At 64.0% G+C, this 230686-nt stretch carries 194 protein-coding genes, 1 tRNA gene and 1 pseudogene (1 of these 196 cut by a window edge); 144 read left to right on the top strand and 52 right to left on the bottom strand.

Annotated elements, in window-relative coordinates:
* The 3 genes from topA to AOG28_RS00955 all read left to right on the top strand — a co-directional run.
* A protein-coding gene (gene topA, locus AOG28_RS00965; RefSeq protein ID WP_054555024.1) for a type I DNA topoisomerase crosses the window boundary here: on the top strand, window positions 1–1338 show its 3' portion. Its footprint begins 1305 nt before the window's first position; only the last 1338 of its 2643 coding nucleotides appear in the window; the start codon falls outside the window, past its left edge; its stop codon occupies window positions 1336–1338.
* Entirely contained in the window at window positions 1338–1817 is a 480-nt protein-coding gene (locus AOG28_RS00960; protein ID WP_054555023.1) for a DUF6586 family protein, read from the top strand. Before topA ends, AOG28_RS00960 begins: the two co-directional genes overlap by 1 nt.
* Window positions 1818–2069: 252 nt before the next feature.
* Window positions 2070–2309 carry a hypothetical protein gene (locus AOG28_RS00955; protein ID WP_052384340.1) on the top strand — a complete coding sequence of 80 codons (240 nt, stop codon included), beginning with the start codon at window positions 2070–2072 and terminating at the stop codon, window positions 2307–2309.
* Between the two features lie 117 nt (window positions 2310–2426).
* Here AOG28_RS00955 and lexA read toward each other — a convergent pair whose 3' ends face one another.
* Window positions 2427–3056 (bottom strand): transcriptional repressor LexA, encoded by a 630-nt coding sequence (gene lexA, locus AOG28_RS00950; protein ID WP_043332079.1) that lies wholly within the window; start codon window positions 3054–3056, stop codon window positions 2427–2429.
* A 594-nt stretch (window positions 3057–3650) separates the two neighbouring features.
* Here lexA and AOG28_RS00945 point away from each other — a divergent pair.
* From AOG28_RS00945 to AOG28_RS00920, 6 genes are all read left to right on the top strand, one after another.
* A complete protein-coding gene (locus AOG28_RS00945) occupies window positions 3651–4328 on the top strand; it encodes a TetR/AcrR family transcriptional regulator (RefSeq protein WP_043331928.1) in 678 nt (225 codons plus the stop codon).
* Entirely contained in the window at window positions 4328–4870 is a 543-nt protein-coding gene (locus tag AOG28_RS00940) for a L,D-transpeptidase family protein (protein ID WP_442854938.1), read from the top strand. The genes AOG28_RS00945 and AOG28_RS00940 overlap by 1 nt, the downstream gene beginning before the upstream one ends.
* A 259-nt stretch (window positions 4871–5129) precedes the next feature.
* On the top strand, window positions 5130–6284 hold the full coding sequence (gene nagZ / locus AOG28_RS00935; protein WP_082388117.1) for a beta-N-acetylhexosaminidase: 1155 nt from the start codon (window positions 5130–5132) through the stop codon (window positions 6282–6284).
* A gap of 48 nt (window positions 6285–6332) precedes the next feature.
* A complete protein-coding gene (locus tag AOG28_RS00930) occupies window positions 6333–7679 on the top strand; it encodes a mechanosensitive ion channel family protein (protein ID WP_235506906.1) in 1347 nt (448 codons plus the stop codon).
* Window positions 7660–8241 (top strand): hypoxanthine-guanine phosphoribosyltransferase, encoded by a 582-nt coding sequence (locus tag AOG28_RS00925; RefSeq protein ID WP_054555022.1) that lies wholly within the window; start codon window positions 7660–7662, stop codon window positions 8239–8241. The genes AOG28_RS00930 and AOG28_RS00925 overlap by 20 nt, the downstream gene beginning before the upstream one ends.
* Window positions 8242–8539: 298 nt before the next feature.
* Complete coding sequence (locus AOG28_RS00920) at window positions 8540–9277, top strand: S-methyl-5'-thioinosine phosphorylase (RefSeq protein WP_054555021.1); 738 nt, start codon at window positions 8540–8542, stop codon at window positions 9275–9277.
* A 216-nt stretch (window positions 9278–9493) separates the two neighbouring features.
* On the opposite strand, the gene mfd is transcribed toward AOG28_RS00920, so the two are convergent.
* Window positions 9494–13021 carry a transcription-repair coupling factor gene (mfd, locus tag AOG28_RS00915; protein ID WP_054555020.1) on the bottom strand — a complete coding sequence of 1176 codons (3528 nt, stop codon included), beginning with the start codon at window positions 13019–13021 and terminating at the stop codon, window positions 9494–9496.
* A 577-nt stretch (window positions 13022–13598) separates the two neighbouring features.
* On the opposite strand from mfd, the gene AOG28_RS00910 reads away from it, so the two are divergent.
* From AOG28_RS00910 to AOG28_RS00860, 11 genes are all read left to right on the top strand, one after another.
* Window positions 13599–15047, top strand: a complete 1449-nt coding sequence (locus AOG28_RS00910; protein ID WP_043331922.1) for a glyceraldehyde-3-phosphate dehydrogenase — start codon at window positions 13599–13601, stop codon at window positions 15045–15047.
* A gap of 341 nt (window positions 15048–15388) precedes the next feature.
* Window positions 15389–16738, top strand: coding sequence for a Na(+)-translocating NADH-quinone reductase subunit A (locus tag AOG28_RS00905; protein WP_054555019.1), 1350 nt, complete (start codon window positions 15389–15391; stop codon window positions 16736–16738).
* The gene (locus AOG28_RS00900; RefSeq protein ID WP_043331920.1) at window positions 16738–17970 is read left to right on the top strand and encodes an NADH:ubiquinone reductase (Na(+)-transporting) subunit B; all 1233 of its coding nucleotides are present in this window, start codon (window positions 16738–16740) and stop codon (window positions 17968–17970) included. The genes AOG28_RS00905 and AOG28_RS00900 overlap by 1 nt, the downstream gene beginning before the upstream one ends.
* Window position 17971: 1 nt before the next feature.
* A complete protein-coding gene (locus tag AOG28_RS00895; protein WP_043331918.1) occupies window positions 17972–18754 on the top strand; it encodes a Na(+)-translocating NADH-quinone reductase subunit C in 783 nt (260 codons plus the stop codon).
* Between the two features lie 2 nt (window positions 18755–18756).
* Entirely contained in the window at window positions 18757–19425 is a 669-nt protein-coding gene (locus AOG28_RS00890; protein ID WP_043331917.1) for an NADH:ubiquinone reductase (Na(+)-transporting) subunit D, read from the top strand.
* A 1-nt stretch (window position 19426) separates the two neighbouring features.
* Window positions 19427–20047, top strand: a complete 621-nt coding sequence (nqrE, locus tag AOG28_RS00885) for an NADH:ubiquinone reductase (Na(+)-transporting) subunit E (protein WP_043331916.1) — start codon at window positions 19427–19429, stop codon at window positions 20045–20047.
* Between the two features lie 25 nt (window positions 20048–20072).
* Complete coding sequence (gene nqrF, locus AOG28_RS00880) at window positions 20073–21305, top strand: NADH:ubiquinone reductase (Na(+)-transporting) subunit F (protein ID WP_043331915.1); 1233 nt, start codon at window positions 20073–20075, stop codon at window positions 21303–21305.
* 3 nt (window positions 21306–21308) lie between these two features.
* The gene (locus AOG28_RS00875; RefSeq protein WP_052384339.1) at window positions 21309–22382 is read left to right on the top strand and encodes an FAD:protein FMN transferase; all 1074 of its coding nucleotides are present in this window, start codon (window positions 21309–21311) and stop codon (window positions 22380–22382) included.
* Window positions 22383–22600: 218 nt separating this feature from the next.
* On the top strand, window positions 22601–22852 hold the full coding sequence (gene nqrM, locus AOG28_RS00870; RefSeq protein ID WP_054555018.1) for a (Na+)-NQR maturation NqrM: 252 nt from the start codon (window positions 22601–22603) through the stop codon (window positions 22850–22852).
* 132 nt (window positions 22853–22984) lie between these two features.
* The gene (gene sthA, locus AOG28_RS00865) at window positions 22985–24376 is read left to right on the top strand and encodes a Si-specific NAD(P)(+) transhydrogenase (protein ID WP_043331912.1); all 1392 of its coding nucleotides are present in this window, start codon (window positions 22985–22987) and stop codon (window positions 24374–24376) included.
* Between the two features lie 129 nt (window positions 24377–24505).
* Entirely contained in the window at window positions 24506–24838 is a 333-nt protein-coding gene (locus AOG28_RS00860; RefSeq protein ID WP_054555017.1) for a YrhK family protein, read from the top strand.
* Window positions 24839–24919: 81 nt separating this feature from the next.
* On the opposite strand, the gene AOG28_RS00855 is transcribed toward AOG28_RS00860, so the two are convergent.
* From AOG28_RS00855 to AOG28_RS00845, 3 genes are all read right to left on the bottom strand, one after another.
* Complete coding sequence (locus AOG28_RS00855; RefSeq protein ID WP_043331911.1) at window positions 24920–25789, bottom strand: DNA replication terminus site-binding protein; 870 nt, start codon at window positions 25787–25789, stop codon at window positions 24920–24922.
* Window positions 25790–26080: 291 nt separating this feature from the next.
* A complete protein-coding gene (locus tag AOG28_RS00850) occupies window positions 26081–27001 on the bottom strand; it encodes a carbon-nitrogen hydrolase (RefSeq protein ID WP_054555016.1) in 921 nt (306 codons plus the stop codon).
* The gene (locus AOG28_RS00845; protein WP_054555015.1) at window positions 27001–28062 is read right to left on the bottom strand and encodes an agmatine deiminase family protein; all 1062 of its coding nucleotides are present in this window, start codon (window positions 28060–28062) and stop codon (window positions 27001–27003) included. The genes AOG28_RS00850 and AOG28_RS00845 overlap by 1 nt, the downstream gene beginning before the upstream one ends.
* Window positions 28063–28315: 253 nt before the next feature.
* Here AOG28_RS00845 and AOG28_RS00840 point away from each other — a divergent pair, with 253 nt between their 5' ends.
* Window positions 28316–29560 carry a lipoprotein-releasing ABC transporter permease subunit gene (locus AOG28_RS00840; RefSeq protein WP_043332064.1) on the top strand — a complete coding sequence of 415 codons (1245 nt, stop codon included), beginning with the start codon at window positions 28316–28318 and terminating at the stop codon, window positions 29558–29560.
* A gap of 52 nt (window positions 29561–29612) precedes the next feature.
* A complete protein-coding gene (locus AOG28_RS00835; protein ID WP_054555014.1) occupies window positions 29613–30335 on the top strand; it encodes an ABC transporter ATP-binding protein in 723 nt (240 codons plus the stop codon).
* A gap of 90 nt (window positions 30336–30425) precedes the next feature.
* Here the strand turns inward: AOG28_RS00835 and AOG28_RS00830 are convergent, their stop codons facing one another.
* Window positions 30426–31007 (bottom strand): DUF2062 domain-containing protein, encoded by a 582-nt coding sequence (locus AOG28_RS00830; protein WP_054555013.1) that lies wholly within the window; start codon window positions 31005–31007, stop codon window positions 30426–30428.
* Window positions 31008–31208: 201 nt separating this feature from the next.
* Here AOG28_RS00830 and AOG28_RS00825 point away from each other — a divergent pair, with 201 nt between their 5' ends.
* From AOG28_RS00825 to murB, 9 genes are all read left to right on the top strand, one after another.
* A complete protein-coding gene (locus AOG28_RS00825) occupies window positions 31209–34127 on the top strand; it encodes a ComEC/Rec2 family competence protein (RefSeq protein ID WP_160317842.1) in 2919 nt (972 codons plus the stop codon).
* A gap of 107 nt (window positions 34128–34234) precedes the next feature.
* Window positions 34235–35014 carry a MotA/TolQ/ExbB proton channel family protein gene (locus AOG28_RS00820; protein ID WP_082388116.1) on the top strand — a complete coding sequence of 260 codons (780 nt, stop codon included), beginning with the start codon at window positions 34235–34237 and terminating at the stop codon, window positions 35012–35014.
* Window positions 35011–35436, top strand: coding sequence for an ExbD/TolR family protein (locus tag AOG28_RS00815; RefSeq protein WP_043331906.1), 426 nt, complete (start codon window positions 35011–35013; stop codon window positions 35434–35436). The genes AOG28_RS00820 and AOG28_RS00815 overlap by 4 nt, the downstream gene beginning before the upstream one ends.
* A 28-nt stretch (window positions 35437–35464) precedes the next feature.
* Window positions 35465–37213, top strand: a complete 1749-nt coding sequence (msbA, locus tag AOG28_RS00810) for a lipid A export permease/ATP-binding protein MsbA (RefSeq protein WP_225347686.1) — start codon at window positions 35465–35467, stop codon at window positions 37211–37213.
* Window positions 37210–38199, top strand: coding sequence for a tetraacyldisaccharide 4'-kinase (gene lpxK / locus AOG28_RS00805; protein ID WP_054555010.1), 990 nt, complete (start codon window positions 37210–37212; stop codon window positions 38197–38199). Before msbA ends, lpxK begins: the two co-directional genes overlap by 4 nt.
* 54 nt (window positions 38200–38253) lie before the next feature.
* Window positions 38254–38448: a Trm112 family protein gene (locus tag AOG28_RS00800; protein ID WP_043331901.1), complete on the top strand. Its 195-nt coding sequence runs from the start codon at window positions 38254–38256 to the stop codon at window positions 38446–38448.
* The gene (kdsB, locus tag AOG28_RS00795) at window positions 38448–39287 is read left to right on the top strand and encodes a 3-deoxy-manno-octulosonate cytidylyltransferase (protein WP_054555009.1); all 840 of its coding nucleotides are present in this window, start codon (window positions 38448–38450) and stop codon (window positions 39285–39287) included. Before AOG28_RS00800 ends, kdsB begins: the two co-directional genes overlap by 1 nt.
* Entirely contained in the window at window positions 39287–39844 is a 558-nt protein-coding gene (locus AOG28_RS00790; protein ID WP_054555008.1) for a low molecular weight protein-tyrosine-phosphatase, read from the top strand. Before kdsB ends, AOG28_RS00790 begins: the two co-directional genes overlap by 1 nt.
* Window positions 39841–40920: a UDP-N-acetylmuramate dehydrogenase gene (gene murB, locus AOG28_RS00785; RefSeq protein WP_082388115.1), complete on the top strand. Its 1080-nt coding sequence runs from the start codon at window positions 39841–39843 to the stop codon at window positions 40918–40920. The genes AOG28_RS00790 and murB overlap by 4 nt, the downstream gene beginning before the upstream one ends.
* Window positions 40921–41207: 287 nt before the next feature.
* Here murB and rne read toward each other — a convergent pair whose 3' ends face one another.
* Window positions 41208–45326, bottom strand: a complete 4119-nt coding sequence (gene rne, locus AOG28_RS00780) for a ribonuclease E (RefSeq protein ID WP_152965301.1) — start codon at window positions 45324–45326, stop codon at window positions 41208–41210.
* 1036 nt (window positions 45327–46362) lie between these two features.
* On the opposite strand from rne, the gene AOG28_RS00775 reads away from it, so the two are divergent.
* Genes AOG28_RS00775 through AOG28_RS00765 form a run of 3 tightly spaced genes read left to right on the top strand, consistent with a single transcriptional unit; the run spans window position 46363 to window position 49124 of the window.
* Complete coding sequence (locus tag AOG28_RS00775) at window positions 46363–47322, top strand: RluA family pseudouridine synthase (RefSeq protein ID WP_054555007.1); 960 nt, start codon at window positions 46363–46365, stop codon at window positions 47320–47322.
* On the top strand, window positions 47315–48001 hold the full coding sequence (locus AOG28_RS00770; protein WP_054555006.1) for an HAD-IA family hydrolase: 687 nt from the start codon (window positions 47315–47317) through the stop codon (window positions 47999–48001). The genes AOG28_RS00775 and AOG28_RS00770 overlap by 8 nt, the downstream gene beginning before the upstream one ends.
* Window positions 48002–48035: 34 nt before the next feature.
* Window positions 48036–49124 carry a S49 family peptidase gene (locus AOG28_RS00765; RefSeq protein ID WP_054555005.1) on the top strand — a complete coding sequence of 363 codons (1089 nt, stop codon included), beginning with the start codon at window positions 48036–48038 and terminating at the stop codon, window positions 49122–49124.
* A gap of 81 nt (window positions 49125–49205) precedes the next feature.
* Here the strand turns inward: AOG28_RS00765 and AOG28_RS00760 are convergent, their stop codons facing one another.
* Window positions 49206–49802: a Maf family protein gene (locus tag AOG28_RS00760; protein WP_054555175.1), complete on the bottom strand. Its 597-nt coding sequence runs from the start codon at window positions 49800–49802 to the stop codon at window positions 49206–49208.
* Window positions 49803–50060: 258 nt separating this feature from the next.
* Here AOG28_RS00760 and AOG28_RS00755 point away from each other — a divergent pair, with 258 nt between their 5' ends.
* The 16 genes from AOG28_RS00755 (at window position 50061) to AOG28_RS00685 (ending at window position 65752) form a co-directional block, all read left to right on the top strand.
* Window positions 50061–50591 (top strand): YceD family protein, encoded by a 531-nt coding sequence (locus AOG28_RS00755; protein WP_054555004.1) that lies wholly within the window; start codon window positions 50061–50063, stop codon window positions 50589–50591.
* 33 nt (window positions 50592–50624) lie between these two features.
* Window positions 50625–50795: a 50S ribosomal protein L32 gene (gene rpmF, locus AOG28_RS17560; protein ID WP_065392644.1), complete on the top strand. Its 171-nt coding sequence runs from the start codon at window positions 50625–50627 to the stop codon at window positions 50793–50795.
* Between the two features lie 29 nt (window positions 50796–50824).
* Complete coding sequence (gene plsX / locus AOG28_RS00750) at window positions 50825–51847, top strand: phosphate acyltransferase PlsX (RefSeq protein ID WP_082388113.1); 1023 nt, start codon at window positions 50825–50827, stop codon at window positions 51845–51847.
* A gap of 287 nt (window positions 51848–52134) precedes the next feature.
* A complete protein-coding gene (gene fabD, locus AOG28_RS00745) occupies window positions 52135–53097 on the top strand; it encodes an ACP S-malonyltransferase (protein ID WP_043331894.1) in 963 nt (320 codons plus the stop codon).
* Between the two features lie 60 nt (window positions 53098–53157).
* On the top strand, window positions 53158–53901 hold the full coding sequence (gene fabG / locus AOG28_RS00740) for a 3-oxoacyl-ACP reductase FabG (protein ID WP_043331893.1): 744 nt from the start codon (window positions 53158–53160) through the stop codon (window positions 53899–53901).
* A 100-nt stretch (window positions 53902–54001) separates the two neighbouring features.
* Window positions 54002–54235: an acyl carrier protein gene (gene acpP / locus AOG28_RS00735; RefSeq protein ID WP_024950601.1), complete on the top strand. Its 234-nt coding sequence runs from the start codon at window positions 54002–54004 to the stop codon at window positions 54233–54235.
* Between the two features lie 339 nt (window positions 54236–54574).
* Window positions 54575–55819 (top strand): beta-ketoacyl-ACP synthase II, encoded by a 1245-nt coding sequence (gene fabF, locus AOG28_RS00730; RefSeq protein WP_043331892.1) that lies wholly within the window; start codon window positions 54575–54577, stop codon window positions 55817–55819.
* Between the two features lie 117 nt (window positions 55820–55936).
* A complete protein-coding gene (pabC, locus tag AOG28_RS00725) occupies window positions 55937–56827 on the top strand; it encodes an aminodeoxychorismate lyase (protein WP_082388112.1) in 891 nt (296 codons plus the stop codon).
* Between the two features lie 72 nt (window positions 56828–56899).
* Window positions 56900–57901, top strand: a complete 1002-nt coding sequence (gene mltG, locus AOG28_RS00720; protein ID WP_200906710.1) for an endolytic transglycosylase MltG — start codon at window positions 56900–56902, stop codon at window positions 57899–57901.
* Between the two features lie 99 nt (window positions 57902–58000).
* Complete coding sequence (tmk, locus tag AOG28_RS00715) at window positions 58001–58750, top strand: dTMP kinase (RefSeq protein ID WP_082388155.1); 750 nt, start codon at window positions 58001–58003, stop codon at window positions 58748–58750.
* Window positions 58747–59772, top strand: a complete 1026-nt coding sequence (locus tag AOG28_RS00710; RefSeq protein ID WP_054555003.1) for a DNA polymerase III subunit delta' — start codon at window positions 58747–58749, stop codon at window positions 59770–59772. The genes tmk and AOG28_RS00710 overlap by 4 nt, the downstream gene beginning before the upstream one ends.
* Before the next feature lie 299 nt (window positions 59773–60071).
* On the top strand, window positions 60072–60422 hold the full coding sequence (locus tag AOG28_RS00705) for a PilZ domain-containing protein (RefSeq protein WP_054555002.1): 351 nt from the start codon (window positions 60072–60074) through the stop codon (window positions 60420–60422).
* A 110-nt stretch (window positions 60423–60532) separates the two neighbouring features.
* On the top strand, window positions 60533–61366 hold the full coding sequence (locus tag AOG28_RS00700; protein ID WP_043331890.1) for a TatD family hydrolase: 834 nt from the start codon (window positions 60533–60535) through the stop codon (window positions 61364–61366).
* Window positions 61367–61408: 42 nt separating this feature from the next.
* Window positions 61409–62023, top strand: coding sequence for a DUF1285 domain-containing protein (locus tag AOG28_RS00695; RefSeq protein WP_054555001.1), 615 nt, complete (start codon window positions 61409–61411; stop codon window positions 62021–62023).
* A gap of 106 nt (window positions 62024–62129) precedes the next feature.
* Window positions 62130–64679 carry an ATP-dependent helicase gene (locus AOG28_RS00690; RefSeq protein ID WP_082388111.1) on the top strand — a complete coding sequence of 850 codons (2550 nt, stop codon included), beginning with the start codon at window positions 62130–62132 and terminating at the stop codon, window positions 64677–64679.
* A 131-nt stretch (window positions 64680–64810) separates the two neighbouring features.
* Window positions 64811–65752: a sulfurtransferase gene (locus AOG28_RS00685; protein ID WP_082388110.1), complete on the top strand. Its 942-nt coding sequence runs from the start codon at window positions 64811–64813 to the stop codon at window positions 65750–65752.
* Window positions 65753–65864: 112 nt separating this feature from the next.
* Here the strand turns inward: AOG28_RS00685 and AOG28_RS00680 are convergent, their stop codons facing one another.
* Both AOG28_RS00680 and AOG28_RS00675 read right to left on the bottom strand, forming a co-directional pair.
* Window positions 65865–67100: a dicarboxylate/amino acid:cation symporter gene (locus AOG28_RS00680; RefSeq protein WP_054555000.1), complete on the bottom strand. Its 1236-nt coding sequence runs from the start codon at window positions 67098–67100 to the stop codon at window positions 65865–65867.
* Window positions 67101–67327: 227 nt separating this feature from the next.
* Entirely contained in the window at window positions 67328–68971 is a 1644-nt protein-coding gene (locus tag AOG28_RS00675) for an electron transfer flavoprotein-ubiquinone oxidoreductase (RefSeq protein WP_054554999.1), read from the bottom strand.
* 593 nt (window positions 68972–69564) lie between these two features.
* Between AOG28_RS00675 and AOG28_RS00670 the strand changes: the two genes are divergently transcribed.
* The 8 genes from AOG28_RS00670 to AOG28_RS00635 all read left to right on the top strand — a co-directional run bounded on the left by AOG28_RS00670 (window position 69565) and on the right by AOG28_RS00635 (window position 77156).
* Complete coding sequence (locus AOG28_RS00670; protein ID WP_054554998.1) at window positions 69565–70317, top strand: electron transfer flavoprotein subunit beta/FixA family protein; 753 nt, start codon at window positions 69565–69567, stop codon at window positions 70315–70317.
* Window positions 70314–71240, top strand: coding sequence for an electron transfer flavoprotein subunit alpha/FixB family protein (locus AOG28_RS00665; protein WP_054554997.1), 927 nt, complete (start codon window positions 70314–70316; stop codon window positions 71238–71240). Before AOG28_RS00670 ends, AOG28_RS00665 begins: the two co-directional genes overlap by 4 nt.
* Window positions 71241–71561: 321 nt before the next feature.
* Entirely contained in the window at window positions 71562–72473 is a 912-nt protein-coding gene (locus tag AOG28_RS00660; RefSeq protein ID WP_235506905.1) for a DUF3450 domain-containing protein, read from the top strand.
* Window positions 72473–73924, top strand: a complete 1452-nt coding sequence (locus tag AOG28_RS00655; RefSeq protein ID WP_082388108.1) for a MotA/TolQ/ExbB proton channel family protein — start codon at window positions 72473–72475, stop codon at window positions 73922–73924. Before AOG28_RS00660 ends, AOG28_RS00655 begins: the two co-directional genes overlap by 1 nt.
* Window positions 73917–74540: a MotA/TolQ/ExbB proton channel family protein gene (locus AOG28_RS00650; RefSeq protein WP_082388107.1), complete on the top strand. Its 624-nt coding sequence runs from the start codon at window positions 73917–73919 to the stop codon at window positions 74538–74540. Before AOG28_RS00655 ends, AOG28_RS00650 begins: the two co-directional genes overlap by 8 nt.
* Window positions 74533–74931: an ExbD/TolR family protein gene (locus AOG28_RS00645; RefSeq protein WP_043331884.1), complete on the top strand. Its 399-nt coding sequence runs from the start codon at window positions 74533–74535 to the stop codon at window positions 74929–74931. The genes AOG28_RS00650 and AOG28_RS00645 overlap by 8 nt, the downstream gene beginning before the upstream one ends.
* Before the next feature lies 1 nt (window position 74932).
* Window positions 74933–75727 carry an energy transducer TonB gene (locus AOG28_RS00640; RefSeq protein ID WP_054554996.1) on the top strand — a complete coding sequence of 265 codons (795 nt, stop codon included), beginning with the start codon at window positions 74933–74935 and terminating at the stop codon, window positions 75725–75727.
* Window positions 75728–75860: 133 nt separating this feature from the next.
* On the top strand, window positions 75861–77156 hold the full coding sequence (locus AOG28_RS00635) for a hypothetical protein (RefSeq protein ID WP_152965300.1): 1296 nt from the start codon (window positions 75861–75863) through the stop codon (window positions 77154–77156).
* Window positions 77157–77293: 137 nt separating this feature from the next.
* Here the strand turns inward: AOG28_RS00635 and xthA are convergent, their stop codons facing one another.
* Complete coding sequence (xthA, locus tag AOG28_RS00630; RefSeq protein WP_054554994.1) at window positions 77294–78106, bottom strand: exodeoxyribonuclease III; 813 nt, start codon at window positions 78104–78106, stop codon at window positions 77294–77296.
* Window positions 78106–78372 (bottom strand): hypothetical protein, encoded by a 267-nt coding sequence (locus AOG28_RS00625; protein WP_043331879.1) that lies wholly within the window; start codon window positions 78370–78372, stop codon window positions 78106–78108. The genes xthA and AOG28_RS00625 overlap by 1 nt, the downstream gene beginning before the upstream one ends.
* A gap of 1012 nt (window positions 78373–79384) precedes the next feature.
* On the opposite strand from AOG28_RS00625, the gene AOG28_RS00620 reads away from it, so the two are divergent.
* Both AOG28_RS00620 and dinG read left to right on the top strand, forming a co-directional pair.
* Window positions 79385–80689 (top strand): DEAD/DEAH box helicase, encoded by a 1305-nt coding sequence (locus AOG28_RS00620; RefSeq protein ID WP_054554993.1) that lies wholly within the window; start codon window positions 79385–79387, stop codon window positions 80687–80689.
* Window positions 80690–80906: 217 nt separating this feature from the next.
* Entirely contained in the window at window positions 80907–83045 is a 2139-nt protein-coding gene (gene dinG / locus AOG28_RS00615; RefSeq protein WP_054554992.1) for an ATP-dependent DNA helicase DinG, read from the top strand.
* Window positions 83046–83194: 149 nt separating this feature from the next.
* Here dinG and AOG28_RS00610 read toward each other — a convergent pair whose 3' ends face one another.
* On the bottom strand, window positions 83195–84283 hold the full coding sequence (locus tag AOG28_RS00610; RefSeq protein WP_043331875.1) for a 3-deoxy-7-phosphoheptulonate synthase: 1089 nt from the start codon (window positions 84281–84283) through the stop codon (window positions 83195–83197).
* Window positions 84284–84816: 533 nt separating this feature from the next.
* Here AOG28_RS00610 and rpoE point away from each other — a divergent pair.
* Both rpoE and AOG28_RS00600 read left to right on the top strand, forming a co-directional pair.
* Window positions 84817–85419 (top strand): RNA polymerase sigma factor RpoE, encoded by a 603-nt coding sequence (rpoE, locus tag AOG28_RS00605; protein WP_054554991.1) that lies wholly within the window; start codon window positions 84817–84819, stop codon window positions 85417–85419.
* A 367-nt stretch (window positions 85420–85786) separates the two neighbouring features.
* On the top strand, window positions 85787–86524 hold the full coding sequence (locus AOG28_RS00600; RefSeq protein ID WP_054554990.1) for a sigma-E factor negative regulatory protein: 738 nt from the start codon (window positions 85787–85789) through the stop codon (window positions 86522–86524).
* 186 nt (window positions 86525–86710) lie between these two features.
* On the opposite strand, the gene AOG28_RS00595 is transcribed toward AOG28_RS00600, so the two are convergent.
* Complete coding sequence (locus AOG28_RS00595; RefSeq protein WP_043331871.1) at window positions 86711–86956, bottom strand: VF530 family DNA-binding protein; 246 nt, start codon at window positions 86954–86956, stop codon at window positions 86711–86713.
* A gap of 127 nt (window positions 86957–87083) precedes the next feature.
* Here AOG28_RS00595 and AOG28_RS00590 point away from each other — a divergent pair, with 127 nt between their 5' ends.
* The 9 genes from AOG28_RS00590 (at window position 87084) to acpS (ending at window position 96586) form a co-directional block, all read left to right on the top strand.
* Window positions 87084–87554, top strand: a complete 471-nt coding sequence (locus tag AOG28_RS00590; RefSeq protein ID WP_054554989.1) for a SoxR reducing system RseC family protein — start codon at window positions 87084–87086, stop codon at window positions 87552–87554.
* Between the two features lie 300 nt (window positions 87555–87854).
* Window positions 87855–89270 carry a DegQ family serine endoprotease gene (locus tag AOG28_RS00585; RefSeq protein WP_054554988.1) on the top strand — a complete coding sequence of 472 codons (1416 nt, stop codon included), beginning with the start codon at window positions 87855–87857 and terminating at the stop codon, window positions 89268–89270.
* 321 nt (window positions 89271–89591) lie between these two features.
* Window positions 89592–91412: a translation elongation factor 4 gene (lepA, locus tag AOG28_RS00580; RefSeq protein WP_043331869.1), complete on the top strand. Its 1821-nt coding sequence runs from the start codon at window positions 89592–89594 to the stop codon at window positions 91410–91412.
* Between the two features lie 55 nt (window positions 91413–91467).
* Window positions 91468–92271: a signal peptidase I gene (lepB, locus tag AOG28_RS00575; protein ID WP_054554987.1), complete on the top strand. Its 804-nt coding sequence runs from the start codon at window positions 91468–91470 to the stop codon at window positions 92269–92271.
* A 340-nt stretch (window positions 92272–92611) separates the two neighbouring features.
* A complete protein-coding gene (gene rnc, locus AOG28_RS00570; RefSeq protein ID WP_043331866.1) occupies window positions 92612–93304 on the top strand; it encodes a ribonuclease III in 693 nt (230 codons plus the stop codon).
* A gap of 92 nt (window positions 93305–93396) precedes the next feature.
* Window positions 93397–94341 carry a GTPase Era gene (gene era, locus AOG28_RS00565; protein ID WP_052384345.1) on the top strand — a complete coding sequence of 315 codons (945 nt, stop codon included), beginning with the start codon at window positions 93397–93399 and terminating at the stop codon, window positions 94339–94341.
* A gap of 202 nt (window positions 94342–94543) precedes the next feature.
* Window positions 94544–95260: a DNA repair protein RecO gene (gene recO / locus AOG28_RS00560; protein WP_054554986.1), complete on the top strand. Its 717-nt coding sequence runs from the start codon at window positions 94544–94546 to the stop codon at window positions 95258–95260.
* A 121-nt stretch (window positions 95261–95381) separates the two neighbouring features.
* Window positions 95382–96212, top strand: a complete 831-nt coding sequence (gene pdxJ / locus AOG28_RS00555) for a pyridoxine 5'-phosphate synthase (protein WP_054554985.1) — start codon at window positions 95382–95384, stop codon at window positions 96210–96212.
* Window positions 96209–96586, top strand: coding sequence for a holo-ACP synthase (acpS, locus tag AOG28_RS00550; protein ID WP_054554984.1), 378 nt, complete (start codon window positions 96209–96211; stop codon window positions 96584–96586). The genes pdxJ and acpS overlap by 4 nt, the downstream gene beginning before the upstream one ends.
* Window positions 96587–96710: 124 nt before the next feature.
* Here acpS and AOG28_RS00545 read toward each other — a convergent pair whose 3' ends face one another.
* Window positions 96711–99944: a hybrid sensor histidine kinase/response regulator gene (locus AOG28_RS00545; protein ID WP_054554983.1), complete on the bottom strand. Its 3234-nt coding sequence runs from the start codon at window positions 99942–99944 to the stop codon at window positions 96711–96713.
* A gap of 221 nt (window positions 99945–100165) precedes the next feature.
* On the opposite strand from AOG28_RS00545, the gene cysM reads away from it, so the two are divergent.
* The 5 genes from cysM (at window position 100166) to ppc (ending at window position 108822) form a co-directional block, all read left to right on the top strand.
* The gene (gene cysM, locus AOG28_RS00540) at window positions 100166–101152 is read left to right on the top strand and encodes a cysteine synthase CysM (RefSeq protein WP_082388106.1); all 987 of its coding nucleotides are present in this window, start codon (window positions 100166–100168) and stop codon (window positions 101150–101152) included.
* Window positions 101152–102555 carry an RsmD family RNA methyltransferase gene (locus AOG28_RS00535; protein ID WP_054554982.1) on the top strand — a complete coding sequence of 468 codons (1404 nt, stop codon included), beginning with the start codon at window positions 101152–101154 and terminating at the stop codon, window positions 102553–102555. Before cysM ends, AOG28_RS00535 begins: the two co-directional genes overlap by 1 nt.
* Before the next feature lie 56 nt (window positions 102556–102611).
* Window positions 102612–104876, top strand: a complete 2265-nt coding sequence (relA, locus tag AOG28_RS00530) for a GTP diphosphokinase (protein WP_054554981.1) — start codon at window positions 102612–102614, stop codon at window positions 104874–104876.
* The gene (gene mazG / locus AOG28_RS00525; RefSeq protein WP_054554980.1) at window positions 104873–105841 is read left to right on the top strand and encodes a nucleoside triphosphate pyrophosphohydrolase; all 969 of its coding nucleotides are present in this window, start codon (window positions 104873–104875) and stop codon (window positions 105839–105841) included. The genes relA and mazG overlap by 4 nt, the downstream gene beginning before the upstream one ends.
* Window positions 105842–106173: 332 nt before the next feature.
* On the top strand, window positions 106174–108822 hold the full coding sequence (ppc, locus tag AOG28_RS00520) for a phosphoenolpyruvate carboxylase (protein ID WP_043331859.1): 2649 nt from the start codon (window positions 106174–106176) through the stop codon (window positions 108820–108822).
* A 247-nt stretch (window positions 108823–109069) separates the two neighbouring features.
* Here the strand turns inward: ppc and AOG28_RS00515 are convergent, their stop codons facing one another.
* The 8 genes from AOG28_RS00515 to AOG28_RS00480 all read right to left on the bottom strand — a co-directional run bounded on the left by AOG28_RS00515 (window position 109070) and on the right by AOG28_RS00480 (window position 116748).
* Window positions 109070–110116, bottom strand: coding sequence for an asparaginase (locus AOG28_RS00515; protein WP_054554979.1), 1047 nt, complete (start codon window positions 110114–110116; stop codon window positions 109070–109072).
* A 102-nt stretch (window positions 110117–110218) separates the two neighbouring features.
* A complete protein-coding gene (gene pcp / locus AOG28_RS00510) occupies window positions 110219–110878 on the bottom strand; it encodes a pyroglutamyl-peptidase I (RefSeq protein ID WP_054554978.1) in 660 nt (219 codons plus the stop codon).
* Window positions 110879–110954: 76 nt separating this feature from the next.
* Entirely contained in the window at window positions 110955–111866 is a 912-nt protein-coding gene (locus AOG28_RS00505) for a DUF979 domain-containing protein (protein ID WP_054554977.1), read from the bottom strand.
* The gene (locus AOG28_RS00500; protein WP_082388105.1) at window positions 111863–112636 is read right to left on the bottom strand and encodes a DUF969 domain-containing protein; all 774 of its coding nucleotides are present in this window, start codon (window positions 112634–112636) and stop codon (window positions 111863–111865) included. The genes AOG28_RS00505 and AOG28_RS00500 overlap by 4 nt, the downstream gene beginning before the upstream one ends.
* Before the next feature lie 367 nt (window positions 112637–113003).
* Window positions 113004–114194 carry an MFS transporter gene (locus AOG28_RS00495; protein WP_054554976.1) on the bottom strand — a complete coding sequence of 397 codons (1191 nt, stop codon included), beginning with the start codon at window positions 114192–114194 and terminating at the stop codon, window positions 113004–113006.
* A gap of 233 nt (window positions 114195–114427) precedes the next feature.
* Window positions 114428–115042, bottom strand: coding sequence for a hypothetical protein (locus AOG28_RS00490; protein WP_054554975.1), 615 nt, complete (start codon window positions 115040–115042; stop codon window positions 114428–114430).
* Between the two features lie 250 nt (window positions 115043–115292).
* Window positions 115293–115907 (bottom strand): CBS domain-containing protein, encoded by a 615-nt coding sequence (locus AOG28_RS00485; RefSeq protein WP_054554974.1) that lies wholly within the window; start codon window positions 115905–115907, stop codon window positions 115293–115295.
* Window positions 115908–116247: 340 nt separating this feature from the next.
* Window positions 116248–116748 (bottom strand): hypothetical protein, encoded by a 501-nt coding sequence (locus AOG28_RS00480; RefSeq protein WP_054554973.1) that lies wholly within the window; start codon window positions 116746–116748, stop codon window positions 116248–116250.
* 708 nt (window positions 116749–117456) lie between these two features.
* Between AOG28_RS00480 and AOG28_RS00475 the strand changes: the two genes are divergently transcribed.
* The 3 genes from AOG28_RS00475 (at window position 117457) to AOG28_RS00465 (ending at window position 120291) form a co-directional block, all read left to right on the top strand.
* Window positions 117457–118659, top strand: a complete 1203-nt coding sequence (locus tag AOG28_RS00475) for a GGDEF domain-containing protein (RefSeq protein WP_160317841.1) — start codon at window positions 117457–117459, stop codon at window positions 118657–118659.
* An 87-nt stretch (window positions 118660–118746) separates the two neighbouring features.
* Window positions 118747–119382, top strand: coding sequence for a hypothetical protein (locus tag AOG28_RS00470; RefSeq protein ID WP_054554971.1), 636 nt, complete (start codon window positions 118747–118749; stop codon window positions 119380–119382).
* Window positions 119383–119751: 369 nt separating this feature from the next.
* The gene (locus AOG28_RS00465; protein WP_043331847.1) at window positions 119752–120291 is read left to right on the top strand and encodes a glycine zipper 2TM domain-containing protein; all 540 of its coding nucleotides are present in this window, start codon (window positions 119752–119754) and stop codon (window positions 120289–120291) included.
* Between the two features lie 136 nt (window positions 120292–120427).
* On the opposite strand, the gene AOG28_RS00460 is transcribed toward AOG28_RS00465, so the two are convergent.
* The 8 genes from AOG28_RS00460 to AOG28_RS00425 form a co-directional block, all read right to left on the bottom strand.
* Entirely contained in the window at window positions 120428–121123 is a 696-nt protein-coding gene (locus tag AOG28_RS00460) for a PqiC family protein (RefSeq protein ID WP_054554970.1), read from the bottom strand.
* A gap of 11 nt (window positions 121124–121134) precedes the next feature.
* The gene (gene pqiB / locus AOG28_RS00455) at window positions 121135–122769 is read right to left on the bottom strand and encodes an intermembrane transport protein PqiB (protein ID WP_054554969.1); all 1635 of its coding nucleotides are present in this window, start codon (window positions 122767–122769) and stop codon (window positions 121135–121137) included.
* A complete protein-coding gene (locus AOG28_RS00450) occupies window positions 122766–124268 on the bottom strand; it encodes a paraquat-inducible protein A (RefSeq protein ID WP_082388102.1) in 1503 nt (500 codons plus the stop codon). The genes pqiB and AOG28_RS00450 overlap by 4 nt, the downstream gene beginning before the upstream one ends.
* A gap of 376 nt (window positions 124269–124644) precedes the next feature.
* A complete protein-coding gene (locus AOG28_RS00445; RefSeq protein WP_054554968.1) occupies window positions 124645–127776 on the bottom strand; it encodes an efflux RND transporter permease subunit in 3132 nt (1043 codons plus the stop codon).
* 101 nt (window positions 127777–127877) lie between these two features.
* Window positions 127878–129176: an efflux RND transporter periplasmic adaptor subunit gene (locus AOG28_RS00440; protein ID WP_082388101.1), complete on the bottom strand. Its 1299-nt coding sequence runs from the start codon at window positions 129174–129176 to the stop codon at window positions 127878–127880.
* Window positions 129177–129725: 549 nt separating this feature from the next.
* Entirely contained in the window at window positions 129726–130940 is a 1215-nt protein-coding gene (locus AOG28_RS00435; protein WP_054554966.1) for an ArsA family ATPase, read from the bottom strand.
* Window positions 130931–131251, bottom strand: coding sequence for a cory-CC-star protein (locus AOG28_RS00430; protein WP_199852375.1), 321 nt, complete (start codon window positions 131249–131251; stop codon window positions 130931–130933). The genes AOG28_RS00435 and AOG28_RS00430 overlap by 10 nt, the downstream gene beginning before the upstream one ends.
* Window positions 131241–132989 (bottom strand): carbon starvation CstA family protein, encoded by a 1749-nt coding sequence (locus AOG28_RS00425; protein ID WP_054554965.1) that lies wholly within the window; start codon window positions 132987–132989, stop codon window positions 131241–131243. Before AOG28_RS00425 ends, AOG28_RS00430 begins: the two co-directional genes overlap by 11 nt.
* A 534-nt stretch (window positions 132990–133523) precedes the next feature.
* Here AOG28_RS00425 and coxB point away from each other — a divergent pair.
* The 4 genes from coxB to AOG28_RS00405 are packed head-to-tail and all read left to right on the top strand — an operon-like array spanning window position 133524 to window position 137836.
* Entirely contained in the window at window positions 133524–134672 is a 1149-nt protein-coding gene (gene coxB, locus AOG28_RS00420; protein WP_082388100.1) for a cytochrome c oxidase subunit II, read from the top strand.
* Between the two features lie 30 nt (window positions 134673–134702).
* A complete protein-coding gene (ctaD, locus tag AOG28_RS00415; RefSeq protein WP_054554964.1) occupies window positions 134703–136355 on the top strand; it encodes a cytochrome c oxidase subunit I in 1653 nt (550 codons plus the stop codon).
* 27 nt (window positions 136356–136382) lie between these two features.
* Window positions 136383–136979: a cytochrome c oxidase assembly protein gene (locus AOG28_RS00410; RefSeq protein WP_054554963.1), complete on the top strand. Its 597-nt coding sequence runs from the start codon at window positions 136383–136385 to the stop codon at window positions 136977–136979.
* Window positions 136976–137836, top strand: a complete 861-nt coding sequence (locus AOG28_RS00405) for a cytochrome c oxidase subunit 3 (protein ID WP_054554962.1) — start codon at window positions 136976–136978, stop codon at window positions 137834–137836. Before AOG28_RS00410 ends, AOG28_RS00405 begins: the two co-directional genes overlap by 4 nt.
* A 17-nt stretch (window positions 137837–137853) precedes the next feature.
* On the opposite strand, the gene AOG28_RS00400 is transcribed toward AOG28_RS00405, so the two are convergent.
* Window positions 137854–138045 carry a DUF2909 domain-containing protein gene (locus AOG28_RS00400; protein ID WP_043337068.1) on the bottom strand — a complete coding sequence of 64 codons (192 nt, stop codon included), beginning with the start codon at window positions 138043–138045 and terminating at the stop codon, window positions 137854–137856.
* 115 nt (window positions 138046–138160) lie between these two features.
* Here AOG28_RS00400 and AOG28_RS00395 point away from each other — a divergent pair, with 115 nt between their 5' ends.
* The 3 genes from AOG28_RS00395 (at window position 138161) to AOG28_RS00385 (ending at window position 141027) form a co-directional block, all read left to right on the top strand.
* Window positions 138161–138886 carry an SURF1 family protein gene (locus tag AOG28_RS00395; protein WP_054554961.1) on the top strand — a complete coding sequence of 242 codons (726 nt, stop codon included), beginning with the start codon at window positions 138161–138163 and terminating at the stop codon, window positions 138884–138886.
* Between the two features lie 75 nt (window positions 138887–138961).
* Window positions 138962–139603, top strand: coding sequence for a hypothetical protein (locus AOG28_RS00390; RefSeq protein ID WP_054554960.1), 642 nt, complete (start codon window positions 138962–138964; stop codon window positions 139601–139603).
* A 317-nt stretch (window positions 139604–139920) separates the two neighbouring features.
* On the top strand, window positions 139921–141027 hold the full coding sequence (locus AOG28_RS00385) for a COX15/CtaA family protein (RefSeq protein WP_054555167.1): 1107 nt from the start codon (window positions 139921–139923) through the stop codon (window positions 141025–141027).
* Window positions 141028–141161: 134 nt separating this feature from the next.
* On the opposite strand, the gene AOG28_RS00380 is transcribed toward AOG28_RS00385, so the two are convergent.
* Window positions 141162–141557 carry a glutaredoxin family protein gene (locus AOG28_RS00380; protein WP_043337063.1) on the bottom strand — a complete coding sequence of 132 codons (396 nt, stop codon included), beginning with the start codon at window positions 141555–141557 and terminating at the stop codon, window positions 141162–141164.
* 75 nt (window positions 141558–141632) lie between these two features.
* Window positions 141633–142727 carry a LysR family transcriptional regulator gene (locus AOG28_RS00375; protein WP_054554959.1) on the bottom strand — a complete coding sequence of 365 codons (1095 nt, stop codon included), beginning with the start codon at window positions 142725–142727 and terminating at the stop codon, window positions 141633–141635.
* A 131-nt stretch (window positions 142728–142858) separates the two neighbouring features.
* On the opposite strand from AOG28_RS00375, the gene AOG28_RS00370 reads away from it, so the two are divergent.
* From AOG28_RS00370 to AOG28_RS00345, 6 genes are all read left to right on the top strand, one after another.
* Window positions 142859–144064: a multidrug effflux MFS transporter gene (locus tag AOG28_RS00370; protein WP_235506903.1), complete on the top strand. Its 1206-nt coding sequence runs from the start codon at window positions 142859–142861 to the stop codon at window positions 144062–144064.
* Between the two features lie 172 nt (window positions 144065–144236).
* On the top strand, window positions 144237–145145 hold the full coding sequence (yegS, locus tag AOG28_RS00365; RefSeq protein WP_054554957.1) for a lipid kinase YegS: 909 nt from the start codon (window positions 144237–144239) through the stop codon (window positions 145143–145145).
* 163 nt (window positions 145146–145308) lie between these two features.
* A complete protein-coding gene (locus tag AOG28_RS00360; RefSeq protein WP_054554956.1) occupies window positions 145309–145764 on the top strand; it encodes an NfeD family protein in 456 nt (151 codons plus the stop codon).
* 137 nt (window positions 145765–145901) lie between these two features.
* Complete coding sequence (locus AOG28_RS00355; protein ID WP_043337056.1) at window positions 145902–146927, top strand: SPFH domain-containing protein; 1026 nt, start codon at window positions 145902–145904, stop codon at window positions 146925–146927.
* Between the two features lie 73 nt (window positions 146928–147000).
* Window positions 147001–147459: a nucleoside deaminase gene (locus AOG28_RS00350; protein WP_438265444.1), complete on the top strand. Its 459-nt coding sequence runs from the start codon at window positions 147001–147003 to the stop codon at window positions 147457–147459.
* Window positions 147460–147679: 220 nt separating this feature from the next.
* Window positions 147680–148228 (top strand): hypothetical protein, encoded by a 549-nt coding sequence (locus AOG28_RS00345; protein WP_054554954.1) that lies wholly within the window; start codon window positions 147680–147682, stop codon window positions 148226–148228.
* A gap of 259 nt (window positions 148229–148487) precedes the next feature.
* Here AOG28_RS00345 and AOG28_RS00340 read toward each other — a convergent pair whose 3' ends face one another.
* The gene (locus AOG28_RS00340) at window positions 148488–148691 is read right to left on the bottom strand and encodes a cold-shock protein (protein WP_043335501.1); all 204 of its coding nucleotides are present in this window, start codon (window positions 148689–148691) and stop codon (window positions 148488–148490) included.
* A 247-nt stretch (window positions 148692–148938) separates the two neighbouring features.
* Between AOG28_RS00340 and AOG28_RS00335 the strand changes: the two genes are divergently transcribed.
* The 8 genes from AOG28_RS00335 (at window position 148939) to AOG28_RS00300 (ending at window position 155104) form a co-directional block, all read left to right on the top strand.
* Window positions 148939–149778 (top strand): isopenicillin N synthase family dioxygenase, encoded by an 840-nt coding sequence (locus tag AOG28_RS00335; RefSeq protein ID WP_043335503.1) that lies wholly within the window; start codon window positions 148939–148941, stop codon window positions 149776–149778.
* A 218-nt stretch (window positions 149779–149996) separates the two neighbouring features.
* Window positions 149997–150422 carry an NINE protein gene (locus AOG28_RS00330; protein WP_043335505.1) on the top strand — a complete coding sequence of 142 codons (426 nt, stop codon included), beginning with the start codon at window positions 149997–149999 and terminating at the stop codon, window positions 150420–150422.
* A 127-nt stretch (window positions 150423–150549) separates the two neighbouring features.
* Entirely contained in the window at window positions 150550–150975 is a 426-nt protein-coding gene (locus AOG28_RS00325) for a hypothetical protein (RefSeq protein ID WP_054554953.1), read from the top strand.
* Entirely contained in the window at window positions 150975–151688 is a 714-nt protein-coding gene (locus AOG28_RS00320) for a ZIP family metal transporter (protein WP_043335509.1), read from the top strand. The genes AOG28_RS00325 and AOG28_RS00320 overlap by 1 nt, the downstream gene beginning before the upstream one ends.
* Before the next feature lie 86 nt (window positions 151689–151774).
* A complete protein-coding gene (locus AOG28_RS00315; RefSeq protein WP_043335511.1) occupies window positions 151775–152359 on the top strand; it encodes an exopolysaccharide biosynthesis protein in 585 nt (194 codons plus the stop codon).
* 300 nt (window positions 152360–152659) lie between these two features.
* On the top strand, window positions 152660–153304 hold the full coding sequence (locus AOG28_RS00310) for a LysE family translocator (RefSeq protein ID WP_043335514.1): 645 nt from the start codon (window positions 152660–152662) through the stop codon (window positions 153302–153304).
* A gap of 67 nt (window positions 153305–153371) precedes the next feature.
* Window positions 153372–153908 carry a hypothetical protein gene (locus AOG28_RS00305; RefSeq protein ID WP_043335517.1) on the top strand — a complete coding sequence of 179 codons (537 nt, stop codon included), beginning with the start codon at window positions 153372–153374 and terminating at the stop codon, window positions 153906–153908.
* Between the two features lie 113 nt (window positions 153909–154021).
* Window positions 154022–155104 (top strand): hypothetical protein, encoded by a 1083-nt coding sequence (locus AOG28_RS00300; RefSeq protein WP_054554952.1) that lies wholly within the window; start codon window positions 154022–154024, stop codon window positions 155102–155104.
* Between the two features lie 143 nt (window positions 155105–155247).
* Here AOG28_RS00300 and AOG28_RS00295 read toward each other — a convergent pair whose 3' ends face one another.
* Window positions 155248–157230 (bottom strand): transglycosylase SLT domain-containing protein, encoded by a 1983-nt coding sequence (locus AOG28_RS00295; RefSeq protein ID WP_235506902.1) that lies wholly within the window; start codon window positions 157228–157230, stop codon window positions 155248–155250.
* A gap of 274 nt (window positions 157231–157504) precedes the next feature.
* Here AOG28_RS00295 and AOG28_RS00290 point away from each other — a divergent pair, with 274 nt between their 5' ends.
* The 12 genes from AOG28_RS00290 (at window position 157505) to sixA (ending at window position 172691) form a co-directional block, all read left to right on the top strand.
* Window positions 157505–157843, top strand: a complete 339-nt coding sequence (locus AOG28_RS00290; protein ID WP_054554951.1) for a YkvA family protein — start codon at window positions 157505–157507, stop codon at window positions 157841–157843.
* A gap of 240 nt (window positions 157844–158083) precedes the next feature.
* Window positions 158084–158470: an MAPEG family protein gene (locus AOG28_RS00285; protein ID WP_054554950.1), complete on the top strand. Its 387-nt coding sequence runs from the start codon at window positions 158084–158086 to the stop codon at window positions 158468–158470.
* Window positions 158470–159645 carry a PaaI family thioesterase gene (locus AOG28_RS18590; protein WP_235506901.1) on the top strand — a complete coding sequence of 392 codons (1176 nt, stop codon included), beginning with the start codon at window positions 158470–158472 and terminating at the stop codon, window positions 159643–159645. The genes AOG28_RS00285 and AOG28_RS18590 overlap by 1 nt, the downstream gene beginning before the upstream one ends.
* A 356-nt stretch (window positions 159646–160001) precedes the next feature.
* Window positions 160002–161885 carry a molecular chaperone HtpG gene (gene htpG, locus AOG28_RS00275; protein ID WP_054554949.1) on the top strand — a complete coding sequence of 628 codons (1884 nt, stop codon included), beginning with the start codon at window positions 160002–160004 and terminating at the stop codon, window positions 161883–161885.
* Window positions 161886–162288: 403 nt separating this feature from the next.
* Window positions 162289–163245: a glucosaminidase domain-containing protein gene (locus AOG28_RS00270; protein ID WP_082388099.1), complete on the top strand. Its 957-nt coding sequence runs from the start codon at window positions 162289–162291 to the stop codon at window positions 163243–163245.
* Between the two features lie 57 nt (window positions 163246–163302).
* A complete protein-coding gene (locus AOG28_RS00265; RefSeq protein ID WP_054554947.1) occupies window positions 163303–165360 on the top strand; it encodes an ATP-dependent helicase in 2058 nt (685 codons plus the stop codon).
* The gene (locus tag AOG28_RS00260; RefSeq protein WP_054554946.1) at window positions 165353–167026 is read left to right on the top strand and encodes a protein adenylyltransferase SelO; all 1674 of its coding nucleotides are present in this window, start codon (window positions 165353–165355) and stop codon (window positions 167024–167026) included. Before AOG28_RS00265 ends, AOG28_RS00260 begins: the two co-directional genes overlap by 8 nt.
* Window positions 167027–167633: 607 nt before the next feature.
* Window positions 167634–168851, top strand: a complete 1218-nt coding sequence (locus AOG28_RS00255; protein WP_200906709.1) for an NAD(P) transhydrogenase subunit alpha — start codon at window positions 167634–167636, stop codon at window positions 168849–168851.
* Complete coding sequence (locus AOG28_RS00250) at window positions 168848–169180, top strand: NAD(P) transhydrogenase subunit alpha (RefSeq protein WP_043335532.1); 333 nt, start codon at window positions 168848–168850, stop codon at window positions 169178–169180. Before AOG28_RS00255 ends, AOG28_RS00250 begins: the two co-directional genes overlap by 4 nt.
* On the top strand, window positions 169180–170568 hold the full coding sequence (locus tag AOG28_RS00245; protein WP_043335534.1) for an NAD(P)(+) transhydrogenase (Re/Si-specific) subunit beta: 1389 nt from the start codon (window positions 169180–169182) through the stop codon (window positions 170566–170568). The genes AOG28_RS00250 and AOG28_RS00245 overlap by 1 nt, the downstream gene beginning before the upstream one ends.
* 328 nt (window positions 170569–170896) lie before the next feature.
* The gene (locus AOG28_RS00240) at window positions 170897–172024 is read left to right on the top strand and encodes an NAD(P)H-dependent glycerol-3-phosphate dehydrogenase (protein ID WP_082388098.1); all 1128 of its coding nucleotides are present in this window, start codon (window positions 170897–170899) and stop codon (window positions 172022–172024) included.
* Window positions 172025–172181: 157 nt separating this feature from the next.
* On the top strand, window positions 172182–172691 hold the full coding sequence (sixA, locus tag AOG28_RS00235) for a phosphohistidine phosphatase SixA (RefSeq protein WP_054554945.1): 510 nt from the start codon (window positions 172182–172184) through the stop codon (window positions 172689–172691).
* A gap of 122 nt (window positions 172692–172813) precedes the next feature.
* Here sixA and AOG28_RS00230 read toward each other — a convergent pair whose 3' ends face one another.
* Window positions 172814–173764, bottom strand: coding sequence for an AEC family transporter (locus tag AOG28_RS00230; RefSeq protein ID WP_043335541.1), 951 nt, complete (start codon window positions 173762–173764; stop codon window positions 172814–172816).
* A gap of 170 nt (window positions 173765–173934) precedes the next feature.
* Window positions 173935–174066, bottom strand: a complete 132-nt coding sequence (locus AOG28_RS18795) for a hypothetical protein (protein ID WP_268750725.1) — start codon at window positions 174064–174066, stop codon at window positions 173935–173937.
* 605 nt (window positions 174067–174671) lie between these two features.
* Here AOG28_RS18795 and AOG28_RS00225 point away from each other — a divergent pair.
* The 6 genes from AOG28_RS00225 to AOG28_RS00200 all read left to right on the top strand — a co-directional run bounded on the left by AOG28_RS00225 (window position 174672) and on the right by AOG28_RS00200 (window position 183222).
* A complete protein-coding gene (locus AOG28_RS00225) occupies window positions 174672–175847 on the top strand; it encodes an ABC transporter ATP-binding protein (RefSeq protein ID WP_160317840.1) in 1176 nt (391 codons plus the stop codon).
* Window positions 175844–178615, top strand: a complete 2772-nt coding sequence (locus AOG28_RS00220) for a GldG family protein (RefSeq protein ID WP_054554943.1) — start codon at window positions 175844–175846, stop codon at window positions 178613–178615. The genes AOG28_RS00225 and AOG28_RS00220 overlap by 4 nt, the downstream gene beginning before the upstream one ends.
* Complete coding sequence (locus AOG28_RS00215; RefSeq protein ID WP_054554942.1) at window positions 178615–179961, top strand: DUF4340 domain-containing protein; 1347 nt, start codon at window positions 178615–178617, stop codon at window positions 179959–179961. The genes AOG28_RS00220 and AOG28_RS00215 overlap by 1 nt, the downstream gene beginning before the upstream one ends.
* A gap of 126 nt (window positions 179962–180087) precedes the next feature.
* Window positions 180088–181032: an alpha/beta fold hydrolase gene (locus AOG28_RS00210; protein ID WP_082388096.1), complete on the top strand. Its 945-nt coding sequence runs from the start codon at window positions 180088–180090 to the stop codon at window positions 181030–181032.
* On the top strand, window positions 181029–181997 hold the full coding sequence (locus AOG28_RS00205; RefSeq protein WP_082388095.1) for an alpha/beta fold hydrolase: 969 nt from the start codon (window positions 181029–181031) through the stop codon (window positions 181995–181997). The genes AOG28_RS00210 and AOG28_RS00205 overlap by 4 nt, the downstream gene beginning before the upstream one ends.
* A gap of 58 nt (window positions 181998–182055) precedes the next feature.
* Window positions 182056–183222 (top strand): patatin-like phospholipase family protein, encoded by a 1167-nt coding sequence (locus AOG28_RS00200; RefSeq protein ID WP_054554941.1) that lies wholly within the window; start codon window positions 182056–182058, stop codon window positions 183220–183222.
* A 142-nt stretch (window positions 183223–183364) separates the two neighbouring features.
* Here the strand turns inward: AOG28_RS00200 and AOG28_RS00195 are convergent, their stop codons facing one another.
* Complete coding sequence (locus AOG28_RS00195) at window positions 183365–184207, bottom strand: transporter substrate-binding domain-containing protein (RefSeq protein WP_200906708.1); 843 nt, start codon at window positions 184205–184207, stop codon at window positions 183365–183367.
* 171 nt (window positions 184208–184378) lie between these two features.
* Window positions 184379–184984, bottom strand: a complete 606-nt coding sequence (locus AOG28_RS00190) for a Smr/MutS family protein (protein WP_054554940.1) — start codon at window positions 184982–184984, stop codon at window positions 184379–184381.
* 251 nt (window positions 184985–185235) lie between these two features.
* On the opposite strand from AOG28_RS00190, the gene prmB reads away from it, so the two are divergent.
* The 5 genes and pseudogenes from prmB to phaC all read left to right on the top strand — a co-directional run.
* Window positions 185236–186198, top strand: coding sequence for a 50S ribosomal protein L3 N(5)-glutamine methyltransferase (prmB, locus tag AOG28_RS00185; protein WP_054554939.1), 963 nt, complete (start codon window positions 185236–185238; stop codon window positions 186196–186198).
* A 111-nt stretch (window positions 186199–186309) separates the two neighbouring features.
* Window positions 186310–187401, top strand: coding sequence for a chorismate synthase (aroC, locus tag AOG28_RS00180; protein ID WP_054554938.1), 1092 nt, complete (start codon window positions 186310–186312; stop codon window positions 187399–187401).
* A gap of 265 nt (window positions 187402–187666) precedes the next feature.
* The gene (locus tag AOG28_RS00175; RefSeq protein WP_054554937.1) at window positions 187667–188164 is read left to right on the top strand and encodes a DUF6489 family protein; all 498 of its coding nucleotides are present in this window, start codon (window positions 187667–187669) and stop codon (window positions 188162–188164) included.
* Between the two features lie 170 nt (window positions 188165–188334).
* Window positions 188335–188784 carry a phasin family protein gene (locus AOG28_RS00170; RefSeq protein ID WP_054554936.1) on the top strand — a complete coding sequence of 150 codons (450 nt, stop codon included), beginning with the start codon at window positions 188335–188337 and terminating at the stop codon, window positions 188782–188784.
* A 514-nt stretch (window positions 188785–189298) separates the two neighbouring features.
* Window positions 189299–191029, top strand: a pseudogene (gene phaC, locus AOG28_RS18585) (class I poly(R)-hydroxyalkanoic acid synthase); the annotation flags it as partial.
* Between the two features lie 1171 nt (window positions 191030–192200).
* Here phaC and AOG28_RS00160 read toward each other — a convergent pair.
* Window positions 192201–193091, bottom strand: coding sequence for a LysR family transcriptional regulator (locus AOG28_RS00160; RefSeq protein ID WP_054554935.1), 891 nt, complete (start codon window positions 193089–193091; stop codon window positions 192201–192203).
* 371 nt (window positions 193092–193462) lie between these two features.
* Here AOG28_RS00160 and leuC point away from each other — a divergent pair, with 371 nt between their 5' ends.
* The 15 genes from leuC (at window position 193463) to AOG28_RS00085 (ending at window position 212133) form a co-directional block, all read left to right on the top strand.
* Window positions 193463–194914, top strand: coding sequence for a 3-isopropylmalate dehydratase large subunit (gene leuC, locus AOG28_RS00155; RefSeq protein WP_054554934.1), 1452 nt, complete (start codon window positions 193463–193465; stop codon window positions 194912–194914).
* An 11-nt stretch (window positions 194915–194925) separates the two neighbouring features.
* Window positions 194926–195579, top strand: coding sequence for a 3-isopropylmalate dehydratase small subunit (gene leuD / locus AOG28_RS00150; RefSeq protein ID WP_054554933.1), 654 nt, complete (start codon window positions 194926–194928; stop codon window positions 195577–195579).
* Window positions 195580–195724: 145 nt separating this feature from the next.
* Window positions 195725–196807: a 3-isopropylmalate dehydrogenase gene (gene leuB / locus AOG28_RS00145; protein WP_054554932.1), complete on the top strand. Its 1083-nt coding sequence runs from the start codon at window positions 195725–195727 to the stop codon at window positions 196805–196807.
* Window positions 196808–197025: 218 nt separating this feature from the next.
* Complete coding sequence (asd, locus tag AOG28_RS00140) at window positions 197026–198147, top strand: aspartate-semialdehyde dehydrogenase (RefSeq protein WP_054554931.1); 1122 nt, start codon at window positions 197026–197028, stop codon at window positions 198145–198147.
* A gap of 455 nt (window positions 198148–198602) precedes the next feature.
* Window positions 198603–201488 (top strand): type IV pilus assembly protein FimV, encoded by a 2886-nt coding sequence (locus tag AOG28_RS00135; RefSeq protein ID WP_054554930.1) that lies wholly within the window; start codon window positions 198603–198605, stop codon window positions 201486–201488.
* Window positions 201488–202564, top strand: coding sequence for a tRNA pseudouridine(38-40) synthase TruA (gene truA, locus AOG28_RS00130; RefSeq protein WP_082388091.1), 1077 nt, complete (start codon window positions 201488–201490; stop codon window positions 202562–202564). Before AOG28_RS00135 ends, truA begins: the two co-directional genes overlap by 1 nt.
* Window positions 202565–202586: 22 nt before the next feature.
* A complete protein-coding gene (locus AOG28_RS00125) occupies window positions 202587–203219 on the top strand; it encodes a phosphoribosylanthranilate isomerase (RefSeq protein ID WP_054555160.1) in 633 nt (210 codons plus the stop codon).
* 303 nt (window positions 203220–203522) lie between these two features.
* Window positions 203523–204542, top strand: a complete 1020-nt coding sequence (gene accD / locus AOG28_RS00120; RefSeq protein WP_043336910.1) for an acetyl-CoA carboxylase, carboxyltransferase subunit beta — start codon at window positions 203523–203525, stop codon at window positions 204540–204542.
* Window positions 204535–206061 carry a bifunctional folylpolyglutamate synthase/dihydrofolate synthase gene (locus AOG28_RS00115; protein WP_082388089.1) on the top strand — a complete coding sequence of 509 codons (1527 nt, stop codon included), beginning with the start codon at window positions 204535–204537 and terminating at the stop codon, window positions 206059–206061. Before accD ends, AOG28_RS00115 begins: the two co-directional genes overlap by 8 nt.
* A 49-nt stretch (window positions 206062–206110) precedes the next feature.
* A complete protein-coding gene (locus tag AOG28_RS00110; RefSeq protein WP_054554929.1) occupies window positions 206111–206815 on the top strand; it encodes an SPOR domain-containing protein in 705 nt (234 codons plus the stop codon).
* A complete protein-coding gene (locus AOG28_RS00105; protein ID WP_054554928.1) occupies window positions 206812–207540 on the top strand; it encodes a CvpA family protein in 729 nt (242 codons plus the stop codon). Before AOG28_RS00110 ends, AOG28_RS00105 begins: the two co-directional genes overlap by 4 nt.
* A gap of 243 nt (window positions 207541–207783) precedes the next feature.
* On the top strand, window positions 207784–209298 hold the full coding sequence (gene purF, locus AOG28_RS00100; protein ID WP_043336916.1) for an amidophosphoribosyltransferase: 1515 nt from the start codon (window positions 207784–207786) through the stop codon (window positions 209296–209298).
* Between the two features lie 235 nt (window positions 209299–209533).
* A complete protein-coding gene (locus tag AOG28_RS00095; RefSeq protein ID WP_043336917.1) occupies window positions 209534–210748 on the top strand; it encodes an O-succinylhomoserine sulfhydrylase in 1215 nt (404 codons plus the stop codon).
* A gap of 177 nt (window positions 210749–210925) precedes the next feature.
* Window positions 210926–211468: a cytochrome b gene (locus tag AOG28_RS00090; RefSeq protein ID WP_054554927.1), complete on the top strand. Its 543-nt coding sequence runs from the start codon at window positions 210926–210928 to the stop codon at window positions 211466–211468.
* 65 nt (window positions 211469–211533) lie between these two features.
* Window positions 211534–212133, top strand: coding sequence for a YceI family protein (locus tag AOG28_RS00085; RefSeq protein WP_054554926.1), 600 nt, complete (start codon window positions 211534–211536; stop codon window positions 212131–212133).
* 182 nt (window positions 212134–212315) lie between these two features.
* Here AOG28_RS00085 and AOG28_RS00080 read toward each other — a convergent pair whose 3' ends face one another.
* Entirely contained in the window at window positions 212316–212933 is a 618-nt protein-coding gene (locus AOG28_RS00080; RefSeq protein ID WP_054554925.1) for a LysE family translocator, read from the bottom strand.
* A 694-nt stretch (window positions 212934–213627) separates the two neighbouring features.
* Window positions 213628–214494, bottom strand: a complete 867-nt coding sequence (locus AOG28_RS00075) for a 2OG-Fe dioxygenase family protein (RefSeq protein WP_082388088.1) — start codon at window positions 214492–214494, stop codon at window positions 213628–213630.
* Window positions 214495–215189: 695 nt separating this feature from the next.
* On the opposite strand from AOG28_RS00075, the gene AOG28_RS00070 reads away from it, so the two are divergent.
* Complete coding sequence (locus tag AOG28_RS00070; protein WP_225347763.1) at window positions 215190–216980, top strand: putative bifunctional diguanylate cyclase/phosphodiesterase; 1791 nt, start codon at window positions 215190–215192, stop codon at window positions 216978–216980.
* 398 nt (window positions 216981–217378) lie between these two features.
* Here the strand turns inward: AOG28_RS00070 and AOG28_RS00065 are convergent, their stop codons facing one another.
* Window positions 217379–218302, bottom strand: a complete 924-nt coding sequence (locus AOG28_RS00065) for a LysR family transcriptional regulator (protein WP_054554924.1) — start codon at window positions 218300–218302, stop codon at window positions 217379–217381.
* 234 nt (window positions 218303–218536) lie between these two features.
* On the opposite strand from AOG28_RS00065, the gene trpB reads away from it, so the two are divergent.
* Together trpB and trpA are read left to right on the top strand one after the other, a co-directional pair.
* Entirely contained in the window at window positions 218537–219778 is a 1242-nt protein-coding gene (gene trpB / locus AOG28_RS00060) for a tryptophan synthase subunit beta (RefSeq protein WP_054554923.1), read from the top strand.
* A 126-nt stretch (window positions 219779–219904) separates the two neighbouring features.
* Window positions 219905–220744: a tryptophan synthase subunit alpha gene (trpA, locus tag AOG28_RS00055; RefSeq protein WP_054554922.1), complete on the top strand. Its 840-nt coding sequence runs from the start codon at window positions 219905–219907 to the stop codon at window positions 220742–220744.
* A 171-nt stretch (window positions 220745–220915) separates the two neighbouring features.
* On the opposite strand, the gene AOG28_RS00050 is transcribed toward trpA, so the two are convergent.
* Window positions 220916–221869: an alpha/beta fold hydrolase gene (locus tag AOG28_RS00050; RefSeq protein WP_082388087.1), complete on the bottom strand. Its 954-nt coding sequence runs from the start codon at window positions 221867–221869 to the stop codon at window positions 220916–220918.
* A gap of 392 nt (window positions 221870–222261) precedes the next feature.
* On the opposite strand from AOG28_RS00050, the gene AOG28_RS00045 reads away from it, so the two are divergent.
* The 3 genes from AOG28_RS00045 to AOG28_RS00035 all read left to right on the top strand — a co-directional run bounded on the left by AOG28_RS00045 (window position 222262) and on the right by AOG28_RS00035 (window position 226286).
* Window positions 222262–224613 carry a sensor domain-containing protein gene (locus tag AOG28_RS00045; protein ID WP_152965299.1) on the top strand — a complete coding sequence of 784 codons (2352 nt, stop codon included), beginning with the start codon at window positions 222262–222264 and terminating at the stop codon, window positions 224611–224613.
* A 190-nt stretch (window positions 224614–224803) separates the two neighbouring features.
* Window positions 224804–224880, top strand: a tRNA-Arg gene (locus AOG28_RS00040).
* A gap of 161 nt (window positions 224881–225041) precedes the next feature.
* Window positions 225042–226286 (top strand): tyrosine-type recombinase/integrase, encoded by a 1245-nt coding sequence (locus tag AOG28_RS00035; protein WP_054555156.1) that lies wholly within the window; start codon window positions 225042–225044, stop codon window positions 226284–226286.
* Here AOG28_RS00035 and AOG28_RS00030 read toward each other — a convergent pair.
* From AOG28_RS00030 to AOG28_RS00005, 7 genes are all read right to left on the bottom strand, one after another.
* Window positions 226255–226488 carry a helix-turn-helix transcriptional regulator gene (locus AOG28_RS00030; protein WP_054554919.1) on the bottom strand — a complete coding sequence of 78 codons (234 nt, stop codon included), beginning with the start codon at window positions 226486–226488 and terminating at the stop codon, window positions 226255–226257. The two genes, AOG28_RS00035 and AOG28_RS00030, sit on opposite strands and share 32 nt — an antisense overlap.
* Before the next feature lie 13 nt (window positions 226489–226501).
* Window positions 226502–226651, bottom strand: coding sequence for a hypothetical protein (locus tag AOG28_RS18410; RefSeq protein WP_160317839.1), 150 nt, complete (start codon window positions 226649–226651; stop codon window positions 226502–226504).
* 184 nt (window positions 226652–226835) lie between these two features.
* The gene (locus tag AOG28_RS00025) at window positions 226836–227750 is read right to left on the bottom strand and encodes a DNA cytosine methyltransferase (RefSeq protein WP_054554918.1); all 915 of its coding nucleotides are present in this window, start codon (window positions 227748–227750) and stop codon (window positions 226836–226838) included.
* Window positions 227747–228361 (bottom strand): hypothetical protein, encoded by a 615-nt coding sequence (locus AOG28_RS00020; protein ID WP_054554917.1) that lies wholly within the window; start codon window positions 228359–228361, stop codon window positions 227747–227749. Before AOG28_RS00020 ends, AOG28_RS00025 begins: the two co-directional genes overlap by 4 nt.
* Before the next feature lie 109 nt (window positions 228362–228470).
* Window positions 228471–229016 (bottom strand): single-stranded DNA-binding protein, encoded by a 546-nt coding sequence (ssb, locus tag AOG28_RS00015; RefSeq protein ID WP_054554916.1) that lies wholly within the window; start codon window positions 229014–229016, stop codon window positions 228471–228473.
* A gap of 566 nt (window positions 229017–229582) precedes the next feature.
* Window positions 229583–229858, bottom strand: a complete 276-nt coding sequence (locus AOG28_RS00010; RefSeq protein ID WP_054554915.1) for a hypothetical protein — start codon at window positions 229856–229858, stop codon at window positions 229583–229585.
* 179 nt (window positions 229859–230037) lie between these two features.
* The gene (locus AOG28_RS00005) at window positions 230038–230502 is read right to left on the bottom strand and encodes a zinc ribbon domain-containing protein (RefSeq protein WP_054554914.1); all 465 of its coding nucleotides are present in this window, start codon (window positions 230500–230502) and stop codon (window positions 230038–230040) included.
* Window positions 230503–230686 lie beyond the last annotated feature (184 nt).

Genomic DNA, 230686 nt, shown 5'->3' with positions numbered 1-230686 from the left:
GCCAAGGGCCGTGTGCTCAAGTTCGACGGTTACACGCGTGTCATGAAGCCGATGGGCAAGAAGGAAGAGGACCAGTCGCTGCCGGACCTCGCCATCGGCGAGAAGCTGGACCTGGTCGAGCTGCAGCCGCTGCAGCACTTCACCAAGCCCACGGCGCGTTACACCGAGGCCAGCCTGGTCAAGGAGCTGGAAAAGCGCGGTATCGGTCGTCCGTCCACCTATGCCGCCATCATCTCCACCATCCAGGACCGTGGCTACGTGGCGCTGGAAAACCGTCGCTTCTATGCCGAGAAACTGGGCGATATCGTCACCGATCGCCTCAGCGAGTCCTTCAAGGACCTGATGGACTTCGGCTTCACGGCGCGTATGGAAGACTATCTCGATGAGGTGGCCAACGGCGGGCGCAACTGGCGCGAGCTGCTGGACACCTTCTACGCCGAGTTCAAGGCCGAGCTGGACCACGCCCAGTCCGAAGAGGGCATGCGTCCCAACCAGCCGGTGCCGACGGACATCGCCTGCCCGACCTGTGGGCGTGAGATGCAGATTCGTACCGCCTCGACCGGAGTCTTCCTGGGCTGTTCCGGCTACAACCTGCCGCCCAAGGAGCGCTGCAAGACCACCATCGATCTGCTGCCGGGCGATGAAGCCGTGGCGGCCGATGCCGGTGAAGATGCCGAGACGGATGCGCTGCGCGCCAAGCGTCGCTGCCCGATCTGCGCCACCGCGATGGACAGCTACCTGATCGACGAGCAGCGCAAGCTGCACGTCTGCGGCAATAGCCCGGACTGTGTCGGTCACGAGGTCGAGGAAGGTCAGTTCCGCATCAAGGGCTACGATGGCCCGGTGATCGAGTGCGACAAGTGCGGCTCCGACATGCAGCTCAAGACCGGGCGTTTCGGCAAGTACTTCGGCTGCACCAACGAGAATTGCAAGAACACCCGCAAGCTGCTCAAGTCCGGTGAAGTGGCGCCGCCGAAGATGGACCCGATTCCGATGCCGGAACTTGCCTGCGTCAAGGTCGAGGACCACTACGTGCTGCGCGATGGCGCCAGTGGCCTGTTCCTGGCGGCCAGTCAGTTCCCCAAGAATCGCGAGACGCGTCCGCCGCTGGTCAAGGAGCTCAAGGCGCATGCCGACGAGCTGCCGGAGAAGTATCACTTCATTCTCGAGGCCCCGGACCAGGACCCGGACGGACGTCCGGCGCAGATTCGCTTCTCGCGCAAGGTCAAGGCTCAATACGTCATGACCGATGAGGAAGGCAAGGCGACCGGTTGGAAGGCGACCTACGACAACGGCCGCTGGGTCGTCGAGGACAAGCGCAAGGGAGCCAAGAGCTGATGAGCCAGCGTGCCCGTACCAATCAGCTGCTGTATCAGGCCGAGTTGCTGCTGGCCCAGTCAGCAGCCTCTGGCGACGATGAGCATGCCGTGGCGCGTCGCATGGCCGGTGAAGAGGGCGCGCTCGCCCTGCTGGAGCTGGCGCTGGCGTCATTGCTGGAAGAATGTGCCGTGACGGCGCGCTGGCCAGAGGGTAGCTGGCGCGAGCGCCTGGCGCCGCCGCCGACGCCCATCGCCGAGGTCGAGCAGCTGCGCAGCCTGCTGGAGCGCCCCGACAGCTGGTTGTCTGAGCTGGTCGCGGATGTGACCCGCCTGCATGAAGAGGGCGGCGTCGCGCGTCGCGAGGAATCGCGTTCGCGGGGTGATGGTCTGATCATCGCGGCAGCCTCGAGCGCCTCGCTGGCCGAGCGTCTCAGCGCCGCCATCACGGCATTCAAGGCGCTGCTGCCGCAGCTGCGTGAGTCGAGTGTCGAGTGGTAGGTCAAGGCGCTGATCTGGTGCTGCACGCTGGTGATGACTGGCGCATGGCAATCGGGTGACGTTTCGCCTTCACGGGTGCTAGACTGATCGCATTGTGGCAAGCCCTGCATTCTCCGGTACGACCATGGCTCTGGCTGTGGTCGTACTTTTTTCTGCGTCGCTGATGGCAACGCGGTGCCGGGCTTGCCAGCCGTCGCGCTGACGATTACAACGACGCCGGTATCTCGCGAGATGCCGTGCAGGAGGAATGACGTGTCCGATCCCGCCGTACTTGAAATTGTGCAAATGGAAGATGGTGAAGTGATTCTGCGCGCCGCGGAAAGCGAAGGTGAGCCGCTGCTCAGCATTCGCATTTCGGACGAGGCCGCTGATCTGCTGCGTGACAATCGTTTCGAGGTCGCGCGTGAGATGATCGACCACGCCATCACCCGGACTCGCCTCTGGGATGGCGAAGAAGACGAAGACGAGCAGTCAGAAGGCATCGTGCACTGATTCATCGCTCGCGCTTCGCGCACAAAAAAACCCGCCTCGAGGCGGGTTTTTTTGTGCAATGCGTGCGGCTTTTCTGCTGCTCAGAACTCTGCGAGAAAAGCGCTACTGGTCAAGGTCTCAGTGCAGGCCACCATCGCGGATGACGCCCACCCCGAGACCCTCGATCTCCAGGCTGTCCGTGCGCAGGTCGACCTTGATCGGCGAGAAATCCTCGTTCTCGGCTTCCAGCCACACGTAATGTCCGTCACGGCGGAAGCGCTTGACGGTGACCTCATCCCCCAGACGTGCCACCACGATCTGGCCGTCACGCACGCTGCTGGTGCGGTGCACGGCCAGCAGGTCGCCTTCCAGAATTCCCACGTCCTTCATCGACACGCCGCGTACACGCAGCAGGTAGTCGGCAGCCGGCGAGAAGTAGTCGCTCGGTAGCGGACAATGACGGTCGATATGCTCGCTGGCAAGAATCGGGCTGCCGGCGGCCACTTCCCCGATCACCGGCAGGCCATCGTTGGCGCTGTCGTCGACGTCAGCCAGCGACGGCACGCGAATGCCGCGTGAGGTGCCCGGCACCATCTCGATGGCGCCCTTGCGCTTGAGGGCACGCAGATGCTCCTCGGCGGCATTCGGCGAGCGGAAGCCCAGCGCCTGGGCGATTTCGGCCCGCGTCGGCGGGTAGCCAGAGGACTTGATGGTCTTGATGATGAAGTCGAAGACATCCTGCTGGCGCGGAGTAAGCGGCTGGGTCATGGCATTGCCTTTGGCCTGGGCGGCATCTTGAGCTGACGGCACGGGGTGTGCATCCATACAACTGTCATTGTATCCAGTCATGGCGGTCATGCAAGGCATCGTGGCTTGCGTGGTGGCCCCAAAGGGCAGGTAGTCGCCGGCTTATCGCTGCCTGGCGACTTTTCGTGCCGATATCCGAGGCATTCTTTCTTGAAGGGAATGTCTGGAAGTGAATGCCTGGAGATGAATGTCTGGAGATGAATGTCTGGAGATGAATGTCGGGAGATGAATGTCTGGAGATGAACCCGGCCTGGCTCTGGCGGGGTGGTCAGTCACCGAGCATGACGAGCCCTTGAATCGGGATGGTCAGCGCTGAGGGAATATCAGGCTTGGCTAAACCTCTGGCGTTTGAAACGCGAGAGAATTGTCAGTCATGGCATGGCGCGCTAGAATCAAAGTGTTTCAAACGAATGTTCGCCGATGGTAGTACTCACGGGTGTCATGATCGAACGCGCCTTGCGGTGAACCTGCACCACCTCATGAGAGAGTCGCCGCGCGGGGCTTGCGCCGTGACCTACGACTCCAGTCCTTTTCTACCTGACAAGGGTTCCGCCCATGGCCCAGACCGATACCGTTACCCGCATCCTCGATACTGCCGAGGTGCTGTTCGCCGAGCGCGGCTTCGCCGAGACCTCACTGCGCAACATCACCAGCAAGGCCAAGGTCAATCTGGCGGCGGTGAACTACCACTTCGGCTCCAAGAAATCGCTGATCCAGGCGGTCTTCGCACGCTATCTCGACCCGTTCAGTGAACGTTTCCACGCGGCACTCGACAGCGTCGAGCAGCAATACGCCGGGCGACAGGTGCCGCTGGAGGTCCTGCTGGAGGTGATGGCGCGTACCGTGCTGGAGGTGCCGGCCGAGCGCAACAGCCTGCGTACCTTCATGCGCCTGCTCGGGCTGGCCTATACCCAGGGGCAGGGCCACATGCGACGCTATATCCGCGAGCATTACGGCACGGTCTTCAGCCGCTTCGCCGAGCTTCTGAAGCTGGCGACGCCTGATCTGCCGGACAACGAGCGCTTCTGGCGTCTGCACTTCATGCTCGGCAGCGTGATCTTCACCTTCTCGGGCCTGGATGCGCTGCGCGATATCGAGGAGGCCGAGTACGGCCATCACACCACGGTGCGCGAGCTGATCCAGCACATGCGGCCGGTGGTGGTCGCGGCGATGGCAGCGCCGTTGCCGGCCTCGCTCGGAGATGGTGAGGCGGTCACCCAGGCGGCCAGCTGATGGCCTGCTGGGTAGCGGTGGATCTCTCGCGCCAAAGCCTTGAGATACGCAATGACATGCCGAGTGGCAGTCGTGATGCGCCGCCCCCCGCGGCTGACCCTGAGGCGCTGGTGCACGCCTGCGCGATCTCCAGCGGCCTCAACGGTATCGGCGAGCTCGACGGCAGCGGTTGCACGCCAACCGGCTGGCATGTGATTCGTGCCGCCATCGGAGCGGGCAATCCGCGTGGCGCCGTCTATCGCGGACGGCGCTTCACGGGCGAGGTGTTCACGCCCGAGCTTGCCTTAGAGCATCCTGAGCGTGACTGGATCCTGACGCGCATTCTGTGGCTCAGCGGCCGCGAGCCCGGCGTCAATCGTGGTCGCAATGCCCGCGGCGATCGGGTCGATAGCCTGCGTCGCTACATCTATTTTCATGGCACGCCCAGCACGGAGCCCATGGGGGTAGCGGCGTCCCACGGCTGCATTCGCTTGCGTGATGACGACCTGCTGCGACTCTTTGCCGAGGCTGTGCCCGGAACCCCGGTACTGCTGCATGCCTGAGGGCGTTGGTGCCCGAGTCTGATACCCTCCATGAGCTGTCACCGGAATCTGCGTGACAGCCCCTTGCCGGGGCGCAGCTGGCCGCGACTGTTCGATAGGGGTTCAGTCGGCTAGAATTGCGCCTTTCCTCGCGCTGGCAGCCTGATTCATCACGTTTCTTCCAGGCTGCCGAGCCCCGTAAAAGACATGAAGTCCTGGCGGTCGTGATTCCTCTCTTCACGGGACATCACTGCCGCAGGCCATGGACAGGAAGGATGACATGACACAGCCACTGGGCTCCGTAATGGTCGATGTTGCGGGGCTGACCCTCGCCCGCGACGAACGTGAACTGCTGGCACGCCCTGCCGTCGGGGGCGTCATCCTGTTTGCGCGCAATTGCGCCTCTCCCGAGCAGGTGCTGGAGCTGAGCCGCGAGATTCGCAGCGTCAATCCGCACCTGTTGATCGCCATCGATCAGGAAGGCGGGCGCGTCCAGCGTCTGCGCGAGGGTGTGACACGCCTGCCATCGATGCGCAGCCTGGCGCAGTGCTGTCTCGGGCGTGACTGTGAGGGTTGCGGTGAAGACGCCCAGGCCGCAGGCCTGGGTCTGGCACGCGATGCCGGCTGGCTGCTGGGCATGGAAATGGCAGCCATCGGCTGTGATATCACCTTTGCGCCGGTACTGGATATCGATGTGGCGGGCTCGACCATCATTGGCGATCGCAGCTTCGGCGCCACGCCGGAAGACGTCATCGCGGTGGGCGGCGCCTTCATCGACGGGCTGCAGGAGGCGGGCATGTCCGCCGTCGGCAAGCACTACCCGGGGCATGGTGGCATCTCGGCAGATACCCATCTGGAGCGCGTGGTCGATCCGCGGCCGTTCCGTGAGCTGCGCGAGCATGACCTCAAGCCCTTCGCGGCCCTCGCCGAGCGCCTGGGCGGCGTGATGCCGGCGCATGTGATCTATCCGGATTTCGATGCACGTCCCGCGGGCTTCTCGCCCAGCTGGTTGGGCCTGCTGCGCGAAGAGTTCGGCTTCAAGGGCGCCATCTTCTCCGATGATCTCGGCATGGCGGCGGCCGTCGCGGAAGGCGGCCCGGCAGAGCGTGCGCGCCTGGCGCTGGACGCCGGCTGTGACATGGCGCTGGTCTGCAATGACCCGGCCGCCGCGCGCGAAGTGCTCGACAGCCTCGATGACGATGAGCAGCGCCACCGAGGCAAGCGCCAGGCGCGGCTACGCTATGCGCGGGCTCGCCCGACGCTGGATGGCCTGGTGGGGCTGGCGCGCTGGCGGCGCACCCACGCGCGCCTCGAATCGATGGCGGCCAGTCAGGCATCACAGCAGGCTGCCATGCCCTCGGGCACGCTAGGCGCTGCCGAGGCGTCTTGGGCGCCTGACGCACGGTCGGCCTCTGAGTCCGGTAGCGCGCAATAATCAGGCACGCGGTGCCTTTTTCGAGTCGAAGACTGGCAAGGAATTCCCATGGCTGAGCAATCCGCCACCGAGGCTGCTGCCGACAAGCTGGCAGCGCCTGCCGAAGAGATGATCAATCAATGGGTCGAGCCGCTGCGCCAATGGGTCGAGCAGACCTCTGGTCTGCCGCTGTGGGGCATCAATCTCGCTCTGCTGCTGTTGGCGGTGCTGTTGCTGCACCTCATCGAGCGAGTGGTGCTCACCCGCCTGGCGGCGCATGCCGAGAAGAGCCGCAACCTGTGGGATGACGCCCTGGTGCATGGTCTGCGTCATCCCGTGTCATTCTGGCTCTACAGCATGGGGGTGTTGCTGGCGCTCGGCATCATCGCCGGCCAGTTCAGCCTCGGCGGGGCCGAAAAGTACCTGGGCACGGCGCGCCAGGTCGTGACCCTGCTGGCGCTGGCCTGGGCGTTGATTCGCATGGTCAAGCGCTTCGAGGCGCTGCGCACCATGCCGCCGCCCGGCACCAACGTCAACGCGATGGATGCCACCACGGCCTCGGCGATCAGCAAGCTGCTGCGGGCGGTCGTGGTCGTGCTGGTGGGGCTGGCCATCCTGCAGAATCTCGGCGTCTCGCTGTCCGGGGTGCTGGCCTTCGGGGGTGTCGGCGGTATCGCGGTCGGCTTTGCGGCGCGGGATCTGCTGGCCAACTTCTTCGGCGCCCTGATGATCCATCTCGACCGGCCCTTCAAGGTCGGCGACTGGATCCGCTCACCGGACCGCGAGATCGAGGGCACCGTCGAGGATATCGGTTGGCGCCTGACGCGCATCCGCACCTTCGACATGCGGCCCCTCTACGTGCCGAACGCCATCTTCACCAGCATCTCGGTGGAGAATCCGTCGCGCATGTACAATCGCCGCATCTTCGAGACCGTGGGGCTGCGCTATGAGGATGCCGCCCAGGTCGGCCCCATCGTTGCCGCGGTACGCGAGATGCTGGAAGGCCATGACGAGATCGACCAGACGCGCACCCAGATCGTGAACTTCACCACCTACGGTGAGCATTCGCTGAACTTCTTCGTCTATGTCTTCACGCGCACCACCGACTGGGTGAAGTACCACGCGATCAAGCAGGATGTCCTGCTCAAGGTGCACGACATCATCCGTGAGCATGATGCCCAGGTGGCGCTGCCTGGTCAGCGTCTGCACTTTGCCGATGTACTGTCCTTTGAAGGACGCCACCATGAACACGATGCCGAGGCTGAGAATGCCGCGGCGTCATCAGACACGCAGACGCGCGGGTCCCGCCGCCGTTCTGATTCAACCGCCGCTGCTACATCCTCCTCTGCGCCCGTCCGGCGTGGAGATGAGGCCAGTGACACCCAGGAAACTCCCGATGCTGACTCCGACGCCTGAGACCCTCACCGCCCTGCATGACGAAATGCGTGAGGTGATGGACAATGCCGATTGCCTGATCCCGCAAGCTGACCTTGAAGTGGCACTCGACCGCATGGCCGTTGAGCTGACGGAAAGCCTCGGCGATCGCATGCCGATCTTCTATTGCGTGATGAACGGTGGCCTGATCACCGCTGGCCAGCTGCTGACCCGCCTCGACTTCCCGCTGGAAGTCGATTATCTGCACGCCACTCGCTACCGTGGCGCGATGCGCGGCGGCGAGCTGTTCTGGCGCGTCAACCCGGAGCTGCCGATGGCCGGTCGCGACGTGGTGATCGTCGATGACATCCTCGATGAGGGTGGCACCCTGGCCGCGATCCTCGAGTACTGCCGTGAAGCCGGTGCACGCAGCGTGTCCAGCTGTGTGCTGGTCGACAAGAAGCATGACCGCAAGGCCTACCCGGGCTTCAAGGCCGATTTCTGTGGTCTCGACGTCGAAGACCGCTTCCTGTTCGGCTTCGGCATGGACTACAAGGGCTACTGGCGTAACGCGCCGGGCATCTACGCGCCCAAGGGGCTGTAACCCAAGGGGGTTAACCCAAGGGCTTTAACCCAAGGGCTTTAACCCAAGTGTCTGTGACATGAGTCGCCGGATGGCAGTCGCCATCGCGTGCGATAGCCATCGTCAACGCTGGCATTCCTTCACCACCCGCCCGGGCAACCGCGGCGGGTGGTGTCGTTTTCGGGGCCTTTTCTGTTCTCCTGGCGCAGAGCGTGACGATTGTGCTTGTCGTTGTCGGTTGGCTCGGAGTAGCGTTCGCTGAGGATCGGAGTGTCCGGTCCCGAGAGATTCCTGCACATGGGTGGCAAGGAGGCGGGCGATGCTGGCGGTGATCGGTGGAACGGGGTTCGGCAGTTGGGCAGGCATGGAAGTGCTCAGGCGCGGCGGGCAGGAAACGCCCCTGGGGGCGGCCTCCTGTGGTGTCGTGGAGGGGCGCTTGAATGGGCAGTCGCTGCTGTTTCTGGCCCGTCATGGTCAACCGCACAAGGTGCCGCCGCATCGCATCAACTATCGCGCCAATCTGTGGGCGCTCAAGCAGGCGGGCGCGACCCATGTGGTGGGGGTCAACTGCGTGTCCGGCATCGACCCGACGCTGGCCCCGGGCACGCTGGTGGTGCCGGACCAGCTGATCGATTACACCACCGGCCGCGAGGGCTCGTTCTTCGATGGGCGTTTCAAGCCGTTCCAGCATGTGTCGTTCGCCTGGCCGTATCATCGGGTCTGGCGTGAGGAGCTGCATGCGGCGGCCGCCGAGGCGGGGCTGCCCCTCACGGCCGGCGGGGTGCTGGGCGTGGTGCAGGGGCCGCGGCTGGAGACTGCCGCCGAGATCCGCCTGATGGCGCGTGATGGCAATACGCTGGTCGGCATGACGGGCATGCCCGAGGCCGTGCTGGCGCGCGAGCTCGAGATGGAATACGCCAGCCTGTGTCTGGTGATCAGCCATGCCGCGGGCGTCGGCGAAGAGGAGCCGACCCGCGCGGGCACGGAATCCGTGATCGAGGCCGGCATGCCCAGAGTGCAGCGCTTGCTGGCGACGCTGTTGGCACGCCGTGCCTGAGCTGCCTGACTTCAGGAGGAGAGTGGGGGAGGCGATGGTTGTAGGTAGGCGGTGGTGTAGGTAGGGCGTGTAGAGGGTGTAGAGCGTGTAGAGGGTATGCCCGCACGAAAAAACGGCCTGCAACCGCGATGCAGGCCGTTTTCATTTTTCGTTCAAGCTCTTGCTCATGCTCAAGTTCACGCTCCTGCCCAAGGCGGCCTGGCAGCGCAGGGCGCGTCAGGCCGCCTTGGTCTTGGCGTTGAGCAGATCCAGCAAGGTCTCGCAGAAGCTGAAGCGCGCCTCGGCGTCATCCATGTCGGTGGCGAAGCGCAGCGTGTCGGCGCCTTCCAGCTTGTAGACATCCGACTGGCGCTGGATCAGGTTGACCAGCGTCAGCGGATCGACCGGCGTCTGGGCGCCGAAGATGATGCGACCACGTCCGGCGCCGGCCTCCAGCTTGATGATGCCCAATGCCTGAGCGCGCTGGCGCAGCTGGGTCTGGCGGAACAGCGTCTTGACCGGCTCCGGCAGCAGGCCGAAGCGGTCGATCATCTCGACCTGCAGTTCGCGCAGGTCGCTTGCGTTCTCGGCGTTGCTGATGCGCTTGTACATCATCAGGCGTTGCTGGACGTCATGCAGATAATCGGCCGGAATCAGTGCCGGCAGATTCAGGCTGACCTCGACGCCTTCATCCAGCGGCGACTCGATATTGGGCGTCTTGCCCGCCTTGATGGCCTTCACGGCGCGATCGAGCATCTCCATGTACAGCGAGTAGCCGATGGTTTCCATCTGGCCGGACTGCTCGTCACCCAACAGCTCACCCGCGCCGCGGATCTCCATGTCATGGGAGGCCAGCGTGAAGCCGGCACCGAGGTCCTGGGATTCGCTGATCGCCTCCAGACGCTTGACCGCATCGCGGGTCATCGCCTTGGGGTGCGGGGTCAGCAGGTAGGCGTAGGCCTGGTGATGCGAGCGCCCGACGCGGCCACGCAGCTGGTGCAGCTGGGCCAGGCCGAACTTGTCGGCGCGCTCGATGATGATGGTGTTGGCGCTCGGGATGTCGATGCCGGTCTCGATGATGGTCGAGCACACCAGCACGTTGAAGCGCTTGTGATAGAAGTCCGACATGCGCCGCTCCAGGCTGCGCTCCGGCAGCTGGCCGTGGGCGACGCCGACATTGGCCTCCGGCACCAGCTCCGCGATGCGCGCGGCGCTCTCCTCGATGGTCTTGACCTCATTGTGCAGCACGTAGACCTGCCCGCCGCGCAGCAGCTCGCGCAGGATGGCTTCCTTGACCACGCCGTCGTTGCGCTGCTGGACGAAGGTCTTCACCGACAGGCGGCGCGCCGGTGGCGTGGCGATGATGGACAGGTCGCGGATGCCGCTCATCGCCATGTTCAGCGTGCGCGGTATCGGCGTGGCGGTCAGGGTCAGGATATCGACCTCGGCGCGCAGGCTCTTGAGGCGCTCCTTCTGGGAGACGCCGAAGCGGTGCTCCTCATCGATGATCAACAGCCCCATGTTGGGCAGCTCCAGCGATTTGGAGAGCAGCTTGTGAGTGCCGATCACGATATCGGCCTGGCCGTTCCTGATGCGCTCGAGCGAGGCTTCCTGGCCCTTGCCGCTGGTGAAACGCGACAGCAGGGCGATCTCCACCGCGGTGTCGGCGAAGCGATCGCGGAAGTTGTCGTAGTGCTGCTGGGCAAGCAGGGTGGTGGGCACCAGCACCACCACCTGACGGCCGGAGTTGACGGCGAGGAAGGCGGCGCGCATCGCGACTTCCGTCTTGCCGAAGCCGACATCGCCACATACCACGCGGTCCATCGGCTGGGGTGCGCACATGTCCTGGATCACCGCGCCGATGGTCTGCGCCTGGTCTGGGGTTTCCTCGAAGGGGAAACTGGCCGCGAAGCGTGCGTAGTCCTCGGCGGGGAAGTCGCAGGCATGGCCGACACGCGCCTCGCGGCGTGCATAGACATCCAGCAGCTCGGCGGCGGTATCGCGGATCTTCTCGGCCGCCTTGCGCTTGGCCTTCTCCCATTGCTCGGAGCCCAGCTTGTGCAGCGGCGCCAGCTCGTCACTGGCCCCGGAATAGCGCGAGATCAGGTGCAGGCTGTCCACCGGCACGTAGAGCTTGGCGCCATCGGCGTATTCGAGCGCGAGGAACTCGGCCTCCTGACCCCCGGCGTTGATGGTCTCCAGCCCCAGATAGCGGCCGACACCGTGGGTGTGGTGCACCACCGGCGCGCCTTCACGCAGCTCAGAGAGGTGACGCACGGCCAGTTCGTTGTCATCGGTGGCGCGCGCCTGGCGGCGGCTCTGACGTACCACTTCGCCGTAGAGCTCGGTCTCGGTGATGACCACCAGCCCCTTGTGGCTGTCGCTGTCATCGCTGGACAGCGCATCTTCTGCCTGTGCGCTGGCCACCCAGGTGCCATGCGTCAGGCCACCGACGGTCAGGCCGACGGCGGCTGGGCTATCCACGAAGTGCTCGAAGCTTGCGAAGTCATCCAGGCTGCGCAGCCCGAAGCCGCGCAGCAGCGGGGTGAGCTGCTCCTCGACGACTTCGCGGCGGCCCTGGGTCTCGGCGACGAACAGCACGCGCTGGGCATGTTCGCCGTTCAGGCGTTGTTTCAGGAAGCTGGCCAGGGCCTGGGTCGGGTCGGCGCTGCGCGCATCGATGGCCAGGCTCGGCAGTGTCTGGTGGCCGAATTCGATGGCGTGGGCATTGGGCTCACGTACCAGCTCGATGCGTTCGTGCTGCTTGATCAGGCCCAGCAGCTCATTGACCGGCACGAAGGCGCGGTGCGGTGGCAGCAGCGGGCGTGTCGGGTCGACGCCCAGATTGGCGTAGCGGGTGGTGATGGCGTCCCAGTGGCTCTCGGCCGCCTCGCGCACGCCGGGCAGCATGGCGATGCGCAGCTCGTCGCCCATGTGATCAAAGAGCGTCGCGGTCTCGTCGAAGAACAGCGGCAGGTACTGCTCGAGTCCCGGCGAGGGGATGCCCTTGATGGCGTCGTTGTAGAGAATGCACTGGCGCGGGTCGACATCGAACAGCGTCTCGAAGCCCTCACGGAAGCAGGCGATGGCGCCGCGCGTCAGCGGGTATTCATGCGCGGGCAGAATCTCGATCGCCTCGACCTTGTCGCCACTGCGCTGGGTGTCAGGGTCGAAGGCACGCAGGGTGTCGATCTCGTCATCGAACAGGTCGATGCGCAGCGGTTGTTCGCTGCCCATGGGGAACAGGTCGATCAATGCGCCGCGCAGGGCATATTCGCCCGGCTCGTAGACCGTCTCCACCGCGCGGTAACCGGCCCGCGACAGGCGTGAGCGGAAGTCCTCGCGATTGAGGATGTCGCCCTTGGCGAGACTGAAGACCTGGCCTGCGATGTAATCCACCGGCGCGAGGCGCTGCATCAGGGTGTTGACCGGCACCGGCACGATGGCGCGGCGGCTGGTCTGCAGGGTGCGCAGGGTGCGCAGGCGCTCCGAGACGATGTCCTGGTGCGGCGAGAAGCTGTCGTAGGGCAGCGTTTCCCAATCGGGGAAGGGCAGCAGGCGCTCGGGATGGCGCGTATAGAAGCGCAGGTCGGCTTCCAGGCGCTGGGCGCTGGCGGTGTCCGGGGTGATGACCATCAGCGGCGCTTCATCGGCATCGGCCAGGCGCGCCAGCGCCAGCGCCGCGGCGCTGGGGTCATTGAGCATCCAGAAGGTGGTTTCGCGGCGCGAGCGCGGCAACGGGGGCGTCAGCGGAGTCTCGAACATGGGCTCTGGTGTCTTGTGTCCTGGGCTTGGGCGCAACGCCTTGCGGCGTTCACGGCACGGGATGACGTCACGGGCAGGGCCCGAGTGAATAAGGTGCTGGGTCAGTCGCTCGCGGTGAGCGGCCCACGCATGCAGATGACGCTGAGCGACTCATGGGCGCAAGGCAGTCTCTCGGGTGCACAGCACACTCAAAAGCGCGCGGCATACTCCGGAGAGCGACAAGGCAGGCGCGATGCCTCGGCTTGTCAGGCGCGCTTCAACGCAAGCTGTCGCAGCGCAAGGGGCTGCAACGTCAGTCGCCGCCATGAAAGGAGTCGCGCTTGATCATAGCAAGTCAGTCGCTATATGGGGGCAAGTGATGCGCTTTTCAGCACCGTGGACACAGATGGCCGAGCGCGGGATGGGGGAAACGCTTTTGTAGTCAAATCGTTGATTCTGTAGCACTACTACCCTGCGTGCGACCATCCTTTCATTGTGGTGCATAGCCGCGTTACGCATACTCAGCTGGCCTTGTCCGGCGTCGCCAAGCGCTCGGTGACGACCATCATTATTTGCCCGCACGTGAGAGGATGCACCCGTGAGCCAAGAGAATCTCGAAGCCTGTTTCAAGCAGTGGCAGGACAATGAAGCCCTCGCGGAGCAGATGATCCCGCTGTTGGGAGATCTCTACCGCCGCTTCAACGTCGTGCCCTCCATCTACGGGCGTTCGCTGATCAATCGCTCGATGGTGCGCATCCTCAAGAACCACCGTTGGGTGCGCAAGGCCGAAGGTGTCGAGCTGTCAGTGGAAGACACCTTCCCGCTGGTGCGCGCCATGATCGAGCTCAACCTGGGCCCGGCCCACGTCGACATCGGCAAGCTGGCGGTCGCCTTCAAGCGCTCTGACGAGACGGACATCACCGCCTTCCTCAAGCGTGAGCTGGCCGACATCGTCGGTGGCTACGTCGAAGGCGGCATGGGCGGCGACCCGAAGGACGTCGTCCTGTATGGCTTCGGGCGTATCGGCCGCCTGTTGGCGCGCATCATGATCGAGAAGGCCGGCGGCGGTAACCTGCTGCGTCTGCGCGCCATCGTGGTGCGTGGCAGCAAGGATGATCTGGAAAAGCGGGCCAGCCTGCTGCGTCGCGACTCGGTGCACGGTCCCTTCGAGGGCAGCATCACCGTCGATGAAGAAAACTCGGCGCTGATCGTCAATGGCAACTACATCAAGATCATCTACGCCAATTCGCCCACCGAGATCGATTACACCGCGCACGGCATCGACAACGCCATCGTGGTCGACAACACCGGCAAGTGGCGCGACGAAGCGGGCCTGGGTCAGCACCTGGAGTGCAAGGGCGTGGCAAAGGTGCTGCTGACGGCACCGGGCAAGGGCGATCTCAAGAACATCGTCTACGGCGTCAACCACACCGACATCAGCGATGATGACCGCATCATCTCCGCGGCCTCCTGTACCACCAACGCCATCGTGCCGGTGCTGAAGGTGCTGCACGACGAGTACGGTGTCAGCCAGGGTCACGTCGAGACGGTGCACTCTTACACCAACGACCAGAACCTGATCGACAACTTCCACAGTGGTGATCGTCGTGGCCGTGCCGCGGCCCTCAACATGGTGTTGACCGAGACTGGTGCCGCCAAGGCCGTCGCCAAGGCGCTGCCGGAGCTTTCCGGCAAGCTGACCGGCAACGCGATCCGCGTACCGACGCCCAATGTCTCGATGGCGATCCTCAACCTGACGCTGAATACCGCAAGCGACGCCGAGCGCATGAACGACTTCCTGCGCACCGCCTCGCTGCATTCCTCGCTGCAGAAGCAGATCGACTACGTCGATTCCTGTGAAGTGGTGTCCTCGGACTTCGTCGGCAACCGCCATTCCGGCATCGTCGATGGCCAGGCGACCATCGTCACCGACAAGCAGGCCGTCGTGTACGTGTGGTACGACAATGAGTTCGGTTACAGCTGTCAGGTGGTGCGTATTCTGCAGCACATGTCCAACGTGCGTTTCAGCTACTTCCCGACGCGCTGAGTCAATGCGCCGCGTCTGTGGCGTGACTTGTGAAAAATTGAAATAAATACCTGCTGTTACAACGCCCCCGCCCTCAATGATGGCGGGGGCGTTGGCGTTTTTGGAGTGTGCACCACTTTAGTGTCGTATGGTCTTTCCGGCCTCGCATCTTTATAATGAGCCGGATTTTTTTGGGCCGGTCCAATCTCTGGGCTACACCTCCAACCGTCTGATAAGAAAAGCATTCACATTGCCTGATACGCGAAAATCGCGAGGTTGCCTGGTCAATTGTCGGCCTCGAGGCGTATCTACGATGGGTGATCTTTCCTGAACAACATCAGATCCGACAATTGGGCGAGTCTATGATCGAAGTCAAACGTGGCCTGGATCTCCCCATCGCCGGGGCGCCGGAGCAGCGTATCGAGGATGCGCAGCCCGTTCGTCGCGTAGCGATCCTGGGTGTTGACTACGTCGGCATGAAGCCGACGATGGAAGTCCGTGAAGGGGACAAGGTGAAGCAGGGGCAACTCCTGTTCACCGACAAGAAGACCCCGGGCGTCCGTTACACCGCGCCTGCTGCCGGTACTGTGGTCGAGATCAATCGTGGCGAGAAGCGCAAGCTTCTGTCCGTGGTCATCGAGATCGACGCGCAGGGCGAAGCTGTGGAATTCACTGCACATGGCGACGCCGCCATTGCAGGTCTCGAACGTCAGGTCGTGGTCGACCAGCTGGTCGAGTCCGGCCTGTGGACGGCGCTGCGTACCCGCCCGTTCTCGCGCGTGCCGGCGCTGGATGCCAAGCCGGCAGCCATCTTCGTTACCGCCATCGATACCCATCCGCTGTCCGCGGATCCGGCCGTGGTGCTCAAGGGCCAGGAAGCCGCTTTCCGTCAGGGTCTCGTCGCACTGACGCGTCTGACCGAAGGCAAGGTGTTCCTGTGTCAGGCACCGGGTGCTGATATCCCGGGTGGCGACGTCTCCGGTGTGGTCAGCGAGTCCTTCAAGGGCCCGCACCCGGCGGGTCTGCCGGGCACGCACATCCATCACCTTGCACCGGTCAGCCTGCAGCGTCAGGTCTGGCATGTCGGTTATCAGGATGTGGTCGCCATCGGTACGCTGCTGGCGGAAGGTCGCCTGGACACCACGCGCGTCATCGCCGTCGGTGGCCCGCGTGCCACCAAGCCGCGTCTGCTGCGCACCCGTCTGGGCGCCAGCACCGAAGAGCTGCTCAAGGGCGAAGTCGAGCAGCCGGAAGACACGCGTGTCATCTCCGGTTCGGTGTTCTCCGGCCTGACCTGTGAAGGGGCGCTGCGTTTCGTCAGCCGCTACCACAATCAGGTGAGCCTGCTCGAGGAAGGCAACAAGCGTGCCTTCATGGGCTGGCTGTCGATGGGCGCCAAGCGTCACTCGGTGCTGGGTATCTACCTGTCGAAGCTGACTGGTCTGACCGACTACCGCCCGAACACCTCCACCAACGGCTCCGAGCGTGCCATGGTGCCGGTGGGCGCGTACGAGGCGGTCATGCCGCTGGACATTCTGCCGACGCAGCTGCTGCGTTCGCTGATCGTGGGTGATATCGAGACCGGCATGCAGCTTGGCTGCCTGGAGCTTGATGAAGAGGACCTCGCGCTGTGCACCTACGTGTGCCCGGGCAAGTACGAGTACGGTCCCATCCTGCGTGACAACCTCACCACGATCGAGAAAGAGGTCTGATGATGGGCATTCGACAGACTCTGGATAACCTGGAGCCGCACTTCCACAAAGGTGGCAAGTACGAGAAGTTCTACGCGCTCTACGAAGCCGTGGACACCATTTTCTATGCGCCGGCGAGCGTCACGCGCAGCACCACTCACGTGCGTGATGGCATCGACCTGAAGCGCATCATGATCACGGTCTGGATGTGTACCTTCCCGGCCATGTTCTTCGGCATGTACAACGCCGGTCTGCAGGCCAACGAGGCCATCGCTGGCGGTTACAGCGCACTGGGCGGCTGGCGTGAAGCCATCGTCATGCTGCTGGCGGGTAGCCACGATGCCGGCAGCGTGTGGGCCAACTTCATTCTGGGGGCCACCTACTTCCTGCCCATCTATCTGGTGACCTTCGCGGTCGGCGGGTTCTGGGAAGTGCTGTTCGCGATGCGTCGCGGCCACGAGGTCAACGAAGGCTTCTTCGTCACCTCGGTACTGTTCGCCCTGACACTGCCGGCGACCATTCCGCTGTGGCAGGTCGCGCTCGGTATCACCTTCGGTGTGGTGATCGGCAAGGAAGTCTTCGGCGGTACCGGCAAGAACTTCCTCAACCCGGCACTGTCCGGCCGTGCCTTCCTGTACTTCGCCTACCCGGCCAGCATTTCCGGCGACGCGGTATGGGTGCCGGCAGACGGCTTCACCGGTGCGACCGCGCTCTCCACTGCCGCGCAGGATGGCATGGGTGCCCTGATGCAGCAGATGAGCTGGACCGACGCCTTCCTGGGCTTCATTCCGGGCTCGGTGGGTGAGGTCTCCACACTGGCGATCTTCCTCGGTGCCGCAGTGCTGCTGTGGACGCGTATCGCCTCGTGGCGAATCATGCTGGGCGTCCTGCTGGGCATGATCGCGACCTCGGCGCTGTTCAATGCCATCGGCAGCGACACCAATGCCATGTTCGAGATGCCGTGGTACTGGCACATGGTCATCGGCGGCTTCGCCTTCGGCATGGTCTTCATGGCCACCGATCCGGTCTCTGCGTCCATGACCAACAAGGGCAAGCTGGTATTCGGTGCACTGATCGGTGTGATGACCGTGCTGATCCGTGTCGCCAACCCGGCCTTCCCGGAGGGCATCATGCTGGCGATCCTGTTCGCCAACCTGTTCGCTCCGCTGATCGACCACTTCGTCGTGCAGGCCAACATCAAGCGCCGCGTCAAGCGCGAGACTGCCGGCATCGCGAACGAGGAGACCGTCTGACATGGCCAGCAACAACTCCATCAAGAAAACCCTCGGCGTCGCGCTCGGGCTGTGCATCGTCTGCTCGGTGGTGGTTTCCACTGCGGCGGTCGTGCTGCGTCCGATGCAGATGACCAATGCCGAGCTGGACCGCAAGAGCAACATCCTCGCGGTCGCCGAGCTACTGCAACCGGGCGAGGACATCGGTCAGCAGTTCCGTGACAAGGTCACCGCCAAGGTGGTGGACCTGGATTCCGGTGAATACGTCGACGACATCGACCCGGAGAAGTACGACCAGGCCAAGATGTCCAAGGACCCGGCCACCTCACGCACCCTGTCTGGCGATGAAGACCTGCCGGGCATCAAGCGTCGTGAGCAGTACTCCGTGGTCTACCTGGTCGGCGATGTCGAGCAGCCGGACGAGATCATCGTCCCGGTGCGCGGCAACGGCCTGTGGTCAATGATGTACGGCTATCTGGCCCTGAAGGGTGACGGCAACACCGTGGTCGGTCTTTCCTTCTACCAGCAGGGCGAAACTCCGGGGCTTGGCGGCGAAGTCGACAACCCGAAGTGGAAGGCCCAGTGGGATGGCAAGAAGATCTATCCCGAAGGCAGCATGGACCCGGAAGTGCACCTGAAGAAGGGCGGCGTGAATCCGTCTTCTCCGGATGCCAAGTACCAGGTCGATGCGCTGTCAGGGGCTACCCTGACCAGCAACGGCGTGACCAACCTGTTGCAGTTCTGGATGGGTGAGAATGGCTTCGCCAAGTACCTGACCCAGTTCCGTGACGTCAAAGGAGCGTAATGATGGCAGCCGAAACTCCTAAAGGTGTCCTGACGACGCCGATCTTCAAGAACAACCCCATCGCGCTGCAGATCCTCGGTATCTGCTCCGCGCTGGCGGTGACCAACTCGATGAACACCGCCCTGATCATGGGTATCGCGGTGTGCCTGGTGACAGCGTTCTCCAGCATGTTCATCTCGTTGATCCGCAATCACATCCCGTCGTCCATCCGCATCATCGTGCAGATGACGATCATTGCCTCGCTGGTCATCGTGGTCGACCAGTCGCTCAAGGCCTTCGCCTTCGAGACGTCCAAGCAGCTGTCGGTCTTCGTCGGTCTGATCATCACCAACTGCATCGTGATGGGTCGCGCTGAAGCCTACGCCATGCAGAATGGCCCGACGATGAGCTTCATCGACGGTATCGGCAACGGTCTCGGTTACACCGTGATCCTGCTGGTGGTCGGCTTCGTGCGTGAGCTGTTCGGTTCCGGCTCCCTGTTCGGCGTGACCATCCTGCAGACCGTCAACGACGGTGGCTGGTACATCCCGAACGGCCTGATGCTGCTGCCGCCGTCCGCGTTCTTCGTCATCGGTCTGTTCATCTGGGTGCTGCGCAGCATCTACCCGGAGCAGGTCGAGAAGGCGGAGTACAAGATTACCGCCAACACCAAGATCAAGGAGGCTGTGTAACATGTTCGAACACTATCTGAGCCTGTTCATCAAGGCCGTGTTCGTCGAGAACATGGCACTGGCCTTCTTCCTGGGCATGTGTACCTTCCTGGCGGTGTCCAAGAAGATCCAGTCCGCGATCGGTCTGGGCGTGGCCGTCATCGTCGTGCTGGCGGTGACCGTTCCGGTCAACAACTTGATCCTGAACTACCTGCTGCGTGAAGGCGCGCTGACCTGGACGGGTCTGGAAGGGGCGGAGAGCATCGACCTGTCCTTCCTGGGCTACCTGTCCTACATCGGCGTCATCGCGGCGATCGTCCAGATCCTCGAGATGTTCCTCGACAAGTTCGTGCCGGCGCTCTACAACGCGCTGGGCGTGTTCCTGCCGCTGATCACGGTCAACTGCGCCATCCTCGGTGCGGCCCTGTTCATGGTGCAGCGTGACTACACCTTCGGTGAGTCCGTCATCTATGGCGTGGGTGCCGGCTTCGGTTGGGCACTGGCCATCGCTGCACTGGCCGGTATCCGCGAGAAGCTCAAGTACTCTGACGTGCCGGCTGGCCTGCAGGGTCTGGGCATCACCTTCATCACCGTTGGCCTGATGTCGCTGGGCTTCATGTCCTTCTCCGGCGTCCAGCTGTAACGCAACCGAGCATAAGGAAATCGAAATGGTAGATACCTCCATCATCGTGCTCGGCGTCGTCATGTTCACCGTGGTCGTTATCGGCCTGGTGCTCGTGATTCTCGCGGCACGCAGCAAGCTGGTCTCGAGTGGTGACGTCCAGATCGAGATCAACAACGACCCCGCCAACACCCTGACGACCCAGGCCGGCGGCAAGCTGCTGCAGACCCTGGCCGCCAACGGCATCTTCCTGTCCTCCGCCTGTGGTGGCGGTGGCTCCTGTGCCCAGTGCAAGTGCCGGATCTCGGAAGGCGGCGGTTCCATCCTGCCGACCGAAGAATCCCACTTCACCATGGGTGAGAAGAAGGAAGGCTGGCGCCTGTCGTGCCAGGTCCCGGTCAAGCAGGACATGAAGATCGAAGTCCCGGAAGAGATCTTCGGCGTGAAGAAGTGGGAAACCACCGTCACCGCCAACCCGAACGTCGCGACCTTCATCAAGGAGCTGAACCTGCAGCTGCCGGAAGGCGAGGAAGTCAACTTCCGCGCCGGTGGTTACGTGCAGCTGGAAGCGCCGGCCTACGACATCAAGTTCTCCGACTTCGACATCGAAGAAGAGTATCGTGGTGACTGGGAGAAGTTCGGCCTGTTCAACGTTCAGCACAAGAACGAAGAGCCGGTCATCCGCGCTTATTCCATGGCGAACTATCCGGAAGAGTACGGCATTCTGAAGTTCAACATCCGTATCGCCACTCCGCCGCCGAATTCGCAGCATCCGCCGGGTCTGATGTCCACCTACGTCTTCTCTCTGAAGCCGGGTGACAAGGTGACCGTGATGGGGCCGTTCGGTGAGTTCTTCGCCAAGGACACCGACGCCGAGATGGTCTTCATCGGTGGTGGTGCCGGCATGGCGCCGATGCGCAGCCATATCTTCGATCAGCTCAAGCGTCTGAATTCCAAGCGCAAGATGTCGTTCTGGTACGGTGCACGCTCCATGCGTGAGTCGTTCTACAACGAGGAATACGACAAGCTGGCCGAAGAGAACGAGAACTTCGAATGGCACCTGGCGCTGTCCGATCCGCAGCCTGAGGACAACTGGGAAGGCCCGACGGGCTTCATCCACAATGTCCTGTACGAAAACTACCTCAAGGACCACCCGGCACCTGAGGATTGCGAGTACTACATGTGCGGGCCGCCCATGATGAACGCCGCCGTCGTCAAGATGCTCACCGACATGGGTGTAGAGCCGGAGAACATCCTGCTCGATGACTTCGGTGGTTGATCGATGATGTCACGCGTCGCAAGACGACTGGCAGGGCCGGCCCTCATGGGGCTGGCCCTGCTGGTTGCAGGCTGTGAAAATTCCAGCAACCCTGAGTTGCATCGCTTCGCCGGCCCCATCTTCGGCACCGGGTTCCATGTCACGGTGGCCGCGGACCTGGACGCCGATGAGGTGGCGTCGCTCAAGCAGGCGAGCCTCGAGGCGCTCGACAAGGTCGACTGGCAGATGTCGACCTACAAGGACGCCTCGGAGCTCTCGAAGCTGAATCAGGCGCCGCTGGATACGCCGATCACGCTGTCGGATGGCCTGGCGCAGGTGCTGGCCGAGTCGCAGGATATCGGCAAGCGCTCCGACGGGGCCTTCGATATCACCGTCGGTCCGGCCGTCAATCTGTGGGGCTTCGGCCCGGATGAGCGTCTCGACAAGGCGCCGAGCGATGAACAGATCGCGCAGGCGCTGGAGAAGGTCGATCATCTGGCGCTGGAGCTCGATGGCAATACGGTGATCAAGCGCAAGCCGGTGTATGCCGACCTGTCGGGGATCGCCAAGGGTTATGGGGTGGATAGAGTCGCCGATGTGCTCGAGGCCAATGGCATCGAGAACTATCTGGTCGAAGTCGGTGGCGAGATTCGCGTCAAGGGCGAGAAGCCCGGCCACAAGCCGTGGCGTATCGCCATCGAAGCGCCGAAGTCCTTCGAGCGCTCGGTGCAGCGGATCATCGATCCCGGCAATGCCGCGGTTGCCACCTCCGGTGATTACCGCAACTATTTCGAGCAGGACGGCGTACGTTACTCGCACACGATCGATCCACGTACCGGTCGACCGATCCAGCACAGTCTGGCCTCGGTCACCGTGATCACGCCGGATTGCGCGAGTGCGGACGCCTGGGCCACGGCACTCAACGTGCTGGGCGCCGAGAAGGCAATGACGATCGCAATTCGCGAGAACATTGCCGCCTATTTCATTGTCAAAACGGATGATGGCTTCAAACAGTCCTGGAGTCCGGCATTTGCGCCCTACCTGAAGGACGCGCCGGCGACAGGCGACACGAAGCCCGCAGATGAAGCCGGCGCCTGAGACCGGTCTATCGAGAGCCGGTCTGCCGAGAGGCAGCCGGCCGGGCTTTCTCATCTGCCATCTGTCGAGACACGCCTCCGACAGGGTCGGGTGCTCAGATTGCATGGCATCTTCTGGATGCTGTCCTGAATGATCCACAGGATCGACAGGGGGCAAGCTGTGCTGGAGCCGACCCGTGCGAGAGGTTCACAATGGGGCCATGCCCCGGGAGGAATGACATGACGATCTGGTTACTGGTGTTCGCCGCGATGTTGCTGCTGATTGGCGTGATGGCCGTCGGTGTCCTGATGGGCCGCAAGCCGATCGCCGGCTCCTGCGGTGGTCTCAACAACCTCGGGCTCAAGGATGGCTGTGACATCTGTGGCGGCAAGGACGAGGAGTGCGAGAAGGAGCAGGATCGCCAGCGTCTGATGGCAGAGAGTGGCGGCAAGTCGGCCAGCGATCTGGCCTACGACGCCGCACGTCGCTGATTTCTGCTCTGATGGCTCAGAGCCCGCCGGCCGCAAGGCCTGCTACCGGCCCTGACATGGCAGTGTCACCGCGAGGTGAGACCGTACGTGTCAGGGCCGGTCTACGAACAATCAAGGAGCAAAGCGAGTCTCATGGCAGTCTATAACTACGATGTCGTCGTGATCGGTACCGGTCCGGCAGGGGAAAGCGCGGCAGTCAACGCGGCCAAGCATGGCAAGCGTGTCGCCGTGATCGAGGCTCAGTCTTCCGTGGGCGGCAACTGCACCCACAAGGGCACCATCCCTTCCAAGGCGCTGCGCCACGCGGTCAAGCAGATCATCGAGTTCAACACCAATCGCATGTTCCGCGATATCGGCGAGCCGCGCTGGTTCTCCTTCCCCAAGGTGCTGGAGCGTTCACGCCGCACCATCGAGCAGCAGGTCGAGATGCGTACGCGCTTCTACGCCCGCAATCGCATCGATGTGTTCTTCGGTACCGCGCGCTTCAAGGACGAGCACACCGTCGTGGTGCGCGATGCCCATGAAGGGGTCGAGGAGCTGCACGCGGAGAAGGTCGTGATCGCCACCGGCTCGCGTCCCTACCGCCCGGCGGACGTCAACTTCCGCCACCCGCGCATCTACTGCTCCGACACCATCCTGGGGCTGTCACACACGCCGCGCACGCTGATCATCTACGGCGCGGGTGTCATCGGCTCCGAGTACGCCTCGATCTTCTCCGGCCTTGGCGTCAAGGTCGACCTGATCGATACGCGTGATCGTCTGCTGTCCTTCCTGGATAACGAGATTTCCGACGCGCTGTCCTATCACCTGCGCAACAACGGCGTGCTGGTGCGTCACAACGAGGAATACGATCGCATCGAGGGCGACGAGTCCGGCGTGGTCGTGCACCTAAAGTCCGGCAAGAAGCTGCGTGCTGACGCCTTCCTGTGGGCCAACGGTCGTACCGGCAACACCGACAGCCTCGGCCTCGAGAATGTCGGCCTGCAGGCCAACGGCCGCGGCCAGCTGACCGTCGATGATCAGTACCGCACCGAGCTGGACCACGTCTATGCGGTGGGCGATGTGATCGGCTGGCCGAGCCTGGCATCCGCTGCTTACGATCAGGGCCGCTTCGCCTCAGCCAACCTGCTGGGGGAAGAGTTCAAGTTCGTCAATGAGGTGCCGACCGGCATCTACACCATCCCCGAGATCAGCTCGGTGGGGCGTGGCGAGTCCGAACTGACCGAGGCGCGCATCCCCTACGAAGTGGGGCAGGCGTTCTTCAAGGACACCGCCCGTGCCCAGATCACCGGCGATACCGTCGGCATGCTCAAGATCCTGTTCCATCGCGATACGCTGGAAATTCTCGGCATCCACTGCTTCGGTGACCAGGCGTCCGAGATCGTGCACATCGGTCAGGCCATCATGCAGCAGAAGGGTGAGGCGAATACGCTCAAGTACTTCGTCAACACCACCTTCAACTACCCGACCATGGCGGAAGCCTATCGGGTTGCGGCCATGAATGGACTCAACCGTCTGTTCTGAGCGGCATGGGCCTCGCGCCCGCTGACTTGAAGGCACAGCACAAGGCCCCGACATCATTGATGTCGGGGCCTTGTGGTTGTCGGGCTCCCAACTGGGAAACCTTGTTGATGAGCCTTGAGGAAATCACGCATGCAGGATGATTCGCAGCAACACGACACTCGCCAGTCGGGCACGCAGTCACGCGAGACACTGCAGGATGATCCGACCTCGGACCTCACGCTGCGCCTCGGCCATGAGGAGCTGATCATCCATCGCCGTTATGAGCTGGCCAGCATCATCAATGAGCTGGTGCTTGGCCTACTGTTCACGATCGGCAGCGTGTGCTTCTTCTGGGAAGAGTGGATGACACTGGGTATCTGGCTGTTCGTGATCGGCTCGCTGCAGCTGACGCTCAAGCCGGTGATTCGCCTGGCGCGCCGCATGCACCTCAAGCGGATGCCGGAATCGGCGCTGGACCTCTAGCAGGCGGCTTCACGGCCGGTCTGTCTCTTCGGCTCACCGGCTCACCGGCTCACCGGCGCTCTGGCTCTCTTGCTCTGGAGATCAGCGATAGCGATGCACGCGCAGACTCTTGAGGAAGGGAGTGTCCTCGATGCGCACGTCGCCGCGGCGGGCGCGGGTACGCTCGGTGGGCGGCGTCGGGCTTGGCTGGTTGAGTGCAGGCAGGCGCAGGTCATCATGCGGCAGGAACAGCGGCAGAGAGACATTCAGCGCGCGGCGCGTGCGTAGCTCGCCGTCTTCGCGCATCACCGGCTCACGATAGAACAGGTTGGCGCGCATCAGCGGCGCCTGGGGCTGGATGCGGGCCAGAATCTCATCCGATGGCAAGCCAGCGAGCAGCTTGAGCTGCAGGCGGACGTGCTCGGCCTCGGTATCCAGCTTCATCAGCAAGGCTTCACACTCCGCCACGCTGACGCGCTGGATCGAACGCCCGGAGCTGTACCAGGCGAAGCGCACCCGCGCCACCGGCGCTTCTGCCACCGGCACCCGCCGCCAGCACTGCTTGAGATGCAGCCGCGCCAGTCCATCGCCTCTCAGGTGCTGATTCAGCCCCGGATGGCGGAAGGGCAGAATCGCCTTCAGCTCGGCCAGTTGGTCGGGATACTTCTCGCGCAGCTCGGCGAAGAGCTCCGCCAGCTGCTCCTTGGCCGCGTTGAGCGCCGCGACGCGCTCGATCACCGTCGGGCCTGCGGCGACCACGCCCAGATAGGGGCGGGTGACTCGGCCGTCCTGGCCATCCTGATACCACACGTCCTGCAACGCCTGGCTGAGCCATTCGCTATCGGCACTGACGCCATCCAGTCGCCAGAGTGGCGAATTCTCTTCTCTGACCGCGGTGATGACCTGATCGGCGGCACTGATCTGCGTATCGAAGGCCGCTTCTATTCTGGCCATCAACTGGTATTCGGGCATGCTCTGCGTCCTGATTGCAGCAAGGGAGACGTGATTTTTTATCGCGTTATCTTGTTTAGCCTAGCGTGACCGGGATGGCAAGTCAGACCATGGCGGCATGCGCGGACAGAAGAGGGGCTGCGAGAGACTGAATCACCCGGGATGGAGTGACGGGAGAGGCCGGCTGCGCCGGCGCCGACAGATGGAAACAGAAGAGGGCGCCACGCTGGGCGCCCTCCTGTCTCTGCGGGGCTCTGTGTGATCTCGACAGGGTGCTGTTGTCAGGCCGGCACCTGCAAAAGCCCGATGGGCTCAGCGGTCGCGATAGCGCTCGGTGAGATCACCATAGGCATCGATGCGACGATCGCGCAGGTAAGGCCAAATGCGGCGCACGTCTTCGCCGCGCGCCAGGTCCACCTCGACCAGCAGCTCTTCGGGTTCGGTGCCGCCATGCGCCAGCAGCTCGCCCTGAGGGCCGCAGATGAAGCTGCCGCCCCAGAACTGGATGCCTTCGCTGGCAGGCGTCGGGTCCGCTTCATGACCGACCCGGTTGGCGACGATCACCGGCACACCATTGGCGACGCCGTGGCTGCGCTGGATCAGGGTCCAGGCATCCTTCTGGCGCGTCTGCTCGGCTTCATCGTCACGCGGGTCCCAGCCGATGGCGGTGGGGTAGAGCAGCATCTCGGCACCGGCCAGCGCCATCAGGCGTGCGCCTTCGGGATACCACTGGTCCCAGCAGACCTGCACGCCCAGACGTCCGACCGAGGTGTCGATGGGCTCGAAGCCGCGGCGCGGGGACTGTGCGCTGGGTGCATCGCCCGGCGTAAAGTAGAACTTCTCGTAGAAGCCGGGATCATCCGGAATGTGCATCTTGCGGAAGGTGCCGACCAGGCCAGCGGCCTTGTCGAGTACCACGGCGGTGTTGTGATACACGCCCGCCGCGCGGCGCTCGAAGATGGAGCCGACGATCACCAGGCCGAGTTCGGCGGCCAGACCGGCCAGTCGCTGGGTGGTCGGGCCTTCGAGGGGCTCGGCGAGATCGAAGATCTCGGTGTCTTCAGTCTGGCAGAAGTAGTGGCTGGCATGCAGCTCCTGCAGCATCACCAGCTCAGCGCCATCGGCGGCAAGGCGACGAATGGCGGCTTCGCTGGCCGCCAGGCTTGTGTCCTTGTCGGGCCAGCCCTGTTGCTGGACGACACCGACCTTGAGTGTACGGCGGGAAGCAGTCATCACAGTGCTCCTTGAGAGGTGTTCGAGGTGGCCAGCGTGCCCTTGGGCAGTTGCATGGTCATGCAGTGCAGGCTGCCATGCTGGCGAATCACGGCGCGGCAATCGACCGGAATGATGTCACGCTTGGGGAAGGCGCTGGCGAGGGCCTTGAGGGCGATCATGTCGTGACGATCGGCGTAGGTCGGCACCAGCACGGCCCCGTTGATGATCAGGAAGTTGGCGTAGGTCGCCGGCAGGCGATGGCTGTCGTCCGGATCGAAGCAGGCATCCGGCCACGGCAGCGGCACCAGGAAGTACGGGTCGCCGTTGGCATCGCACAGGGCTTCAAGCTCGGCTTCCATCGCCTTGAGCGCCGGGTAATGCGGGTCGTCGCGATCATCGCAGCGGACATAGGCGATGGTGCGCGGGTCGCAGAAGCGCGCCAGGGTGTCGACATGGCTGTCGGTGTCATCGCCTTCCAGATGACCATTGGCGAGCCACAGCACGCGTTTGACTCCGAAATCGGCCTTGAGTTGCGCCTCGACCTGGGCGCGGCTCAGGCCGGCATTGCGGTTGTCGTTGAGCAGGCAGGCCTCGGTGGTCAGCAGGGTGCCCTGGCCGTCGCTCTCGATGCCGCCGCCTTCCAGAATGAAGTCGCGGCTTTCCACCGGGCTTGCGTAAGCCCCCTGCGCGGCGAGGGCGCGGGTCAGGGCGTTGTCGCGGGCGGCCTCGAACTTGCCGCCCCAGCCGGTGAAGGTGTAGTCGAGCAGCACCGGCTGGCCATCACGTTCGATGGTGATGGGGCCATGGTCGCGCGTCCAGGTGTCATCCAGCGGCGCCACGAAAAGATGCAGGCGCTCGGCGGGCACGCCGAAACCGGCGAAGCGCGCGGCGAGGCGCTCGCGGGTGGCGTCATCGCTGACGCTGATCAGCACGTGCTGATAGCGGCTGATGGCGATCACCATGGCCTCGCAGGTGGCTTCGATGCTCTCGAGCATCTCGCGCCAGTCACTGTGCGGGCTGGGCCAGCTGAGCTGGATGGCGTCCTGCGGGTGCCATTCGGCGAGCAGACGGGTGGCCATGGGCATCTCCCTGATGAAGAGGTAACGATAAAGGCGCAAGCCGCAATGCCGCGGACTCGGCGCGCGATGATAGCAGAGCCATGCGCCGACGCTAGCCCTGTGGTGTCTGACGTGCACATGTCTTGCCATGCTTGCGGTTCATGTTGGCCACAGACGAAAGCTGGCAAACTGCGTTCGAATATGGCTCCATGCGCCGAGCCTGCGGAATGCGTATCATGGCCCGCGACCCTGACCCAAGGAATCGACTTCGATGCTGCTGGATCGCCTACCCTTTCTGATCGGCCTGCGCTATACCCGCGCCAAGCGCCGTAACCATTTCATTTCCTTCATTTCCTTGACCTCGATGCTGGGGCTGTCGCTGGGTGTCGCCGTGCTGATTCTGGTGCTGTCGGTGATGAACGGCTTCGACCACGAGCTGCGCACCCGCGTGCTGGGCATGGTGCCGCATGTGCGCGTCGAGGCGCGTGACAGCGTCACCGACTGGGAGACGCTGGCCGGCAAGCTGCGCGAGAAGCCGCATGTCGTCGGTGCGGCGCCCTATATCGAGCAACAGGGCATGTTCACCACCAACGGCCGCAACAAGGGCGCGTTGGTCACCGGCATCGATCCGTCCGCGGAGGACCAGGTCTCGATCATCAGCGAGCACATGGTGCAGGGCAGCCTGGCGGATCTCACGCCCGGCAGCTGGGGCATCGTGATGGGCGAGCTGCTGGCGCGCAACCTGGGCGTCGGCGTGGGGGATCGCGTCACGCTATTGGTGCCCGAGGCCTCCATCACGCCCGGGGGTATCTTCCCGCGTCTCAAGCGCTTCACGGTGACCGGTATCTTCAAGGTCGGCGCGGACGTCGATGCCAGCCTTGCCTACACCGATATCTCGGACATGGCCAAGCTGGCGCGCTTCAAGGAAGGCGACGTCCAGGGGGTGCGCCTGAAGCTTGATGACCTGTTCAGCGCCGATCAGGTCACCCGCGACATCGTCAGTCAGCTGGGGCCGCAGTATCGCGGCATGGACTGGAAGCGCACCCACGGTAACCTGTTCGCCGCCATCCAGATGGAGAAGAACATGATCGGCCTGTTGCTGATGGTGATCGTCGCCGTCGCGGCCTTCAACATCGTCTCGACGCTGGTGATGATGGTGACGGACAAGCACGCTGACATCGCCATCCTGCGTACCCTCGGGGCCAGGCCCGGCTCCATCATGGGCATCTTCATCGTGCAGGGGCTGACCATCGGCGTGATGGGCATCATCATCGGCGCCATCGCCGGTGTGGCGCTGGCACTGAGCGTCTCCGACATCATCGCCTGGGTGCAGTCGACCTTCGGTATCCAGTTCCTGGACCCCAACGTCTACTTCATCAGCTATCTGCCATCGCGCCTCGAGATGAGCGACATGGGCATCATCATCGGCTCCGCGCTGGTGCTGAGCTTCCTGTCGACGCTGTATCCGGCCTGGCGCGCCTCGCGCATCCAGCCGGCGGAGGTACTGCGCTATGAGTAATCCGTCGACACCGTCTGATGCATCCATCCGTTCCGCTGCTGGAGACACCGCCATGCCGACGCCGGCTTCTGACACTCACGCGCCGGGTCAGGCCCACGGCAAGCCGATGCTGATCTGTGAACGCCTGAGTCGCAGTTACGATGAGGGCCCGCAAGAGGTACAGGTGCTCGACGAGCTGGAGCTGCGCGTGCATGCCGGTGAACGAGTCGCCGTCGTCGGCAGCTCCGGCTCCGGCAAGACCACGCTACTCAACCTGCTCGGCGGTCTGGACCATCCCAGCCAGGGCATCGTGAAGGTGGCCGGCCAGCGCCTGTCCGAACTCAGCGAGTCGGCGCTGGGCAGCTTCCGCAATCAGCACATCGGTTTCGTGTATCAGTTCCACCACCTGCTGGCGGAATTCAGTGCCGAAGAGAACGTGGCGATGCCGCTGATCATCCGTGGCCACAAGCGCGCCGAGGCTGCCGTCAAGGCGCGCAAGCTGCTGGAGCGGGTCGGCATGGCGCCGCGTGCCGACCACAAGCCGGGCGAGCTGTCCGGGGGGGAGCGCCAGCGCGTCGCCATCGCGCGTGCGCTGGTGACGGACCCGAGCCTGGTGCTGATGGATGAGCCGACCGGCAACCTGGATCAGACAACGGCGGCGCGCATTCTCGAGCTGATGGATGACATCGCGCGTGAAGCGCAGGCAGCCTTCATCATCGTGACCCACGACAACGGTCTGGCCGCGCACCAGCACCGTGTGCTGCGTCTGGACGGTGGCAAGCTGCACGAGGATTGAGGCGAGTCGCTGTTACGCCATGCCAGAAAGCCAAACGCCCCGCCATCGAGAGATGGCGGGGCGTTTTTCATGCGCGTCTGTCGGCAGCGTTCAGAGCTTGTCGGTGTCCTGCTCAGCGTTCTGGTGTGACGATTGCTCCTTGTTGCAACGTCTGGCGGCCAGGCGCGCCTTGCGGCGGCTGCGCCAGTTGCGCACCACCTGATAGCGCCACAAGAGGCGGACCAGCATGTTGGCCAGCAGCGCGAGGACGACGGCGCTGACCAGCGAGCCCAGCGCCAGGGCGGGCAGGATGTCTTCCAGCTGGTTGGCGAACCAGGCTGCGGAGACCTGGTCCGGCATCACGCGTGCGGGCGTGTCCAGCATCCATGCACCGACGCGGTAGGTCGCGTAGTAGACCACCGGCATGGTCAGCGGGTTGGTCACCCACACCAGACCCACCGACAGCGCGAGGTTGCAGCGCAGTGCCCAGGCACCGAAGGCGGCCACCACCATCTGGAAGGGAATCGGCAGCAGCGCACAGAACAGCCCCACCATGCAGGCATTGGCCACAGTGCGTCGCGACAACGCCCACAGTGCGGGATCGGCGATCAGGTGATGCATGAAGCGCAGCGACTTCTTGCGCTTGAGGGCATCCGGTTCCGGCATGAGCCGCTTGAGTAGACGACGAGGCATGACTTGGCCATTTGGCATTCAACGCCGGCCATTATCCATACATGGCTACAGGACTGCCATGCTGACTGCGCAGTTATCCGATTCGTGATCTGCAACCCGCGTGTCTCGATTCGGCACTGAGTACAGCAAAGCCCGCGCCATGCCTGACGGGCTGCGCCACGGGCGACCTTGCAAGAGGCCAGCAATATGTCAGGCGCCACCGTGAATAAATCGTCCCATTCCACTCGATTCTGGCTGTCACCGGCCTCGCTGGCCCAGCTGCTGGCGGGGCTGGTGGCGGGAATCTGTCTGTCACGCCAGGGCGAGTGGGGCGCGGATTGGCAGTCACGCTCATCGGCAGGGCTCGGCGCGCAAGAGGGTGGGGCGCATGGCTGGGCCGCCTTCATGACGCTGAGCGACAACCTGCTGTTGGCCGCCTTGCTGCTCTGCTGGCTGATGGTGGCGGGGGCCTTGGCCGCCATTCCCGCCCGTGCTTTCGTGCGCCCTGCTCTCGACGCTGAGTCACGCCGCTCTCGGCTCGGAGCCTTGTGCCTGCGGCTCTCGGCAGCGCTGGGGGTCGGGCTGGTGATCGGCCTTCTGCAGCAGCCGCTCGTGATGGCGGAGGCGCTGACGCGTCAGGAGCTGTGGCTGGAAGGCCGGGTCGAGCAGGTCAATCGCGCGCTGCCGACGCCTGATGACTCGGTGCGCCTGGTGCTGCGTGTCTCGCGCTGTGATCTCTTCCAGTCGACCGAGGCACCCGGCGCTAATGCCGGGCGTCAGGCCGCCTGTCAGCGGCTGCTGGATCAGCGGGTCCAGCTTCGGCGCTACTGGCCACGCAAGCTGACCCGCGATGTTGCGACACGCGAGGCGCTGGCGACTCCCTGGCAGGCCGGTGAGCGCTGGCGCATGGTTGTGCGTCTGGTGCCGCCTCATGGTACCAGCAACCCGGCCTTCGGGCGCTCAGCGAGCCCTGCGGAGTTTGACCGTGTCGCCTGGCTATGGCGTGAAGGTATCGTCGCCACGGGTTACGTGCGCCAACTGTCCCTTGCGCAGCGCTTGGCGCCGCCAGGCGGGCTGGCAGCACTGCGCCTGCATGCCGAGCAGGCTCTGTGGCAGCGCTGCGGCGAAGGCGAAGGCGAGGGCGGGGGCAAAGGCGAAGGCGAGGCGCTGGTCGACTGGCGGGGGTCGCCCTGTCGTTGGCTGGCGGCATTGACGCTGGGCAAGGTCTCGGCACTGACCCATGACGACTGGGACACGCTGAACGCCACCGGGCTGACACATCTGGCGGTGGTGTCGGGGCTGCATGTCGGATTGATGGCAAGCCTGGTGCTTGGGCTGAGTTTCGGCGTGCTGCGCCTCTGGCGGCCGGGCGGGTGGCGATTCAGCGTCGCGCCCTGGTGGCTTGCCTGTCTGGCGGCCTGGAGTTTCGCCTTGCTGGCAGGTCTGGCGCCGCCGGCATTGCGCGCCGCCTTGATGGTGACGGTCGGGCTTTGGATGGCGAGTGGCCGCAGCGGGCTGGGTGTGTGGCAGGTCTGGATGCTGGCGCTGATTCTGGTGCTGGGGCTGGACCCGCTGGCGCTGTGGCGCCCGGGCACCTGGCTATCATTCATCGCCGTGGCGGTGTTGCTGCTGGCCTGGCAGGGCCGCTCGCGACCGCGAGGAATGCGTGGCTGGTGTCTGGCCACGTTGCGCAGCCAGTGGTTGCTGACGCTGGTCATGGGCGCGGCCCTGCTGCTTTCGCGCGGCCAGCTGTCCTGGCTGTCGCTGCCGATGAATCTGCTGATGGCGCCCTTGGTGACGTTATTGATCGTGCCGCTTGGCATGCTGGGCTGGGGGCTTGCGGGGCTCGAGCAGCTGTTGCTGTTCACGGGGCTTGTCCCGTCACGGCTCACTGGCATGCTCGCTGACGGTGTGTTCAGCGGCGGTCTATGGCAGCTGCTGGCACAGGGCATGGCGCAGACGATGGAGACCTTGTCTTCGCTTGCGTCGACACAGGGGCGCTGGCCGCAGGCGCCAATGGCGGCGGGCCTGTCGGACGCCACTCCCTCGGCCTTGATCCTGACGCTCGCGGTCATGGCCCTGCTGGGTGCCTGGCTGGCGGAGGGTGTGCCAGGCCTCGATGGCCGTCTGAAGCGCCTGTGTGGCAGCGTGGCACTCTGCTGGGGGCTGTCACTGGCGGTGCTGGCCTTGCCGTGGTCACCGGCGGCGCTGGCCACCGTCGGGCGGGACGCCGGCACGCGCGAGACAGAAGACGCCTCGTTCTCGCCCCGGGCGCCCGCGCTCAGTCTGACGGTGCACGATGTCGGGCAGGGGTTGGCGCTGTCGCTGCACAGTCATCTGGCGTCGAGCGCGAGTGACTCGACAGGCGCGTCACGGCAGGTGCCGAGGCACTGGCGTTACGATCTGGGGACGGTGTCGCGCAATGCCAGCGCCCGCTTGCCGGGGGTGCCATCCGTGGCGGGAGAGCCTATCGGCGTGATCATGAGTCACGGGGATGGCGATCACGCCGGTGGCCTGCAGGCGCTGTCTGCCGAGGAGGTCGCCGCCTTGTGGGTGCCGGCCGGGCAGCGGGCGCGACTGGAGCGTCAGGTAAGCTGGCTCGATGAGGTGGCAATGCGGGAGTGTGTCGCCGGGCGCAGCATCACCCTCGGTCAGCTGCAGGGCCAGCCCGTGAGCCTTGAGATGCTGTGGCCGCCAGCAGGGTTGAAGGCCCGACGTGACAACGCGCACTCCTGTGTGGTCTTGATAGCACATGGCGCGCGCCCGCTGGCGTTGCTGACCGGCGATATCGGCCAGCAGCAGGAGCGCGAGTTGCAGGTGACGCTGCGCCAGCGCCTGGGCGGGCGCGGCTTGCCGTTGCTGGTGGTCGCACATCACGGCAGCCGCTCCAGCAGTGGTGATGCCTGGCTTGAGAGCCTGGCGGCGCGTCACGCGATTGTCAGCGCCGGTCGCTACAATCCGCATGGTCATCCGCATCCGGACGTGGTGGAGCGTCTGGCGCGTCATGTCGAGTGTCTCTGGCATGTCGGGCTGGATGGTGCCTTGCACTGGGAGTGGTCGCCGCAGGGGGAGCGGCTGCAACCAGCGCGCAGGGCTGGCGGTATCGGAGTGAGGTGCCTTGGGGTAAAATCCGCTGAATGATCAGATGCATGGCGGATTCATACGGCCTGCGCGACAGGGATGGCGCGTGACATCTGACACGACAACAATGGTGCCCGCAGAGGCATCGAGACCAAGGGAGAGGTCACATGCTGGAAGCCTTGTACGCAGGGGGAGTCTTGATGCTCCCCATCCTCGGATGTTCCGTCGTGGCACTGGCCATCATCCTTGAGCGCCTGTGGACGCTGCGTCGTCGACGCATCGCGCCGAAGGGCCTGGGACAGCAGGTGTGTGAACTGATCAGCCAGGGACAGGTCAATGTCTACTGGCTGGAGAGTCATTCGCCGCTGGGTAATGTGCTGGCGGCGGGACTGCGCAATGCGCGCCTGGGCAATGAGCAGGTACGCGCGCGCATGCAGGAGTCGGCCGTGGCCGTCATCCATGACATGGAACGCTTCCTGAGTCCGCTGGGCACCATCGCCGCCATCACGCCGCTTTTGGGGCTGCTGGGCACGGTGGTCGGCATGATCGACGTCTTCGCCGTGATCGTCGATGCGGGCAGCGCCGAGCGCGCCCAGGAGCTGGCCGGCGGGATTTCCCAGGCGCTGGTGACGACGGCGTCCGGTTTGACGGTGGCGATTCCGGCACTGATGTTCCATCGCTATTTCCAGCGCTGTGTCGAGGACATCACCGTCAACATGGAGGAGCAGGCAGGGCAGGTGGTGGAGTATATCTCGCACCACCAGGGCGAGCTCGGGCTGGCCGAGAGCCATGACGGCATCGACCGTCGCCCGGGCCAGCGCCCCGGTCAGGTGCCGGAGCCCCATGAGCGCCTGCCGGAAGACCTGCCGGCCTACATGCGTCGTGACGCCGATGACCCCTATGGTGGCGATGATGGCAAGGGGGCAGGTGCCGGGAGGCCGTCATGAGGTTTCCGCGTCGCCAGCGTGAGTCGGTGGAGGTCAATCTCACCCCGCTGATCGACGTGGTGTTTCTGCTGCTGATCTTCTTCATGGTCTCGACCACCTTCGATAGCCGTCGAGCGCTGGACCTGATCCTGCCGCAGTCCAGTCAGGCCAGCGCGGTAGAGCAGGCGCCCTTGATCCTGAGCATCGGGGCGTCAGGTGATTTTACGCTCGGCGAGGCAAGCCTCGGCGAGGATGAACTGGGAGCGCAACTTGCGCAGTACAAGGACCAGGCAGATCGCTTCGGGTTGATCCTCGAAGCCGATGGCCGCACGCCCCACGCCAAGGTGGTCACGGCGCTGGACGCCGCCGCTGAAGTGGGTATCACCCGTGTGCGCATCAGTACGCGTATCGGGACGGAATCATCATCACCGGATGCCCCATGAGGGCGCCGCCCAAGTCTATGGAGACCCCGTGAGTCGCGACTCCACCTGGATTCATTACCGCCGCTTGCTCGGCTATGTTCGCCCGTACTGGAAGATGTTTCTGGCCGCCGTCGTCGGCTACATCATCTACGGTGCCTCGAGTACGGCGCTGGCCGAGATGATGAAGCGCCTGATCGACGGCATTCAGAATCCTGACGCCCAGTTCAGACTGTTCCTGCCGCTGTTCGTGATCGGCATGTTCGCCGTGCGCGGCGTCGGCACCTTCCTGGGCACCTACTGCATGAGTGATGTGGCGCGCAACGTGGTCCACACCCTGCGCACCACGGTGTTCAACCACATGCTGCACTTGCCGGGGCGCTATTTCGACGAGAACTCCACCGGCCATCTCATCACGCGCGTCACCTACCATGTCGAGCAGATCACCGGCGCGGCCACCAAGGCGCTGACCATCATCCTGCGCGAAGGCTTCTTCGTGCTCGGCCTGCTGGGCTATCTGTTCTGGACCAACTGGAAGCTGACACTGGTATTCATCGCGGTCACGCCGCTGATCGGCTGGGTGGTCAGCTATGCCAGCAAGCGCTTCCGCAAGCTCTCCAAGCGTATCCAGGGCTCGATGGGCGAGGTGACCCACGTGGCCTCCGAGGCGCTGTCCGGCCATCGTGTCGTGCGTACCCACGGTGCCGAGGATTACGAGAAGGCACGCTTCGCGGCGGTCAGTGAGTACAACCGCGAGCAGAAGATGAAGGAAGCGCTGACCAAGGCCACCGCCACGCCGGTCATCCAGCTGTTGATCGCCGTGGCGCTGGCCACGCTGGTATGGCTGGCGATGGCGCCGGAACTGATGGCCGGCATGAGCGCCGGTGAGTTCGTCGGCTTCATCACCGCCGCCTCGATGATGGCCAAGCCGGTGCGCCAGTTGACCGAAGTCAACGGCGAGATCCAGAAGGGCATGGCGGCCTCGGAAGAACTGTTCGGTCTGCTGGATACGCCGGCAGAGCCGGACAACGGCACTTTGGTACCCGAGGGTCGCCTCGAGGGCCGTGTGCGCTTCGACAATGTCCACTTCCGCTATGCAGACCATCAGCCGGAGGTGCTCAAGGGCATCGATCTGGAGGTGAAGCCGGGGCAGATGGTCGCCATCGTCGGGCGTTCGGGGTCGGGCAAGTCGACATTGATGAGCCTGTTGCCGCGCTTCTACGCACCGACCACCGGCCGCATCCTGATCGACGATGTCGCCATCGAGGACTACAAGCTGCGCCCGATGCGTCAGCAGATCGCGCTGGTCTCGCAGAATGTCACCCTGTTCAATGCCGACCTGACCGCCAACATCGCCTATGGCACCGGTGAGGTCGACAAGGCACGGGTGGAAGAGGCGGCGCGCGCGGCCTATGCCCACGAATTCATCGAGCGCATGAGCGAAGGCTACGACACCATCGTCGGCGACAATGGCGTGATGCTTTCCGGTGGTCAGCGCCAGCGTATCGCCATCGCGCGTGCCATCTACAAGGACTCGCCGATCCTGGTGCTGGATGAGGCCACCTCGGCGCTGGATACCGAATCCGAACGCTATATCCAGCGCGCGCTGGAGGAAGTGTGTCAGGGCCGGACGACCTTCGTGATCGCCCACCGTCTGTCCACCATCGAGAAGGCGGACCGCATCCTGGTGATGGATGATGGCGAGATCATCGAAGACGGCACCCACGAATCATTGATTGCTCAGGAAGGTGCTTATGCCGCGCTGCATCGCATCCAGTTCCGGGAGACGGCAGACGCATGAGTGAACGACTGGTAGACGCCTGGTATCGCGGCGCCGGCTGGCTTCATCTGCTGCGCCCGCTGGAACATGTCTACAAGAATGTGGTGGCGCGCAAGCGCAACGCCTATCTCACCGGCAAGCGTGAGGTCTGGAAGGCGCCGGTGCCGGTGATCGTGATCGGCAACATCACCGTCGGTGGTACCGGCAAGTCGCCGCTGGTCGCCTGGCTGGGGCGCTGGTTGAGCGAGCAGGGCTGGCGCCCGGGCATCATCTCGCGCGGCTACGGCGGGCATTCGCCGCGCTATCCCCTCTACGTGCAGGCCGATACCGATCCTCAGCATGCCGGCGATGAGCCGGTGATGCTGGCCCAGCAGACGGGCCTGCCGGTGGCGGTCGACCCGGATCGCCCGAGCGCGGCGCGGCGCCTGATTGCCGCAGGCTGCGACATTCTGCTCTCCGATGATGGCCTGCAACATCATGCGCTGGGGCGCGATATCGAGCTGGTGGTCGTGGATGGTGAGCGTGCCTTCGGCAATCAGCGTTGCCTGCCCGCCGGGCCGCTGCGCGAGCCGTTGTCGCGCCTCGCCAGTGTCGATGCGGTGATCTCCAACGGTGTCATCGACTGCTCGCGCCTGCCGGTGGAATCGCATTGCATGAAGCTGACGCCGGTCCACTGGCGCCACCTGATCGACGACGTGCGCTATCCTGCCCACCAGCTGCCGTTCAGTGGTCAGGTGCATGCGTTGGCCGGTATCGGCAATCCGCAGCGCTTCTTCCGTACCCTGACCAACCTCGGGGTCGAGCATCTGCCGCGTCCGCTGGCGGACCACCATCGTTTCACGCCGACGGATCTGCGCTTTTCCGACAATCTGCCCGTGGTGATGACCGCCAAGGACGCCGTCAAGTGTCGCAGCTTCGCCAATGAGCGCTGCTGGGCGCTGGATGTCGAGGCGCGTCCGGACCAGGCGCTGGTGGACTGGCTCGCCAAACGCCTTGAGGCGCTCTGAGTGCTTGATCGCTGAATTTTCTTTCTTTTCTGCTGTTATTCCGGAGATGTCTCGATGGACAAGGAACTGCTCGCGCTACTGGTTTGCCCGCTGTGTCAGGCCAAGCTGACCTATGATGCGGCGAATGCCGAGCTCAAGTGCTTCTACGATGGCCTCGCCTATCCGGTACGCGACGGCATCCCCGTCATGCTGGAAGAAGAAGCGCGCCAGATGGATGCCGACGAGAAGCTCAAGGGGAGCCGCGGCTGATGAGTGACCTTCTGCAGCAGGGGCAGGCAGACGACAGCCGTTCAGAGGGCGAGTCCGGCTTCGTGGTCGTGATTCCGGCGCGTTTCAACTCCTCACGCCTGCCGGGCAAGCCCCTGGCGGACATTCATGGCCAGCCGATGATCGAGCATGTCTGGCGCAATGCCTGCGCCAGTCAGGCCAGCCGGGTCGTGATCGCTACCGATGACGAGCGCATCCGTGAGGCCTGCGAAGGCTTCGGGGCCGAGGTGGTGATGACGCGTGGCGATCATCCCAGCGGGACGGACCGCCTTGCCGAGGTGGTCACGCTGCTGGCGCTGGCCCCCGAGACCCTGGTGGTCAACGTCCAGGGCGACGAGCCGCTGCTGCCGGCGGCGCTGATCGATCAGGTGGCGGTACGCCTCGAGGAAGACGAGGGTGCCTCGATCGCCACGCTGGCGGAGTCGATCGCCAGCGTCGACAGCCTGTTCAATCCCAATGTGGTCAAGGTGGTGCGTGACCTGCGTGGGCGTGCCCTGTACTTCTCGCGTGCGCCTATCCCGTGGGACCGCGAGCACTTCACCACGCCGCCGGATATGCTGGCCACCGATTCCTGGCTGCGCCATATCGGCCTCTACGCCTATCGTGCCAGCTTCCTGACCGATTACGTCGACTGGCTGCCGGCCCCGCTGGAGCAGCTCGAACAGCTTGAACAGCTGCGCGCGCTGCATCATGGTCATGCCATCCAGGTGGCCATTGCCTGCACGGCGCATCCAGCCGGTGTCGATACGCCGGAGGATCTCGAGCGCGTGTGCGACTGGCTGGCGCAAGCAGCGGCAGGCAGCGAGAGCGGAGAGGCCTGATGAGCGAGCTTCTTGAGCAACTGGTCCAGCGTCAGGCGCCATTGGAGCGCATCCTGATGGTGTGCCTGGGCAATATCTGCCGCTCACCGAGTGCCGAAGGCGTGTTGCGTGCGGCGTTGACGCGCCATGGTCTGGAGCAGGTCGTCACGGTGGACAGTTGCGGTACCAGTGACTGGCATGTCGGCGGTCAGCCTGACTCGCGGGCCATCGCGCATGCGGCCAAACGCGGACACGACATCAGCACGCTGCGTGCCCGTCAGTTGTGCGAGCAGGACTTTCACGACTTCGATCTGATTCTGGTGATGGACGACGCCAATCTTGCCGATACCCGTGCCTTGGCTGCGCGCAGCAACAGTGGTGATCAGGCGCTGATCGGTCGCCTGCTGGACCTGCTGCCGACCCCGTTGCCCGCGCTGGCAGCGGGCAGTCGTGAGGTGCCGGACCCCTACACCGGGGGCCCCGATGCCTTCGAGCGTGTGCTGGACCTGATCGATGTGGCCTGCGAGGCACTCATTGCGGCACTGCCTGCGGCGACCACGGCGCGGGCGCGCTCATGACTCAGGTATCCACTGATCAGAACGCTGGCAACACCTCGCAACGTGAGGGGGTGGCGCTGGATGGCTGCAATACGCTGGGCTTCTCGGCGCGTGCCCGCGCCCTGAGTGAGCCACACACCATCGAGGCGGCCAGGGCGCAGGTGCTGGCCTCCCGGCAGGCTGGTGAGCGTCTGGTGGTGATCGGCGGCGGCAGCAATCTGGTATTGCTGCCGTGGCTGGATGCCCATGTCATGCGCCCGGCCTTTGACGAGGTCGCCATCACGCCGGCAGAAGACGGCCTGACGGCCACGGTCTGCGTCGAGGCCGGCAAGCGCTGGCATGCCCTGGTGATGGAGCTGGCCGCCGCCGGCTGGTGGGGCTACGAGAACCTGGCCTTGATTCCCGGATGCTGCGGTGCGGCGCCTATCCAGAATATCGGCGCCTATGGCGTCGAGCTGGCAGACCATCTGCTGCGCCTGGAAGTCATGTCGCTGGAAGATGGCAGCTGCCGGTGGATGAATCGCGAGGAATGCGGTTTCGGCTATCGCGACAGCATCTTCAAGGGCGTGCTTGAGCATCGCGTGCTGATCACGCGCCTGGAGTTGCAGGTATCGCGCCAGGCGTCGCCTCGGCTCGGTTATGGTGATCTCGCCCAGCGTGTCAGTGCGGCGCTGCCGCAAGGGGAGGAGGCGACGCCGTTGCAGGTCGCCCAGGCGGTGATTGCCACGCGCAGTGAAAAGTTGCCCGACCCCGCGCAACTGGGCAATGCCGGCAGTTTCTTCAAGAATCCGCAGCTTCCCGGGGCCGAGGCCCAGGCGCTGCTGACCCGCTTCCCGAGCTTGCCGCATTACCCGCAGGCCGATGGCAGCATCAAGCTGGCAGCAGGCTGGCTGATCGATCAATGTGGTCTCAAGGGCGCGCGCAGAGGCCATGTCGGCGTGCATGCTCAGCAGGCGCTGGTGCTGGTGCACTTCGGCGAGGGGGCCGTCACGGAGCTGCTGGCACTGGCGCAGGAGGTGCGTGAGGCCGTCCACACCCGCTTCGGGGTCTGGCTCGAGCAGGAGCCGCGGGAGCTGGGGATGATGCCTGAAGGGTGATGCCCGAGGGCTGAGGCCCAGAGTCGTGCACACGAGACCTGCGCTGAAGTGAAGGCACGCACACCAGGCGCTGAAAATAGCATGCACTGAAAACAAGAACGCCCCGCAGGCTTGCCTGCGGGGCGTTCTTGTTTTCAGTGCATGGTTCTGACTTGCTGCTCAACGGGAGCGGCTGGCATAGACCTTGGCACAGTCCCTGTCTTGCTGCCTTTCTGGCGCCCCCTTCAGCACTTGTGGCTGAAAGGGGCGCCAGAGTGACGGCAGGGGCAGGGCGCCAGCCTCAGGACTCAGTGAGACGTGTTGCTGTCATCCTGAGCGGTCGTGTCCTGAGTCTCTGCGCTGGCCTGTTGTGCGGCAGCACGTTCGGCAGCTTCACGCTCACGACGACGCACTTCGCGCGGATCGTTGTAGGCGCGTTCGCCACGGCGACGGCGGGTCTCGGTGGCTGGCTGCGTGCTGTCCTGCTGCGCGCCTTCTGCCGCTGTCGTCTCGCCTCGCTCGCTCGGCGCCTGCTTGTGCTCGCTGTCAGCGACTTCCCCTGTGTGGGAGTCGTCGCTCACGGCTTGCGCCACGGCGACATTGTCGTGACGCTCGGCAGTCGCGAACGCTGTCTCGGCCGGCGCATTCTCGACGCTGGCGCTGACGTTGACGGCGCTTTCGGCACCTTCAGCAGTAGCATCAGAGCCTTCAGCTGATTGAGCGCCTTCCGCAGCTTCAGCGACAGTATCTGCGGTGCGCTCAGTGCTGACGGCAGGCTCAATCTCAGTGCTGGCCACGTCAGCGCTTTGCGTCACCTTCACCTCGCTGGTCTCAGTCTGCTGGGGAGCCTCTTCGTGCGCGGTCTCCTGTTCCTGTACAGGCTGTTCAGCGGCAGCGTCTTCCACGGCAGGCTCTTCCGCCACAGGCTGCGCAGGCTGGCTGGCAGTGTCTGCTTCAGCGACAGGTGCCTGAGCTTCGGTCTGCTCGGCAGCTTGCGCTTCGGCGGCCGGTACCTGGACGCTTTGCTCGGCGGCGGCTGGCGCTTCAGGCACAGCGGCTTCGCTGGTCACGCTTTCCTTCAGCGACTGCTCATCGGCCGCGGCTTCTGCAGCGGTGACGGCCGGCGTGTCGACGGTGACGTCAGCTTCGTTGGCCTGCGGCTGGTGCACGCTTGGCTGCTGGACGGCATGCTGCTCAGTGCGCTGGGCGGCGTGTTGCTCAGTCTTCTGCGCCTGGTGAGCGCCAGTGGCAGGCGCTTCGGACGCCTCTTCGACTGGTGCTTCAACAGGTGCTTCGACGACCGGCTCGGGCACTTCCGCTGTCGCTGGCTCAGATGCTTGCACGTCGGATGCCGCTGACTCAGGCGCTACCGTCTCCTTCAGTGCTTCGTTGCTTGGCTCGCTGACTTCCGGTGCAACGGCTGCCGTGAGGTCTGCGCTGGCAGACTGCTCGGCGCTGGTCGGCGCGTCCTGTGCAGCGGTGCTGTTTTCGTCTTGCGGGGCACTGGTTTCAGCCTGCGGGGCGCTGTCATTGCCTTGCGGGACATTGGCTTCACCCTGCGGGGCAGCGGTGGTGGCGCTGATGGCTTCGGCACCTTCCTCGGCAATGGCCGGCACCGCAGCGGCTGCCGGAGCAGCGGCGGCCTGCGGGCCTGCCAGCGTCATGGCCTTGAGCGACTTCTGCTCTTCGACCGCCTGCGGGTTCAGAGCGTGCTGACGGCTGCGAACACGCGGGTTGTTGCGGGTCTGCTGGTCTTCGCTGCTGACCTGCTGTTCCACCTGCTCGGCCTGTTCGGCTGCCTTGATGGACTCGCGTGCCTGCTTGCTGTCGACCTGCTCGGCCTTGTCAGTCTTGGCCGGCTTTTCACCACGTGCCGGCTTGTCGCCGCGCTTGCCGGAATCGCGCTTGCTGGCGTTGTCGGCCTTGGCGTTCTGGCTGTCGCTGCTCCTGGCTTCGGCTTTCGGGCTGTTGTCGGCCTGCGGCGTCTGCTCCGGTTCGGCCTGCGGCTTGCTGTCGTTGGTGACGATTTCCTGCTGGCTGTCCTGACGCGACTCGTTGGACTTGCGACGGTTGCCACGGTCGTTGCGCTGACGGCGCTTGTTGTTGCTGCGGCCATCGTTCTGGCTGCTGCTGTCAGCGTCGTTGCCACGGGAATCGTTGCCGCTGTTGCGTGACTCGCCGTCGTTGTTGCGTGACGCGTTGTCATTGCGACGACGGGAGTCCTTGCGGTTGTCATCACGCTCGTTGCCACGGCCGTCACTGCTGCGGTCGTTGCTACGTTCAGCGTTGCGGCCATTGCGGGAGTCGTTGCGAGCCGCTGCCGGAGCGCTGGCTTCACTGACGGTCTCGCGACGCTCGCGGGCCTTTTCCAGTGCCTTGCGGGCTTCGCTGGACTTGGCCGGCACGGCGGTGTCGTTGTCATTGCCCAGCAGACGGCTGAAGCCTCGGGCCAGGCGCGACAGCAGGCCACCACCGGTGGCCGGAGCAGCAGTCCTGACGGGAGTCTGGGCTGAAGGCTGCGCCACGACTTCCTGCTTGCTGGCCTGAGCGCGGGTGTCATTGCCCTGGCTCGAGCGGTTGCCCTGGCGGTTGTCATTGCGCGAGCTCTGACGGTTGTCGTTGCGGCCTTCGCTGCGAGTGTCATTACGAGACTCGTTGCGCGACTCCTGACGGTTGCGGCCGTTGCTGCTGCCGTTGCCGTTGCGACGACGATTGCCGTTGTTCTTGCCGTTGCGGCTATCGCTGTCATTGCTGCTGTCAGCGCTCTCTGCCACGGCGGCGGGCGCTGCGGCAGGCGCTTCCGGTGCGGCAACCGGGGCAGGCGTGGTGTGGGACACGCTCTTGACGGCTGCTTCAGTGCGCGCCGGCGGCTTGTCGAAGTTCGGATCCGGTTCCTTGCCGACTTCGGTCTCGACGGACAGCTCGAAGCTGGACTTGTCAGCACCGTCTTCATCGACGTGGTCATCACGCAGACGCACGACTTCGTAGTGCGGCGTGTCGAGTTCCGGGTTCGGCAGCAGCACGACATTCACGCCCTGACGACGTTCGATGTCGAACAGCGTGGCGCGCTTCTCGTTGAGCAGGTAGGTCGCGACCGGCACCGGCAGGATGGCGCGGATCTGCGAGCTGCGCTCCTTCATGGCCTCTTCTTCGATCAGACGCATGATGGAGAGCGCCATGGAGCGCACGTCACGGATGGTGCCCTGGCCGTCACAACGCGGGCAGACCACGCCGCTGGTCTCGCCCAGTGAGGGGCGCAGACGCTGACGCGACATTTCCATCAGGCCGAAGCGTGAGATGCGGCCGATCTGGACGCGAGCGCGGTCGATCTTGAGCGCGTCGCGCACACGATTCTCGACTTCACGCTGGTTGCGTGCCGGCGTCATGTCGATGAAATCGATCACCACCAGGCCGCCGATGTCGCGCAGACGCAGCTGGCGGGCGATCTCGTCGGAGGCCTCCAGGTTGGTCTGCAGCGCGGTTTCCTCGATATCACTGCCGCGGGTGGCGCGAGCGGAGTTGATGTCGATGGAGACGAGGGCTTCGGTGTGGTCGATGACGATGGCGCCACCGGAGGGCAGTTTCACTTCACGCTGGTAGGCGGTCTCGATCTGGGATTCGATCTGGAAGCGCGAGAACAGCGGCACATCGTCTTCGTAGAGCTTGATCTTCTGCTGGTAGCTCGGCATCACCTGACGTACGAAGGAAAGCGCTTCTTCCTGGACTTCCGGAGAGTCGATCAGTACCTCACCGATGTCATTGCGCAGGTAGTCGCGCATGGCACGGATGATGACGTTGGATTCACGGTAGATCAGGAAGGGGGCAGGGCGGCTGGAAGCGGCCTTGGTCACCGCGTCCCACACCTGGGCCAGGTAGTCGAGGTCCCACTGCAGCTCTTCGGCGCTCTTGCCGATGCCGGCGGTGCGCACGATGACGCCCATCTTGTCCGGCAGGGTCAGGCTGTTCATCGCTTCCTTCAGCTGAGCGCGCTCTTCGCCCTCGATGCGGCGGGAGATACCACCGGCACGCGGGTTGTTGGGCATCAGCACGAGGAAGCGGCCGGCCAGACTGATGAAGGTGGTCAGGGCGGCGCCCTTGTTGCCACGTTCTTCCTTGTCGACCTGGACGATGACTTCCTGGCCTTCCTTGAGCACTTCACGAATGTTGGGACGGCCCTGGCCGGGGTCCTTGGAGAAGTACTCGCGGGAGATTTCCTTGAGCGGCAGGAAGCCGTGGCGCTCGGCGCCGAAGTCGACGAAGCAGGCTTCGAGGCTGGGCTCGATGCGGGTGATCTTGCCGCGGTAGATGTTGGCTTTCTTCTGTTCGCGGGCGCCGGACTCGATGTCGAGATCGTAAAGGCGTTGTCCGTCGACCAGTGCGACGCGCAGCTCTTCCGGCTGGGTCGCGTTGATGAGCATCCGTTTCATGTCGTCTCGCTAGACTGGGCGTGCCGAAGGGCAGCCGCATTGTGCGTCGGCGACGAGGAACCGTTTTCCGCTTCGTGTTGTGCTCAGCGCATGTCGTGGAATGCGTTTTTCGCATGCAGGCAAGTCCGTGGACGGGCCACATGCGGCATGATCATGTTGAGTACTTGGAAGAGGCAGGACGTGTTGCGGGGATTTGTACTCCTCCGGCCCTGCGGTCTCTTCCCTAACACCTGGCATTTGCCGATTCATCGACGCCGGCCTTCGGCACGGATATCGAATGATTACCCGGGCTTCATGCCCGAGCGGTCTTGTGTCGTTGGCCCATGAATGACTGGGCATCTTGCTGTCTTGCCTGCGCAGGCGGCTTTCGGGCTCCCGCGACATCATCTCGTGGAGTCTGCAACGAAGGCTCGAAGGGCGATTGCGCTGCGGCGCGCGGCGTCATGCGTTCCGCGCCCGCTGATGTCGTCATCAGGTCCTGTGAGACCTGAGCGACATCGATGTTTTGCGTCAGCTGTTGGTCTGGCCACCGGCCGCGAATGACTGTCCTTGGGGCGGCCTTCACTGCCTGTGATTGACAGGTGCGATGCGCGGGACAGCACGCTACCGACAGGGTAGATGACAACAGGGTGCTTGCGTGACCTGCACGGTGCTGATGTCGGTGCGCGTTGCTTCATTGCGGGCCATCTGACCCTCTCCGCCGGCGTGAAGCACCTTGTTGAAGTGCCGGGTGCGCCGTTTTTCCGGCCGCTGTGACAGGGCTGCGGAGACGATGATCGGGCATATAGAGAAGGCCCATCTCACTGCGCTCGAATATACCAGTAAAGGTATGTACCAGCAATTCAGCTGCCAGATCAAACGCTTCGCTACATCGCCCGAGATACGAGGCCCGGCGAGCCGCGGATGAGAGCGGCATATGGCACGATGATTCCCCATTGGTCGCATGACACCGTAGAATGACCGGTCTGAGTGCGCCCAGGCGCACGGCAACAAGATGAGCAGGCCGCGCGAAGGCGGGGCCGGAAAGGAGTGCGACATGGCCGAAGGCCAATCAGTCCAGTGGATCGAGGTTGCCCCGGAATTGGCCGGGCAGCGCATCGACAACTTTCTGCGTACCCGCCTCAAGGGCGCACCCAAGGCGTTGATCTATCGCATCGTGCGCAAGGGTGAAGTGCGCGTGAACAAGAAGCGCATCAAGGTCGATTACCGCCTGCAGGCGGGCGATCTGGTGCGGGTGCCGCCACTGCGCCTCTCGCCGGAAGCCGCCGTGCAGGAAGTCAGTGACAACCTGCGCGAGGTGCTGGCGGGCTGCATCGTGCGCGAGACGGATGACTTCATGGTCATCAACAAGCCCTCGGGGCTTGCCGTGCACGGCGGCAGCGGCGTCAAGATCGGCCTGATCGAGGCCATGCGCCAGATTCGCGCCGACCTGCCGTTCCTGGAGCTGGTGCACCGCCTGGACCGTGATACCTCCGGCTGCATTCTGCTGGCCAAGTCGCGGGCTGCGCTGTTGCAGCTCAATGCCGACCTCAAGGCCCACAAGATGACCAAGCTGTATCTGGCGCTGGTCGAGGGGCGCTGGGATTCACGCCGCGATTACGTCAATGCGCCGCTGGAGCGCTATGACGGTGGCAATGGTGAGCGGCGGGTGCGCGTCGATGAGGCCGGCAAGACGGCCAGCACCCGCTACGCGGTGCGTGAGGCCTATCCGAGCATGACGCTGGTCGAGGCCGAGCCGATTACCGGGCGTACCCACCAGATTCGCGTGCACTCGGTGCATGCCGGGCACCCGCTGCTCGGCGATACCAAGTACGGCACCGAGCGCGGCAATGCCCTGGCGAAGAAGGTCGGGCTGGAGCGCCTGTTCCTGCATGCCGCCCAGCTCAGCTTTCCTGATCCGATCGACGGGCGAACCGTCACCGTGCGCGCGCCGCTGGACAAGCGGATGAAGCGCGTTCTCGCCACTGCCAGAGAGCTGGGGGCTCGTCATGACTGATCTCACCGCAGGACTGCCGCAACCGCGCTATCGCCTGGTCATCTTCGACTGGGATGGCACCCTGATGGATTCCGAGGCGCGTATCGTCGACTGCCTGCAGGCAGCCTCGCTGGCGACGGGCATGGGCGAGCTGCCTGCCCATGCGGCGCGTGACATCATCGGGCTCGGGCTGCCCGAAGCCATGGAGCGCCTGTTCCCGGGGGCGACGGCCGAGCAGTGCGAGGCGCTGGTCGCGGCCTACAAGGCGCATTTCGTGGCGGTCGATACCACGCCGCTGGACTTCTTCCCCGGTGTCGAGGCCGGCATCCAGCGTCTGCGTCGCCATCCCGAGCAGCTGCTGGCCGTCGCGACGGGCAAGAGCCGCCGCGGGCTGGACCGCATGTTCACGGCCCATGACTGCGGTGACTGGTTCCATGCCTCGCGCACCGCGGACCTGACGCTGTCCAAGCCGCACCCTCGTATGCTCGAGGAATTGCTGGCCGAGCTGAACGTTGAGGCGCATGAGGCGCTGATGGTCGGCGATACCGAATATGATCTGGAAATGGCGCGTGCCCTGGGCATGCACAGTGTCGGTGTCGACTACGGCGTACACAGTGTGCCGCGTCTTGAGGCCTGTGCGCCGCAGCGCATCGTCTCGCATTTCGATGAATTGATGGATTGGCTGTACGTGGCCAGGTAACGGCCGCGATCGCCCAGCACAGGAGCAGCAATCGATGAGTGACAGGCCGCAGGATCCCTGGCGTGAAGGCGCGGGTGGCAAGGACGAGAGCGAAGCGGGCTTGAGCGGGCCGGGCATGAGTGGACAGGGCGCGGCGGCTGCCTCCGACCGTGAGGTGGACTGGCAGGCGCGCGAGCGTACCGCGCAGCTCGAGATGATGGACCGCTGGGTGCAGGGCGTGGTCACCGAGCAGCGTCGTTCGCGGCGCTGGAAGCTGTTCTTCCGCTTCCTGTTCGCCTTGCTGTTCATCGCCTCGATTGCGACCTCGGTGACCCTGTTCACGCTCGGCAGCCAGCCAGCGGCGCTGCCTGGCGAGCAGCATCTGGGCGTGGTGCGCGTGAAGGGCGTGATCGAAGCGGACGGTGAAGCCAATGCCGAGCGCATCATCAAGGGGCTGCGCGCGGCCTGGGAGTCACCGGCCTCCGTGGCGGTGGTGCTCGACATCAACTCGCCCGGTGGCAGCCCGGTGCAGTCCCAGCGCGTCTATGACGAACTGATGCGGCTGCGTGAGCGGGGCGACAAGCCGGTGATCGCGGTGATTGAAGACCTGGGCGCCAGTGGTGCCTATTACATGGCGGCCGGCGCCGGCGAGATCATCGCGGCACCCTCGAGCCTGGTGGGCTCCATCGGCGTGATTTCCTCAAGCTTCGGGCTCAAGGGGCCGATGGAAAAGCTGGATATCGAGCGTCGCGTGTTCACGGCGGGAGACAACAAGGCGTTTCTTGATCCGTTCTCGGAAATCTCGCCGGACCAGCGTGCCTTCTGGCAGAGCGTGCTGGGCACGACGCACCAGCAGTTCATCGCGGCGGTCAAGGCCGGGCGTGGTGAACGTCTCAAGGATGACCCCGAGCTGTTCTCGGGGCTGATCTGGACCGGCGAGCAGGCGCGGGGGCTGGGGCTGGTCGATCGTACCGGCACGCTGGAAGAGCTGGCGGCGGAGCTGGCGCCAGAGGCGGAGCTGCACGATTACACGCCGCGTCAGGACCCCTTCGAGCGCTTCACGCGGCGCTTCGCCGGTGTGATGGCCAGTGCGATGGGGCTCGAGACGACGGTGTCGCCGGTCAGCTACCGCCTGCCTTGGTAGGCGAGTCAGGGCCGCAGCTCTCGTCGCTCAGGGCTGCGGTATCTCTCAGGGCTACGGTGTCTCTCGGGGGCGCGGCGCCATTCAGGGGCGCGGTGCATCCAGCAGAGGGTCGACGCCTGCCTCGCGCAGCAGTTCGCACAGGCGAATCAGCGGCAGGCCGATCAGGCTGTTGGGGTCACGCCCCTCGAGACGCTCGAAGAGCGTGATGCCCAGGCCTTCCATGCGGAAGCTGCCGGCGCTGTCGAGGGGGCGTTCGCGCTCGACGTAGCGTTCGATCTCGGCGCTGGTCAGGGAGCGGAAGACGACCTCGTGGTCTTCATGACAGACCCAATGACGCGCGGATTGGGTGTCGATCAGTGCCAGACCGGTCACGAAGCGCACGCGACGTCCGGAGAAGCGTGCCAGCTGGGCGCGTGCGGCTGACAGATCCGCTGGCTTGCCCAGTATCTCGCCCTCGAAGACGGCGACCTGATCGCTGCCGATGATCAGGTGGTGGGAGTAGGCATCCGCCACGGCGTTGGCCTTGCCGAGTGCCAGACGATGGACCAGTGTCTCGGCACTTTCTTCGCGCCGCGGCGTCTCATCGATACTGGGGGCTGTCCAGGTGAAGGGCAGCCCGAGGCGTTCAAGCAGTTCACGACGCCAGCGTGAGCTGGACGCCAGGACCAGTGGAGTCATCATGGCTCTCCCGTCGGGGCGCGTTGCGGGCATTGGCTGGGCGGCGCGCGGCAAGTATTTGAAAAGCAAGGGCTGCAGGATGCCGTAAATCCTCTCGGCATTGAAGCGTCAGGCGCGTACAATCGCGCGCTGGACGTGTAGCCCAGTGTCAGTTGTCGCATATCGACGTGAAAGCGTGATGGTGAGGGGGCTGGCAAAAGCAACAAGTTGCTCATGCATTTTGACACCGGGAGGGGGAATCCCTATTATGGCGCGCCTATGTTGACCACAAGACTGCCGACCAAGGTCGAGCCCTACCGGCTGGCGTCAGCGGGTAAACGCCTTGAAGGCGTGATTCCACTGGCGAACATGCCCCGTGTTGTTGAAGCCATCGGTGCTCAGGAAGGGGACGTCAGCGTCTCCATGACCTTTGACATCGACACTCAACGTCGCAGCTTCATCGAAGGCTCCATCGCCTTCGAGGCAAGTCTGCTATGTCAGCGTTGTCTGGGACCCACCGAGCCGGAGCCGCTTTCCAGCGAGTTCCTGTTGGGTCTGGTGACCAGCGATGCGCTGGCGGCGCAGCTGCCCGGTGAGTACGAGCCGGTAGTGGTGGAAAACGAACAGCTGGATCTCCTGACAGTGATCGAGGATGAAGTGCTCCTGGTCCTGCCGCAGGTGGTCTACCACGAGGAGGCCAATTGTGCCGTCTCTCGCGACCAGCTGGCCAGCGGTGTGGAACCCGAGGCCTCGGACGCACCCGCTGTGAATCCATTCAGTGTGCTTCGCACCCTGAAGGACAAGCACTGAACTCAATTTGTCGACAAGATTGGAGTAATCCCCATGGCAGTTCAGCAGAACCGCAAAACTCGTTCCAAGCGTGGCATGCGTCGTAGCCACGATGCCCTGACTGCACCGACCCTGTCCCAGGACAAGGAAACCGGTACAGTTCACCTGCGTCACCACGTCTCTGCCGACGGTTTCTACCGTGGCCGCAAAGTCGTTGATGCATAAGGCATTGATGCAGCGCGCGGCGTAACGCCGTGCGTATCGCCATCGATACGATGGGCGGGGACTTCGGTCCCCGCGCTACGTTACGGGGCACGGCCAGTGCGCTGTTGCGAGACTCGCAACTCAGCGCCATCCTGGTCGGCCCGCAGCATCTACTGGATGCCGAGTTAGACTCCCTCCCTGCTTCACTCTCCCGTGTTCGTGATCGCCTTCAGACACTCGCTGTCGACGGCATTGTCGCGTCTGATGCTCGCCCGTCCCGCGTTCTGCGCAGCCGCGAGCCCAGCAGCATGTCTCAGGCCCTGGGTCTGGTGGCGAAGGGCCAGGCGGATGCCTGTGTCAGTGCCGGCAATACCGGCGCCTTGATGGCGCTGGGCATGCGCGAAGTGGGAAGAGTGAAAGGGGTGGAGCGACCTGCCATCTGTGCCGCGGTGCCCACGCGCGGCGCGCGCGCCTGCAGCCTGCTGGATCTCGGCGCCAACGTCGATGTCGCACCGCACCATCTGCTGGCGTTCGCCCGCATGGGCGCGATGCGCAGCCGCCTCATTGACGCGGTCGAGCGTCCACGAGTAGGGCTGCTCAACGTGGGGGTCGAGTCGGTCAAGGGGACTGCGCAGGTGCAGGAAGCGCACGCCCTGCTGGCTGGCAGCGAGTCGGATTTCGACTACCTTGGCTTTGTCGAGGGCGGCGACCTCTTCTCCGGCAAGGTGGATGTGGTGGTCTGTGACGGCTTCGTCGGTAATGTCGTGCTCAAGAGCAGTGAAGGACTCGCGCAGATGCTGTCGGCACAGCTGGGGGCGACCCTGGCGGCCAGCTGGCGCACGCGCCTGATGGCCTGGCTGGCGCGCCCGGCGCTGACACGACTCTCGCGTGAACTGGACCCGGTGCGCTACAACGGTGCCAGCCTGCTGGGCCTGGCAAGCGTGGTGGTGAAGAGCCACGGCGGCGCGGCGGCGGAAGGCTTTGCCTTTGCCGTCACGCGGGCGGCCAGCGAGGCTCGTGAGCAGTTGCCCTCGCGCCTGGCGCAGGCCCTGGAAGGCACATACTCACGCTGAATGAGTAAATTGGTCTGATTTGTTCCTGTTGGGGTCGAGCTTCGGCGCACACGGTGCGACAATGCCAGCGCTTCGCGGCCGGGCGGTGAAGGCGGACGGGAATCAGGGGCAGGCAGCTCCTACAGGAAGCCCCCGCAGGACAGCAGCATGACGTAAATGACAGGAAGCAGGCTTTCCCCTGGCAGAAGCGTGAGACACGACAGTGGTCGTCTCGCTTGCGAGCCAGTGGAAATCGGGTTTCTTGACCCGTGTCAGTCCCACCTGAACAGATGGAAATGGTGACAGCAATGACAGATTCCCTGGCCCTCATCTTCCCGGGACAGGGCTCCCAGCAGGTCGGCATGCTGCGGGAGCTGGCGGAGCGCTATAGCGTGGTCCGCACTACCTTCGAGGAAGCCTCTGACGCGCTGGGGCGCGATCTCTGGCACCTGACACAGGAAGGCCCGGCGGAGGAGCTCAATCGTACCGAGCTGACCCAGCCGGCGCTTCTGACCGCCAGTGTCGCCATCTGGCGCGTCTGGCAGGAGCTGGAAGGCCCGCGCCCGGCGCGCATGGCCGGTCACTCCCTGGGTGAATACAGCGCCATGGTCTGCGCTGGCGTGATCGGTTTCGCCGAGGGTGTCAAGCTGGTCAATCTGCGCGGCGAAGCCATGCAGACTGCCGTGCCGCAGGGCCAGGGCGCGATGGCGGCCATTCTCGGTCTCGAGAATGCCCAGGTCGAAGCCGCCTGTGCCAGTGCGGCACAGGGTGAAGTGGTCGCGGCAGTCAACTACAATGCGCCGGGACAGGTCGTCATCGCCGGTGGCACCGCTGCCGTCGAGCGTGCCATCGCGGCATGTCAGGAAGCGGGGGCCAAGCGCGCCATGCCGCTGCCGGTGTCGGTGCCGTCGCATTGTGATCTGATGCGTCCGGCGGCCGACAAGCTGGCCGAGGCGATGAATGCCATCGATTTCCGTGCGCCGCGCTATACCGTCATCCAGAATGTCGATGCCAAGGCGCATGACGATGTCGAGACACTGCGTCAGCGTCTGATCGAGCAGCTCTATCAGCCGGTGCGCTGGACCGATTGCGTCAATGCCATGTTCGACAGTGGCGCACGCAGCTTCATCGAATGCGGCCCGGGCAAGGTGTTGACCGGCCTTGGCAAGCGCATTCAGCGTCAGGCACGTGGCCTGGCCGTGAATGATCCGGATAGCCTGGAAGCGGCGCTGGAACTTGCCCGCGAGACCGCTGCCGAACAGAATCAGTAAGCTCGTGGCTGGCCCATCTGGCCGGCCATGTGACTTGGATCAGCCAACTCAGGACTCAAGATGACGAGCGAACGCAGAATCGCACTGGTGACCGGTGCCAGTCGTGGCATCGGCCAAGCCATCTCCCGTGAACTCGGCCGTCAGGGCCGTATCGTGATCGGTACTGCCACCAGCGAGAAAGGGGCAGCGGCCATCGGCGCTGACCTCGAGGCGCACGGTATCGAAGGCGCGGGCATGCTGCTCAACGTCACCGATCAGGCCAGCGTCGATGCCGTGCTCAAGGAAATCGGCGAGCGCTTCGGCGCCCCGACCATCCTGGTCAACAATGCCGGCATCACGCGTGACAACCTGTTGATGCGCTTGAAGGAAGACGATTGGGACGCGGTGCTCGACACCAATCTCAAGTCGGTCTTCCGTGTCAGCAAGAGCTGCCTGCGCGGCATGACCAAGGCGCGCTTCGGCCGCATCGTCAACATCTCGTCCGTGGTCGCGACCATGGGCAACCTCGGTCAGGTCAACTATGCTGCCGCCAAGGCAGGCATGGAAGGCTTTGCCCGCTCGCTGGCGCGCGAAGTCGCGTCACGCAATATAACCGTCAACTCAGTGGCACCGGGCTTCATTGCCACTGACATGACTGAAGCATTGCCGGAAGCGCAGCACGAAGCGTTGCTCGGCAACATCCCGCTGGCGCGCCTTGGCCAGCCGGAAGAGATTGCTGCGGCAGTCGGCTTCCTGACCAGTGATGCAGCAGGCTACATTACCGGTGAGACGTTGCAGGTGAACGGTGGCATGAACATGCGCTGAACCCCACGCAGGGACGTGGTTGCGTCCTTTTGGGGTGGCCTATAAACTACGCCCAGCTTTTTCGAGCTGCGGATTCCGTACCACTAGGAGTGATTGTTAAATGAGCACCATTGAAGAACGCGTCAAGAAGGTTGTGGCTGAGCGCCTGAACGCCAAAGAAGAAGAAATCCAGAACTCTTCCTCTTTCACTGAAGACCTGGGCGCCGATTCCCTGGACACCGTCGAGCTGGTGATGGCTCTTGAAGAGGAATTCGATACTGAAATTCCTGACGAAGAAGCAGAGAAGATCACCACCGTGCAGGAAGCTATCGATTACATCGTCAACCACCAGTAAGGTGTGTTGAAGCGATCACGGAGCAACCTGTTGCTCATGGTCGTGATGCAATTGTCTGTACGTTCAAGAGCCGCACTGTTCCTCAGTGCGGCTCTTGTCGTTCAGGGATGTGCTGCGCAATGCCGCGCCGACAGGGCGCGCATTGCCTGGTGGTAGGCGGTGGGCTTCGTGACAAATGTCCCCTTGTGGCAAGTGTCGGAATTCCTTCGTGAAAGTGGCCAGAAAAGCGCTTGAAAACCGACTGCCCACGCATGGCCAGGTTTCTGTATAATGCGCTCAATTACCGTCCGGGCGTCCATGGCCCTGGCGTGCCAATTCGATAGTTTTGGAGGAGACACGATGCCTCGCAGAAGGGTAGTGGTAACAGGTCTTGGCCTGGTAACCCCGGTCGGGAATACCGTCGAGGAAAGCTGGAGCAACATCAAGGCGGGCAAGAGTGGCATCGCGGCCATCGAGCATTTCGATGTCAGCGGTTTCAATACCCGTTTCGGTGGCTCCATCAAGGACTTCGATGTGGGTCAGTACCTGAACCCGAAAGAGGCCCGCAAGATGGACCTCTTCATCCAATACGGTATCGCGGCGGCCCACCAGGCCATCACCGACTCCGGCATTGAATGCACCGAAGACAACGCCGAGCGCATCGGTGTCGCCATCGGCTCCGGTATCGGCGGCCTGCCGATGATCGAGCACAACCACAAGGCGCTGGAGAAGGGCGGTGCGCGTCGCATCTCGCCGTTCTTCGTGCCGGGCTCCATCATCAACATGATCTCCGGCAATCTGGCGATCCAGTTCGGTTATCGTGGTCCGAACATCGCGATCACCACCGCCTGTACCACCGGGACGCACAACATCGGTTACAGCGCGCGTACCATCGCCTATGGCGATGCCGACGTGATGGTGGCCGGTGGCGCCGAGATGGCGACTACGCCGCTGGGTCTGGGTGGCTTCTCCGCAGCGCGTGCGCTGTCGACTCGCAACGATGATCCGCAGGCGGCCAGCCGTCCGTGGGACCGCGACCGCGATGGCTTCGTGCTGTCCGACGGCGCCGGTGTCGTCGTGCTGGAAGAGTACGAGCACGCCAAGGCGCGTGGCGCGACCATCTACGCCGAGGTGCTCGGGTTCGGCATGTCCGACGACGCTCACCACATGACGGCGCCGCCCGAAGACGGTCGTGGTGCGGCCGCCGCGATGCGCAACGCCATCCGTGACGCCAAGCTCGAGCCGAGCCAGATCGACTACATCAATGCCCACGGCACCTCCACCAATGCCGGCGACAAGGCGGAAAGCCTCGCCGTCGAGTCGGTGCTGGGTGACGCGGCACGTGATGTGGCGGTCAGCTCCACCAAGTCGATGATCGGTCACCTGCTGGGCGCTGCCGGTGCGGTCGAGGCCGTGTTCTGCGTGCTGGCGATGCGTGACCAGATCGCGCCGCCGACCATCAACCTGGACAACCCGGCCGAGGGCTGCAATCTCGATTACGTGCCCAACGTCGCACGTGACATGAAGATCGAGTACACCCTGTCCAACTCGTTCGGCTTCGGTGGCACCAACGGCTCGCTGGTGTTCGGCAAGCTCAAGGACTGATCACACGCTTTCGTGTTCTCTCTCCTCAGACGCGCTCCCATCCGGGGGCGCGTTTGTCTGTGGGGCGTCACTGCTTCGCGTGTCGTGTCCGCAACCGTTCTCTGGAGGGCTGTACCGATGACGACTGATGCCTCTGGCAGCAAGAGCTCAGATGACCGGGCCTCTGATGAAAGGAGCGCTGACGACAAGCGTGCTCTTGCGGCGCTCGCCGCCGATCTGCCCAGTGATGACCGTGGCCTCGCCTATGGCGAGGGCGTGTTCGAGACGATTCTGGTGCGTGAGGGCCAGCCGCAGCTGTGGTCCTGGCACGAGGCGCGCCTGAGGCGCGGTTGTCAGCGTCTGGGAATTGCAGCGCCTTCGTCAGCTGAGCTGGCGGGCTGCCTGGCGGTCTGCCAGGGCGAGGGGCTTGAAGTGCTCAAGCTGATCGTCACCGGCGGCTCCGGCGGGCGGGGCTACAGGGCACCTGAGTCACCGGAGACGCGCTTGCGGGCACGCGCGACGCCTTTTGCGGTCAATCAGCAGGCGCGGCGTGGCATCACGGCGCGGGTCTGCGAGCTGCGTGTGGCCGAGCAACCGGCACTGGCGGGGCTCAAGCACCTCAACCGGCTCGAGAACGTGCTGGCGCGCCGTGAGTGGAGCGACACGGCCATCAGCGAGGGCCTGTTGCTCAATGCGCAGGGCGAGCTGATCGAGGCCACCAGCATGAATCTGGCCTGGTATCGTGACGGGCGCTGGTTCACGCCGTGTCTTGATCGTGCCGGGGTCGAGGGCACGCTGCTGGCGGCGCTTGAGGCCGAGATGACGTTCGAGCGAGTGCGTGAGGGGCTTGAGTCACTCGCGTGGGCCGAGCAGGTCGTCGTCATGAATTCCGTGCAGGGCGTCTGGCCGCTGCGCACCCTGCTCAAGCCTGATGACGCGATTCTGGCTGAGTGGAAGGATGAGGCGCATCCGGCGCTGGACGAGTTGAATCACACTGTCGCGCGCTTGCTGGGCGAGCCCGCGAACTGACGGAAGACGATGAGCGTCAGCAGGCATGCCTGTGCGGTCGTCGCCTTCGCCATGAAGACTGGAAACCTGATTATGCGAGTGTTCAAGATCCTCCTGATGCTGGTAGTGCTGGCCGTGGCTGCGGGTGTGGTGGGCTTTCGTTATTGGCAGGCGCAGTTGCTGTCACCGTTGGCGATCGAGAAGGAACAGCTGTTCGAGGTGCCCAAGGGCGCCAGCCTGACCAGGGTGGTGAGCGAGCTCGAGTCACGGGGCATCATCGAGGCGAGCTGGCCGTACAAGGTGTGGTCGCGCCTCGAGCCTGAGGCCGTCAATGGCCTGCGCGCCGGTGAATTCCGTCTCACGCCGGGCTTGAACGGTCGTGAACTGGTGGCGCTGCTGTCCAGTGACGATGTGGTCAGCTATACCTTGACCGTGCCGGAGGGCTGGACATTCGCCCAGATGCGCACTGCCATGGATGCCTCGCCCAAGCTTGAGCACACGACTCGCGACATGAGCGATGAAGAGTTGATGGCGGCCGTCGATGCAGAGGGCGAGAAGCCGGAAGGGCGCTTCTTCCCGGACACCTACCGCTATCACAAGGGCGTCAGCGACCTCTCGCTCTACAAGCAGGCCTATAGCCGCATGAGCAAGACGCTGGAGGAAGTCTGGGCCGGGCGAGACGACGACCTGCCGATCACCAGCGCCTACGAGGCGCTGATCATGGCGTCACTGATCGAGCGCGAGACCGGCGCCCCGGAAGAGCGCGACGAGATCGCCGGTGTCTTCAAGCGTCGCATGGAGCGCGGCATGCGCCTGCAGACTGACCCGACCGTCATCTATGGCCTGGGCAAGGACTATGATGGCTCGCTGTCGCGTGCCGATCTGCGCAAGCCGACGCCCTGGAATACCTACGTGATCACCGGCCTGCCGCCGACGCCGATCGCGATGCCCGGGCGCGCCGCGCTGGAAGCGGCGGTGCATCCCAAGGAAGGCGATACCTACTACTTCGTCGCCAAGGGTGAGGGTAAGCATCACTTCTCGCGCACGCTGCGCGAGCACAACAATGCCGTGCGCCGTTATATTCTCAATCGGTAATGCGTGGCGAATGAGCTGAAACCCGTGTGGCGAACAGGGTCTGCCATGCTGCACGGGGCTTTCGTCGCGAGTCATCTGCTGTCTGAATCAGGAAACATCATGTCTTCACGTCCGAGCGCATCAAGCACGACGTCTTCTCGCCACGCCGCCAGCGCGGCGGCCACCCAGGCTTCGCCCGCTGGTCGCTTCATCACGCTGGAAGGCGGTGAAGGCGTCGGCAAGAGCACCAATGTCGCCTTCGTGGTCGCCGAGCTCGAGGCGCATGGCCTCGAGGTCGTGCGCACGCGTGAGCCGGGTGGCAGCGAGCGAGCGGAAGCCATTCGCCAGTTGTTGCTGGACCCGGCGCCGGCCGAGTCGCTGAGTGATGATGCCGAACTGCTGTTGATGTTTGCCGCGCGTGCCCAGCATCTGGCCGCGACCATTCGGCCGGCGTTGGCGCGCGGTGCCTGGGTGGTGTGCGATCGTTTCACCGACGCGACCTTTGCCTACCAGGGCGGTGGCCGCAACCTGCCGTTGGCCGACATCTCGGCGCTGGAATCCCTGGTGCAGAAAGGCTTGCAGCCGGACCTGACCCTGCTGCTGGACATGCCGGTCGCGGCGGCACGTGGCCGTCTGGCCGCTCGCCGCGCCGAGACCGGCGAAGGCGCCGACCGCATCGAGCAGGAAGCCGAGCAGTTCTTCGAGGCGGTGCGTGTCGGCTATCACATGCGTCGTGACGCCGACCCCGAGCGCTTTGCCACCATCGATGCCGGTCAGTCGCTCGAGGCCGTGCAGGCCGATATCGCGGCGGTACTGGCGGCTCGCGTGGCGGCCTGGCAGGCGAACACTCCCATGGATGAGCAGCCATGAGTGCTTCAGACGTCAGCAGTGGTGTCACGCTTTCGAGCTTCTCGCCGCTGCCGTGGCAACACTCGCTGTGGCAACACTTCACCGCGGTGCACGACAACGGTCGCCTGCCGCATGCGGTGATGCTCAGCGGGCCGTCGGGGCTTGGCAAGCATGAGCTGGCCGATGCGATGATCGCCCGCGTGCTGTGTCGCACCGCCCAGGGCAAGCCCGGCGCGGCGGCCTGTGGCGAGTGTCATGGCTGTCATATGCTGGCGGCGGGGCATCACCCTGATCTGATGGCGGTCGCGCCGCAGGATGTCGGCAAGATGATCCGTATCGACCCTATCCGTGAGGTCAATCGCTTCGTCTCCCAGACGGCCCAGCAGGGTGGTTACCGCGTCATCCGTCTGCAACCGGCGGAGTCGATGAACATCGCCTCGGCCAACGCCTTGCTCAAGAGCCTCGAGGAGCCCGGCGCCAATACGCTGTTCATTCTGCTCAGCGACATGCCGTCACGGGTGCTGCCGACCATTCGCTCGCGCTGTCAGCAATGGCCGCTGGTGATTCCGCCCGCCGAAGAGAGCCTGCCGTGGCTCACGCAGCAGCTGGGCGAGGATGCTCAGGCCCTGCTGCGCATGGCGGGCGGTCTGCCGCAGCTGGCGGTGCGTCTTGGCGAGGCGGAGCAGCGCCAGCTGCGTCAGGCCTTGCGCGAGCTGTTCGATGCGCTGGTGCGCGGTGGCGAGCCGGTGGCCGAGGCGTGGCGACTGGAGCGCCAACCGCTGGCGCAGGTGCTGTGGTACGGTATTGCCTGGCTGGAAGACCTGATTCGCATGGGCCTGTCCGGCAACGCCAGCGACCTGCGTGACCCCAGTCTTGAGCCGCTGCTGAGGCAGGCGGTCAAGAACGGTCGCACCCAGGACTGGTTCAAGCTGCTGGACTTCGCCCGCGAGCAGCGTCGTCTGCTGGCCGCGGGCGGCAACCCCAACCCTCAGCTGGTGCTGGAAGCCTGGCTGGTGCGTTGGGCCGCCTTGCTGCGCTCCTGAATGCGCAGCTGGCTTTTTTCTGGCGTGATGGCCCGAGTGAAGGTCTGAGCTTCTGGCGTGAAGGTCTGAGCGAAGAGCTGAGGAAATGGCTGAGCGATGCCCGCGTGGAAAGCCACGAGGCTGCGCGAGGCAAGGCGGGCAGGCTAGACTGAAGCCAGCCAGGCCGCTTGCTCGCCTTGCGTCAGATAACAGCAGGCAATGGCCGAAGAATACGCATTGATACGCAGCGTGAGCCCTCATGTGAGCGCTGACGCTCGTCACGGGACTGCTTGTGCCGGGAGACCGGCCGGAGGTGAAGGATGGATACCGCTCCACAGCAAGGCCAGAAGGCGCTCTCGCTGACCATTCGTGATCAGAAGACCCTGTTGGCCGCCTACATGTCGACCCTCGTGCGCGGTGGCATCTTCGTGCCGACCACCGAGCGCTACACCATGGGCCAGGAAGTCTATCTGCTGCTGACCCTGCCTGAGGAATCCGAGCGCATTCCGGTCACCGGGCGCGTGGTATGGATTTCCCCGCAGGGCGTCAGTGGCCGGCGCATTGCCGGGATCGGCATCCACTTCAGTGAAGAGGACCGCCAGGTGCGCGATCATATCGAGAACCACCTGGCCGGTATGCTCGGCAAGGGTCACGCGACCTATACGCTGTAGCGCGAGCGCAGCGTCGCTTCATCATCTCGACCGGCAGTGCCATGAGCGCCCGCCGGTCGAGCACGTTTTTCGCCGCGCAGCGCGTGGCCATCAGTAGTGAGAGTTTCCGGATGTTTGTCGATTCGCATTGTCACCTTGATCGTCTGAAACTGGAAGAGCACGGCGGCAGCCTCGAGGCCGTGCTGGACGCCGCGCGCGCCCGTCACGTGCACCAGTTTCTCGCCATTGCCGTCACGCTCGACGATGTGCCCGAGATCTCGGCCATCGCCCAGCAGCATGAGGATGTGGTGATTTCCGCCGGTGTGCATCCGCTGCATCAGGTCGACCCGGAACCCACGGTCGAGGACATCAAGAAGTGCGCCGAGCGCTTCGGCGCGGTGGCCATCGGCGAGACCGGCCTCGACTATCACTACGAGAGCGTCAGCCGCGAGCTGCAGTACGAGCGTTTCACGCGCCATCTGATCGCCGCGCGTGAGCTCGAGCTGCCGGTGATCATCCACACCCGTGAGGCGCGCGAAGACACCTTGGCGTTGATCAAGCAGCACACGGACCCCGCTGTCGGTGGCGTGCTGCACTGCTTCACTGAAGATCTCGACATGGCGCGCATCGCGGTGGGCCACGGCTTCATGGTCTCCATCTCCGGTATCGTCACCTTCCGCAACGCCGAACACGTCCGCGAGCTGGCGCGCGCCATCCCGCTGGACCGCCTGTTGATCGAGACCGACAGCCCCTATCTGGCGCCGGTGCCGTACCGTGGCACCTCCAATGTGCCGGGCAATGTGGTCGAGGTCGCCGAATGCATCGCCGCCGAGCGCGGCATCACCGTCGATGAACTGGCCATGCAGACCACTGCCAACTTCTATCGCCTGTTCCGCGCCGCCGCGCCGGAAGCGCCGGACAACGTTCGCGAAGCGCTGGCCAGCAGCGGTATGCTCATCGATTGAGCGTGGTACCCCGCATGATCTGACCACCAGGGAGGGAACGTCATGAATCCAGCCGCCATCCTCACCCAGCTGGGCGACAAGGCCACCAGCGGCAAGGCATTGCCGCCGGTGGATCAATGGCACCCGGCGCATTGTGGCGAGATGGACCTCGTCATCTGCGCCGACGGGCGCTGGATGCACGAGGGCACGCCCATCGGCCGTGCGCGACTGGTGCACATGCTGTCGCGTGTCCTGCGCCGCGAGCCCGATGGCAGCTACTGCCTGGTCACGCCGGCGGAGAAGGTCACCATCCAGGTCGAGGACCGCCCCTTCCTGGCGGTGGACTGCTCCCGCGTCGAGAGCGATTCTGCGCCGACTGAGCTCGGACAGGCAGAGCCTCAGCCGGACGTCTGGCAGCTGGTCACCGATCAGGGCGATGTCGTGCGACTGGAAGGGGAGACCTGCCTGACGCTGAGCGAGACGCCGGACGGCCTGTGGCTACCAGAAGTGGCGGTGCGCTTCGGGCTCGCCGCGCGGCTGCACCGCAATCTCTACTATCGGTTGCTCGAGAGCGCCGAGACGCATGAGCAGGAAGACGGCAGCCTGACACTCGGCTTCATGAGCGGCGGGCGCTTCCAGATTCTGGGACAGCTGGCGGCCGATGAGGTCGAGGTCTGAACCTGTCTGAGCTTGTCTGAGCTTACCGTCTTCCGCTCTCTCTTTCGTATGCCCCTCGCGTTCTGCTTCGCTCCTTTTCTCTCGCCGTCAGCCATTGCAGGTCTTCATGTCGTCACCACTTCCTCCCATCGAGCCCGACAGCACCGCAACCTCCGGGCCAGATGTTGCAGCATCGCCACTGGCGCTAGCCGTCGATCAGCTGACGCAACGGCTGACGGATCAGCAGCGCGCCGTGGTGGCGCATCGTGGGAGGCATGCGCGGGTAGCGGCGGTGGCGGGCTCGGGCAAGACCACCACGCTGGTGGCGCGGGTGCTGAGCCTGCTGGCGGAAGGCATTCCGGCTCAGCGGGTTCTGGTGCTGATGTTCAACCGCTCGGCGCGCGAGGACTTCGTCGCCAAGCTGGCGCAGTCGGCCCCGCCGGGCACACGGCTGCCCGATATCCGCACCTTCCACTCCATCGGCCATCGCCTGACCACCACCCTGGTGCGCTGGGGCAGCCTCGAGCCGCGCGAACTCATCCAGCAGGACTGGGCGTTGGAGCGTCTGCTCAAGCAGGCCGCCCAGCGTGCGCTGGGCGATGCCGATCGCGCCGATCGTGAGGCAGCGCTGGAAGGCGAGCGCCTCGAAGCGCTCGCCCAGTTCTGTGATCTGGTCAAGGCCGAGATGTGCGAGCCGACGCTGCTGTATGAGCGCATGAATCTCGGCGAGCACACCGGCCATTTCGTCGAGTCCTTCGCTCAGCTTGAGCAGCTGCTCGAGCAGTACGGCCAGATGACCTATGCCGATCTGCTCTACCGGCCGCTGCGTCAGCTGGAGAAGGAGCCCGAGACCCGCGCGCGCATCCAGGGGCATCTGCAGCACGTCATCATCGATGAGTATCAGGATATCAATGAGGCGCAGCAGCGCATGCTGGCGCTGCTGGCGGGCGCACCGTCCGGCGAAGCGTCGCCCGGCCAAGCTTCCTCGCCCGGCGAAGCGTCGCCCGCAGCCTCCGGCGCCTTGGCAGAAGTCATGGCCGTGGGCGATGCCAACCAGTGCATCTACGAGTGGCGTGGCGCGCGGCCTGACTACATGCTGACGCGCTTTGCCGAGAGCTTTGCCGCGCCGCTGGATTTCCCGCTCAGCTACACCTTCCGCCACGGTCATCGTCTGGCGCTGGCGGCCAATCACGCCATCGCCGCCAATGCGCGCCGCCCGGACCAGCTGTGTCTGGCCGCGCCCGGCACGCCGGCGACGCGCTTGTTCGAAGGCCAGGGCGCCGCCAGTCTGGTCGCGGCGCTCACGGCCTGGCGAGAGTCGGGGCGCAGTGGCGCCGAGGCCGCCGTGCTGGTGCGCAGTTGGGCGCTGTCGGTGCCGGTGCAGTTGCAGCTGCTCAAGGCCGGCATTCCCTTCCGGCTGGGGCAGGGGGATCGCTTCGTGTTCCGTCTGCCGCTGGTGCAGGCGCTGGCGGGCTATCTGGAGCTGGCGCGTGATGCCACGCGTCTGCGCGACCCGGCGCACCTGCTGCTGCTGTTCACCCAGCCCACCGCCTTCGTCGCGCGCGAGCGCCTCGAGCGCCTGTGTCAGCAGCTGGCCGACAGCCAGCGCTGGCCACGCAAGGAAGACCCTATCCTCGAGGGGCTCAAGCCGCTGCAACGCCGCAACCTGCACAAGCGCTGGAAGCTGTTGTGCGATCTGCCCTCGCTGGGCGATTGGGCGCCTGCGCGACTGCTGCGCCATGTGGTCGATGAGCTGGAGGCCGACAAGGTGCTGCGCCGCGCCGCGGCCCGGCGTGACAAGGGCGAGGAGGATGTGCGCCTGCTGGATGTGCTGATCGAGCAGGCAGGGGAACTGGCCAATGACCCCGACGCCTTCATCAATCTGCTGCGCAATCCGGTCGAGGACGCCGCCGACGGCGTGCTGATCACCACGGTGCACGGGGCCAAGGGGCTGGAGTGGCCGCTGGTGGGGCTGTGGGGCATGAACGAGGAAGACTTCCCGGCCTACTCGCGTGACAACCCGCTGTCGCCGGAGCGCCTCGAGGAGGAGCGACGCCTGTGCTACGTCGGCGTGACGCGTGCCCGCGAGCAGCTGCACCTGTGGCGTGACGGTGGCACGCATACGCCAAGCCGCTTCCTGGCCGAGCTGTGCGTGGAGGACTGCACTCGCCTCGGCGACTGGATTCACGGTGCCGGCAAGCGCGCCAAGCTCGCCCGTCTGCAGGCCGAGGACGGCGATGAGGCCGCCCGCGAGTCAGCGGACGGAAGCGACGAGCGCCTGCGTGTGGCGGCACCGGCGCTTGGTGAGGCCTATCTGGCACGGCTGCCACTGGCGCGTCACGGCATCACACCGCCGACGCTGGAAGCGCTGCCGAAGAAGGTCGCAAAGTCCCCGGGCAAGCCGGCCAGCAAGTCGGCTGCGCAAGGCCAGTCCAGCTCGGGCGGCACCTATGCTCGCGGCGCTCGACAGGGCAATCGCTCTCCACGCGGCGAGCCGGCGGTGCTGCGACGCGTCGGTGATTGGGAAGTCGGTCAGCGCTTGCGTCACGAGAGCTTCGGTGAGGGGGTGATCGAAGAGGTCTCCGGCAATGAAGCCAATCCGCTGATCGAGGTGCGCTTCGCCGATGGCAACAAGCGCCGCCTGATTGCCACGCGTGCCCCGCTGACAGCCTTGTGACCCTTGTGACCCTTGTGACCCTTGTGACAACGGACTTGAGACTCGGGCGACAAGGCAGCGCGATTGCCAAGCCTTGCGCCGAGCACCATCATGCCTGCAGCGCATCTTCGTCTGCCTGAAAAGGAGTTCCCATGGCTCAGTATCCCGATCCTGCCGCATTGGCGGCAGCCTCCGTCTCCGCCTCATCGCTGCTGGTGCCGGACCAGCGCCAGGCGCCCCTGATCGATGCCAGCCAGCTGGTGACCCAACTGGCGATGGCGGGCCTCAAGTCGCCCGTGGTGCTGGATTGCCGTGCGCGTCTCGACGATGGAGAAGCCGGCGAGCGTCTGTGGCGTGAAGGCCATCTGCCGGGTGCCATCCATGTCGATATGGACCGCGATCTGTCGGCCGCCGTGCGTGAGGACGGCGTGGGCGGGCGGCATCCGCTGCCGTCACATCAGGCGACGGCCGAGCTGTTCCGCCGCCTCGGCATCACGCCCGAGCAGCAGGTGGTGGTCTATGACGACATGGGCGGGCAGATGGCGGCGGCGCGGTTGTGGTGGATGCTGACCTGGGCCGGGCATCCGGATGTGCGCTTACTGGATGGCGGCATCCAGGCCTGGAATCAGGCCATGGGCGAGCTCAAGCGTGCGCCTGCCCAACCGGTGAGCCCTACACCCAGCGACTGGCAGCCGAGCTTTGATGACAGCCTGCTGGTCAGCGCCCAGGAGGTGGCCGCCACGGATGACAGCTTGCTGGATGCCCGCGGCGAGGCGCGTTTTCGCGGTGAGCAGGAGCCGGTCGATCCGGTGGCAGGCCATATCCCCGGCGCATTCTGCCGACCGACCCCCAGCAATCTGGAAGCCAATGGCCGCTTCAAGGACCGCATGAGCCTGATGCGTGAGCTGCGCAGTCTGCTGCCGGCGCAGGGTGAGGTGATCGCCTATTGCGGCTCCGGCATCAGCGCCTGCCAGAACATCCTGGCCTTCGCGATCGCGGGGCTGCCGCTGCCGCGCCTGTATGCCGGCTCCTGGAGCGACTGGATCAGTGATCCCGCGCGTCCGGTCGCCACCGGTGAGGCCAGCGAGAAGTAGCCGCACGCGCCAGTGCGATGACGGCCTTTCAGACACGACAACGCCCGCCAGAGGTTTCTCTGGCGGGCGTTGTCGTCTGTGGGGCGCTTTGCCTGACTCTTTGTGTGCGTGCTTACGCTTGTGTCTTGGGCTCAGCGGCGGGCTTGCGCGAATCGAAGCGCTCCAGCAGGGCGGCGTTGGCGCAGTTGCCCATCACGTTGAGGGCGGTGCGCAGGCCATCGGTGAAGCGGTCCACCCCGGCGACCACGGCCACACCTTCCAGCGGCAGCCCTGCCGCGCCCAGCACGGTGGTCATCGCGACCAGCCCCGCACCCGGCACGCCAGCTGTCGAGAAGCTGACCAGCAGGCCGGTGGTGAACACGGTGATCACCAGCGAGGTGGTGACATCGATGCCGAACAGCTGCGCCACGAACAGCGCATTGAAGCCCTGCAGCACGGCGGCACCGTCACGCTTGAGCGCCGTGCCGAAGGGCAGCGCGAAGCTGGCCAGGGATTCATTCATGCCGTAGTCGCGGGCATTGCCCAGCGCCAGCGGCAGGGTCGCGCCGGAGCTTGCGGTACCGAAGGCGAAGCCCAGGCTCTGGCCGAAGTGGCGCACGAAGGCCAGCGGGCGGGCACCGGTGACGGCCAGCAGCACTAGATAGAGCAGTGCCATCAGCGCCAGCGCGATGATCAGGCCGATCACGTACATGCCCAGGCGCATCAGCAGGTCCAGCCCCTGGGTGGCGATCACCGAGGTGATCAACGCGAAGACCCCCACCGGCGCCAGCTTGAGCACGAAGGACAGCACCTTGAGGCTGACGGTGTAACCGCTCTCGATCACGCGATGCAGCGGCGCGCTTTCCTCCGGCAGGGCGCGCATCGCCAGCCCGATCAGGGCGGCCGCGAAGATGACCTGCAGCAGGCCGCCGCCACCCAGCGCGGTGAAGGGGTTGTTGGGCACCAGGCCCACCAGCCACTGAGCGATGCTGTCGGCGTTGCGACCTTCAGGCGCCGAATCCACCAAGCTCTCGGCGCCGCTGCCTGGCGTCAGCCAGTGCGCGACCAGCATGCCCAGTGTCAGCGCCACGGCGCTGGTGACCACGTAACTGCCCAGCAGGCGCCCGGCATGGCGACCGACGTCGGCGCCGCCTTCGCGGTTGGTCAGGCTCATGATCAGGGCGCCGAACACCATCGGCACCACCACGAATTGCAGCAGGCGCAAGAAGATCTGGCCCACCGGTGTCAGCAGGTGGCTGTCGAGCCAGGCGACGCTGCCCTCGGGCAGAGCGCCTGCCCCGGCGTTCAGGGCAAGGCCGCTGAGAATGCCCAGCCCCAGGGCGAGCAGTATCTGGCGTGTGACGGACATGGTGGCTCCGAAGCGATGGCGTGAGTCTGAATTCGAGGGAGGCTAATGTGCTACCGAGAAGCTGTTATATCAACAATCGCTTTGAGATTGTTTTGGAATAACACAAGAAGCACTTACGGGGCGCAAGGCTTCCGCGCCTGCGGCGCTGAGGAATGAGGAGGAGCAGACACGACAACGCCGCCACGGCAGAGCCGCGGCGGCGTTGTCAGCTGGCGGGCAGCAGGGGCTTACATGTTGGGGTAGTTGGGGCCACCGCCGCCTTCCGGCGCGACCCAGGTGATGTTCTGCGCCGGGTCCTTGATGTCACAGGTCTTGCAGTGCACGCAGTTCTGGAAGTTGATCTGGAACTGCGGCTCACCGGCCTCCTCGACGATCTCGTAGACACCGGCCGGGCAGTAGCGCTGGGCGGGCTCGGCGTAGCGCGGCAGGTTGTCACGCACCGGAAGCTCCGGGTCGGACAGGCGCAGGTGGCACGGCTGGTCTTCCTCGTGATTGGTGTTGGAGAGGAACACCGAGGACAGCTTGTCGAAGGACAGCTTGCCGTCCGGCTTGGGGTACTCGATCTTCGTGCACTCAGCCGCCGGGCGCATGCGCGCGTAGTCCGGCGTGGTGTCATGCAGGGTCGGCAGGCGGCCGCCCGTCAGCTGGTCGAGGAAGTTGTAGGCGCCGCCGAGGAAGGTGCCGTACTTGTGCATGGCCGGGCCGAAGCTGCGTGAGGCGTCCAGCTCCTCATAGGCCCAGCTGTCCTTGAAGCGCTTGCCGAAGTCGACCAGGTCTTCGCCGCCTTCGTCGCCGCCCTTGATGGCGTCGAACACGCTTTCCGCCGCCAGCATGCCGGACTTCATCGCGGTATGCAGGCCCTTGATCTTGGCGAAGTTGAGGGTGCCGGCGTCACAGCCGATCAGCAGGCCGCCCGGGAAGCTCATCTTGGGCAGGCAGTTGAGGCCGCCCTTGGCGATGGCACGCGCCCCGTAGGAGACCCGCTTGCCGCCCTCGAGATGGCGGGCCAGGGTCGGGTGCTGCTTCATGCGCTGGAATTCATCGAAGGGCGACAGGTACGGATTGTCGTAGGCGAGATCGACGATCAGTCCCACCACCACCTGCTGGTCATCGGTGTGATAGAGGAAGAAGCCGCCTTCGGCGTTGCCCTTGAGCGGCCAGCCGCTGCCGTGCACCACCAGCCCCGGCTGGTGCTGTTCGGCGGGCACATCCCACAGCTCCTTCAAGCCGATGCCGTAGTGCTGGGCATCCGCTTCGCTGTCGAGCGAGAAACGCGAGATCAGCTGCTTGCCCAGGTGGCCACGGCAGCCCTCGGCGAACAGGGTGTACTTGCCGCGCAGTTCCATGCCCGGCATGTGGCCATCCTTCTCGCTGCCATCGGCGGCCACGCCCATGTCGCCGACCACGATGCCGCGCACCGTGCCATCCTCGCCATGCAGCACTTCCTGGGCGGCGAAGCCCGGGAAGATCTCGACGCCCAGCTCCTCGGCCTGCTCGCCCAGCCAGCGCGTCAGGTTGCCGGCGCTGATGATGTAGTTGCCGTCGTTGTGCATGGTCCTGGGGACCAGTGCATTGGGGATGACCTGCGCTTTCTGGTCATCCTTGAGCAGCACGACCTCGTCACGGGTGACGGCCGTATTGAGCGGTGCGCCGCGCTCGGCCCAGTCGGGGAACAGCTCGGTCAGTGCACGCGGTTCGAGCACGGCGCCGGACAGGATGTGCGCGCCGACTTCAGAACCTTTCTCGACCACGCAGACCGTCAGTTCCTTCTCGGCCGCATTGGCCTGCTGCATCAGTCGGCAGGCCGCCGCCAGGCCGGAAGGGCCGGCACCGACGATGACCACGTCGAAATCCATGAATTCGCGTTCCATGACCCGTCTCCTCAATCTTTGCGCCGTCAGGGCCCCGCGGATCCGGCGGGGCGGGCGTGTCACGAACGACCATGGCCGTTCGCTGGGCAGTGGACCTCCGGCGTGGCGTGCGTCAGGGCACGACTCGTCGGAGTGAAAATAGGGGTGCGACTCACGCTGGTACGCCATGTCCTGCACGGACGATCGGCCGCTCGACACAAGGCGCTGGCGCGAAGCAGCCGCATAGCATGCCGCAACAGTAGCATTTAAAACGACCGTTTGTTTATTATGCTTGGGTCTGACGTAATAGCCACCGGGGGCGTTGCAGGAAATCGCCCGATGGGTTTCACGCTCGGGCGTGTTGAGAGTGATTGTCAGGTTTGACCCCGGCAATCAATTCTGCGCAAGATGCCCGCATGAGAATGGCGGCGCCCGGACAGTGAAAACCACGCCGGTCTGGCTGACTTCATCCGTCGGGTGCCAGCGGATATCGTGGCGAGACACCTGTCATCACGGTCATCTGTGGAAGATATTCACCTATCAAACGCTTGCATGAATCGAGCGCTGGCGGCCTCACGGTCACTGGTACTCCATGAGAAATCAGCGAGGACACCATGAAAGTACTCGTCGCGGTGAAACGCGTCATCGATTACAACGTCAAGATTCGCGTCAAGGCTGACCAGTCTGACGTCGATCTGACCAACGTCAAGATGGCCATGAACCCCTTCTGCGAGATCGCCGTGGAAGAAGCGGTGCGCCTGAAGGAAAAGGGCGTGGCGACCGAAGTCGTGGCCGTCACCATCGGCCCGAAGGCCGCCCAGGAACAGCTGCGTACCGCGCTGGCGCTGGGTGCCGATCGCGCCGTGCAGGTGATGACCGATGACGCTGTCGACTCGCTGGCCGTGGCCAAGCTGCTGGCCAAGGTGGTCGAGGAAGAACAGCCCGGCCTGGTAATTCTCGGCAAGCAGTCCATCGATGCCGACAACAACCAGACTGGCCAGATGCTGGCGGCACTCACCGGCATGGGGCAGGGTACCTTCGCCTCCGAGGTGGTGGTCGATGGCGAGAGCGTCAACGTCACCCGCGAGATCGATGGCGGCCTGCAGACCGTCAAGCTGAACCTGCCGGCGGTGGTCACCACTGACCTGCGCCTCAACGAGCCGCGCTACGCCAAGCTGCCGGACATCATGAAGGCCAAGAAGAAGCCGCTGGACGTCAAGACGCCGGAAGAGCTGGGTGTCTCCACGGCTTCCAAGGTGACGCTGGTCAAGGTCACGCCGCCGGCCGAGCGTCAGGGCGGCATCAAGGTCGGCTCCGTCGATGAGCTGGTGGACAAACTCAAGAACGAAGCAAAGGTGATCTCATGAGCATTCTCGTCATTGCCGATCATCATGATGGCCAGCTGACCAGCAGCACCGCGAGTGTCGTGGCAGCCGCAACCGCCATCGGTGGCGATATCGACGTGCTGGTCGCCGGTGAGGGCGTAGGCGCCGTCGCCGAGCAAGCCGCCAAGCTTGCCGGCATCGCGCGTGTGCGTGTCGCCGACAATGCCGTCTACGCCCATCAGCTGGCCGAGAACCTGTCGGCACTGGTCGTGGCGTTGGCCGATGACTACAGCCATGTGCTGTCCAGCGCCTCCACCACCGCCAAGAACTTCATGCCGCGTGTCGCGGCACTGAAGGACGTGGCGCAGATCTCCGAGATCATCGCCGTCGAGAGCGCCGATACCTTCCAGCGCCCGATCTACGCCGGCAACGCCATCGCCACCGTCAAGAGTGACGATGTGCTCAAGGTCATCACCGTGCGTGCCACCGGCTTCGATCCGGTCGCACTCGACGGACAGGCGGCCATCGAGGCCGTGGACGTGGTCGAGGATGCAGGCGTCTCGAGCTTCGTCGAGGAAACCCTGGCCGAAAGCGAGCGCCCTGAGCTTGGCTCCGCCAAGGTGGTGATCTCCGGTGGCCGCGGCATGGGCAACGGTGAGAACTTCGCGCTGCTCAACGGTATCGCCGACAAGCTGGGCGCCGCCATCGGTGCCTCTCGCGCTGCGGTCGACGCCGGCTTCGTGCCCAACGACATGCAGGTCGGCCAGACCGGCAAGATCGTCGCGCCGGACCTCTACATCGCCGTCGGCATCTCCGGGGCGATCCAGCACCTGGCGGGCATGAAGGACTCCAAGGTCATCGTCGCGATCAACAAGGACGACGAAGCGCCGATCTTCCAGGTCGCGGATTACGGCCTGGTCGGCGATCTGTTCGAGGTACTGCCGGAGCTGGAAGGCAAGCTCTGAGCAAGGCCCTGCAAGGCTGAGGCCGAGACACCGCAAGGTGGCCTGGCCAATCAACGCGACCCGCTTCGGCGGGTCGCGTTTTTTTGTGTCTGCGGGCAAGGGTTGGGGCGAGGGCAGGGGAGAGAGCGTCAGGAGAAAAGTGCAACGCTGCATTGCAGGTTTCAGGGCCTGCTGATGGGGCAGAGCGAGGCAAGATCAATTGATAATTGTTCTTGTTTGTAATACCGTCCATGCCAGTGATTTGCATTTCCACTCGGAAGCCACTAGCGGCCTGGCAGGCGACCGAGGATGCAACCAAGCCTAGTTCTTCAGGAGATGTCCGTGCGGCGTTCGACTTCTTTCCCCTTCCCGTGCGTGCGAGCCCTTGGCGGCCTGCTCCCGGCGCTGGTGCTGCTTGCACCGCTGACAGCCACCGCATTGCCGGCGCATGCCGAGACACTGCGTGACAGTGCCGCCACTCATCAGGAAACCCAGCGTGAGCTGCAGGCGCGCATCGACGCCGCCGATGACGAGACGCGTGCGCTGCTGGTGCGTCTGCGTGAAGCGCGTCAGGAAGCCGCGCGTCTGGAAAGCTATACCGCGGAGCTGACGCCGCTGAATGCTGACCGCGCGGCGCGTATCGAGCGCCAGCGCACGGCGCTGGAGAATCTCGAGGCCACGCGTGAGTCGCTGCCGGGCCTGCTGCGTCAGCAGGTCGAGGAGCTGGCGGACTTCATCGAGCAGGACCTGCCGTTTCTCAAGGACGAGCGTCTCGCGCGCGTCCAGCGTCTGCGTGACAACCTCTCCAATGCCAGCCTGAGCAATGACGAGCGCCTCGATCAGCTACTCAACGCCTGGCAGCAGGAGCTGAGCTACGGTCAGGGCTTCGATACCTGGCGTGCTGGGCTGGTCGGTGGGGAAGACACCGAGGTGCAGTATCTGCGAGTCGGCCGCGTCGGCCTCTATTACCTGACGCTGGATGGTCAGCATGGTGGCGCTTGGCAGGCCAGAAATGGCAGCTGGCAGGTGCTGGATGACAGCGGCCTGGAGGCGCTTCGCAAGGGCATCAGCATGGCGCGTGACCAGCAGGCACCGTCACTGGTGACCCTGCCGCTGTCGGTGCCGGTCGAGGACGTCGAGCTGGCTCCGAAGGGGCGCCTGTCGCAGTCCGCGCTCGAGAGCGCCGATCAGGCTGCCGCGGCAGTCACCAGCACACGTACCACCACTACCCGTACCGCGCAGGAGTCCAGCTGATGGCGACGAATTCACAAGCGCCACGTGTGTCTCTGTCACGCCTGTTGCTGACGGCCGGCACCCTGGGGCTGCTGACGTTGTCGTCTCCCGCCGTGCTGGCGGCGACCGGCAGTGCCGAGCAGTCATTGAGCGTCGAGCAGTTCGAACAGGCCGCCAGTCAGGCCGAAGGCCGCGATCAGGCGCGTCTCGATACCCTGTTGTCGGATCGCGAGGCACTGCAAGCGGCGGTCAGCGAGGCCGAGGCGCGGCGTGACAGCCTGCGCGAGACGCGCGCGACCCTCGAAGCCGAAGCGCAGGAACAACAGGCGACCCTCAGCGGTCTGGACGAAGAGCGTCAGGCCCAGCAGGGCGATCTCGGTCAGGTGTTCGAGGTGGCACGCAAGCATGCACGCGAGACGCGTGAAGCTCTGGCGGGCAACTGGCTGCTGGTCGGCGGCCAGGCGCGTCTGCCCGACCTGGGGCCGCGTGATGAGGTGCCGGGCCGCGAGCGACTCGCCGCCCTGACCGCGGACATCCGCAGCATCGCCACCGAAAGCGGTCGCGCGCTGCGCTTCCAGGCACCGCTGGCCGGGCCGGATGGCAGCATCAAGCCGCGTGAGATCGTGCGCGTCGGCGAGCAGATGGCCTTCAGTGGTCGCCACCTGCTGGCGCCGCTGTCGGAAGACAAGGCCGTGGATGGCCCCTCGGCGCTGGACACCCTCGGCCTTGCGGGCACCACGCCGCTGCGTATTCGCAAGCAGCTGGCGGCCTTCGATGCCGGCGACAGTGATCGTCTGAGCTTCGATCCCACCGGTGGCGATGTCACCCAGGCACTGGCGCGGGCGCCGCGTCTCGGTGAGCGCCTCAAGCAGGGCGGTGCCGTCGGTTATGTCATCGTCGGTCTTGGCGTGCTGGGCCTGATCATCGCGCTGATCCAGCTGGTGCGCCTGTCGCTGACCCGCCGGGCGGTCAAGCGTCAGGAAGCCGACCTGAGCCAGCTCAGTGACGACAACCCGCTGGGCCGTGTGCTGCATCGCTTTGAAGGCATGCGCCACGATCACGAGCCGGAAGCGCTCGAAGCCCGTCTCGACGAGGCGTTGCTGGCCGAGCAGCCCAGACTCGAGCGTGGCCAGGCGCTGGTCAAGCTGCTGGCTGCCATCGCGCCGCTGCTGGGTCTGCTGGGCACCGTGACCGGCATGATCGGCACCTTCCAGTCGATCACCGTCTTCGGTACCGGCGACCCCAAATTGATGGCCGGCGGTATCTCCCAGGCGCTGGTGACCACCGTGCTGGGTCTGGTGACCGCCGTGCCGCTGCTGTTCGCCCAGACCGGACTTTCCAGTCTGTCCAAGGGCCTGATGGGCCGCCTTGAGGGCCGCGCCAGTGCACGTCTGGCCGATCACCTCGAGAAGCGCGCCCCGAGCAAGGCTGCCAGCGCAGCGGCGCGTCAGCGGGATACCGAGCATGCCTGATTCGTTGGCCGCCTCTTCCTTGCTGAGCGGTGGCTTCGCGCCGGTGATGCGGCTGGTGGAAAGCGGTGGCCCGCTGATCGTGGTGATCTGCCTGATCGCCATGGTGCTGTTCGGGCTGGCGCTGGAACGCGGCCTCTACTGGCGGCTCGTGCATCGTCCGGCGCGTCAGCAGTTGATCCACGACTGGGTGGCGCGCAGCGAGCACCACAGCTGGTCGGCGCTCACCCATCGCGAAGTGCTGACCCGTGAGCTGCTGTCACGCCTGCGTGCGCCGCTGCCGTGGCTCAAGCTGCTGGTGCTGATCTGTCCGCTGGCAGGCCTGTTGGGTACCGTGACCGGCATGATCCATGTCTTCGATTCTTTGGCGATCGCCGGCACCGGCCAGGCGCGTGCCATGGCCGATGGTGTGGCACGCGCCACGCTGCCGACGCTGGCCGGCATGGCGGTCGCGGTGGTGGGCCTGATGTTCGTCACGCGCTTCGAGCGTGTGGTGCGTCGTGAAGACCAGCGCCTGCACGACCGTCTGGCGCGCGCCGTCGACGATGCACGTTCCGGCATGTCCGCTGCGAACGGCTTTGATTCCTCCTCTGATACAAGCGAGACACCACATGCGTAGACGTCGCATGGAGGCCGCGGAAGACAGCGGCGAGATCAATCTGACGCCGATGCTGGATGTCGTCTTCATCATGCTGATCTTCTTCATCGTCACCACCAGCTTCGTCAAGGAGTCCGGGGTCGAGATCCAGCGTCCGGAAGCCTCCAACGCCACGGCGCGCCCTGACGCGGCGGTCATGGTCGCCATCACCGCCGAGGGCGCGGTGTGGGTCGACGGCAAGCCGGTGGATGCCCATCGCGTCGGCGACGCCGTGGCCGATCTTGCCGATGGTCAGCCGGTGGTGATCCAGGCCGACAGTCGCTCACAGACCGGCCTGCTGGTCGAGACGATGGATGCGCTGCGCAACGCGGGTGTGCAGGACATCGCGGTCGCCGCCTCGAAGGGCGAATGACATGACGCGACGCCTGTATGCCAATCGACTCGTCGGGCTTGTCGGCGGCGCCTTGCTGGCGCTGGTGCTGTTCTATGCGCTGGCGCTGCTGGTCGCGCCGCCGGTCAATGACACACCGCCGCCGGAGCCGCTGTCGGTCTCCACCGTTCAGGCGCCTGAAGAGGCACCGGCGCCCGCACCGGCGGCGAGTGAAAGTCTGCCCACGCCGCCGGCCGAGCCGCCGCCGCCACCCAAGGCAGCCCCGATGCCGGCGCCCAAGGCGACAAGCCCGGTGGCGATTCCCGAGGTCAAGACGCCATTGCCGCCGACGCCAGAGCTGACCATGGATGACAGCCTGCCGCCGCTGGAAGTCGAGCGTCCGCCCAAACCGACCCCCAAGCCGAAACCGACGCCCAAACCGGCACCCAAGGCCAAGCCGGAACCCAAGGCGGTCGCCAGGCAGGCCGAGGCCGCTTCATCGGCGCAGTCGGCGTCTGATGCGTCATCACAGGCTGCGGCGAAGCCGTCAAAGCCCAAGGCAGCCCCGGCGGCGCAGGGTGGTTCTCCGCGGCCCACCGTGCGCACCGCTCCTGAATATCCGAGTCGCGCGCGTCGCCGCGGCATCGAGGGCTTCGTCGAGGTGGCCTTCGTGATTCGTCCGGATGGCAATGTCGATGGCGGCTCGCTGCGGGTGGTGCGTGCCGAGCCGTCGGGCGTGTTTGACCGGGCGGCGATGAAGGCGATCGCGCGCTGGGAATTCCCGGCCGCGGGCAATGCGCGCCAGGCGCGCCAGCGGCTCGAGTTCCAGTTGCGTTGAGGCAACCCATGACCCCATGGCGCGGGCTTTCATCGGGTGTCTGATGTGTGTCATATGTCGTCATCTCTGATGTCGTGGACTTATCGGCAATGCGCCGGGTCATGGCAGCGGATGAACGCAAGAGGAAAGACTCATGGTAGCGAAATCCACACCGCCGCAGGACGCCGACAGCGCTGAGCGATCGCGAGGCCTGATGGCGCGGGCGCGCCAGCTGCTGACACGCGGTGGGCGCCGACTCACCCGCGTGACGCTGGTCTCGACCTGCCTGATGCTGATGATGGAAGTCGGTGGCATCAGTGCGGCCCATGCGGCGACGCGCGTCTCCGCCGAAGTGGCGGGGCAGTTGCGCACGCTGCAGTCACGGCTGGATGAAGGCGATTATGACGCGGTCGGTGAGCGCGCCGAGCGTGAGGCCAAGCGCCAGCGTGGTGAAGTGCGTGCGCTGTATCTGTCATTGGCGGCCAGTGCGCGAGCGCGCCAGGGCGATCAGGCCCAGGCGGCACGTCTGTATGCAGAGGCGCGTCGCCTGCCGGGCGTCAATGCCTCCCAAGCCCGCGAGTGGCTGCGTCGTGAAGCGATGCTGCGCCTGCGCGCCGGTGAGCGCGACAGTGGTATCGCTCGTCTGGCGGAATATCTGCACGGCGGCTCGGCGAGTGCCGATGATCTGTGGCTGGCGGTCAGTCTGGAAGCCAATCGAGGTGACTGGGCGCGCGCCGAGGACTGGCTGGAGCGTGCCAGCAAGGCGAGTGCGCCGAGTGGTGATCGCCTGAAGCTGGCCGTCAGCGTCTATCAGCAGACCGGCCGCCATGGCGCGGCGGTGGCGCTGGTCGAGCAGGGGCTGGGTGAGTCACGCGACCCGCAGGACTGGCAGCGTGCCGTGGCGCTCTATCAGCGCCTCCATCAGAACACCCGCGCCGCCAGCACCTGGGAAGCGGCGTGGGCGGCGGGGATCGTCAGTGGCAGTGACGCCTACCAGCAGCGAGTCGACCTGCAGCTGGCGGCCGGTGCGCCGGCGCGGGCGGCGGAGCTGATCGAGGCGGGGCTCTCGAAATCCGCGACACCCGAGGGGCAGCCGCTGCTTGACGATACCCCGGCGCTGCGTCGCCAGCTGGCACAGGCCTGGACGGCGGCGCGCGATGTCGAGCATGCGCTCAAGGCGTGGGCAGCCGTCTCGCAGCAGAGCCAGTCACTCGAGGATGCTCGGCAGTATGCCGAGCTTGCCTATGATTGGGGCCGCTGGGAAACGGCGCAGCAGGCGCTGGCCGCGGCCGGTGAGCGTGGCGATGACTCGGCGCGTCATTGGCTGCTCTCCGGCGTGGTCGCCAGTCAGCTGGAGCAGTTCGACCCTGCGCGTGAAGCTTTCAAGAAGGCTCAGGCGCGGGGCGCCGAAGGGGCCGATGCCTGGTTGAAATCCGTCGCGCAGCGCTGATGATGTGAGACGCTGACGATCCAGCGCTGTCTGAGCGTCACTGCAACGAAAACGCCGCCTTTCCTGATCGTCCTGAGACGGGAAAGGCGGCGTTTGAGTGTCTGGCGATCGTGTTCGCGCTGGCGCTGTTCAGCGTATCAGCCGATATCGGTCCACACCGGGGCGTGATCCGACGGCTTTTCCATGCCGCGCAGCGCGTAGTCGACACCGGAATCCTTGATCAGCGGAGTCAGGCCGGGGCTGGTCATGATCAGGTCGATGCGCAGGCCGCGCCTGGGCTCACGCTCGAAGCCGCGCGAGCGGTAGTCGAACCAGCTGAACTGGTCATCGACTTCCGGGTGCACGTGGCGGAAGCTGTCGGTCAGGCCCCAGGCGTAGAGGCGCTCCATCCACTCGCGCTCGATGGGCTGGAAGCTGGTCTTGCCTTCGCGCAGCCAGCGCTTGCGGTTGGGCTCGCCGATGCCGATGTCGCGATCGGTGGCCGAGATGTTGTAGTCGCCCATCACCACCACGTGCTGCTCGGGCTGGTGGTCTTCTTCCAGCAGGCGGAACAGCTGCTGATAGAAGCGCGTCTTGTAGGGGAACTTCACCGGGTGCTCGATATTCTCGCCCTGGGGGAAGTAGCCGTTGTAGACGATCAGCGGCTCGCCGTTCGGGCCGTCGATCTCGACGCCGATCATGCGCTTCTGGGCATCCTCGTCGTCATCCGGCATGCCGTAGTGCACCTTCTTCGGCACCTGACGGGTCAGCATCGCGACGCCGTAGTGGCCCTTCTGGCCGTGCCACACCACGTGATAGCCCAGCGCCTCGATGTGCGCGTGGGGGAATTCACTGTCCTGCACCTTGGTTTCCTGCAGGCCAATGACTTCCGGCTGATGCGTCTCGATCAGCGCTTCCAGCTGATGCGGACGCGCACGGATGCCGTTGATGTTGAAGGAAATCAGGCGCATCACGCTTCGCCTCCACCATCATCCTTGGAGGAGCTGTCTTCCTTGGCCGGCGCATCAGGGTGCAGCGGCAACAGCGGCGCGGCGTTCATGCGTTCCAGCTTGGCGGCAGCTTGGGACTTGCGCTGGTCCTTCTTCTTGGCCACGTAACGCGGGCCGGAATGCACCTGGTCCGGGTTCTCGGCGCGCCACTTCTTGAAGTCCTTGCGGCGGCCGGTACGAATCTGCACCTTGTCGGCGATGGAGCGGCTCTTCTTTCTACGTGTCATCTTCGGGCTTTCCTGTTCGGTGTCGGCAGTCGCCAGCCTTGAGTCGCACGGCAAGGCCGCGGCACGCGGGCAACCGCATCAGTTGTCGGGCATTCTACCAGCCTGCATGGGGCGGGTGCCATGAGGGGCGTCGTGGTGAGAAGCATCGCGTGTCGTGCACGCGAGGATGTCTCGCGCCGAGTGCGTCATGATGCAGGGGCGCGAAGACGCCGGCGGGCTGGTACAATATGTCGGCGTTATCGTCGCTGCCCGCAGGTGAGGTGCGTGACTGGCCGCTTGAATCGGCGCCTTGTGTCTCATGCACGATGGCGGGTCGCCTGCCCCTCGGGGCGCGCTTCCCCTCACGCATGTCAGAGACAACGGCTTTGCCGGACGCGCCAGTCTTGCTGCCATTGCCCGTGCCAGCGACATGCAATATGCAATATATGAGTGTTACCTGAATGACCCTGGCAGGTACGCCGCCCCGGCCCACACAGCAAGACAGATAGACAGACGGGCGGCGGCGAACTGTCCCGTGGCGTGGCCAAGGTTGCCCGGCAGCCTGATGCCCACCCGATGAAGAAGCCCTTTCGACCGACACGCAGTATCGGCCGTCCTTGTGGCGACCCATGAGCCTGTCCGTTGCGTGAGCCCGGCGATGACATGACCGGTGCCACGTGAGCAGACCCTCATGGCAGACGTCCGCTCCAGTCCCTTGCCGAACATTCGGGCAGGGGAGCGCTGGATGCGTGAATCCGTCAAGAACAGGTGAGAGCATTCGTGCCCTTCTGCACCCGAGGCCTGCGTGGCCTCGGAGACGCACACCCAGGGGGTGTTGCCGCAGAAGGGCAGGGGATGGCTCCCAATCCGGTAAAGGCGCATGCAGCCCGAGACTACCGCGCATCAGGCGCGAGTCAGGCGAACCAGGTGAGACGACTGGGCATGACGAACCAACCGGGTGTGGCCTGTCACGGCGAGATTCCGAGAACGACCCGCGCCTGTCGCATATGAACCCTTGAAAAGAACGGATTACATGAGCGAGACGGATCAGACCCAGCCAGCCGCTGAGCAGACTCAGCAAGAGCCGCAGGACCCGAACCAGAAGCCGAGAAAGCCCAAGCGTCGTCGTCGCAAGCCGCGTCGCTCCCAGTCCAAGTGGAACCTCGATCAGTTCCCGGTCGCGCCGGTCGCCGGTCAGTGGCGCTTCCATGATTTCGATCTGCCGCTGCCGCTGATGCGTGCCATCCAGAAGGCCGGTTTTGAATACTGCACCCCGATCCAGGCCCAGACCTTCGAGAAGGCGCTGCTGGGTGGTGACGTAGTCGGTCGTGCCCAGACCGGCAGCGGCAAGACCGCCGCCTTCCTGATCGCCACCCTGGCCTACTTCCTGGAAGAGAAGGCGCCGGAAGGCCAGAAGCCGGGCGCGCCGCGTGCCGTCATTATCGCGCCGACCCGTGAGCTTGCGCTGCAGATCGAGAAGGACGCCAAGGCGTTCTCCGAATTCGCGCGCATCTCGGTGGCCTGCGTGGTGGGTGGCATGGACTACCAGAAGCAGCGTGAACGCCTCGAGCGCAAGGTCGACCTGCTGGTCGCAACGCCAGGCCGCCTGCTCGACTTCCACACCAAGCGTGATGTCGATCTCTCCGAGACCGAGGTGCTGGTGGTCGACGAAGCGGACCGCATGCTGTCGATGGGCTTCATTCCCGACGTCAAGCGCATCATCCGCGCCACACCGCGCCCGGAAGAGCGCCAGACGCTGCTGTTCTCCGCCGAGCTGTCTTCCGACGTGCTGGGGCTGGCCGAGCAGTGGACGCATGAGGCGACTCAGGTCGCGGTCGAGCACGACGCGACGGCTGCCATCGCGGCGGACAACGACGCCGTGCAGACCTACACCGTGAGCGATGATGACAAGCTGCGTCTGTTGATCAATCTGGTGAAGCAGGGCGAGATGGAGCGCTCCGTGGTCTTCGGCAACAGCCGTGGGCTGGTGCGCAAGATCAACGCCGTGCTCAAGGAAGCCGGTATCGAATCGGCAGTGATGTCCGGTGCCGAGACCCAGACCGAGCGCCTGGAAGCCCATGAGGCCTTCCGCAACGGCAAGCTCAAGGTGCTGGTGGTCAGCGATGTCGCCGGGCGTGGCTTCGCACTCGAAGACGCGACCCATGCGATCAACTTCACGCTGCCGGAAGTGCCGGAAGACTACGTCCACCGTGCAAGCTTCAGCGATGTGACCTTGATCAGCTTCGTCGGTGAGGAAGATGTTTTCTCGCTGCCGGAAATCGAAGACTACCTGCAGGAAACGCTGCCGCGTCAGCAGCCGCCCCAGGGCCTGCTGTAACGTCTGCTTGCCTCCGGCCGGACGCGATAGAGTGGCCGGCCGCGCAGGGCAGTCGAGGTAGATGGCAGTAGCACGCAAAGACGGCGGACAGCTCAGGCTGTTCGCCGTCTTGCGCTCCATGACCCGCAGGTTTGACGACAAGCAGCCAGTTGCCAGTTGTTGTCGACCGGATGTCGTGGGTCAGGGGTGGATGGCCAGTTGAGGAGAGAGACACGCAATGCTGGAAGATAGCCTCAAGGGCGAGATTCAGGGCGCCTATCGCAAGTTGCTCGAGGGTCTTGAGCTGACGCCGCGCTACGGGCAGCGGCTGATGATCGCCGAGATCGCGCGCACCCTGGGTAACATCGAGCAGAATCCGGAAGGCTATCGCCTCGGCAACGAGCATGTCTGCGTGCTGGAGGCCGGTACCGGCACCGGCAAGACGCTGGCCTATCTGCTCTCCGCGCTGCCGGTGGCCAAGGCGCGCGGCAAGCGGCTGGTGGTCTCGACCGCGACCATCGCGCTGCAGGAGCAGGTCATGCATCAGGACCTGCCGGCGCTCAAGAAGCATTCGGGGCTGAGCTTCGACTATGCGCTGGCCAAGGGCCGTCGCCGTTACCTGTGCGTGCAGAAGCTGGATCAGGCGCTGGAAGGTGTCGAGGACAACCCGACCATGGCGCTGTTCGAGCGCGACATGATCGCCAGCGACGGCGGCAGCTTCGTGGAGCTGGCCGGCAAGATGGCCGAGGACTATGCCAGCGGCGAATGGGCAGGGGACCGCGACAGCTGGCCGCTGCAGGTCGAGGACCGCGACTGGGCGCGGCTGACCACGGATCACCGTCAGTGCACCAATCGCCGCTGCAGCCACTTCTCGGCGTGTGCCTTCTTCCGTGCCCGTCGTCAGCTGGAGCAGGCCGACATCATCGTCGCCAACCATGACCTGGTGCTCGCGGATCTCTCGCTGGGCGGCGGGTTGGTGCTGCCATCGCCCAGTGACTGCATCTACGTCTTCGACGAGGCGCACCATCTGCCTGACAAGGCGCTGGATCACTTCCATCACCGCACGCCGATCAATCAGACGCTGCGCTGGCTGGGCAATCTCAAGAAGTCGCTCACCGAGCTGAATGCGGCGTTGGGCAGCCAGCCGACCATCGGCCGCCTGCTGGCGCGCATGCCCGAGTTGCTGGCGGATATCGAGCCGCGTCTGGGCGAGGTGTTCGGGCTGGGGCATCAGCTGGCGGATCTTCCCAATGGGGCCGGCGAGGACGTCACCAATCATCGCTTCGAGCGCGGACAGGCACCGGAGGCGCTCAAGGATCTGGGCCACAACCTGCTCAAGGGCTTCGCGGAGCTGTCGCGGGCGCTGGAGCAGATCGCCGACATCCTGCGTGAGAGCCTGGATCCGGAGAAGGCAACCGGCCTGCCCAAGGAGAATGCCGAGGACTGGCTGCCGCTGGTGGCCCTGCTGCACGGGCGTGCGTTGGAAGCCCATGCGCTGTGGGAGGCCATCGGCCTGAGCGACCCTGCCGATGGGCCGCCGCATGCGCGCTGGCTGACCTTCGAGCGCTTCAATGGCGAGCCGGAGATGACCGTCTCGGCAAGTCCGGTGTCGGCCGCGGAAACGCTGGCGCGCCATCTGTGGGGCGCCTGTTTCGGCGCGGTGCTGACGTCGGCGACCCTGACGGCGCTCAATCGCTTCGAGCGCCTGCAGGAGCGCGCAGGCCTGGCCAATCGCTATCGCTATCAGCGTCTGCCCAGCCCGTTCGATTATGGCAAGGCGGTGCTGGTCATCCCGCGCGAGGCGGTGGAGCCGTCGCCGCCCGGCCCGCATGAGCAGGCGATCGTCGACTTCGTCAATGCGCTGGATGTGCGCGAGGCGGTGCTGGTGCTGTTCAGTTCGCGCAAGCAGCTGGCGGCGGTCAACAAGGCGCTGGACAGCGAGACCCGCAAGCGGGTGCTGGCGCAGAGTCGTCTGCCCAAGCATGAGCTGCTCAGTCAGCACCGCAAGGCGGTGGATGGCGGGCGCGGCAGCATCATCTTCGGGCTGGCGAGCTTCGCCGAGGGCATCGACTTGCCCGGCAAGTATCTGACCCACGTGGTGATCACGCGGCTGCCGTTCGCGGTGCCGGATGACCCGGTCGGTGCGACGCTGGCGGAGTGGATCGAATCGCGGGGCGGCAACCCGTTCATGCGTATCGCGGTGCCGGATGTCTCCATCAAGCTGGTGCAGGCCTGTGGGCGCCTGATCCGCAAGGAAGCCGATGAAGGACGTATCACGATTCTGGATCGACGCATCCTGACCAAGCGTTACGGCCAGCAGTTGATCGAGGCATTGCCGCCCTTCGTGCGCGAGATCGATGGCGTGCGCCAGAACTGATGGGTCAGGGCTGAACGGTCAGGGCTGAACGGTCAGAGCTGGCCCGTCAGCTGCCGACCCAGCAGCCACAAAAAAGCCCCGCCAATCGGCGGGGCTTTTTCCTTCATCCAATGCTGTCGGCCTAAAACCACTGACCTCAGGCTTCTGGCTCAGGCTTCGGCAGGCTGCTCGAGGCGGGCGCGCAGCGCGTCCTTGAGCTTGGCGTCCATGGTCTTGAAGGTGTCTTCGGTGGTGGCCCAGTCGATGCAGGCATCGGTGATGGAGACGCCGTATTCCATCTTGCTGCGGTCGGCATTGATCTTCTGCGCGCCCCAGTTGATGTGCGACTCGACCATCAAACCCATGATGGAGCGATTGCCCTCGAGAATCTGCTGGGTGACGTTCTCCAGCACCAGCGGCTGCAGGCCCGGGTCCTTGTTGGAGTTGGCGTGGGAGCAGTCGACCATCAGGTTGGCGGTGACGCCGGCCTTGGCCAGTTCCTGCTCGGCCAGCGCGACGCTGACGCTGTCGTAGTTCGGCTTGCCGTTGCCGCCACGCAGCACGACATGGCCGTAGGCGTTGCCACGCGTGCGGATGATCGCGACCTGACCGGCCTGGTTGATGCCCAGGAAGTTGTGGCCGTGGGATACGGACTGCAGGGCATTGACGGCGACATCCAGCGAGCCGTCGGTACCGTTCTTGAAGCCGACCGGGCACGACAGGCCAGAGGCCATCTCGCGGTGGGTCTGGGATTCGGTGGTGCGGGCGCCGATGGCAGACCAGCTGATGCAGTCCTGCAGGTACTGCGGGGAGATCGGGTCGAGGGCTTCGGTGGCCAGTGGCAGGCCCATCTCGGCCAGTTCGACCAGCAGGCCGCGCGCGATGTGCAGGCCTTCCTCGATCTCGAAGGTGTCATTGAGGTGCGGGTCGTTGATCAGGCCTTTCCAGCCGACGGTGGTGCGCGGCTTCTCGAAGTAGACGCGCATCACGATGTAGAGGCTGTCCTTCACTTCCTCGGCCAGCACCTTCAGGCGGCGCGCGTAGTCACGGGCGGCGTCCAGGTCATGGATGGAGCAGGGGCCGACCACGACCAGCAGGCGCGGGTCTTCACCGTCCAGAATGCGCTGGATGGTGCGACGGCCTTCGATGACGGTCTCTTCGGCCTTGGCGGTCAGCGGGATGTCCTGTTTGAGCGCTTCGGGGGTGATCAGCACGTCCTGTGACAGGACGTTGAGGTTGTTGACGTGTTGTTCTGACATGACAGTGTCCTGAGCGGTGTGCGGTCTGCATGGCTGCTAGCAGAGTCAGACGGGCGTCTTCGCGCCCGCCATCCGTGTTGTGCGTACTGAATGACGTCCATGGTATCTGCTGCATGCCGGATTGTCAGCGCCCTTGGGTCAAATTTAATCAACTGTCAAGCTGGCTGGCGCTGACTTGAGGCTCGTGTGAATCAAGATGAGCGTAAATCGTAAAGAAATCGTTACGCTTTGGCGTGTCAGCGTCGCCAAACGCTGTCATGGCGGGAGTAAACACGCAAAACCTGAGGCTTTGACGGCATGGCGTCTTGCCGTACAAATGATAAACAGGAACACTGTGCGTTGATTTTGGTCGCGTCAGCGGGCCGTCGGGCGCTTTTTCGCCCCGCGCCAGGCATCGCATCCATCACAACGAATATCAAAGGGGCCGGATAACGCATGCGCGAGTCGCAATTCCTGTCAGGTGCTGATGCCCCGGGGATTCCTGATGTGGAGTCCGCAAGCGGTGCCTCCACTCCCGCGGAGGGAGCGAGTGAATGAGTGTCAATGAAACGGACCAGCAGTTGGTCGCGCGCGCCCAGAAAGGGGATAACCGCGCCTTCGATCTGCTGGTCAGGAAATATCAGCACAAGATTCTCGGCCTGATCAGCCGTTACGTACACGATCATTCAGAAGTGCAGGATGTCGCCCAGGAAGCCTTCATCAAGGCCTATCGTGCGTTGCCCAACTTCCGGGCCGAGAGCGCCTTCTATACCTGGATGTACCGCATCGCCATCAACACGGCCAAGAATCATCTGGTCTCGCGGGGCCGTCGTCCGCCGGGCACCGACATGGATATCGGCGATGCCGAGGTGGTCGATCAGTCCGGTCGCCTGTCGGACATCGAGACGCCGGAAGCCGCCATGGCGCGCGATGAGCTGGAGAAGGTCGTCTTCGAGGCCATCGAGAAGCTGCCTGAAGATCTGCGCACCGCCATCACGCTGCGCGAATTCGATGGCCTGTCCTATGAGGATATCGCCGAGGTGATGCAGTGCCCGGTGGGCACGGTGCGTTCGCGTATCTTCCGTGCACGTGAAGCGGTCGACAAGGCGATCCAGGGGCTGGTCAGCCCCGCCTCGGCGGTGTCTGCCGTCGAGTGACGTCGCTGTTCTGCGTCGCCCCTGTGAGAGAAGAGCCACAAAAATTTTGTTGGTTAAATTCAATCAACTCAGTGGCTTGGCGAAATCTTGCAGCTAAAGTGAATGTTTTCTGAACGAATGGCGGAACAATCCGTGCGGCGCGTGTTCTTACTGTTCAGTAGTCATGTAGCTCAGCGACTGCGTGCATGAGCGCTGGAAAGTTGAGTGGTGAGGGGCAGGGCACGAAAGCCCCTCTTCCACGGCGCAGTAACGCTGTTTGCCGTTGGCCCGCTCGGGCCATCAGCCGCCATGGTGAATGACGCCATTTGTTGCCAGGAGTGCAGATTGAAGTCGTCGTTCAATCTGACGAGTGTGAGGGTATTTACGCATGAATCTGAAGACCACCGAATCCGTGAAGGAGTCGCTGTCCGCGCTGATGGATGCGGAGGGTGACGAGCTGGATCTGCGTCGTGTCCTCAAGGGGCTCGATGAGTCTCCTGAGGCTGCAGACACCTGGCGCCGCTATCACCTGGCGCGCAGTGCCATGCATCGTGAGCGTGAAAGCACCTTCACTCTGGATATCGCGTCGGCGGTCAGCGCCGAGGTCGAGCTGATCTCCCGCGAGGCTCCCGTGAGTGCACCGCCCGTGGCCGAGCGCCGCAGCCTGTTCTCCTTTGCCGGCTCCGCGGCCATCGCGGCAGGCGTCGCGGTGATGGTGATCACCGGCGTGCAGGTCTTCAATGGCGGTGACAATGGGGTGCCCGGCGGCGTGAACAGCGGTGCAGAGCTTGCCAGCGGCTCTTCCGTCAACCAGGGCGGTTCAGCCATCCAGGGTGGCACCGTGCGTCAGGTCAGCCAGCCGTCGGTGAATGCCGAGGCGTCTCAGTGGGTACAGCCCGGCGCCAACAGCGGCTTGATGCAGGTCGGTGTGACGCCCTCCAGCTCGCGTCCGATGTTCATGGCACCGCAGAATGGCAGCTACGATTCCGGCATGTCGTCCAGCAATGTCGCCGCGGCGGATCTCGCCCAGCGGCGTCTGCTCGAGGCCTACCTGAGCCAGCATTCCTCGCGTGGTCCGGTGCCGGAGCGCAGTGAGTGGATCAGCCTTCAGGATGTTGCCCAGTAACATTTTCTGGATGACTGGCTTGCGCTGGCGTCATTGCCAAGGCAGATGAAAGCAGCATGGATGGACAACAAAAAAGGGGCAGCCATTGGCTGCCCCTTTTTTGTTGTCTGTATATCCTGGTTGCGCCCACATGGTCTGGTCGCGTCCGGCCAGCGTCGTCAATTGCCGGCGTGACCACGCTCGGCCTCAGTCATGCAGATAGCGATCTGCCGTCTGGATGTAGAGTGCCTCGACCTTGGCGCGCGCCCAGGGCGTGCGGCGCAGGAACTTGAGGCTCGAGTTGATGCTCGGGTCGCTGAGGAAGCAGTTGATGGGAATCAGCTCGCCCAGGGTCTCGAAGCCGTAGTGGTCCACCAGCCAGGTCAGCAGTGCCTTGAGGGTGACGCCGTGCAGCGGGTCCAGGCGGGAAGTGGATGGGGGTGCGTCGCTCATGCGGGCTCCTGTTGATGGTATCGTGGGCGCTTGTCGGGCCTGAGGCGCGTGAAGTGCCGCCGTGAATGACGCTATTCTACGCGTATGTGTCGCCAGTGCGCGGCGAGTTTTTGCAGGAGTCAGCAAGATGATGCAGGAAGAGGGGCAGGTCACGGGGCATGGCAAGGAAGGCGTCTGGGTCGAGACCCAGCGTCGCTCCACCTGTGGTGCCTGCAATGCGCGCAGTAGCTGTGGCAGCGGTCTGTTGAGCCAGTTTTCCCGTCGCAAGCCGCATCGCGTGTTGATCCATGTGCCGGCAGGCGAAGACTTGCCGATGGTGGGCGAGCGGGTGGTGATCGGCATCGATGAGTCGGCGTTTCTGCGCAGTGCGGGTCTGCTGTATGGCCTGCCGTTGGTCAGCGGCATGCTGGGTGGCATCGTGGCCGAGCAGCTGGCGGGCGCTGGCACCCTGGCGGTGCCGTTGGGCTTCGCACTCTCGTTGGCGGCGGGCCTGATGGTCGTGCGCTGGCATGCCGCGCGCCCTGAGCGGCAGGCACTCTATCGGCCGCGCTTGATGCGTCGTCTCGGCATGGACGCGATGGCGATCAAGGCGTTGTAGTCGTCGTGCTCAAGTGATGACGTGCTCAAGTGATAGCGGTAGTCGACTCTCTCGGCAGATCGGGGGGTGACTTGCGTAGTCGGCAGGTGGCGTCGTCAGTCTGCATCGGGCTGGCATCGGCACCTGTCGGATGTTGGCGACGCATGGTTGCGTCCAGCGCGGCACCAATCGCTGAACTTCAACGACGCTTCGACGTCAATGAGAAGGACGCCGCCAGCGATGTGACGCTGCCATCGTCAGTAGTTGCGTGATTGCACGCCTGATAACAAGTGATGACAGGACGTACCAGGAGCCGCACTGATGAAATCCTTTTCCCGCCTGATGGTACCTGCCTTGGCCATGGCTGCCCTGATGGGCTCCCAGCTGGTTCAGGCTCGTGAATTGCCCGACTTCACCCAGCTGGTCAAGGACTCGGCGCCCGCGGTGGTCAATATCGCGACCACCACCGAGATCCAGCGCAGCTCGGGGCCGGTGTTCCGTGGGCCCAATGGCGAAGAGATGCCCGAATTCTTCAAGCGCTTCTTCGGTGATCAGCTGCCTGGTCCGGGCCGTGGGGGCGTCGAGAAGCGCTCCAGTCTCGGGTCTGGCTTCATCATCTCCGATGATGGCTACATCATGACCAATGCCCATGTCATCGACGGTGCCGATGAGGTGATGGTGCGCCTCAACGACCGTCGCGAACTCAAGGCGCAGGTGGTCGGTGAGGACAAGAAGACCGATATCGCGCTGCTCAAGGTCAAGGCGGAAGACCTGCCGACCTTGCCGATGGGCGACAGTGATGCGCTGGAAGTCGGCGAATGGGTGGCCGCGATCGGCTCACCGTTCGGCTTCGATCATTCCGTCACCGCCGGTATCGTCAGCGCCATCGATCGCACCCTGCCGTCGGACGCCTATGTGCCGTTCATCCAGACCGATGTGGCGATCAATCCGGGCAACTCCGGTGGGCCGCTGTTCGATCTCGATGGCGATGTGGTGGGCATCAACTCCCAGATCTATACCCGCTCCGGCGGCTTCATGGGCGTGAGCTTCGCGATTCCGATCAATGTGGCGATGGATGTCGCTGACAAGCTCAAGACCGATGGGCGCGTGGATCGCGGCTGGCTGGGCGTCGTCATTCAGCCGGTCTCCAAGGACCTGGCCGAATCCTTCGGGCTGGACCGTGCGCGCGGTGCGCTGATCGCCGATCTTGATCCGGACGGCCCTGCTGCTGCCGCTGGCCTCAAGAGCGGTGACATCATCACCGCCGTCGATGGCAAGGCGGTCGAGAGCTCGGCGTACCTGCCGCGCATGGTCGGTGCCAGCTCGCCGGGCGATTCGCTCAAGCTCTCCATCCTGCGCGATGGCAAGAGCCAGACGCTGACCGCCAAGGTCGGCCATTGGCCGGGCAGTGAGCAGGTGCATGCCGGCAAGGCCAGTGACGACAAGCAGGGGCTGGGTGTCGCGGTGGCAGAGCTCGACAAGGCCAGCTTGAACGAGCTCAACCTCGATCACGGGGTGCGCGTGATGGAAGTCGACCCGCAGGGCGTGGCTGCCGAGGCAGGCATCAGCGCTGGCGATGTGCTGGTCGAACTCAATCAGCAGCCGTTGACCAGCGTGCAGGCGCTGCGCGATGTGGTCGCCAAGCTGCCGACCAACCGTCCGGTCTCGCTGCGCCTGGTGCGCAATGGTCGCCCGCTGTACATCGCACTGCGCATGCGTGCCGACAGCGACAAGTGATCCCGCCAGCGCCTGACGCAAGCGTCAAGAACTTGGGCGACGAGCGCGCAGGCAACAGAAGGTGACCGCCACCGGCACGAAGGCGGTCACTCCGGTAGCAGACGGGGCGCACGGGCGACTGTGCGCCCCGTCTGCTACCGGGCGGCCCTGCGGCTCACCCGAGATCAGGCGGGTTATGACAGGACCGGACGGGCGCAAAAGGCAACGCCTTCTATCATCGCTTGTGGTCGGACTGTACAATGCGTGCAATTCGATTTCCGTCGTCTCCCGTGTTGGCCGTGTGATTTCACGGAGACGGGCACAAATACAGAGCAGTGATCCATGACCGAACGCGTAACGCCGCCGTCCTTGAAGCATATCCGCAACTTCTCAATCATCGCCCACATTGACCACGGCAAGTCCACGCTGGCTGACCGCATCATCCAGCTGTGCGAAGGCTTGAGCGACCGTGAGCTCAAGGAGCAGGTGCTTGACTCGATGGACATCGAGCGTGAGCGCGGCATCACCATCAAGGCGCAGTCGGTGACACTCGACTACCACGCTGACGATGGCAATACCTATCAGCTGAACTTCATCGATACGCCGGGGCACGTCGACTTCTCCTATGAAGTCTCGCGCTCGCTGTATGCCTGTGAAGGGGCGCTGCTGGTGGTCGATGCCGGCCAGGGCGTCGAAGCCCAGTCGGTGGCCAACTGCTACACCGCCATCGAGCAGGGCCTCGAGGTGCTGCCGGTCCTCAACAAGATGGATCTGCCGCAGGCGGACCCGGAGAAGGTCTCCCAGGAGATCGAGGAGATCATCGGTCTGGACGCGACGGATGCCTGTCAGGTGTCGGCCAAGTCCGGCATGGGCATGGAAGCGCTGCTCGAGCGTCTGGTGCGTGACATTCCGCCGCCCAAGGGCGATCCGGAGGCACCGCTGCAGGCGCTGATCATCGATTCCTGGTTCGACAACTACCTCGGCGTCGTCTCGCTGGTGCGTATCTTCGACGGTACCCTGAAGAAGGGCGAGAAGATCCGCCTGAAGTCCACCGGCCGTGACTGGGAAACCGGCGCGATCGGTATCTTCACGCCCAAGCGCAAGGAAACCGGCGTGCTGCGCGCCGGTGAGGTCGGCTTCATCGTCGCCGGTATCAAGGACATCATGGGCGCGCCGGTGGGTGACACCATCGTGCACACCAAGACCGCCGACAAGGTCGAGCGTCTGCCGGGCTTCCAGAAGGTCAAGCCGCAGGTCTATGCCGGCATGTTCCCGATCAGCTCCGATGACTACGAGGACTTCCGTGACGCGCTGCAGAAGCTGGCGCTCAACGATGCCTCGCTTGACTACGAGCCGGAGAACTCCGACGCGCTGGGCTTCGGTTTCCGTGTCGGCTTCCTCGGCACCCTGCACATGGAGATCATCCAGGAGCGTCTGGAGCGCGAGTACAATCTCGATCTGCTGACCACCGCGCCGACGGTGATCTATGAGGTGCTGATGGACAACGGCGATGTGCTGCCGGTGTCCAACCCGTCCAAGCTTCCGGACATGGCCAACGTCGATGAGCTGCGCGAGCCGATCTGCCGCGCTACCATCCTCGTGCCGCAGGAATATGTCGGCAACGTCATCACCGAGTGCGTCAATCGTCGTGGCGTTCAGCTCGACATGCAGTTCCTGGGTAGCCAGATCCAGCTGATCTATGAACTGCCGATGGCGGAAGTGGTGATGGACTTCTTCGATCGCCTCAAGTCCATTTCCAAGGGCTATGCGTCACTGGATTACAGCTTCGAGCGCTTCGAGGCGGCCAAGCTGGTGCGTCTGGACGTGCTGATCAACGGCGATCGCGTCGATGCACTGGCGGCGATCATCCACCGTGATCACGCACATGGCCGCGGCCGTCTGCTGGTCGAGAAGATGAAAGAGCTGATTCCGCGTCAGATGTTCGATGTGGCGATCCAGGCTGCCGTCGGTGGCCAGGTCGTGGCACGCTCCACCGTCAAGGCGCTGCGCAAGAACGTGACCGCCAAATGTTACGGCGGCGACGTCAGCCGCAAGAAGAAGCTGCTCGAGAAGCAGAAAGCGGGTAAGAAGCGCATGAAGCAGGTCGGCCGGGTGGAAATTCCCCAGGACGCCTTCCTTGCCGTGCTCAAGATGAACGACTGAGGCAGGCCGCCGTCTGGCGGCTTGCCACCAAGACCCAGGGCAGACAGGGACAACGATGGATTTCTCGCTAGTATTGGTGATTGCCGTAGCGGTAGCCGGCGTGGTGTGGTTGATAGACCTGGTTGCCCTGCGCAGTGCGCGCAAGGCGCGTGTGGCCAAGGCCGAGGCCTCCGTCGAAGGAGAACTGGACGCTGGCACGCGAGAGAAGCTGGCGCGTGACCCGTGGCCGGTGGACTATGCCAAGTCCTTCTTCCCGGTACTGCTGCTGGTACTGGTGGTGCGCTCCTTCGCGTTCGAGCCGTTCCAGATTCCGTCCGGCTCGATGCTGCCGACGCTCAAGATCGGCGACTTCATCCTGGTCAACAAGTATGACTATGGCCTGCGCCTGCCGGTGGTCGACACCAAGGTGCTGGAAGTCGGCGAGCCGGAGCGTGGCGATGTGATGGTGTTCCGTTTCCCGGAGGATCCGTCCACCAACTTCATCAAGCGCGTCGTCGGCCTGCCGGGCGATACCATTCGCTACGAAGGCAAGCAGCTCTACGTGAATGGTGAGGCCATCGACAAGACATTGAATGCGCGCAACTCCAGTGAACAGTCCGGTGAAGACCTGCTGGATGAGACACTGGGGAAACACGCCCATCAAATCTACAATAACCCTCAGGACCCCGGCCCGCAGATGCGCGAGATCCGGGTGCCGGAAGGCATGTACTTCGTGATGGGTGACAACCGTGATCACTCCAACGACAGCCGCTACTGGGGCTTCGTGCCGGAAGAGAACATCGTCGGCAAGGCGGTGGCGGTATGGATGCACTGGAAAGAAGGGTTCCCGGACTTTTCCTCGGTACGCCTGATTCATTGATCAGTGCATTGACCGGGCCGCCGAGAGGCGGCCCGGTCGTGTCTGGCAGGGCCACATTGGCCCGCCGGCCTTATCAGTGCGGATTTTCGACATGGGACGATGCGTCGTGCCTGCCATGTCAACCTGCTGTTCATCATGTCGGACCCGTGGCCACAAGCTTGCGGGCAGCGCGGCTGACGAATATCGGATTGGGATGGTGGCAATCGGCAACTCCTCAAGCCGCGTAGGCTTCGGGCATCGCGAGACATGTCGAAGACGACAGGCATCAGCCAGCATGACTGATGCACCATTCGACAGGACGCCCGCGGGCGTCAGCGACAAAAAGAGAGTAGGGAGACCTGTGAGTAGCCCGCTGAATGCCTTTGTAAAGCGTATCGGTCACACCTTCGAGGATGCGAGCCTGCTGGAACTGGCTCTGACCCATCGAAGCTATGGTGGCCAGAACAATGAGCGTCTCGAATTCCTTGGCGATTCCATCGTCAACTTCGTGATCGCCGAAGCGCTGTTCCTGCGCTTCCCCCAGGCCCGTGAAGGCCAGCTGTCACGCCTGCGTGCGCGCCTGGTCAAGGGCCAGACACTCGCGGAGCTGGCGCGTGAATTCAATCTCGGCGAGAACCTGCGTCTGGGCTCCGGTGAGATGAAAAGCGGCGGTCACCGTCGCGAGTCCATTCTGGCCGATGCCGTGGAAGCCGTGATCGGCGCCATCTATCTGGACGCCGGCATGCAGGTGGCGCGTGAACACGTGCTGCGCTGGTACGCCACCCGTCTTGAAGCGCTGAATCTTCAGGACACCCAGAAAGACCCCAAGACGCGTCTGCAGGAATTCCTGCAATCGCGTCAGGCGGCACTGCCGCGTTATGAGGTGACCAGCGTCGAAGGCGAAGCGCATTCGCAGACCTTCAGCGTCGATTGCCACGTCGAGATGATCGACACCAAGACCACAGGCGTCGGCTCCAGCCGTCGTCATGCTGAACAGCAGGCGGCCGAGTTCGCGCTGCAACTGCTCGAACCTGCCCGCGGAGGCCGCTCATGAGCCATACCCCAGAAGACAACGTCACCCCGAGCGGCGACGCCCCTGATCACTCCACTGATAACGGCGTCGGCACCCCGGATGCCCTCGAGGGCATGCTGGCCGCCGCCGGTGTCAGCGATCAGCCGCTGCCGGACACCCGCTGTGGCTTCGTCGCCATCGTCGGTCGCCCGAATGTCGGCAAGTCGACGCTGATGAACCACATCCTGGGCCAGAAGGTCTCGATCACCTCGCGTCGTCCGCAGACCACGCGTCACCAGGTGATGGGTATCCACACCGAAGAGGGCACCCAGTGCGTCTTCGTCGATACCCCGGGGATCCACATCATGCAGCGCGATCGCAACAAGGCGATCAACCGCTTCATGAACCAGGCCGCCACCCAGGCGCTGCGTGACGTCGATGCCGTCGTCTTCATCGTCGACCGCACCCGCTGGATGGAAGAAGACCAGATCGTGCTCGAGAAGCTGGCCCACGTGAAGGCGCCGGTGATTCTGGTGGTCAACAAGATCGATTGGCTCAAGGACAAGACCACCCTCGCGCCCTGGCTGCAGAGCCTGCAGGAGCGTCGTGACTTCGCGGCCATCATTCCGATGTCGGCCAAGAACGGCACCAACATCGATCTGCTGCTCGAGAACGTGATGAAGCGTCTGCCGCAGGGTGAGCACATGTTCGCGGACGACCAGATCACCAACAAGAGCTCTCGCTTCCTGGCCTCCGAGCTGGTGCGCGAGAAGGTGATGCGTCAGCTGGGCGACGAACTGCCCTACCAGATGACCGTCGAGATCGAGGAATTCAAGACCGATCAGCGCGGCACCCTGCACATCAGCGCGCTGATGATGGTCGAGCGTCAGGGTCAGAAGAAGATCCTGATCGGCGAGAACGGTGAGCGCATCAAGAACATCGGCCGTGAAGCGCGTCTCGAGATGGAGCGTGCCTTCGACGCCAAGGTCATGCTGAACCTGTGGGTCAAGGTCAAGCGTGGCTGGTCGGATGACGAGCGTGCCCTGAAGAGTCTGGGTTACACCCACGACAAGGACTGACGACGTCGCGCGAGCGGTGCAGGGCGGTGGCGATCCGAGAGGGTCGCGACTGCCATGTGCCGCCCGTCGCTGATCCGATGTTCTCGCGGCCTCTGTCGCGCACCGCCTGGCCCTGTCCAGGCGGTCTCGTTTCTTGCCAGCCCCTCTGCCAGTCCTTCTACCAGCTTTTTTGCCAAGCCACCGTCTGACGTGAGCCTGCCTGATGACGCCGCAACCGGCCTTCCTGCTGCATCGCAAGCCTTACCGTGAAACCAGTGCCATCATCGAATTGCTGACCCTCGAACACGGACGGGTGCGCGCGGTGGCGCGTGGCGTTCAGCGCCCGGGCAGCAAGGCGCGTGCACGACTGCAGCCGTTCACGCCCCTGCATGTCACCTGGCGAGGCGAGAGCGATCTCAAGACTCTCAACCTGATGGAGACCGGCGGCAGCGCCAGTCTACTGGCGGGCGAGGGACTGCTGTGCGGGTTCTACGCCAATGAGCTTTTGACCCGCACGCTGCCGGTGGAAATGCCGGTGCCGGAGCTGTTCGCGCTCTACTCGCTGACATTGGATGAGGTGGCACTGCCCGCCAGACGCGCGCCCGCGCTCAGGCGACTGGAATACAGCCTGCTGGAAGCGCTGGAGCAACTGCCGCAATTTCGCGCTCTTGATGACAGCCCGCTGATGCCGGATGTGCGCTATGACTATGTGGTCAGTGAGCGACGCTTTCAGGCGCAGCTGCCAGGCGCGGCGGGCATCGAGGGGCGCGCCCTGAAGTTGCTGGCCAGTGAAGACTGGGGCCATGCAGGGCTTGCCCGCGAGAGCCTGTGGCTGGCGCGGCGTGCGCTGGCGCCGCTGCTGGGAGATCGTCCGCTGCGTTCGCGCGAGTTGATGATGCAGCTGACGGCCAGGCGGCGTCAGAGTCGCCAGTCCGACTGACGCCGTCAGGCGTGGCGACACTGTCCGGCTGCGGCGTGACGCATGATAGTATTGCGCGACCTGTCTTCGGCATGGCCCTCGTCGCCATGCCTGTTCTCTTGTTCATCGTTAGGAGCTGATCATGCATCCGCTGCGCATCCTGCTCGGGGTCAACATCGACCACATCGCCACACTGCGTCAGGCGCGTGGTACCCGCTATCCGGACCCGGTCCAGGCCGCGCTGGTCGCGGAAGAGGCGGGTGCCGACGGTATCACCGTGCACCTGCGTGAAGACCGTCGCCACATCCAGGAGCGCGACGTGCGCATTCTGGCCGAGGTGCTCAACACGCGCATGAACCTCGAGATGGCCGTCAGCGAAGAGATGCTGGCGCTGGCCGAGGAAGTCCAGCCGGCCAACGTGTGTCTGGTGCCGGAAAAGCGCGAAGAGCTGACCACCGAAGGCGGACTGGATGTCGCCGGTGATCTGGCGCGCATCACTGCCGCCTGCGAGCGTCTGGCAGCGGCGGGCTGTGAAGTCTCGCTGTTCATCGACCCGGAGCCGGAGCAGATCCGTGCCGCCTTCGAAGCCGGTGCGCCGGTCATCGAGCTGCATACCGGCGCCTATGCCGATGCCACGGGCGAGACGGCGCGTGTCGAGTTCGAGCGCATCGCGGCCGCCGCGGAGCTGGCCAACGAACTGGGGCTGGTGGTCAATGCCGGTCACGGCCTCAACTATCACAACGTCGAGGCGATCGCGGGTATCTCCGGGCTCAACGAGCTGAACATCGGTCACGCGATCATCGCGCGCGCCATGTTCGTCGGCCTGAAGGAGGCCGTCATCGAGATGAAGCGTCTGTGTATCGCAGGCCAGGAAGCGGGCCTGATGGCCGCGCTGGATGCGCACGATCATGATCATGACCACGAACACGGTGATGACCATGAGCATGTGCAGGGCTCAGGCTGCTGCGGATGATCGTCGGCATAGGCGCGGACATCGCGCGTATCGAGCGCTTCGAGGCAGGCATGGCGCGCCACGGCGAGCGCTTTGCGCGCCGATTGCTGGGGGAAGAGGAGCTGGCGCGCTTTGCCGATCACCCTCAGCCGGCGGCCTTTCTGGCCAAGCGTTTCGCGGCCAAGGAAGCCTTCGTCAAGGCGTTGGGCACCGGCCTGCGTCAGGGCATGCGCTTCACCCAGATTCAGGTGGTCAACGACGCCCTGGGCAAGCCCTCGCTCAAGCTGTCTGACGAGGCGGAAGCCCTGACCGCGCGGGCGGGTATCCGCCATCTGCACCTGTCGATCAGTGATGAGCGTGATCAGGCCATCGCCTTCGTGGTGCTGGAGCGTTAGCCTATTCGGTCTGGCGCTGTATCGCGCCTGTGAACACGGCGCTCGAAACGACAACGCCACCCCTGCCTTGCGGCAGCGGGTGGCGTTGTCGTTTGTGCAGGGCTGGTCTTTCAGGACTGGTTTTTCAGGGCTGGTTTTTGGACTGGGGCTCGCTCGTCTGTGGCTTGCTTACCGATGACGAGCCTGTGTCGGATGGCTCAGCGGGTGCATTCGAGGGTGCGGTGGCGGACGATGAAGAGGTCTCGACAGGGGACGCTGTCGGCGTCTCAGGCGTCTCACCCGCGGGACTGGCCGGTTCAAGTGGCGCGGCGAGCAAGGCCTTGGCCTCATCGCTGTGCGACCACTGGATCAGGCTGTCGATGGCCGCGAACAGGGCATCGACATCCTCTTCCAGCTGCGACAGGCCGCTGACGCGGATGCGGGTCTCCAGCGCTTCCACCAGCAGTGCCAGGCGCGGCACGCCACAGTAGCGGCAGGCGCCGTTGAGATAATGCACGCCATCGAGCATCGCCTCGTTGTCACGCGCCTGCCAGGCGCGGCGGATCCTGGCCTCGCTCTCCGGCAGGCTCTCGATCAACAGCCCCAGCATCTCCAGAGCCAGCGCCTCGCGGCCACCGGCCATCTCCACGCCCAGCGCCATGTCGACTACCGGCAGGTCGGCGTCCTGCTCCAGGCTGAGCTGACTCTTCGCGGCAGAGCGGGGCAGCGGCGCTGCCGACGATGAGGATTCAGCCTGGCTGGCAGCGTCTTTCACTCCCGGCGGCAAGGCAGTCGTCGCCTGACTGCGAGCAGGGCTGCGCGCTTGGTTGCGTTCTGGACTGCGCGATTGGCTGCGAGCAGGGCTGCGCGTTTGGCTAGATGACCGCGCGGCCTGCGGTGGCGGGTTCAGCGAAATGCCTAGATGACGGCTGAGCAGGTTGGCCAGCAGGCCCTCGTCGATGGGCTTGATCAGGTAATCATCCATGCCTTCCGCCAACAGCTCTCGCCGTTCATGCGCCAGTGCATGGGCGGTGAGGGCGATCACCGGCAGGTGGCGGTTGCCCTCGCGATGCTGATGACGCAGCGCCTTGGTAGCTTCCAGCCCGTTCATGCCCGGCATCTGGATATCCATCAGGACGGCATCCACGACCTGCTCCTGAGCCAGCGCCAGCGCCTCTTCGCCACTCTGGGCGGCCAGGGTGTCCAGCCCCATGTCGGTCAACAGCTCCTCGGCCAACAGGCGGTTGGAGGGGTTGTCGTCGACCACCATCACGCACTTGCGAGGCTGCGCAGGCGTTTCCTGGCTCGCAGGCTGGGCGGTGAGCTCAGGCCGCGGGCCAGCCGGTGGCGTCTTGACAGGCATGGCGTTCGCGGCAGGCGTGCTGGCTGGCTTGGCACTCTCATCAGTCTTGTCGATCGGCTTGGCGGCTGGTGCCGTGCTTGCGTCCTGCTCACGTGTGGCCGGCTCGAACGAGGTGAAGGAGGCGCTGCGTGGCGCCTGAGTCGGGTCGCGGTGAGGTGAGTGCAGCAGATTGGCCAGCTTGTGACGCATCTGCAGGCGTGTGACCGGCTTGCTGACCACTTCGTCGATACCGTACTGCTGCAGGTTCTCGGCGTCGGCGGGCAGGGGCGCGTTCAGCAGGCCCAGCACGCGACACGGCAGATGCTTGAGGCGCGCGCCCCATTCATCCAGCCGCTTGAGGTCGCGGCTCTCCAGCGCGACCACCACCAGGTCCGGCTGCTCTTCGATGCCGACCAGCGTCAGTGACCAGCGGGTCAGCAGGTAACTCAGGGCGCGACGGGTGGCCGAGTGCGGCTCGATCAGGCAGATGCGTTGATGATCGAACACGACTTCGCGCGGGCGCTCCTCGATGCTGCTGACCGCCACCGGCACGCTGAACAGGAAGGTGGAGCCGTGGCCGGGCAGGCTGTCGACCTGGATCTCGCCGCCCATCTGCTCGACCAGTCGCTTGGAGATCATCAGCCCAAGGCCGGTGCCGCCGAACTGGCGTGCCCGTGACGGGTCTCCCTGCGAGAAGGCCTGGAACAGACGATTGCGCTGGGCGCTGTCCATGCCGATGCCGGTGTCTGCCACCGCGATCTTGAGGCGGGTGTTGCTGCCGGAGAGGTCATCCACCATCACGCGCACGATGACTTCGCCGCGCTCGGTGAACTTGACGGCATTGGCGACCAGATTCGTCACCACCTGCTTGATGCGCAGCGGGTCGCCCTCGAAGCGCTGCGGCACGTCGTCATAGACAAGCCCGAGCAGATGCAGATGCTTGCGATGGGCCTCCGGGGCATGCATGGCGAGCACTTCCTCGATCAGCGGCTCGATGTCCATCTGCACCTTCTCGAGCTCGAGCTTGCCGGCTTCGATCTTGGAGAAGTCGAGAATGTCATTGATCAATGACATCAGGCTCGAGGAGGCATTCTGCATGTGACCCAGCCAGTCGCGCTGGCGGTTGTCCAGATCACTGCGCCCCAGCAGGTTGCTGAAGCCGATGATGCCGTTGAGCGGCGTGCGGATCTCATGGCTCATGTTGGCCAGGAATTCCGACTTGATGCGGTTGGCTTCCAGCGCCTTGCGGCGCGCCATGTCGAGCTCGATGTTCTTGATCTCGACGGTTTCCATCGACTCGTGCAGGTCCTGGGTGGTCTGTTCGATCTGGTCCTGCATGTCCTCGCGGGCGCGCTTGAGCTGCTCGACGCTGCGGTTGTAGTTATCGGCCAGCTCGCTGAGGTCGTCATTGCCTGCCACCGGCAGCTGGCGGTGTGTCTCGCCGCGCGCCAGACAAGTGAGGGCCTCGCCCAGCTCATGCAGCGGCTGCAGCATGCGGCGCGAGCCATGGAAGGCCAGCAGCAGCAGCGCCAGCCCGAAGACCAGATTGGCCAGCCCGTAGCCGACCAGCAGCTGGTAGCGATGCAGCACGAGACGGGTGTCGGAGGCCTCCAGTACCAGCCATGACATCTGCTCGCCGCGTTGCGTCTCGCGCCACGGGTCGATGACCGGCATCACCATCACCAGTGAGTTCGGGTCCGAGGGGTAGGCCTGATTCTCGACCAGCGTGCTGGTTTCCGGGCGCTGGCTGGGGCCGAGATGCAACAGGGCGCCGCCGTTGGCGGTGCGCAGCGTCAGGGCGCGCACGTCGCGCTGGTCGATCAGCATCTGGGCCTGCTCGTGCAGGCGCTGGTCGTCAGCGGCGAGGGCGGCGTTGGCCATGCCCGGCATGATGGCCTGCATGCTGGCCTGCAGGCGCTCCATCATGGCCAGGCGCTCACCGCTGATCTCGCGGTCCACCGCATACAGGCTGAACATCAGGCTGGTGGCGAGGGGCAGCAGCAAGAGGGCAAGCTGGAATCGGGTACGAAGCAGCATGGCAATCCATCGTCAAAGGGCGAACGAGCATCAGCGGCAAGCATACCTCGCGCTCTTGAGCGAAGCGATGGCGAGCGCCCTGACAGGGCTGGGCGGGAGCGATATACTGCGCGCATCATCTACACCCCGACGCGGCCCCCCGTTCGTCCTTGGTCCCGATGCCAGCGCCTGACCGCTGTCATTCGGCTGTCCGGGCGCGGCGTCTCTGGAGTCTGCCTCTCATGTCTCATCTCAGCGAAACCCCCGGTGACGCCACCCCTGGCGCGTCCGATTATCCCAGCCTTGCAGATGTCGTCGGCAATACGCCGCTGGTGCGCCTGACGCGCATCACCGCGGGCCGCAACAATGTGCTGCTGGCCAAGCTGGAGGGTCACAACCCCGCCGGTTCGGTCAAGGATCGTCCGGCGCTTTCCATGTTCCAGGAGGCGGAAGCGCGCGGCGAGATCTCTCCCGGCGATACCCTGATCGAAGCGACCTCCGGCAATACCGGCATCGCGCTGGCCATGACGGCGGCCATCAAGGGCTACCGCATGGTGCTGGTGATGCCGGCCAGTGCCTCCAGCGAGCGCAAGCAGGCGATGGGTGCCTACGGGGCCACGCTGATCGAAGCCGATGGCATGGAGCACGCGCGGGACCTGGCCGAGGCGATGATCGCGCGTGGCGAGGGCAAGGCGCTGGATCAGTTCGCCAATCAGGACAATCCGCTGTCGCATTACCGCACCACCGGGCCGGAACTCTGGCAGCAGACCCATGGGCGCATCACGCACTTCGTGTCCTCGATGGGCACCACCGGCACCATCATGGGCACTTCGCGCTATCTGAAGGAGCAGAATCCGGCCATCGAGATCGTCGGTCTGCAACCTGCTGAAGGCGCCAGCATCGCGGGTATCCGCCGCTGGCCCGCCGAATATCTGCCGAGAATCTTCGATGCCTCACGTATCGACCGCACGCTGGATATCGGCCAGCACGAAGCCGAAGTCTGCATGCGCCGCCTGGCGCGCGAAGAAGGCATTCTGGCCGGTGTCTCCTCCGGCGGTGCGCTGGCGGGCGCGCTCAAGCTCGCCGAGCAGGTCGAGAATGCGGTCATCGTGTTCATCGTCTGTGATCGGGGAGACCGCTATCTCTCGACAGGCCTCTATACCCAGGACGACGACATGACTCAGCAGGACACGCCCCACAATGAAGCCGTCGCAGGGGGGCGTTCCTGATGGCGCTGCTCGGACAGAAGCGACCGGCGCGCAAGCCGACCCGTCGCGAGAAGGAAGTGGCCAGCCGTGGCACCCGCAATGCCAGCGACGCCGACAGCCAGTGGCTGACGGTCGACCGCCTGGCCCATGACGGGCGCGGCATCGCCCATGACGAGAGCGGCAAGACCCAGTTCATCGATCAGGCCCTGCCCGGCGAGCGCGTGACGCTGGCCATCCACCGCACTCATAAGCGCTTCAATGAGGCGCATGTGCGTGCACGTGACAACGCGGCTGACAGTCGTGTGACGCCGCCCTGTGCCTATTTCGGCAGCTGCGGCGGCTGTGATCTGCAGCATATGGCGCTGGATGCACAGCGCACCCATAAGGTGCAGGTGCTGGGCGAACATGCGACACGCAATGGCGTGACGCTGCCCGAGATTCAGCCGCTGGGCGATGATGAAAGCCGTTATCGCCGTCGCGCGCGTATCGGCGTACGCGTGACCGATGCCGGTGAGTTGCAGTTCGGCTTCCGGGGACGCGGCAGCAACCAGCTGGTCGATATCACCACCTGCAGCGTGCTGGTGCCGGAGCTGGACCGCCTGCTCGCGCCGCTGCGTGAGCTGATCGAAAGCCTCGAGGCGCCCAAGCGACTGGGCCATCTGGAGCTGACTGCTGCCGAAGGGCAGGTCATCGTGGTGGTGCGCCAGCTCAAGGCGGTGCCGCGTGATGCGCAGCGCTGGCAGGCCTTCGCCGAGCAGCATGGCCTGGTGGTCGGCTGGCGGGTCGGACGGGATCCGGTGGAGCTGGAGTGGCTGTCGGGTACGCCGAACGCCGCGTATTCGCTGAATATCGGCGCAACGACGTTGCGTCTTGCCTTCTCGCCGGGCGACTTCGTGCAGGTCAATGCGGCACTCAATCAGCGTCTGATCGACACCGCTTTCGAATGGCTGGGCGACGTCAGTGGCCTCAAGGTGATGGACCTCTACGCCGGTATCGGCAACCTGACCCTGGCGGCTGCCGCGGCCGGCGCCAGTGAGGTGACGGGCATCGAGGGCAGTCAGGGCATGGTCGATCAGCTGATGGTCAATGCCGAAGCCAACGGACTGGCGCAGGTGAGTGCACGTCGAGCGGACCTGAGCAAGGCCCTGCCGTCACTCGAGGGTATCGACCTTCTGGTACTAGACCCGCCGCGTGATGGCGCTCAGCCTCTCTGCGAGGAGCTGGCACGTGATCTGCATGCTGGGAGGGTCAGCCGAGTGCCGCAGCGTGTGCTGTATATCGCCTGTGACCCGACCACGTTGATGCGTGATGCACGGCTGTTGCAGGACGCCGGTTATCGTGTCACGCGTGCCCTGATGGCGGACATGTTCGTTCACACGGCACATCTGGAATCGATGTTGCTGCTGGAGCGGGCGGAAGACTGAGGCGGTGCCCTCGGGCACTGTCATCAAGATGGCAAGATATTCAAGGACATAGGGTCATGGTCAAGGTGCGCGAAGATCAGCCGCTGACCGATAGCGGTGGTGTGGACATCCCGGTGTGGGTCGCGCGACTGCGCGAGGAAGTCCCGTCGGTGAATGCCGCGGTCATGGTGCAGGCCTGTGAAGTGGCGCTCAAGGTAGCGCGCGAGGCGGACGCCCGCGGTGACAAGCCGTGGCGCGAGCCGCTGCGCAGTTTCCGTTTCAGTCTCGAGATGGCGGATATCCTGTCGGAACTCAAGCTCGATCAGCCGGCGCTGGTCGCGGCCGTGCTCTATCGCGCGGTACGTGAAGGGCATCTGGGGCTTGAGGCCATCGAGAAGCATTTCGGCAAGGAAGTGGCCCGCCTGATCGATGGCGTGCTCAACATGGCCGCCATCAGTCAGCTGCAGGCGCCGAGCCATGGCATGGCGCAGCATGACCAGCAGGACAACCTGCGCAAGATGCTGGTGTCGATGATCGATGACGTGCGCATCGCGCTGATCAAGATCGCCGAACGTACCGTCGCCCTGCGTCACGTCAAGGATGCCCCGCGCGAGAAGCGCATGCGCGTGGCCAGCGAAGTCTTCGATATCTACGGGCCGCTGGCGCACCGCCTGGGCATCGGTCAGCTCAAGTGGGAGCTGGAGGACCTGTCCTTCCGTTACCGCGAGGAGGATGAATACAAGACCATCGCCAAGCAGCTGTCCGAGAAGCGCCTGGAGCGTGAGCACTACATCGCCGACCTGCTGGTCGAGATGCGCACTCTGATGAGCGAGCAGGGCATCAAGCACTTCGATGTCGCGGGCCGCGCCAAGCACATCTACTCCATCTGGCGGAAGATGAAGATCAAGCGCATCGCCTTCTCCCAGGTGTATGACGTGCGCGCGGTACGGATTCTGGTCGGCACCGTCAGCGATTGCTACACGGCGCTGGGGATCGTCCACTCGCGCTGGCACCACGTGCCGCATGAGTTTGATGACTACATCGCCAATCCCAAGAAGAATGGCTACCAGTCATTGCACACTGCGGTGGTGGGGCCGAGCAACAAGGTCATCGAGATCCAGATCCGTACCTTCGACATGCACGAGGAGGCGGAGCTGGGCGTGTGTGCCCACTGGCGTTACAAGGGCCACGATGTCGGCCACAAGAGCCGCAGCTACGAGGACAAGATCGCCTGGTTACGTCAGGTGCTCGAATGGCAGGACGAAGTCGGCGAGAACGGCGGCCAGGAGGCGATCCGTCAGGGGCTGAGCTCCGACGTCGCGCCGGACCGCATCTACGTCTTCACGCCGGAGGGGCATGTCATCGACCTGCCCAAGATCGCGACGCCGATCGACTTCGCCTACCGCGTGCATACCGAGGTCGGCCATCGCTGCCGGGGTGCCAAGGTCGACGGGCGCATCGTGCCGCTGACCTACAAGCTCAAGACCGGCCAGCAGGTCGAGATCCTGACCGCCACCAAGGGCGGCCCGAGCCGTGACTGGCTCAACCCGAATCTGGGCTATGTGCGCACCTCGCGGGCCCGCGCCAAGATCCAGACCTGGTTCAAGCTGCAGGCACGCGATCAGAACGTCGATGAGGGCAAGGCGCTGCTCGAGAAGGAATTCTCGCGGCTGGCGCTGGAGAATCTCGACCGTGACAAGCTGGCCAACGCCGTCAATTACCCGACGCGTGATGACATGTACGCCGCCATCGGCGCGGGCGATCTGCGCGTCGGCCAGGTACTGCATCAGGCCCAGCAGCTGTTCGGCGATACCGATGATCAGGAGCAGCTCGAGCGTCTGCTGCGCCAGCGCAAGCCGCAGGGCAAGGAAAAGCCCGACGCCGTCATGGTGCTGGGGGTCGGCAATCTGAAGACCACCATGGCCAACTGCTGTCACCCGGTGCCGGGCGATCAGATCGCCGGCTTCATCACCCAGGGGCGCGGCGTGACCGTGCACCGTCAGGACTGCCCGAACCTGATTCAGCTGCGCTCGGACGAGCCGCGTCGCATCGTCGATGTCGACTGGGGCCAGCGCTCGCGCAATCAGTATCCGGTCGATATCGAGATCCAGGCCTGGGACCGCTCCGGCCTGCTGCGCGATGTCACCAACGTGCTGAGCGGCGACAAGGTCAATGTGCTGTCGGTGAACACGCGCACCGATCAGCTCGACAACATCGCCACGCTCAAGATCACGCTGGAAGTCGAGAACCTCGATGTGCTGGGGCGCGTATTTGCCCGCATCCAGCAGCTGCCCAACATCATCGACGTCAAGCGCCTGCGGGTCGGGGGCGACAAGGCATGAGTCGCCGATTGGATGCCAGTGTCGATGTCGATGCAGGCAGGCAAGCCGATACGCGCTACACCCTCGATGACCTGCTGACCCTGATGGCCGTGCTGCGTGACCCGCAGTACGGCTGCCCCTGGGACAGCCGCCAGGATTACGCGAGCCTGGTGCCGCACACCCTGGAGGAGGCCTATGAGGTCGCCGATGTCATCGAGCGCGCTGCGGCCGATGCCAGTGTGCTCGAGGAGCTGCCGGCGGAACTGGGTGACCTGCTGTTTCAGGGCGTCTTCTACGCCCAGATCGCCAGTGAGCAGCAACGCTTCGATTTCCACGACGTGATCCATGTGCTGACCGAGAAGATGCTGCACCGCCATCCGCATGTCTTCCCGGATGGCACCCTCGCGTCGCGCCGTGAGGGCATCGCCACTCATGAGGTCGACGAAGGCTCGCTCAATGCGCAGTGGGAGTCGCTCAAGCAGCAGGAGACCGCTGACGTGCCTGCCAGCCAGACTGCCGGCGACAGCGTGCTGGATGGCGTGCCGCTGGGCCTGCCGGCGCTGACACGGGCGGCCAAGCTCTCGAAGAAGGCCGCGCGTTCGGGCTTTGACTGGCCGGACACGAGTGGCGTGCTGGCCAAGATTCGTGAGGAGCTTGGCGAAGTCGAGGAAGCTCTGGCCGAGGGTGATACGGCCCATGCGCGCGAGGAGGTCGGGGACCTGCTGTTCGCGGTGGTCAATCTCGCGCGCACTCTCAAGGCGGACCCGGAGCAGATGCTGCGCGCCACCAATGCGCGCTTCGAATCACGCTTCCGCCATGTGGAAGCTGCGATCGCCGGGCAAGGGCGCACGCTGGATGAGGCCTCGCTTGCCGAGATGGATGCGCACTGGGATGAGGCCAAGCGCCGGGAGCGTGCGGCTGAGCAGGCGCGACAGGGCGAGGGTGCGACGTCAGCAGCGCGTCCGGTGACGCCGCTGGTTCGGTGAGGGAGCGTCGTCGCAGGGTATTGGGAAAAGGGCATTTGGAAAAATGTAGTAAGTTTACGCGATAGTCGGATTGTGGAGCCGAGGCCCGCGGTCGTATGCTGAGGGGAAGCGATCAGGACGCGAGTCTTGTCCTGCTTTCCGGTCTGCTGCGCCGCGGGTCTTTCCGTTTCGCGCCAGTGTCTTCACCAGCGCCAGGCCGGTGTCTTCCCTCAGCCGGTTGTCATCAGGTGTCTTTGCGCAATGAGGGAATCTGTTGTCAGCTATCTGACTGTGTGCCCCTGGTGACAGGGGAAGATGACCGCGGCAGCACCGTCACTCCCAAGGAGGGTTTCATGAGTCACGACTTGCATGAATCGTTGCGCGATAACGTGCGTATTCTCGGTGACAACCTCGGCCAGACCATCGCGGCCGACCTCGGCGATGACTTCGTCGCACGCATCGAGCGCATCCGCGCCCTGGCTAAACAGGGCCAGCAGGGCGATCAGGCCGCCCGTCATGAGCTGATCGACTATCTGCGTGATCTGCCGGATGGTGATCTGCTGCCGGTCACCCGGGCGTTCAACCAGTTTCTGAATCTTTCCAACATCGCCGAGCAGCACTACCGTGGCCGCTTCAAGCGCGTCGAGGATTATCGTCCCGGCAGCCAGCCGGACCTCGGCGAGCTGATCACGCGCATTCGCGAGCGTGGTTTCAGCGCGCAGAAGATCGTCGAGGAGCTCTCGGCGATGCGTGTCGAGCTGGTGCTGACGGCGCACCCGACGGAAGTCATCCGCCGCACCCTGATCCAGAAATACGATGCCATCGAGGGCTGCCTGACCCAGATGGAAGGCGCCTGTGATCGCCCGGAACAGGCGACCCTCGCGCGTGCACGCCTGACCGAGCTTATCAGTCAGGCCTGGCACACCGACGAGATCCGCCACGAGCGTCCGACGCCGGTGGATGAGGCCAAGTGGGGCTTTGCCACCATCGAGAACTCGCTGTGGCAAGCGGTACCGGACTTCCACCGTCAGCTTGACGAGATGACGCTGGACGCCGCCGGCGAGCGTCTGCCGCTGGATGCCGCACCGATCTGCTTCGCCTCCTGGATGGGTGGTGACCGCGACGGCAACCCCAATGTCACCGCCAGCGTGACGCGGACCGTGTTGCTGCTGGGACGCTGGATGGCAGCGGACCTTTACCTTCGCGACCTCGAACAGCTCAAGTCGGAGCTGTCGATGTGGAAGTGCACGGCCGCCCTGCGTGCCGAGGCCGGTGATGTGGCCGAACCCTATCGTGAGATTCTGCGTCGCCTGATCCTGCGCATGGAAAGCACGCGTGACTGGGCCAAAGCGGGCCTGGACGGCAAGCGCCACGAAGGTGTCGATATCATCGAGACCCGTGAGCAGCTGTATACGCCGCTGCTGGCCTGCTACCGCTCGCTGTGCGATGTGGGGCTGGACACCATCGCCAACGGCGCACTGCTCGACACCCTGCGTCGCGTGGCCTGTTTCGGTGTCACCCTGACCAAGCTCGATATCCGCCAGGAAAGCACGCGCCACGCACAGGTCTTCGATGAACTGAGTCAGACGCTGGGGCTGGGCAGCTATTTCGAGTGGGACGAGCAGCAGCGCTGTGACTTCCTCACCAAGGAGTTGGCTGGCCGTCGCCCGCTGATCCCGCGCCATTGGGAATGCTCCACCGACACGCGCGAGGTGCTGGATACCTTCAAGGTCATCGCGCGCGAGCATCGCGAGGCACTGGGCACCTACATCATCTCGATGGCCGGTCAGGCCTCCGATGTGCTGGCGGTGGCACTGTTGATGAAGGAGATCGGCGGTGATGTGCGCCTGCCGATCGCGCCGTTGTTCGAGACGCTGGATGATCTGGACCGCTCAGGCCCCGTCATCGACACGCTGCTGGGCATGCCGATCTATCGCGAGCAGGCCGGTGATCGTCAGGAAGTGATGATCGGTTACTCCGACTCCGCCAAGGACGCCGGCCAGCTGGCGGCCGCCTGGGCACAGTACCGCGCCCAGGAAACGCTGGTAGAAGTCACCAAGCGCCACGGCGTCGAACTGACCCTGTTCCACGGCCGTGGTGGTACGGTCGGTCGTGGCGGCGGCCCGGCGCATGCGGCGATCCTGTCCCAGCCGCCGGGCTCGGTGACCGGCTCGCTGCGCGTCACCGAGCAGGGCGAGATGATTCGCTTCAAGTTCGGTCTGCCGGACATCGCCAGCCGCTCGATGGAGATCTATGTCTGCGCGGTGCTGGAAGCCAGCATGCTGCCGCCGCCGGCGCCCAAGCAGCAATGGCGTGACGAGATGGATCGCCTGGCCGGTATCGCGCACAAGGCCTATGTGGGCGTGGTGCGTGAAGACCCGAACTTCGTGCCGTACTTCCGCTCGGTAACACCGGAAACCGCACTGGCACGCCTGCCGCTGGGCTCACGCCCCGCCAAGCGTCGTCAGGATGGTGGCGTCGAGACGCTGCGTGCGATCCCGTGGATCTTCGCCTGGACCCAGATTCGCCTGATGCTGCCCGCCTGGCTGGGCAGTGGCGAGGCCTTCGCCACGCGCATGCAGGAAGAGGGCGGCCTGGAAGTGCTGCGCGAGATGATGAACGACTGGCCGTTCTTCTCCACCTACGTCGACATGCTGGAGATGCTGCTCTCCAAGGCCGATCTTTCGACGGCGGCCTACTACGAGCAGCGTCTGGTCGATGAGCCGGCCCTGAAGGCGCTGGGGCAATCGCTGCGTGATCGTCTCGAGCGCCTGGAGAAGGTGGTGCTGGAGATCCGCGATCAACAGGCACTGCTTGAGCATATGCCGCTGATCCGTCAGGCCATCGATGTGCGCAACCCTTACATCGACCCGCTGCATGGTCTGCAGGCCGAGCTGCTGCAGCGTAACCGCGACGCCGATGGCGCCATCTCCGCCGAGCTGTCGCGCGCGCTGATGGTGACCATGGCCGGTATCTCCGCCGGTCTGCGCAACACCGGTTGACCCAGTTGATCCAGCTGGCCCGTTGATTTGCGCCTTGGCGTGAAGGATTAGCCAAGGCCTATCAGCGAAACTAGAAAGCCCCCGTCAGGCATGCCTGGCGGGGGCTTTCTGTTATCTATCAGTCAACGCTGGAGGTTGGTTTGCGCCCTGATCAGCGACCAGAATTCAGCGCTCAGCGGCTAGAGTTCAGAGGCTAGAGCTCAGCGCTCAGCGACAAGAGTTCAGCGACGCGCGGGGTCGCCAGGACTCACAGCAGGCCGCTGGCGCGCTCGCCTACCAAGGGCATCAGGAAGCGTTCCCGCTGCCAGTCCTCATCCTGATCGAGCGCCACCAGATGCAGCAGTTTGGTGAAGGCCGCTTCCAGCGTCATGTCGTCGCCTGACAGCACGCCGACGGTGGCCAGGCCTGCGCCGGCGGCATAGTGGCCGATGGTGACCGGCCCGTGCGGACATTGGCTGATACCGGCCAGCAGCTTGCCTTCGCCACGCGCATCGGCCAACACCCCCAAAAGCTCGCTGTCTTCCGGCAGATTGCCGCTGCCCCATAGCTCCAGCACGGCGCCCTTGACCTCGGGGCGCATCAACTGCACACGCACGCTCTCGGCACTGATGCCGGGGTAGAGCGGCAGGCGAATGATGCTGTCCTTGCCGAGGCGAGCATAGTCGGGCAGCTCGAAGGCGGGGCCTTGATCATCCATCAGGCGGCCGGGATAGAGCACGACGCGGTCATCGACCCATTCGCCCAGCAGCGGCGCATTGGGCGTGGTGAAGCCGCGGTGGTCCTGGGTGTACCACTTGCGGGTGCACACGCCACGTAGCAACTGTCCACCGAAGGCGACCACGACTTCATTGAGGGTCGGCTGGGCGGCGGCGGTGAGCGCCAGCTCGACATTGCCCAGCGCGTCACTGTGCTCGGCTTCCAGCGGCAACTGTGCACCACTGACGATCACCGGGCGCGCGGTACCCTTGAGCTGGAAGGCGAGGCTGGAGGCCGTCCAGGCCAGGGTGTCGGTGCCCTGCAGCACGACGAAGCCATCGAAGCTGTCGTAGGCGTCCGCGATCTGGCTGGCGATGGTGTGCCAGTCCGCCGGTGTCGCGGAGGAGGAGTCGATCAGCTGCGGAAACTCGCGCAGGGTGAAGGCGGGCAGACGGCCACGACGGCTGGGGGGCAGTTGCTCCAGTGCTGCGCGCAGGCGTGCATCGAAGTCACCGGCAGGTACCAGTCCTTGTTCACTTTCCACCATGCCCAGCGTGCCGCCGGTATACAGCACCAGGATGTGCGTCTCGGGAGTCATCGTGTCCACCTGCCAGAAATGGGAAAGCCGGCATTGTAACGCATGCCGGCTTGCAGGGGAGCTGTCGGAGTCGGGCGGTCAGCCGCGACGCGATGGTGGCGCTCAGCTGATATTGCCACCGCCGATGCGTGCATCCTTCTGATGGGACATGGCGCTGATGCACATCACCCGTACGCCTGCGAGCATGCTTTCAAGACTCATGGTCGGCAGGCGGCCATCGACACTCTGCTCGGGCAGCGCCGGAATATGCACGAAGCCGGAGCGGATGGGGCTATCCGCCAGATGACGCTGCACCCCATAGAACAGGTGGTTGCAGACGAAGGTGCCTGCCGTGTAGGACACGCTGGCGGGAAGGCCCGCCGCCTGGAGGTCGTTGACCATCGCCTTGATCGGCAGGGTGGTGAAGCAGCCATCCGGGCCGTCGGCCTCGATGGGCTCATCCACCGGCTGGTGGCCACCGTTGTCCTTGATGCGATAGTCATCCAGGTTGATGGCGACCCGCTCCGGCGTGATTGCACTGCGACCGCTGGCCTGACCGAGCATGATCACGGTGTCAGGGGCGTGCTGGCCGATGGCCTCGATGACGCTGTCAATCGCGGCGTAGCGTGTCACCGGCACTCGGCAGGTGATGATCTCGAAGCGCTCATCGGGCTGGTCGTGCATGGCCAGTGTCTGGCCGTCCAGTTGTTCGATGATCTTGAGGGCGGGATTGACGCTATCCGTGCCGAAGGGCTCGAAGCCGCAGAGTAGCAGACGACGCATGATGACATTCCTTGGCTGGCATCGATCACCGCGGGTCACGGCTGGCGGTGATCGATGCGCGGGTGAGAGTGGGAGATCAGAAGGCCAGCAGCAGCATCAGGCTGATGTTGGCGGCCAGCATGACCAGCGCAGGCAGTATCTGTGCGCGAATGATGTGGTAGCGGTCATCCAGTTCCAGCAGGGCGGCCGGCACGATGTTGAAGTTGGCGGCCATCGGCGTCATCAGCGTGCCGCAGTAGCCGGACAGCATGCCCAGCACGCCGACGATGGCCGGGTTGCCGCCATGCAGCGCGATGACCAGCGGATAGCCGATGCCGGAGGTGATGACCGCAAAGGCCGCGAAGCCGTTGCCCATCAGCATGGTGAACACGGCCATGCCGACGCAGTAGGCAATCACGCAGGCGATCAGACTGGTATCCGGCACCACGCTCGAGACCAGCCCGGCGATGGTCTGGCCGACGCCGGCCTGATCGAACAGCAAGCCAAGGGCGGCCAGGAATTGCGGCAGGATGGCGGCCCAGCCGATGGCATCGGCCAGACGGCGACCTTCCTGCATGCCGGTCGCCGGGCTCTCGCGCAGCAGCAGCAGCGCCACGGCAAAGGCCAGTACCGTCGCGACGCCCAGGCCGACCAGCGCACTCTGACCTGTCGTGAGGGTGTAAAGGAAGGTGCCGACCGGAATCACCAGCGCGGGGATGAACAGGCACGACCCCAGACGCTTGCGGCGCGCCTGACGCGCCTCATCGCTCAACTGGCCGTAGTTGCCGAAGCCGAGCTGGCCGGTGGCGGCCAGCAGGGCCAGCGCCAGCATGGCAAGCCCGACCACGACATCGGGCAGCCACTGACCAAATGCCAGGCTGATGCCGAAGATCATCCAGAAGGCACTGGTGCCGAGTCTGCGCGGGTGATCACGATCGGTGAGCGTCAGGACGGCAAAGGCCATGATGGCGAAGCCGGTAATCAGGTAGAGAGCGTCGATACCGTTCATGAGTGGCTCTCCGTCGCAGAAGTGGTGAAGGTGTCCTTGCCTGGTGTCGCGTTAGTCTGGCCGGAGGGCTGGGGGTATTCCTCGCGCAGCAGCTGTCGTTCACGGCGAATGCGCGCGTCCAGCCGGCGGCAGAGCACGAAGACCACCACCAGTGACACCAGCGCGGTGGGAATGGCATACAGCGCCATGTCGGCCAGGCTGACGCTGGCGCCACTCTTGTCGAGCACGCTCTTGATCAGCAACAACCCGCCGGAAGCCACGAAGATCAGCTGGCTGAAGAAGTTGCCGAAGTTCTCGCTGACGGCATTCAGAACGCGGATGCGTTGGCTCAGGGCCTTGAAGCGTGGCGAGCTCAGCGCCTCTTCGGGGAGATCACGTTCGGCGGCGCCGACTGACATCGGGGCGACCAGCGGCCGGATCATCGCCGGGTGGCCACCGAGCTGCAGGCCGAAGGCATTGGTCGCCTTGCGCAGCACCAGGTAGCTGAAGGAGATGCGCCCGGCGCTGGCGGCCCGCAGTTTCTGGACCAGATGTTCGGCCTGATCTCGCAGTCCATTGCGCTCGAGCAATCCGATCACCGGCAGGGTGATGATGAACAGCGAGACGGCGCGGTTGTCGGTAAAGGCCTGACCGAGCGCGGCGAGAATTTCAGTGGGTGACATGCCGGCCACCAGGCCGGAGGAGAAACCTGCCACCAGCACCACCAGCAGCGCATTGAGGCGCAGTGCCAGGCCGATGACGATGATGGCTACGCCAATCAATGACAGCATGAGGTGTCTCCCGAGCCGGGGGAGGACAATCGAATCCTTTCGAAGGACATGAGCATGTGCCTCTGGATGTGAGATTGTTGTTATGAGGGTCTCGTTGCGCAGCAGGTCGAACATTGCCTTGCTGGTTGACCATTGCCGAGCAGTTCGAACATGGCAGTGCCGTTCGAACATGGCAGGGCGCAATGTTCGTTGCTTTACAACGAGAACTCAGAGGGTAGAGCGACACCAGAGGAATCCAAATGAGACATTCGGAATATATAAATTACAACGACATGTAGTATCGGCAAAATCTATCATCCAGGCATGAATGACAGATAATATTGATACCTTGGTGGGGCCTTGCCTCACCGAATGAGAGGAGAAGATGTCAGCCGTCGACCACTTCGGTGCTGCCATCCTCGCGCAGACAGATACGGCGACGCCTGCCGACCTGGAAGCCAAGCATGGCGGCGCTCAGCAGGATCAGCGCGAACAGCGACGCGATCACGCGCAGGTCGGCCGTGATTTCCAGCAGAATGCCGACGGCAAGTGGCCCGAGGGCGGCCAGCATGTAGCCGGTGCCTTGTGCCATGCCAGAGAGGGCGCCCGCCAGACGTGCATCGGAGGTGCGCAGCACCAGCAGCGTCAATGCCATCGAGAAGCTGCCCCCCTGGCCGAAACCGAGCAGCACGGCGAACAGCCAGCGCAGTGACAGCGGCCCGATCATCAGTCCCAGCAGGCCGATGGCGGTACAGGACAGCAGCAGCAGGATGGCGGGGCGCTGGTCGCGGCCCATGCGGCCGATCACGGGGGCCAGCAGGGCGGTGAGCACCTGTGCCATCACCGAGGCGGCCATCAGCCAGCCGGATTCGATATCGCTCAGGCCGCGCTGCTGGAGCAGGAAAGGCAGCCAGCCAAAGACGATATAGGCCAGGGAAGACTGGCAGCCCATGAAGAAGGTGACCTGGCGGGCCAGCGGCAGGTGCCACAGGCGGGGGGTGGCCTGCTGTTGGCTGGTCATCTTCTCTGGCCACGGGTGGGGCATGCTCAGGCGCCAGGCGGGAAGCGCGATCACTACAAGCAGCGCCCAGCAGGCCAATGAGGCTTGCCAGCTGTCGAGAAGATTGGCCAGTGGCACGCTGAGTCCCGCGGCCAGCGCCGCACCAAGACATAGCGCCATGGTGTACACGCCGGTGAACAGGTCGGCTCGCTCAGGATGCTCACGCTTGACGATGGCGGGCAGTAGGGTGCCGGCGACGCCGATGCTGCCACCACATAACAGGGTGCCGAGATACAGCAGCAGCGCCATGTCACTGGCACGCAACCAAAGGGCGATGCCGAGAGTGACCAGGGCAAGGCTGAGGGTGCGCTCTACCCCCAGGCGGCGGGCCAGGCGCGGCGCCAGTGGGGCGAACAGTCCCAGGCAGACGACGGGCAGTGTGGTGAGAAGGCCCGCCGCCAGCGTGCTCAGGCCCAGGTCCTGGGTGATGCGATCCAGCAGGGGCGCCAGGGATGACAGCGCCGGACGCAGGTTCAGGGCGACCAGGATCAGGATGAGCAGGAAAAGGGATGCTGGCATTCGGCGCATGAGGAAACCTGAACGAGAGGACAGGTCTGTGAGAATACCGGCATATGCTCAAGCTGTCTTGCCGCGAGCGGCTCTTCCTCTAACCGGGCTGGACAGCAGAACGCTCGGCAATTGCCGAGCGTTCTGTCTCAATGCGCCTTTCTCGATGCGCCTTTCTCAATGCACCTGTCTCAATACATCTGTCTTGGCTCAATGTCCCCGTCGCGATGCGCCGCTCCTGTGCCTCAGTACTTGGGCTCAAGCTCCAGCTCGCGTGTAGGGCTGTCGATCCTGCGTGCTGCCGCGCGTTGACGCGTCGTGGCGCCGTCGGCATGCACGTCGTGACCGCGGGGAGCGACATTGCGCCATGCGGGCGTCTTCTGCAGGCGCTCGGCATTGGCGCGTGCCGTATTGGAGACTGGCTGGCGACTCGCCTTGGCGCGAATCAGGGTCATGTCCTCGGTGCTCAGCAGCAGGCCGTGGGGCGTGCGCTCCAGCACGAGGTGGCCGCGGAAATGCCAGCAGCGCATGGGAGTATGCGCGACACGATAGCGATGGCCAGCCACCTCCAGCGAGATGGCTTCCTTCGGCTGGCAGCCAAGGGGGTGCAGAGTCACTTCCTCCAGCAGCACCAGACGATTGAAGTCGTCCGGCTGAAGTACCTGATTGCCATCATGCATGCGCACCGGGAAGGCATGGTTGTCACGCTGCAGCTCACGCCGCTTGTGACTGACGCTGCCGTTGCCTTCCACGATGCCGGCACCACACACATGCACGAGCTCGCCATCAATCTGTTTGATGACGAGCACCTCGACGTGGCGCTGCTTGAAAAGATGATCACGCAGTGAGCGTAATGGCATGGCTGAAATCCTCATCTACACCATCCGTTGGCTGAGTATATCCGTCAGAGCCCGAGTCATCTCTCTGACCGACAGGCGCTTCCATACTGCCTGCCAAGTGATATCTCGCACTGATAGCCACATCATACGCCGTTTGTGAGCATTTTTCCCGAATCAAGCACCAGTCTGGGGATAAACCATCTTGTCAGGACGCGGCTTCATGACGCCTCTGTCAGCCAGATGGCTGAGGATACCGCCTACCCTTGTCGGGTCACTCGTACTTGCCCAGCACGGCCCGGCAGATATCAGCGAAATTGCGTGCTTCCGGCGGGTGCTCCAGATCGAGCCCCAAGGCCTTGCCGACGCGGGAGGCGGCGACCAGACCGCGCACGCTGGGTTTGCCATCGTCGCCCTGCTCGGTCACCAGCAGGTGGGATTCTCCGCTCTTACGCAGTGTCTCGACCAGGTCCCCGACGCGGGCGCGCTTGAGCACAGCGAGAGGAATGCCCTGCAGCTCCGCGCGGGGTATCTGCACCATGTCGGTAGTGACTTCGTCGCGCTGAACATTGAAGCGGGTCATGGCGCGCATCACGACTCGGCCACCCTGCAGCTCACGCGAAGTCACCACGCCGGTGAAGGTGCCATCATGATCGTGGACCAGCAGCAGACGCACCCCTGCCTGTTTCATGGTCGCCAGTGCCTGACCGATGGAGGCGCTGCCCTGAATGCTGCGACCGGCGGTGACGGCAAAATCCGTCACCAGCTCACTGGCCGGGCTATCCATGGTGATGTCGCCGATCGGCTGCAAAGGCAGACGAGCGGAAGTGACATGAGAGAGCGTTTCGACGTCGAGGGTATGGTAAGCCGACGGTGCAATGGCATTCATGGACTGACTCCTGTAATCAGATGACGAGCATGTTCTGCGTACTATGAGTCAGGCGAGGGCCAAGAGTTTCCTGCACGATGGGTAACCTCAGGTTGCTACTGTCGCAACAGTGACAGGATTTTCGGTCTATGATGTCAATATTTGCTGCAATGTGTGCGAGATGGGAAATGGATAGATTCCATTTCGGAAACAAAGACCCCGGCAGGCTGGTACTGGCATGAGCCAGCAGTTTCCTTGCCCCTGACAGCAATGATGCCCACTGCACGAGGCGAGTGGGCATCATTGAGCCGATTCAGGGAGTTATCCCTTCATCAGGGGCTGGTGAACACGCCCGGGCGCGTCACACCCACTGCTTGAGGTCGCCGCGTACGGCATCCAGGAAGGTGATGAAGTCGGTCTGGTCATCGGCGTCGCAACGGTCCACCTTGCAGGCCAGCTTCATCTTGGTGCCGGCGACGATTTCGTCATACACCTCGAGCGTGAGTTTCTCGACGCTGGCATCGGCGGGCTCCTGCTCGCCATCCAGCAGACTGAACGTCGTCATCAGCGTGCCGCGAAGACGCGTGGTGCCGCCTTCCACGACCACACGACGCACCTTGAGCCAGCCTTCTCGCACCATGATCTCACCCTGCGCATCGCGTTGCTTGTAGATGGTGCGATAGCATGCATTCTCGGAGACGCCCTTGGCGGCCATGCTTTCATAGGCCTTGATCATGCGCGTCGCCATGGTGCCAGCTTCGGCGATCTTGCGGCGGGCAGCACGATGTTCACGTTCCAGGCGGTCTTGCTTGGAGAAACGCTGCCACAGGTGGAAGTCGCGTGTCAGAGTGGTCGCGTCCATTACAGTCTCTCTTCTCTAAAAACGGCGGGGAAAAGTGGGTGACGGCTACTGCCATGTCCAGGCGCTGATGGTGTCACGAAGGCGGGCGATTGTCTGCCCGGTTCTTGTCTCTGACGTCGAGGAGGGGCCGAGCGTCAGGTGGTCCGGGTCATGCAGGCTGGCGATGAGATGTCAGCATTGCCATGCTCAAGAGTACCATTGACTGGTCACGGACTTTTTCCAGCCCGGTCATCATCACGACTGAATCTAGGGCTTAAATCTTCTCTGAACTACTCTGCAAGTCACCCACAAGGCCCACTTTGTGAGAATCTTCGACTGCTGATCCTCGAGATTGCTGATGCTTCACGCTCAGGCTCCTGCTACGTGAGCCATGCCGCTGTGATGGGATTGCCAGTCTCGCAGGGGAGGGCGCCTAGTACACGTGAGTCACATGCCTGACTGCGCTGCATGCCTTGAAGGATGCGCACTGGTTAGGGCTGTCACGTTTCATACAGCAGCGTGAGATAGAATAGGTAGGTAAAATCATCAGGTAGCGCGCAGCGGAGGCACACGGGAAGTGCCGTAAATGAGGAAGGAATCATGGCGAAAGCAGATCGCCGTCGCAAACCGGGAAGTCGGCAGGGTGTCTTGCGCACGGTAAACATGAAGTGGCGGTGGCCAGCTCCGGCGGGGCTGGCTGAGCGGCACCTCGCGCTTTATCAGTTGTTCATGTGGATCTATATCAGTGCGCTCGGCTGCCAGCTGGGCTACTTCGCTTTGCTGAGCCTGCAGCCTTATCCGCAGCCGGTGGTGATCAATGTCATCGGCGTCCTGCTCAACGTCCTGGCCATCATGTTCCACCGCAAGGGGTACATGAATTCCGCGTTGCTGTTGCTGGTGGTGCCGATGTCGGCCAAGGCGGCATGGTGGGAATATCAGTTCGGCGCCGAGGGTGGCTTCGAGTATTTCCATATCGTCGCCATCTTCTTCATCTGTATCGCGTCCTTGTCACGCATTCAACGGCTATTGTTCAGTGGTGTCCTGCTGCTGTTCTATATCGGCGCCCAATATCTCACCAGCCCGGTCTATATCGTCTCCTACGAGTTCATGTCGTTGGCCAGTGTCGTCAACCTGGTGATTTCCGTCACCTTCATCGCGGTGGTGGCGGTGCAGATCGGGTGGGAGGCTGAGCAGCGCGAGAAGCGATACCGTCGTGACTTGCGCCATGACCAGTTGACGGGGGCGCTGTCTCGTTTTGCCTTGCTGGAAGAGGGGCCGCGTCTGCTGAGTCGTGGTGGCCTGGGAGTGCTGATGATCGATGTCGATCACTTCAAGGCCATCAACGATACCCAGGGGCATGCGATTGGCGATGAGGTGCTGATAGAGCTGACGCAACGACTGCGTCATCACCTGCGCGGCAGTGATCAGTTGTGCCGCCAGGGGGGAGAAGAGTTTGTGGCCCTGTGCCCGACGGAGGACAGAGAAGGGCTCCAGCACGCAGCCGAGCGCTTGCTGCTCTCGATCAACAGTCGTGCCTTCACGCTGAGCAACGGCCAGCTGCTGCGGGTCACCATCAGTATCGGGGTGGCCCAGGGCGGACCGGCCGCTTGCGCTGAATCACTGCTGCCGGACCTCCTGCAGCGTGCCGATCAGGCCATGTACCGTGCCAAGCGCGAAGGGCGCAATCGGGTGGTCACTGTCTGGGATACGCCCGATCATGGCGCTGCCAGTCTCGATCAGATCGAGCCGTCTGATCACGACCACCGCCCCGATCACGGTCACAGCCACGACAGCCTGGCCATGCCAGGCATGCCGCCACTGGACACTCCGGGCGATGGATCAGGCGAAGCGGCCTCGATCCCCAGTCGCTCTGATGTCAGTCACCATGACGATGTGCAGACCGCCGATGAGGTCTATCAGTGGAAGCGCTGACGCAAGGATGATGGCTTTGCCATTTCACCTCATTGGGCGTGATATCCGTGAGTGATCCACGCTCTCACCAAGCGGAGAGACAAGTTGATGATGGATTCCTGTGGCAGCGTTTCACGCCAGATATCGCGCCGGCTCTTGCGGGGACTGCTGGTGGCGACGCTGGTCAGTGGTATGCCGCTTGCGGCGGTTCAGGCGGAGGAGTCGCCGAATGCTGCAGCGTCTTCGAGTGACGGGCAGGCGCCTCGGGCGCAAGTGATTGCCGACCCGGCGACACCTTCTCTGCCGCCTGCCGCCAAGGCCAACAACAGCATCTTTCGCTGTGTGCAGTCGGGGGTGCCCACCTGGCAGCAGCAGCCTTGCCAGCAGGGTGATACCCCCGTCACGCTGGATGATTCGCTGACGGTGGTGCCCGCCGCTGACGTGATAGAAGAGACTTCAGGCGAAGACCCGACCGCACAGCGCCTGGCGCGTGAGAAGAAGCGTGCCCTGGCCGCACGTGAGGAGAGTCAGCGCCAGTACCGCATTCGTTCAGCGCTGGAGGATGGCTATCTGGTGCAGGGCATGAGTGAGGCACAGGCCATCTCGTTGCTGGGCAAGCCCAGTGATATCAGCGAGACGATTGCCGATGACACGTCCTGCCGTCTGCTGAACTGGTGGGAAGATGTGCGCGTGCAGTTCTGCAACGATGAAGCCGTGTCCATCACGGCCAATCAGCTGGACTGAGTGACTTGCGGTCAGGGCCATCAAGACAAGGGCCGGTGCGTGCTGAGGCGCTCGCACCGGCCCTGTTTGTGCTGTCCGACTCGTACAGCCCGCGTCAGCGCCATGACGATGAGCGGGGTTTTCTGGCCGCAAGCCTGATTGCCAAGAAATTGCTAATATAAGGCATGATCTAGCGTAGAACCCGTCTTTTCCATGTCCGATGTTGCGAAATGGCGACGACCGGGTGGTGAAGTTGCCACATTACCGAGTTTATCGAACAGTGTTAGATTACTCTCCGAACGCAGCGGCCAGCCCCTAAAGTGTCATCCAGGGGCGTGGCTGACTGGCCGACGAGCCAGGCTGCAACACTATTCGGTGAGGAGAACACGCATGAACAAGTCCATCCTGATTGGCGCGATCGTGGCTGCACTGGGCATTGGCGGTGGAGTGGCGATCGGCAGCTATACGGCCAGCAACTCAGGCCCTGAATATGCCGATATCGTGGCGGTGGATGCCGTGACGGAAACCGTGACCACTCCGCGCGAGGTCTGTCACAACGAGACCGTGACGCATCAGGCGCCCAGCAAGGACACCCACAATGTCGTCGGCACGGCCGTCGGCGCGATCGTCGGCGGTGTAGTGGGCAATCAGTTTGGCGGTGGCAATGGTAAGAAGGTGCTGACAGCTGCGGGCGCCGTGGGTGGCGGTTATGCCGGCAACCAGATCCAGGGCCAGATGAAGAAGGGCGACACCTACACCACGACCGAACAGCGCTGCGAAACGGTGCAGGACGCGTCAGACAAGGTGGTCGGCTACGACGTCAAGGTCGACATGGGTGACGAGACCCGCACCGTGCGTCTCGAGGACAAGCCGGACGTGAAGCGTTTCGAGATCCGTGATGGTGAGCTGGTACTGCCCCAGCAAGGCTGAGGCCAGCTAGCCGCCAAAAAGAGAAGACCCCCGACGGATTCCGTCGGGGGTCTTCTGGTTTCTGGACATCCAGCTTTCTGGACATCCAGCTTTCTGGGCATCCAGTCGCGCCCTGTTCTGTCAGACCGTCAGGTCATCAGCTGGCATCCGCCGTGGCGGGCAATGCCTTGGCGATCTCACGTGCCAACTGCTCGCCAGTCACACGCCAGCCTTCGCCCAGGCTATTGACCAGCGCCGGATAGCCGTCATCCATCAGGGGAGTCAGTGTCTGGATGACGCCTTCCTCCAGCACGCTGCCATCCACGCCGCGCAGGCGCCAGCGCCCGGTGATGACGGACTGGCCATCATGGCGGCCGATGAAGCGATCCAGGCTTACGCTCAGGCGTGCGCCCTTGAGGCCGCTCAGGCTGGTATCCGCGATACGGTACTGGCTCAGCGGCTGGGCGGGGCTGGCCTTGAGCTGCGTCAGCAGCTGGCGGGTCAGCATGTCCTGCAGGTCATCGGCCCACAGGTTCTGGCTGGCCTGTACCAGCGTGATGTCGTCCGTCTGATAGACCAGACTGCCGCCTTCCAGGTAGCTGGCCAGTTGCACCGGCATCACTTCCAGCAAGGGCGCATCGGCGGCAACGCTGCGCTGGGCGGCGGCCTGTGTCGTTTGCGGCAGCAGGTAGGCGCCACCGGTGGCGGCAGTCGTGCAGCCCGCCAGTGTGCCGAGCATCAGCAAGCCTGCCAGCAGGCCGCCGAAGCGGCCCTTGTGCGACGTGGAAGTGCGCGGTGAGGCAGACGCGCTGCACGCTTGCGGCATGGCGGCTGTGCGGGTCGAGAGACTCATGGCTGTCGTCATCATTGGGCCCTTGGAATCGGATCGCGAGTGGTCGGCTTGTCGAAGATCAGGCTGGAGGGGTTCTTCTCCAGCGTGTCGAGCAGCGGTTCCGCCTTCTTGAGCACGCGGTCCAGTCGTTCGAGATCGCCTTCCAGCTTGCGGTAGGCGGAAGAATCCGGTGTCAGGCCATCCAGGGTGCGATTGAGGTTGTCGATGCTGGTGCTGATATCGCCCGGCAGTTTCTGTACCGCCTCGGAACCCAGCAGGCTGTCGACATGACCGGCCGTCTTGTCGAGTCGCTTGACCAGACTTTCGGAGGCCGACAGCGTCTTGTTCAGATTGCTCAGTACCGGCTCGACATCGAGTGCATTGAGCTTGTCGAGCAGGGCATTGAGCTTGGCTTCCATCTGCGCCAGGCCTCCCGAGACGCTCGGCATTACCTCGATATCATCGAAGGTATCGGCCTTGTAGGGCGGCGGGTTGTCATAGAAGTCGAGATCGACGAACAGGGCGCCGGTCAGCAGGTTGCCGGATTTCAGCGTCGCGCGCATGCCGCGCTTGAAGAGGCGCTCGAGGCGCTTCTTCCACTGGGCCACACCTTCATCATCCACTTGCCCCTCGAGGCGTTCGGGCTCGATGCGAATCAGCACCGGAATCTCGAAGCTCGACAGCGTCCGCACGCGCTGGTGGGTCAGGCGATAGGGCACGCTGACCACGGTGCCGAGACGGACGCCGCGGAATTCCACCGGCGCGCCGCGCGACAGGCCACGCACGGTATCGTCGACCATGATCACGTAGTCGATGGCCTGGTGGAAGCTGCCTTCACGGGCCTCTTCCTGGTCGGAATACAGCGTGAAGGATGTGTTCTCGACCACCGGACGGCCACGCGGCAGGTCTTCGGGAATGCCGAAGGCCACCCCGCCGCTCAGTACGCTTTCCAGTGACCCGACATCGACCTGCAGGCCCTGGGAATCCAGGCGCAGGCTGACCCCACTGGTGGACCAGAAGCGCGTGGTGGAGGTCACCAGCTCATGGTAGGGCGAGTCGATATACAGGGTGTAGTGCATTTCCTTCTCGCTGGGGCGGAACTCGCTGGATTCCACGCGCCCGACCACGAAGCCTTCGTAGGTGACGGGGTCACCATCCGAGAGCACGCTGCCATCGTTGCTGGTGAGGTCGATGCGCAGCCCCTTGGCGTCCTGCGTCGTCACCGGCGGTTGCTCCAGTGCCACGAAGTGGTCCTCCTCATCGCGGCTGTCGCCGGGCTGAAGCTGGATATAGGCCCCCGACAGCACGGTATTGAGGCCACTGATGCCCTCACGACCGATGCGCGGCTTCACGACCCAGAGCCGCGAGTCGGCATTGAGCATGCGCTCGCTGTCCTTGGACATGCGCGCGGTGACGATGGTCTTGTCGAGATTGTCCGACAGACGCACGGATTCGACCTTGCCGACCTCGACATTCCGGGTCTTGATCAGGGTCTTGCCCGCCTCGATGCCTTCCGCCGTCTCCATTTCGATCGTGATCAGTGGGCCACGGCTGGCGTAGTTGTGCCACACCATCCAGGCGCCGATCAGCAGGGCCACGATCGGGACTATCCAGATCGGCGAAAGGCGGCGTCGACTTTCACGACGTGCGCGAGAATCATCACTCATAAGTCATCCTGTGAGGCGGCAGCGGAAGGGGGATTGCGGGAGGCATTCGGCGTCGTGAATGGCGTCGTGAACGGAGGCGTGGCCTGCGAGGACGAAGCAAGAGACGCGGAGCCCGTCAGCGGCGTCAGCGGCAGATCACCGAACAGCGTGTTCGCCATCATCGTCTTCTCCGTCTCGGTGTCCCAGACAAGGCGTGGGTCGAAGCTCAACGCCGACAGCATCGTCAGCACCACCACGCAGGCAAAGGACAGCGCCGCGGGCCCCGGGTGGACCGACATCAGCGCGCCCAGCTGGATCAACGCGGCCAGCAGCGCCACCACGAAGACATCGACCATCGACCAGCGCCCGACATATTCGGTGATGCGGTACAGGGTCACCCGCGCTCGCGCATGTTGCACCTCGGGGCGCTGGGCGCTGATGCACAGCCAGGCGATGGCGATCATCTTCGAGGCCGGCACCAGGATGCTGGCGATGAAGATGACCATCGCGATGGGCCAGTCACCATGTGACCAGAGCACCACGATGCCACCGGCAATCGTCTGCGGGTCATTCTCCCCGAGGCTGACCGTGGTCATGATCGGAAAGAGATTGGCGGGGATGTACAGAATCGCCGCCGCGATCAGCCATGCCCAGGTGCGCTGCAGGCTCTGCGTCTTGCGCTGATGGACAGGGTCGCCACAGCGGCGGCAGTGGGTGTGAGCCTCCCGTTCGCCGCAGGCATTGATCAGGCCGCAGCTATGGCAACTGGCCAATCCCTGCAAGGCAGCGCCGATGCCCGGCAGCGTCCCGCTGGGGGCAGCTGGCTCGCCCGCCAGCGCGAACCACATGCGATCTCCATCGATGCTGGCCAGCGTCTTGGTCATCAGCAGGGCGAAGGCGCAGAACGCCCAGAAGGAAGGGCCGAAACTGATATCGGCCATGCCGGCGATCTTGACCAGGCTCACCATCACGCCGACCAGAAACACATCCGCCATCATCCACGGGCGCAGGTGGCTCAGGGTGCGCGCAATGCCGCGAATGCCCGGCAAGGGCAGTTTCAGCCCGATGGCCGCATGCGTATAGATGACGCCCAGCAGGTAGAGCGCCGGCAGCATCACGATGGTCAGAATCAGCAGCACGGCCAGGGAAGGATAGGACTCGGCCGTCAGGGCGGCGGGCGTATCGATCAGGCTCAGGCTTGCCGAGATGCCACTGGTGGCAAAGGCGATGAACTCGAAGGGCAGCGTCAGCACCAGCATCACCAGGCACGCCATCGCCAGTGCCAGGGTGCGTTGCACGGCATGGGCATGGCGCTGGGCGAACAGATGATCGCAACGCGGGCAGCGGGCGCGCTCGCCGGCCTTGAGCGCCGGCAGTGCCACGACGAGGTCGCAGCACTCGCAGGCACGCATCCGCCGCCGTGACACGCCTGACGTGACAGGCGCGAACACCTGCGGCGGATCACGGGTTTCAAAGGTACGCCGGGTGTAGCGGCGCAGGGCAGCAAGGGGACGAGGCATGTCGCTCCAGCGGGATCGGGTGGTATATCGCCGTGCCGCGCGTGTTCGGGGCATGCGCAGAGGCGTTGTCAGGCGCGACTTGAACACGCTTGTGGCTGCGCTCTCGGGGATGCGCTCTCGGGGATGCGCCCTCAGCGGCCTGGCCCCATGCACACGCGGCCCTGCGAAGGTATGGGAGCTGTGGAAGCACCAGGCCTGCGCAGGCAAACAGTGTTCGATAGTAGCATGATGCCGCAAAAGGCTGATGGCACTCAATGCTTGCCGCGTGAGCGCGCCTTTTTTTGCCAGCCTGCAAACAGGCACGCCGCCCGGAGAGGGCGGCGTGCAGGGCCGTCACGCAATGTGACAGCAATGAGGCTTCTGTCGTGATCAGAGATCAGACAAGGTCATCCTCCTGGCGGGCCGCTTCATGGGCTCGCTTGAGGTCCTTCGGCTCACCGAAGAGGCGGCGCACGACCACATAGCAGACCGGCACCAGGAAGATCGCCAGCACCGTGGCCGAGATCATCCCGCCGATCACGCCGTTGCCGATGGCGTGACGGCTGGCGGCACCCGCACCCGTCGAGATGGCCAGTGGCACGGCACCCAGGGTGAAGGCAAGCGAGGTCATCAGGATCGGGCGCAGACGCATGCGCACGGCTTCCATGGTGGCATCGATCAGCGAGCGACCTTGCACTTCAAGGTCCTTGGCGAACTCGACGATCAGGATGGCGTTCTTGGCCGAGAGCCCGATGGTCGTCACCAGGCCGACCTGGAAGTAGACGTCATTGTCGAGTCCGCGCATCCAGGTGGCGAGCAGGGCACCCAGCACCCCCAGCGGTACCACCAGCATGACGGAGAACGGAATGCTCCAGCTCTCATACAGCGCGGCCAGACACAGAAAGACGAAGACCAGCGAGATGGCATACAGATACGGTGCCATGCCACCACTCTGCGATTCCTGCAGCGAGATGCCGGTCCATTCCAGCGCGACGCCATTGTTGAGCTGGCTGACCATCTCTTCCATGGCCTGCATGGCCTCACCGGTGGAGTAACCCGGTGCCGCCTGTCCCAGCAGTTCCATCGAGGAGACGCCGTTGTAGCGTTCCAGCTGCGGCGACCCGTAGGTCCACTCGCCGTTGATGAAGGCGCTCAGCGGCACCATCTCGCCGGAGGTGTTGCGTACGTACCACTTCTTGAGGTCTTCCGGTTGCATGCGGGCACTGGCTTCCGCCTGCACATAGACCTTCTTGGTACGACCCTCGTCGAGGAAGTCATTGACGTAGGTCGAGCCCCACGCCGTGGAAAGCGTCGAGTAGACCTCTGACAGCGAGACGCCCATCGCCGTCGCCTTGAGTTCGTCGATGTTGAGCGTGAACTGCGGGCTGTCTTCCAGACCATTGGGGCGCAGGCCGGTCACGGCCGGATTCTGGCCCGCCATGCCCAGCAGCTGGTTGCGCGCGTCGGTCAGTGCCTTGTGGCCGATGCCGCCACGGTCGACCAGCATCATGTCGAAGCCGCTGGCGTTGCCCAGCTCCATGATCGGCGGCGGGTTGATGGCGAAGACCAGGGCTTCCTTCAAGGTGCCGAAGTAGCTCTGTGCTTCACTGACCACGCTGAAGGAATCGCGCTCGCGCTCATCCCACGGCTTCAGGTTGATGAAGGCCAGGCCCATGTTCTGACCGCGACCGGCGAAGCTGAAGCCGGCGACGTCGAACATTTCCTGAACCGCATCTTCCTGATCGACCAGGAAGTGATGCTCGACCTTTTCCAGCGTCTCGAGCGTCTGTTCTTGAGTGGAGCCCACCGGCAGGATGACCTGGTTGAACAGATAGCCCTGATCCTCATCCGGCAGGAAGCCGGTCGAGATGCGCGTGAACACCACGCCACAGCCGACCACGATCAATGCATAGACCAGCATCGAGCGACCGGTGCGCTTGAGCATGCCGCCAACGCCTTTCTGGTAACGCGCGTTGGAGCGATCGAAGACCCGGTTGAAGAGGCCGAAGAAGCCGGTGGTCTTCTCCTTGGTCGGCTTGAGCAGGGTGGCGCACAGGGCCGGCGTCAGGATCAATGCCACCAGTACGGACAGCGTCATCGCCGAGACGATGGTCACCGAGAACTGACGGAAGATCGCACCGGTGGTGCCGGGGAAGAAGGCCATCGGAATGAACACGGATGACAGCACCAGGCCGATACCCACCAGTGCGCCGGTGATCTGTCCCATCGACTTGCGAGTCGCTTCCAGTGGCGAGAGCTTCTCTTCGTGCATGACGCGTTCGACGTTTTCCACCACCACGATCGCATCGTCGACCAATAGCCCGATGGCGAGCACCATGGCGAACATCGTCAGGGTATTGATGGAGAAGCCCAGCACTTCCAGCACCCCGAAGGTGCCCAGCAGCACGACCGGTACCGCGATGGTCGGAATCAGGGTGGCGCGGAAGTTCTGCAGGAACAGCAGCATCACCAGGAAGACCAGTGCCACGGCTTCCAGCAGTGTCATCACCACTTCTTCGATGGAAATCTTGACGAAGGGCGAGGTGTCGTACGGGACCTTGAAGCTCATACCCGGCGGGAAGTAGGCGGACAGCTCATCGAGGCGGTCCTTGACGGCCTGAACGGTGTCCAGCGCGTTGGCGCCCGAGGCCAGCTTGATCCCCAGGCCTGCAGCAGGCTTGCCGTTGTAGCGGCTGACGGTGCTGTAGGTCTCGGCGCCTTTCTCGGCGCGGCCGACGTCACGCAGATAGACCTGAGAGCCATCTTCCTGGGTCTTGAGCAGGATGTTGCCGAACTGCTCCGGCGTTTCAAACAGGGTCTGCGCCACGATGGTGGCGTTGAGCTGCTGGCCTTCTTCCGCCGGCAGATTGCCCAGCTGGCCCGAGGCGATCTGGTTGTTCTGCGTGCTGATGGCCGTGGTGACGTCGCTGGTGGTCAGCTTGAAGTTGTTGAGCTTCTGCGGGTCGAGCCAGACACGCATGGCCCCCGGCGCGCCGAACAGCTGGGTCTCGCCGACGCCCTGAACACGCGCGACCTCATCCTGGATGTCGGAGGCGACATAGTCGGTCAATTGCTGCTTGGTCATGCTGCCATCGTCAGAGACGAAGGCCGCGACCATCAGGAAGCTGCCGGAGGACTTGGTGACCGAGACACCCTGGTTCTGTACGGATTGCGGCAGGCGCGGAGTGGCCAGCTGCAGCTTGTTCTGTACCTGAACCTGGGCGATGTCGGGGTCGGTGCCGGTGTCAAAGCTCAGCTCGATGCTGGCGTTGCCCTGGGAGTCCGAGGTCGAGCTCATGTACAGCAGATTGTCGATGCCGTTCATCTGTTGCTCGATGACCTGGGTCACCGTGTCTTCCACCGTCTGGGCGGAGGCACCGGAGTAGGTGGCCTGAATGGTGATGCTGGTAGGGGCCAGCGAGGGATACTGCTCGATCGGTAGCTTGAGGATACTGAAGATACCCCCCAGCATCACGATGATGGCGAGCACCCAGGCAAAGATAGGGCGATCGATGAAGAATCTGGCCATGACGTTTGAGGCTCCTGGAACGTCGTTCGGGACGGTCGCCAGTCACACGAGAAGCGTCTCTCGTCGGGCTGGCGACAGTGGCGCGAAAAGCGGGGGCAGGCTTACTGGCTATCGCCGGTCTTGGCCTGTTCACTTTCCGAGGAGTCGCTGCTGGCAGCAGTCCGCGACTGAGGTGCGGCGTTCTGGTCAGTGCCTGTCTCGTCCGAGGCGATCTCGACCGTGGCACCCGGCTTGATCTTCTGCAGACCGCTGACGATGACCTTGTCATTGCTGTCGAGGCCGCTGGTCACCAGCCACTGATTGTCGATGGCCTGACCGATCACGACCTGCTTGGCCTCGACCTTGTTCTCGGCATTGACCGTCATCACGCTGGCCTGGCCTGTGCTGTCACGGCTCACGGCTTTCTGCGGAATCAGGATGGCATCCTTGGCGACGGCTTCGGTCAGACGGGCACGCACGAACATGCCCGGCAGCAGCAGCTCATCTTCGTTGGGGAACAGTGCGCGCAGCGTGACCATGCCGGTCCCCTGGTCGACAGTGACATCCGCGAACTGCAGCTTGCCCTTGGCGCCATAGACGCTGCCGTCTTCCATCACCAGCTCGACTTCCGTCTGGACCGGTGCGGTGGCGGCATCGCGATTCTCGCCCAGCTCACGCTTGAGGCGCAGCACCTCGGTGGCGGACTGGGTCAGGTCGACATAGATGGGGTCCAGCTGCTGGACGGTGGCCAGGCTGGTTTCCTGACTGGCCGTGACCAGTGCGCCCTTGGTGACGCTGGACTTGCCGATACGACCACTGATCGGTGAGGTGACCTTGGTGTAATCCAGGTTGATCTGCGCGCTGGATACCGCGGCCTTGGCCGAGGCGACATCGGCACGGTCTTCGCCGACGGTGGCCACGGCATCGTCATAATCCTGCTGGCTGACCATCTTGCGCGCGACGAGATTCTTGTAGCGCTTGGCCTTGAGGCTCGAGGTGTTGAGGCTCGCCTCGGCACGCGCCAGGCTCGCCTTGGCGCTCTCGACATCGGCGCGATAGGTGCGCGAATCGATGTGATAGAGCACCTGACCTTCCTCGACGTCACTGCCTTCGGTGAAGTCGCGCGATTCGATGATGCCGCCGACCTGCGGACGCACTTCCGCGATCTGATAGGCACGCGTGCGGCCCGGAAGTTCGCTGGTGAGCGGTACATCCTGGGCAGTGACGGTGACGACATCGACCTGAGCGGCCTGGCTGGCGCCTGCGGCGGAGCCTTGGCCAGCCTCCTCCTTGTCGCCGCTACAGCCGGCCAGCAGGGCACCGACCAGCAGCAGGCTTGCCGGAAGCAGGCCGAGGCGGCGGGCATTGAAAGCCAATGGGTGTCTCTGCAAGCGGGATTGACTGGGGGAAGTCGGGGCCATGGAGCGTCCTTTACGAAATTCAGGGGCTGAAGTGCGTCACTATCGCCACATTGTGACTCACCGCAGGCGCGGCAGGTCAAAGCAACGATGTCATGATGAGGAAGATATTTAGCCCGCTATTCTATCGGAATGGCGAGGCGACTGTATGGTTGTTTTGTGCAGTTATTGCGCACCCTGTTGCAACAGATTGTTGCCATGTGAGCAGCATCCTGAACGTCATGGAGGGGGATGCAACACAATGCAATTCGCTTGCCATGCCCGCAGGCGTGCACATGCCTCGCCTCACGCAAGGTGTGTGTGCAAGTCAGGTGAGGCCAGGGCAGTGATGGTGCATCAATATGCGCAAATTCTGAATAAGTTATCAGATCGAAGTGTCTGAATGATGAACTCCCCGACCCCGTACGCAAATGCATGTCGTCAGCACATGACGGATCAGCGGATCAGCGTGAGGTCCGGAGAGCGGGAGAGCGGGAGAGCGGGAGAGCGGGAGGGCGAAAGAGCTCGAGCGCTGAGGGGCTGAAGAGCTGAAGCGCAGGGCAACCTCTCGAGTCATCTGGCGGGAGCAGCGCAACCGCAAGAGGACGCGGCAGGGGTGGGTGACCAGGGGCGGAACGCCGTGAATTGCGCCACCAGCGGGGCAAGGCTTGCGCGGTCCTCCGGCAGCTGTGGTTGGCGCAGCAGACGCAGGCGCGGGCGATCAGCGAAGGCCTCCTCCAGTTTGGCAGCCCAGTGTTGCTGCTGTTCTCGCCAGGTCGCGACCCAGTCAGCCTGCGGCTCGTGGGGCGTTGAGGAGGGACTGCCAGCCCCTTGCACGGCGGGCTCCGGCAGGCACTGATTGATGATCAAGCCGCCGACGGCCAGACCATGGGCTTCCAGCGCCTCTCGTGTTCGAGTTGTCTCCAGACACGGCAGCTTCTCCGGCGTGCTGACCAGAATCACGCGCGCCCGGCGGGTATCGCTCAAGCGCTGACGCAATGCTGCGTAGCGCGTACGGCGTTGCTCCAGCGCCTCGCTGATCGGGTCTTCCGGCGCTTCTTCGCCTGGCATATCTGATGCCTGCTGACTGTCCAGCCACAGGCTGCGTTCGGCGACGGCGCGCCTGCGCTGGCCCAGCATGCCCTCCAACCAGCCGCCAAGCACTTCGGGCAGGCTGAGCAGGCGAATGGTGTGCCCGCTTGGTGCCGTATCGAACAGGATGTGGCGATAATGTGAAGCTTCATCTTCCAGCGGGGCTGGCGGAGTCAGGATGATCTCCACCAGCGCATCGAAGAGCGCCGCTTCACTGGTGCCGGGAGCGTGGCGTGACAGTTCGAGCTGGCGCATCACGGTGGCACTGCGCTCGCCACTTACCAGGGGGACGATCCGCTGGCGGACCGCCTCCAGGTAGCGGTCGCATTCCCGCTCGGGGTCCAGTTCCATCACGTCGAGTCGCGGCGCGATGTTGCAGGGCTTGCCACCGACCGCACCGAACAGATCGCCGAGATTGTGCGCGGGGTCCGTCGATACCAGCAGGGTCGCTTCGCCTTTCTCCGCCAGTGCCAGCGCCTGCGCGGCCGCGCAGCTGGTCTTGCCGACACCGCCCTTGCCACCGAAGAACCAGATCTCGGGTAGCTTGGATATCTCAGCTTGCCCCGGTGCTTGGCCAGGCTGGTGAGTGTGAGCCTCGTAAGTCTCGTGAGCCGCTGACGGCTGAGTGCCTGCCCAGACAGCCGTATCTTTCGCCGTGCGGAATGCTGCGCGTTTCCATAGCCTGCTCAACAGCACTTGATGCCCTCCAGCGGTGAATGCTCAAGCCCCTGACGCAGGTGCCAGTCATGCATGCGTTCCAGCATCAGCGGCAGCATCTCCAGCGAGACGGCCGGCGCGGGATTGGGGATGCCCATCAGCTCCGCGAAGCTCATCATCATGAAGATGTCCTCCTCCTCACGGGCAAGCTGCGCCAGATCGCGCTGCTGGTTGACGCGCAGCATGGCCTCCCAGCCATCCCGCAGCTGAATGGCGCCTGTCAGCAGGCGCCGTGTCAGACCCGGCTGGCGGGGTGATGACGCCAACCGGGTATCGTCATCAGCTCTCATGAGCGCTCACCCGGGCGGGAGACTTCAGGCTGCGGCTGGCTTCGAGCAGAATCCACAGCGCGAACACCATGATCAGGCTGCCGAAGGTGAACAGCAGCCATTGCGGGTCGTTGCTGCCCATGCCCGACCAATCCAGCACCACCTGCTGCACCATCGCCCACAGCGTCATGATCATCAAAAAGACCATCGGGGCCAGGGTATAGATGACAGGGCGGCCCTGACGCTTGAGCCACACCGACACCAGCATCAGCGAGATGCCCGCCAGCAGCTGATTGCTGGTGCCGAACAACGGCCACAGCAGGTAGCCGCCGGAACCGAAGCCCTTGGGCCCCTGCGGCAGAATGACCAGTGCGGCACTGGCGATGACGGCGATGCTGGTGGCGACATGCTTGTGGCTGAGCGCTGGCATGCCGTATTCGCTGCCCAGTTCCGCGATGATGTAGCGCATCAGGCGCACGGCGGAGTCCAGCGTGGTCGCCGCGAAGCTGACCACGATGACCGCGACCAGCGTACTGCCGACGTTGGCCGGCAGGCCGAGGTGCGAGATCAGCTGACCGGACCCCTGAACGAAGCTCGAGAGGCCATTGGCACCCGCCGCGGCGAAGCTTGAATAGGTTGCGGTGAAGTCGGCCTGGGTTGCGAACAGGGTCGCCACCGCGATGATGGAAATCAGCGCCAGCATGCCTTCGCCCAGCGCGCCGGAGTAACCGATCAGGCGCGCATCCGGTTCATGGGACAGCTGCTTGGAGGTCGTCCCGGAGGCGACCAGACCGTGGAAGCCCGAGATGGCGCCGCAGGCGATGGTGATGAACAGCAATGGGTAGAAGGACATCTCGGCATCGGCGTTGAAGGCCGGCGCCGTCAGATGCGGGCCACCTACGGCCAGTCCCAGATACAGCAGTACCAGCCCGACCACCAGCTGGTGAGAGTTGATGGTGTCGCGTGGCTGCAGCAGCTTCCAGACCGGCAAGACCGAGGCGATGTAGACATAGCTCATCAGCGCGATGATCCACACCAGGAAGGCGCTGGAGATGGGCGAAAGGCCGAACAGCAGGGTGGCATCTTCGCCACCGGCCATGGCGGTGAAGGCACCGGCCAGGTCGATCTGCAGGAACTCGAACTGGCCCGCCAGCAGGGCGGCGGCATACATCACCATCAGCGCGAGCAGTGAGGGGATCAACATCTTGCCGCCACGACGATAGACGCGATGGCCGATCCATACCGCCAGCGGAATCTGGATCAGCACCGACAGCACGCTGGCCGGGAAGTTGATGAACAGATTGGCGATCACCCAGGCGAATACCGCGTTCAGCATCAGGACCAGAATCAGGATGATGAACAGAAACAGCAGCTTGGCACGCTTGCCGATCAGCTTGTCCGCCAGGGTGCCGACCGACTGGCCGCGATGGCGCGCCGACAGCGTCAAGGTGCCGAAATCATGCACGCCTGCCGCGAACAGACTGCCCAGCACGACCCATAGCACGGCCGGCAGCCAGCCCCAGTAGACGGCGATCGCCGGGCCGACGATGGGGGCTGCGCCCGCCACCGAGGTGAAATGGTGGCCCCACAGCACCCAACGATTGGTCGGCAGGTAATCGGTGTCATCGCGCAGCGCGTGGGCTGGTGTCACGAAATTCGGGTCGAGGCGGAAGATGCGCTCGGCCAGAAAGCGGGAATAGAAGCGGTAGCCGATGGCGAAGGCGACGCAGCCGAACAGGGCAAGCCAGATGGCGTTCATGGCAGATTCCGAGGGGCGTGGTGATGGATTGAGTAGGGTGTGCTGGCGTGTACCGGTTGTCAGGTCGGCCTGCCGCTGTCGAGCGCCCGCCGAGCAAGACCTTCCGACAGGGCTTTCAAGCAAGACTTTCAACACACACTGATGCAGATCGGCGTGACGCTAACATCGATAAATGCGCATATAACTTCGCCATTGGTCGTCCCGACGCGCGCCGGCATGTCGCCAGCAAACCTGCAGGACATTCCTGAATCGCCGCCTCTCTGCGTGGACTGAACGCAGAAGCGCGCCGCTGCCTTGTGCTCAGGCGGCATCACGCGCGGGGTAGCCGTTTTTGCCTCGCTCTGCCTTGCGACCAAGGAGTATCAGTGGGTTGATCCACGCGACCTTGTGTTCCGCCAAGCTCTTCTATACTCGAAGCAAGTCGGAGCACGGGGAGCCGCTCAGCGCCGTCATCTGGGTGAGGCTCTCGATAACAATGACAAGGAGGCGCCGATGTCATGGATCGCGGAATGCCTTTCCCGTGTCACGAGGCCAATGCGTCTGCGCTTGCGACGTACAGTGACGACCCTGTCACTGACGACCCTGTCACTGACGACCTTGTCACTGACAGCCCTTACCCCTTCGGTGCTGGCAGTCGAATACAACATGCCGGTCGGGGTCACCGCGGTCAGCCGCGAGATCCACTCGCTGCACATGATCATCTTCTGGATCTGTGTGGTCATCGGCATCGTGGTGTTCGGTGTGATGGGCTACGCGATGATCAAGCACCGCAAGTCACGCGGTGCGGTATCGGCAAGCTTTCATGAAAATACCCGTATCGAGATTCTGTGGACCGCCATCCCGCTGCTGATCCTGGTGGTGATGGCGGTGCCTGCCACCGCCACGCTCAAGGACATGTACGACGCCTCCGAGTCGGCGCTGGACGTGAAGATCACCGGCCATCAATGGCGCTGGCAGTACGAGTATCTGGGCGAGGATGTCGCCTTCACCTCAAGCCTCGCGACCCCGCGCGAGCAGATCAACAACACCGCCGCCAAGGACGAGCATTACCTGCTGGAAGTCGACAATCCGCTGGTGTTGCCCATCAATCGCAAGGTGCGCTTCCTGACCACCTCCGCCGACGTCATCCACTCCTGGTGGGTGCCGGACTTCGGCGTCAAGAAGGATGCCATCCCCGGCTTCATCAATGAGGCCTGGACGCGCATCGAGACCCCCGGCACCTATCGTGGCCAGTGCACCGAGCTGTGCGGCAAGGACCACGGCTTCATGCCGGTGGTGGTCGAGGCGTTGCCGGAGGCCGAGTTCGATGAGTGGCTGATCGCGCGCAAGGCCGAAGCCGAGGCCGCGCTCAACGATGCCGGTCGTGACTGGAGCCTCGAGGAGCTGATGGAGAAGGGCGAGAAGACCTACGCGACCATCTGCGCCTCCTGTCACCAGCCGGACGGTCAGGGCATGCCACCGGCGTTCCCCTCGCTGGTGGGCAGCGCCATCGTCACCCAGGACATGCAGGCGCACATCGATATCGTGGTCAACGGCAAGGCGGGCACGCCCATGGCGGCCTTCGCCGATGTGCTGAGTCCGGTCGAGCTGGCGGCTGTCATCACCTATGAGCGCAACGCCTGGGGCAACGATACCGGCGAGCTGGTGCAGCCAGCCGTCATCAAGGAACAGCTGTCTCAATAGCGTGCAAGCGACGCATTCAGGAGGCGTGTCATGGCCAGTGAACAGCCACGCAAGGCGATACTTCAGGCCAGCGAGAGCGAGGGGGCCACCGCAGGCGGCGCTCATGTGGGCGAAGGCCACGGCAGCGCGCCACGCGGCATGCTGCGCTGGCTGCTGACCACCAATCACAAGGATATCGGCACCCTCTATCTGATCTTCTCGCTGAGCATGCTGTTCATCGGCGGCATCATGGCGCTGGTGATCCGCACCGAGCTGTTCCAGCCCGGCCTGCAGATGGTGCAGCCGGAGTTTTTCAACCAGATGACCACCATGCACGGGCTGATCATGGTGTTCGGCGCCATCATGCCGGCCTTCACGGGACTGGCCAACTGGATGATTCCGCTGCAGATCGGCGCGCCCGACATGGCGCTGCCGCGCCTCAACAACTTCAGCTTCTGGCTGTTGCCGGTTGCCTTCCTGTTGCTGCTTTCCACCCTGCTGATGGAGGGCGGTGGCCCCAATTTCGGCTGGACCTTCTACGCGCCGCTGTCCACCACCTATGCGCCGCCCTCGACCAGCTTCTTCATCTTCTCGCTGCACATCGCCGGCATCAGCTCGATTCTCGGCGCCATCAACATCATCGCCACCATCCTCAATCTGCGTGCCCCGGGCATGCGCCTGATGGACATGCCGCTGTTCGTCTGGACCTGGCTGATCACCGCCTTCCTGCTGATCGCGGTGATGCCGGTGCTGGCGGGCGCCATCACCATGATGCTGTTCGACATCAACTTCGGCACCAGCTACTTCAATGCCGCCGGTGGCGGCGACCCGGTGCTGTTCCAGCATCTGTTCTGGTTCTTCGGGCATCCCGAGGTCTACATCATGATCCTGCCGGCCTTCGGCATCGTGTCCGCCATCGTGCCGACCTTCTCGCGCAAGCGGCTGTTCGGTTACGCCTCGATGGTCTACGCCACCGGCTCCATCGCGATCATGTCCTTTCTGGTCTGGGCGCATCACATGTTCGCCGTCGGCCTGCCATTGGTGGCGGAGCTGTTCTTCATGTACACGACGATGCTGATCGCGGTGCCGACCGGCGTGAAGGTCTTCAACTGGATCGCCACCATGTTCCGCGGCTCCATCAGCTTCGAGCCCCCGATGCTGTTTGCGATCGCCTTCATCGTCCAGTTCACCATCGGCGGCTTCTCGGGCCTGATGCTGGCCATCGCCCCGGCGGATTTCCAGTACCACGACACCTACTTCGTGGTGGCGCATTTCCACTATGTGCTGGTGCCCGGCGCGCTGTTCGCGATTCTCGCCGGAGCCTACTACTGGCTGCCCAAGTGGACCGGCTTCTATCCCCATGAGGGGCTCTCGAAGTGGCATTTCTGGCTGTCGGTCATCGGCGTCAACCTGACCTTCTTCCCGATGCACTTCTCGGGGCTGGCCGGCATGCCGCGCCGCATTCCGGATTACGCGCTGCAATTCGCCGACTTCAACATGCTGTCCAGCATCGGCGCCTTCCTGTTCGGTATCTCGCAGCTGCTGTTCCTGGTCGTGATCGTCAAGTGCGCGCGCGGCGGTGTCAGAGCGCCGGCGTGTGCCTGGGAGGGCGCGGTGGACCTGGAGTGGAGCGTGCCGAGCCCGGCGCCGCTGCATACCTTCGAGATTCCTCCGCAGACCCGCGATGGCCAGATCATCCGCTGAGCTATGGACAGCGGCCAGGAGAGTGACATGCCCTCACGCGATCACGCAGCACAACAGCAACAGGCAGTGGCACGCACCGTGCGGCGCACGCTGCTGGCGCTGGTCGCGATGCTGGGCTTCGCCTTCGCGCTGGTGCCGCTCTATGACGTCTTCTGCAATCTCACGGGCCTCAATGGCAAGGCCGCCAGTCAGGCCAGGGTCGCGGTGGCCATGGAGATCGACGAGAGCCGCTGGGTCTCGGTGCGCTTCATCACCCAGCAGGGGCAAGGCCTGCCGTGGACGCTCGAGGCGCTGGATGAGCAGTTCCGCATCCACCCCGGTGGCCAGTACAGCGCGCGCTTCGTGTTCACCAATCACGCCGATCATCCGGTGCGTGGCCGCGCGGTCCCCAGTGTCAGTCCTGCCGAGGGCTCACTGCATCTGCGCAAGATCATGTGCTTCTGCTTCCAGGAGCAGACGCTGGCAGCAGGCGAGCGGCGCGAGCTGCCGCTGGTCTTTCAGGTCGACCCTGACCTTCCGGAGGGCATTCGTGATCTGACCCTGGCGTACACGCTCTATCCGGTCACGACGCCGTCATCTGCGGGGGACGATGGTGCAGAGCATTCTGCAGGAGGTGAAACATGAGCAGTGGCAGCTATTACGTCCCGGCCCACAGTGCCTGGCCCATCTTCGGCGTGCTGGCGGTGGGCGGCATGATGATCGGGACCGGAATCTGGATGGTGCACGGCAGCGCCGCCTGGTTGTCAGGCATCGGCCTGCTGGCCATTGTGCTGGTGATGGCGGGCTGGTTTCGGGATGTGGTGCGCGAGTCGATGGGCGGCCTCTACGATGACCAGATGGACCGCTCGTTCCGCTGGGGCATGGCCTGGTTCATCTTCTCGGAATTGATGTTCTTCGCGGCCTTCTTCGGGGCGCTGTTCTATCTGCGAACCTTCGCGCTGCCCTGGCTCGATGGTGAGGGCGCCAAGGGAGTGACGGCGCTGCTGTGGCCTGACTTCACCGCTAGCTGGCCGCTGATGACGCCGCCGGATGCCAGCATCGCCGGACCCAGAGAGCTGCTGTCGCCCTGGCAGCTGCCGCTGGCCAACACGCTGTTGCTGGTCAGTTCCAGCGTCACCCTGACGGTGGCGCATGAAGCGCTGAAGATGGAGTTTCGGCGCACGGCGCGCAACTGGCTGGCGGGCACCGTGGTACTGGGGCTGTGCTTTCTGACTCTGCAGGGCATCGAATACTACGAGGCCTGGCATCACCTGGGGCTGACGCTGCAGGCGGGGGTCTATGGCGGCACCTTCTTCCTGCTGACCGGTTTTCATGGTCTGCACGTCACCATCGGCACCCTGATTCTGATCGTGATGCTGGTGCGCGTGATACGCGGCCACTTCTCGAGTGAACGTCACTTCGCCTTCGAAGCGGCTGCCTGGTACTGGCACTTCGTCGATGCGGTGTGGATCGGTCTGTTCCTGTTCGTCTATGTGTTCTGACAGCACGCGGCGCGATGTCAGTCCAGCATTCCGGTGGAGAAGCCAATGACCAGCAGAATCACTAGACACACTGCCAGGCCAACCCGCCATTTGAGAGAGGTCAGCAGGCGTCGACTGCGGCTGCCATCGCGCAGCAGAAAACCGGCACCGGCGACCAGGCTTGCCAGCATGCCGATAAAGACCAGTGCGATCAGCGATTTGAGCAGCATGTCACCTCCCGGGGTGCAGATAGTGGCGGGTGAGCACAGCGCGGCACTCGCTTGTGACAGTCGAGCTCATCCGGCAGACAAGCGCAAGTCAGCGCCAGCTGCGCAGGCGTCTTCAATGGGGCAGGAGTCTTCAACGGCGGCGACGCAGGAGCGCCAGGTCGGACGCGGCTGGTGGCTGTTCTGGGGATGTCTGATCGTGCTCGGCCTTTGCCTGTGCAGCTGGCAGGTGGTGCGTGGCCAGGCGCGTGCCCAGCATCTGGAGGATACCGCCAGCGCGCCGGAGCTGGTGATGCCGACGGCACCGCCCGCCAGTGCCAGCCTGATCGAGCTGCGCGGCGAGTGGCTCGCGGAGCACAGCCTGCTGCTGGACAACCGCACGCTGGACAAGCGCCATGGCGTGGCGGTGCTCACGCCCTTTCGAACGCTGGATGGCCGCTGGTGGCTGGTGGAGCGTGGCTTCGTGGCATCGCCGGCACCCCGCAGCGACCCGGACTTCACGACCCCGACAGGCTCCGGGGTGATCAGTGGTCGCTGGCAGTGGTTGAACGGTCAGGGCAACAGCGGTGGCCCACTGTTCGGCCCCAACCGCGAGGGGCAGCGTCTGCAGCAGGTCGATCTGAGCGCCTGGCAGGCGCTGGGCACACCGGCCTTTGCGGGTGTTCTGCACCAGACGAGCGGGGAGGGGCGATTCCTGCCCTGGTGGCAGCCGAGCAACATGACGCCGGAGCGTCATTACGCCTATGCGCTGCAGTGGCTGGGGCTCAGCCTGGGGGCGGCGGTGGTCATGATTCTGGGTGCGCGCCGTCAACGCCAGTCCGCGCTACGTCAGCGCCAGGCCTAGCGCCCGGTGCTTGTGTCTTGAGTCTGTTGTCCGTACACCCGGACATGCAGGGAAGCCGTCGTCAGGAGGAGAGCGATGACACACGTGATGCGACAGCGCCTGAAACTCGTGGCCTTGCTGGGGCTGTTGTCCGCCCCGTTGCCCTTGGCGTGGGCCATGCTGAGCGCACAGGTCGGGATTCCCGAGGGGCGGGTGGCAAACGGTGCCTTGCTGCCAAAGGTCAAGCCGCTCACGGACTGGTCGCTCGACTACCTCGTGACAGAAAACGCCACTGACAACGTCACCGAAAACGCCACAGGAAACGCGACTGACGGTGCAGTTAGCGCGAAGGAGGCCCCCGGCATGCCGCCGCTGGCTGCCCGAGGCGCGGATGAGCAGCGTTTCTGGCTCAGCTGGCCGGAGCCGAACCAGCCGCAGCTGGCCGCGGCGCAGGCCGAGCGCTGGTGGCGCCTGCATCGCGCGCTTGGCAAGGAGGCGCCACGCCTGGGCCGCCTGGTGGTGGCTGAAAAGGCCTTTGTGCATCCTCAGGTGCCGGGCGAACAACGGGCGCTCGGGCGCTGGCCGGCGCCCAATGACACCACTTCCGCGCCGCACCAGTTGCGCCTGATCGACCCTCATGGGCAGGTCGTGGTCGCCTACGGGCCCGAGATCACGCCGCAGGCCGTGATGAAGGATGTGCGCCGGCTGCTCAAGCGTAATCCGGTCGGGCCTCGATAGGTCGCGCCTCGCCAGGTCGCACGTGATCTTCTTTCGCTTCACCAGGGAGATATGCCATGTCTCGCCTCGCCAGACAGAAGCGCTATCCACCGCGGGCCTGCGCCGTCTCGCGGGCTCGCCAACGAGGGGCGGCGTTGCTGCCTCGCCCGCCATTTCTGCGCCACGCCACCACGGATGAAGCCTCAGTTGCTCAGGCCTTCTCGATGGCGACGCCTGAGCTGACGTCTGATCTGGTGCATGGCCCTGTCTCACGGCAGGCGGCGAGCCGACGGGGGACGTCACGCCTGTGGCGCAGCAGTCAGCGACTGGTCGCCAGCATGCTGGGACTGGTCATTCTGGTGATCGGGCTGGGAGCCTGGACGCGGCTGGTGGACGCCGGTCTGGGGTGCCCCGACTGGCCAGGCTGTTATGGCGCTCTGGTCGTGCCGGATGCCCAGACCGCGAGTCTGCATAGCCCGCATCATCCGCTTGAAGGCTACAAGGCGTGGGCGGAGATGATCCATCGCTATGCGGCGAGTCTGCTCGGGCTTGCGGCAATCGCTTTGCTCGCGCTGGGCTGGCGGATACGCCGTCGGGAGGCTCATCAGTCGCAGACCTTCGAAGGTGGCAGCGGCGAGGCAAAGGTGACTGATCACTGGGGCGCGCAGGCGCGCACTCGTTTTCCCTTGGCCGGCTGCTGGCTGTTGTTGGGCATGCTGTTGGTCCAGGGCGCGTTCGGGGCCTTTACCGTGACGCTGAAGCTGTGGCCGCAGGTGGTGACGCTGCATCTGCTGGGCGGCCTGAGCGTGTTGAGTCTGCTGCTGTTGCTGTGGCTATCACTCAGACGGCGGGCGGCGCCCCTCACGGTGGCGGCTGAGCAACACACGGCGTGCGCTGATGCAGCGCACATCCGGCGTCAGCCCTGGCTGGCCACTCTGGCCGCGGCTCTGCTGCTGGGGCAGCTGGCCCTGGGGGGCTGGACCTCGAGCAATTATGCCGGGCTTGCCTGTGAAGGTTTCCCGACCTGCAATGGTGCCGCATGGCCGGCGATGGACTGGGGAGAGGGCTTCCACCTGACCCAGGATGTCGGCCCCAGCTATCTGCACGGGCAGCTGCATGGTGAGGCGCGCACGGCCATCCACATGGCGCACCGTGGCGGGGCCGTGCTGCTGGGGGCGGTGCTGTTGGCGCTGTATTGGCGCCAGCGCCGCCACTTGCCGGCGCGGACGCCATCGCCTGACAACCCCTGGCGCTGGGCGCTGGGGTGTTGGCTGGTGCAGGCAGGCTTGGGAATCGCCAATGTACTGTGGTGGTTGCCGCTGGATCTGGCGCTGGCGCATACCCTGGGGGCCGTCGCGCTGACGCTGGCGATGGTGTGGGCGATGGATCAGATGCGCCAGGCGGCTCGCCACAAGCGGGCATCCGTCTCGCAGGCGCTGGCATGATGAGAGGCAGAAGGTGGGCAAGACGGTAAGCAGAAGAGAGACACCCAAGCGCGCGTGATCGCGCTCACCAGACCGCAAGAGGCCGCTCATGAGAGCGGCCTCTTGCGGTCTGCGTCGTATCAGCCGGTATCCTGTCAGGCCGCGCTGCCGAAGCGCTCCTGCAGGTAGGCATTGATGGTGTCGGATTCGTACATCCACTCTTCGCGACCATCGTCATGGGTGATCAGCAGGCACGGCACCTTGACGCGACCGCCACCCTGTTCGAGGGCCTGGCGGTGAGTGGCGTTGTGCTGGGTGTCGCGCTGCTCGACGTTCAGATTCAGCTGATGCATGCGCTTGCGCACCTTGATGCAGAACGGGCAGGTCGAGAACTGATACAGCGCCAGCTTGGCCGTCTCGGCGTCCACCTCGGCCTGCTGGGCGGGGCTGCGCTCGAGCGCGCTGCCGCGGGTCAGCTTCTCGCTGAGCAGCATGAAGGGAGCCAGCACCAGACGCAGGGTGCGGAAGAACAGGCGGATGATGGAGCGCATGGCAGAACCTCATGGGACGTGCGGGTATCGGCGCCAGTGCCGCAGGGCGGGTGGCGAATTCACAATGGGGCCATTCTAGAGCTCAGCGGCCTCGGCGTCTTCCCCATGCGCGTTGCGGATATGCGTCAGCAGGGACTGTCGCAACCAGCGGTGCCCGGGGTCCTGCTCGTGGCTGGCATGCCAGATCAAGCGGTAGCTGAGCGCGGGCAGACGCATCGGTAGCTCAAGGATCGCCAGTCCATGCAGCTCGCTGCTGGCCTGGGCAAAGCTTCTGGGCGCGCAGAACACCAGCTCGCTGTGCGCGACGATGCTCAGGGCATCGCGGAAATCCGGCACCAGCACGCTGATGCGGCGTGGTGCGCCGTGCTGCTCCAGCCGCTCATCCAGCGACCAGCGTGAGCGCCCCTCGCAGGTGGCCTGGACATGACTCAAGGCCGCGAATTCACTCAGCGTCATCGGTGTCTGGCGCCGCGTGAGCGGATGATCATGCCGTACCAGAATCACATGGTCGTCGCGCCACAGCAGGCGCGATTGGAAGCCAGCGGGGAGGGCAGGCGGCTTGCCCGGGGTCTCGGCACTGTGATCGTGTCCGGCAAGCCCGATATCCAGCTGGCCCTTTTCCATCAGGCTCAGGCAATCGGCCTGCCAGCGACTGATCTCGAGGCTGCCATGCGGCAGCGCATCGGTCAGTGCCCGCGTGCAGGAAGGCATCAGGGTCGCCCAGGCGCTTTCCAGCACCGCCAGCTGAAAGCGCCGCTGGCTGGTGGCGGGGGTGAAGGTGGCAGGGGCGCTCAGGTTCTCGAGACGCGAGAGCAGCTCGGCCAGCTCGCCACGCAATGACAGGGCCCGCGCCGTGGGGCGCAGACCATGGCGTTCGCGAATGAAAAGGGCGTCATCAAACATCACGCGCAGGCGTGCCAGACTCTTGCTGACGGCAGACTGCGAGAGGTGAAGACGGCCCGCCGCGCGCGTCACGCTGCACTCTTCCAGCAGCACCTGCAGCACCTGCAGCAGATTGAGGTCGATGCGCGTGTTGAAGGGCGTGTTGAAGGGCGTGGCCGCTGGCGCTGAGCCCGAAGACGCAGACAGTGAAGACGCAGACAGTGAAGACGCGGCTGGAGACTGGGCGGCAACCGGCCTTGCGGGTGTCTGCGGGTCTGTCGCGCTCATAAGTTTCTCCAGTGGAATATCAGGCCTGAAATAATATCATTTTTCTTCATAAGTCGCAGGCGCTAGGCTCTGCGGATTCTTGATGGCCCCTCTGTCGGGCCGCCCTTGGCTTCTGACTCTCGAGATTATCCATGTCCGTGTCTTCCTCTGCTGCCGCAAGGCCCATGCCCAACGCACGACTATTGCTGTTGCTGCTGGTCGGCTGCGTGATGTTCTCGCCGCTGGCGATCGATATCTATCTGCCCTCACTGCCGGCGATGGCGCGCGAATTCGCCCAGTCCACCGATGTGATGCAGATGACGGTGACGCTGTTTCTGGGCGCTGTGGGTGTCGGGCAGATTCTGGTCGGCCCGTTGACGGACCTCTACGGACGACGTCCGGCGCTGTTGGGCGGCGCGACGGTCTATCTCGTCGGCGCGATGGTCGCCGTGCTGGCACAGGACATCAGCATGCTGTATCTCGGGCGTATCCTGCAGGGGCTGGGAGCGTGCGCCACGGTGACGGTGGCCTTCGCGGCCGTGCGTGACTGTTACACGCCGGAGCAGGGCGCCAGGATGTACAGCTATCTGAATGGTGCGCTGTGCATCATCCCGGCGCTGGCGCCGGTGCTGGGCGGCCTGCTGGCGGTGCAGTTCGGCTGGCGCTCCAACTTCCTGTTCATGGCCGCCTTCGCGCTGTGCGTCGGCCTGATGGCGTGGAAGAGCTTTGGCGAGACGCGTCCTGCCACGACGGTCGTGGAGCGTCCGCTGTACAACTGGGCGCGCTACCGCCCCGTGCTGACCAGCTGGCGCTTCCTGTATCAGGCGCTGGTCGCGATGGCCGCGATGAGCGCCATCCTGCTGTATGTCTCGTCGTCCTCCGAGCTGCTGGTCGAGCGCCTCGGTCACTCCGAGCTGGTCTTCAGTGCCCTGTTCGGCGGCAATGCCGTGATCAATATCATCACCTTCTTCTTCGCACCGCGCGTGATCACGCGCCTCGGCCGTCAGCCCACCGTGCGTCTGGGGCTGGCGATCATCCTGCTCTCCGGCCTGATGCAGGGCGCCGCCTTCGCCTGGCTGCCACTGTCAGCCGCTGCCTTCATGGTGCCGGTGGCAGTGCTGTCGGTCGGCTTCTCGCTGGCACTCGGGGCGGCATCAAGCCTGGCGCTGGAGGCCTTCGCTGAGCGTGCCGGCACCGCGGCGGCGCTGCTCGGCAGCATCCAGCTCGGCGGTTCGGCAGTGGTGGCGACGACGCTGCTCAATACGCCGCTCGCCCCTCAGCAAGGGCTGCTGCTCATCAGCGTGGTGATGGTGCTGCCCTTGCTGCTGTTGGGCGCGCGACGTCAGCCGGGCGTCTAGTCGGTATGACTGGCCGGTGAGACTGCGCGGTGCGACTGCCCAGGACGACTGGCCGGGCATGAGGGATTCGCTGGCTGACAACCGCGGCGGGCCGCAGGGCAGAGATGGTTCATTGAAGGCACCTGACCAGAGTATGCTTGTCGCTCGATCCGCATGTCGCCAAGGAGGCACCATGGAATCAGCGGCGCGTGTGCGCGTGATACTCAACGGGGACAAGGCTCAGCAGCCGGAGCTGCGTGAGGCCATCTTCGCTCAGCGTGAGCGTATGGCAGGGCTTGAAGTGCGGTTGACCTTCGAGGGAGATGATGTCGCGAGGCTGGTGCGCGAGGCGGTCGATGAAGGCGTCACGCGGCTGGTCGTTGGCGGCGGTGACGGCACCCTCAACCTGATCGCCAATGCATTGATGCAGTATCCACTCGCGAAGCGTCCGGAAGTCGCGATCCTGCCGTTGGGCACCGCCAATGACCTGGCGACCTCGCTCGGCATCCCCGAGCCGGTGACGGAATCGCTGGCGCTGGCCTGTGAAGGGGCGGCGCGAGCCGTGGATGTGGTGCGGCTGGATGAGGCCTACTTCCTCAACATGGCCTCGGCAGGTTTCGGCGCCGAGGTGACGCGCTCGACGCCCGGTGGCCTCAAGAAGCTGTTCGGCGGCGGGGCCTATTCGCTGATGGGCGTGCTCAAGGCATGGGACTTCCGTCCCTATCGTGGCAGCGTGACCCTCAACGGGGTGGAGGAGGAGCTGGCGTTGTTCGTGCTGGCGATCGGCAATGGCCGTCAGGCGGGCGGCGGTCAGGAGCTGGCACCTCGGGCGCTGCTCGATGATGGCTGCTTCGATGTGCTGGTGATCCGTGACTTCCCCATCGCGCGGGTGGGTGAGGTGATCGAGGAGCTGGAGTCGCTCCCCGACAATGGCCATTTCGTGCGGTATGTGCGCACTGACTCGCTGCACTATCGTGGAGAGTCGCTGCCGGTGAATCTCGATGGCGAGAGCTACCTGATCGAGAACAGCGAATTCCAGCTGATTCTCGGCGCTCTGCGTCTGGTCGCCCCGCAGGACGCCGCCCTGCTGACACACTCATGAGCCCGAAGATGGACCATTGAGCGCTGGCTGAGCCATGTGGGCTGGCTGGTACACGAGCGCAGTCTGAGGTTTACTCAGGCTGCGCTCGTTGCGTTGGTGGCAGCGTATTCTTCCAATCTCTCGGCCGCGCAGGGCGGGAGTCAGGACCTCAGGGAGTGATTGCATGGTCGGTTTGGCGGCGTGGCATATCTGGGTCATCCTCGCGTTGATTCTGGCGGGGCTTGAGTTGCTGGGTGCGCAGTTCGTGTTGCTGGCCCTGGGTGTCAGTGCCCTCGGGGGCGCTCTGGCGGCGGGGCTGGGGGCGGGGCTAAACATCCAGTTGATCAGCGTCGCGATCACGGCCCTGGTGCTGGTGCCGCTGTTCGTGCGCAAGATCCATCCCTATCTGTTGCCCAAGACGCCCTACGGCACCCTGGGCAGCGGCGCGGAGACCGGGCAGCTGGCCAAGGTGATCATAGGCAACGGTGGCAAACCTGCCGTGCGCGTGTCAGGCAATGAGTATCCGCTACGCTGGGAGGGGGAGACGTCGCCGGCAGCGGGGGACACGGTCAGGATCGTCAGCGTCGAAGGCATCACCGTCTGTGTCGAGCCTGTCTCGAAGGAATCGGTCTCGAAGTAGTCTGTTTCGAAGGAAACAGCACAAAGACGCCATGAGATCGCGGCTCGACGGCGCGGTCGTGGTGGCAGCGGGTCAAGCGTGATCGGATATCTCACAAGGGCTTGCGGATACGGCCCAGTTCAAGGGAGTTGAGCAATATGATTATCAGTCCGGGACTCATCATCATCCTTTTCATACTGGCGCTGGTGGTAATCCTGCTGGCCAAGGGATTGATGATCGTCCAGCAGTCAGAAGCCGTCGTCATCGAACGCCTCGGCAGCTACAGCCGCACACTGGAATCCGGCGTGAATCTGGTGATTCCGTTCATCGACAAGCCGCGCTCGATCACCATTCGCCGTTATCGTGAGGTCAAGGGCGACAACCTGCCCTTGGTGGTGGAGGAGACGCGCATCGATCGCCGCGAGACGGTGATGGACTTCCCTGGCCAGAGCGTGGTGACGACGGACAACGTCACCGTGACCGTCAATGGCGCGCTCTACTTCCAGATCGTCGATCCCAAGCGCGCCGTCTATGAAGTCGAGAACTTCACCCAGGCCGTCGAGGTCCTGGCCAAGACCAGCCTGCGCTCCGAGATCGGTCGCATGGAGCTCGACAAGCTCTTCGAGAGCCGCAAGGAGGTCAACGACGCCTTGCAGATCACCATGGATGAAGTCGGTGACAAGTGGGGCGTCAAGGTGACGCGCGTCGAGATCCAGGACATCAGCATGCCCGAGGAAGTCGAGGACGCCATGCGGCTGCAGATGGCGGCCGAGCGCAAGCGTCGCGCCACGGTGACCGAGGCCAATGGCCAGCGCGAAGCTGCCATCGCGACCGCCGAGGGCGAGAAGCAGTCTTCGGTACTGCGCGCCGAGGGTGACAAGCAGGCCGCGATTCTGCGCGCCGAAGGTGAGCGTCAGGCCATCTATCAGCTGCGCGATGCCATCGGTGCGGAAGACCCGCAGCTGGTGGTCGGCTACATGCTGGGCCAGAAATATCTGCAGGTGCTGCCGGACATGGCGCGCGAAGGTGATCGCGTCTTCATTCCCTACGAGGCCTCTGCCTTGCTCGGTGCCATGGGCAGTTTCCGCGAGCTTGCCACTGAAGTCGGCGAGCCCACCAATGCCAGCAATGAAGGGCTGAGACGCGCCCGTCAGATGATGACTGGCGAAGCGGGCCTGGGCTGAGTGTATTGTGCCGAGCAGTGAGTGGCAGTAGGCTGCCGCTCCACTGAATATTCACCGCATCTGGAGCAAGACGATGACAGCAATGACTACCGATCATGAGCGCTTCCTGCAGGCCGCCATTGAAGAGGCGGAAAAGGGCTATGCGGCCGGCGGCGTGCCGATCGGCTCGGTACTCGTCCATGATGGCAAGATCATCGGTCGTGGCCACAATCAGCGCCAGCAGAAGGGCAGCACGGTGTTGCATGGTGAAATGGATGCACTGGAAAACGCCGGTCGCCTGCCGGCCAGCGTCTATCGTGAATCCGTGCTCTACACCACGCTGTCACCGTGCCCGATGTGCAGTGGTGCCATTCAGCTCTACGGTATCCCGCATGTCGTGGTCGGTGAGAACCACACCTTCATGGGCGCGGAAGATCACCTGCGTGGCATGGGCGTCAAGGTCGATGTGGTCGACAACGCGCGCTGCCGCGAACTGATGGCGACCTTCATTCGCGAGCAGCCGGACGTCTGGAACGAAGATATCGGTGAGTGATCGCGGCGCGGTTTCTGGTGATAGCTGATGGAAAATGGTGTTCGTTAACACTATTCTGCTGTGAAAAGGGCGGAATGCTTGAAAAGCTGTCGGTCTGGCACCATGTCTTGGGTATCAGGCGCCAAGCCACGCTTTCGCTTGCATGACTACACGACCTTTGTTGCAATGCCACTTGCAGGAAACAGGGGCTGGCAACTCCCCACCTATCATGGAGAAGACGATGAAACTCAAGCAATGGATGATTCCCGCACTGGCCGCTGGCCTGTCTCTGGCCATCGCTGGTTGCGATAACGGCGATACTGACAAAGCTGCCCAGAACGCCGAGACCTCTGCCGAGCAGAGCGCCGAGCAGGCTGAACAGAGCGCCGATCAAGCGACTGATGCCGCTGCCGAGAAGATGGATCAGGCGGCTGACGAAGCGGCCGCAGAGATGGATGACGCTGCTGACAAGGCCGACAACATGGCTGACGACGCTGCCGAATCCGCCGATGCCATGGGCGATGAAGCTGCTGCCGAGAGCGAAAGCGCCCTCGACGCGACCAAGAACGCTGCTTCCGAGACCTATGAGTCTGCCAAGGAAGGTGTCAACGACGCTGCTGACGCCACTGCCGATGCTGCCAAGAACGCCTATGACTCCACCAAGGAGCAGGCTGCCGAGCTGACCGACTCCGCTGAGCAGTCTAGCGATAACGCTGCTGCCGAAGCGAACGAGAAGATCAACGCTGCGCAGCAGGATGCCAACGAGTCCATCGACGAAGCGCAGCAGTAATCACTGGCCAGCGAATGCTGGCATGATGCCTGTCGCAAGCCGTGTCACTGGCTGAGTGCGAGTGACACGGCCGCCGACACAAGAACGCCGTGACCCCTTGGGGCGCGGCGTTCTTGTTGCTGGCGACTCTTCGTGAAGCGTGAGTCAGGCCAAGGCCTGGGCACAAAAAAGCCCGCCGGAAGGCGGGCTTTTCCATGACTGTCTTGCTGCCATCATCAGGGCGCCGGTGAGGGCGGCCTGACCAGGCTGATCGAGAAGATCAGACCGGCTTGATGTTTGCGGCCTGAAGGCCTTTCTTGCCCTGGGTGACGTCGAAGGAAACCTTCTGACCGTCTTGCAGGGACTTGAAGCCTTCTGCCTGAATTTCAGAGAAGTGCGCGAACAGGTCGTCGCCGCCGTCGTCCGGAGAAATGAAGCCGAAACCTTTGGTGTCGTTAAACCACTTGACTGTGCCAGTTGCCATGATTCTTTCCTTGCTTACGAGATGATGTTGGTGGTCTGCCCATCAGACCAGAGTGCGTTGGTGCGGCTAGGGGGAATTCCACCAGAGAGACGCGTTGCGTCCAGCGACGACATCCTTTCCTGCTTGACCTACGCATGCAGCCTGGGCTGCACGTGCTCGCTTCCATTCGAACAGAAAGTTGTCGTATTGGCGACTCCTTCCGGCTCAAGTAGGATGCTCACACAGAGCCAACATAGATGGAAATGCCATGAAGGTCCAGAACGTAGATTACCGCTCGGCCGATGCAGCCGAAAAATTTGTCGAATCCCTGCGCACGACGGGCTTCGGTGTCATCCGCAATCACCCGATCTCTCATGAATTGGTCGAGAAGATCTACGCCGAATGGGCCGAATTCTTCTCCAGCGCCGACAAGCTTGACTGGCGTTTCGACCCCAAGACCCAGGATGGACTGTTCCCGGCAGATGTCTCCGAGACCGCCAAGGGCCATACGGCGCGTGATCTCAAGGAGTATTACCACATCTACCCGTGGGGCAAGATTCCGGACAGCCTGCGCGAGAATGCCATGGAGTATTACCGCCAGGCCGAAGCCTTCGCGGCAGAGCTTCTGAGCTGGGTCGAGGCCCATTCACCTGCCGAAGTGGCAGAGCTCTACCGTGAGCCGCTCTCCAACATGATCAAGGACAGCGGTCAGACGCTGCTGCGCGTGCTTCACTACCCGCCGATGACCGGTAGTGAAGAGCCGGGCGCCGTCCGTGCCGCGGCGCATGAAGACATCAATCTGCTGACCGTGCTGCCGGCAGCCAACGAGCCGGGCCTGCAGGTGATGGACGTCAATGGCGAATGGATGGACGTGCCCTGTGATCCGGGTCAGCTGGTCATCAATGTCGGCGACATGCTCCAGGAGACCAGCGGCGGCTACTTCCCGTCGACCACGCACCGCGTGATCAACCCGACCGGCGAGGGTTCCAGCCAGTCACGCCTGTCGCTGCCGCTGTTCCTGCATCCGCGTCCCGAAGTGGTACTGTCTGACAAGCACACGGCGGACTCCTACCTCAAGGAACGTCTGCGCGAGCTGGGCGTCATCTAGCGCCGGCTGCGGCCTGGCTTTCGTTTCCGGCCTGGCTTTCGCTCCCGGGACCGATGAAGAGACACCTGCTGATCCGACGCCATCCGCGCCAGTGCGCGGGTGGCGTTGCCGTTTCCGGGCGTGGCCTCTGGCGGCAGAAGGCTTGATTCATCGGCGCCAAGACCGCATTGACTGTATTCGCAATCATGATCTGCCGCATCGCGGCTAAGGCTTCACTGATGACCACATCGCCTGTTGTACAGGACACGCATTCCAAGACCATGGGCTATCTGCTGTGGATCTTCGGTTTCCTCGGCGCGCACCGTTTCTACTATGGCAAGCCGGTCACCGGCACCATCTGGCTGTTCACCTTCGGGTTGCTGGGCATCGGCTGGTTGATCGACCTGTTCCTGATTCCGGCGATGGACCGCGAGGCGGACTTCCGTTTTCGCGAAGGCCCGATCAATTACTCGCTGAGCTGGATTCTGCTCACCTTCCTGGGCGTGTTCGGCATCCATCGCATGTACATGGGCAAGTGGCTGACCGGCTTGCTCTACCTATGCACCGGTGGGCTGTTCTTCATCGGCGTGCTGTATGACTTCTGGACACTCAATGACCAGATATCGCTGCGTCATGCCGAGCAGGCGCCGGCCACCCAGCGCTAGAGATCACGCCTGCGTTGCATCCAGCGGGACGGAAGTGACGTAGCAGGAAAGGCAGTGTCGAGGTTTCGCATGTTCTAATGTGCTGGGGCTCGGATGTTTTCATCAACATGACGACAAGGAAGTGAACATGATCTGGTTGAAAGCCTTCATCGCCGCCTTTCTGGCGACTCTGATCTTCCATCAGGGCCTCTTCGGGCTCTTCTATCTGGCTGATATCCTGCCCAAGGCGCCCTACAACATGACGCCTACCGGGCCGCTGGGCGTCCCGTCAGTACTCTCGCTGGCCTTCTGGGGCGGGCTCTGGGGACTGCCGCTGTGGGCATTGGTGCGTCGCAGGACGGGCGTCAGCCATTGGCTGATCAGCCTCGTTTTCGGCGCAGTCGGCCCGACGGCCGTGGCCATGCTGGTCGTCTTCCCGCTCAAGGGAATCGAGGTCGCGCCACTGATGGTGGTCGGTGGCCTGATCCTGAATGGCGCCTGGGGCGTCGGTACTAGTCTGTTGATGCGTGTGCTGGGTGCGCGACCGAGTCCTGCAGCCCCGACGACAGCATGATGGCATCGATTCCGTGGACCATGGTGGCGCTCGCCTGGGCTGCCGGGTTGTGCATGCCGCTGGGTGGCGTGATCGCCCAGCTGGAGCGCAGTCACGAGAGTCACGTCAAGCGCAGCTGGCTGGCGGGGATCACCGCGCTCGGCGGCGGCATTCTGTTGGCCGCTGTCTCACTGGTGCTGGTACCGCATGCCATGCAGGCGCTATCCATCGCGGCGCTGTTGGGGCTGTTCCTGCTGGGCGCGCTGATCTTCATGCAACTGGACCGCTGGCTGGCGCGCGGTGGCGGCGCCAAGGGCCAGTTGCTGGCGATGCTGATGGACTTCATCCCCGAGGCGATCGCACTGGGTGCACTGGCCTCTGCCTCTCCCGCCGCGGCGATGTTGCTGGCACTGTTCATCGCGGTGCAGAACCTGCCGGAAGGCTTCAATGCCTATCGTGAGCTGGAAGGGGCCGGGCTGACGGCGCGTCAGGGGCTTGGGGCCTTCGTGCTGCTGTCACTGCTGGGCCCGCTGGCGGCATTGGCCGGCCATCTGTGGCTTGCGGATGCGCCGGGCGTGCTGGGCGGACTGATGGCCTTCGCCGCCGGTGGCATTCTCTACCTCGTCTTCCAGGACATTGCGCCCCAGTCGCGGGTGGCGCATCACTGGTCACCGCCATTGGGCGCCTCGCTGGGGTTCATGATCGGCATGCTGGGCGATCGCCTGGTCGGCTGATGATTCACCGTGGCGGGCGGCACCAGCTGACTCGCCACGGCTCGAGACCTTCACACCCTCCGTCATCTTCCCGATAGGGAGCTCGCATGAGCAAGCACGCCAATGAAGGCAACCTCACGGGGTTGCTGGAAGAGCTGGACCGCGAGATCGAAGGGGATATCTCGCTGGGCGACATTCTGGAGCACTTCAACTCCCGGGGCTTCGGCCCCTTGCTGGTATTGCCTGCCTTGCTGGTACTGCTGCCGACCGGGGCGATCCCCGGGGTACCGACGACCTGCGCGCTGTTCATCGTGCTGATCGCGGGTCAACTGTTGCTGGGGCGCAAGATGCCGTGGTTGCCACGCCGGCTGGCGCGCTTCAGTTTCGAGCATCAACGCCTGACCCATGGCGTCGAGCGGGCAAGACCCTGGACACGACGCCTCGATCGTCTACTCAAGCCACGCCTGAGCTTCATGACGCGTGGCATTGCCTATCGCGGTATCGCGGCGCTGACCATCCTGCTGGCCACGGCCATGGTGCCGCTGGAGCTGGTGCCCTTCGCCGCGGCCTTGCCGGCGGCGACCTTGCTGCTGCTGGGGCTGGGGCTGATCGGGGAGGATGGCCTGGTCATCCTGCTGGCCTTGCTGGTGCTGCTGCTGGATATCGCTACGGGGTTCTGGTTGGTAGGTTGAAGGCTGCGTTGGTCGCTCAACAGCGACGCAGCGTATTTTAGGACTCGAGGCTCGTATCCTTGATGACGCGAGATGGCTTCTGCATGCCATCAGCTGCGGGCTCATGAGAGCGCCTGCGCCGTTGTGTAGCAACGCAGTAAGACAAAAGACTGAAGTGCACCATTCATAGGCAAACCAGGCTGTCATCTTGGTGTGGATGGCTTTGCAGGCTGGCCGTGCTCGCCTAGACTGGTCGCCTGTTCAGTGCCATGGGGGCACGAATTCGGCTACTGAAGCGGGTCTGTCGCAAGGACGTTCGTCATGTTTGATTTCATCCAGTTCGATGCTGCCTTCTGGTCCTTCGTGGTGGCCATCACCTTGCTGACGGTCACGCCCGGGGTCGACACCCTGCTGGTGATTCGCAATACCTCGCGCGGTGGCCTGCGTGACGGCGTGCTGACCAGTCTCGCGATCTGTGCCGGCCTCTTCGTGCACGCGCTGGTGTCGTCGGCGGGCATCTCGCTGATCCTGTTGCAGTCGGCATGGGCGTTCTCGGCCCTCAAGCTGGTCGGGGCGGGCTATCTGATCTGGTTGGGCATCAAGAGTCTCAAGAGTGCGCGGCGCGCACGCGGGCTGAATGTCGACGTCAGCGTGACACGGCAGCAGGTATCGTGCTGGCTGCCGCTGCGTGAGGGCTTCCTGTCCAATGTGCTCAATCCCAAGACGGTGGTGTTCTACATGGCCTTTCTGCCGCAGTTCATCGCGCCGACCGACCCGGCCGTGCTCAAGTCATTGTGGCTGGCGGGTGTCCACTTCGTGATCGCCAATCTCTGGCAGATCAGTGTGGCGCTGATGGTCGGTGGTGCAGGGCGCTGGCTGGCAAGGCCGCGGGTCGCCTGCTGGATGGAAGGCATCACCGGGTCCGTCATGGTGCTGCTGGGGGCACGGCTGGCGCTAGGCCGCTAGGGATGAGCGGCCACTGCCAACATCGCAACGGAGCGCATGGGATGACGGTTCGTATCCTTGATGACACATGGATCCTGTGACATTGACACTGGCGGCCTTTCTCAAGGTCGTCACGCACCTGGAGGCTCGGGATATCAGTGATGTCTACGATTCCCGCGTACAGCAGGTACGGGTGCTTTACTACGGTTACACCATCGACTTCCGCCACCAGCTGTGGCGCATCGATGATGAATCGGTCTGTGCACATCTGGAAAAGACCGGTACCGCCGTCGAGCAGCGCGAGTGCTCGCGCATGGCCAGCCGACTGTTCGTCGAGACCTGCCATGCCTTGCAGCGCCGGGGGCGGGCGGCGCATATCGACACCCGCACCATGTATTGCAAGGCCGCAGCGACCTTCAAGCCCCGGCGCGACCCCTATGCGGGCATGACGCCGGCAGAGCGCAAGGCGCGCAAGGCGCTGGAAGCGGCGCATCGAGAAGCCGAGCAGGCCTGCAACCGCTACGTACTGGATGCCCTGTCCTCGAATTCTCTGGAGATCCTGCGCCTGCGGCAACGCTACTGCGACAAGAGCAATCGATTGGCAGCACGGCTCGAACAACAATGAAGCCCGGGCCGGTGCTCATGCCTGCCCGAGCCAACGACAGCAGCGGTACAGTGCTGCATTCATGACATGAAGACCGGCCCATCAAGGCTGGCATTGGCAGGGAACGCAATCGGATGAGTCTTTCACATACCCTTCGTCGCCGTCTGGGCGGGTTGAGTGCCGTGGTGCTGGTGGTCGCCGGGATAGCGGCCTGGCTGTACGCCGTCGATGAGGGACGCTGGGTCGGACGCGTGACCACGCGCCCCGAAACGCTGAATCTCGAGTCGGTGGAGCAGGGCAATCTGCCGATCAATCAGTTCGTCTCGTTGCGCAATCACTGGGCGGTCTATCGCGAGCACACCGAGACCTTCCGCCTCGATGCCAATGCAGACGGGGGGCGCCGCATCGAGACGCTCTATTATCCAGTCATCTCTGACATGAACCCCTATCTACTGGAGCTGGCCGGTCTGTCACGCGCCTTCGGGGGCATTGATGGCATTCCCTCGGAAGAATGGCCGCGCATCGAGCGCATGGGCGTGCTGGTGCGAACCGACTCCGTGCAGAGCCTGGAAAACGTGCCGCCGCTGATCGAGTTCCCCGATGGCCTGTTTGGCACCGTTTTGCACGCCGAGACGGACCTGCCGGGCGATGAGCGCTCCCTTCTGGCCGAGCGCTGGCCCGACATCGATCTGTCGCGTGTGATCATCATCAATGCAGGCCACCGCCCCGGCAATGTCTGGGCGATGATCGTCTATGGCGTGCTGGGCACGCTCTGCTGGGCACTGGCGGTCTGGCTGATGGTGCGAATGATGCGTACACCGCGCGTCACGCGCTCCCAGCCTCTGGCCTATTCCGGCCGAGCGGCATCGGAGCCGGTGGTGTCGCAGGCATACCCGGGCAGCGAGGCTGAGGGCGAGGGGGCGTCTCAGCCCTATGCGCCTCGCTCCCATGCGGCATCTCAGCCCTATGCGGAATCTCAGGCCCATGATGACGTACCACAGCCCCAGGGCGCTCCCGGCAAGCGCCAGGGCTGGCGTGGCAAGGGCAAGGGAGGCGACGAAGGGCGCCCCCTGAGCTATGCCGAGGCGCTGGGACGGTATACCCCTCAGCAGAAGCCGCCGTTCGGCAATGGCGTGGCTGCCTCGCGACCGGGCGAAGCCAAGGGCGAGAGCCAGTCCGGGTCCTCGCCCGCCATTCGTCCACGTCGCGATGACTGACTGAACGAATGGCTGAAAGAATGGCTGAAGGCCCAATGAGTTCTGATGCCATGGGCTCTGACGCCATGGGCCCTGATGCCATGAAAACGAAAACGCCAGCCCCATGGGGCTGGCGTTTTCGTTGCTGGATGCTGCTGCTCGGCTCAGCGGCGATCCACCAGCGCGGTGGTGTAGCGCTGGCTGACTTCGCGGTCGCTGACCACCTTGACGCCCTCGCTGGTGCCCTTGGCCAGGCTTTCGAAGATCACGCGGTAGGCCAACACGGCCTTGACGTATTCGCGGGTCTCCTTGAAGGGGATACGCTCGACGAAGCGGTCGTATTCGCCCGGGGTGTCGGCGAGCCAACGATCGACGCGTCCCGGCCCGGCATTGTAGGCCGCGGCGGCGGCCAGGCGATTGCCGGAGTAGCGGTCCAGCATCTCGCGGATATAGGTGCTGCCAAGACGGATATTGGTGACCGGATCACCCAGCGCCGCGTTGCTGGGCGTGGGCAGGCCCAGGCCGCGACTGACCTGAGCGGCGGTGCCCGGCATCAGCTGCATCAGACCGCGTGCGCCCACCGGCGAGGTAGCGGTGGGGTTGAAGGCGCTCTCGCGACGCGCGAGTGCCATCAGCATCCATGGGTCGACGCCGGCATCGGCACCGAAGCGCTGGAAGTCCTGCTGCCAGGCCGGCGGGAAGCGCCAGGAAAGGCCATCCCACAGCTGGCCGCGGATGGTGGCGAAGACGGTCAGGTCATACCATTTCTGCTGCAGTGCATAGGCTGCGAGACGGCGAGCATCGGCGTCATCCGCCTGGGTGACGGCGTTGAACCATTCGGAGCGTGCCAGGCCGATCTCATCGATGTTCATCAGCGCTCTGACACGCTTGACGGCCGGCGTCTCGGCGACCTTGGCCAGTTCCGCGTCGGAGAAGTCCTGGTCATCGCGATTGAGCGAATACGCCTGCCCGATTCGGTCGGCGGCCAGGAAGCCGTAGAAGTTGCGTTCGGTCGCGGCGCGCGTCCAGGCGGCGCGTGCTTCCTGCGGGCGACCCAGGCTGTCATCGGCACGCCCCAGCCAATACTGGTAGCGGGCTTCGTTGCGGAAGCGGTCCGGCATCTTCAACACCCATTCACGCACCTGCGGCCAGTCGCCATCGCGCACCGCGTTGCGCATGCGCAGATCGAACAGCTCCTCGTCATCGAGGATGGTCAGGCGCTGATCGACCCAGCCGCGGTTGTTGGGGATGTCGCGCACCAGTGAATACCAGGCCAGGTCGCGCTCGACGGTGTGGCGCTGTTCATCACTCATCGGCATGTGCGGATTCACCTTGCGCCAGGCTTCCAGCGCGGCCTCGGTGTCGGCACGCACGAAGCCATGCATGGCGGCGACGCTCAAGGCGGCGAAGGCATGGCCGCCGTGACCGAGGTTGGTCGGCAGGCGCGTGATGGCGGCAAAGTTGCCCTCCAGCTGTTCGCGTGCCGCGATGGCCCGCTGCCAGCTGCTGGGCAGCTGGCGCTCGAGATAGCTGACCATGCCACCCTGGCCGGCAGCCCAGGCGAGCATGGCGCGCTCCCAGATGGCTTGATCATCGATCACGCCACGCTCGCGCAACGCCGAGAACAGCGGGTCACAGGCCGAGTCCTGCGAGCCGGACACATGCCAGAGCTTCAGGCCGCCTTGCGATGCGCTCGCGACATCATTGCTCAGCTGCGCCGTGTAGTAATAGCACTGGCGCTGCGCGCCCGCCGGCACGCCATCGCTGACTTCCAGCAGGGCATCATGACGGCCGGTGCGCCCGTAGGCGGAGATCGCCTGGCCTCGCATCCACTCGGCCAACGGCGAGTCTGCGTGACGCTCGATGAAGGACAGCACTTCCGCGGCGGTGGCGTACGGCAGGCGGGCCTTGAGCTGGTGATACTCGATGTAGCCCTCCAGCACGTGGCCATTGACGGCGACCTGCTGAATCTCGTCAAAACGCTTGGCGCGCGCATCATCGAAGGCGGCGCGGAAGCTCTGGTCACTGGGCGTGGCGGCCTGCAGGGGCAGGCTCAGTCCCAACAGCAGGCCTAGGCCGGTGAGGTGCCGCAGCGCCGCGAAGCGACGGCTGCCACGGGGTCGGAGTGTTTGCTTGCCTGGTGTCACCTGGGACTCCTGCGACTGTCGGTAAAGGGGGCGTGGACTGGCTGCGACCTTGTGGTGGCGGTTCAGTGCCCCGATGTTGAACAAGTGCCCCGATATTGGCTATCAGGGGTTGCCGATTCAGTAACGATAGTGGCTATCGTGGCAGTGGTCGGCGCTGAATAACAGCACCATCTGATACTGATAGTGAATTATCCGAGAGTGATATCGCGGCTGTGCTGCCGCGATGATGGCAAGCTCAGTGAATGAAATTTGTGCTACCCGTGAGGAGTCCACTATGGGCAAGGCATTATGGTTGACGCGATTGTTTGGCCGCCGACATGTGCTGGGCAAGGCAGGCGCCGCCTTGCGCACCATGGGGCCCTTGCTGCGCGACGTGGTGAGCGGACGTTATCGCCCGGTGCCGTGGAAGGCGCTGGGGTTAGCGGCCGGTGCCTTCATCTATCTGGTCTCGCCGCTGGATCTGATCCCGGATATGCTGGTGGGGCTGGGGATTCTCGATGATCTGGTGATCGTGACCTGGTTGCTCGGCAAGCTCGATGATGCGCTGGCCGACTATCGCCTGTGGCGTGGCGAGATTCCCGAACCTGATCCCTCCGAGCCTCCGACTCCCTGAAGGCGTGCAGCGTGGAAACTCCATTCCTCTACCAGCCCTGATGCTGGCACTGGCCATTGGCCGCATGGCAGGGACGCCGCGACCCTGCCATGCTCGTGACACGCTATCAAACACCAGTTTGAATTGGCGTGCCGTCAGTGTCTGATCTGCCGTTTATCACAGGGCGGCGCACCGTTTGTTCACAAACGAGACGCGCCGCTGTGGCAACGCCCTGAACAACGCCTTTCAAGGAAATTCTGCATGCTGATCTATGCCTGCCTGCTGTTTGCGGCACTGATGCTGGTGCTGACCAAGCTACCGGTCGCCTGGGCGCAACAGCGAACCGGACGTTACGACAACCATGACCCGCGCGCGCAGCAGCGTGAGCTGACGGGCTTCGGGGCCCGCGCACTCGCCGCGCACCAGAACACCATCGAAGCCTTTCCGCTGTTTGCCGCCGGGGTGCTGGTCAGCGTGATCACCGCGCCGGGCGCGCCCATCGCGACCACGCTGGCGGTGATCTTCGTGCTGGTACGACTGGGCTATTGGGGTTGCTATCTGGCCAACATCGCCGCGTTGCGCTCCCTGTTGTGGGGCGCCGGCTATCTGGTTTCCCTCGCGTTGATGGCGATGCCGCTGTGGATGTGATGCATGCAGTGCCGCAGAGCCTGCTGGGGCTGGCCGTCAATCCCGCTGACGTGCCGGCTGAGGGTGGCGTATTGGATGACGCCAGCTGGGCGCGGGCGCTGACCGGATTCCTGAGCTTCATTCCGCACACGGCGCGCTTGAACGTCAGGGTCGAGGAGGTCGCCGCGCCGGCCATCCGCATGCAGCTTCCGTGGCAACCGGCCTTGATCGGCGATCCACACCGCAGGCTGGTGCATGGCGGTGTGCTGACCATGTTCGCCGATACGCTGTGCGGCAGTGCCGTGCTCACGGGGCTGTCGGCACCGGAAGTTTGCCCGACGCTGGATCTGCGCCTCGATCACTACCGACCCGGCGTCGAGGGCCTGGCGTTGGTGGGCGAGGCGCGCGTGCTGCGGGTCACGGAATCGATGGTATTTACCGAGGCGCAGATTTGGCAGCAGCCGGGCAAGATCCTGTGTCGTGCGATCGGCAACTTCGTCAGGCTCGGCGAGCGCAATACGCCCAGCGGCTTTGCCGAGGCGCTGCTGGCGGCGGCCAATGCTCAAGCCCCCGCGAATCCTTCCACGGTCGAGTCGGAACCACTGGGGCAGTTATCACAGGCTGCACAGCCAGCAGGCGAGAAAACCGAGCCGCAGGCGCCGCGCGATGCCCAGGACCCGCGTGGCCTGCTCAGTGCGCGGCGTTTCGTCGAAGGACAGCGCACTCACGCCGACCTGGCGGCGCTGCTGGCGAGTCTGCCCTACGCGCAGGCGATCGGGCTTGGACTGTGTGCCATTGACGGGCAGCAGGCGGGCGCGGCCAGTGATGTCGAGCTGCATCCTGAGCAGGCGCTGAGCTATTCCATGGCGGCGATGCCCGACAATGTCGGCAACCCGATGCTGCCGGCGGTGCATGGCGGCGTGCTGGCCGCGGCGATGGAAACCGCCGCGACGCTTGAGGTGCTCAGGCGGCATGGGCGCGGCGGGCGTGAAGCGCGCCTGCCCAAGCTGATCGATTTCTCCATCGACTATCTGGCCACGGCGCGCGGCGATCAGGTGACGCGCATCGACTGTGAAGTGATGCGCGAAGGCCGGCGCATGACCAATGTGCGCGTCAGCGCCTGGCAGAAATCCCGCGAGCAACCGGTCGCCAGCGCGCGCATGCACTTCGTGCTGGAATCACTCGCCTCCCCGTGATGGCAGGTGATGTCTGCCCTGCAGGCGTCACACTAGAAAGCGCCTCCCTGATGGCTACCTCTTCGTTGGCTCCCTTGATTGGCTCCTTTCGTTGCTTCCCTTCGTTGGCTCCTTTGGTTGCTACCCCAGGGAGCCGCTTGGGTGTTTCTGTGCCATGCGCCAGGTGGGCCGGGCGCAATCATCTGTCGCTAGTGCCTTGAAATCCCTCACCCTTGCCCCATATCTGATCCACGAGTGCTTCCTTCGATCTGCCGCCCAAGAAAGGCAGGCGTCGGCGAGCCGGTTTGATTGTTGCGGGGGCGCTCTGGCCACCGCGAATCTTCTTTTCAGGCATCCACGACATAGAGGTCCTTTCGATGACGACCGCCACTCACACCGAAACGCATGGCTTCCAGACAGAAGTGAAGCAGCTGCTTCACCTCATGATCCACTCGCTGTATTCCAACCGCGAGATCTTCCTGCGCGAGCTGGTCTCCAACGCGGCGGATGCCTGCGACAAGCTGCGCTACCAGGCGCTGGACAACGATGCCCTCTACGGCAACGACAGCGAGCTGCGCATCGAGATCGAGCACGATGCCGAGGCGAAGACCATCACCCTGCGTGACAACGGCATCGGCATGAGCCGTGACGATGTGGTCGCCAACCTGGGTACCATCGCGCGCTCCGGCACCGCCGAGTTCATGAAGAACCTGTCGGGTGACCAGCAGAAGGATTCGCGTCTGATCGGTCAGTTCGGGGTCGGCTTCTACTCCGGCTTCATTGTCGCCGACGAGATCACCGTGCGCACCCGTCGCGCCGACCTGGGCGCTGACCAGGGCGTCGAGTGGACCTCGCGTGGCGAAGGCGAGTTCAGCGTCGCCGACATCGAGCGCGCCGAGCGCGGCACCGAGATCGTGCTGCACCTCAAGGACGATGCCATCGAGTTCGCTGACGATCATCGTCTGCGCAACCTGGTCACCAAGTACTCCGACCATATCGAACTGCCGGTGCGCATGAAGCGCGTCGAGAAGGACGAGGAAGGCAACGAGCAGGTCCACTGGGAAACCGCCAACTCCGCCACTGCGCTGTGGGTGCGCTCCAAGTCCGAGGTCAGCGACGAGGAGTACAAGAACTTCTACAAGCACGTCTCGCATGACTTCTCCGACCCGCTCAGCTGGAGCCACAACAAGGTCGAGGGCAAGCTCGAGTACACCAGCCTGCTGTTCGTGCCGGGCCGTGCGCCGTTCGACCTCTACCAGCGCGACGCCGCGCGTGGCCTGAAGCTCTACGTGCAGCGCGTCTTCATCATGGACGACGCCGAGCAGTTCCTGCCGCTGTACCTGCGCTTCATCAAGGGCGTGCTGGACACCAATGACCTGTCGCTGAACGTCTCGCGTGAACTTCTGCAGCAGGACCCGCAGGTCGACAAGCTCAAGTCCGCGCTGACCAAGCGTGGCCTGGACATGCTCAAGAAGCTGGCCAAGGACCCCGAGCAGTACCAGACCTTCTGGAACCAGTTCGGCTCCGTACTCAAGGAAGGCCCGGCGGAAGACTTCGCCAACCGCGAGAAGATCGCCGAGCTGCTGCGCTTCTCCACCACCGAGACCGACAGCGCGACCCAGGACCAGTCACTGGCCCAGTACGTCGAGCGCATGAAGGAAGGCCAGAGCAAGATCTACTACCTGGTCGCCGACAGCTTCAATGCCGCCAAGTCCAGCCCGCACCTCGAGATCTTCCGCAAGAAGGGTATCGAAGTCCTGCTGCTGACCGACCGCATCGACGAGTGGCTGATGAGCCACCTCACCGAGTTCGACGGCAAGTCCTTCGCGGATGTCGCCAAGGGCGATCTCGATCTCGGCGATGTCGAGAACGAAGAAGAGAAGAAGGCCCAAGAAGAGACCGCCAAGGCCAAGGAAGATCTGGTCAAGCGCGTCAAGGAAGCGCTGGCCGAGAACGTTCAGGAAGTGCGCATCACGCACCGCCTGACCGATTCCCCGGCCTGCGTGGTGCTGCCGGAGCACGAGATGGGCTACCAGATGCGCAAGATGATGGAAGCCGCTGGCCAGCCGCTGCCGGAAGTGAAGCCGATTCTCGAGCTGAACCCGGAGCACGCCCTGGTCACGCGTCTGGAAGGCGGTGAAGGCGATTACTTCACCGATCTGGCACACGTGCTGCTCGATCAGGCCATCATCGCCGAAGGCGGTGCGCTGGAAGATCCGGCCGCTTACGTGCGCCGCCTGAACAGCATGCTCAGCGTCTGAGACGGCGGAACGATCGAGTCACTGGCTTGATCAAGCATGTCCGCAACGACGCCCTCGCAGCCTATGCTGCGGGGGCGTTTTGCGTTGGGGGTGTCGTCAGCGATAGCGTCCAGTGCGAGGTGCAAGGGGTGCAGGGCAGGAAGGCGGCAGGGTAGGAAGGGAGGAAGGGAAAAAGGGGAGGAAGCGCAGGGAGCGCAGAGCGCGCGCCGCGTCAGTGGCGCGAAAGGCGGGCATCGCCTGGCGGTCTGTCGGTGACGGACGACAGGGCTTGCCGTGTCTTTCCTCGCTTGGCCGACCGCGCCATCTTCTCGCCCACGCGTTTTTAGGGTTTCATGCAGCCTCATGAGATACGCTGATGGTATCTCGCGTCTTGCTACTGCATCCCTCTCGATGAGCGCAGCACATGACTTACCTACCTTTCTCTGCGGATTGGCTGACTGGCGGAGTGCGTGGCCTGCCACGCCTGTCTTCGTGGACGTGGGCGAGGGCCTGGTCGCGGCGCCTGAGCCCTGTTCGTCTGGGCTCTGTCCGCCTGAGCTCTGCCCATCTGGGCGCTGTTCGTCCGGGCTCTGTTCGTCTGGTCAGCGCCGCCTTGCTGCTGGTGATGGGGCTGGGTTCGATGGCGCAGGCGGCGCGGCTGGATGATGAGCTGCTGGCCCGTGACAAGACCCATCAGATGCCGGACCTGCGACCCTATCCCGCGGGCAACCAGCGCAAGGTCGCATTCTTCGAGCTGATGATTCCGCTGGTGGTGGCCGAGAACCAGCGCATCGCCGAGCAGCGCGACTGGTTGCTGGCGATGCGCAAGCGCGCCGGTGACGGAGGGCGTGACTACAGCGAGCGCGAGCAGGAGCGTCTCAACGGCCTGTGTGATCAGGCCAATCTGCCCTGTGACGTCACGCGCGAGGACATCGGCGTCAGCTGGACGCGCCTGCTGCTGCGCATCGATACCCTGCCGCTGGACATGGTGCTGGTGCAGGCCATCGAGGAGTCGGGCTGGGGGACGTCGGGCCATGCCCGCGACGCCAACAATCTGTTCGGCATGCGCTGCTTCTCGCGCGGCTGCGGTATCGGGCCGCCGGGGCGTGAATATCGGCGCTTCGAGAGCCTGGAGGCCGGCATCGCCGCCTATTTCGACAATCTCAACTCCCAGCGCAGCTATGCCGAGCTACGTGAGCTGCGCGGGCGTCTGCGCAACGCGGGCCAGCCGGTGCGCGCCGAAGATCTCATCCCGACGCTGAGTGCCTACTCGACGCGGGGCAATGCCTACTTCACCACGCTCTATGATCTGTTGCGCTGGAATCGTGGCCTGATGCGTACCGTGCGTGAGCGCCTCGCGGCCAATGGCGCGCTGTCCTAGTCATGATCGCGCAGCGAAGGTCTTGCCCCCCGCGCTGACAGGGGGGATCATGCCGCCATGCATCTGAGCAATGATCAACGGCGAATTCTCGCCCATCCCTTTCCCTCGCGCCTGCGCGATCGCACGCCGGCCAACAGCGCCGAGCATAGCGATTGCGTGGTGGTGCGTGCCTGTGCCGGCAGCGGCAAGACCGTGCTGATGGTCGAGCTGGCGCGTACCTACGCCGACGAGACCCTCATCTACACCTCGCTCAACCCGGCGGTGGCGGGGCGGACTGCCAGTCAGCTGCCCGCCAATGTCCAGTCGCTGTCGCTGCATCAGCTGGCGCGCCAGGCCTTGATGGAGGAGTACGGCGACAAGCTCAAGCGGCAGCCCGACATCACGCGCCGTCTAGCGCCGCAGAGTCTCAGCTGGCTGGGCAGTCTTTCCAGCCAGTCGCGCAGCCTGATCGCCCAGGGCCTGAACACCTTCTTCGCCGAGAGCGACGCGGTGCCGATGCCTGAGCACCTGCCCGACGGCGTGGCACAACGGCTGAGTGCCAATGAGCTGCGCCAGCTGGTCGAGAGCATGCGGCTGGTGTGGGAGTGCCTGCTGGACCCCGCCGATCATCAGCAGAGCCTGTCGTTTAACGCCTTGCTCAAGCTGTGGTCGCAGCATGGCCAGTCGCTGGAGGCCGACCTGGTGATGCTGGATGAGGCGCAGGACGCCACGCCAGCGTTGCTGGCCATGTTGCGTCGCCAGCGCTGCGACCTGCTGCTGATCGGCGACCCGCATCAGAGCCTGTCGCGTCAGGTGGAAGGCATGAGCTCGCTGGATTCGCCGCTGCTGGCCGATGCCACCGTCTACTCGCTGCCCGGCGCCTGGCGCTTCGGACCGGCATTGGCGGCGCTGGGCACGCGGCTGGCGGCCTGTTCGCCCACCGCCCGCGAGCAGGCCATGAGCGGCCTCGGCCCGGCGACCCGTCTGGCGCTGCCCGCGGTGCGTGAGGCATTGCTGCACTCCGGCAAGCGCCATGCGGTGATCAGTGCCGGCCCGGTGGCGGCGCTGGGGGAGGCACTGTCACTGCACCAGCGCGGCATCGCGGTGGCCTGGCTGGATGGCATCGAAGGCTATCCGCTGGCGGGGCTGCTGGATCACTGGCGGCTCTGGCGCGCACATCAGATGGCCGAGCAGGGCGACAGCGCGAGTCAGCGTGAGTGGTGGCGACTGCTGCCTCCCTCTCTGACACGGCTCGGCCAGACCCCGGCGCAGGTGCTGGGGGCTCTGACGCGTCTCGATGATCATCAGGCGCGCAGTCTGCATGAGCTGGCCTCCTGGTATGCCCAGGCGCCACTCGATCAATGGATCGGTGAGCTGCGCAAGCACGATGGCGACCTGCAGGCCGCCATCGTCAGTGCTCACTCGCGGGGGCAGTCGGTCGAGCTGCCCACTGTCATGCTGGGGACGGTCTTCCGCGCCAAGGGTCTCGAGTTTGATTGCGTGGTGCTGGCCGATGATCTGGCACTGCCAAGCGCGCGCCAGCAATTGCCCAATCAGGTGCTGGTCACCAATCTCAGCTACACCGCCGCCACGCGGGCACGCCAGCTGCTGGTGCTCAATGAGCGCCTGAGCCACTGGTGGCAGGCGCAGGGCGAGAGTGAGCGCTTCCCTCTGCTCGAGGCACTGCCGCAGGCCTGGCTGAGCGAGTCCACGCATGGCGTGCAGGCGCCACATCCGTGGTGGGGCAAGGCACGCCTGTCGGAGTTGGCGCTGACACCGCGCAAGCGCCTGCTGCTGCGCCGCCATGAGACCTCGCTTGAGGGCACGTCTGCTGCGGCTGGCACGCGCGATCAGGCGCCAGCCTCGGGCGCTCCTGCCAGCCATGCTCAGCACCTGGCTCATGCTCAACACCTGGGCCATGCCCGGGACTCCGACGATGCCCTGCAGGCGCTCAAGCGTCAGGCACGCACCGACACGACGGCGCGCAAAATGTATGAAATGGCCAGCAAGCTGCCGCCCGGGCGGCCCTCCGGCGGCCTGCGCAGCCTGCTGACCCCGAGCGACGCCGCCGCGTCCACTTCTTCCCCCAGCGAGTCGCCGACCCCCGGCGGCCCGACGGAGCCTTTTGATGAGTGAGTTTGCCCCTACGCCCGCCGCGCACGTGCACGACCTGGCGGCGCTGCGCTTCAACAATCGCTATGCCCGCCTGCCGGAGCACTTCTTCACGCGTGTCGCCCCGCAGCCGCGACAAGGCACGCGCCTTGCCGATGTGAGTCCTGACTGCGCCCGTCTGCTGGGGCTGGAGGCGGCCTTGACCTCCGACGCTTCCAGCGAGGAGGCGCTCGAGCAGCTGCGCCTCTTGATGGCCGGTGAGCGGTTGCTGCCGGGCATGGACGCATTGGCCCAGAAATACACTGGCCATCAGTTCGGTCATTACAATCCGCAGCTCGGCGACGGGCGTGGCATTCTGCTCGGCGAGCTTGAGACTGAACACGGCAAGACCTTCGATCTGCATCTCAAGGGCGCCGGGCGTACGCCTTACTCGCGCTTCGGCGATGGTCAGGCGGTGGTGCGCTCCAGCGTGCGCGAGTATCTGGCCAGCGAGTACATGGCCGCGCTGGGCATTCCCACCAGCCGCGCGCTGGCACTGGCGGTGAATGCCGAGCGGGTCCAACGCGAGACCGTCGAGCCCGGCGCTACCGTGTTGCGCGTCTGCGAGAGCCACCTGCGCTTCGGGCACTTCGAGTGGCTGTCCCACTCCGGCCGGCATGAAGACCTCAAGACGCTGATCGATCACGCCCTGCGGGAGCACTTTGCTGAGTGCCTGCCTGAGCATCTGCCAGCGGCAGACCAGCCGCTTGCAGACCAGCCCCTCACAGACCAGGTGCGTGTGACCGCTGCGCTGGCCATGTTCGAGACAGTGATCACTCGCACCGCAAATCTGATCGCGGCCTGGCAGGCCTACGGCTTCGTGCATGCGGTGATGAACACCGACAACATGTCGCTGCTGGGGCTGACCTTCGATTACGGGCCCTACGCCTTCCTCGATGGCTATGAAGAGAATCTGGTGCCGAATCATACCGATCAGGCCGGGCGCTATGGTTTCGCCCAGCAGCCGGGCATCGGGCTATGGAATCTGGAGCGATTGGGGATCGCGCTGTCGCCGCTGGTCGATGTCGAAGCGCTCTCCGCTGCGCTGGGCGCCTATGAGGGCGAGTTGCAGCGTGAATATGCCCGCCTGATGCGTGCGCGTCTCGGGTTGCCGGATGCGCGCGATGAGGACATGACGCTGGTGCAGCAGTGGCGCGAGCTGCTGGCGGCCGGCAAGGTCGACCACACCCATGCCTACCGTCTGCTCGGTCATTGGGATGTCACGCAGCCCGCGCCGGAAACGCTGGTCGTGCGTCTGGCGGGTGAGCGTGGGCCGCATGGCAACTCGGCCCAGGCGCGCGATGAAGCCTCGGCGTGGCTCGCGCGCTATCAGGTGCGCGTCATGGCCATCGGGCTCTCCGCCGAGGATGAGCGCCAGCGTCGTCTGGCCATGCTCGGCTGCAATCCGCTCTATGTGCCGCGCACGCATCTGCTGCTGGAGGTGATCGCACGGGTCGAGCAGGGCGATGACACTACGCTCAAGGCCTTGCGTCAGCGTCTGACGGCGCCTTTCTTCCGCCCCGAGGAGGGCAGTCTGGAGGCGGCGCTGGCGCTGGGGCAGGCGCAGGGCGTCGCTGCCGAGCTGGTCGATGACTGGACACGGCCACCGGCGGCGAATGCGGCGCCGATCTGCATGAGTTGCTCGTCCTGAGCGGTTCTCATGGAGGGGCCTGAACTGCTGCGCTGACAGCGCAAGCCATGGCCGGACATCCGCTTGGCGCAATGCAGGAAACACGCGCTGAGATTCAAGCCATCGTCACGAAAATGGGATACTGCTGCGGCGGTGTCCCATTTTTGATGGCAGGCACTGTGGCAGCCATAAGCTCGAGATTATGCGATGCATAACACAAAGCTGAGCTATTCTTGGTGGGGTGCCTTTTGTAAACTCATTGCAAATCAGTCACTTGGTAGTGTCGCAAGACGCCTGTCAGCATAAGGCGGCTGTTATGGCTGCCATAACGATAGCTTTATGCTTGATTTTATTGCTTTTTTTGCATTGCAGCGCTTGACCCTGATGCACCGACAAGAAAAGACTGATGCTGGACACTCATCGTGTCGCGGGTGATGTCAGGCCTTCTGGCCATGCGTGAGTCACGGCTTGCGATTCAGGCAAGTCTCACCTGTGACAGGCAATAACGTCGCTGAAAGCGCCTCCGGCAGGCAGGATGGCGCGAATCAGCGCTCAACAGGAACGACGCCATGAACCTTTCAAGGCTGGCAGCCTCAGGCATGAACACGGATGTGAACCGAGGTGCGCGATGCTGAATATTCTAGTCGTGCGCGAGATGCGTGCACCGGACCTGGTGACACCTGACGAGGGCGTGAGCAGCACACTGGCGCGCGGGGAATGCCGCGTTGCGCTGGACCCGGTGACAGCCGGCAAGCTCGCGCGTCACCTGGACAGCAGCGTCAGTGACACCAGCGATGCCATCGTGCACGTGGAGAGCGGTGCCGGACGTCATGCACACTTTGACGATGCGGCCTACGCCGCCCAGCCCGGGGTGGCGGTCGTCGCCGAGGCCGATATCGCTGCAGCGCGTGCCGCGGCGGATCTCGTGCTGTGCGTGCGTACGCCCAGCGAGTCACAGATCAGCGAGTTGCGTGAAGGCGCGGTGGTGGTGGCATTGATGACGCCGTACCAGAACCCGCAGCTGATCAGCAAGCTTGCCAGCCAGGGGCTGACCAGCCTGTGCATGGAATTCGTGCCGCGTATCTCGCGTGCCCAGAGCATGGATGCCCTGTCCTCGCAGGCGGGTGTCGCGGGCTATCACGCCGCGTTGCTGGCGGCCAATGAGTCCTCGGTATTCTTCCCGATGCTGACGACTGCCGCCGGGACCGTGCGTCCGGCGCGTGTCGTGGTGGTCGGTGCCGGCGTCGCGGGCCTGCAGGCCATCGCGACCGCCAAGCGTCTCGGCGCCCAGGTGTGGGCCTATGACATCCGCGCTGCCGCGCGTGAGCAGGTCGAATCGCTGGGCGCCAAGATGATCGATACCGGCGTCGATGCCTCCGGCGAGGGCGGCTACGCCCGCGAGCTGACCGATGACGAGCGCGCCCAGCAGGCCGATGCGCTGGCACGTCACATGGGCGATGCGCATGTGGTGATCTCCACCGCCGCGATTCCGGGGCGTCCGTCGCCGCGCATCATCAGTCGCGAGATGGTCGAGGGCATGAAGCCCGGCGCCGTGCTGGTCGATCTCGCCGCCGAAGGCGGTGGCAACTGTGAACTGACCGAGCCCGGCAAGCGTGTCGAGCACGCCGGCGTCACGGTACTCGGCCCGCTGGACATGGCCTCGAGCCTGGCGGTCAATGCCAGCGAGATGTACGCCAAGAACCTCTTCAACCTGCTGACCCCCTTCATGAAGGACGGCGAACTGACGCTGGACTTCGAAGATGCGGTGCTCGGCCCGATGCGTCTGACCGAAGGCGGCCGCATCACCCACGATGACGTACGCGCTCGCGCGGAGGACGCCGCATGATCGAAGGACTTTCTGCCGTATACATCCTGATGCTGGCGGCCTTCGTCGGCTACGAGGTCATCTCGCGCGTGCCGGTGATTCTGCACACGCCCCTGATGTCCGGTTCCAACTTCATCCACGGCATCGTGCTGGTCGGGGCGATGATCGCCCTCGGTCAGGCCGAGACCGGCATGCAGCAGTTCATCGGCTTCATCGCCGTGCTGCTGGGCGCCGGCAACGCGGTCGGCGGTTATGTGGTCACCGAGCGCATGCTGGAAATGTTCAAGACCAGTGATCGCAGCAAGGGCACAGACGCTGCCAATGGCATCAACGACAAGGAGGCTCGCTGATGAACTGGCTGGTCGAAACAGGGTATTTCGCGGCGGCGGTGGTCTTCATCCTCGGCCTCAAGCGCATGTCACATCCTTCCACGGCACGCAGCGGCATCCATTGGGCCGGTATCGCGATGGTCGTGGCCACGTTGCTCACCTTCCTGCATCCGCAGATTGATGGTCGTTATGGCCTGATGCTGCTGGCCATCGTGATCGGTGGTGGTATCGCCTGGTATTCCGGCAACAAGGTCGAGATGACCGACATGCCGCAGATGATCGCCATCTACAACGGCATGGGCGGCGGTGCGGCAGCGGCGATCGCCGCGGTCGAGCTGATGCGCATGAGCGACAACCCGGCACTGATCGAGCAGCACGGCTCGCTGGCGCTGTGGCTGGGCGTGCTCGGGGCGATGATCGGTGCGGTGGCCTTCTCCGGTTCCATCGTGGCCTGGGCCAAGCTGGATGGGCGCCTCAAGAAGGCGTTCAACTTCCCGAGTCAGCAGCTGATCAACATGATCGTGCTGGGCCTGACGGTCTATCTGGGCGTCGTGATCGCGGCGGTGGAACCATCAAGCTCGCTGGTACTGGTGTTCTTCGCGCTCGCGTTGCTGTTCGGCGCGATGCTGGCACTGCCCATCGGTGGCGCCGACATGCCGGTGATCATCTCGCTGTTCAATGCGCTGACCGGCCTTGCGGTGGCGATGGAAGGCTTCGTGCTCGGCAATGCCGCGATGATCATCGCCGGTACTGTCGTCGGGGCGGCCGGTACGCTGCTGACCCAGCTGATGGCCAAGGCCATGAATCGCCCGATCCGCAACGTGCTGTTCAAGCAGTTCGGGGGCGCATCAGGTGTCGAGCAGGGCGAGATAGAGGGCAGCATGAAGGCTTCCGATCCGATGGACGCCGCCGTGCAGCTTGCCTTCGCCGAGCGCGTCATCATCGTACCGGGCTATGGTATGGCGGTGGCACAGGCGCAGCACAAGGTCTGGGAGATGGTCGAGCTGCTGGGTGAACGTGGCGTCGAAGTGCGCTTCGCGATCCACCCGGTCGCTGGTCGCATGCCGGGTCACATGAACGTGCTGTTGGCGGAAGCGGGCGTGCCCTACGACATGATCGCGGACCTGGACGAGATCAACAACGACTTCGAGACCACCGACGTCACGCTGGTCATCGGCGCCAATGACGTGGTCAATCCGGTCGCCAAGAACGACGCCTCAAGCCCGCTGTACGGCATGCCGATCCTCAACGCCGACCAGTCACGCAATGTGCTGGTGATCAAGCGCGGTCAGGGCTCCGGCTTCTCCGGGGTCGAGAACCACCTGTTCTATCTTGACCACACGCGCATGGTGTATGGCGATGGTCAGAAGGTGGTCGGCGACATGATCACGGCCCTCAAGACGCTGTGATCTGACGCCTAGGCGTGATGGGGCAAGTCTGTCGCCATCACGCCAGCGCCGAACAGACCGGCAATTTCTGCGCCTCAGGGGCAGGGATTGCCGGTTTTTTTATGCATATCAATTGTTCATGCGTATCGATGGTTCGTGCCAGTCGATTGCTTGTGAGGCGCGCGTGGCAGGCACGTCACTCAGGCGCGTCACCCAGGCGCGTCACCCAGGCGCAGCCCCCTGCGTTGGCCACGAGGTCTGCGCAGACATCTCTTGTTCAGCATTCTCTGACAAACTATGAGTACAATGCCTGCCATTCACTGAGCACATCGTCATCCAAGGAGTCAGCATGTCTGCCACTACCCCTTCACCTCGTCGGGCCATTCGTGATCGCGAGGTAAGCGAAACGACCCCTCAGGCGGTGGGACTCAATGTCTGCGTGCTGGGTGGCGGCAGCTTCGGGACCGCGATCGCCTCGATTGCCGCCGACAACGGTGCCAGCGTCACCCAGTGGATGCGTGATGCCAGCCAGGCCGAGGAGGTCAACACCCGGCACCGCAACTCGGGCTATCTGCCGGGCTTCGAGATCAATGCCTCGGTGCGTGCCACCACCGACATGGCCGATGCTCTGGCCGAGGCCGAGCTGGTCTGTGTGGCGATTCCTTCCAAGGCCTTCCGTACGGTGGTCCGTCAGGCGCGCGCTCACCTGCGTGAAGGGCAGATTCTGGTGGCCACCACCAAGGGCATCGAGAGCGAAGGCTTCACCCTGATGAGCGAGGTGCTGGAGCAGGAAACCGGCTTCACGCACATCGGCGTACTGTCTGGCCCCAATCTGGCGGCCGAGATCGCCCAGCGGCAGCTGACGGCCACGGTGATCGCCTCCGACGACGCCTACACCCGCGCTCGCGTGCAGACGGCCTTCGGCTGCGACTATTTCCGTGTCTACGCCAGCAATGATCGCTACGGCGTCGAGCTGGGCGGGGCGCTGAAGAACATCTACGCCATCGCGGCCGGCATGGCCGCGGCCCTTGGCATGGGCGAGAACACCCGTGCCATGCTGATGACCCGCGCGCTGGCCGAGATGAGCCGCTTCGCCGTGGCCAAGGGCGCCAATCCGATGACCTTCCTCGGCCTTGCCGGCGTGGGCGATCTGATCGTGACCTGCTCCTCGCCGTTGTCGCGCAACTATCGGGTCGGCTACGCACTGGGAGAAGGGCGCACCCTCGACCACGCGGTCGAGGTGCTGGGGCAGGTCGCCGAGGGTGTCAACACCGTGCGATTGGTGCAGGATGAATCCGAGCGACTGGGCATCTACATGCCGCTGGTCAGTGGCATGGCCAAGGTGCTGTTCGAGAATGTCGACCCGCATCACATGGCCCGCGCGCTGATGGGCGGTGAGCAGTCCAGCGATGTGGAATTCGTGCTGTCGCGTGAGTCGGTGCAGCAGGCGCGGCAGTTGGAACCCGACGGCTCCTGAGGACTCATAGCAGGTAGCGGGTGATGGAGCGTGTTTCGCCATCCCCTTGTCTGACTCGTGCAACGCTCCGGTTGGCGAGTCCCTGGTCATCGGCCGCAGCGACAGAGCGAGTGATGTAGCGCTTGCGCGGCGGCAGTCATCTTTTCAGGAGAATGTCATGAGTGTACTGATCATGCGTCACGGTGAGGCCCAGGCCGGCACGCCGGATCCCAGCCGCGAATTGAGTGAATATGGCCGCGAAGAGGCGCGCCGCATCGGTCGCTGGTTGGCCCATCAGCTGCCCGCCGAGCGTCGTGCGCGCCTGACACTGGTCGTCAGCCCGTTTACCCGCGCCCAGCAGACCGCCCAGGAGATCTCCTCGGCGCTGGAGTTGAGTGGTGAGCAGCAGACCACGCTCGAGATCATCACCCCGGACGACCCGCTGACGCCGGTGCTCGACTGGCTGCAGACCCATGTGCCGCCCACCTCTGAAGGGCGCGAGCCGCGCGACTGGCTGATCATCAGCCACAATCCGCTGGTCTCGAATCTGGCCAGCGCCCTGGTCGATGGCCCCGGCAGCACCCAGCTGGCCTTTGCCACCGCAAGCCTCGCCTGGCTGGACGCCGATGTCTGGGCCGCTGGCCTGGCGGATCTGCACCAGTTCGTGAGCCCGGCGGAGCTGGCGTAAGTCACGCGCGGCTGTCATGAACCACAACCATTGAGCCGCAACCATTGAGTCACAACGAAACGCCCCCGCCAGTCTGCACTGGCGGGGGCGTTTCGCTTTGGCCTGCAGCCAGACCGCTGCTGCTAGACCAGACCGCTCAGCTTGAGCACGAAGATGCCTGCCGTGATGGTGATGCCCGCCATCAGAGTGCTGATGGCGATGATGTTGGCGGCCAGGCGGTCATTGCCGCCCATCGCCCGTACCATCACGAAGCTTGCTGCCGCCGTCGGCGAGGCGAAGAACAGGAACAGCACCCCGAGTTCGGTACCGCGGAAGCCCAGCAGCACGGCGACGGTGGTCGCCAGCAGCGGCACGCTGATCATCTTCATAAGGCTGGCGCTCAGCGCCAGCTTGCGGCCTTCACGCAGCGAGCGCATCGACAGGGTGCCGCCGATGCAGATCAATGCCAGCGGCAGCGTCATGCGCGCGAAGTAGTCGCCGGAGGTCTCCAGCCACTCGGGCAGCTGCCAGCTGAAGGCTGCGAAGGGCAGGGCGGCCAGCACGCCGAGAATCAACGGGTTGGTGATGATGCCGCGCGCGATGCCACTCCAGCTGGTGCGGCCATCGCCGAGATAGCTCGACAGCACCACCACCGACAGCATGTTGTAGGACAGGATGACGACGCCCATCAGGATGCCGCCCATCGAGAGGCCGAGATCGCCGTAGAGGTTGGCGGCCAGTGCCAGCCCGACGATGGCGCAGTTGCCGCGAAACGAGCCCTGGACCACCTCGCCGCGTTCCTTTCTCGGCACGCGCAGGATCGCCCAGCCCCACAGCAGCAGGAAGGTGCCCAGTGTCGCCAGCGCGAAGTAGGTCAGCATGCCCGGGCGCAGGGCGTGATCCAGGTCCGCGCGCACGATGGAGAGGAAGACCAGCGCCGGCATGGTGCCCTTGAACACCAGCGATGAGGCGGTGCCGATGAAGGTGTCATCGATCCAGCCGAGGCGTTTGAGGCCCAGGCCCAGAAATACCATCGCGAAGACCGGAACGGTGACGTTCAGGGTCGCGACGAACAGCGCCAGCATGTCGTTCATGAAGTAGTCTCGCTCATTTCCGCCCTTGTCCTGTGAGTGTTGCGGTCTGTCTGGTGAGGCTTTTGGTCAGCGCCTGACGAGCGTTGCGCGACCGCCCATCGTGAACTGTCATGCCAGTCCGTTGCGAGCTGTCGTATCAGCCCCGTCGTGAACTGCCGCGGCGGCCTGGCTCAGGCCAGCCAGAAGCCCGTGACCAAGGCCGCTGCCAGCAAGGCCCAGAACAGGCCGTTGCGCAGGCGGGTATCGCGACGCGGCCTGGAAGACGGCGAGGAAGTAGCGGACTGCTTGTCATGTTTGGGCATCGAGGGGTCCTGTCCAGCAAGGTGAAATATTGGCTCAGCGAATGAAGGCTCAGCGGGAGAAGGTTCAACATGTGAAGGCTCTGGCGGGCAGACGGCCGGCCAGCAGGCGCTCTGACAACAGCGCGTGCCTGTCATTCGCCCAGCATATCAGGCTTTCCTTAGACTTAGGGATAGTCGTTCAGCTCGGGCATCAGCCCCGGTGCTAGTTCCGCTATCAGGTCGCGTTGACCGCATGCCGCCAACCAGGGGCGCGGGGGGGCGTGGTGGTAGAGAAGACCGCCGCCGAGACCTGCCTTGAGAGCCGGCAAAGGGCGGAATAGACGCCATAACCGCGCGAGTGGCGACTGTGCGCGCACTCCTGCTTGGCGAGCGCAGGCTGTCCGCTTACCCTGTGCGCTGCATTGTCATCTGTCACGGTTAACTGCCGGGGCCACGGTTATCTTCCGGCCTCATGATCACCTGCCGGAACCATCAGCCCCGGCAGCGCATTGCCCCTATCAAGAAAAGTACAAGGAGCGGGTATCTTGCAGGACCCATACACGACCTCTGCGTCATCTTCTGCCGCGACGCCCTCTGACGCGACGCCCTCTGCTGCGACTCGTTCTGTGGCAACTCGCTCTGCGGCAACTCCCGCGCACGCACCTGATGAGCCGTCCGCTTCCCCGGCGCTGTTGGTCAGTCGTGGGCTCGGGCGTCAATTTGGCCAGCAACAGGCTGTCACCGGGCTGACCTTCACGGCCTCGCGTGGTGAGGTCATCGGTCTGCTGGGGCCCAATGGCGCCGGCAAGACTACCAGCCTGCGCATGCTGGCGGGCACGCTCGCCGCTACCCAGGGCCAGCTGGAGCTGGAAGGCGAAGCCTTCGATGGTCGCGCCAGTCAGCGCCAGCTCAATCGCCTCAAGCGTCGTATCGGCTATCTGCCGGAGGGCGCGCCCCTGTGGCCGCAGCTGACGGTGCGCGAGAGTCTCGAGTGCGTGGCGGGTCTGCATGGGTTGTCGCGCAAGGTGCGCAATGATCGTCTCGCGGCATTGATGGATCGCCTGGATATCACGCCTTTCGCCAATCAATTGTGCGCAGTGTTATCCAAAGGCTATCGGCGTCGCGTGGCACTGGCGATGGCGTTGACCCATGATCCGGACATCCTGCTGCTCGATGAGCCCACCGATGGACTGGACCCGCTGCAGAAGGACAGCGTGCGCGCCTTCATTCGCGAGCTGGGTCGCGAGCGTCTGATCATCGTCTCCACCCATCTGCTGGAGGAAGTGCCTCGCATCTGTGACCGCGTACTGGTCATGGCCAATGGCCAGCTGGGCTTCGATGATACGCCGGAGGCGCTGGCCGCGACCTCGGTAAGCGAAGGCATTCTGGGCGGCAGCCAGTCGCGCTACGGCGCGGGGTATGGCGCGAGTTCCAGCCTGCCGGTATGGCGAGTGACGCTGAGCCGGGCCCTGAGCGAGCGCGAGCTGGCCAGTGTCTCGCGCCTGCCGGGCGTGGCGGCCATCACGCCCGTCAAGCCCGGCGATGCCATGGCGCGTGACAAGTCGCCGCTGGTGGTCTCGACCGGCGCCGTGCTGCGCCTGGCCGGGCGGCTCCACCAGGACCCGCGCCCCGCGCTGGCACGCTGGTGCAGCTATATGGAAATCCGCCTCGATGAATGCGTCCACGAACGGGGCGATATCGAGGTCGCGTTCCGCCAGCTGGTGACGCGCATGGCGGAACAGCCCTCGCCGCTGCCGATGCGCAAGCAGACACCGCGCGCAGATCAGGAGGTGTCGTCATGAGGGCCGTTCTCGCGCTGGTCCGCCGTGACCTGCATCAGGCACTGACGCAGGGCGCCAGCTGGTCGCTGCTGGTGGTGATGGCGGTGCTGGCTCCGCTGGGGGCCTTCGAGGTGGGCGATCTGCTGGCACGTGATCGCGCCGATCTTGGCTCGCTGTGGCAAGTGTTGCCCTGGCTGCTGGTGCTGTGGACACCGCTGCTGGCGCTGCGCGGCTGGCCGGAAGAGCGTGCCAACGGCCTGCTCGAATGGCTGTCCGGCCTCGGGCTGGGGTCGTGGCGACTGGCCAGCGCACGCCTGATCAGTGCCAGCGTGCTGGGCTGGCTGGGGCTTGCGATGACGGCGCCGCTGGTGGTGCTGATCCATTGGCTGGGCACGCCGGATCTCGGCCTGATGCTCAGCGGCTATCTGGGCATGGCGCTGCTGGTGATGGCGCTGGCCAGTCTCGGTCAGGCGCTGGCGGTGCGCGCGCCTTCTGCGCTGTCGGCATGGCTCGGGGCGCTGGTACTGGGCCTGGCGCTGATGCTGCCGGGCACACCCGCGGTGACGAGCCAGCTGGCTCAGCATCTGGCGCCGCACTGGGTGCAGCTGCTCGATCTGATCAGCTTGCCGGCGCATCTGACGCCTTTCAGTGAAGGCCGGCCGACCTGGCTCGATGCCAGCTACTTCCTGCTGCTGACTCTGGCCGGGTTGGTGCTGCAGGCGCGTGGCCTCAGTCAGGAGCGCCATGCACGCAAGCAGGCGCCACAGTGGCTGGTCACGGCGGCGCTGGCGGCTGCGGTCACCGCGCTATTGCTGGCCGGCGTGCGCCTGCCGCCGCTGCTGACGGCCGACGGCCACAATCCGCTCACCCGCGCGCATGATCTGACCGCCACGCGTCAGCACAGCCTGAGCCCCGCCAGCCGTGCGGTGCTCGATGATCTCGAGGCACCGGTCACGCTGACCTTCGCCTACAGCGAACGCTTCGCCGCCGATCTGCCGCAGCTGCGTGAACTGGCGACACGGATCGAGACGCGTCTGGCCGCCTTCGCGCGTGAACCGCAGATACGCCTCAAGCGTGTCGACCCTGCGCCGGGCAGTGCCGACTTCGCGGATCTCGAAGCGCAGGGCCTGACCGCGCTGTCATTGCCGGGCGGCGAAGAGATGCTGTTCGGGTTGGTGGTGGATGGCCCCTACGCCGAACGCCGCGCCATTCCGCTGCTCAAGGCGGCGGATATCGGCGGGCTGGAAGCGCAGGTGACACGCCAGATTCAGGAAGTCTCGCGCACCGAGCCGCCGCGTCTGGGTGTCGTCTCGCGTTTGCCGGTGATGGGCCAGCCCAGTCTGGAGCAGGGCAGAGCGCTAGGCAGCTGGGGCCTGATGGAGCATCTCAATGCACGCCTGCGCATCGACTGGCTGTCGGCCGGTGATGATGCCGCGCGTCCGATCGCCGATCAGGATGCGTTGCTGGTGATCGCGCCGCGGCTGTTGCCGGTCAAGACGCTGGAGGCCATCACGGCCTATCTCGAGCATGGCGGTCGGGTGTTGATGCTGGTGGACCCGCTGCCCGAAATGCTCGATCAGCCGGCGCCGGCTTCCGAGGCGCTGACGACATTGCTGTCGCGCGCCGGGCTTGAATCGCGCGCGGGTGAGGTGGTGGCGGATGCGCAGCTGGCCTTGCCGATTGGCTTGCTGGACGGCACGCGTGCGCTGAGTCCAACGTTGCTCGGGCTAAGTGCTGCACAGCTGTCGGACGCCGCGCTCAACCTCAATGTCGAGCAACTGGTGATGTCCAGCGCGGGCTGGTTGGCGCCGCTGCCTGATGCAGCAAACGCATCATCGAAAGGCCCAGGGGCGCAAGGCGCGCCGTTGCAGTGGCTGATTCGTGCCAGCGATGAGGCGCGCCTGATTCCGGCGGCGCGTGTTCACGCCAGCCGCATGGACCCGCGTCCGCTGTCGGGACTGGCAGGGGAAACACCGCCGGCTGGCGGGCTGGCCGTGCTGGCGCAATGGCCGACAGCGGGCGCCAAGGGTGGCCAGTTGCTGGTGGTCAGCGATGTCGACATGGCCAGTGACCGTCTGTGGCGGCGCACGGCAGCGGATGGCAGCGAGCAGGCCCTCAATGCCAATGCGCGTTGGCTGGAAAATGCCGTGGACCTGCTGGCAGGCAGCCCTGAGCTGGTCGCCCTGCGCGCGCGTGCCCATCAGGTGCGCGAGCTGACGCGCCTGCATCAACTGGCCGATCATCAGGCCGCCGAGGAGACCCGGCTGCGCAATGACTGGCAGACGCGTCTGAGTGCGCTCGGCGCGACGCCGGTGTCTGGCAAGGCCGAAGCCGCGCAGCAAAGCGACGCCCTGGCGGCGATGCAGCATGACTTCGAGGACGCGCTGTCACGTCAGCAGCGTAAGGCGAATGCTGAGCGTGATGCCCTGCGTCGCGAGCTTCGCCTATGGACGCTGCTGGCCCTGCCGGTGGCGTTGAGCCTGCTTGGCGAGCTGATCTGCTGGCGCCGCTATCGCGCCAGCCGTCGCGCGGGCTATCAGTCGACAGGACGCCTGTCGGGGCACGGTCAGCCCAGCGGGAAGCGCAGCGCAGAACGAAATGAACAGCGCAATGCACAGCACAGCGCCCGCTCCGCGAGTGACGCCGCCACAAGCGCTTCGACAGGCTCTAGCAAGTCAACCGCAGGCAATGCCGCTTCAGGCAAGGCAGGTTCAGGCAAGGCGGCTTCAGGCAAGGCAGATTCAGGCAAGGCTACGCCGAGCGATACTACCCAGTCGGGAGGTGATTGATGGGGCGCTTCAATCGGACGGGATGGGCACTGACGGCGCTGGTCTCCGTGGCCGCGGTGACGGCGCTCACCGCAGGGCCGTCACTGCTGGAATCGCTGCGCTCAGGCGCCGCCACGGGCGGGACAGACCCTGCACAGTGGCAAAGTGAATCGCTGATGAGCCAGGCACTGACGACAGTGGCCGCGGGTCAGTCAGGCATCTTGCAGCCCTTGCCGCTGCTGTCGCAGGTGGCCGCCTCGGCGCAGCGCATCGGTATTCGACGTGGCACAGAGGCCAGCCAGGACTGGTTGAGCCTGGCGCGTGGGCCCGCAGGCGACTGGCAGATCACCTCATTGGCCGGCTGGCCTGCCCGCCAGGGCAAGGTGGAGGCGCTGGTGAGTCAGCTGGGCGAGGCACAACTGCGCACGCGCAAGCCGGCCACGGACAAGGCACTTGAAGCGCTGGGCTTCAGCGCGCAGTCACCGCTGCTGAGCGTAAAGGGCAATGGCGCTCAGGTGAGTCTGCAACTGGGCGCCAGGCCCGCGGCGGCAACACAGGGGAACGGTGCGGGCAGTGCTGAATTGGCGGGTCGCTACGTGCGGTGGGTGCCGTCACCCTCGGATGCGAACGTGAAAGTCTCCCCCGCCATGGCTGGTGCGAATGGCGCACCGATCTGGGAGCTGACGCGCGATATCGGGTTGCCGGATTGGCGCGGCGGCATGGCGCCCAGCGAGGTGCTGGATGTCACCGAGCTACGCAGTGACGCCGCGGTGTACAAGCCGCTGAGTCGCATGGACATCTCGCTGGCGGCGTCTGCTCAAGACGCGTCAGCACGGCAAGGGCCGCTGGTGCGAGGCCTGGCACCTGACAGCGACGCTGCCCATCAGATTCTCGCTGCGCTGTCGCCGCTGACGCAGAATGATCTGCGCCCTCGCGCCTCCACGCCTGAAAGCGGCGCAGCCCAGCCAGACGCCTGGCAGCCTGCCGTGACGCTGACCCTCAACTGGTCGCGCCCCTCGCTCTATTACCGTCAGCATGAGCAGCTCAATGATCGCACCCAGCTGGTGCTGGCCATCGCGGCGGGCAGCAAGCCCTGGGCACGGCTGACGCTCTCCGGCAAGGGGTGGCCCCCTGAACTGGTCGCGCGCTTGAATGCCGTCGAGATACAGGTCAATGGCGCGCTGCGCGATCATCTGCTGGCACTGGGCGCGAGGGTGCCCCAAGACGAGCAGGTTGAGCTCACGGCTATCGCGGTTCAGGCGGCGCTGGCGGTCAGTCGTGCCTTGGCGTTGCCTGAGGCGGAAGCAGCTGAGACGGGAGCGGAAACAGCCGCTGCGCTGGTGCCGGCGGGCCTGGAAGGGGAGTGAGGTGCTCCATGGGCCAAAGGGAGGAGTAGCGCCCATGGGGCGGGGCTGGCATGCTGTTGACTATATTTAAACAACCGTTTGTCTGGGCGCGTCAGGGACGGCGGCCCGTGGTAAGGAGACCTTGCGATGAATGCCACCTCACGGCAACCCCGGCCCGAACAGGCCTTGTCCAAGCAGGGCGACGCTAACCCGGCCAGCCTGAATGCCGACACCGAGCGTCCGGTGCTGGCCTTCGCGCATGCCAATGGCTTCACCGGTGCCTGCTACAAGAGCCTGCTGGCGCCGCTGGCCGAGCACTTCAATCTGTTGCCGGTGGACCGACTGGCGCACGACCCTGCCTATCCGGTCGGCAACAATCTGATCTCGCTGCGTGATGAGTGGCTGGCATGTCTGGACGCCGCACTGGGGCCGTTGCCCGCGGCGGGCGGCACCGGGCGCAAGGTGATCGGGGTCGGCCATTCGCTGGGTGGCATCGTCAATTACATGGCGGCGCTCAAGCAGCCGGAACGCTTTCACTGCCTCGTGCTGCTCGACCCGCCGTTGATGCTGGGCCGTGATGCGCTGGGCATGAAGGTCGCCAAGCGCTTCGGTTTCATTGATCGTGTCACGCCGGCAGGCCGCACCCGCGGGCGTCGCGCGCGCTGGGACTCCCGTCAGGCCATGCAGGATTACCTGCGCCGTCGCTCGCTGTTCGCCAATTTCACGCCAGAGGCGCTGGACGACTACGTCGACAACGCCACCCATCGTCACGCGGACGGCAGCCTGTCATTGAGCTTCGATACCCGTCATGAGGTCGAGATCTTTCGCCACCTCAGCGATCACCTGTCAGGCTCGCCGGCGAAGCTGGCGGTGCCGGTCAGGATTCTGGCCGGCGCCCAGTCTGATCTGCTCACGCCGGCGCGTCAGGCACGCCTGCGCCGCGCCGGGCTGACGGTGGAGCATGTCCGGGGAGGACATATGTACCCCTTTGAATACCCGCAAGAGACGCGCGCCGCGCTGCTGGCGGCCATCGCCGACCTCGCGCCGGCGGATGTGCTGCCGCCAGGCCTGCTGGCCGGGAGGCAATCATGAGCACTGATCAATCCATTCAGGACATCGCAGAGGCTCCCCTGAGCGCCAACGTCTCGCTGCGTGAGCGTCGCTTCCCACGGCGCACGGGCGGAGAGCTGGCGGCCCTGGAGTGGGCGCCTGCCGAGCACGCCGAGCAGGCACCGACGTGGCTGGCGCTGCATGGCTGGCTCGACAATGCCGCCAGCTTCAGCCGCCTGGCGCCGCTGTTGTGTGAACGGCTCGGTATTCGCCTCATCGCCATCGACATGGTCGGTCACGGACACTCGAGTCCGCTGGGTGAGCACGGTGATTATGCGGTGTGGGATTACTGCCACGATGTGATCGAGGCGCTGGAAGGCCTGTATGACGAGGGGCTGCCGCGCGCGCCGGTCACGGTGATGGCGCACTCGCTGGGGGCGGCGGTGTCGGGGCAGGTGGCTGCGGCGCTGCCGGAATATATCGCGCGACTGGTGCTGATCGATGGCATCGGCGCACTTGCCACGCCAGCCTCGGAGGTGGTCGATCAGCTGCGCCGCGGATTGCTGGCACGCCACGCGCAGCCGGTCAGACGCGCCGCCACGCGACGTGCCCATTATCGTCATGTCGAGGACGCCGTGGCGGCGCGGGTCGCGGGAGGTGTCACGCCGATCGATGCCGACACGGCGCGGCCGATCGTCGAGCGCAACCTCGAGGTACTGGAAGACGGTGGTCTGCGGCTGAGAAGTGACCGTCGCCTGCTGCGGCCTTCATTGATGCGCTACACCCCGGAGCAGGTGCTGGCGTTATTGGCGGCGTTGACCCAACCGGTACTGCTGATCGAGGGCGAGCAGGGTATCCTGACCATAAGGCACGAGGCGCAGCAGGCGCGCGATGCTGTGAAGAGGCTCGAGCGTCGCGTCTTGCCGGGTGGCCACCACCTGCATCTGGAGCCGGCGCATGTGGCGGCAGTCGCCGATGCCATCGTCGAGTGGATCAGCTCGCACTGAGTGATGCACCGCGTGCCGCGTCCGTTCATCTTTCATCATCTGCAGCGGGAGACATGCCATGGCCAAGCGCAAGACCATCGCCCTGGCACTGGGGAGTGGCGGGGCCCGAGGCTATGCCCATATCGGCGTCATCGAGGAAGTGCTGGCGCGCGGTTACGACATTCGCGCCATTTCGGGCTGCTCGATGGGCGCACTGGTCGGGGGTATCCATGCCGCCGGCAAGCTGGCTGCCTATCGCGACTGGGTCTGTGAGCTGGATTACTTCGACGTGCTGCGGCTGGTGGATGTCACCTGGAGCCCGATGGGCGCCATCCGCGCGCGCCGCATCATGGATGAGCTGGAAGCCCTGATCGGCGACACGCGCATCGAGGACCTGCCGATTGCGGTCACCACCGTCGCCACCGACCTGATCGCCCAGAAGGAGGTCTGGTTCCAGAGCGGCAATCTGCTCGAGGCGATTCGGGCCTCCATCGCGGTGCCCGGGGTGATCACGCCGGTGCAACGCGACCGCAAGGTGCTGGTGGATGGCGGCCTGATGAATCCCTTGCCGATCACGCCGCTGGTCGCCGCCCACGTTGACCTGGTGCTGGCGGTCAACGCCACGGCGCATTCGCCGCGCAACCAGACACTGGAGCAGATGCTGCCACCGGCCGATGCCGCCGAGGAAGAGGCGCGCGAAGCCGCCCTGGAAGCGCGCGGCGGTGGTTTCAGTGACTGGCTGCGGGGAGTGCGTCGCGGGGCCGAGCGCATCTTCTCTGCCGAGAAGGAACAGGCGCTGGAGGACCAGCAGGGCATGGCATTTGCCAGTCCGGTCGGCGGTGTCCCGCTGCCGCCGGGCGATGCCTCGCGCCTGAAGTTCGAGGCACTGAAAAGCAGCGATGCCGAGCCAGCGCCGGGGTCAGAAGCGTTGGCAGAGCCGCAGGCAGAGACTGGCGCTGTCACCCAAGGCAAACAGCCGCCGTCCGCAGCCGAGCCTGAGCGGGTCGATGAGAACGCGCCGGAGCTTGCCTGGGGAAAGCTGGACATGATGATGCGCTCCTTCGATATCACCCAGGCGACGCTGGCCAAGTACAAGATCGCCGGCTATCCGCCGGATATCCTGGTCGAGATTCCCAAGACGGTGTGTGGCGCCTATGAATTCCACCGCGCCGCGGGCCTGATCAAGCTGGGGCGCCACCTGGCCGCCGAAGCGCTGGATCGCTACGAGAAGGGCAGCGACGGCTAGCCTTTTTTTGAGTTGTCCTTTAATGAAAAAGCCCCCGCCAATCGGCGGGGGCTTTTCGTTGCAGTGCTCTTCGTTGCAGTGCTCTTCAATACAGAGCGCTTCATTGCAGAGCGTGAGACCGGAGCCTGAGCGAAGCGTCGCCTCAGCCGTTGATCCACTTGTCGAAGATGGCGGCCTGCTCACCGGTGCCCTGCATCTGGGTCAGCCACTGATCGACGTAGGCCTTCCAGATATTGTCACCCAGCGGCAGCAGATAGCCTTTCTGGGAGAAGGTGAACGGCGCATCAGGATGCACGCTGCACAGCTCCGGGTGACGACTGGCCTGCAGCTGGGTCTCGATGGCGTCGGTGACCATCACATCGGCACGGTCTTCGATGATGTTGTTGAAGATGGTGCGGTTGTCGTTGTGCGCGACGCGCGTGGCATCGCTCAGGAATTCATTGGCGAAGCGCTCGTTGGTGCCGCCCGGGTTGACGGTGATGCGCACGCTGGGCTGATTGATCTGCGCGACGGTCTGGTACTTGTCGACGTCCTCGCAGCGCACGATGGGCGTCTTGCCGCCGGTCTGGTACGGCTGGCTGAAGTAGGCCTGAGCCTGACGGTCCAGCTTGACCGAGATGCCGGACATGGCGATATCGCACTTGCCGGAGGTGAAGTCTTCCATCAGTGTCGGCCAGCTGGTCGGCACGGTCTGTACCGTGGCGCCCAGGCTCTTGGCCAGTGAGGCGGCCATGTCGATGTCGATGCCTTCGAAGTCGCCATTGTCTTCACGGTGGCTGAAGGGCGCATAGTCACCGGTAGTGCAGACCTTCAGCACCTGGCCTTGTTGCACACGCGAAAGGGTGCTGTCGGACAGTGCATCGCTGGCGGCGGCCGGCATGGCGAAGGCCAGCGACAGGCCAGCGGCGGCCGCGCCGCCGAGAATGGCAGCGGAAAGGGCGCGGCGTGAAGCGGTGTGCATGGGCTGTTCAGCGTTGGGTGTCATCAGGGTGTTCCCTTGTCGTTATGGCGGCAGGCTCGGCGTGAGGCCTGCCTCTGCTACTCGAGTGCTCGGCTATTCAAGCACTCGGTTATTCAGATGCTCGCTATTCAGATGCTCGCTATTCAAGTGCTCGGATCGTCAATGTCTCTGCGGTGTGGCAAGCGCGAGGCTCGCTCAGTCGAGCAGCGGGTCACGGCCCTTGCTGCGCAGCAGGACATAGACTGCGCCGCTGCCGCCATCCAGCTCCAGTGAGGAGGTGAAGGCCAGCACGTCAGGCCATTGGCGCAGCCAGGCATTGACGTGGCTCTTGATGATGGGGTGATCGGCCATGCCGGTCCATGCCTTGCCATGCACCACCAGCACGCAGCGTGAGCGACGGGCGATGGCATCGTCGATGAAGGACTCGAGCTCGAGGCGGGCCTGCTCCAGCGTATAGCCGTGCAGGTCGAGGCCCGCCTCCCAGGCGATCTCGCCGCGCTTGAGGCGCTGACGCTGGCGGTAGGGGAGATCAGGCACCGCGAAGTCGAGCAGCTGGCTGGGCGTGACCGGCTCGACCTGACCATCGGTGGTGCGCGATGGCGTGCCGAGCGAGTCGGTCGAGGCTTCGCTGGCGGCAGCGCGACGCGCGGCCAGTCGGGCCTGCTCGTCACGGCTGAGCGGCTTGCGGCCGGGGTCTGCCCGGTTGCTGGTGATCTTGCGCACGCCGGCCTGTTTGAGGGCGGCGCGGAAGGCGTTGAAATCGTCGCCGTCATCCGAGCTGTCGTCGTGTCGGGGGGGCATGGCTGGGGGCTCCGCAAGCGGTGAATGGCAAGGGGCGCAGTATAGCGTGGCTGTCGGTGCTGTGAAGCACCGCGCCGTGCCGTGCAAGGTCAGTGGCGTCCCATGATGTCGCGCACGTCACGCGCGGTGACCATGGCGCGTGCAAGGGTCGCCGCCACGCCTCGTGAACGCTACAATGCCTGCGCGAGACGCCACCGACGCATCATGACTGGCGGCGCTCGTTGTCCATCTGTCCGCTTACAGGAATCACCGTGTCCACTACTTCCGCGTCCGACCTGCGCCATCCTTCCAGCCTCAGTGAGCCGGATTCCCGTCTCGTCGAGGAGCTGGTGACTCTGCGCGACCTGATTCGCTGGGCGACCAGCGAGTTCCACGCGCACCGTCTGCACTTCGCCCACGGTACCGACTCTGCCTGGGACGAGGCGGTGGCGCTGGTGCTGGGTGCGCTGCATCTGCCGTGGGACACGGACCCCGCCGTGATCGACGCCCGTCTGCTGACCATGGAGCGTGCGCGCATCGTGGCGCTGGTGCGTGAACGCATCACCACCCGCAAGCCGCTGCCGTATCTGCTCGGTGAAGCCTTCTTCACCGGCGTGCCCTTCGATGTCGATGAGCGCGTGCTGATTCCGCGCTCGCCGATCGCCGAACTGATCGAGAGCGGCTTCTCGGCCTGGTTCCCGGAACTGCCGCCGACCCGGGTGCTGGACATGTGCACCGGTTCCGGCTGCATCGGGATCGCCACGGCGCTGGTGATGCCGACCGCCGAGGTGGATCTGGTCGATATCAGCAGCGAGGCGCTGGAAGTCGCGCGTCGCAACATCGAGCGCCACGACGTGGCAGGGCGGGTCATCGCCGTGCAGTCGGACCTGTTCGCGGGCGTGGCCGGCAAGCGCTATGACCTGATCGTCTCCAATCCGCCCTACGTGGACAGTTTCGATCTCTCCCACATGCCGCAGGAATTCGGCCACGAGCCGGCGCTGGCGCTGGGCGCCGGTGATGATGGCCTGGATATCGTGCGCCGTATCCTGCGCGAGGCGCGTGACTACCTGACCGACGACGGCGTCTTGATCGTCGAGGTCGGCAACTCCGAGCGCCACCTGATGGACGCGTTCCCGGACGTGCCCTTCATGTGGCTGGAGTTCGAGCGCGGCGGCAACGGCGTCTTCGCCATCGATGCCCAGACACTGGACGTCTGCGCCCCCGAATTCGCCTGAAGACAGGCTCGTCTGGTGCCTTCGCTTCAGCGCCAGACCTGAAAAGCTCACGACAACTATTATCAGAACGCCGTCGGCCATGACCGGCGGCATCGCCTGAGGACCCCCTGAATGTCCGGAAATACCTTCGGCAAGCTGTTCACTGTCACCACCTTCGGCGAAAGCCATGGCCCGGCGCTGGGCGCCATCATCGATGGTTGCCCGCCGGGCATCGAGATCAGCGAAGCGGATCTGCAGATCGATCTGGACCGCCGCCGCCCCGGTACCTCGCGTCACACCACCCAGCGGCGCGAGCCGGACCAGGTGCGCATTCTCTCGGGCGTGTTCGAGGGCCGCACCACCGGCACGGCCATCGGCCTGATGATCGAGAACACCGATCAGCGCTCCAAGGACTACGGCAAGATCAAGGACCAGTTCCGTCCGGCCCACGCCGACTACACCTATCACCACAAGTATGGTGAGCGTGACTACCGTGGCGGTGGCCGCAGCTCCGCGCGCGAGACGGCCATGCGCGTCGCCGCCGGTGCCATCGCCAAGAAGTATCTGGCGAGCCACGGCGTGCAGGTGCGCGGCTATCTGTCCCAGCTCGGTCCCATCGAGCTTGAGGTCAAGGACTGGTCGCTGGTCGACACCAATCCGTTCTTCTGTGGCGATGCGGACCGCCTCGAGGAGCTGGAGCAGTATATGGACGCCCTGCGCAAGGAAGGCGATTCCGTGGGCGCCAAGGTCACCGTCGAGGCGACTGGCGTGCCGGTGGGTCTCGGTGAGCCGATCTTCGATCGCATCGATGCCGAGCTGGCCCATGGCCTGATGAGCATCAACGCCGTCAAGGGCGTCGAGATCGGTGACGGGTTCGCCGTGGTCAGCCAGAAGGGCACCGAGCACCGTGATGAGATGACGCCGGAAGGTTTCCTCTCCAATCATGCCGGCGGCATCCTGGGCGGCATCACCAGTGGCCAGACCCTGCGTGCCAGCATCGCGCTCAAGCCGACCTCCAGCCTGCGTCTGCCGGGTCGCAGCATCGATGTCAACGGCGAGGCGGTCGAGGTGATCACCACCGGCCGTCATGATCCGTGTGTCGGCATCCGTGCCACGCCGATCGCCGAGGCGATGGTCGCGCTGACGTTGATGGACCACCTGCTGCGCCATCGTGGCCAGAATGCCGACGTCAAGGTCGACACACCGGTGCTGCGCGAGGTGTAAGCCGCTTGCGGCGCGGCTGAACTGCTGGCGCTGCCCAGCTGTTGAACTTTTAGTGAGAAAGAGACGCCCCATCCGTGGAGTGATGCCCTGCATCCTTCGTGGCTGGGGCGTCTTGCGTGGTGGGTTGGCTTGCGAGCCGAAAATAAGAAAAGGCGTAAGTAGCAGGCTGCCCCCGTGTCATTCTCGCTGCTAGACTCGAATGGCAAGCATGCCAGCGGACTCGCGCACCACGCCGTGCGCGGGCAGACAACACAAGGACACTGCCATGAAGATCAATGTCGAATTCGACCTGACGCCTCAGGAGTTTCGCCAGGCGATGGGCCTGCCGGATGTGGAAGCCTTTCAACAGGAATTGATGGAGCGCTTTCGTCGCCAGATGGAAGCGGGCGTCGAGGGCTATGATCCGATGAGCCTGCTCAAGCCGCTGATGACACCGGGGGCGGGCACGCCGTTTGCCCGGTTCATGCCGCCGGGGATGGCGGAAGGCATGGCGGGGATGGGCGGCGCGTCAGCGGCCGATTCCCCGGGGGCCTCATCCAACGAGATGGGCGACAGCATGGCCAAGGGCATGGCGGCTTTCCAGCAGTACCAGAAGATGATGCTGGATACCTTGCAGCAGTTCGGTCAGCAGGGCACAGGCAACGCCAGTGGTGGCGACAGTGAGCCCGCAGGGAATGACCCGCATGCGGGAGCTGCGCAGAAGGCGGCCGCTGAGGACAGACCCAAGGCCGCCAGCGCGCGCTCACGCAGTCAGCGTGACTGATGGATGACGAGGGAAGCTGAAGGCATTGCGGTGCAGGATTATCGTCATGGGATTGCAACCGCTTCGGGAGCAGACTAGTCTTTGTGCAGTGCAGCATAATGCTGCGCTCCAAAGATGGCGCAGAGTCTTCTGCGCGCTCTTCCGGTACGGAATCCATGGGAGGAACCGTCATGCAACAGGATCAGATGTTCAACGCCTTTGCCGAGCAGGCTCGCAGCTTCTATCAGCCGATGCGCAAGCTCAACAGCCTGGTGCTCGACCACATGAGCAAGGTGGCCGAGTTCCAGATGGATGCCGCCAAGCGCTATGCCGATACCGGTTTCGAGCGTGCCCGCGCCGCGACGGAAGTGAAGAGTGTCGAGCAGCTCAGCGAATTCGGCAATCGTCAGCTGGAAGTGGCCACCGAGCTGTCCCAGCAGATGATGGACGATTCCCTGAAACTGGCGGAAATGGGCAACGAGATGCGCAGCCAGATGGAACAGGCCTATTCCGATGCGGGCAAGGAAGCCACGGACAAGGCATCTTCCGCTGCCAGCAAGGCGTCTTCCGCCATGGCGGATGCCGCGAAAGACAGCACCAGCAAGCCGGCAAGTGCCACCAGCCGCGCCAAGCAGAGCTGAAGAATCATCGAGAGGGCTGGCGCACGCGCCAGCCCTTTTTTTGGCGAGGTCAGGCATTGCCCCCATCACGGCCCGGGTGCATGCTGAGAGTCGCCCCCCCCCCCGAGGCGGCAAGACGACAGATGAGAGGTCTCAGCCGGCTTTCCGTCGTATTCGCGCCTCTGGCATGAATGCGACGGAAAGCGGACTGCAAGGCTCTGGCTTGCCAGAGTGACGCCAGAGTGAAGAGAGTCGGTGCAAGGTGCCAGTGACGGCGCCGCGAACGCCTTTCGAGGGCATTGCACTGCAGAGGTACGGAAGGATTCGGTTCGATGAAATCGTGCATGTCGGCGTTCGTTCGACAGCCATGCTTCGATAGCCAATGACAAGGAGGACGGGTGATATGGTTTCAGCCCAGCAGCAGGCACTTTCTCAGGCATTCTCTCAGGCCTTTTCCCATCTGTTCCCCGATGGCGCCGACGGCGGCGAATGGGCCGGCGTGGTACAGGAAGCCAGCACCCAGTATCAGGCTCTGATGAGTGACATGCTGGAGCGCCTATGGCCAAGTGCTGCTGCCTCCACCATCTATGACGAGATGGGACGTTGCTTCCAGGCAGGCGCGGAGGCGCTGGCACGTGACCCCCAATTGCTGATTTCCACGCAGACCCGCCTCTTCCAGGACCAGATGGCCCTGATGCAGGGCACGCTGCGCGAGATGAGCGGTGAGAGTGTCGAGCCCGTGATCAGCCCCGCACGCTCTGATCGTCGCTTCCGCGATGAGGCCTGGCAGAGCGAACCGTATTATCACTTCCTCGTGCAGCAATATCTGCTGTTCTCGCGCGCCGTGGATGAGATGCTGGCGGGCATCAAGGGATTGCCGGAGAGCCAGAAGCGCAATCTCGAGTTCTACGCGCGCCAGTACGTAAGTGCCTTCTCGCCCTCCAACTTCGCCTCCACCAACCCGGAAGTGCAGCGGGTGACCCGCGAAACCGGCGGCCAGAATCTGCTCGACGGCTTGAAGCGTCTGCGGGAAGACCTTGCCAACTCCGCCGAAGGCATCAATGTCGCGATGACCGACACCGAAGCCTTCCGTCTCGGCGACAACATCGCCGTCACGCCGGGGGATGTGGTGTTCGAGAATGAGTTGATCCAGCTGATCCAGTATCGCCCGGCGACGGAAAAGGTCTTCAGTACGCCGTTGCTGGTCGTGCCGCCGTGGATCAACAAGTACTACATTCTCGATCTGCGTCAGGACAATTCGATGATGCGCTGGCTGGTGGAGCAGGGGCACACCGTGTTCCTGATCTCCTGGCGCAATCCCGGGCCGGAGCAGAGCGATCTCACCTGGGCCGATTACATGCAGATGGGGCCGCTTGCCGCGATGGATGCCATCGAACAGGCCACCGGCGAGAAGCAGGTCAACATCCTGTCCTACTGCATCGGCGGCACGTTGACGGCCAGCACCATGGCCTATCTCACGGCCAGGAAACAGGCGAATCGCGTGCGCTCGGTCAGTTACATGGCGACGTTGCAGGACTTCTCCGATCCCGGTGAGATCGGTGTCTTCCTCAACGAGCCGGTACTGCAGGGCCTCGAGAAGCAGATGGCGCAGGACGGCTATCTGGATGGCCGCGTGATGGCGTTCTCCTTCAATCTGCTGCGCGAGAATGACCTGTTCTGGTCGTTCTACGTCTCCAACTATCTCAAGGGCGAAGCGCCGACCGCGTTCGATCTGCTGTACTGGAACACCGACGGCACCAACCTGCCGGCCGGTACCCATGCCTGGTATCTGCGCCACATGTATCTGGAGAACCGCCTGGTGCAGCCCGGCGGCATCGAGCTGGACGGCGTACCGATCGATCTCTCCCAGATCGAGACACCGAGTTACTGGGTCTCCGCGCGCGAGGACCACATCGCCAAGTGGCAGACCACCTACAACGGCACCCAGCTGCCCAAGGCCTCCATCAAGCGCTTCGTGCTCGGTGGCTCTGGTCATATCGCGGGTATCGTCAATCCGCCGCACAAGAACAAGTACGGCTACGCCACCAATGACAGCCTGCCGGCAACGCCGGATGAGTGGCTCGAAGGCACCGAGCAGCACGAAGGTTCCTGGTGGAATGACTGGCAGGCGTGGATGACCGGCAATGGCTTCGTGGAGCCGGAACCGGAGGTCTCTGCGCGCACGCCGGGTGAGGGCAAGCTCGACGTGATCGAAGCGGCGCCGGGGCGTTATGCGCGCCAGACCATTCCCGAAGTGCTGGGGCAGAGCGTGCCGGAAGAGATCACCAGCGTGGCGGATGCGCAGCTCAAGGCCGTGCGTGATGTGCAGCAGACGGTCGAGAAGAGCGTGAATGAAGCGCTCAAGCAGGTGACGCTGCCGCTGGAAGAGGCCATGACCGCGATGACCGAAGCCGTCACCGGCAAGGCCGCCAATGATGCCGGTGACACGGCGGGCAATAGCTCATCCAGTGCCTCCAGGGCGCAAGGTGCGAGCACCAGACCTGCCGCTTCCAAGGCCGCATCGGCTGCTGGATCGCCAGCCGCTGAGCCGTCAGCCACTAGATCGCAAGCCGCTGAGTCAGCAACACCGGCAAGCAAACCCGCCGCGCGCAAGCGTGCTGCACCCAAGAGCACAGCCTCCGGGAGCACTGCTGCCAAGAGCGCTGCTACCAAGAGCGCAGCGACCACCAGCAGCACGGCCAGCGACAGCACTACCAAACAGAGCACGGCAAAACCGAGCGCTGCGAGCACGGCTGCCAGCAGCACCGGTAGCTCGGCGACCAAGACCACCACGGCGAGAAAGACCTCCACGCCGCGCAAGACGGCTGCCAGCAAGACGACCACTGCCAACAAGTCAACGGCGGCCAAGACGACTGCAAGCAAGACGACTGCGAGCACGTCAGCCTCTGACAGCAAGCCGTCTGCATCCGGCACCTCGAGCAGCAGCACTTCTTCCACGGCTTCGGGCTCCAGCGCTACGAAGCCCGCGACGACGCGCAAGAGCACTGCCAGCAAGACTACGGCGAGCAAGAGCACGGCGAGCAAGAGCACTGCCAGCTCGACGGGAAGTGCGAGCACTGCCAAGACGGGTAGCAGCACCGAGACTTCCAGTCAGGGGGCTTCCCGCTCAGGCACTTCAAGTTCTGGCGCTTCCACTACCACCGCCAAGAGCGACACCGGCAGCGAAGCGCCCAAGCCGCGCCGAGGCCGTCCCTCCAATGCCAGCAAGGCCGCCGTCGCCAAGGCAGCGGAAGAGGCCAAGAAGGACGATGCCAAGCCTGCGGCCAGCAAGATGGATGGCTCGTCTGGCAATGCCAAGGATGGCGACAAGAGTTGATCTGCGGCGCCACAAGTTGTGAGTCAGAACCGCAACGCCAGCCCTTCGGGGCTGGCGTTGTGCGTTCAGGCTGTATTTGCAAGTGGGGCTTTCGAGTGCGCTAGAGGTTTCTCGACGCCGCGTCCCTTGCGCCTTCCAGCAGTTCGATCATGGCGCTGGCGGCGTTCGAGAGGGTGCGGTTGTTGTGATAGAGGTAGCCGAGCTGGCGTTCGATGGGGCGGTGGTCGATGGGCAGGATCTCGATCTCGTCGTCGATCATGCTTTCCGGCAGTACGCTCCAGCCCAGGCCGATGGCGACCATCATCTTGAGGGTCTCGAGGTAGTTGGTGGACATCGAGACTTCTACCGAGAGGCCGTCACGCGCGAAGGTGTCAATGACGATGCCACGCGTGAAGGTCAGGTGGCCCGGCAGTACGGCGTCGTGCTGTGAGAGGGCGGCCAGCGGCAACGCTTTATGGCCTGCCAGCGGGTGATCACGCCCGCACACGAAGCGCATCTCATCCAGCCACACCGGCACCACCGTCAGATTGGGATCGCGATGCGGTGCCAGGGTGACGACGGCCAGCTCCAGCTCCCCATCGAGTACGCCCTGATAGGCCTGTTCCGAATCCAGAAACCGCATGTCCATGCGCACCTCGGGGTGGGCCATGGTGAAAGCCTTGAGCAGCGGCGGCAGCCGGTGCAGGCCCACATGGTGACTGGTGGCCATCGTCAGGCTGCCTTTTACCTCGCCGGACAGATTGCGCAGCGCACGCCGGGTGTCATCGTGCATCACCAGGATGGCGCGGGCGCGGGGCAGCAGGATATTGCCGGCCTCGGTCAGCGAGACACGCCGTCCGATGCGATCGAACAGCCGTGCGCCATGCAGTTGCTCCAGCTGGGCAATGCGCTTGGAAACGGCCGGCTGGGTGAGGTGCAGCTGCTCGGCGGCAAGCGAGAAGGAGGCGGTTTCGGCGACGGCGACGAAGGCCTGCAGAGAGGGTGTGTCCATGTGGGGCAGCTATCCTGTCATGAGGGCAATCATAGGGACGTTCATAGGGGCGTTCAGGGGAGCGTCAAGCGGGGCGATCGATACCGGCGCAGGCAGATGCACTCCTGATCACGACCTGATGAGCAATGGTATTCCTTTTGGGAATCCAAAGCATGAAAAACATGAATTGCTTTTATTCATCCTCGCCGAGTACTCTTGAGGGCACAGGACGCGGCGGCGATGCTGGAGCCAGCAAGCAAGTGGTCACTATCCACGGGCTCGCACGACCGCCCCGCCATCAACACTGGACGACACACCCTCATCAAGGGGCCGTTACGAGCCCCGAGGCAGCAAGCGCGCTCTTACCATAAGGCGCCACGAGGAGACACGACATGGCTAGCCAGACCCTTTATGACAAGTTGTGGGATCAGCACCTGGTCAAGCAACGCGAAGACGGTACTGCACTCATCTACATCGACCGTCACCTGCTGCACGAAGTCACGTCGCCGCAGGCATTCGAAGGGCTGCGTCTGGCCGGTCGCAAGCCGTGGCGTCTGGATGCCAACCTGGCAACGCCGGACCACAACGTGCCGACGTCTCTCAAGGAGCGTGCTGCCGGTATCGCGGGCATCGAGGACGAGACCTCACGCATCCAGGTGCAGACCCTCGACGACAACTGCAACAGCTTCAACATCGAGCAGTTCACCATCAATGATGCGCGTCAGGGCATCGTGCACGTGGTCGGGCCGGAGCAGGGCGCGACTCTGCCGGGCATGACCGTGGTGTGTGGCGATTCCCACACCGCGACCCACGGTGCCTTCGCGGCACTGGCCCACGGTATCGGCACCTCCGAGGTCGAGCACGTGCTCGCCACCCAGTGCCTGATCCAGCGCAAGATGAAGAACATGCTGGTGCGCGTCGATGGTCGTCTCGGCACTGGCGTCACTGCCAAGGATGTCGTGCTCGCCATCATCGGTGAGATCGGCACCGCCGGCGGTACCGGCTACGCCATCGAATTCGGCGGCTCTGCCATCCAGGACATCTCCATGGAAGGCCGCATGACCATCTGCAACATGGCGATCGAAGCCGGTGCGCGGGTCGGTCTGGTCGGTGTCGATGACATCACCATCGACTATCTCTACCAGCGCCCCTATGCGCCGAACGCCCAGCAGTGGGAAGCGGCCGTCGCCGACTGGCGCAATCTGGTCTCCGATGCGGACGCCGAATTCGATAAGGTGGTGGTGCTCAAGGCCGAGGATATCGCGCCGCAGGTCACCTGGGGCACCAGCCCGGAGCAGGTCACCAGCGTCAATGGCGTGGTGCCGGACCCGGCCGCGGCCAGCGATGACACCGAAGCGCGTGGCATCACCCGTGCGCTCGAGTACATGGGTCTCAGCGCTCAGCAGAAGATCACCGACATCAAGCTGGACCGCGTGTTCATCGGTTCCTGCACCAACTCGCGCATCGAGGATTTGCGTGAAGCGGCGCGCGTGGCCGAAGGCCGCACGGTCGCCAAGAGCCTCAAGCAGGCGATGGTGGTGCCGGGCTCTGGCCTGGTGAAGGCGCAGGCGGAAGCGGAAGGGCTGCACGAGATCTTCCTCGCGGCGGGCTTTGAATGGCGTGAGCCGGGTTGCTCCATGTGTCTGGCGATGAACGCCGACAAGCTGGGCGCCGGTGAGCACTGTGCTTCCACCTCCAACCGCAACTTCGAAGGCCGTCAGGGCTTCGGTGGGCGTACGCACCTCGTCAGCCCGGCGATGGCCGCCGCTGCCGCGATTGCGGGTCACTTCGTTGATGTTCGTGACTTTGCCCCCATCCCTACCAACAACACTCAAGTCGCCTGAGGAGGCCCGACATGGAAAAGTTCATTCGCCAGCAGGGCCTCGTGGCACCGCTTGATCGCGCCAACGTCGATACTGACCTGATCATCCCGAAGCAGTTTCTGAAGTCGATCAAGCGCACCGGCTTCGGGCCGAACCTCTTCGATGAGCTGCGTTATCTCGACGAGGGCTATATCGGTCAGGACATCAGCAAGCGTCCGCTGAATCCGGATTTCGTGCTCAACCAGCCGCGTTACGCAGGCGCCAGCGTATTGCTGGCGCGTCGCAACTTCGGTTGTGGTTCCTCGCGCGAACACGCGCCCTGGGCTCTGACCGACTTCGGCTTCCGCGTGGTCATCGCGCCGAGCTTCGCCGATATTTTCTACAACAACTCGTTCAAGAACGGTCTGTTGTTGATTACCCTCGACGAGGACACGGTGGACCGTCTGTTCAAGGAGGCCGAGGCGGTGGAAGGGTATCGTCTGGATATCGACCTCGAGGCACAGGCAGTCATCACGCCGACCGGTGAGTCGATTCCCTTCGAGGTCGACAGCTTCCGCAAGCATTGCCTGATGGAAGGCCTGGACGATATCGGTCTGACCCTCAAGGACCAGGACGCCATCGACAGCTTCGAGAAGCGTCATCGCACCGAGCGTCCGTGGCTGTTCCGCGACGGCAAGACGGCCTGATCTGGCCAGCGTCGCGTCAGTCAGCGCCTGACATCGCAACATATTCGTCATGGCTCGCCGTCCAGAATGGCGGCGAGCCCAGTCTCAGCACCGACGGTGAACCGTCGGTCTCGCCGGAAGACTTCCGGCCCAAGGAGAGTTCCAGATGAGCCGCAATATCCTGATTCTGCCCGGTGATGGCATTGGCCCGGAAATCACTGCCGAAGCCGTGAAGATCCTTGAAGCCGCCCGCAGCGAAGGTCTGGACATCACGCTGAGCGAAGGCAAGGTCGGTGGTGCAGGGTATGACGCGGCCGGTCACCCGCTGCCGGCGGAAACGCTGGAGGCGGCCAAGGCGGCGGATGCCATCCTGCTCGGCGCAGTCGGTGGTCCGCAGTGGGACAAGCTCGAGGACATCTCGCTGCGCCCGGAACGCGGCCTGCTGGGGCTGCGCAAGGAGCTCGAGCTGTTCGCCAATCTGCGTCCGGCGATTCTCTACCCGCAGCTGGCCGAGGCCTCCAGCCTCAAGCCGGAAGTGGTGTCCGGTCTGGATATCATGATCGTGCGTGAGCTGACCGGCGGCATCTACTTCGGTCAGCCGCGTGGCATCGAGACACGTGATGGTCAGCAGGTCGGTTACAACACCTACGTCTACTCCGAGTCCGAGATCGAGCGCATCGGTCGCACCGCCTTCGAGATGGCGCAGAAGCGCAACAAGAAGCTGTGCAGCGTCGACAAGGCCAACGTGCTGGAAGTCACCATGCTGTGGCGTGACGTGATGGAACGCATCTCCGCCGACTACCCGGATGTCGAGCTGTCGCACATGTACGTCGACAACGCCGCCATGCAGCTGGTGCGTGCTCCGAAGCAGTTCGATGTGGTGGTCACCGGCAACATGTTCGGTGACATCCTGTCGGATGAGGCCGCGATGTTGACCGGCTCCATCGGCATGCTGCCGTCCGCCTCGCTGAATGCGGGTGGTCAGGGCATGTATGAGCCGTGCCACGGCAGCGCGCCGGACATCGCGGGTCAGGGCATCGCCAACCCGCTGGCGACCATTCTGTCGGTGGCCATGATGCTGCGCTACTCGCTCAACGAAGCCGCCTGGGCCGAGCGCATCGAGAAGGCGGTCGGCGTGGTGCTGGATGAAGGGCTGCGCACTGCCGACATCGCCTACGCCGGGACGCGCAAGGTCTCCACCTCCGAGATGGGTGATGCCGTGCTGGCCGCCTTCAAGACCCAGGCGTAAGGCAAGACCCGCGTGAACGCCGCAAGTCAGCGGCGTTCACGCGATGATCATGGGGGAGCTCGGCGTGCGTCGCCGGGTTCTCATGTCAGGACCTGCGGCTGGAGCGTTGGGCAAGGCTCGCCTCGTGTGAGTTGCCTGTGCTCGCTGCGGGTCATTCCTGTGTCGGGAGCGGTGGTGTCTTCCATGCTCCCGGCCGTGCATGAACAAGGAGAACAAGCATGTTGAAAGTCGGATTTGTCGGTTGGCGTGGCATGGTCGGTTCCGTGCTGATGCAGCGCATGCGTGATGACAACGATTTCGCCGGTATCGAGCCGGTATTCTTCTCCACCTCTCAGGTCGGTCAGCCCGGTCCTGACGTGGGCACGCCGGTGCCGGCGCTCAAGGATGCCAATGACATCAATGAGCTGAAGGCGCTGGATGTCATCGTCACCTGTCAGGGCGGCGACTACACCAAGCAGGTGTTCGGCCCGCTGCGCGAAGCCGGCTGGAAAGGCGACTGGATCGATGCGGCCTCCACCCTGCGCATGGACAAGGACGCCGTGCTGGTGCTGGACCCGGTCAACCGTCACGTGATCGATCAGAAGATCGGCGCCGGTGCCAACACCTTCGTCGGCGGCAACTGCACCGTCAGCCTGATGCTGATGGGCCTGGGCGGCCTGTTCGAGGCCGGCATGGTCGAGTGGATGACCTCCATGAGCTACCAGGCGGCTTCCGGCAGCGGTGCGCGCCATATGCGTGAGCTGCTGACCCAGATGGGCCAGCTCAATGGCAGCGTGGCCTCCGAGCTTGCGGACCCGGCCAGCGCCATCCTCGACATCGACCGCAAGGTGACCGCCACCATGCGCGGCGATGACTTCGCGACCCAGCAGTTTGGTGCGCCGCTGGCCGGCTCGCTGCTGCCGTGGATCGATTCCGCGATGGAGTCCGGTCAGACCCGCGAGGAGTGGAAGGCCGGTGTCGAGGCCAACAAGATTCTCGACAGCCAAGGCAACCCGATCATGATCGATGGGCTGTGCGTGCGTATCGGTGCGATGCGTTCCCACTCCCAGGCCTTCACCGTCAAGCTCAAGCAGGACGTGCCGCTGGACGAGATCGAGGACCGCCTGGCCAAGCACAACGACTGGGTCAAGGTCGTCGCCAATACCAAGGAAGACAGCCTCAAGCACCTGACGCCGGCCGCTGCGACCGGCACCCTGACCGTACCGGTCGGCCGTCTGCGCAAGCTGGCGATGGGGGGCGAATACCTGTCCGCCTTCAGTGTCGGTGACCAGCTGCTGTGGGGGGCCGCGGAGCCGCTCAAGCGCATGCTGACCATCCTGCGTGAACATCGCGCGGCCTGATCGCACTGTGTAGCAGCATGTCGTCGGGTTCATTGCGAGCCTGACCTGAAAGCGCCCTCGGCTCTCTGGAGTCGAGGGCGTTTCTCTTTTGCACGTTACGTCTTGGAAGGTCGGTGATTCCAGGTAAGAGATAGGTCACTGATGTCACGGCGAGCACCAGATATCTCAGTCTTTCCTGCGCATTTTTTGCGATTTTGACTGGCGCTTTTGATGCATGATGGCAGGGAGGTGTTTTTTACGGGTATCGTAAAGGGATATCGTCGAGCTGGTCACTCGCGATATGACGCCTCTGCGGCCTTTGTCGATCGTGGGCCGTCACTCTATCGTTGAAACTTTTTCCACTTTGCCAATGGCTTCCCGCACTCTTGGGACGGACTCTCTGGTATCTTGTGTAAGTATACGTAACATAATGCGCAGGCCGGGCAATGATTCGGCCGCATACGAAGGGACACTCAATGGGACGCAAGCTTCCTCTCGCACTGGCGGTGTCGTTCGCCGTCTACAGTGCTCAGGCCTTGGCAGTCGGCATGGAATCGCCGCAGTTGCGCTCGAATCTGAATCAGCCACTGGACGCGCGCATCGGCCTCACGGATACCTCGGGCCTCGATGCCAGCCTCATCAAGGCCGGCGTTGCCGATTCTGCCGCCTTTACGCGAGCGGGCGTCGATCGCAGCTATGTCAGCGATGACATCAAGGTTGCCGTCAAGCAGCAGGGTGGGCGATACTACCTCCAGCTGTCCACCAATGGCGCGGTACGTGAGCCCTATGTGGACCTGCTGCTGGATGTCGAATGGCCCAATGGCAAGCTGCAGCGTCAGGTGACCCTGTTGTTCGATCCGGCGGGCTATTCGAGTCAGCCGTCATTGGTGACACCTGCCGGAGCGCGCTCGCGCCCGCTGGCCACCAACGATTCCTCGCCGACGCGTTCCGTGGTGTTCCGCGACAATGCCCAGCCCAGCCAGGCTGCCTCGCGCAGTGCGTCATCCAGCACGCCGCCCTCCAGCATCAAGGTGCGCAACGGTGATTCGCTGTGGACGATCGCGCGTCGCGTGCGTCCGGATGCCAGTGTCAGCATCCGTCAGGCGATGCTGGCGATTCAGGAAGCCAACCCCAGGGCCTTCCCGGGCGGCAACATCAACAAGCTGCGTGCGGGAGTGGTGCTGAGCGTGCCGGACCGCAGCACCATGTTGGGACGTTCGCGTACCGAGGCTGACAAGGAAGTGCGTCAGCAGTATCAGCAGTGGGTCGCGGGCGCGCAGGGCAAGACCGTGCCGGCTCCGGCCAGCAAGAAAACCGCTGCGGCCAGCACATCGAACGAGCCCTCCGCCAGTGCTGCGCCTGCGGCCACGGCCGCACCGAGCGGGCCCGCCAGCGCGGGTGCCGACGGCAAGCCGCGTCTGACGCTGCTGGATGAAGACGGCAGCAAGCCCAAGGCGGCGGCAGCCAGTGGTCAGATCTCGGCGGGTAGTCAGCAGGCAATCGATGAACTGTCCGATCGCCTCGAGTCGCTGGAAGATCAGCTGCTGACCAATCAGCAACGCCTCGATCAGCTGGAGCAGGAGCGTGATGACCTGCGCAGCGAAGTGGCCTCCCTGCGCAATGAAGTCGGCGAGCTGCGAGCGTCGCTGGCAGAGCGTACCGAGCAGCTCGAGACGGCCAAGGTGCTGCTCGCCAAACAGAATCGTCTGCTCGTCAACAGTGGCATCTCGCCGTTGGCGTTGCCGGAAAGCCTGATCGCCGCCGGGGTGGACCTCGGTCAGCCGCGCGACGGCGAGGGCAACCTGGTGTTGCCCAAGCAGCCGTGGCCCCAGGCGACCTGGCAGTGGGTGCAGGACAACCTGGCTATCGTCGGTGGGGCGGCCGGGGCATTGCTGCTTCTGTTGCTGCTGTTGTTGCGTCGCCGCTCCGGTTCCGGGGGCGATGAGAACATGAGCTTTGCCGATGCGGTCCGCGGCAATGAAGAGCCCGACCAGGACAAGCCGCGCGTCTTCCCGGATACCTTTGCGGCCTCGACTGCCGCTGCTGCCGCGGGTCACAAGTCATCCGCGTCTGAAGATGCCAACGTGGCGGCGCGCCGGGGTTCCGGTAGTCTCGAGCCGCTCTCCCAGCCGGAAGCGGCTGCGATCAGCGAGGCGGACATCTTCATCGCCTACGGCCGCTTCGATCAGGCTCAGGCCCTGCTGGAAGCCGGTCTGGTCGAAGATCCCGCACGCCAGGACCTGCGCCTCAAGCTGATGGGAGTCCATGGCGAGCTTGGCAACGCCGAAGCCCTGCATCATGAAGGTGAGCAGGTGCTGGCGGCCGGCAATGAGGAAGAGCGTTTCGAGGCTCAGGCGCTGCTGGATCGCTACAGCGTCTCAAGCAGTGCGCTGCGTGCTGTCGCAGGCGGCGGTGCGAGTCAGGTGGGGCGCAAGGTCTCCTATCTGTCGGGGGTGGCAAGCCAGCAGGCGGCAGCGCCTCGCACGCCGCTTGAAGGGCGTGACAAGGCCGATGATGCGGCTCACGGCCCGGCTGATGCATCCGTCACGGGTTCTGGCGCCTCCCTTGATGACCCGGAAGATGCTAGCGCGCTGTCTGACAGCGAATCGCATGCCAGTGCCAGTGACGGCGTGAGCGAACCGCTGGTCGAGCACGCTCCCGATCAAGGCGTCGCGTTCGAACCGGGCCTCAAGGGCGAGGACCTCGAGAAGGCGCCCGTGCGTGAGAGCCACTTCAACAGCGACAACGTGATCGATTACCAGGCGCCGGAATTGACGCTGGGAGATGCTGGTCACGCTGATGGTGAGAAGGGTACTGATGTCGCGGCATCCAAGGCGGCGGATAGCGCGCTCAAGGGCGAGTCCGTCGAGTTCACCTCGCTGCGTGAAGAGCTGGATGACAACGCCGCGATCGAGAGCGGTGCCGCGAGCGAGCAGAACGGTGCTGCAAGTGAGAGCAGTGGCGCAAGTGAAGGCAGCGCTGCGAGCCAGAAGCCGTATGAAGCGTCCAGCAAGCCGTCAGCCGCAGTCGCAGTCGATGGCATGGACGAGTTGCCGTCACTGGATAGCATGACGCTGGAAGAGGTAGACGTGCCGCGGCGGGATATCTCGGAATTCGAGGTCGAGGAAGTGGCGTTCGAGTCTGGGGATCAGGATAATGCCTATCCCTCTGTCGAGTCGGCAGGGTTTGGGGCTGGCGCCCAGGATACCGTGGCATTCCAACAGCTCGAGGAAGCCCGTCAGTTGTTGGTGGAGGGCGATGATGATCAGGCGGCTGCGCTGCTTGAGCCGCTCGCTACTGCCAGTGATGACATGGTCCGTGAAGAGGCGCTGGCGTTGATGGAGCGCTTTGGTCTGACCTGATGCCCTTTTTTACACCGTTGGATGATAACGAGAAACGCCCGGGGCGCATTGCTCTGGGCGTTGAATATGATGGCACCCGCTATTGTGGCTGGCAGCGTCTGAGCCACGCCCCCTCCGTGCAGGAAGCGCTCGAGAAGGCCTTGTCCAAGGTCGCCTCCACACCGATTACCGTGCATTGCAGTGGCCGCACCGATTCCGGTGTGCATGCCGTGCGTCAGGTCGTGCATTTCGATACCCCCGTGGGCCGCAGTCGCAAGGCCTGGCGCATGGGCGGTAACGTCAACCTTCCCCCCGATATCGGGATTCATTGGGCCGTGCCGGTGCCCGATGATTTCCACGCGCGTTTCAGCGCCATCGCCCGTCGCTATCGTTACATGACCATCAACCAGCCGTTTCGGCCGGTGATGGAGCGCAACAATGTTACCTGGTGTCGCGAGCCGCTCAATGTCGCCGACATGCAGGCTGCGGCGGTGCACCTGGTGGGCGAGCTGGATTTCTCGGCGTTCCGCGCCGCAGGCTGTCAGTCGCGCTCGCCGCGCCGCCACGTGCACTTCATTGAAGTCAGTCGCCATGGCCATATCGTCATGATCGATATCCAGGCCAATGCCTTCCTGCATCACATGGTGCGCAATATCGCGGGCACCTTGATGGCCATCGGGCGTGGCGAGAAGCCTGTCGAGTGGATCGTCGAGCTGATGCGCGGGGGAGATCGCACGCGCTCGAGCGCGACGGCAGCGGCGACAGGGCTTCACTTCGTCGATGTCATCTATCCGCCGCGCTATGCGCTGCCCAAGGAGCCCCTGGGGCCTGGTCTGGTCGCACATCTTGGCGAGTGGACGGGCGAGCGTCCGTTGCCGGACTGCCCGATGGTGCGCTCACGCATGGCGCGTGCCGAGGCCGAGGGTGCCGAAGAGGCGCGTGCGGCAGGCAAGCTCAGTGAGCAGGAGGCCATCCGGCTGGCCAACGTGGCCCGTGAAGCCGAGCGCCTCAGTCGCGAGCATGAACAAGCGATTCCTGCGGCAGGCGCCGAGGATGACACGCTGACGGCTGCCACCCAGAATGAATCCTCACGTTGAACGGAGTGATCCCATGACCGAGATGAGCGCTCGAGCGAGCCAGCGTACCCGGATCAAGATCTGTGGTTTGACGCGAGAGCAGGATATCCGCGACGCCGTGGCAGCAGGGGCCGATGCGCTGGGCTTCGTGCTGTGGCCGGGCAGCAAGCGTGCGGTCGATGTGGCGCGGCTGGCCGAGCTTGCCGCGTGCGTGCCGGCCTTCGTGACGCGGGTCGGCCTGTTCGTGGATGCCAGCGCCGAAGAGATTGCCGCGGCGGCACCGCATCTCGATCTGCTCCAGTTGCATGGCAATGAGACGCCGGAGCAGTGCCGGGCGGCTGGGCGGCCCTATATCAAGGCGTTGCGCATGCGTGACGGGATCGATCTCGCCGCGCAGGCGGTGCGCTACCATGACGCGCGTGGCCTGTTGCTGGATGCCTATCGTCCCGGCGTGCCCGGTGGCACCGGCGAGACCTTCGACTGGTCGCGCATCCCGGCCGATCTGCCGCTGCCGGTCATCCTGGCCGGGGGTCTCGAGTCAGGCAATGTCGCTGCGGCGGTGGCGCAGGTCGCCCCTTACGCGGTCGACGTCTCTGGTGGTGTGGAAGCCGCGCCCGGCGAAAAGAGTGCCGAGCGCATGCAGGCATTCTGTCAGGCAGTCCGCCATCAGCGCTGATTTTCCGGCAAGCGTTGTGGCCCTTGCATTGCTTTCGTCCCAAGCGGCGAGGGCCGCAACGCTCAATTGGCATCTCGCACTACCCGCAAGGGGGGCGAAGCCGCTACAATGACCCCCAGAATTCGGAAAAGTGGCCGTACGACCAATGGGTTGCACGGTCTTTTCCATTGGCACTGCCCTGTGATGGTAGCTGCCCGCCATATTGCCGGGGCGTGAACGCCCTGGAATATGTGCCAACTCGCATGGCCGCCGACAGTCGTCGAGCGGTGCCCAGAACAGCAGCAAAACGGAAGCCTCCCCACCATGAGCTGGCTTGACAAGATTGTGCCGTCAATGAGCCGTATCCAACGCAAGGATCGGCGTACCTCCATTCCTGACGGCCTGTGGCGTAAATGCCCCAAGTGCGAAGCAGTCCTGTACCTTCCGGAGCTGACCAAGCACGACAACGTCTGCCCGAAGTGTGACCATCACCTGCGTCTCACTGCGCGTGCGCGTCTGTCCTGGTTCCTCGACAGCGAAGGCCGCGAGGAAATCGCGGCGGATCTCGAGCCGGTCGATCGCCTCAAGTTCCGCGACTCCAAGAAGTACAAGGATCGCCTGAGCGCTGCCCAGAAGCAGACCTCCGAGAAGGATGCACTGGTCGCCATGCGCGGTGCGCTCTCCGGTCAGCCGGTCGTGGCCGTGGCCTTCGAGTTCAGCTTCATGGGTGGCTCCATGGGTGCCATCGTCGGCGAGAAGTTCGTGCGTGCAGCAGAGCTTGCGCTGGCCGAGAACATCCCGCTGGTCTGCTTCGCCGCCTCCGGTGGTGCTCGCATGCAGGAAGCCTTGTTCTCCCTGATGCAGATGGCCAAGACCTCCGCGGCGCTTGAAAAGCTCAAGCAGGCTGGCGTGCCGTACATCAGCGTGCTGACCGATCCGGTCTTCGGTGGCGTCTCTGCGTCGCTGGCGATGCTGGGTGACCTGAATGTCGCCGAGCCGAACGCCCTGATCGGCTTTGCCGGTCCGCGTGTCATCGAGCAGACCGTGCGTGAGAAGCTGCCGGAAGGCTTCCAGCGCTCCGAGTTCCTGCTCGAGCATGGCGCCGTCGACATGATCATCCACCGCCGCGAGATGCGTGAGCGCCTGTCCAGCATCCTGCTCAAGCTGCAGGGCATGCCGGTCAACGCCGCCAATCTGCCGGTCGCGGATGCGGTCGTCGAAGAAGAATCCGTCGAGGCGGATGCGACTGTCGAAGCACCGGCCGAGCCGCGCTCCGCCGTGGACAGCGTGCTCGACGAGACCTTCACCAGCGAGAAGCCGCAAGGCGAACGTCGCGATGGCTGAGCAGGGCTCCGCCCCGGCAAGCTGCAGCACCGATGAGGTGCTGCAGTCTTCCTCACTCCCTCCGCTGGATGCCGCTTCGTGGCAGCTTTCCCCCCTGCATGATGCCGTGCCGCGTGGCCTCTCGCTGGATGAGTGGCTGACGCGTCTCGAGCATCAGCACCCCGTCAGTATCGATATGGGCCTTGCCCGAGTGCTGTGCGTGGCCAGGCGTCTCGGTCTGGTCGGGGCGGGTGCGCGTCGGCTCGGTGGCCGCATCATTACCGTGGCGGGCACCAACGGCAAGGGATCGACGGTTGCCATGCTCGAGGCGCTGGGGCGTGCCCACGGGCTGAGCACCGCCACCTACACCTCTCCGCACCTGCTGCATTACAACGAGCGTCTGAGCTTCAATGGCCACGACGTCAGTGATGCGGCATTGGTCACGGCCTTCGAGCAGGTCGATTCCGCGCGCCACTCCGGGCTGTCAGCCAGTGGTGAGCCGGTGGATGACGAGGGCGTGATCAGCCTGACCTACTTCGAGGCCGGCACGCTGGCCGGGCTGTGGCTGATCGCTCAGCAGCAGCCGCAGCTCGCGATTCTGGAAGTCGGCCTGGGCGGACGTCTGGATGCCGTCAACATCATCGACTGTGATGTCGCGATGATCATCACGGTCGCACAGGATCATGCCGCGTTTCTTGGCACCGACCTCGAGAACATCGGCTTCGAGAAGGCCGGGATTCTGCGCGCCGGCAAGCCGGCTGTGTTCGGCTCGGATGTGCTGCCTTCCAGTTGTGCGGCGCATGCTCGCACGCTGGGTGTCACGCCGCAGGTGCTGTGGCAGGACTTTCGCTGGCAGGCCGCGGCTGAATTTGTAAATGGCAATGTGAATAGCAGTGTGAAGGTCAGTGTGGATGGCAGCACGGACCATTCGGCTACCTCGCAATGGCAATGGCAGCGCCTGTCAGCGCCGGCACTGACGTTCGATGCGCTGCCAGACCCGGGCTTGCCGCGTGACAATGCGGCCAGTGCGCTGAATGCTCTGGTCGAGGCAGGTATCGAGCTCAACGCCGAATGCGTGCAGCAGGCCATGGCGAGCGTCAAGCTCAAGGGGCGCATGCAGTGGCTGACTCGTCACGGGCGTGACTGGTGTCTGGATGTCGGCCATAACCCGCATGCCGCGAGTTATCTGGCCAGTCGTCTTGCCGCTCATGACCTGCGTTGCTCGCGGGACCCTGCCACTCAGCCGCGGCGGGCGTTGCTCGCCATGCTGGGCGACAAGGATGCCGCTGGCGTAATTCAGGCGCTGGCACCGGTGGTGGACGGCTTCGTCGTCGCCACCCTGGATGGCGAGCGTAGCCGCCAGTCCAGTGAGCTTGCCGCCGCGGTCCGCCACTGTGGTGGTGAGGTGCTGGCGGAGTGCGAGACGGTCACCGCTGCAGCCGAATGGTTGGCACGCGAGACGACCGCTGGAGAAGTATTGGTCTGTGGTTCCTTCTTCACGGTCGGTGAAGCATTGATGTGGCTCGACGCCCAGGCCTGATGCAGGCCGGCGGCGGGTCCGGGATTTCGGGTGCAAGGGAGATGTCACAATGAAATATGGCAAACGCGAGCGAATCAGCGGTGCGGTCATCCTGCTGGCGTTGGGGGTGATCTTCATCCCGATGCTCTTCGATGAGCCGCCGGCCCGTGATGAGCGCCCGAGTCCGGTGATGACGCTTGGCAAGCCGGTGGATATCGATCGCTCCAACGTCGATGAGCCGCAGCCGCCCAGCGAGCTGAAGATCGGCACGGATGTGCCGATCACCTTCGTCGACAGCAACGGCAAGGTGCGTGACAGTGGCCCGGGTGCTGGCAGTGACAGCGGTTCCGAGTCCCAAGGCCGTGTCGCCGAGGCCGAGCAGTTGTCGCCGACCCGCTCTGTGGCCAGCAGCGAGCCGCAGTCAAAGCCAAAGCCGGAGCCGGAACCCGCTGCCAAGCCGGAGCCCAAGGCTGAACCCAAGCCCGCGCCCAAGCCTGAACCGAAGCCTGCGGTAGCCTCGAATGCGCCGTCGTCTTCCGCCGGTGGCTGGGCCGTGCAGGTCGGCAGCTTCGGTGACCCGGCCAACGCCGAGCGTCTCCAGAAGGAGCTGCAGGGCAAGGGCTTCGCGGCATACCGGATCCCGCGTGGCAGCAAGTTGACCGTTGTCTTCGTCGGCCCGTACAAGTCCTCCGAGATCGGTGAGTCCGCACGCTCGCGCCTGCAGCAGCAGGTCAATATCAAGGGCCTGCTGGTGCGACGCAAGGAGGGTGAGTGAACGAGCTGGTCTGGATCGATTGGCTATGTCTGGGCCTGATCGGTATCTCGGTACTGCTGGGGCTGATGCGGGGTCTGCTCAGCGAGGCCCTGGGCCTGGCGGGCTGGCTGGTGGCACTGGTCGCGGCACGCCAGTTCGGCGCCGAGGTGGGAGGCCTGCTCGAAGAGATGATCGCCTCGCCGGGCATCCGTACCGCGGTCGGCTTCGTGCTGGTGGTGATCGCGAGCGTGCTGCTCTGGGGGCTGATGTTGCGCCTGCTGGAACGCTTGATTCATGCGGTCGGCATGGGCGGCTTCAATCGTCTGCTCGGCGGTGTATTCGGCGCCTTGCGCGCGGCGGTCATACTGGTGCTGATCACGGCCGTGGTGGGGCTGACGCCCCTGCGTGACAGCGCCGACTGGCAGGCCGCTCAGCTGCGGCCGACGCTTGAGCAGCTGCGCGACTGGTCGTTGGCTCGCTATCGTGAGTGGGATACGGGCGGTGACTGGGGCCAGAGCGTGTCGCTGCCGGATTCCACCAGCGGCACCCGGCTCAAGCAGCAGGCCAGCGGTCTGATCGACAGCGCCCAGCGAGAAGGGCGTGCGTTGAGCGACAGCCTCAGCCAGCAGGCGCTGCAGTCGTTCACGCGCCAGGATGCCACGCAGGACCAGCCCTCGCTGGAGGCGTTGCTCAGAGGCAGCACCGCTGGCGAGGCCCCAAGCCGCAATGCGGGTGGTGAGCAGTGACAGGCAGGATCTTCAGCGCCGGGCATCGTGGCCCGGCGTTGTCGTTTTCGGCATTCGGCACGCGTTGCTGAAGCCTCATGCGGGGCAGTCGAAGGGGTTGACCCATCGGTCAGGTGTTGCCTGCATGGGGGGCAGGCCTGACAATTGCGCCGTGTGAGCACTCATATTGCCATATGGACGGGCGCCGGCAGTCGCCAGCGTGCGCTTCCCTATCCAAGTGTGTATTAGTGAGGTAATGACGGGATGTGCGGGATTGTAGGTTTGATGGCCAACGCCTCGGTCAACCAGGCGCTGTATGACGCGCTGACCGTATTGCAGCACCGCGGGCAGGATGCCGCGGGCATGATGACCTGGCACGAAGGTCGTTTCCTGCTGCGCAAGAGCAATGGTCTGGTGCGTGATGTCTTCCGCACTCGTCACATGCAGCGTCTCAAGGGCAACATGGGGATCGGCCATGTTCGCTACCCGACCGCCGGTTCCTCCAGCGAGGCGGAATCACAGCCGTTCTATGTCAACTCGCCTTACGGCATCACGCTGGCGCACAACGGCAACCTGACCAACTCCGACCAGCTCAAGCAGGAGTTGTTCTCCTCTGATCTGCGTCACATCAACACCAGCTCCGATTCCGAGGTGCTGCTCAACGTCTTCGCTCACGAGCTGGGCAAGCAGGGCATGCGTCTGGGTGCCGGTGATGTGTTCGATGCCGTGCGTCGTGTGCATCGTCGCTGCAAGGGCGGCTACGCGGCCGTCTCGATCATCAACGGCACTGGCCTGGTCGCTTTCCGTGATCCGCACGGCATCCGTCCGGCGTGTTTCGGCAAGCGTGACTCCGCCGAAGGCGTCGAGTACATGATCGCCTCCGAATCCGTGGCGCTCGACGTCGCCGGCTTCGAGCTGATCCGTGACCTGGCCCCGGGTGAAGCGGTATTCATCGACATGGAGCGTGAGCTGCACACCCTGCAGTGCGCGGATGATCCGGTCCTCAAGCCGTGCATCTTCGAACACGTCTATCTGGCGCGTCCGGATTCCCTGCTTGACGGTGCCTACGTCTATGGCACCCGCATGCGCATGGGCGAGAAGCTGGCCGACAAGATCGTGCGGGAATGGCCGGAGCAGGACATCGATGTCGTGATTCCGATCCCCGATACCTCGCGTACCTCCGCCCTCGAGCTGGCCCAGCATCTGGGAGTGACTTACCGCGAAGGCTTCATGAAGAACCGCTATATCGGCCGTACCTTCATCATGCCGGGTCAGACACTGCGCAAGAAGTCCGTGCGTCAGAAGCTCAACGCCATTGATATCGAATTTGCCGGCAAGAACGTGCTGCTGGTGGACGATTCCATCGTGCGCGGTACCACCTGCAACGAGATCATCCAGATGGCGCGCGAAGCGGGCGCCAAGAACGTCTACTTCGCGTCGGCAGCACCGGCGGTTCGCTATCCCAACGTCTACGGCATCGACATGCCGGCGGCGGAAGAGCTGATCGCCCATGACCGTACCGAGAAGGAAATCGCGGACCTGATCGGCGCTGACCGTCTGTTCTATCAGGACCTCGACGACCTGAAGGACGCCTGTCGTGAAGTCAATCCGGCGCTGGATGAGTTCGATTGCTCCGTGTTCGACGGTGTCTACGTGACCGGCGATATCGATGAAGCCTATCTGAACGATCTGCGTGCCTCGCGCAATGATGGTGCCAAGAGCGCTGGCGAGACCCACGCGGTGGTGGATCTGCACAACGATTCGGAAGATCTCGACTGATCCGGCTGCCTGCCATCCTCGGCAGGCAATCACGCGATGAGCGAACCGCAACGGGCTCCGGAGAAATCCGGGGCCCGTTGCGCGTTCAAAACCGGTAACATTGGCGTATCGCTTTTCCTTCTTCTTGCTGTCGACGCGACCCGAAATGCTGAAGACGCGACATGTCACAGCGGCGCGTGACGCTGGATCGTGATTCACAGGGCAGTAGATTCCATCAGTAGAGGCACTGGACACCATGCACGACGACAATCTTTCCCGCGCCGGTCTTTCCCGCGATGAGCTGGGCCTCGAGACGCTCGCCATCCGTGCCGGTCACCTGCGCGGTGCCGAGCAGGAACACGGCGAGCCCATCTACACCACCTCAAGCTTCGTCTATGGCAGCGCCGCTGAGGCCGCAGCCAAGTTCGGGGGCGATGAAGCCGGCAACATCTACTCGCGCTTCACCAATCCGACGGTGCGCTTCTTCGAGGAGCGCCTGGCGGCGATGGAAGGCGGTGAGCGTTGCGTGGCGACCAGTTCCGGCATGGCGGCGATCATGTCCACCGTGCTGGCGTTGCTGGAATCCGGCGATGAAATCGTCGCATCGCGTTCCATCTTCGGTTCGAGTGTCAGCCTGTTCACCAAGTACTTCGGCAAGCTGGGCATCACCACGCGCTTCGTCGAACTGAAGGACCTGGACGCCTGGCGCGACGCGATCACGCCGGCCACCAAGCTGTTGTTCGCTGAGACGCCATCCAACCCTCTGTCCGAGCTTGGCGATATCAAGGCATTGGCGGCGCTTGCCCATGAAAACGACGCCTGGCTCGCCATCGACAACTGCTTCTGTACGCCGGCCCTGCAGCGCCCGCTGACGCTGGGTGCCGATATCGTCATCCACTCCGCCACCAAGTATCTCGATGGTCAGGGTCGGACGCTGGGTGGCGCCGTGGTCGGAAGCTCCTCGCTGATGGAGGAGGTCTATGGCGTGGTGCGTACCTGCGGGCCGTGCCTGAGTCCCTTCAACGCCTGGGTCTTCCTCAAGGGCCTGGAGACGCTGAACATTCGCATGGAAGCCCACTGTGCACGCGCGCTGACGCTGGCACATTGGCTGGAAGCGCATCCGGCCATCGAGCGGGTGCATTACTCCGGACTTGAGAGCCATCCGCAGCATGAACTGGCCAAGGCCCAGCAGAAGGCCTTCGGTGCGGTGCTGGGGGTGGTGGTCAAGGGCGGCCGTGAGGCGGCCTGGTCGGTAGTCGATGCGACGCGCATCCTGTCGATCACCGGCAACCTGGGCGACGTGAAGACCACCATCACGCACCCGGCCACCACGACTCACGGTCGTCTCAGTGATGACCAGAAAGCGGCCGCCGGCATCGAAGAGGGCCTGCTGCGTATTGCCGTCGGTCTGGAAGATCTCGACGACATCAAGCGTGATCTGGCGCGCGGACTTGATCGCCTCGCGAGCTGAGTCCCGTAACGCCTGCCTTTGCACACCAACGCCCGGTTCTGCCGGGCGTTGGTGTCTCTGGACAATTTCGCTGGTGTTGCCCGCAAGGGTTGGCGTCCGTTCGGGCACTGGTTAAGCTCTTGCTCAAAGAACCTGCCAGCTCGATGGTCAGGTGGAGACTGTCATCAGGAGCACCTCATGTGGCGTAATTCTCGACGGGGCTGGGGCTGGCCTGTCATCGTGATGCATTGGCTGTCGGCGCTGGCCATCGTCGGGCTCTTCGCGCTGGGCTGGTGGATGACGTCGCTTGGCTATTACGATGCCTGGTACCAGCTCGGTCCGTGGTGGCATCGCTCGGTCGGGGTGATATTGATGGTGCTGACGCTGGTGCGGCTTGCCTGGCGCTGGAGCCAGACGACCCCGCAGGCGCACGGCACGCGCAATGAACAGCGCGCGGCGCTGGTCGGGCATGTGTTGCTCTACGTGCTGATGCTGGTGGTGATGATCTCGGGTTACCTCATTTCCACCGCTGACGGGCGTGGCATCAAGGTATTCGATCTCTTCGAGGTGCCGGCAGTGATCTCGGGGCTGAAGGATCAGGCATCGCTGGCAGGTGAGGTGCATTGGTATGCTGCCTGTGTGCTGATCATCCTGTCGCTGGGGCATGCGGCGGCAGCATTCAAGCATCACCTGCTGGATGGGCAGGACACGTTGCGGCGCATGATTCGGCCGCTGCGCTGACGAAAAGGAAGGCGTTGGGTACGCTCGAACGCCAGATGTGACGAAACCTCTCAAGGAGCACCAACATGAACAAGACATCCTTCCTCGGCAAGTCACTGGTGGCAGGTCTCATGGCGGCGTCGCTGCCGCTGATGGCGGGTCAGGCACTGGCCTCCGATTACACGATCGATACCGATGGCCAGCACGCCTTCATCCAGTTCAAGATCAGCCATCTGGGCTATTCCTACGTGCTGGGGCAGTTCAAGGAGTTCAGTGGTGATTTCTCCTATGACCAGGGCAAGCCGGAAGATGCAAAGGTGTCGGTAGAAGTCGATGTCGATAGCCTGGACAGTGCTCACGCCGAACGCGACAAGCACATCAAGTCGGCAGACTTCCTGGATGTCTCCCAATATCCGACGGCAACCTTCACCTCGACCGGTTTCGAGTCTACCGGCGATGGTTCCGGCAAGCTGAAGGGTGACTTGACGCTGCACGGCCAGACGCAGCCCGTGACCCTGGATGTGGATCATATCGGCGGCGGTGAAGACCCGTGGGGCGGCTACCGTCAGGGCTTTGAAGGTACCACCACGCTGAAGCTCGCCGATTACGGCATCGATACATCCAAGCTTGGCCCGAATGCGGCCACCGTCGATCTGTATCTGGTCATCGAAGGCATCCGCCAGTAAGGACGGCAAGCGCAGGGCACTGGTGCTGATTTCAGCACCGACAGCGTGCACTGACGCCGTGGGCTGAGCGCAAGCGCTCTGCAATCCCGCCCCATGCCTCTCGACACAAACGCCCCTGCCAATCGGCAGGGGCGTTTGTGTTTGTGCAAGGCGCTCGCGTCACATGGAGCCTCGTTCAGGCGTCAGCCGCGCAATGCTAGATAGCCGCCCGCCCCGATCATCAGGCCGCCGGCGCTGCGATTGAGGCGTTTAACCGCCTTCGCCGAGCGCAGATAGCGGCGGACACGCCCGGCGAGATAGCCCACCGGTACCACGCCCAGCAGCAATGCGCTCAGGTTGAGTCCGGCGGCGATCACGATATCGCTGCCGGACAGCCGGGTGATATCCATGAAGGTGGGCAGGAAGGCGATATAGAACAGGATGACCTTGGGGTTGGAGGCCGAGATGAGAAAGCCCTGCAGAAACCCTTTCCACCAGTTGCCGCGTAGCCTGGGGACATCAGTCTCATCCAGCGTCGGTGAGCTCGTCCATAACTTGTAGCCGAGATAGAGCAGGTAGGCGGCGCCCAGGATACGGATGACCACGAAGACTTCGCCCCAATGCGTGGCCAGTGCCGACAGGCCGAACACCGCCGCCAGCATGTAGCAGACATCACTGAGACTCATGCCCACGGCCATCGGCACGCAGGCATTGCCACCCTGGCTCATGCCGCGCGCCAACAGCGCGAGGATGCCAGGCCCGGGGGTGATGCCAAACAGGAAGATGGCAATGAAGAAGGTCAGCCCGCTTTCAAAGGTCATGAGAGGTCCCTGATGCATAGAGGGGAGGACAGCGCCGCCAAAGCGACGATGCAATCAAGCGCGTCTCGACAGGCGAGAGCGCCAAGCGCGCCAAGCGCAAGACACCAGAGTAATGCAAAGCGTGGCGGCGCGGGAGAGCAGAACAAGAGGAGGGGATGAAGGAGGAGAAAGCGAGAACAAGGAAAGAGTGAAGAGAGCAGCATGAAGAGGAGAGAAGAGAGAGAAGAGAGAGAAGAGAGAGAAGAGAGAGAAGAGAGAGAAGAGAGAGAAGAAGGAAGAATCGTGTAACAGGGCAGATTCATGATTCAAGACAAGCGCGAAGCGGGCGCTCTGTGGCATATAAAAGCGCCAGCCGGTGGCCCGGCTGGCGCTGGGTGCTGCACATGCACGTTTTCGTCGGCGCGCATCTTGTGACAGTGCGTCACCTGATGGCAGGTTCTCCTTCTTCTTTCCTGTGTCTGATGCCATGAGGCTCGGGCACTCAGGTACTCAGGTACTCGGGCGCTCAGGTACTCAGGCACTTGGGTACTTAGATACTCAGGCGCTTGGGCGCTCAGGGATTCAGGCGCTCAGAACAGGGTTTCACGTATCGGGGGGCATCGGCATCGTGGCTTCTGCGCGGCGGGGCTTCAGATGAGACGACGCCGCAAGTTGCGATGCGTCTCGCTGCGATGGCTCGCGAGCAATCCGTTGCTCACTCGCAGTCGTTGAGGACGGCGTCCGGGAAATGACGACGCAGCATGCGGTTCTGGAACTCGTCGATGAACGAGCAGTTGATGATGATGATGAAGCGCTCGAAGTGCTCGCCGGCGTTCTCCTGGGTGATGGAGCTGACACTGTGGAACAGCTGGTCATCGTGGATGTGCAGGACCTCGCCCGGTGCCAGCTCCGTGGTGGTCAGCAGCTCCTTGCCTGCCTTGTCCTGATAGAGGGTGTTGATGGCGCCGCTGACATTCTCGCGGTTGAGCACCAGGATGCTCAGGTACTTGCAGCCATCGGCGTGGATGCCCTGACCCTGGAGAGGGTCGATGGTGCCATCACCGCGCACGCCGGTGATCTGCATCAGGATCGGTTCACGCGGGCCGATACCCCACATGTCGGCCCAGGCCTTCACGAAGGCGCGCACATCCTCGCGCTCGGTGAAGCTCTCTTCCAGCGGTGCGTAATAGCGCAGACGGTCAGCCATGCTGACGGCATCATTGAACTTGCCGCCCTGCGCCATCGGACATTCGCCCAGCGTCTCGACTTCATGCTGGTCGTTCAGGTGCAGCCAGGACATGCGCTTCCAGCGGGTGTTGACGTAGGGGTCACGCGGCAGGTCTTTCAGGAAGCCCTGCCAGGCCTCGAGGTCGATCTGGGAGGTGATGGACGCCTTGCTCCAATGCTGGCGTGCCAGCTCCTCGTGGACTGCCTCCGGCCAGTACTGCGAGGCAAGCGGCAGGCGCAAGGGGGTGGTGTCCGTCTTGGGGGTCGGGTAGTGCTCCACCAGGCCGCCCTGTTCCAGGGTGATCTTGCGGGAAGAGTCGGCCAGTTGACGTACGCCACGATTTGCGATGTTCATATGAAATTCCTCGACGTTTTGTGCGCTTGGGCGCAAATGGAAGGTGTTGCGTTGGCAACGTCGAGGAGAATGGGAAGGTGCGCACGAGATAGTCAAACCCGTACCATGGCGGTAACACGCTAATCTCGCGCAAGTATCATCAATATGGGTACATGGCCAATATCAAGGTATGAGTAATCTAATCGACTGGTATTATGTAAGTCATTAACGCTATTCTTCGCCCTTCGCAGACGAGCAGCGCAACGCAGGTTCAGGCCGCCTGGCACTGCATGAAGCGTTGAGGATAGTGATCGAGAGGCGCTGCAAGACGCTGGGTTTACGCGCAGCAGACCCTTAGACTTTTCTCATGACGACAAGAACTCGTTCTGCGTGTGAGAGAACTCGTTTGAAGTGACATTCCGTCACGAGTTGATCTGCCCCGCCGAAGTCCGGCGAACAGGCGAAGGACGGCAGCGGAGGTATCCTTCAACATGGCTAAAGGGTTCCGCCAGGCCAGCAGGGCCGCCGGAATATTGTGCTCTCGTCCCGTCATCATTGCCGTGGTACTGACGTTGATGGTGGTGGTGATGTGGGGCCAGAGCATGCTGGGTCGATGGCCAACCGCGTTACTGATGGTGATTCTTGGCGCAACTGCGGGCATCATGCTATCTCGCAAGCGTCAGGTGTCACATCATCAGCATACGCAGGAGGCGGTCATGCAGACGAGTATGGTTGGCCTCTCGACCAGCAAGGGACTTCCCGTCAGTGATCAGCGCTTTCGAGAGCTGTTGGAAAGTCTGCCGCGCGTCGCCGTTCAGGGCTATGACAGCCAGCGCCGCGTCATCTACTGGAACGAGGCCAGCGAGCGGCTATACGGCTATAGCGAGCAGGAAGCTCGCGGACGATGCCTGGAAACTCTGGTGATCCCGGAGACGATGGCAGATGTCGTGGTGGACGCACACCATGCCTGGGTCTCTCAGGGTATCGAGATCCCCTCCAGTGAACTTGAGCTCAAGCACAAGTCAGGCGCCCCCGTGCCTGTCTTTTCCCACCATGTGATGTTGGGAGAGCGCACTGACAACCCGCTGATGTTCTGTATCGACATCGATCTGGCGGGTGAGCGCAAGGTCCAGCGTGATCTGGATTACATGACGCGTTTCGACCCCCTGACGGAGCTGCCCAATCGCCAGACCTTCGAGAGCGAACTCGGCGAGGCGCTCAGTGAATGTCAGCGTCATGATGACACCCTGATGGTGCTGTTTCTCGATATCGATCATTTCACCGAGATCAATGACACCCTCGGTTACGAGATGGGTGACCGCGTCATCCGCAGCGTGGCCAAGCGTCTGCAGGGCTTCCAGCGCAATCAGGATCTGCTCTCGCGCTTTGGTGGCGATGAATTCGTGCTGGCGATGCCACGACTGGATTACGAGAGTGATGCCCTGTCGGTGGTCGAGCGCATTCGTCAGGACTTCCAGCGACCCTTCGAGATCGAAGGGCGCCAGTTGCTGCTGCGCCTGAGCATCGGCATCAGCCTGTATCCCGAGAATGGGAGCGAGGCGGCCGAGCTGGTGCGCAATGCCGATGTCGCCAAGCATCGTGCCAAGCTGGCCGGGCGCGATGGCTATCAGTTCTTCAATCAGGAAGTCCGCAACGAGATGCTGCATCAGCACCATCTGGCCGGACGCCTGCAGGCGCTGTTGAATCAGGATGGCGGTGGGGAATTGTCGCTGCATTATCAGCCGCAGGTGGCGGCGCGCAGTGAGCGCATCGAATCTTTCGAGGCGCTGCTGCGCTGGCATTCTCCCGAGGGCTATATTCCGCCCTCCGATTTCGTGAAGGTCGCCGAGCGCACCAACCTGATCGAGCGTCTGGGAGACTGGGTCATCCGCCAGGCGTGTCGTCAGCAGGCCGAATGGCGCGCCATGGGGCTGAAGGGCTACAGGATCGACATCAACATCTCCGGACGCCAGGCCATCAGTTCGGACGTCTTCACCCGCCTTGAGGCCTATGTCGAGGAATACGGGCTGACACCGCGGGACATCGGTATCGAGCTGACCGAGAACGTGTTGATCGATGCCGATATCAAGGTGCGCGACAGCCTGCGGGCGCTCTACGACCGTGGCTACAAGATCGCCATCGATGATTTCGGCACCGGCTATTCCTCGATGAGCTATCTCAAGTTGTTGCCCGTGACGGCGCTCAAGATAGATCGCTCCTTCGTGATCGAGTGCGCCCAGGAGCCCAAGGACCGCGCCATCATGGAGGCTACGGTCTTCCTTGGTCATCGCCTCGGGCTGGAGGTAGTTGCGGAAGGGGTGGAGAACGAACAGCAGCTGGAGTTGCTGCGCGAGATGCGTTGTGACCTGATCCAGGGCTATTACTTCTACAAGCCGATGGCGGCCACGGATATTCAGCGTCTGTTACTCGGCGGCAACAATCCGCCGAATCGCGCCTCGGGGGCCCTCGCCTCGGACAAGGGCGCTGCAGCCCCTGGCTGTCACTGATACCGGTCGGCCATGCGAGCGATTGATGGTGCTTCTCCAGCAAAGGTCTGTTGCTGTTTGGGCCCTTTTTTGTTCGCGGACTAAAAGATATGATGCTGACAGTTGAAACGCGTCAGGCCGTCACCCTTCATCTCGAGTCCTCCATCTCGGATAAGGACTGGCCACCTGACGTGAAGTCTTCGAGTCGAGCCAGCCATGGCTCCTCGATCATTTCTGCCGAGGGTGGCTGCGTCGTTCAATGCGCAGGGTTGTTCGCCCATCCTCGGTTCCAGCCTGCGTTGCAGGTTGCGATGGTTCCTTGAGCGGATTCACGATCTTTCCGGCGCTATCCTCTGGATACATGTCCGGGCAAGCCAGTCCTTGTGACTGGCTTTTTTTATGCCTGTCACAAAGTGTGGCTAGTGGGGCGGTGCCGTCGCCAGCTCCCGGGCGAGCCATTCGCCCAGCGCCTCGGCATGCGGGTGGCGAGCACGAGCGCGGCCGACCTGCGGCAAGGTCAGCGTCAGACATGCCTCGGTCTCGACGAAGCCCCAGGGGGCCACGAGGCGCTTGCTGCGCAGGTCTTCCTCCACCAGATAGTCCGGCGCGATGCCGACGCCCAGCCCGACCAGTGTCGCCTCGAGCAGGTAGTTGAGGTGTTCGAAGCCTTGCGCGTAATCAAGCCCCTCACTGGATAGCCCCTGGCGTGAGCACCAATCCGGCCAGGCTTGCGGGCGTGATCGGGTATGCAGCAGGGGCAGGCCCAGCAGAACCTCGGGGGAAGGGGGACTGGATGCCTCGCTCAGCCACTCGCTGTCGGGCCGCAGGACGGGCCCGATGCGCTCGGTGCCCAGCACGCGCGTCTCCTGATGCTCGGCGTCATCAAAGGGCGGCGTCTGGAAGCGCAGGACACCGTCCACGCCATTGCGCAGCCCTTCGTTGTCATCACTGGCGGTCAGGTGCAGCTCGAGTTCCGGCAGGGCGTCCTTGAGTGCCCCCAGTCGCGGAATGAACCAGCGTGCCAGAAACGACCCCGGGCAGCTCAGCACGAAGGGCGCCCGCGCATCACTGCGTGCCAGTGCTCCGCACACGCGTGCCAGGCCGCCAAGGTGATGACGGGTCGCGGTCGCCAGCTCACGGCCGGCCTGTGTCAGCGTCAGGCCACGCCCGGCGCGATCGAACAGGCGTGTGCCGAGTGCGTCTTCCAGCTGGCGGATCTGACGGCTGACGGCGCCGTGGGTCACATGCAGTTCCTCTGCGGCGCGCGAGGCGCTCTCATGGCGAGCTGCCACATCGAAGGTGCGCAGGGCATTGAGGGGAGGCAGTAGCTCGGTGCGCTCCATGGTGTGTCTCCTGAGCAAGTGCTGGGCGAGTGCTGGACGTGTCATTGGCATGGAAAGGGTGGCTGCGCGGCAGTGACCGTCTCGACCATATGTGAGATTTTCTCACACATCTTGGCGAATTTATCGTTTTTCTTCCAGTGCCTGCAGCGCTAGGATGATCACCATATCGCTGGCCCTGCAGATGCCTTGCGCAGTATGTGAGACCAGCCACTGACACGATTCGAGGAGTTCAGCATGAGCCAGACGACTGCTACCCCCAGCCTGCGCCAAGGGCCTGATGCCAAGGGCTTCTTCGGTGATTTCGGCGGCCGCTTCGTTGCCGAGACGCTGATGCCGTTGATCCTGCACCTGCAGCGCGAGTATGAAGCCGCCAAACAGGACCCGGCATTCGCCGAGGAGCTGGCTGGCCTGTCCGCGGACTATGTCGGCCGCCAGAGCCCGCTGTATTTCGCCGAGCGTCTGACCGAGCAGCTGGGCGGCGCCAAGATCTATCTCAAGCGTGAAGACCTGATGCATACCGGGGCTCACAAGATCAACAACGCGCTGGGCCAGGTACTGCTCGCTCGCCGCATGGGCAAGCAGCGCATCATCGCCGAGACCGGCGCCGGCATGCACGGTGTGGCGACTGCCACCGTGGCGGCGCGTTTCGGGCTGGACTGCGTGATCTACATGGGCTCCACCGATATCCATCGCCAGCAGCCCAATGTGCAGCGCATGCAGCTGCTGGGCGCCAAGGTCGTGCCAGTCACCGCCGGTGATGGCACGCTGAAGGACGCCATGAACGAGGCGCTGCGTGACTGGGTCACCAATGTCGATGACACCTTCTACATCATCGGTACCGTGGCCGGGCCGCACCCGTACCCGCAGCTGGTGCGTGACTTCCAGTCCATCATCGGTCAGGAAACCCGCGTGCAGCTGCAGGAGAAGGAAGGGCGTCTGCCGGATTCGCTGGTCGCCTGCATCGGCGGCGGTTCCAATGCCATGGGCCTGTTCCACCCGTTCCTCGATGAGGAAAGCGTCGAGATCATCGGTGTCGAAGCCGCTGGTGAAGGCCTGGAGACTCCGCGTCATGCCGCCAGCCTCAAGGGCGGCCTGCCAGGCGTACTGCATGGCAACCGCACCTTCCTGCTGCAGGATGAAGAAGGACAGATCGGCGATGCACACTCCATCTCCGCCGGTCTCGACTATCCGGGTATCGGTCCGGAACACGCATGGTTGCATGACATCAAGCGTGCCGAGTATGTCGCCGCGACCGACCAGGAAGCGCTGGACGCCTTCAAGATGCTGTGCCGTCTGGAAGGCATCATTCCGGCGCTGGAGTCCTCCCACGCGCTGGCGGAAGTCATCAAGCGTGCGCCGGGCCTGCCGAAGGACCACCTGATGGTGGTCAACCTGAGCGGCCGTGGTGACAAGGACATGGCCACCGTGACTCATCACCTGGCCGACGAACTGGGCCTGAACCCTGACGGCGAGTAAGCCCGGGTCTGTCACGTGTTGCCCGGCGTCAGAGTCGTCAGTCGCTGATCGAGTCTGAGCGCCCCATGCCTTCTTCGCCCGCAGGTGTCATCGATGCCTGCAGGCCAGCAAATCCGGAGTCTATTGATGAGCACTTCCGCTATCGACACTACTGCCAGCAGCCGTCTTGACCGTCGCTTCGCTGCCGTGCGCGCCGAGAATCGTGCCGCGCTGGTGACCTACATCACTGCGGGCGACCCCGGCTACGATGCCAGCCTCGCGACCTTCCTCGGCATGGCGGACGCCGGCGCCGATGTCATCGAGCTGGGCATGCCGTTCACGGACCCGATGGCCGATGGTCTGGCCATTCAACATGCTACCCAGCGTGCCTTGAAGGCCGGCCAGACCATGGACCGCACCCTGGCGATGGTCAGCGAGTTCCGCAAGCGCGATCAGGACACTCCCATCGTGCTGATGGGCTACTACAACCCGATCTATCGTCGTGGCGTGAGCCGTTTTCTCGAGCAGGCGAGCGAGGCCGGTGTCGACGGCCTGATCGTCGTCGATCTGCCGCCGGAGCACGATGACGAGCTGTGCATCCCGGCCAGCGAGGCGGGCATCAGCTTCATTCGCCTCGCTACACCGACCACTGACAGCGAGCGTCTGCCGGGTGTGCTGGCCAACACCTCGGGCTTCCTCTACTACGTCTCCAGCAATGGCGTGACCGGCGGCGCGGCACCGACTGCCGAGAAGGTCGAGGCCGAGGTCGGTCGCATTCGTGAATATACCGATATTCCGGTCGCGGTCGGCTTCGGTATCCGTACCGCTGAACAGGCGGCACGGATCGGGCGTTTCTCCGACGGTGTGGTGGTCGGCTCTGCCTTGATCGACCTGCAGGCCAATGCCGAGACGCCGGAGCAGGGTACTCAGGCCGTGCACGCCCTGACCCGTGAACTGGCTGATGCCCTGAAGACCGCGCGTCAGTGATCATTGGCTAGCGGCCAGCATGCCCCTCGCAGGGGCGATAGTTAGATAGATAGATAGATAGACAGCAACGCCTCGAACCCTGTTCGGGGCGTTGCTGTTTGTAGGGCACGCGCTATCGGCACGACGCGGCGTGTCACGTCCATCGCCTCGTTCTTACTCCCACTCTTGCTTTCATTCTTGTGAAGCGCGCGCTGGCAGGATCTCGGCCAACCAGTGTGCTATCCGCCCACGTATCTGGTCACTGTCGTGCCATTGCAGCAGCAGATGGGGCGCCTCGGGCAGGTAATGAATCTCGAGCGTATCGCGTGAGGCGCTCGGCCAGTCGCTGACCAGCCGCTCGATGGCCACCCGGGGCACGGTCTTGTCGCGATCACCGTGCAACAGCAGGGTGGGCGGCAGTCGTGTGTCAGCAGAAAGTGCTGCGATGTCATCGCTGGCGTGATCCGTGAAGCGAATCAGGCCGTAATAGGCATCAAGGCGCACGGAATGCACGACGCGGGAATCCTCGGCCAATCGCCTGGCGGCCGCGGGCTGAAGTTCTCCTTCGGGGTACCTGCGTGGCACCTCCACGCTGGTCGCGGGGATCAGGTGCGCCGCCGTCCAGAGTCCTGCGTTGTACAGATAGCGCCAGCGGATGCCGCCGCGGACGCCCGGGGCGGCGAGCAGGCTGCCATCGATCGACAGCGCCGGATGTTGGGCGAGGGCATTGAGTATCACCGAGCCGCCCATGCTTTCGCCCGCCACGATCAAGGGGAGGTTCGGGTGGCGCTGGCGCAGTACCGTGATGGCGTCCACCAGGTCCTCGACCAGCAACGGGGGCTCCGGCCATCGCCCTTGCTGGCTGGACTCCCCGAAACCGCGTTGGTCATAGGCGTAGGTCACGATGCCTCGTCCGGCCAGCCACGGGCCCAGATCGGCATATGCCAGCCGGAAGTCGCCGTAGCTGTGCAGGCCAAGCAGCATGGCGCGTTGAGGGGTTGCCTGCGCAGGTTGCCAGGACTCCCATGCCAGCGACGTGGCGTCGCGGGTCACGAGATGGCGTGAGGCGGAGGATTCATCAAGGTAAGGGGCCTGGTGGATGTCATTGGCCGCAAGGTAGTGCGGCCCGCATCCCGATAGCAACATGCAGAGTGTGACTGACACAAAGGGCAGCAAAGCGTTCAAGGAGTGGCTCTCCGTGGCGAATGGCGTGATGTGTGTACTACGCCCGACGCTGCCGAGTGGATCATGCTGTCAGGGCATCTGAAATGTGAGCGCTGTCAGTGTTGTGGTAGTGATCGCGCTCGATTCAAAGGCCTGTGCGGCGCTCGAGAGCCGAATGATGATCGACGCCAGTGCCGATCGAATGACGCTGGACTCATATTCAACGCATCGCAGTGGGTTAATATTACTGAGACATAGGCCGCATACTGGTGCCGAGGATCCGGCACGCTGGTGCTGGTAATTCGCCGAGTCCTGCACAAGGCTCGACATGGCATCCAGCCAGGATCGCAGAGGAGTCTGCTGAGGATACGCCAGTGAGTGACACCACATCGTTTGGCACCATGCCGAGCACTTCCCGGCCCGCCAATGGCCAGGAAGCCGAAGGCTTGCTGAATCAGCTGCTGGATCACACCAGCAACGGCGTCTGTTGCTACGACCTCGAAGGGCGCATTCGCTGGGTCAACCCCGCCTTTGAGCAGCTCCTCGGCTATCGAGAGCAGCAGGTGATCGGCAAGGTACCCAGTGAATTTCTGATGGGACCGGCATCCGATCTGCTGGTCATCACCCGATTGCGTGAACAGCGCCGCCGCGGCGAACCCAGCGATGAGGAGCTGGTGCATTACGACAGCAATGGCCAACCACTGCGATTGCGGCTGCGCTGCATTCCACTCAAGGATTCCAGGGGGCGGGTGGAAGGGTATCTGGGGCTGCAGACGGACATTACCCAGATGCACCGAGCCTTGATGTTGAGCCACTCCCAGCTTGAGCTGCTGGAAGCCGTGGCGGCAGGCCAGTCTCTGGACAAGACATTGCGCGACCTGTGCCTGACCATCGAAGGCGCCGCGGTTCAGGTGCGCTCCTCGTTGCTGCTGCTGGATGATGTGGGCCGCACCATCGTGGCAGGTCAGGGGCCCAGTCTGCCGGCAAGCTTCATGCTGTTCACCCGCGGCTTGAAGATAGGGGAAGGCGTGGGCACCTGTGGGACGGCGATGTGGCGGCGCAAGCCGGTCATGACGCCTTCCATCGCGCAGGAACCTGCCTGGGAGGGCTTCCGTGAGCATCCGCATGCGTTGGGGCTGGATGCCTGCCTCTCGATGCCGATTCTCGATGGCGACGATCACCCTCTGGGCAGCTTTGCCTTCTATGCCGAGACAGGCGAGGTCTTCGATGCGACTCACCATGGCTTGCTCGAAGTGGCGGTCAAGGTAGCCAGACTGGCGATCGAACGCTATCGACGTGACCAGCAATTGACGCATCAGGCCTTGCACGACTCGTTGACCGGCTTGCCCAATCGGCGTCTCGTGCGTCGTCATCTCTGTGAGCTGGCGGAGCAGGCCCAGCCCGGCGAGATGGGCGCGCTGATGTTCCTGGATCTCGATCACTTCAAGCGTCTCAACGACATCCTCGGTCACGATGCCGGTGACCTGGCGCTCAAGCAGGTCGCCTCGCGTCTGGCAGAGATGCTGGGCCCGCAGGACTTCCTCGCGCGCCATGGGGGAGACGAGTTCATCGTGCTGCTGGCACCGAGAGCCGGTGGGCCGCGCGAAGCGGCTAGCCGAGCGCGCCAGGTGGCGGAGCAGATGCTGGAGCGACTGCAGGAGCCGCTGGAGCTTGAAGGACGAACGCATCAGTTGACCGGCTCGTTGGGCATCACGCTCTATCCGCGTCATGAGGAAGGCTATGGCGCCTGCTCTCAGCAAGTGTTGCCGGCCAGCAAGGCCGAGCATGACGAGATCGATAGAGAAGAGGGCGATGCTTGGAGCCACCTCCTGCATCAGGCGGATATCGCGCTCTATGAGAGCAAGGGGGCCGGGCGTGCACGGCTGTGTTTCTTCGCGCCCGAGATGCGCCAGCGCATCATCGATGCCGCCCGGATGGAACACGCGCTGCGTGAGGCCGTGTCTCGCCAGCAGCTGAGTGTCCACCTCCAGCCGCAATTTTCCCTGCCCGAAAGTGGTGAGCCGCAATTGTGTGGCGCCGAGGCATTGCTGCGTTGGCATGACCCGCAGCTGGGGATGGTCTCGCCAGCGACCTTCATCCCCATCGCGGAGGAGTCCGGACTGATTCTCGAGCTGGGGCATTGGGTGCTGGAACAGGTCTGTCGCGAGCTTGCCGCCATGACCGCCCGAGGCTATGCGCTACCGATGGCGGTCAATGTCAGTCAGGTGCAGTTCCGTAGTAGCGAGTTCGTGCCGCAGGTCACCAGGCTGCTGGCGCAACATGACTTCGCGCCTGAGCTCTTGCGCATGGAAATCACCGAGAGCCTGGCGACGGATGATGAAGCGGCAATGCTCGAGAAGATTGACCAGCTGGCAGCCTTGGGCCTGAGCTTCTCGATTGATGATTTCGGCATCGGCTACTCGAATCTGTCGCGTTTGCGTCGTATGCCGCTCAAGGAGCTGAAGATAGATCGCAGCTTCATCAATGACCTGTCTCATGAGGAATCGCCAGACACGCATACCACGGGCAATGAGATCGTGCGTGCCATGCTGATGATGGCGAGCGCCCTGTCACTCGATGTCGTGGCGGAAGGCGTGGAAGAGACGGAGCAACTCGAAGTCTTGCGGCACTTGGGTTGCTCGCGAGTCCAGGGCTACCTGCTGGGGCGCCCGCGCCCGATGGCAGAGGTGATTGGCGACGCGGAGGCCCGATTGTCGAAAGGGTAGGGGAGGCATGTTCATGAGGCTGTCTCAGCCAGCCAAGGGGCATGACACCGAAATCAGGCGTGGAGCTTGCTCTCAGGATATTGATCCAATGCCTCCAGCATGTGGCTGATGACAGGGGGCGTGATGCTGACGGCGCAGCAATTGTCGGGTTTATCTCGCCACTTCAATGGCTTATACTTCCGCTCGCTACGCCCCCTTAGCTCAGCTGGATAGAGCGGCCCCCTCCTAAGGGGCAGGTCGCAGGTTCGACTCCTGCAGGGGGCGCCAAGTCCCTCTTTTTCCCTGCTTTACCCTCCTCTTATATTCTCGTAACTCCTTGTTTTACCTTTCTTGCGTCCGTAATACTGTATATTTATACATGCATCCACTCTAGAGGCCCGTGTATGGTGTGGTGTATGGTGAGATTCCACCATACATGGGCACCATACATGAAGCGTGATGCTATCAAGCGGCGACCGCTTGCAGACACCGTGTTGTCTACCCTCGAGCCAGAAGCGCGTGAGTATCGCGAGGCCTATGGCCTGGACCGTCTCTACTTCGTCGTGTCGCCAACTGGCCGCAAGCGCTGGGAGGTTCGCTACAAACACCCGATCACGCAAAAGTGGTCGTTCATGGGAGTAGGGGGTTACCCGGACACCAAGGCCAAGAAAGCGCGAGCTCAAGCTATCCAGATTGCCGAGCTGGTAGCCGACGGCATTGATCCCCGGGAGCACCTTAGAGGGGGCGGTGGTGTCCGGACCTTTGGGGTTGTCGCGGAGCAGTGGTACGAGCACAAGCAGATGCAGGGGAGATCGGCCAAGACGCTGACCAAGATGAGGCATTGGCTCGATAATGATGCGTTGCCTGCACTGGGAGATATGGCAGTTGCTGATGTGTCACGGGCTGACTGCGTGCGCGTTCAGAAAGGCATTGAGGCCCGCAAGGCTTTCAATATTGCCGAGAAGTCCCGGGCTTTTCTGCGCCGGATCTTCGACTTCGCCATTGCTCACGGCTATTGCGAGAACAACCCAGCTTCGAACCTGCTGGACGTTGCGGCGCCGGCACCAGTCTCCAAGCCTCGTCCTCATCTACTGGAAGAAGATCTACCAGACTTTCTCCGTGCGCTGCGTATGACGACTAGCCGCCGGTCTACTCGCTTGGCTGCTTGGATGGTCGTGTGGACGGCATCGCGGCCAGGCATGGTGCGATGGATGGAATGGAGCGAGATCAAGGGCAAGTCGTGGCACATCCCCGCGGAGAAGATGAAGATGCGCCGCGATCATGTCGTGCCACTTTGCCGTCAAGCACTGCAAGCACTTGAAGAGATGCGTCCTCTTTCTGGACGATCGAGGTATGTATTCACTGGGGAGGGAGCAAAGCTACCTGTCCTGTCGGATGCTGCGATCAATCGCTGCTTCTCGAATGCAGGGTATAAGGAGAGGATGACGGGGCATGGAGCCCGCCACACGGCCAAGACGCTGCTGAGTGAGCATGGGTGGCCGTTACAGTGGACGGAGATGCAGCTTGCGCACAAGCCGATCGGGTTGGAGGGCGTGTACAACCAGGCGTCGTACCTTGAGCAGAGACGGAAGATGATGCAGTGGTATGCCGACTACCTTGAGGCATTGGAAGTCGGCATGACCAAGGCCAAGCGGGACAAGTTCAAGCGTCGTCAGCGGGACGTAACTGCGTAGCCCATTGGCTCATCCATGCTTCAACCTCATGCTCGTACCAATAGTTGGTCGATGCCCGGCCAATGCCATCCTTGATGGGGCGCGGGAAGTTGGAATCTTTCACAAGCAGCTTCTCGAGTGATGAGCGGCTGCGGCCTATCTTCTCGCAGACTTCACGGGTGCGGAGGAAGCGCAGCGGCTGGTGTGTGGCTGTTTCTGTCATGATCATCTCCTGTCTAGTCACCTTGATAACGGCCCGAGCTGTAGCCCAGGGCTTGCTCTTCTTGCGCGGCGGCATGATTGGCCATCGCGTCTTGCACACCGGGCACCTGCATCACCAAGGTGTACTTGCGGCGCCAGTGATCTCGTCGTTGGCTGATCATCACGATCAGGTCTTCCAGTGGCAGTGCTTCACCATCTTCTGCGGCGTACCCGGTACCGTGACAATGGGCGCATGGGGAGATATGGAAGACGCCTCGAAATGTGCCGCTGCCACCGCATTGCGGGCATGGCCCATGCGCTGGCGGCTCCCACGATGCTTGCGATACCTGACGCATAGACTCCTCACACTCACGCTGTTTGCTGCAGCGCCTTGATGATGTGGCTGACCGGCGTAGGGCAGACAGCGTTGCCGAGCAGGTGCACGGCGAGGCGATGGTTGTCCGGTAGCTGGTAGCTGTCGGGGAAGCTCATGGCCGACCGGCATTCCCACCGGCTGAGCATGCGCATGCGGTCGCCATCGATGATGGCCCATCGATCACGGGTGGTGATGGTGCCGATGGGGCGATCCAGCGAGCGCCCTGTCTTGGTGTTCCCGTAGTAGCTGATCAGGAAGCGGTCGCCGTGGGTGGCACGGCCAGCGCGAACTCGCTCCAGGGTGGCGGCGGCTCGCCCGGGCTTCTCGATGGGCTGCCAGCGGCCTCCCTCGAAGTCGATGAAGCTGGCGGCCGGCAGGTGATCGAGTGTCGGCAGGTTCAGCTTGAGTGGCTGGACGGACTGGGTGAGTACCAGGAACATGCGGATACGATTCTGCGGGGCGCCGAGATCCGCGGCGTCTACCACATGTGGGCTGACGGCATAGCCCAGTGCCTGCATGGCCAGCACCCAGGGGCGGTAGAGCTGCCAATCAAGGAACTCGGGGACGTTCTCCACGAGGATGGCTGGCGGGCGGTGATACTCGGCAGCCGATACCACTGCCCAGGCAGTCGAGCGGCTGGCATCGTGCTGAGGGTTACCGCTGGCCTTGCCCCGCGCCTTGCTGTGGCCTTGGCAGCAGGGTGACGCCAGCATCAGGTCATGCGCGGGCACCTGACTCCAATCCGCCTGATGCAAGTCCTGGCAGATGTGCGCTGCGCCTGGATGGTTGCGGCTGTGCCACTCGACAGCATCCGGCCAGTGGTTTGCAGCCCAGGCCACGTTGCAGCCGGCCATGCTGGCGCCGGTGCTGAATCCACCGGCACCGGCGAAGAGGTCGATGACGTTCATGACTTCACCTTGCGATGGCCTGCGTCGTAGAGCGCTCCCAATAGGTACTCTTCCGACAGTGCCCCGTGCAGCTCGCGCTTATGAGCGTCAGCGGCGGCCTTGGTAATCTGCTTCATGCTCTCTATTGCCTTCTCCCGATCGGAGCGGGCGGGGCTAAGCTCTGAACAGTGCCGCACCTCGACACCGCGTCCAGCGGACTCGATCACAATGTTGGCGCCTACTAGCGCGTGGCCGATGACGGTGGCCACGGCAATATCGCCATCAGGTGTATCGAAACTCACCGCCGCTCCTATTGGGGGCAGGTCGTCATCCCCATGCCATTCATTTGGATCGACTGCATCCGGCTGCTTCAGGCCAGCTTCATCGCCGGCCTGTTGCTCGAGACGCTCCACACGGGCCAGCAGCACCTCTTCCCATTGTTCCCGGGTAATGACGATTCGGCGCTCATGGGCGCCGATCCATGCATAATGCCATTCGTTGTTGGTCGGGCCCTTGATCCAACCCTCGAGATCGCCGTGGCCGTTATCGGTCGGGAGGCTGCATTCCGTCTCGGGTCGCGGCCACGGGTGGGGGAGGTGCAGCAGGCTTTCCATCAGTTGATCGCGGGTCATGTCAGTCTTCCTTGGTGAGCAGTGTGTCAAGCCAGCCACCGGCGAGCAGGCAAAAGAAAGCCGCCAGGCAAGTGGCGGCGATGAGTAGCGGGTGAATCATGGTCATTCCCTAGAACGGGATCTCGTCATCAAAGTCATCGAAGCTGCCGGCTGGCGGAGCCCCGAAATTGTTCGGCTGATGTTGGCCTGTAGGTGGCTGACCTACACCGTGGTGCGTACTGGCGGGCGCCGGTTGCTGGTAGCCGCCTTGCTGCTGGGGTGGCTGCTGATAGCCCTGCTGAGCTGGCGGACGCTGTGCCTGGGACGGTTGCCCGCCTCCGGAACCGCCGAGCATCTGCATGTCGTTGGCGACGATCTCGGTGCTGTAGCGTTCGATGCCTTGCTGGTCCGTCCACTTGCGAGTCTGCAAGCGCCCTTCGATGTACACCTGAGCGCCTTTCTTGAGGTACTGCTGAGCGATCTCGGCGGTCTTGTTGAACAGCACCACCCGATGCCATTCGGTGCGTTCCTGGACGTTGCCGGTCTGCCTGTCTCGCCACTTGTCAGTGGTGGCGATGCTGAGGTTGGCCACGGCTGAGCCGCTGGGAGTGAAGCGCACCTCTGGGTCTTGGCCGAGATGGCCGATCAGGATCGCCTTGTTGATGCCGCGAGCCATGCTGGTCTCCTTGAGTGGTTGAGCGCACAGGTCAGCCCCCAGTAGAGACTGGCGTGTGAGCACAAAAAGGCCCACCGATTAAGGTGGGCAAGGTGTGCCGAGAGACACGATGAAAAAGGGGAGTGCCAAAAGGCCCCGTCAGGGACGTGACGGGGAAGCACAGGCACTGCAGGGAAAGGGCATCGGGAAGCGGTCGCGCTTTGCGAAGGCTTGCCATTGCACTCTCGGGTGGGCTCTGCCATTGGCAAAGCCCCATACCATTCCCAGTATTTCGACAGCCCTGGGCGGCGTACTCCCAGCGGCCTCTCGCGTGTCTAGCGCTACGGGCTGGCTGGGCATGCCTGATTGTTAAAGAGCAGCCGCATTGCCCGGCGGTTCGGGGCTCATCAGGCGATACCGGTAGCGCCGGTGCCCTCTGATAAGCGCTGTCTCTCCAGCTGTCACACCACTTGCCCAGGTGTCGGGGGTAAGGCCGCTAGCGCAAGGGAGGAACCGGCGCCTTACCTGCGGGTGGTTATGCTCGCAATCCCACTGGCACCACCTGCTGGCCGTGGGGCGAGGTCCGATCAGCGACTGGCAAGCTGCTGACCATGCGTAATCTGAGGGGAGCAGAGGCTGGCGGCATTGCCATTGAAATCCGGCCAGCCGCGGCGCTGGGATACGACGAAACCGGCCTTGGCATCTTCTTGCCACATGGCAGTCATTTCGCAGTATTCGGCTTCGCTGGCGGACAGCTGGCGGGCGCCATCGTTCTGCTGAGTGAGGCTGGCAAGCGTGACCAGGCCGCCGACGATGACGGCGAGGGTGATGGCTGAGCGATGCTTGCGGGCGGTGTCGGTCATGGGTTGCTCCAATCCACTCGGTGACGATGGCGGTGTGCCGTGTCGATGTGAATTATTATGGGTAGGCCCGTATTGATGGTCAAGAGTTTACCCGTATTTTTCAGGTTGCGGGCTTTCCGCCCATGTCGTAGGCAATAAAAAACCCGCCACTGTGGGCGGGTCAGATGGCCTGCGAGGGCTTAGTGGTCGGCGTTCTCGATCCGCCGTTTGTATGCCTCGGCGGCCTGAGTGTCCGTGCCCCCGTGTTCCGCGTAATCGAAGCTACCGGCCGGTATGGGGGCTGGTTCTCGCATTTGTGGCTGGGGTGTAGCTGAGGGTTTCACACCATGCGTGGGCGTGCTGGCGGTCAGAGCGCTATTGCGGCCACAGTGATGGCAGATGGTGGCCTGCTTGGGGATCAGTGAGAGGCAGTGCGGGCATTCCTTGTCTGTGGCCTTGGCGCTCCGCATGCGGCGGCGCTTGAGCTTTACTGGGTCTGCCGGCATGGCGATAACATAGAGGATGCCCATCAACGGTGTGCCGAAGAAACCCACCGCGCCCGCCGAGGGGACATCCACGCCCTTGTAGTATGCGGCATGCATTACGGCTAGCCAGGGCAAAAGGAAGACGGAAAGTGTTAAGAAAACGATTAGTGCAGTAGACATGAGTTCGCCTCCTTGCGAGTCATGCAAAGTGATGAGGTTTGCTAAGACTAGCACTGCCGGCAGACGGTGGAAGCCAAAAAACGCCCGATATGCGGGCGACTTTATTTTAAAGGTTGGTTGTCTAGCAAAAATAAGGGGAGGATGACATCAGTGTCAGGGGGGAGGGTGACACCAGTGTCGGGGG

Origin of the sequence: Cobetia sp. UCD-24C (assembly GCF_001306765.1) — a bacterium.
GTDB classification, from domain to species: domain Bacteria; phylum Pseudomonadota; class Gammaproteobacteria; order Pseudomonadales; family Halomonadaceae; genus Cobetia; species Cobetia amphilecti.
This window is presented reverse-complemented; position numbering and strand designations above follow the sequence as displayed.

Excerpts from the sequence above, each read along its gene's own strand:
- AOG28_RS00960 (WP_054555023.1), top strand. The coding sequence starts at position 1,338 with ATGAGCCAGCGTGCCCGTACCAATCAGCTGCTGTATCAGGCCGAGTTG.
- lexA (WP_043332079.1), bottom strand. The coding sequence starts at position 3,056 with ATGACCCAGCCGCTTACTCCGCGCCAGCAGGATGTCTTCGACTTCATC.
- AOG28_RS00945 (WP_043331928.1), top strand. The coding sequence starts at position 3,651 with ATGGCCCAGACCGATACCGTTACCCGCATCCTCGATACTGCCGAGGTG.
- AOG28_RS00940 (WP_442854938.1), top strand. The coding sequence starts at position 4,328 with ATGGCCTGCTGGGTAGCGGTGGATCTCTCGCGCCAAAGCCTTGAGATA.
- nagZ (WP_082388117.1), top strand. The coding sequence starts at position 5,130 with ATGACACAGCCACTGGGCTCCGTAATGGTCGATGTTGCGGGGCTGACC.
- AOG28_RS00930 (WP_235506906.1), top strand. The coding sequence starts at position 6,333 with ATGGCTGAGCAATCCGCCACCGAGGCTGCTGCCGACAAGCTGGCAGCG.
- AOG28_RS00925 (WP_054555022.1), top strand. The coding sequence starts at position 7,660 with ATGCTGACTCCGACGCCTGAGACCCTCACCGCCCTGCATGACGAAATG.
- AOG28_RS00920 (WP_054555021.1), top strand. The coding sequence starts at position 8,540 with ATGCTGGCGGTGATCGGTGGAACGGGGTTCGGCAGTTGGGCAGGCATG.
- mfd (WP_054555020.1), bottom strand. The coding sequence starts at position 13,021 with ATGTTCGAGACTCCGCTGACGCCCCCGTTGCCGCGCTCGCGCCGCGAA.
- AOG28_RS00905 (WP_054555019.1), top strand. The coding sequence starts at position 15,389 with ATGATCGAAGTCAAACGTGGCCTGGATCTCCCCATCGCCGGGGCGCCG.
- AOG28_RS00900 (WP_043331920.1), top strand. The coding sequence starts at position 16,738 with ATGATGGGCATTCGACAGACTCTGGATAACCTGGAGCCGCACTTCCAC.
- AOG28_RS00895 (WP_043331918.1), top strand. The coding sequence starts at position 17,972 with ATGGCCAGCAACAACTCCATCAAGAAAACCCTCGGCGTCGCGCTCGGG.
- AOG28_RS00890 (WP_043331917.1), top strand. The coding sequence starts at position 18,757 with ATGGCAGCCGAAACTCCTAAAGGTGTCCTGACGACGCCGATCTTCAAG.
- nqrE (WP_043331916.1), top strand. The coding sequence starts at position 19,427 with ATGTTCGAACACTATCTGAGCCTGTTCATCAAGGCCGTGTTCGTCGAG.
- nqrF (WP_043331915.1), top strand. The coding sequence starts at position 20,073 with ATGGTAGATACCTCCATCATCGTGCTCGGCGTCGTCATGTTCACCGTG.
- AOG28_RS00875 (WP_052384339.1), top strand. The coding sequence starts at position 21,309 with ATGATGTCACGCGTCGCAAGACGACTGGCAGGGCCGGCCCTCATGGGG.
- nqrM (WP_054555018.1), top strand. The coding sequence starts at position 22,601 with ATGACGATCTGGTTACTGGTGTTCGCCGCGATGTTGCTGCTGATTGGC.
- sthA (WP_043331912.1), top strand. The coding sequence starts at position 22,985 with ATGGCAGTCTATAACTACGATGTCGTCGTGATCGGTACCGGTCCGGCA.
- AOG28_RS00860 (WP_054555017.1), top strand. The coding sequence starts at position 24,506 with ATGCAGGATGATTCGCAGCAACACGACACTCGCCAGTCGGGCACGCAG.
- AOG28_RS00855 (WP_043331911.1), bottom strand. The coding sequence starts at position 25,789 with ATGCCCGAATACCAGTTGATGGCCAGAATAGAAGCGGCCTTCGATACG.
- AOG28_RS00850 (WP_054555016.1), bottom strand. The coding sequence starts at position 27,001 with ATGACTGCTTCCCGCCGTACACTCAAGGTCGGTGTCGTCCAGCAACAG.
- AOG28_RS00845 (WP_054555015.1), bottom strand. The coding sequence starts at position 28,062 with ATGGCCACCCGTCTGCTCGCCGAATGGCACCCGCAGGACGCCATCCAG.
- AOG28_RS00835 (WP_054555014.1), top strand. The coding sequence starts at position 29,613 with ATGCCGACGCCGGCTTCTGACACTCACGCGCCGGGTCAGGCCCACGGC.
- AOG28_RS00830 (WP_054555013.1), bottom strand. The coding sequence starts at position 31,007 with ATGCCTCGTCGTCTACTCAAGCGGCTCATGCCGGAACCGGATGCCCTC.
- AOG28_RS00820 (WP_082388116.1), top strand. The coding sequence starts at position 34,235 with ATGCTGGAAGCCTTGTACGCAGGGGGAGTCTTGATGCTCCCCATCCTC.
- AOG28_RS00815 (WP_043331906.1), top strand. The coding sequence starts at position 35,011 with ATGAGGTTTCCGCGTCGCCAGCGTGAGTCGGTGGAGGTCAATCTCACC.
- lpxK (WP_054555010.1), top strand. The coding sequence starts at position 37,210 with ATGAGTGAACGACTGGTAGACGCCTGGTATCGCGGCGCCGGCTGGCTT.
- AOG28_RS00800 (WP_043331901.1), top strand. The coding sequence starts at position 38,254 with ATGGACAAGGAACTGCTCGCGCTACTGGTTTGCCCGCTGTGTCAGGCC.
- kdsB (WP_054555009.1), top strand. The coding sequence starts at position 38,448 with ATGAGTGACCTTCTGCAGCAGGGGCAGGCAGACGACAGCCGTTCAGAG.
- AOG28_RS00790 (WP_054555008.1), top strand. The coding sequence starts at position 39,287 with ATGAGCGAGCTTCTTGAGCAACTGGTCCAGCGTCAGGCGCCATTGGAG.
- murB (WP_082388115.1), top strand. The coding sequence starts at position 39,841 with ATGACTCAGGTATCCACTGATCAGAACGCTGGCAACACCTCGCAACGT.
- rne (WP_152965301.1), bottom strand. The coding sequence starts at position 45,326 with ATGAAACGGATGCTCATCAACGCGACCCAGCCGGAAGAGCTGCGCGTC.
- AOG28_RS00775 (WP_054555007.1), top strand. The coding sequence starts at position 46,363 with ATGGCCGAAGGCCAATCAGTCCAGTGGATCGAGGTTGCCCCGGAATTG.
- AOG28_RS00770 (WP_054555006.1), top strand. The coding sequence starts at position 47,315 with ATGACTGATCTCACCGCAGGACTGCCGCAACCGCGCTATCGCCTGGTC.
- AOG28_RS00765 (WP_054555005.1), top strand. The coding sequence starts at position 48,036 with ATGAGTGACAGGCCGCAGGATCCCTGGCGTGAAGGCGCGGGTGGCAAG.
- AOG28_RS00760 (WP_054555175.1), bottom strand. The coding sequence starts at position 49,802 with ATGACTCCACTGGTCCTGGCGTCCAGCTCACGCTGGCGTCGTGAACTG.
- AOG28_RS00755 (WP_054555004.1), top strand. The coding sequence starts at position 50,061 with ATGTTGACCACAAGACTGCCGACCAAGGTCGAGCCCTACCGGCTGGCG.
- rpmF (WP_065392644.1), top strand. The coding sequence starts at position 50,625 with ATGGCAGTTCAGCAGAACCGCAAAACTCGTTCCAAGCGTGGCATGCGT.
- fabD (WP_043331894.1), top strand. The coding sequence starts at position 52,135 with ATGACAGATTCCCTGGCCCTCATCTTCCCGGGACAGGGCTCCCAGCAG.
- fabG (WP_043331893.1), top strand. The coding sequence starts at position 53,158 with ATGACGAGCGAACGCAGAATCGCACTGGTGACCGGTGCCAGTCGTGGC.
- acpP (WP_024950601.1), top strand. The coding sequence starts at position 54,002 with ATGAGCACCATTGAAGAACGCGTCAAGAAGGTTGTGGCTGAGCGCCTG.
- fabF (WP_043331892.1), top strand. The coding sequence starts at position 54,575 with ATGCCTCGCAGAAGGGTAGTGGTAACAGGTCTTGGCCTGGTAACCCCG.
- pabC (WP_082388112.1), top strand. The coding sequence starts at position 55,937 with ATGACGACTGATGCCTCTGGCAGCAAGAGCTCAGATGACCGGGCCTCT.
- mltG (WP_200906710.1), top strand. The coding sequence starts at position 56,900 with ATGCGAGTGTTCAAGATCCTCCTGATGCTGGTAGTGCTGGCCGTGGCT.
- tmk (WP_082388155.1), top strand. The coding sequence starts at position 58,001 with ATGTCTTCACGTCCGAGCGCATCAAGCACGACGTCTTCTCGCCACGCC.
- AOG28_RS00710 (WP_054555003.1), top strand. The coding sequence starts at position 58,747 with ATGAGTGCTTCAGACGTCAGCAGTGGTGTCACGCTTTCGAGCTTCTCG.
- AOG28_RS00705 (WP_054555002.1), top strand. The coding sequence starts at position 60,072 with ATGGATACCGCTCCACAGCAAGGCCAGAAGGCGCTCTCGCTGACCATT.
- AOG28_RS00700 (WP_043331890.1), top strand. The coding sequence starts at position 60,533 with ATGTTTGTCGATTCGCATTGTCACCTTGATCGTCTGAAACTGGAAGAG.
- AOG28_RS00695 (WP_054555001.1), top strand. The coding sequence starts at position 61,409 with ATGAATCCAGCCGCCATCCTCACCCAGCTGGGCGACAAGGCCACCAGC.
- AOG28_RS00690 (WP_082388111.1), top strand. The coding sequence starts at position 62,130 with ATGTCGTCACCACTTCCTCCCATCGAGCCCGACAGCACCGCAACCTCC.
- AOG28_RS00685 (WP_082388110.1), top strand. The coding sequence starts at position 64,811 with ATGGCTCAGTATCCCGATCCTGCCGCATTGGCGGCAGCCTCCGTCTCC.
- AOG28_RS00680 (WP_054555000.1), bottom strand. The coding sequence starts at position 67,100 with ATGTCCGTCACACGCCAGATACTGCTCGCCCTGGGGCTGGGCATTCTC.
- AOG28_RS00675 (WP_054554999.1), bottom strand. The coding sequence starts at position 68,971 with ATGGAACGCGAATTCATGGATTTCGACGTGGTCATCGTCGGTGCCGGC.
- AOG28_RS00670 (WP_054554998.1), top strand. The coding sequence starts at position 69,565 with ATGAAAGTACTCGTCGCGGTGAAACGCGTCATCGATTACAACGTCAAG.
- AOG28_RS00665 (WP_054554997.1), top strand. The coding sequence starts at position 70,314 with ATGAGCATTCTCGTCATTGCCGATCATCATGATGGCCAGCTGACCAGC.
- AOG28_RS00655 (WP_082388108.1), top strand. The coding sequence starts at position 72,473 with ATGGCGACGAATTCACAAGCGCCACGTGTGTCTCTGTCACGCCTGTTG.
- AOG28_RS00650 (WP_082388107.1), top strand. The coding sequence starts at position 73,917 with ATGCCTGATTCGTTGGCCGCCTCTTCCTTGCTGAGCGGTGGCTTCGCG.
- AOG28_RS00645 (WP_043331884.1), top strand. The coding sequence starts at position 74,533 with ATGCGTAGACGTCGCATGGAGGCCGCGGAAGACAGCGGCGAGATCAAT.
- AOG28_RS00640 (WP_054554996.1), top strand. The coding sequence starts at position 74,933 with ATGACGCGACGCCTGTATGCCAATCGACTCGTCGGGCTTGTCGGCGGC.
- AOG28_RS00635 (WP_152965300.1), top strand. The coding sequence starts at position 75,861 with ATGGTAGCGAAATCCACACCGCCGCAGGACGCCGACAGCGCTGAGCGA.
- xthA (WP_054554994.1), bottom strand. The coding sequence starts at position 78,106 with ATGCGCCTGATTTCCTTCAACATCAACGGCATCCGTGCGCGTCCGCAT.
- AOG28_RS00625 (WP_043331879.1), bottom strand. The coding sequence starts at position 78,372 with ATGACACGTAGAAAGAAGAGCCGCTCCATCGCCGACAAGGTGCAGATT.
- AOG28_RS00620 (WP_054554993.1), top strand. The coding sequence starts at position 79,385 with ATGAGCGAGACGGATCAGACCCAGCCAGCCGCTGAGCAGACTCAGCAA.
- dinG (WP_054554992.1), top strand. The coding sequence starts at position 80,907 with ATGCTGGAAGATAGCCTCAAGGGCGAGATTCAGGGCGCCTATCGCAAG.
- AOG28_RS00610 (WP_043331875.1), bottom strand. The coding sequence starts at position 84,283 with ATGTCAGAACAACACGTCAACAACCTCAACGTCCTGTCACAGGACGTG.
- rpoE (WP_054554991.1), top strand. The coding sequence starts at position 84,817 with ATGAGTGTCAATGAAACGGACCAGCAGTTGGTCGCGCGCGCCCAGAAA.
- AOG28_RS00600 (WP_054554990.1), top strand. The coding sequence starts at position 85,787 with ATGAATCTGAAGACCACCGAATCCGTGAAGGAGTCGCTGTCCGCGCTG.
- AOG28_RS00595 (WP_043331871.1), bottom strand. The coding sequence starts at position 86,956 with ATGAGCGACGCACCCCCATCCACTTCCCGCCTGGACCCGCTGCACGGC.
- AOG28_RS00590 (WP_054554989.1), top strand. The coding sequence starts at position 87,084 with ATGATGCAGGAAGAGGGGCAGGTCACGGGGCATGGCAAGGAAGGCGTC.
- AOG28_RS00585 (WP_054554988.1), top strand. The coding sequence starts at position 87,855 with ATGAAATCCTTTTCCCGCCTGATGGTACCTGCCTTGGCCATGGCTGCC.
- lepA (WP_043331869.1), top strand. The coding sequence starts at position 89,592 with ATGACCGAACGCGTAACGCCGCCGTCCTTGAAGCATATCCGCAACTTC.
- lepB (WP_054554987.1), top strand. The coding sequence starts at position 91,468 with ATGGATTTCTCGCTAGTATTGGTGATTGCCGTAGCGGTAGCCGGCGTG.
- era (WP_052384345.1), top strand. The coding sequence starts at position 93,397 with ATGCTGGCCGCCGCCGGTGTCAGCGATCAGCCGCTGCCGGACACCCGC.
- recO (WP_054554986.1), top strand. The coding sequence starts at position 94,544 with ATGACGCCGCAACCGGCCTTCCTGCTGCATCGCAAGCCTTACCGTGAA.
- pdxJ (WP_054554985.1), top strand. The coding sequence starts at position 95,382 with ATGCATCCGCTGCGCATCCTGCTCGGGGTCAACATCGACCACATCGCC.
- acpS (WP_054554984.1), top strand. The coding sequence starts at position 96,209 with ATGATCGTCGGCATAGGCGCGGACATCGCGCGTATCGAGCGCTTCGAG.
- AOG28_RS00545 (WP_054554983.1), bottom strand. The coding sequence starts at position 99,944 with ATGCTGCTTCGTACCCGATTCCAGCTTGCCCTCTTGCTGCTGCCCCTC.
- cysM (WP_082388106.1), top strand. The coding sequence starts at position 100,166 with ATGTCTCATCTCAGCGAAACCCCCGGTGACGCCACCCCTGGCGCGTCC.
- AOG28_RS00535 (WP_054554982.1), top strand. The coding sequence starts at position 101,152 with ATGGCGCTGCTCGGACAGAAGCGACCGGCGCGCAAGCCGACCCGTCGC.
- relA (WP_054554981.1), top strand. The coding sequence starts at position 102,612 with ATGGTCAAGGTGCGCGAAGATCAGCCGCTGACCGATAGCGGTGGTGTG.
- mazG (WP_054554980.1), top strand. The coding sequence starts at position 104,873 with ATGAGTCGCCGATTGGATGCCAGTGTCGATGTCGATGCAGGCAGGCAA.
- ppc (WP_043331859.1), top strand. The coding sequence starts at position 106,174 with ATGAGTCACGACTTGCATGAATCGTTGCGCGATAACGTGCGTATTCTC.
- AOG28_RS00515 (WP_054554979.1), bottom strand. The coding sequence starts at position 110,116 with ATGACTCCCGAGACGCACATCCTGGTGCTGTATACCGGCGGCACGCTG.
- pcp (WP_054554978.1), bottom strand. The coding sequence starts at position 110,878 with ATGCGTCGTCTGCTACTCTGCGGCTTCGAGCCCTTCGGCACGGATAGC.
- AOG28_RS00505 (WP_054554977.1), bottom strand. The coding sequence starts at position 111,866 with ATGAACGGTATCGACGCTCTCTACCTGATTACCGGCTTCGCCATCATG.
- AOG28_RS00500 (WP_082388105.1), bottom strand. The coding sequence starts at position 112,636 with ATGCTGTCATTGATTGGCGTAGCCATCATCGTCATCGGCCTGGCACTG.
- AOG28_RS00495 (WP_054554976.1), bottom strand. The coding sequence starts at position 114,194 with ATGCCAGCATCCCTTTTCCTGCTCATCCTGATCCTGGTCGCCCTGAAC.
- AOG28_RS00490 (WP_054554975.1), bottom strand. The coding sequence starts at position 115,042 with ATGCCATTACGCTCACTGCGTGATCATCTTTTCAAGCAGCGCCACGTC.
- AOG28_RS00485 (WP_054554974.1), bottom strand. The coding sequence starts at position 115,907 with ATGAATGCCATTGCACCGTCGGCTTACCATACCCTCGACGTCGAAACG.
- AOG28_RS00480 (WP_054554973.1), bottom strand. The coding sequence starts at position 116,748 with ATGGACGCGACCACTCTGACACGCGACTTCCACCTGTGGCAGCGTTTC.
- AOG28_RS00475 (WP_160317841.1), top strand. The coding sequence starts at position 117,457 with ATGTGGATCTATATCAGTGCGCTCGGCTGCCAGCTGGGCTACTTCGCT.
- AOG28_RS00470 (WP_054554971.1), top strand. The coding sequence starts at position 118,747 with ATGATGGATTCCTGTGGCAGCGTTTCACGCCAGATATCGCGCCGGCTC.
- AOG28_RS00465 (WP_043331847.1), top strand. The coding sequence starts at position 119,752 with ATGAACAAGTCCATCCTGATTGGCGCGATCGTGGCTGCACTGGGCATT.
- AOG28_RS00460 (WP_054554970.1), bottom strand. The coding sequence starts at position 121,123 with ATGAGTCTCTCGACCCGCACAGCCGCCATGCCGCAAGCGTGCAGCGCG.
- pqiB (WP_054554969.1), bottom strand. The coding sequence starts at position 122,769 with ATGAGTGATGATTCTCGCGCACGTCGTGAAAGTCGACGCCGCCTTTCG.
- AOG28_RS00450 (WP_082388102.1), bottom strand. The coding sequence starts at position 124,268 with ATGCCTCGTCCCCTTGCTGCCCTGCGCCGCTACACCCGGCGTACCTTT.
- AOG28_RS00445 (WP_054554968.1), bottom strand. The coding sequence starts at position 127,776 with ATGGCCAGATTCTTCATCGATCGCCCTATCTTTGCCTGGGTGCTCGCC.
- AOG28_RS00440 (WP_082388101.1), bottom strand. The coding sequence starts at position 129,176 with ATGGCCCCGACTTCCCCCAGTCAATCCCGCTTGCAGAGACACCCATTG.
- AOG28_RS00430 (WP_199852375.1), bottom strand. The coding sequence starts at position 131,251 with ATGAGAGCTGATGACGATACCCGGTTGGCGTCATCACCCCGCCAGCCG.
- AOG28_RS00425 (WP_054554965.1), bottom strand. The coding sequence starts at position 132,989 with ATGAACGCCATCTGGCTTGCCCTGTTCGGCTGCGTCGCCTTCGCCATC.
- coxB (WP_082388100.1), top strand. The coding sequence starts at position 133,524 with ATGCGTCTGCGCTTGCGACGTACAGTGACGACCCTGTCACTGACGACC.
- ctaD (WP_054554964.1), top strand. The coding sequence starts at position 134,703 with ATGGCCAGTGAACAGCCACGCAAGGCGATACTTCAGGCCAGCGAGAGC.
- AOG28_RS00410 (WP_054554963.1), top strand. The coding sequence starts at position 136,383 with ATGCCCTCACGCGATCACGCAGCACAACAGCAACAGGCAGTGGCACGC.
- AOG28_RS00405 (WP_054554962.1), top strand. The coding sequence starts at position 136,976 with ATGAGCAGTGGCAGCTATTACGTCCCGGCCCACAGTGCCTGGCCCATC.
- AOG28_RS00400 (WP_043337068.1), bottom strand. The coding sequence starts at position 138,045 with ATGCTGCTCAAATCGCTGATCGCACTGGTCTTTATCGGCATGCTGGCA.
- AOG28_RS00395 (WP_054554961.1), top strand. The coding sequence starts at position 138,161 with ATGGGGCAGGAGTCTTCAACGGCGGCGACGCAGGAGCGCCAGGTCGGA.
- AOG28_RS00390 (WP_054554960.1), top strand. The coding sequence starts at position 138,962 with ATGACACACGTGATGCGACAGCGCCTGAAACTCGTGGCCTTGCTGGGG.
- AOG28_RS00385 (WP_054555167.1), top strand. The coding sequence starts at position 139,921 with ATGCTGGGACTGGTCATTCTGGTGATCGGGCTGGGAGCCTGGACGCGG.
- AOG28_RS00380 (WP_043337063.1), bottom strand. The coding sequence starts at position 141,557 with ATGCGCTCCATCATCCGCCTGTTCTTCCGCACCCTGCGTCTGGTGCTG.
- AOG28_RS00375 (WP_054554959.1), bottom strand. The coding sequence starts at position 142,727 with ATGAGCGCGACAGACCCGCAGACACCCGCAAGGCCGGTTGCCGCCCAG.
- AOG28_RS00370 (WP_235506903.1), top strand. The coding sequence starts at position 142,859 with ATGTCCGTGTCTTCCTCTGCTGCCGCAAGGCCCATGCCCAACGCACGA.
- yegS (WP_054554957.1), top strand. The coding sequence starts at position 144,237 with ATGGAATCAGCGGCGCGTGTGCGCGTGATACTCAACGGGGACAAGGCT.
- AOG28_RS00360 (WP_054554956.1), top strand. The coding sequence starts at position 145,309 with ATGGTCGGTTTGGCGGCGTGGCATATCTGGGTCATCCTCGCGTTGATT.
- AOG28_RS00355 (WP_043337056.1), top strand. The coding sequence starts at position 145,902 with ATGATTATCAGTCCGGGACTCATCATCATCCTTTTCATACTGGCGCTG.
- AOG28_RS00350 (WP_438265444.1), top strand. The coding sequence starts at position 147,001 with ATGACAGCAATGACTACCGATCATGAGCGCTTCCTGCAGGCCGCCATT.
- AOG28_RS00345 (WP_054554954.1), top strand. The coding sequence starts at position 147,680 with ATGAAACTCAAGCAATGGATGATTCCCGCACTGGCCGCTGGCCTGTCT.
- AOG28_RS00340 (WP_043335501.1), bottom strand. The coding sequence starts at position 148,691 with ATGGCAACTGGCACAGTCAAGTGGTTTAACGACACCAAAGGTTTCGGC.
- AOG28_RS00335 (WP_043335503.1), top strand. The coding sequence starts at position 148,939 with ATGAAGGTCCAGAACGTAGATTACCGCTCGGCCGATGCAGCCGAAAAA.
- AOG28_RS00330 (WP_043335505.1), top strand. The coding sequence starts at position 149,997 with ATGACCACATCGCCTGTTGTACAGGACACGCATTCCAAGACCATGGGC.
- AOG28_RS00325 (WP_054554953.1), top strand. The coding sequence starts at position 150,550 with ATGATCTGGTTGAAAGCCTTCATCGCCGCCTTTCTGGCGACTCTGATC.
- AOG28_RS00320 (WP_043335509.1), top strand. The coding sequence starts at position 150,975 with ATGGCATCGATTCCGTGGACCATGGTGGCGCTCGCCTGGGCTGCCGGG.
- AOG28_RS00315 (WP_043335511.1), top strand. The coding sequence starts at position 151,775 with ATGAGCAAGCACGCCAATGAAGGCAACCTCACGGGGTTGCTGGAAGAG.
- AOG28_RS00310 (WP_043335514.1), top strand. The coding sequence starts at position 152,660 with ATGTTTGATTTCATCCAGTTCGATGCTGCCTTCTGGTCCTTCGTGGTG.
- AOG28_RS00305 (WP_043335517.1), top strand. The coding sequence starts at position 153,372 with ATGGATCCTGTGACATTGACACTGGCGGCCTTTCTCAAGGTCGTCACG.
- AOG28_RS00300 (WP_054554952.1), top strand. The coding sequence starts at position 154,022 with ATGAGTCTTTCACATACCCTTCGTCGCCGTCTGGGCGGGTTGAGTGCC.
- AOG28_RS00290 (WP_054554951.1), top strand. The coding sequence starts at position 157,505 with ATGGGCAAGGCATTATGGTTGACGCGATTGTTTGGCCGCCGACATGTG.
- AOG28_RS00285 (WP_054554950.1), top strand. The coding sequence starts at position 158,084 with ATGCTGATCTATGCCTGCCTGCTGTTTGCGGCACTGATGCTGGTGCTG.
- AOG28_RS18590 (WP_235506901.1), top strand. The coding sequence starts at position 158,470 with ATGCATGCAGTGCCGCAGAGCCTGCTGGGGCTGGCCGTCAATCCCGCT.
- htpG (WP_054554949.1), top strand. The coding sequence starts at position 160,002 with ATGACGACCGCCACTCACACCGAAACGCATGGCTTCCAGACAGAAGTG.
- AOG28_RS00270 (WP_082388099.1), top strand. The coding sequence starts at position 162,289 with ATGACTTACCTACCTTTCTCTGCGGATTGGCTGACTGGCGGAGTGCGT.
- AOG28_RS00265 (WP_054554947.1), top strand. The coding sequence starts at position 163,303 with ATGCATCTGAGCAATGATCAACGGCGAATTCTCGCCCATCCCTTTCCC.
- AOG28_RS00260 (WP_054554946.1), top strand. The coding sequence starts at position 165,353 with ATGAGTGAGTTTGCCCCTACGCCCGCCGCGCACGTGCACGACCTGGCG.
- AOG28_RS00255 (WP_200906709.1), top strand. The coding sequence starts at position 167,634 with ATGCTGAATATTCTAGTCGTGCGCGAGATGCGTGCACCGGACCTGGTG.
- AOG28_RS00250 (WP_043335532.1), top strand. The coding sequence starts at position 168,848 with ATGATCGAAGGACTTTCTGCCGTATACATCCTGATGCTGGCGGCCTTC.
- AOG28_RS00245 (WP_043335534.1), top strand. The coding sequence starts at position 169,180 with ATGAACTGGCTGGTCGAAACAGGGTATTTCGCGGCGGCGGTGGTCTTC.
- AOG28_RS00240 (WP_082388098.1), top strand. The coding sequence starts at position 170,897 with ATGTCTGCCACTACCCCTTCACCTCGTCGGGCCATTCGTGATCGCGAG.
- sixA (WP_054554945.1), top strand. The coding sequence starts at position 172,182 with ATGAGTGTACTGATCATGCGTCACGGTGAGGCCCAGGCCGGCACGCCG.
- AOG28_RS00230 (WP_043335541.1), bottom strand. The coding sequence starts at position 173,764 with ATGAACGACATGCTGGCGCTGTTCGTCGCGACCCTGAACGTCACCGTT.
- AOG28_RS18795 (WP_268750725.1), bottom strand. The coding sequence starts at position 174,066 with ATGCCCAAACATGACAAGCAGTCCGCTACTTCCTCGCCGTCTTCCAGG.
- AOG28_RS00220 (WP_054554943.1), top strand. The coding sequence starts at position 175,844 with ATGAGGGCCGTTCTCGCGCTGGTCCGCCGTGACCTGCATCAGGCACTG.
- AOG28_RS00215 (WP_054554942.1), top strand. The coding sequence starts at position 178,615 with ATGGGGCGCTTCAATCGGACGGGATGGGCACTGACGGCGCTGGTCTCC.
- AOG28_RS00210 (WP_082388096.1), top strand. The coding sequence starts at position 180,088 with ATGAATGCCACCTCACGGCAACCCCGGCCCGAACAGGCCTTGTCCAAG.
- AOG28_RS00205 (WP_082388095.1), top strand. The coding sequence starts at position 181,029 with ATGAGCACTGATCAATCCATTCAGGACATCGCAGAGGCTCCCCTGAGC.
- AOG28_RS00200 (WP_054554941.1), top strand. The coding sequence starts at position 182,056 with ATGGCCAAGCGCAAGACCATCGCCCTGGCACTGGGGAGTGGCGGGGCC.
- AOG28_RS00195 (WP_200906708.1), bottom strand. The coding sequence starts at position 184,207 with ATGACACCCAACGCTGAACAGCCCATGCACACCGCTTCACGCCGCGCC.
- AOG28_RS00190 (WP_054554940.1), bottom strand. The coding sequence starts at position 184,984 with ATGCCCCCCCGACACGACGACAGCTCGGATGACGGCGACGATTTCAAC.
- aroC (WP_054554938.1), top strand. The coding sequence starts at position 186,310 with ATGTCCGGAAATACCTTCGGCAAGCTGTTCACTGTCACCACCTTCGGC.
- AOG28_RS00175 (WP_054554937.1), top strand. The coding sequence starts at position 187,667 with ATGAAGATCAATGTCGAATTCGACCTGACGCCTCAGGAGTTTCGCCAG.
- AOG28_RS00170 (WP_054554936.1), top strand. The coding sequence starts at position 188,335 with ATGCAACAGGATCAGATGTTCAACGCCTTTGCCGAGCAGGCTCGCAGC.
- AOG28_RS00160 (WP_054554935.1), bottom strand. The coding sequence starts at position 193,091 with ATGGACACACCCTCTCTGCAGGCCTTCGTCGCCGTCGCCGAAACCGCC.
- leuC (WP_054554934.1), top strand. The coding sequence starts at position 193,463 with ATGGCTAGCCAGACCCTTTATGACAAGTTGTGGGATCAGCACCTGGTC.
- leuD (WP_054554933.1), top strand. The coding sequence starts at position 194,926 with ATGGAAAAGTTCATTCGCCAGCAGGGCCTCGTGGCACCGCTTGATCGC.
- leuB (WP_054554932.1), top strand. The coding sequence starts at position 195,725 with ATGAGCCGCAATATCCTGATTCTGCCCGGTGATGGCATTGGCCCGGAA.
- asd (WP_054554931.1), top strand. The coding sequence starts at position 197,026 with ATGTTGAAAGTCGGATTTGTCGGTTGGCGTGGCATGGTCGGTTCCGTG.
- AOG28_RS00135 (WP_054554930.1), top strand. The coding sequence starts at position 198,603 with ATGGGACGCAAGCTTCCTCTCGCACTGGCGGTGTCGTTCGCCGTCTAC.
- truA (WP_082388091.1), top strand. The coding sequence starts at position 201,488 with ATGCCCTTTTTTACACCGTTGGATGATAACGAGAAACGCCCGGGGCGC.
- AOG28_RS00125 (WP_054555160.1), top strand. The coding sequence starts at position 202,587 with ATGAGCGCTCGAGCGAGCCAGCGTACCCGGATCAAGATCTGTGGTTTG.
- accD (WP_043336910.1), top strand. The coding sequence starts at position 203,523 with ATGAGCTGGCTTGACAAGATTGTGCCGTCAATGAGCCGTATCCAACGC.
- AOG28_RS00115 (WP_082388089.1), top strand. The coding sequence starts at position 204,535 with ATGGCTGAGCAGGGCTCCGCCCCGGCAAGCTGCAGCACCGATGAGGTG.
- AOG28_RS00110 (WP_054554929.1), top strand. The coding sequence starts at position 206,111 with ATGAAATATGGCAAACGCGAGCGAATCAGCGGTGCGGTCATCCTGCTG.
- purF (WP_043336916.1), top strand. The coding sequence starts at position 207,784 with ATGTGCGGGATTGTAGGTTTGATGGCCAACGCCTCGGTCAACCAGGCG.
- AOG28_RS00095 (WP_043336917.1), top strand. The coding sequence starts at position 209,534 with ATGCACGACGACAATCTTTCCCGCGCCGGTCTTTCCCGCGATGAGCTG.
- AOG28_RS00090 (WP_054554927.1), top strand. The coding sequence starts at position 210,926 with ATGTGGCGTAATTCTCGACGGGGCTGGGGCTGGCCTGTCATCGTGATG.
- AOG28_RS00085 (WP_054554926.1), top strand. The coding sequence starts at position 211,534 with ATGAACAAGACATCCTTCCTCGGCAAGTCACTGGTGGCAGGTCTCATG.
- AOG28_RS00080 (WP_054554925.1), bottom strand. The coding sequence starts at position 212,933 with ATGACCTTTGAAAGCGGGCTGACCTTCTTCATTGCCATCTTCCTGTTT.
- AOG28_RS00075 (WP_082388088.1), bottom strand. The coding sequence starts at position 214,494 with ATGAACATCGCAAATCGTGGCGTACGTCAACTGGCCGACTCTTCCCGC.
- AOG28_RS00070 (WP_225347763.1), top strand. The coding sequence starts at position 215,190 with ATGCAGACGAGTATGGTTGGCCTCTCGACCAGCAAGGGACTTCCCGTC.
- AOG28_RS00065 (WP_054554924.1), bottom strand. The coding sequence starts at position 218,302 with ATGGAGCGCACCGAGCTACTGCCTCCCCTCAATGCCCTGCGCACCTTC.
- trpB (WP_054554923.1), top strand. The coding sequence starts at position 218,537 with ATGAGCCAGACGACTGCTACCCCCAGCCTGCGCCAAGGGCCTGATGCC.
- trpA (WP_054554922.1), top strand. The coding sequence starts at position 219,905 with ATGAGCACTTCCGCTATCGACACTACTGCCAGCAGCCGTCTTGACCGT.
- AOG28_RS00050 (WP_082388087.1), bottom strand. The coding sequence starts at position 221,869 with ATGTTGCTATCGGGATGCGGGCCGCACTACCTTGCGGCCAATGACATC.
- AOG28_RS00035 (WP_054555156.1), top strand. The coding sequence starts at position 225,042 with ATGAAGCGTGATGCTATCAAGCGGCGACCGCTTGCAGACACCGTGTTG.
- AOG28_RS00030 (WP_054554919.1), bottom strand. The coding sequence starts at position 226,488 with ATGACAGAAACAGCCACACACCAGCCGCTGCGCTTCCTCCGCACCCGT.
- AOG28_RS00025 (WP_054554918.1), bottom strand. The coding sequence starts at position 227,750 with ATGAACGTCATCGACCTCTTCGCCGGTGCCGGTGGATTCAGCACCGGC.
- AOG28_RS00020 (WP_054554917.1), bottom strand. The coding sequence starts at position 228,361 with ATGACCCGCGATCAACTGATGGAAAGCCTGCTGCACCTCCCCCACCCG.
- ssb (WP_054554916.1), bottom strand. The coding sequence starts at position 229,016 with ATGGCTCGCGGCATCAACAAGGCGATCCTGATCGGCCATCTCGGCCAA.
- AOG28_RS00010 (WP_054554915.1), bottom strand. The coding sequence starts at position 229,858 with ATGACCGACACCGCCCGCAAGCATCGCTCAGCCATCACCCTCGCCGTC.
- AOG28_RS00005 (WP_054554914.1), bottom strand. The coding sequence starts at position 230,502 with ATGTCTACTGCACTAATCGTTTTCTTAACACTTTCCGTCTTCCTTTTG.